211 protein-coding genes, 2 tRNA genes, 1 pseudogene and 1 riboswitch (2 of these 215 running past the window's edge) are annotated in these 230686 nt (G+C 74.2%); of the genes and pseudogenes, 71 read left to right on the top strand and 143 right to left on the bottom strand.

Annotation, left to right across the window (positions count from 1 at the left end):
- Positions 1-125, top strand: the 3' portion of a protein-coding gene (locus tag ACFFKU_RS10000; protein WP_380137579.1) for a hypothetical protein. 31 nt of this gene lie to the left of the window's left edge; 125 of the gene's 156 nt are visible here — the last part of the coding sequence; the start codon falls outside the window, past its left edge; the stop codon is at positions 123-125.
- Between the two features lie 13 nt (positions 126-138).
- Here the strand turns inward: ACFFKU_RS10000 and ACFFKU_RS09995 are convergent, their stop codons facing one another.
- The 4 genes from ACFFKU_RS09995 to ACFFKU_RS09980 form a co-directional block, all read right to left on the bottom strand.
- Positions 139-786: a UdgX family uracil-DNA binding protein gene (locus ACFFKU_RS09995; protein WP_380137577.1), complete on the bottom strand. Its 648-nt coding sequence runs from the start codon at positions 784-786 to the stop codon at positions 139-141.
- A 73-nt stretch (positions 787-859) separates the two neighbouring features.
- Positions 860-1312, bottom strand: coding sequence for a hypothetical protein (locus ACFFKU_RS09990; RefSeq protein WP_380137575.1), 453 nt, complete (start codon positions 1310-1312; stop codon positions 860-862).
- A gap of 96 nt (positions 1313-1408) precedes the next feature.
- On the bottom strand, positions 1409-2551 hold the full coding sequence (locus tag ACFFKU_RS09985; protein ID WP_380137574.1) for a PfkB family carbohydrate kinase: 1143 nt from the start codon (positions 2549-2551) through the stop codon (positions 1409-1411).
- A 66-nt stretch (positions 2552-2617) separates the two neighbouring features.
- Positions 2618-3460 carry an alpha/beta fold hydrolase gene (locus ACFFKU_RS09980; protein WP_380137573.1) on the bottom strand — a complete coding sequence of 281 codons (843 nt, stop codon included), beginning with the start codon at positions 3458-3460 and terminating at the stop codon, positions 2618-2620.
- 100 nt (positions 3461-3560) lie between these two features.
- Between ACFFKU_RS09980 and ACFFKU_RS09975 the strand changes: the two genes are divergently transcribed.
- Positions 3561-4607: an aldo/keto reductase gene (locus ACFFKU_RS09975; RefSeq protein WP_380137572.1), complete on the top strand. Its 1047-nt coding sequence runs from the start codon at positions 3561-3563 to the stop codon at positions 4605-4607.
- Between the two features lie 79 nt (positions 4608-4686).
- On the opposite strand, the gene ACFFKU_RS09970 is transcribed toward ACFFKU_RS09975, so the two are convergent.
- Entirely contained in the window at positions 4687-5703 is a 1017-nt protein-coding gene (locus ACFFKU_RS09970) for a YihY/virulence factor BrkB family protein (RefSeq protein ID WP_380137571.1), read from the bottom strand.
- Between the two features lie 123 nt (positions 5704-5826).
- Between ACFFKU_RS09970 and ACFFKU_RS09965 the strand changes: the two genes are divergently transcribed.
- Positions 5827-7152: an AI-2E family transporter gene (locus ACFFKU_RS09965; RefSeq protein ID WP_380137569.1), complete on the top strand. Its 1326-nt coding sequence runs from the start codon at positions 5827-5829 to the stop codon at positions 7150-7152.
- Positions 7153-7225: 73 nt separating this feature from the next.
- Here the strand turns inward: ACFFKU_RS09965 and ACFFKU_RS09960 are convergent, their stop codons facing one another.
- Entirely contained in the window at positions 7226-11014 is a 3789-nt protein-coding gene (locus ACFFKU_RS09960; protein WP_380137567.1) for an ABC transporter ATP-binding protein, read from the bottom strand.
- Between the two features lie 135 nt (positions 11015-11149).
- Between ACFFKU_RS09960 and ACFFKU_RS09955 the strand changes: the two genes are divergently transcribed.
- Complete coding sequence (locus ACFFKU_RS09955) at positions 11150-12244, top strand: LLM class flavin-dependent oxidoreductase (RefSeq protein WP_380137566.1); 1095 nt, start codon at positions 11150-11152, stop codon at positions 12242-12244.
- A gap of 63 nt (positions 12245-12307) precedes the next feature.
- Positions 12308-12541, top strand: a complete 234-nt coding sequence (locus tag ACFFKU_RS09950) for a hypothetical protein (RefSeq protein ID WP_380137565.1) — start codon at positions 12308-12310, stop codon at positions 12539-12541.
- Between the two features lie 58 nt (positions 12542-12599).
- Here the strand turns inward: ACFFKU_RS09950 and serA are convergent, their stop codons facing one another.
- Complete coding sequence (serA, locus tag ACFFKU_RS09945) at positions 12600-13832, bottom strand: phosphoglycerate dehydrogenase (protein WP_380137563.1); 1233 nt, start codon at positions 13830-13832, stop codon at positions 12600-12602.
- Between the two features lie 114 nt (positions 13833-13946).
- On the bottom strand, positions 13947-14651 hold the full coding sequence (locus ACFFKU_RS09940) for an NAD(P)H-binding protein (RefSeq protein WP_380137561.1): 705 nt from the start codon (positions 14649-14651) through the stop codon (positions 13947-13949).
- A 182-nt stretch (positions 14652-14833) separates the two neighbouring features.
- On the opposite strand from ACFFKU_RS09940, the gene ACFFKU_RS09935 reads away from it, so the two are divergent.
- Positions 14834-15661 carry a transglutaminase-like domain-containing protein gene (locus tag ACFFKU_RS09935; RefSeq protein ID WP_380137560.1) on the top strand — a complete coding sequence of 276 codons (828 nt, stop codon included), beginning with the start codon at positions 14834-14836 and terminating at the stop codon, positions 15659-15661.
- A gap of 31 nt (positions 15662-15692) precedes the next feature.
- Here the strand turns inward: ACFFKU_RS09935 and ACFFKU_RS09930 are convergent, their stop codons facing one another.
- Positions 15693-16037 (bottom strand): TraR/DksA family transcriptional regulator, encoded by a 345-nt coding sequence (locus tag ACFFKU_RS09930; RefSeq protein WP_380137559.1) that lies wholly within the window; start codon positions 16035-16037, stop codon positions 15693-15695.
- A 136-nt stretch (positions 16038-16173) separates the two neighbouring features.
- On the opposite strand from ACFFKU_RS09930, the gene ACFFKU_RS09925 reads away from it, so the two are divergent.
- On the top strand, positions 16174-16656 hold the full coding sequence (locus tag ACFFKU_RS09925) for a pilus assembly protein CpaE (protein ID WP_380137557.1): 483 nt from the start codon (positions 16174-16176) through the stop codon (positions 16654-16656).
- Here ACFFKU_RS09925 and ACFFKU_RS09920 read toward each other — a convergent pair.
- From ACFFKU_RS09920 to ACFFKU_RS09905, 4 genes are all read right to left on the bottom strand, one after another.
- Positions 16626-17642: a proteasome assembly chaperone family protein gene (locus tag ACFFKU_RS09920; protein ID WP_380137556.1), complete on the bottom strand. Its 1017-nt coding sequence runs from the start codon at positions 17640-17642 to the stop codon at positions 16626-16628. The genes ACFFKU_RS09925 and ACFFKU_RS09920 overlap by 31 nt on opposite strands.
- A gap of 25 nt (positions 17643-17667) precedes the next feature.
- Positions 17668-18138 carry a transcriptional regulator NrdR gene (nrdR, locus tag ACFFKU_RS09915; protein ID WP_380137555.1) on the bottom strand — a complete coding sequence of 157 codons (471 nt, stop codon included), beginning with the start codon at positions 18136-18138 and terminating at the stop codon, positions 17668-17670.
- A gap of 118 nt (positions 18139-18256) precedes the next feature.
- Positions 18257-18937, bottom strand: a complete 681-nt coding sequence (locus tag ACFFKU_RS09910) for a LysM peptidoglycan-binding domain-containing protein (protein WP_380137554.1) — start codon at positions 18935-18937, stop codon at positions 18257-18259.
- A gap of 490 nt (positions 18938-19427) precedes the next feature.
- Positions 19428-19697 carry a DUF2277 domain-containing protein gene (locus ACFFKU_RS09905; RefSeq protein WP_380137552.1) on the bottom strand — a complete coding sequence of 90 codons (270 nt, stop codon included), beginning with the start codon at positions 19695-19697 and terminating at the stop codon, positions 19428-19430.
- A 172-nt stretch (positions 19698-19869) separates the two neighbouring features.
- Here ACFFKU_RS09905 and lexA point away from each other — a divergent pair, with 172 nt between their 5' ends.
- Positions 19870-20649, top strand: a complete 780-nt coding sequence (lexA, locus tag ACFFKU_RS09900) for a transcriptional repressor LexA (protein ID WP_380137551.1) — start codon at positions 19870-19872, stop codon at positions 20647-20649.
- 45 nt (positions 20650-20694) lie between these two features.
- Here the strand turns inward: lexA and ACFFKU_RS09895 are convergent, their stop codons facing one another.
- The gene (locus ACFFKU_RS09895) at positions 20695-21387 is read right to left on the bottom strand and encodes an aspartate/glutamate racemase family protein (RefSeq protein ID WP_380137549.1); all 693 of its coding nucleotides are present in this window, start codon (positions 21385-21387) and stop codon (positions 20695-20697) included.
- 73 nt (positions 21388-21460) lie between these two features.
- Positions 21461-23614 (bottom strand): ATP-dependent DNA helicase, encoded by a 2154-nt coding sequence (locus ACFFKU_RS09890; RefSeq protein ID WP_380137548.1) that lies wholly within the window; start codon positions 23612-23614, stop codon positions 21461-21463.
- A 33-nt stretch (positions 23615-23647) separates the two neighbouring features.
- Between ACFFKU_RS09890 and ACFFKU_RS09885 the strand changes: the two genes are divergently transcribed.
- Positions 23648-24493, top strand: a complete 846-nt coding sequence (locus ACFFKU_RS09885; protein WP_380137546.1) for an oxidoreductase — start codon at positions 23648-23650, stop codon at positions 24491-24493.
- A 61-nt stretch (positions 24494-24554) separates the two neighbouring features.
- Here ACFFKU_RS09885 and hflX read toward each other — a convergent pair whose 3' ends face one another.
- Entirely contained in the window at positions 24555-26147 is a 1593-nt protein-coding gene (gene hflX, locus ACFFKU_RS09880; RefSeq protein WP_380137545.1) for a GTPase HflX, read from the bottom strand.
- A gap of 165 nt (positions 26148-26312) precedes the next feature.
- On the opposite strand from hflX, the gene ACFFKU_RS09875 reads away from it, so the two are divergent.
- Positions 26313-26933, top strand: coding sequence for a class I SAM-dependent methyltransferase (locus ACFFKU_RS09875; protein WP_380137544.1), 621 nt, complete (start codon positions 26313-26315; stop codon positions 26931-26933).
- Between the two features lie 39 nt (positions 26934-26972).
- Here ACFFKU_RS09875 and dapF read toward each other — a convergent pair whose 3' ends face one another.
- Together dapF and miaA are read right to left on the bottom strand one after the other, a co-directional pair.
- On the bottom strand, positions 26973-27893 hold the full coding sequence (dapF, locus tag ACFFKU_RS09870; RefSeq protein ID WP_380137542.1) for a diaminopimelate epimerase: 921 nt from the start codon (positions 27891-27893) through the stop codon (positions 26973-26975).
- Positions 27890-28828, bottom strand: coding sequence for a tRNA (adenosine(37)-N6)-dimethylallyltransferase MiaA (gene miaA, locus ACFFKU_RS09865; protein ID WP_380138077.1), 939 nt, complete (start codon positions 28826-28828; stop codon positions 27890-27892). Before miaA ends, dapF begins: the two co-directional genes overlap by 4 nt.
- A 183-nt stretch (positions 28829-29011) precedes the next feature.
- Here miaA and ACFFKU_RS09860 point away from each other — a divergent pair, with 183 nt between their 5' ends.
- Positions 29012-29338, top strand: coding sequence for an antitoxin (locus ACFFKU_RS09860; protein WP_380137541.1), 327 nt, complete (start codon positions 29012-29014; stop codon positions 29336-29338).
- Positions 29339-29453: 115 nt separating this feature from the next.
- Here ACFFKU_RS09860 and miaB read toward each other — a convergent pair whose 3' ends face one another.
- The gene (gene miaB / locus ACFFKU_RS09855) at positions 29454-31049 is read right to left on the bottom strand and encodes a tRNA (N6-isopentenyl adenosine(37)-C2)-methylthiotransferase MiaB (RefSeq protein ID WP_380137540.1); all 1596 of its coding nucleotides are present in this window, start codon (positions 31047-31049) and stop codon (positions 29454-29456) included.
- Positions 31050-31348: 299 nt separating this feature from the next.
- Between miaB and ACFFKU_RS09850 the strand changes: the two genes are divergently transcribed.
- The 5 genes from ACFFKU_RS09850 (at position 31349) to ACFFKU_RS09830 (ending at position 35011) form a co-directional block, all read left to right on the top strand.
- The gene (locus ACFFKU_RS09850) at positions 31349-32068 is read left to right on the top strand and encodes an amino acid ABC transporter ATP-binding protein (protein ID WP_380138075.1); all 720 of its coding nucleotides are present in this window, start codon (positions 31349-31351) and stop codon (positions 32066-32068) included.
- A gap of 67 nt (positions 32069-32135) precedes the next feature.
- Positions 32136-33041, top strand: coding sequence for a glutamate ABC transporter substrate-binding protein (locus ACFFKU_RS09845; protein ID WP_380137539.1), 906 nt, complete (start codon positions 32136-32138; stop codon positions 33039-33041).
- Between the two features lie 66 nt (positions 33042-33107).
- Positions 33108-33758 carry an amino acid ABC transporter permease gene (locus ACFFKU_RS09840; protein WP_380137537.1) on the top strand — a complete coding sequence of 217 codons (651 nt, stop codon included), beginning with the start codon at positions 33108-33110 and terminating at the stop codon, positions 33756-33758.
- Complete coding sequence (locus ACFFKU_RS09835) at positions 33755-34642, top strand: amino acid ABC transporter permease (RefSeq protein ID WP_380137535.1); 888 nt, start codon at positions 33755-33757, stop codon at positions 34640-34642. The genes ACFFKU_RS09840 and ACFFKU_RS09835 overlap by 4 nt, the downstream gene beginning before the upstream one ends.
- Before the next feature lie 78 nt (positions 34643-34720).
- Entirely contained in the window at positions 34721-35011 is a 291-nt protein-coding gene (locus tag ACFFKU_RS09830) for a hypothetical protein (protein WP_380137533.1), read from the top strand.
- A gap of 11 nt (positions 35012-35022) precedes the next feature.
- Here ACFFKU_RS09830 and ACFFKU_RS09825 read toward each other — a convergent pair whose 3' ends face one another.
- The 3 genes from ACFFKU_RS09825 to recA are packed head-to-tail and all read right to left on the bottom strand — an operon-like array spanning position 35023 to position 36941.
- Positions 35023-35316: a putative quinol monooxygenase gene (locus ACFFKU_RS09825; protein WP_380137531.1), complete on the bottom strand. Its 294-nt coding sequence runs from the start codon at positions 35314-35316 to the stop codon at positions 35023-35025.
- A 45-nt stretch (positions 35317-35361) separates the two neighbouring features.
- Positions 35362-35901, bottom strand: coding sequence for a regulatory protein RecX (locus ACFFKU_RS09820; protein WP_380137530.1), 540 nt, complete (start codon positions 35899-35901; stop codon positions 35362-35364).
- Between the two features lie 2 nt (positions 35902-35903).
- Positions 35904-36941, bottom strand: a complete 1038-nt coding sequence (gene recA, locus ACFFKU_RS09815; RefSeq protein WP_380137529.1) for a recombinase RecA — start codon at positions 36939-36941, stop codon at positions 35904-35906.
- A 315-nt stretch (positions 36942-37256) separates the two neighbouring features.
- Between recA and ACFFKU_RS09810 the strand changes: the two genes are divergently transcribed.
- Genes ACFFKU_RS09810 through ACFFKU_RS09800 form a run of 3 tightly spaced genes read left to right on the top strand, consistent with a single transcriptional unit; the run spans position 37257 to position 40493 of the window.
- Positions 37257-38333, top strand: coding sequence for an SMP-30/gluconolactonase/LRE family protein (locus ACFFKU_RS09810; RefSeq protein WP_380137528.1), 1077 nt, complete (start codon positions 37257-37259; stop codon positions 38331-38333).
- A gap of 2 nt (positions 38334-38335) precedes the next feature.
- Entirely contained in the window at positions 38336-39949 is a 1614-nt protein-coding gene (locus ACFFKU_RS09805; RefSeq protein ID WP_380138073.1) for a cation:proton antiporter, read from the top strand.
- A gap of 19 nt (positions 39950-39968) precedes the next feature.
- Complete coding sequence (locus tag ACFFKU_RS09800; protein ID WP_380137527.1) at positions 39969-40493, top strand: DinB family protein; 525 nt, start codon at positions 39969-39971, stop codon at positions 40491-40493.
- A 15-nt stretch (positions 40494-40508) separates the two neighbouring features.
- Here the strand turns inward: ACFFKU_RS09800 and ACFFKU_RS09795 are convergent, their stop codons facing one another.
- From ACFFKU_RS09795 to ACFFKU_RS09770, 6 genes are all read right to left on the bottom strand, one after another.
- Complete coding sequence (locus tag ACFFKU_RS09795; protein WP_380137526.1) at positions 40509-41753, bottom strand: glycoside hydrolase family 32 protein; 1245 nt, start codon at positions 41751-41753, stop codon at positions 40509-40511.
- Positions 41754-41827: 74 nt separating this feature from the next.
- Entirely contained in the window at positions 41828-43450 is a 1623-nt protein-coding gene (locus tag ACFFKU_RS09790; RefSeq protein WP_380137525.1) for a glycoside hydrolase family 13 protein, read from the bottom strand.
- A complete protein-coding gene (locus tag ACFFKU_RS09785) occupies positions 43447-43686 on the bottom strand; it encodes a hypothetical protein (RefSeq protein ID WP_380137524.1) in 240 nt (79 codons plus the stop codon). Before ACFFKU_RS09785 ends, ACFFKU_RS09790 begins: the two co-directional genes overlap by 4 nt.
- Before the next feature lie 27 nt (positions 43687-43713).
- On the bottom strand, positions 43714-44622 hold the full coding sequence (locus ACFFKU_RS09780; protein ID WP_380137523.1) for a carbohydrate ABC transporter permease: 909 nt from the start codon (positions 44620-44622) through the stop codon (positions 43714-43716).
- Between the two features lies 1 nt (position 44623).
- Entirely contained in the window at positions 44624-45655 is a 1032-nt protein-coding gene (locus ACFFKU_RS09775) for a carbohydrate ABC transporter permease (protein WP_380137522.1), read from the bottom strand.
- Positions 45655-46938: an ABC transporter substrate-binding protein gene (locus tag ACFFKU_RS09770; protein WP_380138071.1), complete on the bottom strand. Its 1284-nt coding sequence runs from the start codon at positions 46936-46938 to the stop codon at positions 45655-45657. Before ACFFKU_RS09770 ends, ACFFKU_RS09775 begins: the two co-directional genes overlap by 1 nt.
- Positions 46939-47330: 392 nt before the next feature.
- Between ACFFKU_RS09770 and ACFFKU_RS09765 the strand changes: the two genes are divergently transcribed.
- A complete protein-coding gene (locus ACFFKU_RS09765; protein ID WP_380137520.1) occupies positions 47331-48323 on the top strand; it encodes a LacI family DNA-binding transcriptional regulator in 993 nt (330 codons plus the stop codon).
- 2 nt (positions 48324-48325) lie between these two features.
- Here the strand turns inward: ACFFKU_RS09765 and ACFFKU_RS09760 are convergent, their stop codons facing one another.
- The 3 genes from ACFFKU_RS09760 to ACFFKU_RS09750 all read right to left on the bottom strand — a co-directional run bounded on the left by ACFFKU_RS09760 (position 48326) and on the right by ACFFKU_RS09750 (position 51143).
- Positions 48326-49363: a CNNM domain-containing protein gene (locus tag ACFFKU_RS09760; protein ID WP_380137519.1), complete on the bottom strand. Its 1038-nt coding sequence runs from the start codon at positions 49361-49363 to the stop codon at positions 48326-48328.
- A complete protein-coding gene (locus ACFFKU_RS09755) occupies positions 49360-50769 on the bottom strand; it encodes a hemolysin family protein (RefSeq protein WP_380137517.1) in 1410 nt (469 codons plus the stop codon). Before ACFFKU_RS09755 ends, ACFFKU_RS09760 begins: the two co-directional genes overlap by 4 nt.
- Positions 50770-50927: 158 nt before the next feature.
- Positions 50928-51143: a DUF3046 domain-containing protein gene (locus tag ACFFKU_RS09750; RefSeq protein WP_380137516.1), complete on the bottom strand. Its 216-nt coding sequence runs from the start codon at positions 51141-51143 to the stop codon at positions 50928-50930.
- A 105-nt stretch (positions 51144-51248) separates the two neighbouring features.
- Here ACFFKU_RS09750 and ACFFKU_RS09745 point away from each other — a divergent pair, with 105 nt between their 5' ends.
- From ACFFKU_RS09745 to ACFFKU_RS09735, 3 genes are all read left to right on the top strand, one after another.
- Entirely contained in the window at positions 51249-56081 is a 4833-nt protein-coding gene (locus ACFFKU_RS09745) for an ATP-dependent helicase (protein WP_380137515.1), read from the top strand.
- Positions 56082-56092: 11 nt separating this feature from the next.
- Complete coding sequence (locus ACFFKU_RS09740; protein WP_380137514.1) at positions 56093-57001, top strand: DNA-formamidopyrimidine glycosylase family protein; 909 nt, start codon at positions 56093-56095, stop codon at positions 56999-57001.
- 119 nt (positions 57002-57120) lie between these two features.
- The gene (locus ACFFKU_RS09735; RefSeq protein ID WP_380137512.1) at positions 57121-57258 is read left to right on the top strand and encodes a hypothetical protein; all 138 of its coding nucleotides are present in this window, start codon (positions 57121-57123) and stop codon (positions 57256-57258) included.
- 206 nt (positions 57259-57464) lie between these two features.
- Here the strand turns inward: ACFFKU_RS09735 and ACFFKU_RS09730 are convergent.
- From ACFFKU_RS09730 to ACFFKU_RS09705, 6 genes and pseudogenes are all read right to left on the bottom strand, one after another.
- Positions 57465-57803: pseudogene (locus ACFFKU_RS09730) on the bottom strand (helix-turn-helix domain-containing protein); the annotation flags it as partial.
- A gap of 101 nt (positions 57804-57904) precedes the next feature.
- Positions 57905-58402, bottom strand: coding sequence for a CinA family protein (locus ACFFKU_RS09725; protein WP_380137511.1), 498 nt, complete (start codon positions 58400-58402; stop codon positions 57905-57907).
- On the bottom strand, positions 58399-58962 hold the full coding sequence (gene pgsA / locus ACFFKU_RS09720; protein WP_380137509.1) for a CDP-diacylglycerol--glycerol-3-phosphate 3-phosphatidyltransferase: 564 nt from the start codon (positions 58960-58962) through the stop codon (positions 58399-58401). Before pgsA ends, ACFFKU_RS09725 begins: the two co-directional genes overlap by 4 nt.
- Complete coding sequence (gene rimO / locus ACFFKU_RS09715) at positions 58959-60389, bottom strand: 30S ribosomal protein S12 methylthiotransferase RimO (protein WP_380137508.1); 1431 nt, start codon at positions 60387-60389, stop codon at positions 58959-58961. Before rimO ends, pgsA begins: the two co-directional genes overlap by 4 nt.
- Positions 60390-60393: 4 nt before the next feature.
- Positions 60394-61266, bottom strand: a complete 873-nt coding sequence (locus ACFFKU_RS09710; protein WP_380137506.1) for an NYN domain-containing protein — start codon at positions 61264-61266, stop codon at positions 60394-60396.
- Between the two features lie 200 nt (positions 61267-61466).
- The gene (locus ACFFKU_RS09705) at positions 61467-64151 is read right to left on the bottom strand and encodes a DNA translocase FtsK (protein WP_380137505.1); all 2685 of its coding nucleotides are present in this window, start codon (positions 64149-64151) and stop codon (positions 61467-61469) included.
- Positions 64152-64246: 95 nt separating this feature from the next.
- On the opposite strand from ACFFKU_RS09705, the gene ACFFKU_RS09700 reads away from it, so the two are divergent.
- The gene (locus ACFFKU_RS09700; RefSeq protein ID WP_380137503.1) at positions 64247-65503 is read left to right on the top strand and encodes a heparan-alpha-glucosaminide N-acetyltransferase domain-containing protein; all 1257 of its coding nucleotides are present in this window, start codon (positions 64247-64249) and stop codon (positions 65501-65503) included.
- A 107-nt stretch (positions 65504-65610) separates the two neighbouring features.
- Here the strand turns inward: ACFFKU_RS09700 and ACFFKU_RS09695 are convergent, their stop codons facing one another.
- The 8 genes from ACFFKU_RS09695 to ACFFKU_RS09660 all read right to left on the bottom strand — a co-directional run bounded on the left by ACFFKU_RS09695 (position 65611) and on the right by ACFFKU_RS09660 (position 73314).
- Entirely contained in the window at positions 65611-66213 is a 603-nt protein-coding gene (locus ACFFKU_RS09695) for a DUF3618 domain-containing protein (protein WP_380137501.1), read from the bottom strand.
- Positions 66189-66602, bottom strand: a complete 414-nt coding sequence (locus ACFFKU_RS09690; protein ID WP_380137499.1) for a phage holin family protein — start codon at positions 66600-66602, stop codon at positions 66189-66191. Before ACFFKU_RS09690 ends, ACFFKU_RS09695 begins: the two co-directional genes overlap by 25 nt.
- The gene (locus ACFFKU_RS09685; RefSeq protein ID WP_380137497.1) at positions 66599-67426 is read right to left on the bottom strand and encodes a hypothetical protein; all 828 of its coding nucleotides are present in this window, start codon (positions 67424-67426) and stop codon (positions 66599-66601) included. The genes ACFFKU_RS09690 and ACFFKU_RS09685 overlap by 4 nt, the downstream gene beginning before the upstream one ends.
- Positions 67427-67466: 40 nt before the next feature.
- On the bottom strand, positions 67467-68393 hold the full coding sequence (locus ACFFKU_RS09680; protein ID WP_380137495.1) for a manganese catalase: 927 nt from the start codon (positions 68391-68393) through the stop codon (positions 67467-67469).
- Positions 68394-68713: 320 nt separating this feature from the next.
- Entirely contained in the window at positions 68714-69478 is a 765-nt protein-coding gene (locus ACFFKU_RS09675; RefSeq protein ID WP_380137494.1) for a hypothetical protein, read from the bottom strand.
- A gap of 181 nt (positions 69479-69659) precedes the next feature.
- On the bottom strand, positions 69660-71345 hold the full coding sequence (locus tag ACFFKU_RS09670; RefSeq protein ID WP_380137492.1) for a ribonuclease J: 1686 nt from the start codon (positions 71343-71345) through the stop codon (positions 69660-69662).
- Complete coding sequence (gene dapA / locus ACFFKU_RS09665) at positions 71342-72325, bottom strand: 4-hydroxy-tetrahydrodipicolinate synthase (protein ID WP_380137490.1); 984 nt, start codon at positions 72323-72325, stop codon at positions 71342-71344. The genes ACFFKU_RS09670 and dapA overlap by 4 nt, the downstream gene beginning before the upstream one ends.
- 290 nt (positions 72326-72615) lie before the next feature.
- Positions 72616-73314, bottom strand: a complete 699-nt coding sequence (locus ACFFKU_RS09660) for an HAD-IA family hydrolase (RefSeq protein ID WP_380137489.1) — start codon at positions 73312-73314, stop codon at positions 72616-72618.
- A gap of 35 nt (positions 73315-73349) precedes the next feature.
- Between ACFFKU_RS09660 and ACFFKU_RS09655 the strand changes: the two genes are divergently transcribed.
- Positions 73350-75245, top strand: coding sequence for a sugar phosphate isomerase/epimerase and 4-hydroxyphenylpyruvate domain-containing protein (locus ACFFKU_RS09655; RefSeq protein ID WP_380137486.1), 1896 nt, complete (start codon positions 73350-73352; stop codon positions 75243-75245).
- Positions 75242-76300, top strand: coding sequence for a PLP-dependent cysteine synthase family protein (locus ACFFKU_RS09650; RefSeq protein ID WP_380137485.1), 1059 nt, complete (start codon positions 75242-75244; stop codon positions 76298-76300). Before ACFFKU_RS09655 ends, ACFFKU_RS09650 begins: the two co-directional genes overlap by 4 nt.
- Before the next feature lie 13 nt (positions 76301-76313).
- Here ACFFKU_RS09650 and ACFFKU_RS09645 read toward each other — a convergent pair whose 3' ends face one another.
- The 6 genes from ACFFKU_RS09645 to ACFFKU_RS09620 all read right to left on the bottom strand — a co-directional run bounded on the left by ACFFKU_RS09645 (position 76314) and on the right by ACFFKU_RS09620 (position 84406).
- Entirely contained in the window at positions 76314-76991 is a 678-nt protein-coding gene (locus ACFFKU_RS09645) for a TetR/AcrR family transcriptional regulator (RefSeq protein WP_380137483.1), read from the bottom strand.
- Complete coding sequence (locus ACFFKU_RS09640; RefSeq protein WP_380138070.1) at positions 76988-78943, bottom strand: CocE/NonD family hydrolase; 1956 nt, start codon at positions 78941-78943, stop codon at positions 76988-76990. The genes ACFFKU_RS09645 and ACFFKU_RS09640 overlap by 4 nt, the downstream gene beginning before the upstream one ends.
- A gap of 82 nt (positions 78944-79025) precedes the next feature.
- The gene (locus ACFFKU_RS09635; RefSeq protein WP_380137481.1) at positions 79026-80954 is read right to left on the bottom strand and encodes an ABC transporter ATP-binding protein; all 1929 of its coding nucleotides are present in this window, start codon (positions 80952-80954) and stop codon (positions 79026-79028) included.
- Positions 80954-81859 (bottom strand): ABC transporter permease, encoded by a 906-nt coding sequence (locus ACFFKU_RS09630; protein WP_380137479.1) that lies wholly within the window; start codon positions 81857-81859, stop codon positions 80954-80956. The genes ACFFKU_RS09635 and ACFFKU_RS09630 overlap by 1 nt, the downstream gene beginning before the upstream one ends.
- Positions 81859-82815, bottom strand: coding sequence for an ABC transporter permease (locus ACFFKU_RS09625; protein WP_380138068.1), 957 nt, complete (start codon positions 82813-82815; stop codon positions 81859-81861). Before ACFFKU_RS09625 ends, ACFFKU_RS09630 begins: the two co-directional genes overlap by 1 nt.
- A gap of 7 nt (positions 82816-82822) precedes the next feature.
- Positions 82823-84406, bottom strand: coding sequence for an ABC transporter substrate-binding protein (locus ACFFKU_RS09620; protein ID WP_380137477.1), 1584 nt, complete (start codon positions 84404-84406; stop codon positions 82823-82825).
- Between the two features lie 165 nt (positions 84407-84571).
- On the opposite strand from ACFFKU_RS09620, the gene ACFFKU_RS09615 reads away from it, so the two are divergent.
- The gene (locus ACFFKU_RS09615) at positions 84572-85123 is read left to right on the top strand and encodes a hypothetical protein (protein WP_380137475.1); all 552 of its coding nucleotides are present in this window, start codon (positions 84572-84574) and stop codon (positions 85121-85123) included.
- Positions 85124-85242: 119 nt separating this feature from the next.
- Positions 85243-87246 (top strand): oxidoreductase, encoded by a 2004-nt coding sequence (locus ACFFKU_RS09610; RefSeq protein ID WP_380137473.1) that lies wholly within the window; start codon positions 85243-85245, stop codon positions 87244-87246.
- A gap of 131 nt (positions 87247-87377) precedes the next feature.
- Here ACFFKU_RS09610 and ACFFKU_RS09605 read toward each other — a convergent pair whose 3' ends face one another.
- From ACFFKU_RS09605 to ACFFKU_RS09580, 6 genes are all read right to left on the bottom strand, one after another.
- A complete protein-coding gene (locus ACFFKU_RS09605) occupies positions 87378-87818 on the bottom strand; it encodes a hypothetical protein (protein WP_380137472.1) in 441 nt (146 codons plus the stop codon).
- Positions 87819-87873: 55 nt separating this feature from the next.
- Entirely contained in the window at positions 87874-88638 is a 765-nt protein-coding gene (dapB, locus tag ACFFKU_RS09600; protein ID WP_380137470.1) for a 4-hydroxy-tetrahydrodipicolinate reductase, read from the bottom strand.
- Positions 88635-89969 carry a M16 family metallopeptidase gene (locus ACFFKU_RS09595; protein ID WP_380138066.1) on the bottom strand — a complete coding sequence of 445 codons (1335 nt, stop codon included), beginning with the start codon at positions 89967-89969 and terminating at the stop codon, positions 88635-88637. Before ACFFKU_RS09595 ends, dapB begins: the two co-directional genes overlap by 4 nt.
- A gap of 37 nt (positions 89970-90006) precedes the next feature.
- Positions 90007-92253, bottom strand: coding sequence for a polyribonucleotide nucleotidyltransferase (locus ACFFKU_RS09590; protein ID WP_380137468.1), 2247 nt, complete (start codon positions 92251-92253; stop codon positions 90007-90009).
- Between the two features lie 286 nt (positions 92254-92539).
- Positions 92540-92809, bottom strand: coding sequence for a 30S ribosomal protein S15 (gene rpsO / locus ACFFKU_RS09585; RefSeq protein WP_380137466.1), 270 nt, complete (start codon positions 92807-92809; stop codon positions 92540-92542).
- Positions 92810-92930: 121 nt separating this feature from the next.
- Positions 92931-93944, bottom strand: a complete 1014-nt coding sequence (locus ACFFKU_RS09580) for a bifunctional riboflavin kinase/FAD synthetase (protein ID WP_380137464.1) — start codon at positions 93942-93944, stop codon at positions 92931-92933.
- Between the two features lie 102 nt (positions 93945-94046).
- On the opposite strand from ACFFKU_RS09580, the gene pgi reads away from it, so the two are divergent.
- Positions 94047-95747, top strand: coding sequence for a glucose-6-phosphate isomerase (pgi, locus tag ACFFKU_RS09575; RefSeq protein WP_380137463.1), 1701 nt, complete (start codon positions 94047-94049; stop codon positions 95745-95747).
- Between the two features lie 159 nt (positions 95748-95906).
- Here the strand turns inward: pgi and ACFFKU_RS09570 are convergent, their stop codons facing one another.
- Positions 95907-96839: a sugar-binding transcriptional regulator gene (locus ACFFKU_RS09570; protein WP_380137461.1), complete on the bottom strand. Its 933-nt coding sequence runs from the start codon at positions 96837-96839 to the stop codon at positions 95907-95909.
- A gap of 80 nt (positions 96840-96919) precedes the next feature.
- On the opposite strand from ACFFKU_RS09570, the gene xylB reads away from it, so the two are divergent.
- The 8 genes from xylB to ACFFKU_RS09530 all read left to right on the top strand — a co-directional run bounded on the left by xylB (position 96920) and on the right by ACFFKU_RS09530 (position 105917).
- Positions 96920-98458, top strand: a complete 1539-nt coding sequence (xylB, locus tag ACFFKU_RS09565) for a xylulokinase (protein ID WP_432499982.1) — start codon at positions 96920-96922, stop codon at positions 98456-98458.
- A gap of 67 nt (positions 98459-98525) precedes the next feature.
- Complete coding sequence (locus tag ACFFKU_RS09560; RefSeq protein WP_380137460.1) at positions 98526-99305, top strand: GolD/DthD family dehydrogenase; 780 nt, start codon at positions 98526-98528, stop codon at positions 99303-99305.
- A 210-nt stretch (positions 99306-99515) separates the two neighbouring features.
- Entirely contained in the window at positions 99516-100583 is a 1068-nt protein-coding gene (locus ACFFKU_RS09555) for a zinc-dependent alcohol dehydrogenase (RefSeq protein ID WP_380137459.1), read from the top strand.
- Positions 100580-102262, top strand: a complete 1683-nt coding sequence (locus tag ACFFKU_RS09550; RefSeq protein WP_380137457.1) for a sugar ABC transporter ATP-binding protein — start codon at positions 100580-100582, stop codon at positions 102260-102262. Before ACFFKU_RS09555 ends, ACFFKU_RS09550 begins: the two co-directional genes overlap by 4 nt.
- Complete coding sequence (locus ACFFKU_RS09545) at positions 102262-103257, top strand: ABC transporter permease (protein WP_380137455.1); 996 nt, start codon at positions 102262-102264, stop codon at positions 103255-103257. The genes ACFFKU_RS09550 and ACFFKU_RS09545 overlap by 1 nt, the downstream gene beginning before the upstream one ends.
- 208 nt (positions 103258-103465) lie before the next feature.
- Positions 103466-104476 carry a substrate-binding domain-containing protein gene (locus ACFFKU_RS09540; protein ID WP_380138064.1) on the top strand — a complete coding sequence of 337 codons (1011 nt, stop codon included), beginning with the start codon at positions 103466-103468 and terminating at the stop codon, positions 104474-104476.
- A gap of 113 nt (positions 104477-104589) precedes the next feature.
- Complete coding sequence (locus ACFFKU_RS09535) at positions 104590-105192, top strand: SIS domain-containing protein (protein WP_380137453.1); 603 nt, start codon at positions 104590-104592, stop codon at positions 105190-105192.
- On the top strand, positions 105189-105917 hold the full coding sequence (locus tag ACFFKU_RS09530) for a beta/alpha barrel domain-containing protein (protein WP_380137452.1): 729 nt from the start codon (positions 105189-105191) through the stop codon (positions 105915-105917). Before ACFFKU_RS09535 ends, ACFFKU_RS09530 begins: the two co-directional genes overlap by 4 nt.
- On the opposite strand, the gene ACFFKU_RS09525 is transcribed toward ACFFKU_RS09530, so the two are convergent.
- On the bottom strand, positions 105835-107121 hold the full coding sequence (locus ACFFKU_RS09525; protein WP_380137450.1) for an MFS transporter: 1287 nt from the start codon (positions 107119-107121) through the stop codon (positions 105835-105837). The two genes, ACFFKU_RS09530 and ACFFKU_RS09525, sit on opposite strands and share 83 nt — an antisense overlap.
- A 63-nt stretch (positions 107122-107184) precedes the next feature.
- On the opposite strand from ACFFKU_RS09525, the gene ACFFKU_RS09520 reads away from it, so the two are divergent.
- Complete coding sequence (locus tag ACFFKU_RS09520) at positions 107185-107895, top strand: class I SAM-dependent DNA methyltransferase (protein ID WP_380137449.1); 711 nt, start codon at positions 107185-107187, stop codon at positions 107893-107895.
- A gap of 21 nt (positions 107896-107916) precedes the next feature.
- Here the strand turns inward: ACFFKU_RS09520 and ACFFKU_RS09515 are convergent, their stop codons facing one another.
- On the bottom strand, positions 107917-108849 hold the full coding sequence (locus ACFFKU_RS09515; RefSeq protein WP_380137448.1) for a sugar-binding transcriptional regulator: 933 nt from the start codon (positions 108847-108849) through the stop codon (positions 107917-107919).
- Positions 108850-108942: 93 nt separating this feature from the next.
- On the opposite strand from ACFFKU_RS09515, the gene ACFFKU_RS09510 reads away from it, so the two are divergent.
- From ACFFKU_RS09510 to ACFFKU_RS09495, 4 genes are all read left to right on the top strand, one after another.
- On the top strand, positions 108943-109986 hold the full coding sequence (locus ACFFKU_RS09510; protein ID WP_380137447.1) for an NAD(P)-dependent alcohol dehydrogenase: 1044 nt from the start codon (positions 108943-108945) through the stop codon (positions 109984-109986).
- A 29-nt stretch (positions 109987-110015) separates the two neighbouring features.
- Positions 110016-110786 (top strand): SDR family NAD(P)-dependent oxidoreductase, encoded by a 771-nt coding sequence (locus ACFFKU_RS09505; protein ID WP_380137445.1) that lies wholly within the window; start codon positions 110016-110018, stop codon positions 110784-110786.
- 323 nt (positions 110787-111109) lie between these two features.
- Entirely contained in the window at positions 111110-112459 is a 1350-nt protein-coding gene (locus tag ACFFKU_RS09500; protein WP_380137443.1) for a dicarboxylate/amino acid:cation symporter, read from the top strand.
- A gap of 98 nt (positions 112460-112557) precedes the next feature.
- Positions 112558-113619 carry an alpha/beta fold hydrolase gene (locus ACFFKU_RS09495; protein WP_380137441.1) on the top strand — a complete coding sequence of 354 codons (1062 nt, stop codon included), beginning with the start codon at positions 112558-112560 and terminating at the stop codon, positions 113617-113619.
- A 7-nt stretch (positions 113620-113626) separates the two neighbouring features.
- On the opposite strand, the gene ACFFKU_RS09490 is transcribed toward ACFFKU_RS09495, so the two are convergent.
- The 11 genes from ACFFKU_RS09490 to ACFFKU_RS09440 form a co-directional block, all read right to left on the bottom strand.
- On the bottom strand, positions 113627-114217 hold the full coding sequence (locus ACFFKU_RS09490; RefSeq protein ID WP_380137439.1) for a dihydrofolate reductase family protein: 591 nt from the start codon (positions 114215-114217) through the stop codon (positions 113627-113629).
- Positions 114218-114272: 55 nt separating this feature from the next.
- Positions 114273-115310: an intradiol ring-cleavage dioxygenase gene (locus tag ACFFKU_RS09485; RefSeq protein ID WP_380137437.1), complete on the bottom strand. Its 1038-nt coding sequence runs from the start codon at positions 115308-115310 to the stop codon at positions 114273-114275.
- Positions 115311-115413: 103 nt separating this feature from the next.
- On the bottom strand, positions 115414-116304 hold the full coding sequence (gene truB, locus ACFFKU_RS09480) for a tRNA pseudouridine(55) synthase TruB (RefSeq protein WP_380137436.1): 891 nt from the start codon (positions 116302-116304) through the stop codon (positions 115414-115416).
- The gene (locus tag ACFFKU_RS09475) at positions 116301-117212 is read right to left on the bottom strand and encodes an ATP-grasp domain-containing protein (protein ID WP_380137435.1); all 912 of its coding nucleotides are present in this window, start codon (positions 117210-117212) and stop codon (positions 116301-116303) included. Before ACFFKU_RS09475 ends, truB begins: the two co-directional genes overlap by 4 nt.
- Before the next feature lie 39 nt (positions 117213-117251).
- A complete protein-coding gene (locus ACFFKU_RS09470) occupies positions 117252-117776 on the bottom strand; it encodes a DUF3592 domain-containing protein (protein ID WP_380137434.1) in 525 nt (174 codons plus the stop codon).
- Between the two features lie 24 nt (positions 117777-117800).
- Entirely contained in the window at positions 117801-118298 is a 498-nt protein-coding gene (gene rbfA, locus ACFFKU_RS09465; protein ID WP_380137432.1) for a 30S ribosome-binding factor RbfA, read from the bottom strand.
- A 26-nt stretch (positions 118299-118324) separates the two neighbouring features.
- A complete protein-coding gene (locus ACFFKU_RS09460; RefSeq protein WP_380137430.1) occupies positions 118325-118618 on the bottom strand; it encodes a DUF503 domain-containing protein in 294 nt (97 codons plus the stop codon).
- 82 nt (positions 118619-118700) lie between these two features.
- Positions 118701-121823: a translation initiation factor IF-2 gene (gene infB, locus ACFFKU_RS09455; RefSeq protein WP_380137428.1), complete on the bottom strand. Its 3123-nt coding sequence runs from the start codon at positions 121821-121823 to the stop codon at positions 118701-118703.
- 88 nt (positions 121824-121911) lie between these two features.
- Positions 121912-122193 (bottom strand): YlxR family protein, encoded by a 282-nt coding sequence (locus ACFFKU_RS09450; RefSeq protein ID WP_380137426.1) that lies wholly within the window; start codon positions 122191-122193, stop codon positions 121912-121914.
- Between the two features lie 221 nt (positions 122194-122414).
- A complete protein-coding gene (gene nusA / locus ACFFKU_RS09445; protein ID WP_380137424.1) occupies positions 122415-123398 on the bottom strand; it encodes a transcription termination factor NusA in 984 nt (327 codons plus the stop codon).
- A complete protein-coding gene (locus ACFFKU_RS09440) occupies positions 123395-124090 on the bottom strand; it encodes an LSm family protein (RefSeq protein WP_380137422.1) in 696 nt (231 codons plus the stop codon). Before ACFFKU_RS09440 ends, nusA begins: the two co-directional genes overlap by 4 nt.
- Positions 124091-124345: 255 nt before the next feature.
- On the opposite strand from ACFFKU_RS09440, the gene ACFFKU_RS09435 reads away from it, so the two are divergent.
- From ACFFKU_RS09435 to ACFFKU_RS09425, 3 genes are all read left to right on the top strand, one after another.
- Positions 124346-125497: a DUF4439 domain-containing protein gene (locus ACFFKU_RS09435; RefSeq protein WP_380137420.1), complete on the top strand. Its 1152-nt coding sequence runs from the start codon at positions 124346-124348 to the stop codon at positions 125495-125497.
- A gap of 13 nt (positions 125498-125510) precedes the next feature.
- Positions 125511-126404 carry an endonuclease/exonuclease/phosphatase family protein gene (locus ACFFKU_RS09430; RefSeq protein WP_380137419.1) on the top strand — a complete coding sequence of 298 codons (894 nt, stop codon included), beginning with the start codon at positions 125511-125513 and terminating at the stop codon, positions 126402-126404.
- A gap of 162 nt (positions 126405-126566) precedes the next feature.
- Positions 126567-127337 carry a M15 family metallopeptidase gene (locus ACFFKU_RS09425; RefSeq protein WP_380137417.1) on the top strand — a complete coding sequence of 257 codons (771 nt, stop codon included), beginning with the start codon at positions 126567-126569 and terminating at the stop codon, positions 127335-127337.
- On the opposite strand, the gene ACFFKU_RS09420 is transcribed toward ACFFKU_RS09425, so the two are convergent.
- The 5 genes from ACFFKU_RS09420 to dxr all read right to left on the bottom strand — a co-directional run bounded on the left by ACFFKU_RS09420 (position 127328) and on the right by dxr (position 133938).
- Positions 127328-129106 carry a proline--tRNA ligase gene (locus ACFFKU_RS09420; RefSeq protein ID WP_380137416.1) on the bottom strand — a complete coding sequence of 593 codons (1779 nt, stop codon included), beginning with the start codon at positions 129104-129106 and terminating at the stop codon, positions 127328-127330. The genes ACFFKU_RS09425 and ACFFKU_RS09420 overlap by 10 nt on opposite strands.
- A gap of 31 nt (positions 129107-129137) precedes the next feature.
- On the bottom strand, positions 129138-129995 hold the full coding sequence (locus ACFFKU_RS09415) for a GNAT family N-acetyltransferase (RefSeq protein ID WP_380137415.1): 858 nt from the start codon (positions 129993-129995) through the stop codon (positions 129138-129140).
- Between the two features lie 114 nt (positions 129996-130109).
- Positions 130110-131270 carry a flavodoxin-dependent (E)-4-hydroxy-3-methylbut-2-enyl-diphosphate synthase gene (gene ispG / locus ACFFKU_RS09410; RefSeq protein WP_380137414.1) on the bottom strand — a complete coding sequence of 387 codons (1161 nt, stop codon included), beginning with the start codon at positions 131268-131270 and terminating at the stop codon, positions 130110-130112.
- A 107-nt stretch (positions 131271-131377) separates the two neighbouring features.
- A complete protein-coding gene (locus ACFFKU_RS09405; RefSeq protein WP_380137413.1) occupies positions 131378-132712 on the bottom strand; it encodes a M50 family metallopeptidase in 1335 nt (444 codons plus the stop codon).
- A complete protein-coding gene (gene dxr, locus ACFFKU_RS09400) occupies positions 132709-133938 on the bottom strand; it encodes a 1-deoxy-D-xylulose-5-phosphate reductoisomerase (protein WP_380138063.1) in 1230 nt (409 codons plus the stop codon). Before dxr ends, ACFFKU_RS09405 begins: the two co-directional genes overlap by 4 nt.
- A 120-nt stretch (positions 133939-134058) precedes the next feature.
- Between dxr and ACFFKU_RS09395 the strand changes: the two genes are divergently transcribed.
- The gene (locus ACFFKU_RS09395) at positions 134059-135165 is read left to right on the top strand and encodes a trypsin-like serine peptidase (RefSeq protein WP_380137411.1); all 1107 of its coding nucleotides are present in this window, start codon (positions 134059-134061) and stop codon (positions 135163-135165) included.
- Positions 135166-135317: 152 nt separating this feature from the next.
- Here the strand turns inward: ACFFKU_RS09395 and ACFFKU_RS09390 are convergent, their stop codons facing one another.
- Together ACFFKU_RS09390 and gabT are read right to left on the bottom strand one after the other, a co-directional pair.
- Positions 135318-136781, bottom strand: a complete 1464-nt coding sequence (locus ACFFKU_RS09390) for an NAD-dependent succinate-semialdehyde dehydrogenase (RefSeq protein WP_380137409.1) — start codon at positions 136779-136781, stop codon at positions 135318-135320.
- Between the two features lie 110 nt (positions 136782-136891).
- Positions 136892-138283: a 4-aminobutyrate--2-oxoglutarate transaminase gene (gene gabT, locus ACFFKU_RS09385; protein ID WP_380137407.1), complete on the bottom strand. Its 1392-nt coding sequence runs from the start codon at positions 138281-138283 to the stop codon at positions 136892-136894.
- Positions 138284-138410: 127 nt separating this feature from the next.
- On the opposite strand from gabT, the gene ACFFKU_RS09380 reads away from it, so the two are divergent.
- Both ACFFKU_RS09380 and ACFFKU_RS09375 read left to right on the top strand, forming a co-directional pair.
- Positions 138411-139808: a helix-turn-helix domain-containing protein gene (locus tag ACFFKU_RS09380; protein WP_380137405.1), complete on the top strand. Its 1398-nt coding sequence runs from the start codon at positions 138411-138413 to the stop codon at positions 139806-139808.
- 42 nt (positions 139809-139850) lie between these two features.
- Positions 139851-140252: a PPOX class F420-dependent oxidoreductase gene (locus tag ACFFKU_RS09375; protein WP_380137404.1), complete on the top strand. Its 402-nt coding sequence runs from the start codon at positions 139851-139853 to the stop codon at positions 140250-140252.
- Between the two features lie 16 nt (positions 140253-140268).
- Here ACFFKU_RS09375 and ACFFKU_RS09370 read toward each other — a convergent pair whose 3' ends face one another.
- A complete protein-coding gene (locus tag ACFFKU_RS09370; protein WP_380137403.1) occupies positions 140269-140856 on the bottom strand; it encodes a DivIVA domain-containing protein in 588 nt (195 codons plus the stop codon).
- Positions 140857-141035: 179 nt separating this feature from the next.
- On the opposite strand from ACFFKU_RS09370, the gene ACFFKU_RS09365 reads away from it, so the two are divergent.
- On the top strand, positions 141036-142361 hold the full coding sequence (locus tag ACFFKU_RS09365) for a dicarboxylate/amino acid:cation symporter (RefSeq protein ID WP_380137401.1): 1326 nt from the start codon (positions 141036-141038) through the stop codon (positions 142359-142361).
- A gap of 43 nt (positions 142362-142404) precedes the next feature.
- Here the strand turns inward: ACFFKU_RS09365 and rlmN are convergent, their stop codons facing one another.
- The gene (gene rlmN / locus ACFFKU_RS09360) at positions 142405-143619 is read right to left on the bottom strand and encodes a dual-specificity RNA methyltransferase RlmN (protein WP_380137400.1); all 1215 of its coding nucleotides are present in this window, start codon (positions 143617-143619) and stop codon (positions 142405-142407) included.
- 9 nt (positions 143620-143628) lie between these two features.
- Here rlmN and ACFFKU_RS09355 point away from each other — a divergent pair, with 9 nt between their 5' ends.
- The gene (locus tag ACFFKU_RS09355) at positions 143629-143910 is read left to right on the top strand and encodes a putative leader peptide (RefSeq protein ID WP_380137399.1); all 282 of its coding nucleotides are present in this window, start codon (positions 143629-143631) and stop codon (positions 143908-143910) included.
- Positions 143911-143997: 87 nt separating this feature from the next.
- Positions 143998-144936 carry a sulfite exporter TauE/SafE family protein gene (locus ACFFKU_RS09350; RefSeq protein ID WP_380137397.1) on the top strand — a complete coding sequence of 313 codons (939 nt, stop codon included), beginning with the start codon at positions 143998-144000 and terminating at the stop codon, positions 144934-144936.
- Between the two features lie 78 nt (positions 144937-145014).
- Here the strand turns inward: ACFFKU_RS09350 and ACFFKU_RS09345 are convergent, their stop codons facing one another.
- From ACFFKU_RS09345 to rpsB, 6 genes are all read right to left on the bottom strand, one after another.
- Positions 145015-145842 (bottom strand): RCC1 domain-containing protein, encoded by an 828-nt coding sequence (locus tag ACFFKU_RS09345; protein ID WP_380138061.1) that lies wholly within the window; start codon positions 145840-145842, stop codon positions 145015-145017.
- 87 nt (positions 145843-145929) lie between these two features.
- Positions 145930-146808 carry a phosphatidate cytidylyltransferase gene (locus ACFFKU_RS09340; RefSeq protein ID WP_380137396.1) on the bottom strand — a complete coding sequence of 293 codons (879 nt, stop codon included), beginning with the start codon at positions 146806-146808 and terminating at the stop codon, positions 145930-145932.
- A gap of 34 nt (positions 146809-146842) precedes the next feature.
- Positions 146843-147400: a ribosome recycling factor gene (gene frr / locus ACFFKU_RS09335; protein ID WP_380137395.1), complete on the bottom strand. Its 558-nt coding sequence runs from the start codon at positions 147398-147400 to the stop codon at positions 146843-146845.
- A gap of 64 nt (positions 147401-147464) precedes the next feature.
- Positions 147465-148229, bottom strand: coding sequence for a UMP kinase (gene pyrH, locus ACFFKU_RS09330; RefSeq protein WP_380137393.1), 765 nt, complete (start codon positions 148227-148229; stop codon positions 147465-147467).
- 163 nt (positions 148230-148392) lie between these two features.
- On the bottom strand, positions 148393-149229 hold the full coding sequence (gene tsf / locus ACFFKU_RS09325) for a translation elongation factor Ts (RefSeq protein ID WP_380137391.1): 837 nt from the start codon (positions 149227-149229) through the stop codon (positions 148393-148395).
- A 151-nt stretch (positions 149230-149380) separates the two neighbouring features.
- On the bottom strand, positions 149381-150226 hold the full coding sequence (gene rpsB, locus ACFFKU_RS09320; protein WP_380137390.1) for a 30S ribosomal protein S2: 846 nt from the start codon (positions 150224-150226) through the stop codon (positions 149381-149383).
- Between the two features lie 293 nt (positions 150227-150519).
- Here rpsB and ACFFKU_RS09315 point away from each other — a divergent pair, with 293 nt between their 5' ends.
- The 3 genes from ACFFKU_RS09315 to ACFFKU_RS09305 all read left to right on the top strand — a co-directional run bounded on the left by ACFFKU_RS09315 (position 150520) and on the right by ACFFKU_RS09305 (position 152740).
- Positions 150520-151719: a pyridoxal phosphate-dependent aminotransferase gene (locus ACFFKU_RS09315; protein ID WP_380138059.1), complete on the top strand. Its 1200-nt coding sequence runs from the start codon at positions 150520-150522 to the stop codon at positions 151717-151719.
- Positions 151720-151726: 7 nt separating this feature from the next.
- Complete coding sequence (locus tag ACFFKU_RS09310) at positions 151727-152101, top strand: TraR/DksA family transcriptional regulator (protein ID WP_380137388.1); 375 nt, start codon at positions 151727-151729, stop codon at positions 152099-152101.
- Between the two features lie 69 nt (positions 152102-152170).
- Positions 152171-152740, top strand: coding sequence for a murein hydrolase activator EnvC family protein (locus ACFFKU_RS09305; RefSeq protein ID WP_380137386.1), 570 nt, complete (start codon positions 152171-152173; stop codon positions 152738-152740).
- Positions 152741-152771: 31 nt separating this feature from the next.
- Here the strand turns inward: ACFFKU_RS09305 and whiG are convergent, their stop codons facing one another.
- Both whiG and ACFFKU_RS09295 read right to left on the bottom strand, forming a co-directional pair.
- Positions 152772-153521: an RNA polymerase sigma factor WhiG gene (whiG, locus tag ACFFKU_RS09300; protein ID WP_380138057.1), complete on the bottom strand. Its 750-nt coding sequence runs from the start codon at positions 153519-153521 to the stop codon at positions 152772-152774.
- A gap of 218 nt (positions 153522-153739) precedes the next feature.
- Positions 153740-154720 (bottom strand): tyrosine recombinase XerC, encoded by a 981-nt coding sequence (locus tag ACFFKU_RS09295; protein ID WP_380137385.1) that lies wholly within the window; start codon positions 154718-154720, stop codon positions 153740-153742.
- A 192-nt stretch (positions 154721-154912) separates the two neighbouring features.
- Between ACFFKU_RS09295 and ACFFKU_RS09290 the strand changes: the two genes are divergently transcribed.
- On the top strand, positions 154913-155236 hold the full coding sequence (locus ACFFKU_RS09290; RefSeq protein WP_380137383.1) for a histone-like nucleoid-structuring protein Lsr2: 324 nt from the start codon (positions 154913-154915) through the stop codon (positions 155234-155236).
- A gap of 31 nt (positions 155237-155267) precedes the next feature.
- Here the strand turns inward: ACFFKU_RS09290 and dprA are convergent, their stop codons facing one another.
- The 29 genes from dprA to coaD all read right to left on the bottom strand — a co-directional run bounded on the left by dprA (position 155268) and on the right by coaD (position 182409).
- On the bottom strand, positions 155268-156416 hold the full coding sequence (dprA, locus tag ACFFKU_RS09285; RefSeq protein ID WP_380137382.1) for a DNA-processing protein DprA: 1149 nt from the start codon (positions 156414-156416) through the stop codon (positions 155268-155270).
- The gene (locus ACFFKU_RS09280; protein ID WP_380137380.1) at positions 156413-157960 is read right to left on the bottom strand and encodes a YifB family Mg chelatase-like AAA ATPase; all 1548 of its coding nucleotides are present in this window, start codon (positions 157958-157960) and stop codon (positions 156413-156415) included. Before ACFFKU_RS09280 ends, dprA begins: the two co-directional genes overlap by 4 nt.
- On the bottom strand, positions 157960-158319 hold the full coding sequence (locus ACFFKU_RS09275; RefSeq protein WP_380137379.1) for a YraN family protein: 360 nt from the start codon (positions 158317-158319) through the stop codon (positions 157960-157962). The genes ACFFKU_RS09280 and ACFFKU_RS09275 overlap by 1 nt, the downstream gene beginning before the upstream one ends.
- Positions 158320-158466: 147 nt before the next feature.
- A complete protein-coding gene (locus ACFFKU_RS09270) occupies positions 158467-158778 on the bottom strand; it encodes a DUF2469 domain-containing protein (protein WP_380137378.1) in 312 nt (103 codons plus the stop codon).
- An 87-nt stretch (positions 158779-158865) separates the two neighbouring features.
- Positions 158866-159636 (bottom strand): ribonuclease HII, encoded by a 771-nt coding sequence (gene rnhB, locus ACFFKU_RS09265; protein ID WP_380138056.1) that lies wholly within the window; start codon positions 159634-159636, stop codon positions 158866-158868.
- Between the two features lie 80 nt (positions 159637-159716).
- The gene (lepB, locus tag ACFFKU_RS09260; RefSeq protein WP_380137376.1) at positions 159717-160460 is read right to left on the bottom strand and encodes a signal peptidase I; all 744 of its coding nucleotides are present in this window, start codon (positions 160458-160460) and stop codon (positions 159717-159719) included.
- Positions 160457-161182, bottom strand: coding sequence for a signal peptidase I (gene lepB / locus ACFFKU_RS09255; protein ID WP_380137375.1), 726 nt, complete (start codon positions 161180-161182; stop codon positions 160457-160459). Before lepB (ACFFKU_RS09255) ends, lepB (ACFFKU_RS09260) begins: the two co-directional genes overlap by 4 nt.
- 191 nt (positions 161183-161373) lie before the next feature.
- A complete protein-coding gene (gene rplS / locus ACFFKU_RS09250) occupies positions 161374-161736 on the bottom strand; it encodes a 50S ribosomal protein L19 (RefSeq protein ID WP_380137374.1) in 363 nt (120 codons plus the stop codon).
- A 202-nt stretch (positions 161737-161938) separates the two neighbouring features.
- Positions 161939-162769, bottom strand: coding sequence for a tRNA (guanosine(37)-N1)-methyltransferase TrmD (gene trmD / locus ACFFKU_RS09245; protein WP_380137372.1), 831 nt, complete (start codon positions 162767-162769; stop codon positions 161939-161941).
- Positions 162770-162772: 3 nt separating this feature from the next.
- Positions 162773-163309, bottom strand: coding sequence for a ribosome maturation factor RimM (gene rimM, locus ACFFKU_RS09240; protein ID WP_380137370.1), 537 nt, complete (start codon positions 163307-163309; stop codon positions 162773-162775).
- Positions 163310-163421: 112 nt separating this feature from the next.
- Positions 163422-163661: an RNA-binding protein gene (locus tag ACFFKU_RS09235; RefSeq protein WP_380137369.1), complete on the bottom strand. Its 240-nt coding sequence runs from the start codon at positions 163659-163661 to the stop codon at positions 163422-163424.
- A 5-nt stretch (positions 163662-163666) separates the two neighbouring features.
- Entirely contained in the window at positions 163667-164062 is a 396-nt protein-coding gene (gene rpsP / locus ACFFKU_RS09230; protein WP_380137368.1) for a 30S ribosomal protein S16, read from the bottom strand.
- A 194-nt stretch (positions 164063-164256) separates the two neighbouring features.
- Entirely contained in the window at positions 164257-165381 is a 1125-nt protein-coding gene (locus ACFFKU_RS09225; protein ID WP_380137366.1) for an amidohydrolase family protein, read from the bottom strand.
- Between the two features lie 76 nt (positions 165382-165457).
- Positions 165458-167038: a signal recognition particle protein gene (gene ffh, locus ACFFKU_RS09220; RefSeq protein ID WP_380137364.1), complete on the bottom strand. Its 1581-nt coding sequence runs from the start codon at positions 167036-167038 to the stop codon at positions 165458-165460.
- 23 nt (positions 167039-167061) lie between these two features.
- Positions 167062-169419 (bottom strand): [protein-PII] uridylyltransferase, encoded by a 2358-nt coding sequence (locus ACFFKU_RS09215; RefSeq protein WP_380138054.1) that lies wholly within the window; start codon positions 169417-169419, stop codon positions 167062-167064.
- Positions 169420-169474: 55 nt separating this feature from the next.
- Positions 169475-169813: a P-II family nitrogen regulator gene (locus tag ACFFKU_RS09210; RefSeq protein ID WP_380137363.1), complete on the bottom strand. Its 339-nt coding sequence runs from the start codon at positions 169811-169813 to the stop codon at positions 169475-169477.
- Entirely contained in the window at positions 169810-171135 is a 1326-nt protein-coding gene (locus ACFFKU_RS09205; protein WP_380137362.1) for an ammonium transporter, read from the bottom strand. Before ACFFKU_RS09205 ends, ACFFKU_RS09210 begins: the two co-directional genes overlap by 4 nt.
- A 256-nt stretch (positions 171136-171391) precedes the next feature.
- Positions 171392-172606 carry a signal recognition particle-docking protein FtsY gene (gene ftsY, locus ACFFKU_RS09200; protein WP_380137360.1) on the bottom strand — a complete coding sequence of 405 codons (1215 nt, stop codon included), beginning with the start codon at positions 172604-172606 and terminating at the stop codon, positions 171392-171394.
- 86 nt (positions 172607-172692) lie between these two features.
- Positions 172693-172920, bottom strand: coding sequence for a hypothetical protein (locus ACFFKU_RS09195; protein ID WP_380137359.1), 228 nt, complete (start codon positions 172918-172920; stop codon positions 172693-172695).
- A gap of 209 nt (positions 172921-173129) precedes the next feature.
- On the bottom strand, positions 173130-176786 hold the full coding sequence (gene smc / locus ACFFKU_RS09190) for a chromosome segregation protein SMC (RefSeq protein WP_380137357.1): 3657 nt from the start codon (positions 176784-176786) through the stop codon (positions 173130-173132).
- A gap of 72 nt (positions 176787-176858) precedes the next feature.
- Complete coding sequence (locus ACFFKU_RS09185; protein WP_380137355.1) at positions 176859-177161, bottom strand: acylphosphatase; 303 nt, start codon at positions 177159-177161, stop codon at positions 176859-176861.
- Between the two features lie 84 nt (positions 177162-177245).
- Positions 177246-177830 carry a hypothetical protein gene (locus ACFFKU_RS09180; RefSeq protein WP_380137354.1) on the bottom strand — a complete coding sequence of 195 codons (585 nt, stop codon included), beginning with the start codon at positions 177828-177830 and terminating at the stop codon, positions 177246-177248.
- Between the two features lie 204 nt (positions 177831-178034).
- A complete protein-coding gene (locus ACFFKU_RS09175; protein ID WP_380137353.1) occupies positions 178035-178520 on the bottom strand; it encodes an NUDIX hydrolase in 486 nt (161 codons plus the stop codon).
- The gene (gene mutM / locus ACFFKU_RS09170) at positions 178520-179458 is read right to left on the bottom strand and encodes a bifunctional DNA-formamidopyrimidine glycosylase/DNA-(apurinic or apyrimidinic site) lyase (RefSeq protein ID WP_380137351.1); all 939 of its coding nucleotides are present in this window, start codon (positions 179456-179458) and stop codon (positions 178520-178522) included. Before mutM ends, ACFFKU_RS09175 begins: the two co-directional genes overlap by 1 nt.
- A 6-nt stretch (positions 179459-179464) precedes the next feature.
- On the bottom strand, positions 179465-180220 hold the full coding sequence (gene rnc, locus ACFFKU_RS09165) for a ribonuclease III (RefSeq protein WP_380137350.1): 756 nt from the start codon (positions 180218-180220) through the stop codon (positions 179465-179467).
- 17 nt (positions 180221-180237) lie between these two features.
- Positions 180238-180441, bottom strand: a complete 204-nt coding sequence (gene rpmF, locus ACFFKU_RS09160) for a 50S ribosomal protein L32 (protein ID WP_380137349.1) — start codon at positions 180439-180441, stop codon at positions 180238-180240.
- A 2-nt stretch (positions 180442-180443) separates the two neighbouring features.
- On the bottom strand, positions 180444-181049 hold the full coding sequence (locus ACFFKU_RS09155) for a YceD family protein (protein ID WP_380137347.1): 606 nt from the start codon (positions 181047-181049) through the stop codon (positions 180444-180446).
- Between the two features lie 186 nt (positions 181050-181235).
- Complete coding sequence (locus tag ACFFKU_RS09150) at positions 181236-181778, bottom strand: ATP synthase subunit B family protein (RefSeq protein ID WP_380137345.1); 543 nt, start codon at positions 181776-181778, stop codon at positions 181236-181238.
- A 118-nt stretch (positions 181779-181896) separates the two neighbouring features.
- Complete coding sequence (coaD, locus tag ACFFKU_RS09145; protein ID WP_380137344.1) at positions 181897-182409, bottom strand: pantetheine-phosphate adenylyltransferase; 513 nt, start codon at positions 182407-182409, stop codon at positions 181897-181899.
- Positions 182410-182727: 318 nt separating this feature from the next.
- Here coaD and ACFFKU_RS09140 point away from each other — a divergent pair, with 318 nt between their 5' ends.
- On the top strand, positions 182728-184203 hold the full coding sequence (locus ACFFKU_RS09140; protein ID WP_380137343.1) for an NCS2 family permease: 1476 nt from the start codon (positions 182728-182730) through the stop codon (positions 184201-184203).
- 16 nt (positions 184204-184219) lie between these two features.
- Here the strand turns inward: ACFFKU_RS09140 and rsmD are convergent, their stop codons facing one another.
- Genes rsmD through ACFFKU_RS09110 form a run of 6 tightly spaced genes read right to left on the bottom strand, consistent with a single transcriptional unit; the run spans position 184220 to position 191514 of the window.
- Positions 184220-184798: a 16S rRNA (guanine(966)-N(2))-methyltransferase RsmD gene (rsmD, locus tag ACFFKU_RS09135; RefSeq protein ID WP_380137342.1), complete on the bottom strand. Its 579-nt coding sequence runs from the start codon at positions 184796-184798 to the stop codon at positions 184220-184222.
- Entirely contained in the window at positions 184795-186429 is a 1635-nt protein-coding gene (locus tag ACFFKU_RS09130) for a DUF6297 family protein (RefSeq protein ID WP_380137340.1), read from the bottom strand. The genes rsmD and ACFFKU_RS09130 overlap by 4 nt, the downstream gene beginning before the upstream one ends.
- The gene (locus ACFFKU_RS09125) at positions 186426-187157 is read right to left on the bottom strand and encodes an ABC transporter ATP-binding protein (RefSeq protein WP_380137338.1); all 732 of its coding nucleotides are present in this window, start codon (positions 187155-187157) and stop codon (positions 186426-186428) included. The genes ACFFKU_RS09130 and ACFFKU_RS09125 overlap by 4 nt, the downstream gene beginning before the upstream one ends.
- Positions 187154-189403 carry an ATP-dependent DNA helicase RecG gene (locus ACFFKU_RS09120; protein ID WP_380137337.1) on the bottom strand — a complete coding sequence of 750 codons (2250 nt, stop codon included), beginning with the start codon at positions 189401-189403 and terminating at the stop codon, positions 187154-187156. The genes ACFFKU_RS09125 and ACFFKU_RS09120 overlap by 4 nt, the downstream gene beginning before the upstream one ends.
- A gap of 9 nt (positions 189404-189412) precedes the next feature.
- The gene (locus ACFFKU_RS09115) at positions 189413-190501 is read right to left on the bottom strand and encodes a GGDEF domain-containing protein (RefSeq protein WP_380137336.1); all 1089 of its coding nucleotides are present in this window, start codon (positions 190499-190501) and stop codon (positions 189413-189415) included.
- Positions 190498-191514 (bottom strand): sensor domain-containing diguanylate cyclase, encoded by a 1017-nt coding sequence (locus tag ACFFKU_RS09110; RefSeq protein WP_380137335.1) that lies wholly within the window; start codon positions 191512-191514, stop codon positions 190498-190500. The genes ACFFKU_RS09115 and ACFFKU_RS09110 overlap by 4 nt, the downstream gene beginning before the upstream one ends.
- A 207-nt stretch (positions 191515-191721) precedes the next feature.
- Between ACFFKU_RS09110 and rpmB the strand changes: the two genes are divergently transcribed.
- Positions 191722-191907, top strand: coding sequence for a 50S ribosomal protein L28 (gene rpmB, locus ACFFKU_RS09105; RefSeq protein WP_380137333.1), 186 nt, complete (start codon positions 191722-191724; stop codon positions 191905-191907).
- 101 nt (positions 191908-192008) lie between these two features.
- Here the strand turns inward: rpmB and ACFFKU_RS09100 are convergent, their stop codons facing one another.
- Positions 192009-192959, bottom strand: a complete 951-nt coding sequence (locus tag ACFFKU_RS09100; RefSeq protein ID WP_380137332.1) for a thiamine-phosphate kinase — start codon at positions 192957-192959, stop codon at positions 192009-192011.
- 63 nt (positions 192960-193022) lie between these two features.
- Between ACFFKU_RS09100 and ACFFKU_RS09095 the strand changes: the two genes are divergently transcribed.
- Entirely contained in the window at positions 193023-193544 is a 522-nt protein-coding gene (locus ACFFKU_RS09095) for a DUF3515 family protein (RefSeq protein ID WP_380137330.1), read from the top strand.
- A 42-nt stretch (positions 193545-193586) separates the two neighbouring features.
- Here ACFFKU_RS09095 and ACFFKU_RS09090 read toward each other — a convergent pair whose 3' ends face one another.
- Positions 193587-194738 carry a D-alanine--D-alanine ligase family protein gene (locus ACFFKU_RS09090; RefSeq protein ID WP_380137328.1) on the bottom strand — a complete coding sequence of 384 codons (1152 nt, stop codon included), beginning with the start codon at positions 194736-194738 and terminating at the stop codon, positions 193587-193589.
- A gap of 44 nt (positions 194739-194782) precedes the next feature.
- Here ACFFKU_RS09090 and ACFFKU_RS09085 point away from each other — a divergent pair, with 44 nt between their 5' ends.
- Entirely contained in the window at positions 194783-195991 is a 1209-nt protein-coding gene (locus ACFFKU_RS09085) for a trans-sulfuration enzyme family protein (RefSeq protein WP_380138052.1), read from the top strand.
- An 82-nt stretch (positions 195992-196073) separates the two neighbouring features.
- Here the strand turns inward: ACFFKU_RS09085 and ACFFKU_RS09080 are convergent, their stop codons facing one another.
- A complete protein-coding gene (locus ACFFKU_RS09080) occupies positions 196074-197114 on the bottom strand; it encodes an NAD(P)H-dependent glycerol-3-phosphate dehydrogenase (RefSeq protein ID WP_380137327.1) in 1041 nt (346 codons plus the stop codon).
- Positions 197115-197264: 150 nt separating this feature from the next.
- On the opposite strand from ACFFKU_RS09080, the gene ACFFKU_RS09075 reads away from it, so the two are divergent.
- Positions 197265-198806, top strand: a complete 1542-nt coding sequence (locus tag ACFFKU_RS09075; protein WP_380137326.1) for a helix-turn-helix domain-containing protein — start codon at positions 197265-197267, stop codon at positions 198804-198806.
- 105 nt (positions 198807-198911) lie between these two features.
- Here ACFFKU_RS09075 and ACFFKU_RS09070 read toward each other — a convergent pair whose 3' ends face one another.
- The 3 genes from ACFFKU_RS09070 to leuC all read right to left on the bottom strand — a co-directional run bounded on the left by ACFFKU_RS09070 (position 198912) and on the right by leuC (position 201777).
- Positions 198912-199439 (bottom strand): HU family DNA-binding protein, encoded by a 528-nt coding sequence (locus ACFFKU_RS09070; RefSeq protein ID WP_380137324.1) that lies wholly within the window; start codon positions 199437-199439, stop codon positions 198912-198914.
- A gap of 269 nt (positions 199440-199708) precedes the next feature.
- Complete coding sequence (gene leuD, locus ACFFKU_RS09065) at positions 199709-200317, bottom strand: 3-isopropylmalate dehydratase small subunit (RefSeq protein ID WP_380137322.1); 609 nt, start codon at positions 200315-200317, stop codon at positions 199709-199711.
- Between the two features lie 29 nt (positions 200318-200346).
- Positions 200347-201777: a 3-isopropylmalate dehydratase large subunit gene (leuC, locus tag ACFFKU_RS09060; RefSeq protein ID WP_380137321.1), complete on the bottom strand. Its 1431-nt coding sequence runs from the start codon at positions 201775-201777 to the stop codon at positions 200347-200349.
- Between the two features lie 58 nt (positions 201778-201835).
- Between leuC and ACFFKU_RS09055 the strand changes: the two genes are divergently transcribed.
- Positions 201836-202570, top strand: coding sequence for an IclR family transcriptional regulator (locus tag ACFFKU_RS09055; protein WP_380137319.1), 735 nt, complete (start codon positions 201836-201838; stop codon positions 202568-202570).
- 102 nt (positions 202571-202672) lie between these two features.
- On the opposite strand, the gene ACFFKU_RS09050 is transcribed toward ACFFKU_RS09055, so the two are convergent.
- From ACFFKU_RS09050 to gltX, 3 genes are all read right to left on the bottom strand, one after another.
- Positions 202673-202748, bottom strand: a tRNA-Glu gene (locus tag ACFFKU_RS09050).
- Between the two features lie 98 nt (positions 202749-202846).
- Positions 202847-202918: transfer RNA gene (locus ACFFKU_RS09045), tRNA-Gln, on the bottom strand.
- A 111-nt stretch (positions 202919-203029) separates the two neighbouring features.
- Positions 203030-204559 (bottom strand): glutamate--tRNA ligase, encoded by a 1530-nt coding sequence (gene gltX, locus ACFFKU_RS09040; protein ID WP_380137317.1) that lies wholly within the window; start codon positions 204557-204559, stop codon positions 203030-203032.
- A 214-nt stretch (positions 204560-204773) separates the two neighbouring features.
- Here gltX and ACFFKU_RS09035 point away from each other — a divergent pair, with 214 nt between their 5' ends.
- Positions 204774-205406 (top strand): AAA family ATPase, encoded by a 633-nt coding sequence (locus ACFFKU_RS09035; protein ID WP_380137315.1) that lies wholly within the window; start codon positions 204774-204776, stop codon positions 205404-205406.
- A 52-nt stretch (positions 205407-205458) separates the two neighbouring features.
- Here ACFFKU_RS09035 and ACFFKU_RS09030 read toward each other — a convergent pair whose 3' ends face one another.
- From ACFFKU_RS09030 to ACFFKU_RS09005, 6 genes are all read right to left on the bottom strand, one after another.
- Entirely contained in the window at positions 205459-206247 is a 789-nt protein-coding gene (locus ACFFKU_RS09030) for a fumarylacetoacetate hydrolase family protein (protein ID WP_380137314.1), read from the bottom strand.
- Positions 206248-206336: 89 nt separating this feature from the next.
- Positions 206337-207467, bottom strand: a complete 1131-nt coding sequence (locus ACFFKU_RS09025) for a zinc-binding dehydrogenase (protein ID WP_380137312.1) — start codon at positions 207465-207467, stop codon at positions 206337-206339.
- Between the two features lie 10 nt (positions 207468-207477).
- A complete protein-coding gene (locus ACFFKU_RS09020) occupies positions 207478-208749 on the bottom strand; it encodes an MFS transporter (protein ID WP_380137311.1) in 1272 nt (423 codons plus the stop codon).
- Complete coding sequence (locus ACFFKU_RS09015; RefSeq protein WP_380137310.1) at positions 208746-209603, bottom strand: fumarylacetoacetate hydrolase family protein; 858 nt, start codon at positions 209601-209603, stop codon at positions 208746-208748. Before ACFFKU_RS09015 ends, ACFFKU_RS09020 begins: the two co-directional genes overlap by 4 nt.
- Before the next feature lie 10 nt (positions 209604-209613).
- Complete coding sequence (locus tag ACFFKU_RS09010; protein ID WP_380137309.1) at positions 209614-210267, bottom strand: hypothetical protein; 654 nt, start codon at positions 210265-210267, stop codon at positions 209614-209616.
- Positions 210267-211295 (bottom strand): NAD-dependent epimerase/dehydratase family protein, encoded by a 1029-nt coding sequence (locus ACFFKU_RS09005; RefSeq protein ID WP_380137307.1) that lies wholly within the window; start codon positions 211293-211295, stop codon positions 210267-210269. The genes ACFFKU_RS09010 and ACFFKU_RS09005 overlap by 1 nt, the downstream gene beginning before the upstream one ends.
- A 124-nt stretch (positions 211296-211419) precedes the next feature.
- On the opposite strand from ACFFKU_RS09005, the gene ACFFKU_RS09000 reads away from it, so the two are divergent.
- Positions 211420-212643, top strand: a complete 1224-nt coding sequence (locus ACFFKU_RS09000) for a PucR family transcriptional regulator (RefSeq protein ID WP_380137306.1) — start codon at positions 211420-211422, stop codon at positions 212641-212643.
- 97 nt (positions 212644-212740) lie between these two features.
- Positions 212741-214129: an NtaA/DmoA family FMN-dependent monooxygenase gene (locus ACFFKU_RS08995; protein ID WP_380137305.1), complete on the top strand. Its 1389-nt coding sequence runs from the start codon at positions 212741-212743 to the stop codon at positions 214127-214129.
- A gap of 69 nt (positions 214130-214198) precedes the next feature.
- Here ACFFKU_RS08995 and ACFFKU_RS08990 read toward each other — a convergent pair whose 3' ends face one another.
- Together ACFFKU_RS08990 and ACFFKU_RS08985 are read right to left on the bottom strand one after the other, a co-directional pair.
- On the bottom strand, positions 214199-215299 hold the full coding sequence (locus ACFFKU_RS08990; protein WP_380137303.1) for a branched-chain amino acid aminotransferase: 1101 nt from the start codon (positions 215297-215299) through the stop codon (positions 214199-214201).
- A 117-nt stretch (positions 215300-215416) separates the two neighbouring features.
- The gene (locus ACFFKU_RS08985; protein ID WP_380137302.1) at positions 215417-216463 is read right to left on the bottom strand and encodes a 3-isopropylmalate dehydrogenase; all 1047 of its coding nucleotides are present in this window, start codon (positions 216461-216463) and stop codon (positions 215417-215419) included.
- Positions 216464-216629: 166 nt separating this feature from the next.
- Between ACFFKU_RS08985 and ACFFKU_RS08980 the strand changes: the two genes are divergently transcribed.
- The 5 genes from ACFFKU_RS08980 to ACFFKU_RS08960 all read left to right on the top strand — a co-directional run bounded on the left by ACFFKU_RS08980 (position 216630) and on the right by ACFFKU_RS08960 (position 223367).
- On the top strand, positions 216630-217991 hold the full coding sequence (locus ACFFKU_RS08980; RefSeq protein ID WP_380137301.1) for a sensor histidine kinase: 1362 nt from the start codon (positions 216630-216632) through the stop codon (positions 217989-217991).
- Entirely contained in the window at positions 217988-218716 is a 729-nt protein-coding gene (locus tag ACFFKU_RS08975) for a response regulator (RefSeq protein ID WP_380137300.1), read from the top strand. The genes ACFFKU_RS08980 and ACFFKU_RS08975 overlap by 4 nt, the downstream gene beginning before the upstream one ends.
- 23 nt (positions 218717-218739) lie before the next feature.
- Positions 218740-219888 carry a 23S rRNA (uracil(747)-C(5))-methyltransferase RlmC gene (gene rlmC, locus ACFFKU_RS08970; RefSeq protein ID WP_380137299.1) on the top strand — a complete coding sequence of 383 codons (1149 nt, stop codon included), beginning with the start codon at positions 218740-218742 and terminating at the stop codon, positions 219886-219888.
- A 92-nt stretch (positions 219889-219980) separates the two neighbouring features.
- The gene (locus ACFFKU_RS08965; RefSeq protein WP_380137298.1) at positions 219981-220742 is read left to right on the top strand and encodes an ABC transporter ATP-binding protein; all 762 of its coding nucleotides are present in this window, start codon (positions 219981-219983) and stop codon (positions 220740-220742) included.
- Positions 220743-220745: 3 nt separating this feature from the next.
- On the top strand, positions 220746-223367 hold the full coding sequence (locus tag ACFFKU_RS08960) for an ABC transporter permease (protein WP_380137297.1): 2622 nt from the start codon (positions 220746-220748) through the stop codon (positions 223365-223367).
- Between the two features lie 141 nt (positions 223368-223508).
- On the opposite strand, the gene ACFFKU_RS08955 is transcribed toward ACFFKU_RS08960, so the two are convergent.
- On the bottom strand, positions 223509-224798 hold the full coding sequence (locus ACFFKU_RS08955) for an RbtT/DalT/CsbX family MFS transporter (protein ID WP_380137295.1): 1290 nt from the start codon (positions 224796-224798) through the stop codon (positions 223509-223511).
- A gap of 197 nt (positions 224799-224995) precedes the next feature.
- On the opposite strand from ACFFKU_RS08955, the gene ACFFKU_RS08950 reads away from it, so the two are divergent.
- Entirely contained in the window at positions 224996-227491 is a 2496-nt protein-coding gene (locus tag ACFFKU_RS08950; RefSeq protein ID WP_380137293.1) for an alpha/beta hydrolase, read from the top strand.
- Between the two features lie 15 nt (positions 227492-227506).
- On the opposite strand, the gene ACFFKU_RS08945 is transcribed toward ACFFKU_RS08950, so the two are convergent.
- Positions 227507-228832, bottom strand: a complete 1326-nt coding sequence (locus ACFFKU_RS08945) for an LLM class flavin-dependent oxidoreductase (protein WP_380137291.1) — start codon at positions 228830-228832, stop codon at positions 227507-227509.
- Positions 228829-230250 (bottom strand): O-acetylhomoserine aminocarboxypropyltransferase/cysteine synthase family protein, encoded by a 1422-nt coding sequence (locus ACFFKU_RS08940; protein WP_380137289.1) that lies wholly within the window; start codon positions 230248-230250, stop codon positions 228829-228831. Before ACFFKU_RS08940 ends, ACFFKU_RS08945 begins: the two co-directional genes overlap by 4 nt.
- A gap of 211 nt (positions 230251-230461) precedes the next feature.
- Positions 230462-230546, bottom strand: a riboswitch (SAM riboswitch).
- A gap of 83 nt (positions 230547-230629) precedes the next feature.
- On the opposite strand from ACFFKU_RS08940, the gene ACFFKU_RS08935 reads away from it, so the two are divergent.
- Positions 230630-230686, top strand: partial view of an antibiotic biosynthesis monooxygenase family protein gene (locus tag ACFFKU_RS08935; protein WP_380137288.1) — the start only. 267 nt of this gene lie beyond the right edge of the window; the window shows 57 of its 324 coding nt (coding positions 1-57); its start codon is at positions 230630-230632; its stop codon lies beyond the right edge, outside the window.

Below are 230686 nucleotides of genomic sequence, written 5' to 3'. Positions count from 1 at the left end.
ACCCCCTCCCGGGCCTCACCGCGGTGAACATCGTGGGCTCGCTCGTCCTGGTCGCCTCGCTCTGGGCCTGGATCAGGATCGTGCGGGCCGCGAACTCGCTGCAAGAGATCGCCGAGCAGCGGTGAGGCGTCGCGGGGTTCAGCCCGCGAGGACCCCGGCCGCCACCCGCAGGTCGGCCACGAGCCCGGCGTAGGCCGCGTCGCGGTCGGGTTCCGGGGTCCGCAGCACCGCCGAGGGGTGGATGGTCCCGAGGAAGGTGCGCGGGCCGCGCGACGTGGCGAGGCTGAACGCCTGACCGCGGTGCTTGGTCACCCGGAAATCCTTCGGCAGCAACGCTTTCGCCGCCGTGGCCCCCAGGCAGACGATCACCTCGGGGTCGACCTGCTGCAGTTCGGCGACCAGCCACGGGCGGCACGCGGTGATGTGCGCGAGCTCCGGGGTCTGGTGGATCCGGCGGTTGCCCGGCGCGGCCTGGGTGAACCGGAAGTGCTTGACCGCGTTGGTGACGTAGGTGTCGGCGACGTCGATCCCCGCCTCCGCGACCGCCTTCTGCAGCAACCGCCCGGCGGGGCCGACGAACGGCACCCCGCGCCGGTCCTCCTGGTCCCCGGGCTGCTCCCCCACCAGCGCCAACCGTCCCCCGACGGCACCCGCGGAGAACACGACCTGCGTGGCCGGCTCCCACAGCTCGCAGCCGTGGCAGTCGTGCGCGGCCCGCCGCAGCGTGTCGACGTCGGCCTCGGCCGGGACCCACTCCGCGGCACCGGGACGGTTCTGCGTGCTCACGTCCCGATGATGGCCCGGCAGCACCCGGGGCACCCGGCGGCGCGCCTGCCCGCGCGCCCGGGTCGTCGACGGATCAGCCGTTGCCGGCGTCGACGATGCGCCACGGCGCGTCGGCGTCGTCCCGTGCGAGGACGTAACCCCAGGACGTCGGCCCGTCGGGCATGGTCTCGTCGGCCCCGTGCAGGTCGAAGCTGACCCGGACGGACACCGCCTCGGCGTACCCCTGGGCCGCGGTGCCGGTCGTGGGTTGGCCGGTGGCCGGCTCGACGACGACGTCGGCGATGCGGGGAGGGTCCGCGGGCCAGCGGTCCGTGTCGGCGTAGGGCGGGGCGGTCAGTGCGGTGGCGGCTGCCGCGTCCCCGTCCTGCAGGGCACCGAGGTAGGCCCGCACGACGTCCTCCGGCGTGGCGGTCCCGTCGGCGGGGAGGCTGCCGGGCTCCAGCGTGTCCCCGGGCGGCCCGGCGCACCCCAGCAGCACGGCGAGGGCGAGCAGGGGGATGCGGCCGGCGGCCCGAGGACGACGCACGACCACCGCCCTACCACCGTCCGACCGGCCTCGGTCGGGGTTGCGGCACAGGGGACCCTGCGACCGATGAACGAGCGCAGGGTCCCCTTGTGCCGATCAGGAGCGCGGCGGGGCCTCGGCAGCGGGGTCGGCGGCGCCGGAGGGGGCGCCGGTGCCGCGGGGGAGGTCGCTGAGCCGCGAGAGGGTGGCCGTGGCGCGGCGCACCGGGCGGTCGCCGTCGTGGCGGTCGTGCTCGGCGGTGAGTTCACCGCCGATGACGTCGCCGAGGAAGCCGTAGCGGCGCACCAGCTCCGCGGTGCGGCCCGTGCGCGGACCGGACCGCAGGTGCTGCCACCAGTCGGCGATGTCACCCCAACCGGGGGCGGAGAGGGAGCCGCCGAACTGCTGGACGCTGAGACCGGCGCACAGGTTCGCGAAGGCGAGCCGGTCGACCAGCGGCCAGTCGCGCAGGGTGGCCGCGAGGAAACCGGCGCCGAAGACGTCCCCCGCTCCGGTCGCGTCGAGCGCCTCGAAGGGCAGACCGGGGACCTCGGCCTCCTCCCCCGTGGCCGAGTCGACCGCGACCGCGCCGTCGCGGCCGCGGGTGACGACGGCCACCGGGACGAGGTCGGCCAGGGCGCGGACCGCGGCCCGGGGATCCTCGGTGCGGGTGTACCCCATCGCCTCGACGTGGTTGGGCAGGAAGGCGTGGCAGTGGGCCAGCCCGGCCAGCACGTCGTGCGACCAGCCCGCCGCCGCGTCCCAGCCGACGTCGGCGAAGACGAGCGAACCGGCGCGGTGGGCCTCGACGACCCAGGACTGGGGTTCGGCGTCGAGGTGGGCGAGCACGGCGCGGGAACCCGGCACCCCCGGTCGCTCGTCACCGGGGGCCGGGTGCTCGTGGGTGACCATGGCCCGGTCCCCGCCGTAGGCCAGGGACACCGTGACCGGGGAGTGCCAGTCGTCGACCCGGCGCGACCACGAGAGGTCGATGCCCTCCTGCTCCCCCAGGGTCCGCCAGCAGAAGTCGCCGTAGGCGTCGGTGCTGAACGCGCTGGCGAGCGACGTGGTCAGCCCCAGCCGCGCGGCCGCGGTCGCCATGTTCGCGATGCCCCCGGGGCAGCTGCCCATCCCGGTGGTCCACACCTCGGTCCCCGGTGCGGGTTCCGCCTCCAGACCGGTGAGCACGATGTCCAGGAACACGGTGCCGCGCACATGGACGTCGAACGGGCCCGACCGGGGGACGACCTCGGAATTCATCTCGAGATCGTCCCCCATCGGGCCCGTAGGGCGCTCATCGGCGGGTGGAGCCCGCCGGCGGCGTGGTCAGTGCTTGGCGAGGAAGGCGACGAGTGCCGCGTTCACCTCGTCCGCGTGGGTCGCGAGGATGCCGTGCGGCCCGCCCTCGACGAGGACGAGTTCGCTGCCGGGGATCGCCTCGTGGCTGCGCTTGCCGCTGACCTCGAACGGGACGACCTGGTCGGAGTCCCCGTGCAGGACCAGGGCGGGCACCGTCACCGCGGCCAGGTCGGCCCGGAAGTCGGTGCGCCCGAAGGCGGTGATGCAGTCCAGGGTGCCCTTCGGCGAGGCGATCTCGGCGATGGCCAGGTGGTAGGCCCGGTTCTCGGCGGAGATCAGGTCGCGACCGAGGAGCTTGACGTTGAAGAACTGCTCGAGGAACCCGGCCAGGAACTTGGGCCGGTCGCCCTTCACCCCGTCCTGGAACTCGGCGATGGTCGCGTCGTCGAGTCCGCCGTCGGGGTTGTCGTCGCTCTTGTACAGGTAGGGCGGCACCGCGCCGGCGAGCACGACCGACCGCACCCGCTCGCTGCCGTACTGGGAGAGGTAGCGCACGACCTCGCCACCGCCCATGGAGAACCCGACCAGGGAGACGTCGTCGAGGTCGAGGTGGTTCAGCAGCGCGTCGAGGTCGGCGGCGAAGGTGTCGTAGTCGTAGCCGTTCCAGGGCTGCGAACTCTGCCCGAAACCCCGACGGTCGTAGGTGATCACGCGGTGGCCGGCCGCGACCAGCGCCGGGACCTGGGCCTCCCAGGACCGCCCGGACAGGGGCCAACCGTGGATCAGGACGACCGGACGTCCGGTGCCCACGTCCTCGTAGTGCAGTTCGACCGGGGCCGAGTTCTCGGTGCCGACCTGGACGGTTCCCATGCGCTTTCGCCTCCTGGTTGGACGTTCAACATTCCGCGACCCACGATGCGCGGGCCGGGCTCGTCGCGCATCCCCAACGCTGCGGGGTGAGGGTGGGGCCATGGACTACCGCACCCTGGGATGCTCCGGCACCGTCGTCTCCGACCTCGCGCTGGGCACCATGACCTTCGGCGCCGAGACCGACCGCGACGGCGCCTTCGAGCAGCTCGACACCTTCCTGGCGGCGGGCGGCACGTTCGTCGATGTCGCCGACGTCTACGCCGGTGGCGTGTCGGAGGAGATCGTGGGGGCCTGGCTGGCCGCTCGCCCCGCCGACGTCACCGAGCGGGTGGTGCTCACCACGAAGGGCCGGTTCCCCTCCGGCCCCGGTGCGGACACCGACCCCAACGGCCAGGGCCTGTCCCGCCGGCACCTGACCCGCGCCCTCGACGCCTCGCTGCGCCGGCTCGGGGTCGAGGCCCTCGACCTCTACCAGACGCACGCGTGGGACCCCCTGACGCCGGTCGAGGAGACCGTGGCGACCCTCGACTCCTTCGTCCGGGCCGGGAAGATCCACCAGGTCGGCCTGTCCAACGTGACCGGCTGGCAGCTGCAGAAGTTCGTGTCGACCGCGGAGGCGTTGGGGATCACCGGGCCGGTCACCGTCCAGTCGCAGTGGAACCTGCTGGTCCGCCAGACCGAGTTCGAGATCGTGCCCGCGGCCGAGGAGAACGGTCTGGGACTCCTTCCCTGGTCGCCGCTCGGTGGGGGCTGGCTGAGCGGGAAGTACCGGCGCGACAGCACCCCGACCGGTGCGACCCGGCTCGGGGAGAACCCCGACCGGGGCATGGAGGCCTACGCGGGACGCAACGCGGCCGAGCAGACCTGGCAGGTGGTGGACGCGCTGCAGACCGTGGCCGAGGGCCGGGGCGCGAGCATGGCGCAGGTCGCGATCGCCTGGCTGCGCGCACAGCCCCAGGTGTCGTCGGTCATCCTCGGGGCGCGCACCACCGGGCAGCTGCGCGACACCCTGGTCGCGGCCGATCTCGACCTCACCGTCTCCGAACTCACCGCCCTGGACACGGCGAGCGACCCGCGACCGGCCGACTACCCCTACGGGGTGCCGGCCGTCCAGCAGCGGAGCCGGAAGATCGCCGGCGGACGCTGACCCGACCCGACGAACGCCCCCGGACCACGAGGTCCGGGGGCGTTCCGCTGCCGTCCGCGGCGGCGGCGGGTGGGGCGGGTCAGGCGGTGGTGTCGGCCGCGTTCGCGCGGCGCGAACCCATCGGCTCGGGTTGTCCGACCGTCGTGTCGTGCTCGGTCTGCTTCTCGGCCTCGGCGTTGATCTCCGCACCGAGCAGGATGGCGTAGCTGGTGAGCCACAACCACATCAGCAGGATCACGACGCCGGCGAGCGCCCCGTAGTTCTTGGCGTAGGAACTCCCCCCGGCCAGCGTGACGTAGAGGGAGAACCCCACCGAGACGAGCAGGAACAGCAGCGTCGCGACGACGGCGCCGGTCGAGAGCCAGCGCACCTTCGGCGCGTCGCGGTCGGGGGCCACGCGGTACACGACGCCCAGGGCCACGACGACGACCCCAAGCAGCAGCACCCAGCGGACGATCCCGACGAGGACCCCGACGACCCCGTCCAGCCCGAGGGCCGAGGCGACGACGGGCACGACCCCGATCAACGCGATGCCCAGCAGGACGAACACGATGGCGCCGACGGTCAGCACCAGCGCGGTGCCCTTGATCTTGACGAAACCCCGCGTCTCCTTCTCGTCGTAGGCGATGTTCGTCGCGGCCATGAGGTTCTGCACCCCGCTGGAGGCGCTGAACAACGCCAGCGCGACGGCGATGACGATGCTCCACCCGGCCGCGGACTGGTTGGCGGCGATCGCGTCGATCTGGCTCGTCACCAGGCTCCGGGCCTCCGCCGGGATCGCCGCGACCCCGTCGATCTGGTCCTTGATCTGCGCGGTGTCGCCCACGAGCCCCCAGAGCAGGAACGCGGCGGTGACCGCCGGGAACAACGCCAGGAACGCCTTGAACGCGACCCCCGCGGCGAGCAACGGCACCTGGTCCTCCGAGGACTCCTTCCAGGCCCGCTTCGTCACCTGCAGCCACCCCCGGGCGGGGATCTCCCGCGGGGTGTCGGCGTCGCGTCCGGGGTTCGCCCCGCCGCCCCCGCGCGCCTCGCCGGCCCCCGGCGAGTGGTGCACGGAGAGATCACCCTCGCGCGTCGAACTCTTCCTGCTCATCGGTCCTCCTGGCCTGTTCTTCCTCGTCAGAGGCCTTCGGGCCCCAGCCGACCACCTCCCGACCTTGGTCGCACGTCAGCGTCGGCTGTGCCGCAGGGGCTTCCGACTGACACGATCGGCGCCATGAGTGAGCCCCCGCCGCACGAACCACCCGCGACCACCCGACCCCAGGGGCCCCAGGACGACCCGCGACCGCGCGAGCACGCCCGCGACGACGAGACCCGCACCGACGACCACCCGGAGACGGGCGGTCCCGCGACCCGCGGCGCCTCCGCCCGTCCGGCCGTGGCCCGCGGTCTGGAGTTCACGGCCCGGTGGGCCCTGCGCCTGCTCATCATCGGCATCGCCCTCTGGGCGCTGCTGCGCATCATCGGGGGCGGCTGGTCGATCGTCCTGCCGTTGATCCTGGCCGTGCTGCTCTCGGCGGTCCTCTGGCCCCTGGCCAAACTGCTGCGCCGGGTCCTGCCCCGGGCCCTGGCCGCGATCCTCTCGGTGCTCGCCCTGATCGGGGCCGTCGTCGGGATCTTCTGGGTCCTCATCCCGAGCGTCGCCGACCAGGGTCAGGACCTCGTGGCCTCCGCCTCCCTCGGGTTGGAGAAGATCCAGGCCTGGGTCACCGGCCCGCCCCTGAACCTCGGGGAGAACCAGATCGGCGCCTACGTCGACCGGGGGTTGCAGGAGCTGCAGACGAATGCGCAGGCGATCGCGCTGAGCGTCGCCGGCGGGCTCGGGACCATCGGCGCCAGCGTCGGTTCCGGGGTCATCACGTTCCTGCTGGTGCTCGTGCTCACCTTCTTCTGCCTCTCCGACGGAGACCGTCTGCTCCCCTGGTCGCGCCGGTGGCTGGACCCGAAGACCCACCTGCACGTCTCGGCGCTGGGGGGACGGGTCTGGAAGGTCCTGCAGGGCTACATCCTGTCCCAGGCGGCCGTCGCCCTGTGCGACGCGGTGTTCATCGGGATCGGTCTGGCCATCCTGGGGGTGCCGTTCGCCCTCCCGTTGGCCGTGATCATCTTCTTCTCCTCGTTCATCCCGATCGTCGGGGCGGTGGCCAGCGGGACCCTCGCCGTGCTGGTCGCCCTCATCACCCTCGGGTGGGGCCAGGCGCTGATCGCGCTGGGCATCGTCCTGCTCGTCCAGCAGCTGGAGGGCAACGTCCTGCAGCCGATCCTGGTCGGGCGCACGCTGTCCCTGCACCCCGCGGTGGTCATCTCCGCGGTGACCGTGGGCGGGACGTCGTTCGGCATCATCGGAGCCTTCCTGGCCGTCCCGGTCGTGGCGATCGTGACCGCGATCCTGCGCTACGTCCGTCACGTGCAGCACCCCGACGAACCGGAGAACCCCGGGGCCGTCGACAAGGACGAGCGCAAGCGGCGACGGGAGCAGAAGCGCGCCGAGAAGGAGGCGCACCGCCGACCCGAGGCGCAACCGGCCGCCGACCCCGCCTGACCCCGTTCGACCCCGTTCGACCCCGTTCGACCCCGTTCGACCCCGCCCCCGACCGCCGCCTGACCCGACCCGGTCAGGCGGCGGCCGTCGTCCCGGCCACGAACGAGGCCCACAACCGGGAGTAGCGGCCCTGCGCGGCGAGGAGCTGCGTGTGGGTGCCCTCCTCGACGATGCGCCCGCCGTCGAGCACGACGATCCGGTCGGCCCGGGCCGCGGTGGTCAACCGGTGGGCGACCACCACCGTCGTGCGTCGGCCGGCCACCGCGTCCGCGGCCCGCGCGACGAGGGCCTCGGTCGCCGGGTCCAGCGCGGCCGTCGCCTCGTCGAGCAGCAGCAGCGCGGGAGCGACGAGCTCGGCGCGGGCCAGGGCCACCAGCTGACGCTGACCCGTGGAGAGGTTCCGGCCCCGTTCCCCGACCCGGAAGTCGTAGCCCCCGGGCAGGGCGGCGGCCACGACGTCGGCGCCGACCGACCGGGCGGCGGCCTCCACCTCCTCCCGGCTCGCCTCCGGGCGGGCGTAGGCGATCGCCTCGGCCAGCGTCCCGTCGAACAGGAACGCCTCCTGCGGCACCACCCCCAGCCGGCTGCGGAAGGCCACCGGGTCCAGCTCGCGCAGGTCGACCCCGTCGAGCAGCACCCGGCCGGCGCTCGGGTCGTAGAGGCGGGCGACGAGCTTGACCACGGTCGACTTGCCCGCTCCCGTCTCGCCCACCAGGGCCACCGTCTCCCCCGGCGCGATCCGCAGGGTCACGTCCGACAGGGCCACGGGCCCCTCGGCGCCGTAGCGGAACGACACCCCCTCCAGCCGGACCTCGCCGCGCACCCGCGCGCGCCCACCCTGCTCCGGCAGCGGGCGGGGCCGGGCCGGGACCGCGAGCGAGGTCGGCGTGCGCAGCAGGTCACGGAGCCGCCGCAGGCCGACCATGGCCTGCTGGTAGCCGTCGGCGATCTGCGACAGCTGCTGCACCGGGGAGAAGAACAGGTCCACGTAGAGCAGGAAGGCGACCAGGACCCCGACGCTGATCGACCCCGCCCGCACCAGCCCCACCCCCACGACCAGCACGACCGCGGCGGTGACGCCGTTGAGGAACTGCACGAACGGGAAGTAGAGCGCGATGAAGCGCTGGGCCCGCAGCCGCGAGCGGAAGTAGGCCGCCCCGCGCTCGTGGAACCCGGCCGCCTGCGCCTCCCCGCGCCCGAACGCCTGGGTCACCCGGACCCCGGCCACCGACTCCTGGAAGAAGGAGTTGACCGCGCTGACGCGCTCCCGCGCCTTGGTGTAGGCCGGACGCGAGCGGGCGCGGAACCACGCGGTCGCGGCCAGCAGGACGGGCAGCACCGCCACCACGACGACGGCCAGCTCGGGTTCGAGCAGGAGCATGGCCACGAACACCCCGACCAGCGAGAGCAGGGAGACCAGCGCCTGGGCCACGCCGGTTTGCAGGAACTGGCTCAGCGCGTCCACGTCCGTGGTCATCCGCGTCATGATGCGCCCGGCCTGCTCGCGCTCGTAGTAGTCCAGCCCCAGCCGCTGCAGGTGCGCGAACGTCTTGAGCCGCAACGTGTAGAGGAGACGCTCGCCGGTCCGACCGGTGACCCGGGCCTGCCCGACGCCGACGACCCAGTCCCCCAGCACCAGGGCGGCGGCCGCCCCCGAGGCCAGCAGCAGGGCCCCCACGTCACCCCGCCCGACGCCGTCGTCCAGACCGTCCCGGATCAGCAGCGGCAGGACGAGCTGCGCGAGGGCGTCGAGGGCGACCATCCCCATCCCGAGGGCGATCGCGACGCGGAAGGGGCGCAGCAGCGATCCGAGACCGAACCCCGGGGCGGGCGCCTCGGCCTCGTCCCGGTCGACGTCGGGCACGTCGGTCGCCGGGGGGAGCGCGGCCACCCGGGCGGCGAGCTCGGGACGTCCCGGCAGCAGGTCGTCGTCACCACCGCGGCCCCCGGCGACCGGGGGCCCGGAACGGAGCGGGACGCGCGGACCGGGCACCCCCGCTCCCGTCGCGTTCACGGTGTCCGGCCCGGCGCCCGCCCCGTCCCCGGCCCCGGGGTCCGACGCCTCGTCGGCGTCGAAGAGCCGTCGGAACACCGCGCAGCGGGCCTGCAGCTCGGCCTCGGTGCCCTCGTCGACCACCCGACCGCCGTCGATCACGACGATGCGGTCGGCCAGCCGCAGCGTGGAGCGCCGGTGGGCCACGACGAGGGTCGTGCGCCCACCGCGGCGGGTGGCCGCGGCCAGGTGGTCGAGGATCCGCTCCTCGACGGTGGGGTCCACCGCCGAGGTCGGGTCGTCGAGGACGAGCACCCGCGGGTCGACCAGCAGGGCCCGGGCCAGCCCGATGCGCTGACGCTGCCCCCCGGAGAGGGTCAGCCCCTGCTCCCCCACGGCCGTGTCCACCCCGCGGGCCAGCGTGGCCACGAACCCGTCCGCCGCCGCCGCCCGCAGCGCCGCGCCCACCTCCTCGGCCGAGGCCCCGGGGGCCGCGAAGGCCACGTTGTCGCGCACGGAGGCGGAGAAGAGGAACGTCTCCTCGAACACGATGCCGAGGCTGCGCCGCAGCGCCACCGGGTCCAGGTCGCGGACGTCGCACCCGCCGACGCGGACCGTGCCGGCCTCGGGGTCGAGGAAGCGCGGCAGCAGCTGGGTCACCGTCGACTTGCCGGACCCGGAGGGACCGACCAGGGCGATGGTCTCCCCCGCCCGCACGTGCAGGTCCAGGCCGTCGAGCACGGGCGCCCCCGTCCCGTGGCGCAGGACCACGCCCTCCAGCCGCAGGTCCAGCGGTCCCTCGGGCAGCACGGCCCGGTCCGCCCCGGACCCCGGGGCCGCGATCTCCGAGCGCGTGTCGACGATCTCGAGCACCCGCTCCATCCCGGCGCGGGCCAGCTGGCCCACCGTCAACAACCCGGCCAGCTGCCGGACCGGGGAGACGAGGGAGGCCAGGTAGGTCGAGAAGGCCAGGAACGTGCCCACCGTGATCTGCCCACGCAGGGCCAGCCACCCGCCGAGCAGCAGCACCCCCACCTGACCCAGGGCCGGGACGGCCTGCAGGGCCGGCGTGTACCGCGCGGTGTAGCGCACGACCCGCAGCCGCTCGGCGAACAACCGGCCCACGGCGGCGGCCAGGGCGTCCTGCTCGGCCCGTTCCCGCCCGAAGCCCTTGACCACCCGGACCCCGGTCACCGCGGCCTCGACCCGTCCGGCGATCAGCGCGGCCCGGGCCTGCGCGGCGGAGTTGGCCGGGAACAGGTCGCGGCGGCTGCGGTGCGCCACGAACCAGACGGCCGGCCCCACCGCGAGCGCCACCAGCGTCAGCAGCGGGGAGAGCACCGCCATCACCACGAGCGAGACCACGAAGAGGACGGCGCTGCCGGTGACGTTGGGCAGCCAGGCCAGCAGGCCCTGGACGGTCTGGACGTCGCTGATGGAGCGGCTGACGACCTGCCCCGTGGAGAGGGTCGAGAGCTGCCGCGCATCCATCCGCAGCACGGCCGCGTGCACGTCGTCGCGCAGGTCGACCTGAACGGCCAGGGCCAGCCGCCCGGCGTGGAAGCGGCGGACGTAGCCGAGGGCGAAGATCAGGACCCCGGCCGCGAGCAGCACGAGCGTCCAGGGCCAGAGCGGCGCGCCGGGTACCGGGGTCACGTCGTCCACGACGTGGCGCACGACCAGCGGCACCAGCGCGGCCACGCCGTAGGACACGAGGGCCGGACCGAAGGACAGGACCACGTCGCGCCGGTGCCGCAGGCAGTACCCCGTGAGCCGGCGCAGCCACCCCCCGGCGGGGGGCGGGGCGGGGGCTGCCGGCCCGGGGTGGACGGGCGGCGCGGGGCTCGCGGCGGGCGGGGGCTGGACCACCCGAGGACGGTAAGCCCTGGCTGCGACACGAACCTCGGCACGGACCGCGGCACGGACCGCGGCACGGACACCGGCGGCGCGAGGCCGGCCCCGGTGATCTGGAACAGGGCCCGACGGCCCCCGGTTGGACCCGGTATGAGCACCCCCGTCGTCCCGGCCACCGGTCCGGTCACCGCCCCGCCCCTGTCCGTCCTCGACCTCTCCCCGATCCCCTCGGGCGTCGGGGCCTCGCGGGCGCTGGCCGACACGGTGGACCTGGCCCGCGCCGCGGAGGCGCTGGGGTACTCGCGCTACTGGTTGGCCGAGCACCACAACATCCCGAGCGTCGCGAGCTCCTCACCCGAGATCATGATCGCGACCGTGGCTGCGGCGACCAGCACGATCCGGGTCGGTTCGGGCGGGATCATGCTGCCCAACCACTCCCCGCTCATGGTCGCCGAACGGTTCCGGGTGCTGGAGGCGCTGCACCCGGGCCGGATCGACCTGGGACTCGGTCGCGCCCCGGGCACCGACGGCCGGACCGCCGTCGCCCTGCGGCGTTCGCGCGAGGCGGTGATGGCCGACGACTTCGTCGACCAGTACGCCGAGCTGCTGGCCTACGTCGACGGCTTCGAGCCGGGCCACCCGTTGGCCGGCATCGAGGCGGTCCCCGCCGACGTCCCGCTGCCGCCCGTGTGGATCCTGGGCTCGAGCACCTACGGCGCCCAGGCGGCGGCCGCCCTCGGGACGGGGTACGCGTACGCGGGGCACTTCGGTTCGGCCGACCCGGTCGCGGTGATGCAGACCTACCGCGAGCGTTTCCGTCCGTCCGCACGGCGACCCCGCCCGCACGCCGTGCTGGCCGTGGCCGCGATCGTCTCCGACAGCGCCGAGCGGGCCGCGGCCCTGGCCGGGGCCAACGCCCTGTCCATGGTCCGCCTGCGCCAGGGACGGCCCGGTCCCCTGCCGACCGCCGAGGAGGCCGCGGCCCACGAGTGGACCCTGCTGGACCGTCGTGTCGCGGCCGAGGCGGGCACCCATCTCGTGCACGGCACGCCGGACACGGTGGCCGAACGGCTGGCCGACCTCGCGGGTCGCAGCGGGGCCGACGAGCTGATGGTGGTCACCCACGTGCACGACGCCGCGGAGCGCCGCCGTTCCTACGAGCTGCTGATGGAGGCCTGGCGGGGCCGTTCGTGGTCGGCCGCCCACGCAGGGTCGCTCCCCCTCACCCGGTCGGCCGCCTACTAGGCCGAACGGGTGACGACCGCCCGGGTGACTTCACTGCGCGTAGCGACGGTCGATCGGCAGGACATGATCAGCCTCAGCAGCAGCTCCACCAGCGCCGCCCGGCTCGTCACCGTGGCCGAGCAGCAGGTGCGCGCCGCCCGCCTGGACCTCACGACGGCCACCGCCACCGGGGCGGGACGACCGCTCGTGCAGGCGGGCGAACAGGCCCTGAACCGGGCGCAGGCCGACCTGGTCAGCGCCCAGCAGCAGGCCGTCCGGATCTGCCTGGCCGAGGACCGGGTCGACCTCTACGTGTGAGGCCGCCCGCCCGTACCGCCCCGACCGCCCGTCCGTCCGACCCGACCCGGGCTGACGGTCAGAGCAGCTGGCGCACCCGGACCGTCTGGGGCAGCTCCCGCAGCCTGCGGCCGACGTCCTCCGTCGCCGGGTGGGCGATGTCGGTGACGACGTAGCCCAGGTCGCCGAGGGTGGCGAGCTGCTGGCCCTCGATGTTCACGCCCTCGTCGGCCAGCACCTTGTTGATCGCGGCCAACACTCCGGGGACGTTGTGGTGCAGGTGCGCCAGCCGGACCCGGCCGGGCACCGTCTCCGTGTTCAGGGTCGGCAGGTTGACGCTGAGCGTCGTCGCCCCGTGCAGCGCGTAGTCGCGCAGCTTGGCGGCCACGAAGCGACCGATGTCCTCCTGGGCCTCCTCGGTCGAGCCGCCCACGTGCGGGGTGAGGATGACGTTGTCGAGGCCGCGCAGCACCGACTGGAACGTCTCGCCCCGCCCCTTGGGCTCCTGCGGGAACACGTCCAGGGCCGCACCGGCGATGTGCCCGGACTCGATGTGGCGGCGCAGGGCCACGTCGTCGACGAGGAAGCCCCGGGACAGGTTCAGGAAGATCGACCCCGGACGCATCCGGGCGAACTCGGTCTCGCCGAAGAAGCCGGCGTTGGACGCGCGCCCGTCGACGTGCAGGGTGACCACGTCGGCGAGGTCGAGCACCTCGGTGAGGCTGCCGCAGCGGCGGGCGTTGCCCATCGCCAGCTTGTCGACGGTGTCGTAGAAGAAGACGCTCATGCCCAGCGCCTCGGCCACCACCGACAGCTGCGAGCCGATGTTGCCGTAGCCGATGATCCCGAGGCGTCGGCCGCGGACCTCGTGGGCGCCGACGGCGCTCTTGTCCCACACGCCCTCGTGCATGAGGTCGTTCTTGACGGTCAGCCGGCGGGTGAGGGCGATGATCTCGGCCAGGGCCAGCTCCACCACGCTGCGGGTGTTGCTGTAGGGCGCGTTGAACACGGCGACCCCGTGGGCGGCGGCGGAGAACAGGTCGACCTGGTTGGTCCCGATGCAGAACGCGCCGACCGCGCGCAGGTCGGGGGCGGCGTCCAGGACGGCCGCGGTCACCTGGGTCTGGGACCGGATGCCGAGCAGCTGCACCCCGTCCAGGCGGGAGATCAGCTCGGCCTCGTCCAGCGCCCCGGCGGCGGTGTCCACCTGCCATCCGGCCTCGGTCAGCAGCTGGCGGGCGTCGGCGTGGATGTTCTCCACGAGCAGGGCGCGCGGACGCGCCGTCTGGGGGCGGGGCTCGGGGACGGCCACAGGTCTCGATTCCTCACGTGCTGGGGACGGGAAGGGGGCGGGTTGCTCTCCGCCGGTCGGGACCAGTGTCCCGCAACCGGCCCGCGCCCCGTCGCGCCCCCTTGTCCGGGCCGATCAGCCGGCCGCCGCGGCCACCGCCTCGTCCAGGGGGACCTCGCCCGAGACCAGTTCCAGGACCCAGCCGCCCGCGGGCGGCCGGACCCCGGCGGCCATCGCGTGCAGCAGCTCGGCCAGCACCGCGGCCACGTCGGCGCGCGGCACCGGGCCGCGCGGCACGGAGGGAGCCAGGTGCACGTGACCGGTGGGCTCGTCGTCGGTGAGCTGCCCCGGGCGCAGGACGGCCAGGTCCAGACCCGGTCGGGCCCGGAGGTCGTCCTCGGCCGCGAGCTTGGCCCGCAGGTAGGCGACGAAGGTCTCGTCCACCCCCTCCGGGGTGACACCGTCGCGCACCTTCTCGACCCCGGTGGAGGAGACGAGGACGTACTGCCGGACCCCGGCCGCCTCGGCCGCGTCGGCCAGCAGCACCGCGGCCGCCCGGTCGACGGTGTCCTTGCGGGCCGTCCCGCTGCCCGGCCCGGCCCCCGCGGCGAAGACCACCGCGTCGGCCCCCCGCAGCACCGCGGCCACGTCGTCGGCCGCGGCGGACTCCAGGTCGAGGACGACCGGCTCGGCCCCGTCGCTCCGCACGTCCTCGACGTGGTCCGGGTTGCGGACGATCCCGCGGACCAGCGCACCCGCGGAGGTCAGCTGGCGCAGCAGCAGGCGGGCGATCTGGCCGTGGGCCCCGGCGACGACGACGGTCTGGCTCTGCTGGATCATGGGGCCCGACGCTACCCACGAGGCGGGGAGTCCACCCGTCGATCACGCTCCGACCGGGCCTCCCGGCCCAGCTATCACCCTGTGTCGCAGCGGCCCTACGTTCGGTCGACGACTCCCCGAACGCAGCAGTCGTGCGGTCGGCCGAGGGGGCGGCAGCCGTCGCCGTCCCCCAGAATCGCCCGGTGCCCTCCACCCCCGCGCCCGCCCTCACGGCCCGCGTCAGCGCCCGTCTCGACCTGTCCTCCGATCGGCGCAGCCCCGCCAGCCTCCTCCTCTCCGTGGCCGGACGCCCCGGGGTCGCGGTCCTCGAGGAACGCCTCGAGGTGGTGGGCCCCGACGGGCCGCTGACCGTGACCGCCGTGGCCGTCGAGGAAGGCGGTCGGATGCACACGCTGGACGTGCCGGCCGGGGACACGCGGGTCGAGTACGAGGCGCGGGTGGCCCTGCAAGACTCCGATCCCGTCGCCTGCTCCGAGCTCGACCGCTGGGCCCTGACCCGACCCAGCCGCTACAGCCCCTCCGACGCCCTCGCGTCCTTCGCGGCGCGCGAGCTGAACGGGGTCTCCCGTGCGGACCTGCCCCGGGCCGCCTCCGCGTGGGTGCACACCAACCTCGACTACGTCAGCGGTTCCAGCCGGCCCACGGACGGGGCGCCCGAGACCCTGCTGGCCCGGGCCGGCGTCTGCCGGGACTTCGCCCACGTGACCGTGGCGCTGCTCCGGGCGATGGACGTCCCCGCGCGCCTCTGCTCGGTGTACGCACCGGGCCTGGCGCCCATGGACTTCCACGCCGTCGTCGAGGCCGCTCCGGAGGGGGTCTGGGAGGTCGTGGACGCCACGCGCCTCGCCCCGCGCGCCTCCCTGGTGCGGATCGCCACCGGCCGCGACGCCGCCGACACCGCCTTCCTCACGACGGCCGGCATGGTCACCCTGTCCGGGCTCCGGGTCACCGCCGTGGTCGAGCCGGACCTGCCCCGGGAGGACCCGGGGCAGGTGGTCCGGCTGCGCTGAGGGTTCGGAGGCCGTCGACGCGGTCGACGGCTCAGGCGTCGGGATTCTCCTCCTCGACGAGCGTCTCGGCGTCGGGACGGACCTCGAGGCGCTCGTCGGGGATGGGCTTGCCCGAGACGACCGAGAGGCCGTAGGTCCCGTCCTCGATGCGCCGCAACGCCGCCTCGACGCCGACCAGCCGACGGTCGATGCCGTCCAGCAGCGCGAGGTCCTGGCCGGCGAACTGCTCGTGGGCCCCCTCGTCGCCGACGTCGCGCCCGCCCTCGGCGGCGTCGGGGGTCACCCCGGCCTCCAACCGGGCCCGGATCTCCTTCGCCTCCCCGCTCAGCTCGCGGTGCATCTCTTCCAGCCGCTCGCGGGCGACCTGGGTGTCCATCTCGTGATCCTCCTGCTGGGTGGTCGGGCGAACAGTCCTACCCCGGATCGGCCGGGTCGGCGCGGGGACGCCCGGCCCGGTCGGTGCCGGTGGCCGTCGGGACGCGCGAGGCGGCGGCGGAGTCCATGCTGGGGTGATGATCTCCGTCGAGCTCGCCCTGCGGTTGAAGGAGGCCGGCCTGGAGTGGCAGCCCGCGGCCGGGGACCGGTTCGTGATCCCGCACCGGGACATGGACGCCGACGTCTTCACCCTGAGCGACATGACGGTCGAGGTCCACGACCACCCGAGCGGGCGGATCATCGGCTTCAACGGCACCACCGAGTGGGCGCTGGACTCCGTCGACCAGCCCGACGCCTGCTGGCTGCCGTCCGAGCACCAGCTTCGCGCCCTGCTCGGTGAGCACTTCGTCCGGCTGGAGCGGCACGACCGGACCACCCCGGACGGCGAGCGCAGCGTGTTCCGCGTGCTGCTCCTGGACACGGTCGGGGCGGACGCCTTCGAGGACCCGGTCGCCGAGTGCGCCTACGCCCGCGCCCTCCTGCACCACCTGTCGGGGGCCCGGGGCGGCAGCGTCGGCGTGGCCGCCGCTCAGCGGGCGGGCGGTCCCTCCCCGGCCTGAGGGCCCTCACCCGACGACCGGCCCTCCTCGCCGCCCGCCGCACCGCCCGTCTCGCCGCCCGTCTCGCCACCCGCCGGGTCGGTGGCCTCCTCGGCCGCCAGGAACCGCTCGAACTCCGCCCCCAGCTCGTCGGCCGAGGGCAGGAACGAGGCGGCCACCGAGGTCCCCCGCCCCTCCTCGCCGATGGCGTCGTACTGCTCCTCGAGGGCGCGGACCACGGCCTGGGCCTCGGGCGACTGCGCGACCTGGGCGTCGACCTCCACCCGCGTCGTCGCCGCCACGTCCAGCAGGGCATCGACCGGCACGTCGACCCCGGTGGCGGCCGAGACGGCCCGCAGCAGGACGGCGGCGGAGTCCGGGTAGTCGTTGCCGGCCAGGTAGTGCGGGACGTGGGCCAGCACGGAGATGACGTCGCGTCCCTCCTCGGCCCCGCGCAGGTGCAGCAGTGCCGCGGCGTGCCCGGGGACCTGGGCCTCGACGTCCCACGTCCGGTACCCCTCGAGCAGCTCCGGTCGGCTCGCGCTCGCCGTCACCCCGCCGGGTCGGGTGTGCGGGACGGCGGTGGGCGCCGCGGCCAGCAGGATGGTCGTGCTCACCCCGAGCCGGTCGGCCAGCTGCCAGACGGCGGCGCAGAACCGTTCCCACTGCACGTCCGGCTCGGGCCCGGTCAGCAGCAGGAAGGAGGCCCCCTCCTCGTCGTAGACCCGCAGCAGCTGCAACCGCGGGGCGTCGTAGGCGGCCCACCGGTCGCCCTCGAAGGTCATGACCGGACGGCGGGCCCGGTAGTCGTGGAGCTGGTCGACGTCGAAGGTGGCCACGACGTGGTGGGTGCTGGAGGAACGGAGCTGCTCGACGGCCAGCTTGACCGCGCTGCCGGCGTCGACGAACCCGGAGAGGGCCACGACCAGCGGCGGTTCGACGAGGCGCGGGGCGTCCGCACCGGCGTAGGGGCCGACGAGGCTGTACAGCGAGGCGGGGTCGAGCATGCCCCCATCATCGTCGCTGCCGGGGTCAGCCCTGGCCGGGGAGGGCCGGATTCCGCTCCGAGCGCAGCTTGTCGATGGCGGCCTCGAAGTCGGCCAGGGAGTCGAAGGCCTGGTAGACCGAGGCGAAACGGAGGTAGGCGACCTCGTCCAGCTCGCGCAGGAACGGCAGCGTGGCCAACCCCACCTCGTGGGCGTCGACCTCGGCCGCACCCCGCGACCGCAGGGACTCCTCGACCTTGTGCGCGAGCAGCGCGATGTCGTCCTCACTGACGGGACGCCCCTGGCAGGCCTTGCGCACGCCCGAGGCGATCTTGGAACGGCTGAACGCCTCGCTCGCTCCCGAGCGCTTGATGACGGTGAAGAGGGCGGTCTCGACCGTGGTGAAGCGGCGACCGCACTGGGGGCACTGACGGCGCCGGCGGATGCTCGAGCCGTCCTCGGCCGTCCGCGAGTCCACCACCCGGGAGTCCTCGTGGCGGCAGAACGGGCAGTGCACTCCAGCTCCCTCCCGCACCCGCTCGCGCCCGTGCGGCGCGGGATGCTGCGGGGAGGCTACGGGCAGCGTCGAGCCGGGGGCAAGTGACGCGGACGTGGTGCGCAGGCCCGCGAGCACGTCACCACTCCGCGGGCAGCTGCAGGCGTTGGCCGGGGTGCAGCCGCGAACCGTCGAGGGAGTTCAGCGCGACGATCGCCGCGGCGACCTCGCGCCAGTCCGCGCCCGGGGCGACCGACAGGGCGATCTCGGACAGCGTCTGACCGGGCTGGACGACGACCTCGCCCCCGGCACCCGCGGTGACCGCGACCGGGGCGGGAGCGGTCCGCTCGACCGCGGCGGTGGCCCCGACGCTGCCCACCATCGTCCCGGCCAGAGCGCTCGTGCCGGCCAGCACGGCGGCCGCCAGCACGGCACCGGCCCCGAGCCCGAGCCCGGTCCGACCCCGGCGCGTGAGGCGCAACGGGTGCGTCGTCGTCGGGGGGGCCACGGCGGCGGTCCGGGGACGCAGGGTGGTGACGGTGGCGACGTCCCGCACAGCCGCGGTGCGCCCCGGACGGCGGGGGGCGGGGACCCGGGCGGGGAGGGCCGCGCGGGCGGCGACGCTGGCCCCGAGGGCGAACCCGGGGAAGGCGGCGGCCCGGGGCAGCCGGACGGCGGGGAACTCCGGGACCCGGAAGGGCGAGGTCGCGAGGACGGCGGTCCCGAACCGGGTCGGGCGGGGGACGGCCGGCCGCGACACGACGGGGACGGCGGGCAGGACGGGACGGAACGCGGTGGTGCGGATTGCGGTGGTGCTCACGGTGGCGACCTCCAACTCTCGGACCAGCCGGGTCGAACGAGTGTTCGTACCGACTCGAACGTTTGTACGCCGACCGACGGGCGGGGCGCAACCCCGACCCGTCGGGTCGGGATGCGTCGCACGGTGCCATCCGCCTCCGACACGAACCGGGCGCGGACGGCTGCCCAGCCTCCCTCCGGCCCCTGACCAGCGTCGACGCTCGGGGCGGGCGGCCCGGCGACGGCGGCCCGCAGGCAGCGGGGCCCACGACGGTCGACCGGGAGCGGCCCCCGATCGCCGAGCCGTCACGAACGGCCGGGTCGCCAGGGGCGGACGTCGCCCCGGCCCCCGTGACGGACGAGCAGATTTCCTTGATCACACGAGGGGGCGCGAGGGGCACGGGAGGGGCGCGAGGGCGGGCGGCGCGACGCTGGAGTCGCGCAGGAGGTACGAGCGGGGCGGGAGCTGCGGCGCCCGGGTGCGGGGCGGGGTGCGGGGCGGGGGGCGGGGGTCAGGAGGCGTAGCGCTGGGCGGCGCGGGCCCGGGCCTTGGCCGCCTCGACCTCCCGGTCCTTCGGCGGCGCGGCCGTCTCCAGGTGGTCCAGGAGCTCGGCGGTCGCGGTGGCGACCGCGGCCACGGCGGCGTCGAACGCGGCCTGGTTGCGCTGCGAGGGGCGGGTGGAACCGCTGACCTTGCGGACGTACTGGAGCGCGGCGGCCTGCACCTCCTCGGGCGTGGCCGGGGGCTCGAAGTTGTGCAGCTGGCGGATGTTCCGGCACATGCGGACCACGCTAGGCCGACGACCCGTCCGAGGACAGGGGGCGTCCGGCGCACCGGGTCGACGACCGCCGCACCCGCCCCGCACGACACGCCGCAGTCGAACAGGTGTTTGATCTGCCCACCGGCGGTGGTTACGGTCGACGGACCGGCCACGGACGGCCGGGCGCGACGGGATGAGGTGCACGGTGGACGAGCAGGACGGCACGGGCACGACGGTCGAACGTCCCCGGCGGGGTCCGGGCCGACCCCCGGGTTCGGGGACGGTCCACCAGCTGCCGGACGGGACGCCGGACGCCTTCGGTCTCACCACGCGGCAGCGGCGGGTCCTGGACTGCATCAGCGAGGCCGTCGAGCGTCGCGGCTACCCGCCGAGCCTGCGCGAGATCGGCGAGTCGGTCGGGCTCACCAGTCCCAGCAGCGTCGCCCACCAGGTCAAGCAGCTCGAGCGGCTCGGCCTGCTGCGCAAGGACCCGCGGCGCCCGCGCACCCTCGAGGTCGTGACGCCGCCGTCGTCCCTGCCGAGCAGCGCCCTCGGTGTGGTCACGGCCGACGACGCGACCGAGGCCGACGCCCGGCCCCGACCCACCTACGTCCCGCTGGTGGGTCGCATCGCGGCCGGCGGCCCGATCCTGGCCGAGCAGCTCGTCGAGGACGTCTTCCCCCTGCCCGCGCAGCTGGTCGGCTCCGGGGAGCACTTCATGCTGCGGGTCTCCGGGGACTCGATGATCGAGGCCGCCATCTGCGACGGGGACTGGGTCGTCGTGCGCCAGCAGCCCACGGCCGAGAACGGTGACGTGGTCGCGGCCATGATCGACGGCGAGGCCACCGTCAAGGTCCTCTCGCGTCGGGACGGGCACGTGAAGCTCCTGCCGCGCAACGCCCTCTACTCCCCCATCGACGGCGACGAGGCGACGGTCCTCGGCCGGGTCACCGCGGTCCTGCGCAGTCTCTGACCCCGACCTCCTCTGCCCGGCCCGAGCGGCCGCGGCCGGGGCGGGTCAGCGGGTCCGGCCCGCCGCGGGTGCCAGCGTCCGCACGAGCTCGACCGCCGCCTCGACGGCGAGGCGCGGGGAGGACAGCACGGGGACCGAGAGCGGTCGCAGCAACGGGGTCGCCTCGACCATGCTGGCCTGGGCCAGCACCACCACGTCGACCGTGCAGACGTCGTCGGCCCCCCGCAGCTCGGTGAGGGCCCGCTGCGCGATCCCCTGCACGTAGCCCTCGGCGTCGCCCACCTCGTGCAGGATCCACAGGTCGCTGGCGTCGACCTCGACGACCTCGACCCGGCGGTCGGCCTCACCGGCCGCCTCGTGCAGCAGCTCCCGCACGGAACGGGCCGCGGTCGGGAGGGTGGCGACCACGGCGAGGCGTCGCCCGGCCCGCACGGCCGCCTCGGCCATCGGCCGGTCGACCCGCAGCACCTCGACCCCGATCTCGTCACCGACCACCTTCGCCAGCCCGCTCAGCGTCGAACCGGTGCAGACCACCAGGTCGGCCCCCTCGGCCTGCAGCCGGCGCAGCCGGTCGGCCATCGCCGGTCTGACCGACTCGATCCCCGAGCGTCGGGCGGCGTTGAGCAGCCCGCGGTCCACGAGGTGCCGGAACTGCACCTCCGGGTCCCGCTGCGCGAGCAGGGCGGCGAAGATCCTTGCCTGCTCGTGCTCGGAATGGAGCAAACCGACCACGGTCATGCCTCGACTATCCGACGCTCCGCGCCCCCCGGCACCCGGGACGCGTCGTCGGACCGGTCCAGCCGGGGAACCTTCACCCGATCGTCGCGACCTCGGCGAGGCGCCGCAGGGCCGAGCGGGTGACCTCCGGGTCCGAGGTCGGCCAGAACCCGGGCAGGCTCTCCCGCAGGAACCCTCCGTAGCGAGCCGTCGCCAACCGGGAGTCGAGCACCGCCACCACCCCCCGGTCCTCGGCGGCCCGGATCAACCGGCCCGCCCCCTGGGCCAGCCGGACCGCGGCGTGCGCGGCCGAGACGCTGAGGAAGCCGTTGCCGCCGGCCGCGTCGACGGCCTGGGCCCGGGCCGCCATGAGCGGGTCGTCGGGGCGGGGGAAGGGGATGCGGTCGATGACGACCAGGGAGCAGGACGCCCCGGGCACGTCGACCCCCTGCCACAGCGACAGGGTCCCGAACAGCGAGGTGGCGGGCTCGTCGGTGAAGCGCCTGACCAGCTTGGGCAGCCGATCCTCGCCCTGGCAGAGGATCGGGGTCGACACCCGCGCGCGCAGGGCCGCCGCGGCCTCGTCGGCCCCGCGCCGGGAGGAGAACAGCCCCAGCGTCCGCCCGCCGGCGGCCTCGACCAGCTCGGCGAGCTCGTCGAGCATCGCCTCCGACGCGCCGGCCCGCCCCGGCGGCGGCAGGCGGCGCGCGACGTAGAGGATCCCCTGCCGCCGGTAGTCGAAGGGCGAGCCCACGTCGGTCCCGGTCCAGGCGGTCCCCGACCCGGCGGCCCCCCGCCCGGTCAGGCCGAACGCGCCCGCCACGGGGTCGAACGAGCCGCCGAGGGTGAGGGTCGCCGAGGTCGCGACCACCGTGCGCTCGCTGAACACCTGTTCGCGCAGCAGCCCGGCCACCGACAGCGGGGCGATGTGCAGCGACGGGGGCCGGGCCTGCGCACCGAAGCCGGCCCCGACCCACGCCACGTCGTACCCGGCGCCCTCGGGCTGCTCGGCGGCCACCGCGAGACGCTCGGCGACGGCGAGGACGTCCTGCAGGGCGGCCCGCGCCAGGTGGCGCGCCCCGCGGGCGTCCGCGTCCTCCTCGCGGGCCCCCTCCTGGGAATCCTTCAGCTCGACCAGCGCCGAGCGGGTGGCGTCACGGACGGCCACCACCGCGGCCGCGAGCGCCTCCGGCCACCGGGTGAGCCGCCCGGGCGGGGCGTCCTCCAGGGCGGCCTCGAGAGCGATCTGGGCGTCGTCCAACGACTCCGCGACGATCCCGGCCGACCGCCGCAGCCGCCGGGAGGCCGTGGCGAGCACCGACCCGGTGAGTTCGGCGGTCGCGACGGCGGTGACCCGGTCGGCCAGTTCGTGGGCCTCGTCGACGACCAGCACGTCGTGCTCGGGCAGCAGGGTGCCGTTGTTCTCCAGGGCGTCGATCGCGGTCATCGCGTGGTTGGTGACGACGACGTCCACCGTGCGGGCGCGGGCCCGGACCCGTTCGGAGAAGCACTCGGCCGCGACCGGGCAGCGCTGGGCGCCCAGGCACTCGCGGGCCGACACCGAGACCTGCCGCCAGGCCCGGTCGGAGACGCCCGGGTCGAGCTCGTCGCGGTCCCCGGTCGTGGTCTGCTCGGCCCACTCCCGCAACCGGACCACCTCGCGGCCGAGGCGGCCCCCGGCGTCGTCGGCGGCGGGCGCAGCGGCGGCGACGTCGAACAGGGCCGACTCGTCCTCGGGGAAACCTCCGGCCAGCTTGTTGCGGCACAGGTAGTTGGCCCGCCCCTTGAGCAGCTCCCACGTGGGCTCGCGGTGCAGCACCGGTGCGAGGGCCTTGGCCAGACGGGGCAGGTCGCGGTCGACGACCTGGGCCTGCAGGGCCAGCGTCGCGGTGGACACGACGACGGTGGCGTCGGTGCGGACGGCGTGGGCGACGGCCGGGACCAGGTACCCCATGGACTTGCCCGTCCCGGTCCCGGCCTGCACGAGCAGGTGGCGGCGGGTCCGGATGGCGTCGGTGACCTCGGCGACCATGCGCCGCTGCCCCTCCCGCCGGGCCCCGCCGAGGGTGGAGACCACGGTCTCGAGCAGGGTGGTCGTCTCCTCGCGGGACGGTTCCCGCGCTGCCGAGGACCCTCCCGGTCCCTCGCCGGGGTCGCCGCTCGGATCGGGCGCGGTCTCGGTGCTCACGTCCCCATCCTCTCGTGCGCCCGGGCCCTGCCGGGGCCACGAGGGCGGACCTGTGCACATGCCGGACCGGACGTCGCTGGGCAGGATGACGGGATGACCACCTGGCTCATCACCGGCTGCTCCACCGGCCTCGGCCGCGCGCTCGCCGAGGCCGTCCTCGACGGCGGCGACGAGGTCGTCGTCACGGCCCGTGACACCTCGACGATCGCCGACCTCGCCGACGCCCACCCCGGCACCGCCCACGTCAGCGCCCTCGACGTCACCGACCCCGCGGCCGTGCGCCGGGTCGTCGCCGAGGCCGAGGAGCGGTTCGGCGGGGTCGACGTCCTGGTCAACAACGCGGGGTACGGCTACCGGGCCGCGGTCGAGGAGGGTGACGACGGCGACGTCCGGCGCCTCTTCGACACCCACGTCTTCGGCACGGTGGACATGATCAAGGCGGTGCTGCCGGGGATGCGGGCGCGCCGCCGCGGCCGGATCGTCAACCTGTCCTCGATCGGCGCGCACGTCTCCCCGGCCGGGTCGGGCTACTACGCAGCCGCCAAGGCCGCCGTCGAGGGGTTGAGCCACAGCCTGCGGGCCGAGGTCGCCCCGCTGGGCATCGGGGTGACCGTGGTGGCCCCCGGTGGCTTCCGCACGGACTTCGCTGGACGCTCGCTGACCGGTTCGGCCGAGGCGATCGAGGACTACGCGCAGACCGCGGGCCCCCGCCGGGTCGAGAACGACCGCGTGCACGGGACCCAGCCGGGCGACCCGGCGCGGGCCGCGCAGGCCATCCGGACGGTCGTGGCCGCCCCGGAGCCACCGGCGCTGATCTTCCTGGGGACCGACGCGCTCGGGGCGATCGAGCAGGTGTGGGACGCGCGCCGTGCCGAGGTCGGACGCTGGCGCGAGCTGAGCGCGAGCACCGACCTGAGCGCGGGCACCGACCCGACCTAGGGCGAGCGACGGGGGCCGCCGGGAACGATCCCGGCGGCCCCCGTCGTGGCGCGATCCCCGCTCAGACCCGGTAGGCGCGCAGCTCCGCGGCCAACCGGGGCTGGACCCGGGCGTGCAGGCGGGTGCCGTCGGCCTCGTGCTCCTCGGCGAGCACCTGCCCGGTGGTGTGGACCCGGTGGACGAGCTCGCCCCGGTCGTAGGGCACCAGGACCTCGAGCTCGACGTCGGGCACCGGCAGGGTGTCGGCGACGCGCTGCAGCAGCTCCTCGATGCCCTGCCCCGTCCGCGCGGAGACCGCGACCGCGTTCTTCTCCTTGCGCAACAACCGGTCGAGGACCTCGGGATCGGCCAGGTCGGCCTTGTTGACCGCCACGATCTCGGGCAGCGTGTGGGCGTCGACGTCGGCCAGCACCGAGCGGACCGCCGCGAGCTGCCCCTCGGGGTCGGGGTGGGACCCGTCGACGACGTGCAGGACGACGTCGCCGTCGGCGACCTCCTCCAGCGTCGAGCGGAACGCCTCGACCAGCTGGTGCGGCAGCGAGCGCACGAACCCGACCGTGTCGGCAAGCGTGTACGGACGGCCCTGCGGGGTCTGCGCCCGGCGGACGGTCGGGTCCAGCGTGGCGAAGAGCGCGTCCTCGACGAGCACCCCGGCCCCGGTCAGCCGGTTGAGCAGCGAGGACTTGCCCGCGTTGGTGTAGCCCGCGATGGCGACCGCGGGCACCTGGCGGACCTGGCGCAGCGACCGCTTGGCGTCGCGCGCCGTGCCCATGCCCCGGATCTCCCGGCGCAGCTTGGCCATGCGGGTCCGGATGCGGCGCCGGTCCAGTTCGATCTTCGTCTCACCGGGACCGCGCGAGCCGATCCCGGCACCACCTGCGACCCGTCCACCGGCCTGCCGGGACATCGACTCGCCCCACCCGCGCAGGCGCGGGAGCAGGTACTCCAGCTGGGCCAGCTCGACCTGGGCCTTGCCCTCCCGGCTCTTGGCGTGCTGGGCGAAGATGTCGAGGATCACCGCGGTCCGGTCGACCACCTTGACCTTGACGATGTCCTCCAGCCCCCGTCGCTGGGAGGCGGACAGCTCGCCGTCGCAGACGACCGTGTCGGCCCCGACCTCGGCGACGAGGTCGGCCAGCGCGGCCGCCTTGCCCGCCCCGAGGTAGGTCGCCGGGTCCGGGGTGGCGCGCTTCTGCAGGATCCCGTCCAGGACGTCGGAACCGGCCGTGGCCGCGAGCGCCGACAGCTCCTGCAGCGAGACCTCGGCCTCGTGCCGGGAGGAGTCGGCGGTGCTCCAGACCCCGGCGAGGACGACCCGCTCCAGCCGGAGCTGGCGGTACTCGACCTCGGTGACGTCCTCGAGCTCGGTGGAGAGCCCGGCCGCCCGGCGCAGCGCGCGGCGGTCGGCCAGGTCGAGCTGGTCGCCGTCGAAGGACGGCTCGTCCAGGCCCGTCGGGGCGGTGGCGGGCAGGGTGTCGGCGCCACGCAGGATGCGGGCGAGCGCCCGGTCGAACTCGGCGTCGCCCACCTGCTCGTCGCCGTGGCCGCGGTCGTCCCGCTGCTCGTGCTCCGGCCCGTCCTCGGCGACGTCGGCGGGGTGCTCCCGCCGCTCGGGGTCGAGCCCGGGGGCGGCGGGATGGTGACGCTGGTTCATGGACCTCCTCGGTCGGTCTGGCCGGCGGCTCGGTCGAGCCGCGCAGAGGTCCAGACTCCCCTTCCAACGGGCGGCGTGTCGACCGGATTCCCGTCGGCTCCCCGGCCCGGGCCCCCGAGGTCATGGCGGGGTCGTCGGCCCCCGGTCCGGCCCTACCCTGACCCCGTGGTCCCCGACGCCAGCCCCGAGCACTACTTCACCGCCCGGCCCGCCACCCCGGCCGAGCTGCGCGAGATCCCCGTCGAGCTGGCCGGGCGGGAGCTGACCGTGACGACCGCGGCGGGGGTGTTCTCCGGTGACCGGCTCGACAAGGGCACCGCCGTGCTGCTCCCCCACCTCCGTCCCGACGCCGCGGCCACCGGTGACGTCCTCGACCTGGGCTGCGGGTGGGGGCCGGTCGCGCTCTCCCTGGCGCTGCTGCGCCCACGGATGCGGATCTGGGCCGTGGACGTGAACGAGCGCGCCCTGGACCTGGTGCGGCGCAACGCCTCCCGCCACGACGTGAGCATCACGGCCCGGACCCCCGACACCGTGCCGGAGGACCTGCGGTTCACCGAGATCTGGTCCAACCCCCCCATCCGGATCGGCAAGGAGGCGCTGCACGCGTTGCTCCGCCGCTGGTGCCCGCGCCTGACCCCGGACGGCAGCGCCCACCTGGTCGTGCAGAAGAACCTGGGGGCGGACTCGCTGCAGGCGTGGATCGCGGCCGGGGGCATCGAGGGGATCTCGACGGTCGAGCGCGTCGACAGCGCCAAGGGCTTCCGGATCCTCCGACTGACCCACTGACCCGCTGACCCGACGACCCGCGGACCCGCCGGGCCGGGGTCAGAGCCCCCCGAGGACCCCGCGGGCGACCAGCACGGCCGGACCGGTGAGGTAGACGCTGCCCGCGGTCGCGCTGCTGCCCTGCCCCACGGTGACGACGAGGTCGCCCCCGGGCACCTCCACCCGCCAGACGTCGGGGGCGCCCTCGCCGGCCCAGGCGCGGGTCGCGAGCGCCGCGGCGCAGGCCCCCGTCCCGCAGGAGCGGGTCTCCCCCGAGCCGCGCTCGTGGACGCGCATCCGGATCTCGCCGATGTCGGGGGTGGCGTCGCCGTCGAGGTCGACGGCGTCCAGGGGCACCACCAGTTCGACGTTGGTGCCGTTCGGGGGGACCGGGTCGACCGACGGCGCCCGGTGCAGCTCGGCGCGGTCCAGCTCCTCGGCGGAGGCCAGCGCCACGACGGTGTGCGGGTTGCCCAGGTCCAGGCTCAACCCCGGGCGGGGGACGTCCAGGCCGGGCACCTCGACGATCGCGTCCGCACCGCGACCGAGCGCGTCCTCACCGCCGACGACCGACCAGGACCCCATGTCGGCGGTCCAGCGCCCGTCGTCCTCCCGGCGCAGCCGCTTCACCCCGGCGCGGGTGCCGATCCCGATCCAGCGGCCGTCCCCGGCCTCGGCCGGCAGGTGTCCCTCTACGAGCAGGAACTCGGCGAAGACGCGCACGCCGTTGCCGCACATCTCGGCGATCGAACCGTCGGAGTTGCGGTAGTCCATGAACCACTCCGCACCGGCCGGGGCGTCCGCGACGGCCGTGGCGCGCACGGCCCGGATCAGTCCGTCGCCGCCGATGCCGGCCCGCCGGTCGCAGATCGCGGCGACCTCGTCCGGACCGAGGTCGAGGGCGGCGTCGGGGTCGGCGACGAGGACGAAGTCGTTCTCGGTGCCGTGCCCCTTGACGAAGGGGATCTCGGGGCTGCTCACGGTCGCGAGCCTACGGCCCGGGCCCGCAGCGATGACGGGAGCCGGTCGAGGGCCTCGGCGGCGAGGGACGGCGCGTCCCGGCCGTCGGGGGCGTCGAGCCAGAGCACCCCCGGGTCGCGGCGGAACCAGGACTCCTGCTTGCGGGCGAAGCGGCGGGTGAGGCGGGCCGTGAGCTCGGCGGCCTCCGCCTCGGTGGTCCGGCCGTCGAGGGCCTCGATCACCTGCGCGTAGCCCAGCGCTCGCGAGGCCGTGCGCCCGTCGCGCAACCCGCGCGTCAGCAGCTCCTCGACCTCGGCCACCAGGCCCGCGTCCCACATGCGACGCACCCGCCCGTCGATGCGGGCGTCGAGCTGCTCGCGGGGGACGGCCAACCCGATCGTCACGTGGGGCAGCGCCGGGGTCGGGGCGGGCAGGGAGGCGGCGAAGGGCTGCCCGGTGAGCTCACCCACCTCCAGCGCCCGCACGATCCGACGCCCGTTGCTCGGGAGGATCTTCGCCGCGGCCTCGGGGTCGCGCTCGACGAGCTCGGCGTGCAGGGCGGGGGCGCCGATCTCGGCCAGCCGACGCTCCCAGCGGGCCCGCACCTCGACGTCGGTGCCGGGGAAGCGCATGTCCTCCAGCGCCGCGCGCACGTACAGGCCGGAGCCTCCGACGAGCAGCGGCACCCGCCCCCGGGCGGCGACGTCGGCGACGGTCTCGCGCGCCCGGCGCTGGTAGGTGGCGACGTCGGCGGTCTCGGTCACGTCGAGCTCGTCGAGGAGGTGGTGGACGATCCCGCCGCGCTCCCCCGGCGCGAGCTTGGCCGTCCCGACGTCCATCCCGCGGTAGAGCTGCATCGCGTCGGCGTTCACGACCTCGCCGTCCAGCGCCTGCGCCAGGGCGATGCCGACGTCGGACTTGCCCGAGGCGGTGGGACCGACCACGGCGACGACCAGCCCTTCGGCGAGCGACCCGTACCCCTGCCGGTCACGCCCGGGGTCCTCGCCGGGGTCGCCGGCCGCGTCACGACGGGGGGTCGGACGGTGGGTCGACTGGCTCACGCGGGCATCCTGGCAGAGGCTGGGGCAGGTACCGGAGCACACGGACCGACGCACGCAGAGGGCAGGGACGGGACGGTCATGGGCACCTTCGACTACCTCAAGGACAAGCTGGGCCAGGCGGCCGACCAGGCCAAGGTCGTCGCCGGCCAGGCCAAGGACAAGGCGGGGACGTTCGCGGCGGAGCACTCCGGGCAGGCCGGTTCGGCCATCGACCGGGCGGCGGCCTTCGTCAACGACAAGACCGAGGGGCGTTACGCGGACCGCGTCGCCAAGGCCGGGGCGGCGGCCCGCACAGGGGTCCGCCGCGTCGCCGACGAGGCGCCCGCGAACCCGCCGGAGGCCGGCGGGACGCCGATGGACGGGGGGACGCCCACGGACGGGACCCCCATGACCGGGCCTCGCTGAGGCACCGGTCCGACGTCAGCAGGACCGAGCAGAGAGGACGATCGATGACGATCCCCACCCCCCCGCCGAGCACCCCGCCGCCCCCGGGGCCGACCCCGCAACCGGGGCAGCCCGGTCAGCCGCCGATGCCCGACCCGGGGCCGACGCCCGGGCCCGACCCGCAGCCGGGACCGGCCACGCCGCCGCCGCTCTGAGCGGCGGCCCCGCGGGGACGCAGGGTGGGCAGGCCGAGGGAGACCCCCTTGGGCCCGGCCGGCGCGTCCTGGCGGGCCTGCCAGGCGTCACCGGAGCGCGTACGACGCAGGGCGTAATCGGGGCCGTCGGCCTCCAGGTAGTGCGGAGCCCCCCGGGTGACGGTGACGGTGACGACGTCACCCGGTCGGGGCGACCCGGCCCCCTCGGGCACGCTGAAGTGCACCAGCCGGTTGTCGGGCGCCCGCCCGGACAGCCGCGCGTGGGCGGTGTCCTTGCGGCCCTCGCCCTCGGCGACCAGGACCTCGAGCCGCCGTCCCGTCTGGGCCCGGTTCTCGGCGTAGGCGATCTCGTCCTGCAGCGCGGTCAGCCGCTCGTAGCGCTCCTGGACCACGGCCTTGGGGACCTGCTCGGTCATGGTCGCCGCCGGGGTCCCGGGCCTAGTGGAGTACTGGAACGTGAACGCGCCCGAGAAGCGCGACCGCTCGACCACGTCGAGGGTCGCCCGGAAGTCCTCCTCGGTCTCCCCCGGGAATCCGACGATGATGTCGGTGGTGATCGCGGCGTCGGGGATCTGGGCCCGCACCTTGTCGATGATCCCGAGGAACCGCTCGCTGCGGTAGGAGCGGCGCATGGCCTTGAGGACCCGGTCGGACCCGGACTGCAGGGGCATGTGCAGGCTGGGCATGACCGTGGGCGTCTCGGCCATGGCGTCGATGACGTCGTCGGTGAACGAGCTGGGGTGCGGGCTGGTGAAGCGCACGCGTTCCAGGCCCTCGATGGAACCGGTGGCCCGCAGCAGCTTGCCGAACGCCAGCCGGTCGCCGAACTCCACGCCGTAGGTGTTGACGTTCTGCCCGAGCAGCGTGACCTCACTGACCCCCTCGGCGACCAGCGCCTCGATCTCGGCGAGGATGTCGCCCGGCCGGCGGTCCTTCTCCTTGCCGCGCAGCGCCGGGACGATGCAGAACGTGCAGGTGTTGTTGCAGCCCACCGAGATCGAGACCCAGGCGGCGTAGGCCGACTCCCGCCGGGTGGGCAGGGTGGAGGGGAAGACCTCCAGCGACTCGAGGATCTCGACCTGGGCCGCGGCGTTGTGCCGGGCCCGGTCCAGCAAGGCCGGCAGCGACCCGACGTTGTGGGTCCCGAACACGACGTCGACCCAGGGCGCCTTGCGGACGATCTCGCCGCGGTCCTTCTGGGCCAGGCAGCCGCCGACGGCGATCTGCATCCCGGGGCGCTGCTCCTTCACCGGGGCGAGCCGGCCGAGGTTGCCGTAGAGCTTGTTGTCGGCGTTCTCGCGCACGGCGCAGGTGTTGAAGACGACGACGTCGGCGTCCTCGGCGGGGGCACCCGGACCGGCCACCTCGTCGAGGCGGACGTAACCCGCCGCCTCGAGCAGACCGGACAACCGCTCGGAGTCGTGGACGTTCATCTGGCACCCGAAGGTGCGCACCTGGTAGGTCCGCGGGGCGGTCTCGGCCAGGGCGGGGGCGGGGGCTTCGGATGTCGTGCTCATCACCCTCCAGGGTAGGTCACCCCCACCCACGACCCGGTCGTCGCGACCGGGGCCCCCGGGCGGCACGAAGCCCGCGAGGGGAACCCCCGCGGGACCGTCACCGGTGCGATGTCCGCGATCACGCGATGTCCCTGGTGGGGTCACGGCCGCATCACGATCTGCGCGCCGCGAGCCCCATCCTGTGGTCAATGTGTGACCTGCCTGTACGGTCTGGCTGCATGTCCGACCAGCAGCCGACGGCTCCCGCCCCCACGTCGAGCCCGGCCGACCGGCCGGGCGGACGTCGCCCCCTGGTGGTGATGGAGGACGTCGAGAAGCACTTCGGCGCCTTCCACGCGCTCAAGACGATCAACCTCACGATCGGTGAGGGCGAGGTCGTCGTCGTCATCGGTCCCTCGGGCTCGGGGAAGTCCACCCTCTGCCGGACCATCAACCGGCTGGAGACCATCGACTCCGGGCGCATCACGATCGACGGCAAGGACCTGCCCGCCGAGGGCAAGGCCCTGGCCCGGTTGCGCGCGGACGTGGGCATGGTGTTCCAGAGCTTCAACCTCTTCGCCCACAAGACGATCAAGGAGAACGTCACGCTGGGACCGGTCAAGGTCCGCGGGCAGAAGGCCGCCGAGGCCGACAAGCGGGCCCAGGAGCTGCTGACCCGGGTCGGGGTCGCGCACCAGGCCGACAAGTACCCCGCGCAGCTCTCCGGCGGGCAGCAGCAGCGCGTCGCCATCGCCCGGGCACTGGCCATGGACCCCAAGGTGATGCTCTTCGACGAGCCGACGTCGGCCCTGGACCCGGAGATGATCAACGAGGTCCTCGACGTGATGACGAGCCTGGCCAGGTCGGGGATGACGATGGTCGTCGTGACCCACGAGATGGGTTTCGCCCGGCGGGCCGCCGACCGCGTCGTCTTCATGGCCGACGGGCAGATCCTCGAGGACACCGACCCGGAGACGTTCTTCACCGCCCCGGAGCACGAACGGGCCAAGGACTTCCTGTCCAAGATCCTCACCCACTGAGGTCCACCAGTTCACGCGCAGAACCAGCCGAGTTCGACAGCACCCGATGCACCAGAGGAGTCATCTCATGAGGTCCCTGCGAACCGTCGCCCTCGCCGGCACGGCCACCGCCCTGCTCGCCCTGACCGCGTGCGGCGGCGGGGGTGAGCTCTCCGGCAGCGACAACGCCGAGCAGCCGAGCGCCGACACGTCCGCGACCTTCGAGGCGGGCACGACGATGGCCGACATCCAGTCCGCCGGCACCATCAAGATCGGCACCAAGTTCGACCAGCCTGGTTTCGGCCTGGCCAACCTGGAGAACGTGCCCGAGGGCTTCGACGTCGACGTGGCCGAGTACATCGCCGCCAAGCTCGGCGTGGCGCCCGACAAGATCGAATGGATCCCCTCCCCCAGCGCCCAGCGCGAGGACCTCATCGCCAACGGCGACGTGAGCATGGTCGTGGCCACCTACACCATCAACGACACCCGCAAGGAACGGATCACGTTCGCCGGGCCGTACTACGTGGCCGGGCAGCAGATCATGGTGGCGAAGGACAACACGACCATCACCGGGCCGGAGAGCCTCAAGGACAACCCGGACGCCAAGATCTGCTCGGTGACCGGGTCGACCCCGGCGGAGAACATCCGCGAGTACCTGGCCAACCCGGCCCAGCTGGTCGAGTTCGCCGTCTACAGCGACTGCGCCGCCCAGCTGGCCAGCGGTCAGGTCGCGGCGGTCACCACCGACAACGTCATCCTCACGGGTCTGGTGGCCAACTCCGACGACGCGTTCAAGCTCGTCGGCGAGCAGTTCACCGAGGAGCCCTACGGCATCGGGATCGAGAAGGGTGACACCGCCTTCTGCGAGTTCATCAACTCGACCCTGAAGGAGATGTCGGACGACGGCTCCTACGAGAAGGCCTGGAACGCCACCGCCGGTCAGTACGAGGGCACCGAGGTGCCGACCCTGCCCGAAGCCGACGCCTGCGTCTGACCTCATCCCCCGGCGGGCGGTCCGGCTCCGGACCGCCCGCCACCGTTCACCTGGAGGCGCGTCCCCGTGGACCCCGTGATCGAGAACCTCGATCTCTTCGCCGCCGGTTTCCTGAGATCGCTCGGACTCGCCGCCTGGGCGGGCGTGGGCAGTCTCGTCCTGGGAACCCTGCTGGCCGTGTTCCGCATCTCCCCCGTCCCCGTGCTCCGCGGGATCGGCGCGGCCTACGTGACGTTCGTCCGGAACACCCCGCTGGTCATCGTGCTGTTCTTCTTCGTGTTCGGGATCCCCACGCTCGGGGTCAACGCCTCGAACTACACGCTGGCGACCCTGGGACTCATCACCTACACCTCCGCCTTCGTCTGCGAGGCGGTGCGCTCGGGGGTGGCGACCGTGCCCGCCGGCCAGGCCGAGGCCGCCCGCGCGATCGGGCTCGGTTTCGGCCAGGCACTGAGCCTGGTGATCATGCCGCAGGCGATGCGGGCCGTCGTCCCGCCGGTCGGCAACGTCCTCATCGCGATGATCAAGAACTCGGCGGTCGCCGGGGCGATGGGCGTCGGCGGGGACCTGTTCAGCGTCTTCGCCCGCCTGGTGAGCTCCCAGGGCGAGGCCCGGCTCCCGGTCATCACCGGGATGGCGATCGGCTACCTGATCCTCACCCTCCTCGCGGCCGCGGCGCTGGCCGTGACCGAACGACGTATGGCGGTGGCCCGATGAGCGCACCCACGGCAGTCCTCTTCGACGCCCCGGGCCCGGTGGCCCGCCGCCGGACCCGCATCGGCAGCGTCGTCGCCGCCGTCCTGCTCGTGGCCCTGCTCGGCTACGTCGTGCTGCGCTTCGCCCAGGCCGGCCAGCTGGCCCAGGAGAAGTGGGGGCCGCTGCTCGACCCGACCAACGCCGACTTCGCCCCGGTCTGGCGCCTCCTGGGACAGGGTCTTCGCGTCACGCTGAGCGCCGCCCTCGTCGCCGTCATCGCCTCCACCGTCATCGGCCTGGTGCTGGCCGCCCTCCGGCTGCTGCTCGGCCCGGTGGCGCGCATCCCCGTGGTCGCCTTCGTCGAACTCCTGCGCGGGTTGCCGGTCATCGTCACGATCCTGTTCGTCGACATCCTCTGGCGGACGGTCGGCGGGTACCAGGGGTCGTTCTGGTCCCTGGTCGTCGGGCTGACGCTCTACAACTGCGTGATCATCTCCGAGATCATCCGGGCCGGCATCCAGTCGTTGCCCAAGGGACAGGTCGAGGCCGGGTTGGCGATCGGGATGACCCGCGGGCAGGTGATGGCCCAGATCCAGATCCCCCAGGCCGTTCGCGCCATGCTGCCGGCGCTCATCAGCCAGCTCATCGTCATCCTGAAGGACACCGCACTGGGCAGCGTCGTCCTGACCTCGCTCGGGGACACCGCCGAACTGGCCAACCGGATCCGGCAGCTGCTCGACAACTCGCTGCAGACCTACCTCGTGATCGGCGCCCTGTACGTCGTGATCAACCTGCTGCTGGAGCGGCTGGCCAAACTCGTGGAACGGCGGCTGTCCACCGGGGGCCGCCGGGCCACCGCCGCCCCGGCGGCCCCCGGGCCCCAGGCGACCGGTCAGGCCGTTTGAGACCCACCCGGCCCCCGGTCGTCCTCCGTGCCCCGTCCCGCGTCGCGGGGCGGGGCACGCCGTCGTAGCGTGCCGATCATGAAGCACTGGGGCGGGACCGGACGCTACGTCGAGGGTGAGCGGGTGTTCGCCCCACCGGCGGGGAGCTTCGACGCCGACTGGGTCGCCGGCATCGTGCAGGACCGGCACGGGGTCGTGGCCGGCGACCGCGGTCCCCTGGCCGCGGCGGCGCAGGCCGCCTGGGACGCGCGCTGCGCCGGAGAACCCTGCGCCGCGCTGCGCGCGGCCGCGGCCCGTCACGTCCCCGACTGGCTCGCGGCCGAGGTCGTCCAGGCCACCGACGACTTCATCCAGGCCTACCGGGCCTGAACCCGCCCGGCTCAGACCTCGAAGAGCTCGTACATCGTGAGGGTGGGCGGGGCCGCGACGACCTCCCGCAGCCGCGACGCCCCCTCGGGGCTCGCCCGGAACGCCCGGTAGGCGGCGTCCTTCTCGGCCGACTCCCACCGTTCGTAGACGACGACGCGGGTCGGGTCCCCGGCCTCGCGCAACACCTGCAGGTCCTCGCACCCGTCGAAGGCCCGCGTGACCCGGAGGGTCTCGCGGATGATCTCGTCGGCCACGTCGAGGGCAGCCGGGTCGAGGCGGAACTCCAGCAGGGCGATGAGGGCCATGGGCGGTCCTGTTCTCGTGCGGGCCCGGACGGACCGGGACGTGGATCAGTCGGCGAAGAACTCCGCGCCGTCGGCCGCGACCTCCTGGCGCACGACGCGCATCACGACGTCGGAGGGGAATCCTCGCCGGGCCAGCATCCCGGCCAGTCGGCGGACCCGCACCTGGTCGTCCAGACCCCGCATGGTGGCGACCTTGCGGCGCACCAGGACCCGGGCCGCCTCCTCCTGGCTGGCGTCGTCCACCTCGCCGACCACCTCGGCCGCCAGCTCCTCGTCCACGCCCTTGCGGCGCAGCTCCTGGGTCAGCGCGCGGCGACCCCGCTGCCCCCGCCGGGTGGCGACGAAGCCCTGCGCGAAGGCCACGTCGTCGACCAGCCCGACCTCGGTCAACCGGTCCAGGACGGAGTCGGCGACCTCGGCGGGGACGTTCTTGGCCGCCAGCTTGTCGGCCAGCTGGGCGCGACTGCGCGGGGCCATCGTCAGCTGGCGCAGGGCGATCTGACGGGCCACGTCGTGCGGGTCGGGTTCGCGGTCGGGGTTCTCGTCCCGACCGGGTTCCCGGCCCGCACGATCCGGGGAGGCCACGATCAGAAGTCCACGGCGGCTTCCTCGGCCGGAGCGTCGAGACGGGCTCCGATGCCGAGCTTCTCCTTGATGCGCTTCTCGATCTCGTCGCCGAGGTCGGGGTTGTCGCGCAGGAAGGCGCGGGCGTTCTCCTTGCCCTGACCGAGCTGGTCGCCCTCGTACGTGTACCAGGCCCCGGCCTTGCGGACGAAGCCGTGCTCGACCCCAAGGTCGATCAACCCACCCTCGCGGGAGATGCCCTGGCCGTAGATGATGTCGAACTCGGCCTGCTTGAACGGCGGGGAGACCTTGTTCTTGACGACCTTGACCCGGGTCCGGTTGCCGACGGGGGCGGTCCCGTCCTTGAGCGTCTCGATCCGGCGGACGTCCAGACGGACCGAGGCGTAGAACTTCAGCGCCTTCCCACCCGTGGTCGTCTCGGGCGAGCCGAACATCACGCCGATCTTCTCGCGCAGCTGGTTGATGAAGATCGCGGTGGTGCCGGAGTGGCTCAGGGCGCCGGTGATCTTGCGCAGCGCCTGGGACATGAGCCGGGCCTGCAGACCGACGTGGCTGTCGCCCATCTCGCCCTCGATCTCGGCGCGCGGCACGAGGGCGGCGACCGAGTCGATGACGATGATGTCGAGCGCGCCGGAGCGGATCAGCATGTCCGCGATCTCCAGCGCCTGCTCACCGGTGTCCGGCTGGGAGACGAGGAGGGCGTCGGTGTCCACGCCCAGCTTGGCGGCGTAGTCCGGGTCCAGGGCGTGCTCGGCGTCGATGAAGGCGGCGATCCCGCCCTTCTTCTGCGCGTTGGCCACGGCGTGCAGGGCCACGGTCGTCTTCCCGGAGCTCTCCGGGCCGTAGATCTCGATGACCCGGCCGCGGGGCAGACCACCGATCCCCAGAGCCACGTCGAGGGCGATGGCACCGGTCGGGATGACCTCGATCGGCGGGCGCGACTCGTCACCCAGCCGCATGACCGAGCCCTTGCCGAACTGCTTGTCGATGGTCGCCAGCGCTGCTTCGAGCGCCTTGTCGCGGTCCGCGGGAGCGGGCATGTCCTCACCTCTGGTTGATGTGGTTCTTCCGACCCGGACGACGTTAGGACCCGCCTCCGACACGAACCGGGACGAGCCCGGGACCTGGGGACGACGGCGGGTCGACCCGTCACCTGTGGACAGGACCCGAGCATAGCCGTACACCTGTTCGATCTCGGGCACGGCGCGCGGGTCCGACGGCGTGTCCCGCCGGCCGGATGCCGGGGCCCGCCGCGTGGTCCCGCGCCCGGGCGGCCATGCTGGGCCGAGGACCCGGGCGGACCCGGGAGGAAGCGGCCAGACCCCGGGAGGATCCCGGGACCCGAGGAGCACCTGATGGACGATCCCCGCCCCGCCACCGACACCTCCCCCGGGCCGGGGGCGCCCCGGGTCCTCGACCCCCGCGGGGCGAATCTGCTGCCCGAGGGCGCGCAGCTCGAACGGCTCGGCTCCGGCAGCACCTGGGCGGAGGGGCCCGTCTGGCTGCCCGACGAACGGGCCGTGATCTTCTCCGACATCCCCGGTGACCGGATCCTGCGCTGGGACGAGGGCGGCACGGGGCTGACCGTGCACGCCGAGGGCGTCGAGTTCACCAACGGCCGCACCCTCGACCACGAGGGTCGGGTCGTGGCCTGCTCGCACGGGCGGCGCGCGGTCGAGCGCACCGAGGCCGACGGCAGCACCACCGTGCTCGTGGACCGGGTCGGCGGGGTCGGCGGGGTCGGCGGGGTCGGCGCGGTCGGAGGCGCCCGGCTCAACTCGCCCAACGACGTCGTGGTCGCCGCCGACGGCGCGATCTGGTTCACCGACCCCGCCTACGGGATCAGCGTGCCCGAGGAGGGGCACGAGGGGTTCCGGGAGTACGGCGACCACCACGTCTTCCGGTTCGACCCCGCCACCGGCGAGCTGCGGGTCGTCGTCACCGACGTGGAGGAACCGAACGGTCTGGCGTTCTCCCCCGACGAGAGCCTGCTCTACGTCGCCGACACCTCCGCCGCGCCGGTGCCCCACAACGGTGACCACCGGTTGATCCGCGTCTACGACGTGCTGCGCGGCATCCGCGGCGGCCGTGGTCCGCTGGCGCGTCCCGGGGGTCCGGTCGCCAAGAACGGCCGCGTGTTCGCCACGATGGAACGCGGTCTGGCCGACGGGTTCCGGGTCGACCGGGACGGCAACGTCTGGACCTCCGACGGGGACGCGATCGCCGTCCACGCCCCCGACGGGACCCGGTTGCTCGAAGTCGTGGTCGGCGAGGTCGTCGCCAACCTCTGCTTCGGGGGCGAGGACGGGTCGACGGTGTTCGTCGCCGCCAGCACCAGCCTCTACCGCCTCCCGACCGCGGCGGTCGGGGCGGGCCTCTGGTGGCTGGACCAGGCCGGGACCGGCACCGGCGCCGGGGCAGCCGCCGGGTGAGCGTGGAACTGCTCGCCGTCGGCGTCCTCGGCCTGCTGGTCATCGCCGCGGCCCGGGGCCTCGGCGACCGGACGGGCCTGGCCGCCCCGCTCCTGCTCGTGGGGGTCGGCACCGGGGTCAGCCTGCTGCCCTTCACCCCGGACGTCACCGTCGACCCGGAACTCGTGCTGACCGCGATCCTGCCCCCGCTGCTGTACTCCGCCGCGGTCTCGATGCCGAGCATGAACTTCCGGCGGGAGTTCACCAGCATCTCGGGACTGTCGGTCGCCTTGGTCCTGCTGACCTCCCTCGTGCTCGGGGCGTTCCTGTCCTGGGTGGTCCCCGGGCTGTCCTTCGCCTGGGGTGTCGCGCTGGGCGCGGTCCTCAGCCCGACCGACGCCGTGGCCACCTCGATCGCCCGGCAGGTCGGCCTGGCCCCGCGGGTCATGGCCATGCTGGAGGGCGAGAGCCTGCTCAACGACGCCACCGCGCTCGTGCTGCTGCGCACCGCGACGGTCGCGGCGGCCGCCTCCTTCTCGTTGCCGACCGCGGTCGCGTCCTTCCTGTGGTCGGTGGCCCTCGCGAGCGTGCTGGGGTGGGTGGTCGGACGGGCCAACCTGGCCCTGCGGGCCCGCACGGCCGACCCGACGGTGAACACCGCGGTCTCGTTCGCGGTGCCCTTCGTCGCGGCGCTGCCGGCGGAAGCGTTCGGGGCCTCGGGGCTGGTCGCGGCCGTGGTCACCGGCATCGTGACCGGGCACGGCGCCCCCCGGTACCTGTCCCCGGCCCACCGGCTCTCAGACGCGCAGAACTGGCGCACCCTGGAGCTGGTCCTGGAGGGGGCGGTGTTCCTGCTGATGGGGCTGCAGCTGTCCTCGCTGCTGGCCGCGGTGCACGCCGAGCACGCCGGCGTCCCCACCGCGCTCGGCCTGGCCGGCGCCGCACTGGGCCTCACCCTGCTGGTCCGGGCGCTCTTCGTGGGCCCGTTGCTGCTCGGCCTGCGGCGGCTGTCCCGGCACGGGCGGGCCCTGCGTCCTCGGGTGCAACGGATCGACGCGGCCCTGCGCGACCCGGACCGGCGCGACGACGTCGCCTCCCGCCTCCGTCGCCGGGTGCGCGGCCGGCGGGGCGAACCGGACCTCGACCGCTTCGGCACCCGGGTGCGCCGGCGCCTCGCCGACCTGGACTACTTCCTGGCGGCACCGGTCACCGCCCGGGACGGGGTGGTGCTGGTCTGGGCCGGGATGCGCGGGGCGATCACCGTCGCCGCGGCCCAGACCCTCCCCCCGGAGACGCCGGACCGGGCCCTGCTGGTCCTCATCGCCTTCACGGTCGCCGCACTCTCGCTGCTGCTGCAGGGCGGGACCCTCCCGGCCGTGGTCCGCGCGGTCGGGCCGAGCCGGGTCGACCCACTCGTCCAGGCCGAGCAGCGGGAGGCCGTCCGCACGATGCTCGCCGCCGTCCCCGCCCCCGAGGACGCCGACCTCGAACCCCGGCAGCGACGCCTGGCCACGGTCCGCGCCCGGCGCGAGGTGCTCCTGGAGGCCCGCGACGACGGCCTGTACGACGCCGAGGCGCTGGACGAGGCGCTGGGTGATCTCGACGCGGTCGAACTCACCCTGCTGCGCCGGCACTGAGGCCCGCCAGACTGCCCCCATGACCGCCCCCACCGATGCCCCCGACCCGCGCGACGAGCCGGACACCACCGGCGACGAGTTCTCGATGCTCACCGGGTTCCTCGACCACCAGCGCGCCACCTTCGCGATGAAGATCGCAGGTTTCGAGGCCGAGGCGCTGCGGCAGCGGGCGTTGCCACCCTCCGACCTCAGCCTGGTCGGCCTGGCCCGCCACCTCGCCGAGGTCGAGCGGAGCTGGATGCGCCGCTGCCTGGCCGGAGAGGACGCGCCCCCGCTGACCTACTCCCCCGACGACCCCGACGGCGACTTCGCCGTCGACGGTCTGCGTGACGAACGGGTCGCGGCCGACCTCGCCTGGCTGGCCCGCGAGCAGCAGCACTCCCGCGAGCTGGTCGCCGGGCGCTCGGTGGAGGAGGTGGTGACCGACCACCGCGGTCCGCGGTCGGTGCGCTGGATCCTCGTGCACCTGATCGAGGAGTACGCCCGGCACAACGGGCACGCCGACCTGCTTGCCCAGAAGCTCGACGGGCGGACCGGGGAGTAGGCGCGGGGTGTCCGATCAGGCCAGGCGATGGGCCGCGTCGACGTGCCCGGCGCGCAGGACCCACCGGGCCTCGCCCCGGGGGTAGATCCGCAGCGTGCTGCTGTCCTCGGCGGTGAACACCTCGACCACGGAGGCGTCGACCAGGACGCGGACGGTGGGGGACTCCCCCGACCAGACCTCGTGGGCACCGTCATCGTCGTGCACCTGCAGGACCACGGGACCCGCGGCCAGGACCTCCCACGCCGCCTCCGCGGTCGCGACCTCCCGCTCGTCGTGGGCCAAGGGTCCGGCCCGGAGGGCGAGGAGTTCCGCGGCCGGGCGGCACACCGCCCGACCGTCCTGCACCTGGAGTTCCCGGGCGAAGGTCAGCGACCCGGCCCAGCCGGCGGCGTCGGTGTCGACCTGGGCCCGGCCCAGCACGCCCGTCCCCCGCCCCTCCCAGGTCCAACTGAAGAGCAGCACGCGACCGTCGGGGGCGCAGAACCCCTGCGGGGCGTAGAACTCCGGGCCGTCGAGCCGGTTCGCGGCCCGCACCCGGAACCGTGGCGCGTCCCCCGCGAGGTCCAGGTCTCCGACGTAGGCGGTGACCCCCAGGGACTCGCCGCTCTCCGAGCGGTGGACCCAGGAGACGAGCAGGACCCAGTCCTCGCCCAGCCGGAACAGTTGCGGGCACTCCCAGATCGACCCCTGCCGCAGCAAGCCGTCCGGGACGTCGTCGACGCCCAGCAGCGGACCGAGCAACCGCCACCCGCCGTCCTCGGACACCTCGTAGGCGAGGACCGCACCGGTCCCCGAGAGGGTTCCGGCCCCCTGCACCCAGAGTTCCCGCCCGGCCCCCTCCACCCGGAAGGGGTCCCGCACGTCGAGGAACCCCTCGGGGTGCGGCGCGACCCAGTCCCCGCCGGCCACGAAACGTCCGCCCGCGCGAGCGGCCACGGCCACCCCGGAGTCCATCGCCCCCGTCCGCACGGCGGTGTAGACGAGGCGGGGTTCCCCGTCCTCGTCGACGACGGCGACGCCGCTCCACGCCCCGGTCTCGTCGATGCCCCCGGGCCGCGGGGCCAGGGCGATCCCCTCCTCCCGCCAGTGCACCAGGTCGGGCGAGCTCAGGTGCCCCCAGTGGATGGCGTGGTGCTGCGGGCCGAACGGGTTCCACTGGAACATGACGTGGTAGCGGTCGTCCCAGAACCCGACCCCGTTGGGGTCGTTGACCCAGCCGGTGCTCGGGCGGGGGTGCAGACGCGGGAAGGGGTCGGGCACGGCGTTCCTCTCCTCGTTCGAGGAGAGAACCCTACGACCCGACCCCACCCCGGTCCCGCCCCGTCCCGCGTCGCTCAGTCCTGCACGAGCCAGACGGTGCTCTCACCGGCCACCTGCGCCGAGGCCGCCGGGGCGCCGGAGCTGTCGAGGACCACCCGCCCCTCGGGTCGGGCCACCGGCCGGGTCGTGAAGTTCGTGACGTTCACCCAACCACCAGGGCGGCGGAAGGCGACCACCCCGTCCGGCGCGGGCAGGAACTCCAGGGTCTCCTCGGTCTGGAGCCAGGCGCGGCGGGCCAGCGCCTCGCGGTACCAGGACAACGTGGAGGAGTCGTCCTGCTCCTGCCCCTCGGCGGCCAGCTCCCCGAACCATGCCGGCTGCGGCAGGTGCGCCCCCCCGGCCCCGAAACCGAAGGAGGGACCGTCCGCGGTCCACGGCAGTGGGACCCGGCAGCCGTCGCGTCCCTTGTAGGTGCCACCCGACCGCACCCAGGTCGGGTCCTGCAGCACCTCCGCGGGGAGGTCGGCCACCTCGGGCAGGCCGAGCTCCTCCCCCTGGTAGAGGTACGCGCTGCCCGGCAGGGCGAGGGCGAACGCCGTGGCCGCCCGAGCACGGCGCAGCCCCTGCTCCAGATCGGGCCGGGGGTCCGTGCCGTGCGACTGCAGCCACGGGACACGATCGGTCCCGTGGGGCAGGCCGTAGCGGCTGCGGTGGCGCACGACGTCGTGGTTGGAGAGCACCCAGGTCGAGGAGGAACCGGCCGCGGCGGCCAGCTCGAGGTTGTTCTCGACCGTGGTGCGGAACTGCTCGGCGTCGAAGTCGGCCTCGAGGAGGTCGAAGTTGAAGGCCTGACCCAGTCCGGCCGGGGAGGCGTAGGCCGGACGCCGGTGGGCCGGGACCCAGGCCTCGGCGACCGCCATGCGCGGGGGGTCGTAGCTGTCGAAGACCTCGCGCCACTCCGCATACACGTCCTGGACGTCGTCGCGGTCGTTGAAGGGGTGGAACCCCTCGGCGTGCCCGCCCGCGTCCAGCTCGGCCTGCGTCGGCAGGGTCTGGGGCAGGTCCTTGGTGAGGTAGTGGGCGACGTCGATGCGGAACCCGTCGACCCCTCGGTCGGACCAGAAGCGCAGCGTGCGCCGGAAGTCGTCGCGCACCTCGGGGTGGCTCCAGTTCCAGTCCGGCTGCTCGGGGGCGAAAAGGTGCAGGTACCAGTCACCGTCGCCCACCGGCTCCCAGGCCGGTCCGCCGAAACTGGCGGTCCAGTCCGAGGGCGGGAGCTCCCCGTGCTCACCCTGCCCCCGCCGGAAGACGTAGCGCTCGCGTTCGGGGGACCCGGGACCGGCGGCCAACGCCGCCCGGAACCATTCGTGCCGGTTCGAGGAGTGGTTCGGGACGATGTCCACGATGATGCGGATGCCGTTGGCGTGCAGGTTCTTGGCCATCAGGTCGAAGTCGTCCAGGGTCCCGATGCGGGGGTCGACGTCGCGGTAGTCGTCGACGTCGTAACCGCCGTCGGCCAGGGCCGAGGGGTAGAACGGGGAGAGCCAGACCGCGTCGACGCCGAGTTTCACCAGGTAGGGGATCTTCGCCGTGATACCGGCGAGGTCACCGATCCCGTCGCCGTTGGCGTCGGCGAAGGAGCGCGGGTAGATCTGGTAGATGACGGCCTGGCGCCACCACAGGGCCTCGTCGTTCATCGGGCACCGGCCCGGTGACGCTGCGAGCGGGCGGCCCGCACCACGACCACGTCGGCGGCCAGGAGCAGGACCAGGACACCCACCAGGGCGAGGGCGGGACGCCCGGTGAGTTCGGCGTGGACGGTCAGTCCGAGGACGAGCGTGGTCATCGCCATCAGGAGACCGCCGAAGGTCTCCAGGTGCTGGGCGTTCTTGCGCGCCCGGACGAGGTCCGGGGACGCGGAGGGTGCAGACATCGGCGGTCTCCTGGGAGGGGTAGTGGGTCAGCTCTTCACGCCGCCGGCGGTGAGGCCGGAGACGATGCGGCGCTGGAAGACCAGCACCATGATGATCAGCGGCACGGTGACCAGGGTCCCGGCGGCCATCACGGCGGTGTAGGGCTCCTGGTTGGGTTGCGCCCCGCTGAAGCTGGCGATGGCGACGGTGACGGGCTGGACCGCCCCGGGGCCGAGCTGGCTGGCGATGAGGAACTCGTTCCAGGCCGCGGTGAAGGCCAGGATCGCCGTGGTGAAGATGCCGGGTGCCGCCAGCGGCAGGATGACCTTGACGAAGGCCTGCCCGGGCGTGCACCCGTCCATCCGGGCCGATTCCTCGAGCTCCCACGGCATCTCGGTGAAGAACGCCGTCAGCGTGTACACCGTGAGGGGCAGGATGAACGAGATGTTGGGGATGATCAGCGCCTGGTAGGTGTTCAGCCACCCGATGTCGGTGAACAACTGGAAGAGCGGACTGATGAGGGCCACGCCCGGGAACATCGAGGCCCCCAGGATGATGCCGAGGACGTAGAACTTGCCCTTGAACTCCAGCCGGGCCAGCGCGTAGGCCGCGAAGACCCCCACCGCGAGACCGATGACGGTCGTCGCCACCCCGATGATGAGGCTGTTCAGCAGGGCCCGGCCGAAGTGGTTCCCGCGTTCGGTCGACAGGGCGGTGGCGAAGTTGTCGAGCGTGACGTGCGTCGGCCAGGGCGTCGTGTCGAAGGTGTACCCGACGTCCCGGAACGCGGTGACGATCATCCAGTAGAAGGGCAGCAGGCCCCACAGGCAGATGATGACGACGCCGACGTAGGTGGCCACCGTCGGCAGCACGTGCCGACGAGGATTGATGACGACGCCGGAGCTCGTGACCTTCCGGCCGTGCGCGGTGCTCGTGGTGCTCGTGGTGCCGGCCATCTCAACCCGCCTTCTTGGCCTTGGGGGCCTGTTGTTCGGTGACGTTGGCGCCCAGGAACTTGATGAAGATGAACGCCACCCCGAAGACGATCAGGAAGGTGATCGTGGACAGGGCTGAGGCGGCGTTGAAACCGACCCGGACCTGGTCCACCACCAGCATCGACAGGGTCGAGGTGTTCCCCGCCCCCCCGGTGAGGATGGCGGGGAGGTCGTACATGCGCAGGGTGTCCAGCGTGCGGAACAGCACTGCGACCATGAGGGCCGGTCGGACCAGGGGCAGCGTGATGAACCGGAACCGCTGCCAGGCGGTGGCCCCGTCCATCTTGGCCGCCTCGTAGACCGACCCGTCGATGACCTGCAGACCGGCCAGGATCAGCAGGGCCATGAACGGGGCCGTCTTCCAGGTGTCGGCGATGATGATGGCGAACTTGGGCGCCCATCCGTCCCCGGTCCAGAGGATCTCGGTCCCCAGCAACCGGTTGGCGATGCCGTCGTAGGCGAAGATGAAGTACCAGAGCTTCGCCGTGACGGCGGTGGGGATCGCCCACGGCACGAGCACGCTGGCCCGCAGGATGGCGCGACCCTTGAACGAACGGTGCATGACCAGGGCGAAGATCAGGCCCAGCACGGTCTCCAGGGTCACCGCGACGACGGTGAAGAAGAACGTCACCCCGGTCGAGGTCCAGAACTGTGACGCGAGGGTGCCCTCCGGACAGCTGAAGGCTCCCGTGCCGCAGTCCTGCAGCAGCCAGTGCGTGTAGTTGCTGAGCCCGGCGAAGCCGCCCTCGACGAAGAGCCCGGTCGTGGGGTCGAGCCCCGCGTCCGACTGGAACGACTGCGTGACCGCGGTGATGATCGGGTAGACGATGACGATCGCCAGCAGGGCGAGCGTCGGGACGATGAGCACCGCGGCCCGTCGTCCGGACCCGTCGTGCAGGCTGGCGCGCTTGTTCTTCCCGTTCCCCCTGCCGGGGTTCAGCGGAGGCTGCCCCTGGGCGAACTCACCGGTGGCGACACCGGAGGTGGCCGACATCACTGACCGCCGCTGATGGCGTTCTGGACGGAGGCCTGCATGTCGGCGAGCGCGGCGTCGGTGGACTTGCTGCCCGACAGGGCAGAGAACGCGTTGTCCTGGACGGCCTTGGTGACGGCCGGGTAGAAGGGCGTCACCGGACGCGGGACGGCGTTCTCGATGGACGTCTTCAGGGTCGGGAGGTACGCGAACTGCTCGACCAGGGCCGGGTCCTCGTACAGGGAGGACAGGACAGGGGCCAGCGACCCACCGGTCAGCCAGTCCTTCTGGATCTCCTCGGACTGCAGGAACTTGATGAACTCGAACGCGGTCTTCTTGTGGTCGGAGTACACGCTGATGGCGGCCGCGTGCCCACCGAGACTGGAGGCGCCGGGCTTGCCGTCCCCGTTGCCGGGCAGCGGGGCGACCCCGATCTTGTCCTTGACCTGGGAGGAGCCCTCGGTGGTGGCGAGCGCGTAGACGTAGGGCCAGTTGCGCAGGAACAACAACTTGCCGTCCTGGAAGGCCTGACGACCCTGCTCCTCCTGGTAGGTGGTGGCCTGCTTGGGGATGTCACCGTTCTGGAAGGCGGTCACCAGCCGGTTCAGGCCCTCCTTGGCCTCGGGGGTGTCCAGCGTCGCGGTCTTGCCGTCCTCGGACAGGATGCTGCCACCGGCGGTGTTGATGGCCTCGGCGATGTTGACCGTCAGCCCCTCGTACTGCGCGTACTGACCGGCGTAGCAGTCGATGTTGTTGGCCTTGGCGATGGAGCAGTCCTCCATCAGCTCGTCCCAGCTGGTGGGCGCGGTCGGGACCAGGTCCTTGCGGTAGAACAGCAGACCACCGTCGGAGGAGGTCGGACCGGCGTACAGGGTGCCGTTGTACGTCTCGGCCTTGACGGTCGGGGCGAGCAGCGCGCTCTGGTCGAGCTCGTAGTCGCCGGTGAGCGGCTGCAGCCAGCCCTTCGCCGCGAACTCCGAGGTCCAGATGTTGTCGACGCTGACGACGTCGTAGTCGGCGTTCTCGGCCTGGAAGTTCTGCACCAGGTCGTCGTGCTGCTGGTCCGCCTGGTCGGTCTGCTCCTTGAGCGTGACCTTCTGGTCGGGGTGCAGGGCGTTCCACTTGTCGATGGCGGGCTGGACGATGCTGCTGTTGTCCTTGCCCTGGACGTAGGTGATGGGGCCGGTCTCGTTGCCCTGACCGGCGGCGTCCGAGGGCGAGTTCCCCCCGCCGCCGCAGGCGGTGAGCGTCAGCGCGGTGCCGAGGCTCACGACGGCGGCGGCGACGGTCTGGGTACGGGACAGGCGGGTTCTGCCGAGCACGGGGGTCTCCTCATCGTGGCTGGGTCCGACGCGCGGTCACCCGCTCGTCCGGCCGGACCCGTTCCCCGCTCAGCGGTGATCAGGGCTTCTCCGTCGGCGGAGATCGGTGTCCGGCAGGACGGAACTGAACACCGAGCCCCAGCCGGGCGTCAACCCGCAACGGATTGCATGTGCAAACGTTTACTACAGCATGTGTGCAGTTCAGACGCTTGCAAACGATTACGTTGCACTTTGATAACGTCAACCTTTGCGACTGGCCGGCCCCATTTACCCGGGTTGCGACCGTGGGGTTTGATGGGGTCATGCCTCCGCGTCCCTCGACACCGCGGCGACCGGATCGCCGCGCGGCGGTCCCGCCACCGACCGACGTGCGCATGGTCGACGTCGCCCTCCGGGCCGGCGTCTCCACGGCGACGGTCTCGCGCGCCCTTCGCGGGGTCGAGGGCGTGAGCGACGAGACGCGCTCGCGGATCCTCGCCCTGGCGGAGGACCTCGACTACGTCGTGTCCCCCGAGGCCTCGGGCCTGTCGGGGCGGGCCACCGGTCGGGTGGCGGTGGTCGTCCACGACCTGGCCGCCTGGTATTGCAGCTCGGTCGTCGTCGGCCTCGAGAACGAGCTCCGCGCCGCGGGCCTGGAACTGGTCGTCCGGTGCGTCGACGACCCTGCCGACCGGGTCGAGTTCTTCGGCACGCTCCCGTTGCGGAGGAAGGCCGACGCACTGGTGGTGGTCGCCATCCCGATGTCACCGGAGGAGCAGGAGCGCCTGGCGGGGGCCGGGGTCACCGTCGTCGCGGCGGGTACCCACGACCAGCACTTCCCGAGCGTCGCCATCGACGACGTGAACGCGGCCCAGCAGGCGGTCAACCACCTGCTGCGCCTCGGTCACCGACGTATCGCCCTGCTGAACACGGTCGCCGCGGACGACCGGGCGTGGCAGGCGCAGATGGACCGGGAGGAGGGGTTCCGTCGGGCGATGCGCTCGGCCGGGGTCCCGGTCGACGAGACCCTCGTCGTGTCCTGGTCGGGCGGGGCCCGCGGTGGTGCGGAGGGGATGGACCGGTTGCTGTCCGGAGAGCGGTTGCCGACGGCCGTCTTCGCCTTCTCCGACGAGGTGGCACTGGGCGCCATCCGCAGCATGCGTCGTTCCGGCTTCTCCGTCCCGCAGCAGATCTCGGTCGTGAGCATCGACGACCACCCGTTGGCCGAGCTCACGGACCTGACCACCGTCCGCCAGGACCCTCTGGGCCTCGGCCGGGCCGCCGGCCGCACCGTGCTGGCCGCGTTGCGCGGTGAGGAGCTGCCCGACGTCGGCGCGTTCCCCACCCGGCTGGTCATCCGGGGGACGACCGCGCCTCCCGCGGACTGACCTCAGTCCCTCGCGGGGACCGGCGCCGGGTCCCCGGGCAGGACGCGCCGCAGGACGTCGGTCATCGTCACGACCCCGTGCAGCCGGCCCTCGGCGGCCACCACCGCGAGCTGCTCGCGGTTCTCCCGCAGGTCGCGGAACGCGATGTGCACGGGAGTCGCGGGGGGCAGGACGTGGGCCGGACGAGCGCGGTCGAGCGCGCGGGAGCCCGGCTCGTCCAGCAGGGTGTCGCGCACGTGGACGACGAGGAACCCGCTGCCCTCCCCGGTCTCGGGGAGCAGGACGACCCGCAGGTGCCCGGTACGCGCGGCGAGTTCCTGCACCTCGGCCACGGTGGCCCCGGCGGGCAGGGCGGTCACCGTGCGCCCGGGCTGCAGCAGGGTCTCCACGGCCTCGGTCTGCAGGTCCATGACGCTGCCGATCTGGGTCTGGAACCCCGGTTCGAGGGCTCCGGTGGAGGCGGAGTGCTCGACGAGGTGGCGGATGGTCTCGGCGTCCTGGCCCCCGACGGCGGCGGTGTCCGTCGGTTCGACCCCGGTCCGGGCGACCAGTTTGTTGGCGATCTCGTTCACCCAGGTCAACAGCGGGCGGAAGATCGCGATGTAGACCCGGGCCGGGAGCGCGGTCGCTACGGCCGAGGTCTCCGGGTGCGCGATGGCCCAGGACTTGGGGGCCATCTCCCCCACCACCAGGTGCAGGAACGTGACGACGAACATGGCCAGGGCGAAGGCGACGGCGTCGGCGATCCACAGCGCCAGGCCGAGCGACTCCAGCAACGGCGTCAGCGCGTGGTGCACCGCCGGTTTCGTGACGGCGCCGAGGGCGAAGGTGCACGCGGTGATCCCCAGCTGGGCCCCGGCGAGCATGACGGTGAGTTCGTTGGCGCTGCGCAGGGCCGCGCGCGCCGAGCGGCTGGAACCGGCCGCCGCCTCGAGGCGGTGCCGCCGCAACCCCAGCAACGAGAACTCGATGATGACGAAGAACGCGGACCCGACGATGAGCAGGACGGTCGCCAGGGTCACGACCACGGGGTTGCTCATCGGTCCGTCATTCTGCCGCGCAGCGGTTCCTCGGCGGGCTCCCGGTCCGGGTCCGGCGGGTCGGTCTCCCGCAGGTGCAGTCGGACCCGGGCGGGGACGTGCCGTTCCACCTCCAGCACCTCCGCCTCCAGCACCCGGCGCCGGGGTTCGTTGCGGACGAGGTCGGCGGGGTCGGTGGGCAGGGTCAGCACCACCGTCTCCCCCACGGCCGGGAGGCTGCCGTGCTGGTCGATGACGAGGCCGGCGACGGTCTCGAACTCCCCGCGGGGCAGGTCGTGCCCGATCGAGCGTTCCAACTCGTCGAGGTGCAGGTCACCCGGAACCGTCCAGCGGTCACCGTCGCGTTCCACGGGGTCGGGGCCGGCCTCGTCGTGCTCGTCGGTGATCTCGCCGACGAGTTCCTCGGCCAGGTCCTCCACGGTCAGCACGCCGGCGAACCCGCCGTACTCGTCGACGACGCAGGCGAGCTGCCGGCGGCTGCGGCCGAGTTCGGCCAGGGCGTCGGGCAGGGCCATCATGGTCGGGAGCACCAGGGGTTCGCTCATCAGGTCCCCCACCGTCGCCGAGTCCGGCAGGCCCGAGCGCAGCAGTGTGACCAGCTCGACCTCCCCGACCGGCTGGTCGCGCTCGTCGACCACCGGGTAGCGCGTGTGCGAGCGGGCCATCAGGGTCCGGACCTCACCGAGGGACAGGCCGGCGTCCACCGCGTCCACCCGCGAGCGCGGGATCATGGCGTGCTCGACGTCGTGGCGCGGGAAGTCGAGGATGCGGTCCAGCAGCAGCGAGAGGTCCTCGGGCAGGTCCCCGGAGTCGCGGGAGTCGGCCACGATGCGTTCGAGGTCGGTGGCGGTGGCGCTGATGTCGACGTCGTGGACCGGCTCGATGCGCAGCAGGCGCAGCAACCCGTTGGCCGCGTGGTCGAAGATCGTGATGAGCCAGCCGAAGGCCGCCAGGTACACCTGGGTCGAACGCGCCAGCCACCGGGCCAACGGTTCGGGGTTGGCGATCGCGTAGTTCTTCGGGAACAGCTCACCGAAGATCATCTGCACCACGGTGAACAAGGCCAGGGAACCCACCGTCCCGACCGCGATGCTGACCGCCGCGGGGACCCCCGCACCGCCCAAGAGGGTCGCGAGGGACTCCCCGACCAGGGGTTCGGCGGCGACCCCGACCAGCAGGCCCGTGACGGTGATCCCGAGCTGGGCGCCGGAGAGCATGAACGACGTGCGGCGGGTGACCGCCAGGGCCCGGGCGGCCGCCTCGTCCCCGGCGTCGGCCTTCGCCCCGAGTCGGGCCCGGTCCACCGACATGTAGGCGAACTCCTGGGCGACGAAGTACCCGTTGGCCGCGATGAGGGCCAGGATGACGACGATCCCGGCCAGCAGGGTGAGCGTCGCGATCAGCACGTCCGGGCACCGCCCGGGGTGCTCCCTCGCCGCGGGCGGGGACCCTTCATCCGTCGTTCGACGTGAGACACGGTCCGGCCCTGTTCCTTCGGTCGTCCGCACCCGGGTCGGGCACTGGTGTCCGTCAGAGCCTAGGCAGAGATGATCGCGAGCGCCCGTCAGCGCTTGCGGGTCCGGTCGCGCCCAAGACGACGGGCGGGCGGCACGTCCATGGCCTCGCAGACGGCCAGCCAGACCGCCTTCGGGTCCTCGCCCGCGTCCAGCGCCTCCTCCGGGGTCCGGTCGCCGAGGGCGAGCAGGACCTGGTCGTGGGCCAGGGAGCGGCCGTAGGCCTCCCCGAACTCGTCGCGCATCAGGACCCAGAACTCGCTCACCCGCACCCGGCCACCCTCGCACGGCACGGCCCGCCCCGTTCCGGGGGCCGGTCCCGCCGAGATCGTCGGGGCGCTCGTGTCGGAGGGGGGTGGTGTCATGACCCCATGAGTCCGAAGCGCCCCTCGCCCCCCGCTCCCGGGGGGTCCCGAGACCCGGGGCCGGACGCGGCCGAGGTGCTCGGACGGTTCTCGGAGGCGACCCGGTCCTGGTTCACCGGGGCCTTCGCCGCCCCGACGGCGGCCCAGCTCGGCGCGTGGGACGCCGTCAGCCGGGGGCAGCACGCGCTCGTCGTCGCCCCCACGGGTTCCGGCAAGACCCTCTCGGCCTTCCTCTGGGCGCTCGACACGCTGGCCGCCGCCCCGGCGCCGGAGGACAAGGACCACCGGTGCCGGGTGCTCTACGTCTCGCCCCTGAAGGCGCTGGCCGTCGACGTCGAACGCAACCTCCGCTCCCCGCTCACCGGGATACGCCAGGCCGCGCAGCGGCTCGGCCTGCCGGACCCGGGAGTGCGCGTCGGCGTCCGGTCCGGGGACACCCCCGCCGAGGAACGGCGCGCGTTCACCCGCACCCCGCCCGACGTCCTCATCACCACCCCGGAGTCGCTGTTCCTGCTGCTGACCTCCAAGGCCCGCGAGCAGCTCGTCGGGGTGCGGACCGTGGTCCTCGACGAGGTGCACGCCATGGCCGGGTCCAAGCGCGGGGCCCACCTGGCCGTCTCGCTGGAGCGGTTGGACGCCCTGGTCGCCGCGCACGGCGGCCCCCCGACCCAGCGGGTGGGCCTGTCGGCGACGGTCCGGCCCGTGGAGACGGTCGCCGCGTGGGTCTCCGGCGGACGGCCGGTGACCGTGGTGCAACCCCCGGCGGACAAGCAGTTCGACCTGCGCGTGGTCGTGCCGGTCGAGGACATGTCCGAGCTGGACTCCTCCGGCCGGGGACCGGAGTCCGACGACCTCACCGGGCAGGCCGCGGGGCAGGCGCCCCGGGCCAGCATCTGGCCGCACGTCGAGGAGCGGATCGTCGACCTCGTGGCCGAGCACCGCTCGACGCTGGTCTTCGCCAACTCACGACGGTTGTCCGAACGGCTCACCGCCCGGCTCAACGAGGTCTGGGACGAGCGGCTGCACCCCGACGAGGAGGCCGTCGAGGCCGGTGCCGTCCCCGCCCAGCTGATGGGCCAGACCGGGAGCTCGGAGGGGGCGCCCCCCGTCCTCGCCCGCGCCCACCACGGCTCGGTCTCCAAGGAGCAGCGCTCGCTCATCGAGGAGGACCTCAAGGCCGGGCGCCTGCCCGCCGTCGTGGCGACCTCCAGCCTGGAGCTCGGGATCGACATGGGAGCGGTCGACCTGGTCGTCCAGGTGGAGTCACCGCCCAGCGTGGCCAGCGGGCTGCAGCGCGTCGGGCGGGCCGGGCACCAGGTGGGTGCGGTCTCGCGCGGGGTCCTGTTCCCGAAGTTCCGCGGCGACCTGCTGCAGACCGCCGTGGTGGTCGAGCGCATGCGCTCGGGGCAGATCGAGGAGCTGCACGTCCCCGCGAACCCCCTCGACGTGCTGGCCCAGCAGGTGGTCGCCATGGTCGCGATGGAGGACTGGTCGGTCCCGGACCTGCACGACCTGGTGCGCCGGGCCGCGCCGTTCGCCGGTCTGAGCCGGGCCGTGCTCGACGCCGTCCTCGACATGCTCTCCGGGCGCTACCCGAGCGACGAGTTCGCCGAGCTGCGACCGAGGTTGGTCTGGGACCGGGTGACCGAGAACCTCTCCGGCCGCCCCGGGGCCCAGCGCTTGGCGGTCACCAGCGGGGGGACGATCCCCGACCGGGGGCTGTTCGGGGTGTTCCTGGCCTCCGGCGAGGGCCCGGGACGACGGGTGGGTGAACTCGACGAGGAGATGGTCTACGAGTCGCGGGTCGGCGACGTCATCACCCTGGGGTCCAGCGCCTGGCGCATCGAGGACATCACCCACGACCGGGTCCTGGTCACCCCCGCGCCGGGCCAACCGGGCCGCCTGCCGTTCTGGCACGGCGACGCGCTCGGCCGTCCGGCCGAACTCGGCCGGGCCCTCGGCGCGTTCGTGCGCGAACTCGGCGGGCTGACCGGAGGGTTCACCGGAGAGGCTGCGCGGCAACGGATCCGGACGGCCGGGCTGGACGAGTGGGCCACCGACAACCTCTGCACCTACCTCGACGAGCAGCAGCAGGCGACGAACCACGTCCCCGACGACCGCACCATCGTCGTCGAACGGTTCCGCGACGAGCTGGGCGACTGGCGGATCTGCGTCCACTCCCCCTTCGGCGGGCAGGTCCACTCGCCCTGGGCCCTCGCGCTCGGGGCCCGGATGCGCGAACGTTTCGGGGTCGACGTGCAGGCCATGCCCGCCGACGACGGCATCGTGCTGCGGCTGCCGGACCTGGAACTGCCCGACGGGCAGGCCCCCGACGTCGCCGACCTCGTCGTGCTGGAGCACACCGAGGTCGAGGCCCTGGTGACCGACGAGGTCGGTGGGTCCTCGCTGTTCGCGTCCCGGTTCCGCGAGTGCGCCGCCCGCGCGCTGCTGCTCCCCCGCCGTCAGCCCGGGCGACGGCAACCGTTGTGGCAGCAACGGCAGCGGGCCGCCTCGCTCCTGCAGGTCGCGAGCCGGTTCGCCAGTTTCCCGATCGTGCTGGAGACGGTGCGCGAGTGCCTCTCCGACGTGTTCGACGTCGCCGGGCTGGTCCAGCTGATGAAGGACGTCGAGTCGCGTCGGGTCCGCATCGTGGAGATCGAGTCCTCGCAGCCCTCACCCTTCGCCCGGGGTCTGATGTTCGGCTACGTCGCCCAGTTCCTCTACGAGGGTGATTCCCCCCTCGCCGAGCGGCGGGCGGCGGCGCTCTCCCTCGACCCGTCGCTGCTGGCCGAGCTGCTCGGCCGCGGTGAGGGAGCGGCGCTGCGGGACCTGCTGGACCCGGACGCCGTGGAGCGGACCGAGCTGGAACTGCAGCGACTGGTCCCCGAACGCCGTTGTCGCGACGCCGAGGACGTCGCCGACCTGCTGCGCGTCCTCGGCCCGTTGACCACCGAGGAGGTCCGGGCCCGCAGCGGTGCGGGCGTGAGCGCCGAGCAGGCCACCGACGGGGCCGACGGCGCGGACGCCCGTCCCGCCGTCGGCGTGGTCGCCCGGTGGCTGGAAGGGCTGGAGGAGGCCCGCCGGGTCATCCGCGTCCGGATCGCCGGCGGCGAGCACTGGGCCACGATCGAGGACGCCGGCCGGTTGCGCGACGGGCTGGGCACCCCGCTGCCCGTGGGGGTCCCCGAGGCGTTCACCGAGCCGGTGGCCGACCCGTTGCTGGAGCTGCTCGGCCGCTTCGCCCGCACCCGCGGCCCGTTCACCGTCGTCGACGCGGCCGCCCGGTTCGGACTCGGGCGGGCCGTCGCTCACGACACCCTGCGACGGCTGCAGTCCACCGGTCGGGTGGTCGAGGGCGAGCTGCGGCCCGGTGGCACCGGGCTGGAGTTCTGCGACGCCGACGTGCTGCGGATCCTGCGCCGGCGCTCGCTCGCCGCGCTGCGCGCCGACGTCGAACCGGTCTCCCCCCGCGACCTGGCCCGTTTCGTCCCGCAGTGGCAGGGCGCCGGCGGCGGGGTGCGCAACCGCCTGCGCGGGGTGGACGGGCTGCTGCGGGCCGTCGAGCAGCTGGCGGGCGCGGTGGTGCCCGCGAGCGCCCTGGAACCGCTCGTGCTGAGCTCCCGGGTCGAGGGGTACACCCCGTCGCTGCTGGACGAGCTCATGGCGGCGGGCGAGGTCCTGGTGGCCGGCCACGGGTCCCTGCCCGGGGAGGACGGCTGGGTCTCGCTGCACCCCGTCGACCTCGCCCCGCTGACCCTGCCCGATCCGGACGAGGCGGAGGCGGCCCCGGACACCGAGCTGCACCGGTCCGTCCTGGCCGCGCTGGACGGCGGGGGCGCCTACTTCTTCCGCCGGTTGTCCGACTCGGTGGGAGCGACCGACGACGCCGCGCTCACCGAGGTGCTCTGGGACCTGTTCTGGGCCGGGCGGATCGGCAACGACACCCTCTCACCGCTGCGCAACCGGCTCGGGGCCGGCCGCAGCGCCCACCGCACCCGCAAGGCGGCCCCCCGGGCCCGCTACGCGCGCCGCGGACTGCCGCGCGGGGGGCTGCGGTCGGGTCGTCCGGAGATGGCGAGCCGGACCGGTCCGCCCACGGCCGCCGGGCGGTGGTCGTTGCTGCCCGAGGTGGAGACCGATGCGACGCACCGGGCGCACGCGACGGCCGAACTGCTGCTGGACCGGCACGGCGTGCTGACCCGTGGGGCGGTCATGAGCGAGCGGGTGCCGGGCGGGTTCGCCGGCGTGTACCGCGTCCTGGCCGCGTTCGAGGAGGCCGGCCGGGCGCGGCGCGGGTACTTCGTGGAGGGGCTCGGGGCGTCGCAGTTCGCGACGGCCGGGGCGGTGGACCGGTTGCGGGACAGCGCTCGTCCGCTGGGCGAGGCCCGCCCTTCCGACCGCGCGGGCCGGGCCGGGGCCCGCGGCGAGACCGCGGACCGGGGGCCGGGGGCCCTCGTGCTGGCGGCCACCGACCCGGCGAACCCGTTCGGGGCGGCGCTGGGGTGGCCCGAGCGCCCCGACCGCCCCGACCTCGCGGCCGGCGCCTCCGGTCACAAGCCCGGGCGCAAGGCCGGCGCCCTGGTCGTCCTGCTCGACGGTGAGCTCGTCCTCTACGTCGAGCGTGGGGGCCGCACCCTGCTGTCCTGGACGGAGGAGCCCGACCAGCTGCAACCGGCGGCCGACGCGCTGGCCCTGGCCGTCCGGGACGGTGTCCTCGGTCGGCTCACGGTCGAGAAGGCCGACGGCGCGGGGGTGCTGACGGCCGGGTCCGCACTGGGCTCGGCGCTCGAGGCCGCCGGTTTCCACGCCACCCCACGGGGGTTGCGGATCCGTGCCTGAGGGGGACGTCCGTGCCTGAGGGCGACGTGGTCTGGCGCACCGCCCGGCGGTTGCACGCGGCGCAGGCCGGCCGCGTGCTGCTGTCCAGCGACCTGCGCTGGCCGAGCCTCGCCCTCGTCGACCTGGCGGGACGCGAGGTGCTCGAGGTGGTCAGTGCCGGCAAGCACCTGCTCACCCGGGTCGCACCGGGCCCCGACCCGGCCGCGGAGCCACCGCTCACCCTGCACAGCCACCTCCGGATGGAGGGGTCCTGGCACGTCCACCGCACGGGTGAACCCTGGACCCGGCGATCGGCCTCGGGCATCCGGGCGGTCCTCACCACGGCGGAGTGGACCGCCGTCGGGCACAGGCTCGGGATGCTCGACCTGGCCCCGACGACGCGGGAGGCGGAGTGGGTCGGTCACCTGGGCCCGGACCTGCTCGGGCCGGGCTGGGACCCGGAGCACGCCGTGCGGAACCTGCTGGCCGACCCGGGTCGCGAACTCGGTTCCGCCCTGCTCGACCAGCGGGTGCTGGCCGGGGTCGGCACCTTCTACATGGCCGAGGCGTGCTTCCTGGCCCGGTTGACCCCGTGGTCACCGGTCGCGGACCTGCCCGACGTCGCGACGTTCGTCACCCTGGTGCACCGGCTGCTGGACCTGAACAAGGAGCGGGTCGATCAGGTGACCACCGGTGACCTGCGGCGGGGTCGGCAGAACTACGCCCACGCCCGGTCCGGGCTTCCCTGCCTGCGCTGCGGGGCGACGGTCCGGGTCGCGCCCATCAACGAACCGCCGCAGGACCGCACCGCCTTCTACTGCCCCGGATGCCAGCGCGGACCCACGCCCACCGACGACGGTCGGCCGCAGCGACCGCTCGGCTCGTCCCGGGTCCCGGGCACCCGGGCGGCGAGGGGGCCCACGTACCGGACCCGGCGCTGACCGCGGGCGGACCCGTCGGGAGGGGGCACGCCGGGTCTGGTCCCGCGGGGGCGTCCGGGGCCACCGTCGCTCAGGGTCGCGATGCTGCTGTCCGCCCTGGCCGCGGGCCTGGGGCTGCTGTGCCCCGTCTCGTCCGGGTCTCGGAGGACGCCACGATCCCGAAGCGAGGCGCGGCCGACCAGCACGACGACGTCGACGCCGTCCTGCGGCGTCGACGTCGGGTGCTGCTCCTGCTGGGGGGCGGCGGCGCCTGCTGAGGTCAGGCGGCGGGAGCCAACCGTCGCCGCACGATGAGCTCGAACTCCTCGGGGAGCCCCTCGAGCTCGACCGCGAACTCGCGGAAGGTCTCGGCCGACAGCTGCTCGGCCCCGGGGACGTGCTCGACCGGGGCGTCGTCGGCCAGCGCCTCGAGGGCGGAGGGGTCGGCGGGCGGGACGGCGAGAACGGCGCTGGCCAGCGGTTCCGCGGTGACCGCCGGGACCACCCCCTCGGCCTGGTAGGCGCGCGCACCGATCGTGCGGCGCCCCGCGGCGTCGATGCGCCCCACCGGGACGTGCCCGGCGACCGCCTCTTCGACCGCGACGCGGCGGGTGACCTCGCCGAGGACGTGCGAGAGGGGGACGTCGAGCGCGCCGCAGATGGAGGCCAGCAGTTCCGAGGACGCCTCCTTCTGACCGCGCTCCACCTCGGACAGGTACCCGAGGGAGACGCGGGCCGTGGAGGACACCTCGCGCAACGTCCGGGACTGGCCCCGACGCTCGTCGCGCAGCACGTCACCGATCGTTCGGCGCAGAGTGACCATCGGGCGACCTCCCTCGGATCGGCGGGGCAGATCTCCACCGTACCCCGAGGGTTGCGAACGGTGCCGAGCGGTCAACGTCTTGTGCACACCCTCGTCAACCCTCAGCGGGCGTCCGGTGTTCCGCCCAGCAGGGCCGCCACGGCCGCCAGCGCGGCCTGCACCGTGTCCCGGCGGATCCCCGCACGGTCACCGGTGAGGTCCAGGCGGTGCGAGGCGGTCCCCCCCGGGTGCGCCAGCCCGAGGTGCACCGTCCCGGCGGGGTGGCCGTCGCTCGGTCCGGGACCCGCCACGCCGGTGGTGGCGATCCCCACGTCGGCGCCGAGGCGGGCCGCGACCCCGGCGGCCATCTGCCGGGCGACGAGGGCGTCGACGGGGCCGTGCTCGCGCAACCGCTCGGGATCGACCCCGAGCAGGTCGGCCTTGAGCTCGGTGGCGTAGGCCACGACGCCGCCGCGCACGACGGCCGAGGCCCCGGGCACGTCGACGAGGGTGGCGCAGAGCAGTCCCCCCGTGAGGGACTCCGCCGTGGCCACGGTCCAGCCGCGGGCGGCGAGGGCGGCGACGAGCTCGGCCGGGGTGACGGGACCGGCGGGGATCACGCCCGGCCCCGGGCCAGCTTCCAGAGGATGGGGACGTACTCGCGGGCGCTGGTCAGGGTGAGGACGACGGCGACGATCATCACGAGCTGGGCGAGGAGCGTGAACGGGTACGGCAGCGGCAGGACGTACAACCCGACCGCGGCGGCCTGGACGACGGTCTTGACCTTGCCCCCCTTGCCGGCGGGCACGACCCCCCGTCGGATGACGAGGAAGCGCGCGATGGTGATGCCGATCTCGCGGACCAGGATGATCACGGTGGCCCACCACCAGAGCCGGTCCTGCACCGACAGCACGACCAGACCGGCCCCGATCAGGGCCTTGTCGGCGATCGGGTCGGCGATCTTGCCGAAGTCGCTGACGACGTCCCAGCGGCGGGCCAGATAACCGTCGTAGCGGTCGGTGATGATCGCGGCCAGGAACACCCCGAGGGCCGCGAAGCGCCACCCGGTGGAGTTGCCACCGTCCACGGCCAGGAACCAGACGAAGACCGGGACCGCGACGACGCGCAGGACCGTCAACGCGTTCGGCAGGTGCGGCCGGTGCGCCGTCCGCCAGCTCACAGCGGGACCGCGAGCAGGTCGGCGCCGGCGGCTCCGGTGACCCGGGCCCGGACGAGGTCGCCGACGGCGACGGTGTGCCCGGGCGGGAGGTCGAGCTCGGTCTCCCCGTCCACGTCGGGCCCCTGGTGCGCGGCCCGCCCGACCACGTGGGGGTCCCCGTCCTCGTCGACGACGCGTTCCACCAGCACGACGATCTCCTCACCGAGCCGGTCCTCGGCGCGCTGCGCGACGAGTTCCTCCACCAGCCGGCTGACCCTCTCATAACGGGCGGTGATCACGTCGTCCGGGACCTTGCCGTCCAGGGTCTCGGCCTCGGTGCCGTCCTCGTCGGAGTAGGCGAACACGCCGGTGACGTCGAGACGGGCCCGCTCGAGGAAGTCGCAGAGGTCGTCGACGTCGGCCTCGGTCTCCCCCGGGAACCCGACGATGACGTTGGACCGGATCCCGGCCAGCGGCGCCCGGGCCCGGACCTGCTCGATGAGCGCCAGGAACGGCTCGGTGCCGCCGAAGCGGCGCATCCGGCGCAGGACCGCGGGGGCGGAGTGCTGGAAGGAGAGGTCGAAGTAGGGCACGACCTTGGCGGTCGCGGTCAGCGCGTCGAGCAGGCCGGGACGGACCTCGGCGGGCTGCAGGTAGGAGACCCGGATCCGCTCGATGCCCTCGACCGCGGCGATCCGCGGCAGCAACGCCTCCAGGGCGCGGAGGTCGCCGAGGTCCTTGCCGTAGGAGGTGGTGTTCTCGCTGACCAGGAACACCTCCTTGACCCCCTGTCCGGCCAGCCACTCCACCTCGGCCAGCACCTCGTCGCCCGGCCGGGACACGAAGGAGCCCCGGAAGGCGGGGATGGCGCAGAACGTGCAGCGACGGTCGCACCCGGCGGCGATCTTCACCGGGGCCCAGGGCCCCTGGGTCAGCCGTCGGCGCACGACGCGCGGCCCGGAGGCGGGGGCCTGCCCCTCCAGCAGCTCGGGCAGGACGACCGGCGTGCGGGCGGCCTGGCGTTCGGCCGGGGCCAGCGGCAGCAGCGAGCGACGGTCGCGCGGGACGTGGGAGGCGGGCCGCTCCCCGTGCAGGATCGACTCGAGGTGCCCGGACAGGTCGGCGTAGGAGTCGAACCCGAGCACGGCGTCGGCCTCGGGGAGAGACTCGGCGAGGTCCTTGCCGTAGCGCTCGGCCATGCACCCGACGGCGACGACGGCCCGGGTGCGCCCGGCCTCCTTCAGGTCGGCGGCGGCCAGCAGCGTGTCGACGGAGTCCTTCTTGGCCTGCTCGACGAAACCGCAGGTGTTGACCACGGCCACGTCGGCCCCGTCCGCGTCGTCCACGAGGCGCCACCCGGCCTCGGCGAGACGACCGGCGAGTTCCTCGGAGTCGACGTCGTTGCGGGCGCACCCGAGGGTGATGAGGGCGACGGAGCGGTCTGGCACCCGGTCAGGGTACGGGCTCGACCCCGGCCCCCCGGTCCTCCGCGAGCCGGGGCCCGCCGGTCGGGCCCGGGCCGGCCGCGGGCGTGAACGGGTGCGCGGGCGGGTGCGGGACCGGGTGGGACGGCGCGAGGGGACCGGCCGGGGTCACCGGGGGCACCGGGACGGCGGCCGCCGCGGAGACCTGCGGGGCGTGCGCCGGCGGCAGGGGGGCCGGGGAGGAAGGGTGCTGCGGGGTGGCCGGGTGCAGGGCGTGCGGGTCGTCCAGCAGGGCCCGCATCGGCCGGGTCGGGCGGAACCAGCCGCCCTCGGGGGGCAGGTTGGTGAGCCGGGTCCGCCCCAGGGCGTTCTGGAACGCGCCCGGGACGTCCTCGAGGTCCACGAACTCCAGCAGCGGGCTGTCCTGGGCGTAGCCCGCGACCTCGGCGAAGGAGAGGACGACGCAGCGCACCCCGTGCCGGTGCAGGTCCTCCAACGGGCCGAGGAAGTTGCGCCCGTCCCCGCTGGCCACGACGACCCGGCGCAACCGCTGCGCGGCCGCCCGTTCGGCGATGTGCTGCAGCATCGCGTCGTCGATGTCGTCGTCGGGGTTGAGCTTGGGTCGGGCGAACACGGAGTACCCGAAGCTCCGCAGGGCCTCGACCCATCCGCGCAGCTGGGAGACGTTGCCCGAGTGCACGTTGGTGAACACGCAGCCCTCGACCTCGTGGTCACCGGCCTCGGCGAGGAACCAGCGCGCCACGGCGTCGAAGCGCGGGCGGTCCGAGGACGACGGACGGGCCCCGAGGATCGAGGACAGCGTCATGTCCATGTTCGGGGCGTCCCAGATGAGGAGGTCGAGGTCCCGCCGGGTCGAGGCGGGGGGGCGCGGACCGTCCATGCCCTCAAGTTACACGGAGAGTGACTAGACGGGCACGCGTTGCCGCTGGGGTCCGGTGGAATCCCCCGGACGGCCCCGCTCCCGCCCGCCGGGCGCCGCCGACGACCCGCGCTCGGTCGGGCGCGCTCGCTCAGGCGCGGTCGGTCAGGCGCGGTCGGTCAGGCGCGGTCGGTCAGGCGCGGTCGGTCAGGCGCGGTCGGTCAGGCGCGGTCGGTCAGGCTCCAGGCGTCCTCGTCGCCGTCCTCCTCGTCGTCGCCCTCCCCCACGACCCCGCCGTGGCTGAGCTGGGCGGTGGGCGGTTCCTCGCCGCGCATCAGCGCCAGCGTGCCGGGCAGGTCCTCGGGCCGGACGAGCACGTCGCGGGCCTTCGACCCCTCGCTCGGACCGACCACCCCGCGCGACTCGAGGAGGTCCATCAGGCGACCGGCCTTGGCGAAGCCGACCCGCAGCTTGCGCTGCAGCATGGAGGTCGACCCGAACTGGGTCGTCACCACCAGCTCGGCGGCGGCCAGCAGCACCTCGAGGTCGTCGCCGATCTCCTCGTCGATCTGCTTCTTCTGGGTGGGGGCCACCACGTCGTCGCGGTAGCGCGGCGACAGCTGCGACTTCACGTGCGAGACGACGGCCTCGATCTCGCTCTCGGTGACCCACGCCCCCTGCACGCGCATGGGCTTCGAGGCGCCCATCGGCAGGAAGAGCGCGTCTCCCTGCCCGACCAGCTTCTCCGCGCCCGGCTGGTCCAGCACGACCCGGGAGTCGGCCAGCGACGACGTCGCGAAGGCCAGCCGGCTCGGCACGTTGGCCTTGATCAACCCGGTGACGACGTCGACGCTCGGCCGCTGGGTGGCGAGGACCAGGTGGATGCCAGCGGCGCGGGCCAGCTGGGTGATGCGCTGGATGGAGGCCTCCACGTCGCGGGGGGCGACCATCATGAGGTCGGCCAGCTCGTCGACGATCACCAGCAGGTAGGGGTAGGGCTGCAGCACCCGCTGCGAGCCCTCCGGCGGGGTCACCTTGCCCGACCGGACGGCCCGGTTGAAGTCGTCGATGTGCTTGAACCCGAACGCGGCCAGGTCGTCGTAGCGCAGGTCCATCTCGCGCACGACCCACTCCAGGGCCTCGGCCGCCTTCTTCGGGTTGGTGATGATCGGCGTGATCAGGTGCGGGATGCCCTCGTAGATCGTCAGCTCGACCCGCTTGGGGTCGACCAGCACCATGCGCACCTCGTCGGGCGTCGACCGCATGAGGATGGAGGTGATCATCGAGTTGACGAAGCTGGACTTCCCGGCACCGGTGGCCCCGGCGACGAGCAGGTGGGGCATCTTGGCGAGGTTGGCGATCACGTAGCCGCCCTCGACGTCCTTGCCGACCCCCATGACCATCGGGTGCTCGGTGCGGGTGGCGACCGTGGACCGCAGGACGTCGCCCAGGGAGACGGTCTCGCGGTCGGTGTTGGGGATCTCGATCCCGATCGCGGACTTGCCCGGGATGGGCGAGAGGATCCGGACGTCGGCGCTGGCCACGGCGTAGGCGATGTTCTTGCTCAACGCGGTGACCCGCTCCACCTTGGTGCCGCGACCGAGCTCCACCTCGTAGCGGGTCACGGTCGGCCCCCGGGAGAACCCGGTCACCTGGGCGTCGATCTCGAACTGGGTGAGCACCCCGGTGAGCGCGTCGACCACGCGGTCGTTGGCCGCGCTGCGGGCCTTGGGCGGGGTGCCCGGCGTCAGCGCCGCCGAGTTCGGCAGCGTGTAGGTGACGTCGCCGGCCAGCGCCAGCTGCTCGATGCGCGGGGGCATCGGGGTGTGCGCCGGGGGCTGCAGCTCCTTCGGGGCGGACGGCACCGGCCGGGCGCCCTCGATCGCCTCGCGCACGCTCGGCGGGTCCGAGGGGACCGCCCGCCGCTGCCCGGGCCGCGGCGCGTCGTCGTCCTCGGGCGGCGGGGCGTCCGTGCTGACCGGCGTCTCGAACGCCTCGTCGCCGGGTCGCGGCTGCCCGTCCTCCGTCGGGGCCGGCTTGATCCGGCGCGGACGCGGGGTCCGGGGCGCGCGCTCGTCGGTCGCGCCGGCGTCGCGGTCGTGGTGCGGACGGTGGGTGAGGCGCTCGTAGCCCTCCCGCAACCGGACCGGGATGGCGTGCACCGGGGTCGCGGTCACCACCAGCAGGCCGAAGAAACCCAGGATGACCAGCAGCGGGACGCTCACCCAGGCGGTCAGCCCGGCGGTGAGCGGCCCGGCGACGAGGAACCCGACCATGCCCCCGGCATCGGTGACCACCCCCGCCCCGGCCGCCCCGGTGGGTGAGGGTGCCCCGGAGGCGAGGTGCACCAACCCGCTCGCGGACAGCACGAGGGCCGAGGTCCCGATGACCGCCCGGGCCGTGGTCTGGGTGCGGTCGGGGTGGCGCAGCAGGTGCACGGCCACGCCGAGGAGCACCAGGGGCATCGCCAGGGCGACCTCGCCGAAGGTGCCGGCGGCGACGGTGTGGATGATCGCGCCCGCGGTGCCCGGCAGGCCCCACCACTCCCGGGCGGCGATGACCAGGGCCAGTGCGAGGCAGGCGAGGCCCGCCCCGTCGCGACGCAGCTCCGGGTCGAGGTCGCGGGCGCCGTCGCCGATGCGGCGCGCAGCCCCGCCCACGAGGTGGGCGCACCCCATCCAGGTGGCCGAGACCGCCCGGACCGGCCACGGCGGTGCCGCGGGACGGGCGGGGGCCGGACGGCGGGTGGCGGTCCGGTTGCCGGCGGGACGCGAGGATCCCCCGCGGGTCGCACCGGACCGGGTCCCGGCGGCGGACCCGTTCTTGGCCGGCGCCTTCTTCGCCCCGCCCGACCGCGCCCCGGACCCCTTGGCGGCAGGCTGACGGGCGTTGGAGCGGGTGGCCATGCCGTCACGGTAGCGAGTCGGGGCGCGCTCGCCCGGGAGGCTGGCCGGGGCCCCCTCCCCCGGGCCGCGGCGCCGAGCTGATGAGAGGGTCAGGCGTGACCGGACGCCTGGCCGGCGTGGACCTGGCCCGATTCCTCGCCCTGGCCGGGATGATGGCCGCCCATGTCCTGCGGGCGGAGAACTCCGCGGTCCAGGAGGTCGTGACCGACCTCGTCGACGGGCGGGCCGCGGCCCTGTTCGCGGTGCTCGCCGGGCTCTCGCTCGGCCTCCTCACGGCCCGGGTACCGCGCCCGCTGAGGACCCGGGCCCGCGTGGGGGTCGTGGTCCGGGGGCTGCTGGTGGCCGCGCTCGGGCTCCTGCTGGTCCTGCTGAAGACGCGGGTGGCCGTGATCCTCCCGTACTACGGGGTGGCCTTCCTGCTCGTCGTGCCCGCCCTCTTCGCCCGCGCCCGGCTGCTGCTGCCGCTGGCGGTCGGCTGGTTGCTGCTGGCCCCCGTGGTCGGCTTCCAGCTGCGCGCGGACCTGCCCTTCACCCCCGGGGCGCAGCCGGGGCCGGCCGCGCTCGGCGACCCCCTCGCCCTGCTCCGGCTGCTCCTGCTCACCGGGTACTACCCGGTCCTCGGGTGGGTGGGTTACCTGCTCCTGGGACTGGGGCTGTCCCGGCTGCTGCGTCCGGCCGTCGAGGTCGCGGCCGACGCGGCCGCCACCGACGGGCCGACCCCCGCCCCCGTCACCACCGCCGTTCCCGCCGCCGTTCCCGCCGCCGTTCCCGCACGGACCGCGCTGCGCCTGCTCGTCGTGGGCGCCATGGTGGCGGCCGCCGCCGCGCTGAGCAGTCGCGTCCTGCTGGGACCGGTGGGCCTGGCCCGTGAGCTGACGCTCACCCGCGAGGCCGCCTCCCTGCTGGGCCTCGGCGGCACGGGCGGGGAACCCGCGGCCCTGGCCGACGCCACGTTCTACGGGACGGTCCCGACGACCTCCCGGGCCTGGTTGGCCGTCGCCGCCCCGCACTCCGGTGCCCCGTTGGACCTGCTGCACACGGCGGGGATCGCGGTCGCCGTCCTGGGAGCCTGCCTGCTGCTGCCCCGGCTGGTGCTGGCCATCGCACTCCCGTTGCGAGCCCTGGGATCCATGCCGCTCAGCGCCTACGCCGGCCATCTCCTCGCGCTGCGCCTCTACCCGGCGCACACCTGGGAGGTCCTCGCCGGGCAGCTGCTGCTGGGCTGCCTGCTGGCGACGGCCTGGCGGGCCGCGTTCGGGCGCGGGCCGCTGGAGACGGTCGTCGGGGAGGCGGCCCGGTCCGTCGCCCGCGTGGTCCCGGCCCGGCCCGTCGGGCCCGCCCGCACGTCCTGATCGCTCCCGGCGAGGCCCCGGGCGGCCGATCCGCCCGCCGGACGACGTCCGGCCCCCGACGTCTCGCCGTCGGGGGCCGGGTGCGCCGCGCTCGACGGCAGGGCTTCTCAGGCCCGGCGGTCGGACTCCTGGCGGACGGTCCCCGCGGCCGAGCGGCCCTCGTCGCGGACGGTGCCCGCCGCCTCGGCGGCGTCGGCCCGGACCGTCCCGGCCGCGTCCTGGGCGGCGTCCTTCACCTGCGCGGCCGCCTCCTTGGCGTGCTCGCCGAGGGAGGCGCCGACCTCCTGGGCGGGACCGCGCACCTCGTCGAGCAGCTGCCTGCCCTTCTCCTTGGCCGGGTCGGCCACCGCGGCCAGGGCTTCCTTCTCCTTGTCGGCGGCGGGGAACAACGAGGCCAGGAGCAGCCCGGCCCCGAAGGCGACCACCCCGGCGGCCAGGGGGTTGCCCTGCGTCCGCCGCCTCGCCCGGTCCACGGCAGAACCGGCGACGTCGGAGGACGAGGCGACACCGCCGCGTGCCCCGTCCACGGCGTCGTGGGCGGACCCCATGATGCGGTCCTTCACCCCGGCCACCCCGGCCCTGGCCCGGTCGACCTGCCGGTGGGCCACCGACGACGGGCTCACCCGGTCGCTCAACGCGTCGAGGTCGGCCGCGAGCTGGTCGCGGGTGTCCTCGATGTCCTCCCTCAGCTGCTGCGGTTCTTCAGCCACGCGACATCCTCCTTCACACTCTGCTGGGTCTCTTCCAGGGGCGGGGGCAGGCGGCGCAGGGCGGCGCGACCCCGGAGGGCGAGGACCGCCGCGACCAGGGCCCAGACCACGGTGACGACGAGGGCGGCCCAGCCGTACCCGATGCCGCCACCGAGGACGATCACGACGAGCGCGGTCAGCGAGACCAGGAACAGGTGCCCTGCGACCCCGCTCCCGGCGAGCAGTCCGACTCCCTTGCCCGCCGTGCGGGCGTCCTGCTTCGCCTCGGCCTTGGCCAGGGCGATCTCCTGCCGGACGAGGGTGGAGAACTCCCCCGTGATGCTGGAGACGATCTCCCCGAGCGAACGGTCCTCCCCCGCCGGGCGTCCTCCGGGGGCCGTCGTGCTCACCGGCGCTGCTCCTCGTCGGTGACGCTCCCGGGCGCCGGGTTCCCGAAGCCGGTCGACGCCGGCGCCGCACCCGGGGTGGTGAGGGGCCGACCGACCGCCGTCTCCTCGCCCACGACGGGCACCCCCGCGTCCAGGCTCCCGGTCACGGGCGCGGTCCGGTCGAGGTCGGTCGCGCCGAGGGTCGGCGCGTCCGTCGGCGCGGCGGTCCCGGCGTCGGCCTGCTCGTCGTGCTGGGCCTTGGCCCCGCGTCCGACGCGTCCGACGACGACGCCCACGGCGAGCGCGCCGAGGAGGAAGGCCCCGGGACGACGGCGGGCGAAGGCCCGGGTCCGGGTGAGCAGGTCAGCCGAGGACGAGGAGTCCAGACGGTCGCCCCAGGTCGAGGCGTGCCCGCCGACCTGCTGGACGAGCCGGGTGGCGTACCCCTGCCCGCCCCCGGAGTCGGCCATGCCGCGCAGCTCGGAACCGAACTCCCCGAGGAACCCGGCCACGCGGTCCCGGACGACCTCGGACTGTTCCGAGAGCTGGGTGCGCAGGTCCTCGAGGAGGTCCCCGGCCTGCCCCCTGGCCTCGGCGAGGACGTCCTGGGCCTCGCTCTTCGCGCTCCCGGCGACGGCCCCGGCCTGCTCCTTGGCGGTGCCGGCGACCTGGGCCGCCTGCTCCTTGCCGGTGCCGGTGACTCCCGCGGACCCGTCCTCGGGACCCGCGGGGTTCCCGGCGGCGTGGGCTCCCCCGCTCGTGGCCCCGACGGTCGTCGACCGACGGCCGGTGGCGGGGTCGACCCCGGGGACCGGGGTCGAGAACGAATCGTTCTCGGTGCTCATGCGATGGTTCCTCTCGGCGCGGTTCGGGATGCGGTGGACATCAGTGGTCGTTCCCGGTGAGCGCGTCCTTGACCTTGGTGACGACGTTCTCCGCGCCCTGGGCGCGGGCCCCGGCCGCGTTCCCGGGCTTGCCCGGTCCCTGGTTCCCGTCGTAGGTGACGAACTGCAGCGGGTCGGGCGCGGGCAGGATCCCCTGGTCGTCGGTGAGCGGGCGGAGTTCCTCGGCGCGGAAGGGTTTCCCGTCGACGATGCTCGGCCCCGTGGCCCAGGTCCCCTCCCCCGCCCGGCTCCCGTCGGTGCCGGTGTAGAACACGTGGGCGGCGTCGTCGTTCTCCAGCTCGGCGTTGGAGTGCTCGATCTCCACCTCGGCGAAACCCTCCTCGACCAGCATCTGGATCCCGTAGAGCCACTGCTGCTGGTGGTAGGTGTCGCGCGCCAGGTTGAACGCCAACATCTCCTTGACCCCCGGGTCGTCGGTCATGTTCGCGATCCGGCTGGTCATCAACCGGCTCTGACCCTCCGCGGCCGCGTTGGACCGGAAATCTGTCAGGAGGTTCCCGCTGGCGACGATGTACCCGGCGTTCCAGGGGTTCCCGAGGCTGTCGGTGGGGCGAGCGCCGCCCCCGGAGACGATCGCGTGCTGGGGGTTCTGCCCACCGAGGACGGCGGCCAGGGCCGGGTTGGTGGCGACCGCCTGCGCGGTGACCTCGCCGGGCGCCCCTTCCAGCAGTCGGGCCTGCATGACCGTCAGCATCTCGACGTGCGAGATCTCCTCGGTCCCGATGTCCATGATCATGTCCTTGTACTTGCCGGGGACCCGGCAGTTCCAGCCCTGGAACAGGTACTGCATCATCACGGTCATCTCGCCGAACTGTCCGCCCAGGAGTTCCTGGAACTTCATGGCGAACAGGGCGTCGGGCTTGCTGGGTTTCGCGGTGAACTGCAGTTCGCGGGTGTGTCGGTACATAAGGAACTCCGGGGTCGTCGTGAGCGTCGGACGCGACTGGTCGAGGCCCGGGACGGGAGGATGGACGGCCCTGTCCGGAGGGACGGGGCGGACCGGGTGGGGTCGGCTCCCTGCGGGGCGTGCGGAACGCTCGTGTCTCGACGAACCACCTCGATGGGTCCGACTCTGGACCCCGGTGCCGGAGTTCGCACGTGGATCAGCGGCACAGGGGGACCTTGCGCTCGATCAGGGAGCACAAGGTCCCCCTGCGCCGGTCGGGACGGGGAGCCGGAACGACGACGACCCGGGCGCAGCGCGCCCGGGTCGTCGTGGGGAGGGGGTCAGCCTCGGCCGTGGCCCCCGTCGTGATCGCCGTCGTGATCGCCGTCGCGATCCCCGTCGTGACGACCGTCGCGGTCCCCGTCACCGTCGCCGCGGCGGCCCTCACGGTCGCAGTCGCGGCCGTCGCGCCCGCCGGGCCCCGACCCCTGGGTGGGGGCGGTGGTGGGCGCGGTCGCGGGGGGCGGGGCCGTCGTCGGCGCGGGTTGCGCCGGCGCGGTGCTCGGACGGGGCGCCTGGACCGGGACGCCGGAGGCGACCGGGATCGGGTAGGAGGGGGCCGGGGCGGGAGCCGCCGGCTCGGGCGCCCGGGTGGGGACGGGCCGGGGCGTGCTGTTCGAGACCGGCTGCGGCGCGTAGTCCGTGCTGCTGCGCGAGGGTCGCGGGGCGGGGTCCGCCGCGGCGTCGTCCGGGCTGGGGTCCCCCTCGCGGGCGGTGGTCCCGGCGGGTTCGGGATCGGTCGCGGGATCGGCGGCCGGTGAGGTGGGCGTGCCGGTGGGAGCGGTCGTGGTGGGGCTCGGGGTCACGGTCGCCGGGGTGGGGGTGACCCGCCCGGCGGTCTCCTCGGCCGTCGCCGCGACCCGGCTGCCGTCCGACGTCGCGTCGTCCTCGGGGGAACCGCCCAGCGTGGCCAGCGCCAGCGCGGCCGCGGCGACGACGGCCGCCCCGCCCACGGCGACGCCGACGACGACCCCGCGACGGGGTCCCGCGGCGGCGGCGGCGCGGTGGCGGCCACCCGAGGGTTCCTGCGGCTGCTGATCGGTCACCCTGGCTCCTCGACGCTGACGATCGGGCGGGAGGGCCGGACGGTGCGCATCCACCCCCCGGCGGAGCAGTGACGATATCAGCGCACAGAGCAAGCACAGCGGCGTTCGGGTGGCCCCCCGATGGGGACCACCCGAAACCATGACCTAATGCGACAGAACGCCTTCGGAGAGTGACGAAATGTCAGGCGGTGACGACGACCGGGACGATCATCGGACGACGACGGTGCCGCTGGCTCACCCAGGTCCCGACGGTACGACGCACCACCTGCTGCAACTGGTGGGTGTCGACCGACCCCACCGCGGCCTCGTTCAACGCCTGGGTCACCTTGGCCTTGATGCCGGAGAACCGGTCGTCACCCTCACCGATGAACCCGCGGGCGTTGAACTCGGGGCCGGAGACGACCTTGCCCGTGACGGAATCGACCGCGACGAAGATGGAGATGAACCCCTCCTCGCCGAGGATCAGGCGGTCCTTGAGGTCGGCCTCGGTGATCTCCCCGACGCTGGAGCCGTCGACGTAGACGTAGCCGACCGGCACCGCCCCGACGATCGACGCCTTGCCGTCCACCAGGTCGACGACGACGCCGTCCTCGGCGACGACGACGCGCTCGGCGGGGACACCGGTCTTGATGGCCAGGTCGCGGTTGGCGACCATGTGCCGGTACTCGCCATGCACCGGCATCACGTTGCGGGGCTTGAGGATGTTGTAGCAGTACAGGAGTTCCCCGGCGCTCGCGTGACCCGAGACGTGGATCTTGGCCGACTGCTGGTGCACGACCTGGGCACCGAGGCGGACGAGCCCGTTGACGACCCGGAACACCGCGTTCTCGTTGCCCGGGATGAGCGAGCTGGCCAGCACCACGGTGTCGCCCGCGTTGATGGAGATCCGGTGGTCGCGGTTGGCCATCCGGCTGAGCGCGGCCATGGGCTCGCCCTGCGACCCGGTGCACATGAGGACGACGCGGTCCTCCGGCAGGTCGTCGATCTGCTTGAGGTCGATGAGCACGCCCGGCGGGACGTCGAGGTAGCCGAGGTCGGCCGCGATGCCCATGTTGCGGACCATCGACCGTCCGACCAGGGCCACCTTGCGCCCGTGCGCGTCGGCCGCGTGCAGGACCTGCTGGACGCGGTGCACGTGCGAGGCGAACGAGGCCACGATGATCCGCCGTTCGGCCCGGCCGAACAGCTGCTCCAGGACGGGACCGATGTCGCGCTCCGGCGCGGTGAACCCCGGCACCTCGGCGTTGGTCGAGTCCACGCAGAACAGGTCCACGCCCTCGTCGCCGAGCCGCGCGAACGCGTTGAGGTCGGTGATCCGGCCGTCCAGCGGGAGCTGGTCCATCTTGAAGTCACCGGTGTGCAGGACGAGGCCGGCCTCGGTGCGGATCGCGACGGCCAGCGCGTCGGGGATGGAGTGGTTGACCGCGATGAACTCGCAGCTGAACGGGCCGAGCTGCTCGGTCTGCCCCTCCTTGACCGCCATCGTGAACGGGCGGATCCGGTGCTCCTTGAGCTTGGCCTCGATCAGGGCCAGCGTCAGCTGCGAGCCGAGGATCGGGATGTCGGCCCGGCGCCGCAGCAGGTAGGGCACCGCCCCGATGTGGTCCTCGTGGCCGTGGGTGAGGACGAGGGCGACCACGTCGTCGAGCCGGTCGGCGATGGGGCCGAAGTCGGGCAGGATCAGGTCGACCCCGGGCTGGTTGTCCTCGGGGAACAGCACCCCGCAGTCGACGATCAGCAGCTTGCCGCCGAACTCGAAGACGGTCATGTTGCGACCTACCTCCCCCAGGCCGCCGAGGCCGACGACGCGCAGCCCTCCGCGGGGGAGCTTGGGCGGGGAGGGCAGTTCCGGGTGCGGGTGACTCATGAAGCTCCTTCGGCGGCCGGCTGGGCCGCGGATGCGTTCGGCTGGGTGGACGAGGTCGGGACCCCCGCGGGGAGCAGACCGGACAGCGCGAGCTCGCTGCTGAGCAGCTCGACCTCGGCGTCGGTCGCGTCCACGAGCGGCGGACGGGTGGTGCGGTGGGGCAGCGCCCCGCGCAGCTGGAGGGCGGCCTTGACGGCGATCGCCCCCTGGGTGCGGGTCATGATCCCGCGCACGGCGGGGAGCAGGCGGGTGTGCACGGCCCGGGCCCGGGTCAGGTCGCCCGCGTCGACGGCGGCGACCATCTCGGCGTAGTCGGGTCCGGCGACGTGGCCGACGACGGAGACCACGCCGGCCGCCCCGTGGCTGAGCAGGGCGAGGTTCAGCGCGTCCTCGCCCGAGTACCAGGCCAGGTCGGTGCGGGCCAGGGCCCACGAGGTGGCCCACAGGTCGCCCTTGGCGTCCTTGACCGCCACGATCCGCGGGTGCTCGGCGGCCCGGACCAGGGTCTCCACCTCGATCGGGACCCCGGAGCGGCCGGGGATGTCGTAGAGCATGACGGGCAGGCCGGTGGCGTCGGCGGCGGCCCGGAAGTGCTGCAGGAGACCCGCCTGCGGCGGCTTGTTGTAGTACGGGGTCACGACCAGCAGGCCGTGCGCGCCCGCCTTCTCGGCGTCGCGGGCCAGCTCCAGGGTGTGGGCGGTGTCGTTGCTGCCGACCCCGGCGACCACGACCGCCCGGTCGCCGACCGCCTCGAGCACCGCCCGCAGCAGACGGTCCTTCTCCGCGTCGGACGTGGTCGGGGACTCCCCCGTCGTCCCGCTGACGACCAGGCCGTCGTGGGCCTCCTCGTCGACCAGACGGCTGGCGAGCGCCGCCGCCGCGTCGAGGTCGAGAGAACCGTCGGGGGCGAAGGGGGTCACCATGGCGGTCAGCACGGACCCGAAGGGGCGGGTGGTTCGTCCGGGGGGAGCCGTGGGCATAGGGCGAAGATTACCGCCGCGCACCGACGTCCCGACCGCTCGCCCGCGGCGGCGGCGCGCCCCGTCGGAGGGGACCGTCACCGGGACCGTCACCGGGACCGTCATCGGGATCGTCACGAGGACCGTCGTCGGGACCGGACCACGGCCGGGCCCACGAGACGCAGGAGACCCAGCCGGTGCCCGCTCGGGGGTCCGGGCACCGGCTGGGTCCTGCCGGGTCATCGTCGTCGTGCCGCACCGCGTTACAGCCGTGCGTGACCCGACGCTCGCGCGCCCGGGCGGGCGGGACGTCAGCGGGCCGTGCGGAGCACCTCGACCCGGACCCCGTCGGGCTCGACCCGGAACCGGACGTCGGCCAGCGTCGTGACCACCTCGTCGGCGTCCAGGGGTCCCTCGGGGTGGGTCGTGCGCACCGCGAGCGTCGCCGCCCCGGCCGCCCGACCCGCGGTCAGCCCGGCCGGGGCGTCCTCGACGACCAGGCAGTCGGCCGGGTCCAGACCGAGGCCCTCGGCCCCCAACCGGAAGCACTCCGGGTCGGGCTTGCCCCGGTGCACCGAGTCGGCGGTGACGAGCACCTGCGGCGCGGGCAGCCCCGCCGCCCGCATCCGGGCCGCGGCCAGGTCGTCGTCGCAGGAGGTGACGATCGCCCAGCGCGGTGCGGGCAGGACCGACAGGGCCTCCGCCACCCCCGGCAGCCGGACGATGTCGTCGACGTCGGCCACCTCGAGGTCGGTGATCCGCCGGAAGCCGGCGGCCACCGCGGCGTCGTCCACGCCCGCCCCCGTGGCCGCGGCCTGGGCCACCAGGAGGTCGCGGACGATCTCCCGGGCCGGGCGGCCGTGCCCGTGGGCCTGGGCGAAGACCTCCCGGGTGATGCCCTGCTCGACCGCGAAGGTCGTCCAGCTGCGGGCGATGGCCGCCGTGGAGTCGATGAGGGTCCCGTCCATGTCGAAGAGGACGGCGGCGAAGGCGCGATCGGGCAGGGGCACGAGCGCACGCTAACGCGCCCTGGCATGGTGGTGCGGTGCCCGCGCAGCGAGTCGAGACCTCGATCGCGACGGTGTGCCTGTCCGGGACGCTGCCCGAGAAGATCGACGCCGCCGCCGCCGCCGGTTTCGACGCGGTGGAGATCTTCGAGCCCGACCTGCTGGGCTGCCCGTCGTCGCCGGCCGAGATCGCCCGCCGGGTGGCCGGGGCGGGGCTGCGGACCTCCCTCTACCAACCGTTCCGCGACCCCGACCACACCGACCCGGCCCGGTTGCCGGTCATCCGGGAGAGGCTGCGCCGCAAGGCGGCGCTGACCCGGGAACTGGGGACCGACCTGGTCCTGGTGTGCTCCTCGGTCCATCCGCACGCCGTGCGCGAGGACGACCGGCTGGCCGAGCAGCTGCACGCCCTGGGTGCCGTCGCGGCCGAGCAGGGGGTCCGCCTGGCCTACGAGGCGCTGGCCTGGGGCACCCACGTCAAGGACTACCGGCACTCCCTGCGGGTGGCCCGGCGCGCCGCGCACCCGAACGTCGGGGTGTGCCTGGACTCCTTCCACGTGCTCTCCCGCGGCGACGACCCCGGCGGGCTGGGCTGGGCCCGCGCCGAGGAACTGCTCTTCCTGCAGCTGGCCGACGCTCCCCGGCTGAGCATGGACGTGCTCCCCTGGTCCCGGCACCACCGGCTGTTCCCCGGGCAGGGGGGTTTCGACCTGGTGGGGTTCGTCGACGCCGTCCTGGCCGCCGGGTACACCGGGCCGTTGTCGCTGGAGGTGTTCAACGACGTCTTCCGCCAGTCCGACCCGCGCGCGACGGCCCTGGACGCGATGCGCTCGCTGCGCCACCTGGCCGAGGGGGTGGACCGCAGCACGGGCGAGGCGGGGACCGCTGTGGCGCTGCCCACCCCGCCGCGTCCGCTGCACTGGGCCTTCGCGGAGATCGGCGGGGCGCCGGGCGCGGCCGCCGACGGCGCCCGGCGCACCCTGGAGCAGCTGGGGTTCTACCAGGAGGGTCAGCACCAGTCCGGTCCGATCACGCTGTGGCGCAGCGGGTCCGTGCGCGTCGTGGTGAACGCTCGCGGCACCGGCGGGGCCCGGTTGACGTCGCTCGGGCTGCGCGTCCCCGAGCCCGGAGCGGCCGCGGCGCGGGCGCGGGGCCTGCTCGCCCCGGTCGTGACCCGGTCGGTGGGGCCGGGCGAGGTCGACATCCCCTCGGTCACCGCGCCGGACGGGACGTGGCTGCAGTTCTGCGACCTGGAGAACTCCTGGCTGCAGGACTTCTTCCCGCTGTGCGCGGCCGACGCCGAGGTGGCCGCGGAACGGCCGGCGGCCCTGGTGTTCGGCGGGGTCGACCACATCGCCCTCCCCCAGGGGTTCGGGGGTTTCGACCGCGCCGCCCTCTTCCTGTCCGCGGTGCTGGACCTGCAGCCGACCGCCGTGGTCGACATCGCCGGACCGGACGGCCTGGTCCGCAGCCGGGCCCTGCTCCCCCCGGTCGCGGACGAGGGCGGCGGGGTGCGGCTGGTGCTGAACGTGGCGCCGTCGAACGCGTTGCTGCGCGGGCGCACCGGGGGCGGTGGGCACCTGGCCCTGGTGAGTTCGGACGCGGTCGCCGCGGCGGCGGAGTTCCGCTCCCGCGGGGGGCGGGTGCTCGACGTGCCCGGGAACTACTACGACGACCTCGAGGCCCGCGGGGTGCTCGACCCGGGCACCCTGGCCCGGCTGCGGGAGAACTCGGTGCTCTACGACGTCGACGAGCACGGGGAGCTGCTGCACTTCTTCACGGCCAACCTCGGTCCCGACCTGTTCCTGGAGGTCGTGCAGCGGATCGGGGGGTACCGGGGTTTCGGGGCCGGCAACGCCGCGGTCCGGTTGCTCGCGCAGACCGCCGCGGCCGAGGTCGCCGGCACGGCGCCGGGTGCCGGGGGTCCGGCGTGACCCGGGACGTCCACCGGGCCTGGGTCGAGGAGGCCGTCCGTCGGGTCGAGGCCGACGGCAACCGCAGCGCCGACACGCACCTGCGGGTGTTCCCGCTGCCGGAGGAGCACGGGATCCAGCTCTACCTCAAGGACGAGTCGACGCACCCCACGGGATCGCTCAAGCACCGCCTCGCGCGGTCGCTGTTCCTGTTCGGGCTGACCAACGGTGACATCGGTCCCGGGACCGAACTGGTGGAGGCCTCCAGCGGTTCGACGGCGGTGTCCGAGGCGTACTTCGCCCGGATGCTGGGCCTGGGGTTCACGGCGGTCGTCCCGGCCCGCACGTCCCCCGCCAAGCTCGACCTGATCCGTCGGCACGGGGGTCGCGTCCACCCCGTCGAGGACCCGGGCGGCGTGTACGCCGTGGCCGAGGAGTTCGGTTCCCGGCCCGGGTGGCACTACTTCGACCAGTTCGCGACCGCCTCGACCGTCACCGACTGGCGGGGCAACAACAACATCGCCGAGTCGATCTTCCGTCAGATGGCGCTGGAGCAGCACCCCGTCCCGGCCTGGATCGTGGTGGGCGCCGGCACCGGGGGGACCAGTGCGACCATCGGCCGCTTCTGCCGCTACCGCCGGTACCCGACCCGGCTGCTCGTCGCCGACCCCGAGGGGTCCGTGTTCGCCGAGGCCTGGCGCACCGGTTCGCGGACCCTGACCGGGCCGGGGTCACGGATCGAGGGGATCGGCCGGCCCCGGGTCGAACCGAGTTTCGTGCCCGGGGTGATCGACGACGTGCTGACCGTTCCCGACGCGGAGTCGGTCGCCGCGATGCGGATGCTGCACGAGCGCTGCGGGATCCGGGCCGGGGCCTCCACCGGGACGAACCTCGTCGCCGCCCTCACCGTCGTCGCGCGGATGCGCCGGGCCGGGGAGACCGGCAGCGTCGTCACGCTCATCTGCGACGCGGGCGACCGCTACCTCGACACCTACCTCGACGACGACTGGGTCCGGTCCCAGGGCTGGTCGCCGGCGGCTGCGCAGGACCGTCTGACCGCCCTGCTGCCGGACTGACGACCGGCGCCGCTCACCCGCCGGCCGCGGCCGCCACGTGCTCCCGCAGGATCTCGCGCGCCCGCTTCGGGGTGATGGTCCCGAGCGGCAGGTAGGCCTGGACCACCAGCCCGTCGACCAGGGCGATGAAACTGCTCACCGCCGCCGCGACGTCGGTGCCGGGGAGGGCCGCGCGGGGCAGCGACCCGTCCTCGGCCCCGCGCCGGAACGCGGAGGCGACCTCGTCGCGCCACTGCTTGTAGTGCTCCGCGCGCCAGCGGGCGTACCGGGGTTCGCGGGCCGACAGGGTCCAGAAATCGAACCACAACCACCAGTGCTCGCGCATCCGGCGGGTCCCGGACAGCAGCAGGTCGGCGTAGGACTCCAGCTGGGCGCGACCGTTCTCGGCCTGCCGCGAGGTGGCCACGACGTCGCCCGCGTACACCTCGCTGGTCTCCAGCGTGATGACCTCGGCGAGGATCTCCGCGATGCCGGTGAAGTGGTAGGTCACCGTACCGACGGACACCCCCGCGGCGGCAGCGATGTCGCGGACCCCGGTCTGGGACAACCCCTGACGGGCGAACACGCCGCGGGCCGTCTGCACGATGTCCTCGCGGCGCTCGTCGGGCGCCATCCGGCGGCGCACCGGCCGGGCCGGAGCGCGGCCTGAGGACGGCGTGGGCACGGCCTCGGGGGCCGGGAGGGCGCTCACGTCGAGGTCCGGAGGATCTCGCGCCGCCAGGACCGGTCGCGGACGACCTCGCCGTCGCAGCGGGCGAGCAGCGTGTGCTCGGTGACGAAGTGGGTGGCCGTGGCCGTGAGCCGTCCCGTCGCCTCGAACTCCACGGTCCAGCCCTCCCGTTCCATCCGGACCCGCCAGGAGCTCGCCGCCTCGGCCGAACCCGGGTCGCCGTCGCGGACGGTGTAGGTCTCCAGCGCGTTCTCCTGGTAGGTCAACCCGTCGGGGAAGTGCAGGGCCGCAGCGTAGTTCGGGTCCACCTGCAGGGTCCAGCGTCCGTCCTGGGGTTCGACCGTGACGCGACGTTCCGGGCCGGTGCCGCCGGGGGTGACGGTGACCGGCAGGGGTTCGGCCTGTTCCGCCGGGGCGAAACCGACCCCGGGTTCCGGCGACGCGGGGGTGCGCACGGGGAGCTCCACCGCGCCGTCGGCCACGACCAGCCGCACGGGCGGGTCCTCGCGGCTCGGCCAGACCCACGGGAAGTAGGACGTGGACACCGCGACGCGGACCCGGTGACCGGGCGGGAACGCCCACGCGATCGCCTGCAGCGGAACGGCCACGGTCATCAGCTCGCCGGGGGTCACCGGGGAGGTGCGGTCCATGCCGTCGCGCTTGAGCAGGTTCAGGACCCCGCGGGTCACCAGGGTCGAGGAACCGTCGGGGGCGACGTCGCACACCCGCACGGCGAGGTTCGCCGCGGCGTCGGCGCGCACCGCCAGGTGCAGGACGGGGACCCCGAGGATCTCGAGGCGGTCGGTGACGTCGAGGTCGAAGGTGACCGAGCGGCCGTCCTCCTCGCGCTGGTCCGGGGGCAGGTCCGCGACGTTGCCGTAGGGGAAGTACCGACCCGCGTCGATCCCGGTGTGCAGCGGGGAGTGCACGAGGATCTCCCCGTCCGCGTCGACCGGGGCCGCCGTGCGCCACCTCGTCAGAGGGATTCGCCGGCCCTCGACGTTCGGGGAGGGCCAGGACGGTTCACCGAGCCAGCGTCCCGGGTGCTCGACGTAGCCGGTGGCCGGGGGCACCGACTCCTGCATCCAGCTGCGCAGCGCGGGTTCGGCCTCCACCCCGTTCTCGATCCCCTTGAGCCAGCGGTCCCACCAGCGCAGGCTCTCCTGCAGGAAACCGATGGCCGGCCCGGGCGGGCTCTCGATGTCGGGGTACTGGTGCGGCCAGGGACCGACGATCCCGCGGACCGGACCGGGGAAGTTCTCCAGCAGGCGCAGCACGGTGGTGCGGTAGGGGTCGGCCCATCCACCGACCGCGAGCACCGCGGCCTCGATCGCGGGGTAGTCCTCCCCCACGCTCCCGCGGCGCCAGTAGGCGTCGCGCTCCTGGTGGTCCAACCAGATGTCCAGGAACGGTTCCAGCGCGTCCAGCCGGGTCTCCCAGAGTTCCCGCCACGCCGGCCCCCACCGGTCCGGGTCCGGCGGCCGGGCGGTGAACGCCAGCATCGTGACGGCCCAGGCGAGCATGTCGATCGAGAGCAGCGCCCCGCCGAAGTAGTGGACGTCGTCGTTGTACCGGTCGTCGCTGGAGCACACCGTGACGATCGCCTTGAGGGCCGGCGGGCGACGCGCGGCGAGCTGCAGGGAGTTGAAACCCCCCCACGAGATCCCGAACATGCCGACCGACCCCGAGCACCAGGCTTGTGCGGCCAGCCAGGCGATGACCTCCTCGCCGTCGGCCAGCTCGATCTCGGCGTACTCGTCGAGCATGACCCCCTCGGAGTCCCCCGAGCCGCGCAGGTCGACCCGTACCGAGGCGTACCCGTGCCCGGCGTACCAGGGGTGGCGCTGGGCGTCGCGGACGGCCGTTCGGTCCCCCTTGCGGTAGGGCAGGTACTCCAGCAGCGCCGGGACCGGGTTCTCGGTCGCGTCGACCGGGAGCCAGACGTCGGCCGAGAGCCGGGTGCCGTCGCGCATCGGGATCAGGACGTGCCGGAGCCGGGTGGTCTCGTGGGGGTACGTCGTGGGGTGCTGCACCCTGGTGGCCCTTCCTCGGTCCTCAGACGGTGGTGGTGCTCGGACGGCGGGCCTCGACGCGGCGGCAGCGGAGCCGGTGCCCGGGAGCGGGTTCCACCCAGACCTCCTCGCCGTGGTCGACCCGGTCGTCGCCGATCACGGCGAACTCCAGGCCCTCGGGCAGCGTGAACGTGACGGCCTCCGGGTCCGAGGGGCCCGCGTGGTCCGGGTCGGGTTCCAGGACCGCGGCCAGGAGGGCCGCGGTCACCGGATGGTTCCGCCCGCCGAAGACGGCCTCGACGGGCCCGTCCTCGACGACCCGGCCCTTGTCCAGCACGATCACCCGGTCCGCCAGACCGCGGACGACGGCGAGGTCGTGCCCGATGAACAGGTAGGCCAGTCGCTGGTCGCGGCGGGTGTCGTCGACGAGGCGCAGGACCGAGGCCTGCACCGACACGTCGAGGGCGGAGACGACCTCATCGGCCAGCACGAGCTCGGGGTCCGGGGCGAGCGCCCGTGCGATCCCGACCCGCTGCCGCTGACCGCCGGAGAGCTGTCCGGGCAGGCGGTCGGCGAGTCCGGCCCGCAGACCCACCCCGGTGAGCAACCGCTGCCGTTCCTGCCGCAACGCCGCCCCGCGCAACGCGCCGAACAGCCGCAGCGGGCGGTCCACGGCGTCGGCCACGGTCCGGCGGGGGTTGAGCGTGGTGTCGGCGTTCTGGAACACCATCTGGACCCGGCGCCGCAGCCCGCGCGAGCGGCGACGGACCCCGACGAGCAGGTCCTCGCTCGTCCCGTCGCTCGCGTGCATCGTGATGCGGCCGGCGCTCGGGGGGACCAGACCGGCCACCGCCGAGGCGATGCTGGACTTGCCCGATCCGCTCTCCCCCACCAGGGCCACGATCTCACCCTGCCGGATGCGGAAGGAGACCCCGGCGACCGTCGGTCCGGTGCCGTGCCGACGGGTCCGCGGGCGGTGGTCGATCTCGAGGTCCTCGACCTCCAGGACGGTGGCCCCGAACTCGGTGAAGGTTCCGGCCGGGCGGAAGCCCGCCCGCGACTCCTCGGCCAGCGCGTCGTAGTCGGCGAGCTCGCCGACGGTCATCGCCGGGGCGGCGTCGGCCCCCGGGGCGAGCGCCGCGGGCGCCTCGACCGCACCGGGCAGCCCCACGGGCAAACCCGGACGGTGCAGACGCGGGATGGCCGAGAGCAGGGCCCGCGTGTAGGGGTGGGCCGGGGTGCGCAGCACCTCCTCGGTCGGCCCGGACTCCAGGACCCGGCCCTGGTGCAGGACGGAGGTGCGGTCGGTGGTCGCGGCCACCACGCCGAGGTCGTGGCTCACCAGCAGCGAGGCGAAACCCAGTTCCGAGCGCAGCTGCGCCAGCAGGTCCAGGATGGCGGCCTGGGTGACGACGTCGAGCCCGGTCGTGGGTTCGTCGAGGATGACCAGGTCCGGCCGGCCGGCGAGGGCCAGCGCGATGCCGACCCGCTGCTGCTGCCCGCCGGAGAGTTCGTGGGGGTAGCGGTCGACGATCTCCTCCGGGCGCGGCAACCGGACCTGCCCGAGGAGGCGGACCGCCTCCGACCGGACCTTCGGATCGCGGGGCCGGACCGGGTCCGAGAGCGCCTCGGCGAGCTGCGCGCCGATGCGCAGGGTCGGGGTCAGGGCCGCCCCGGCGTTCTGCGGGACCACGGAGATCCGGTTGCGCCGCAACCGGCGACGCTCGGCATCGGTGGCGGCGAACACGTCGGTCCCGCCCACCCGGACGCTGCCGGAATGCACCCGCAGGCCGGGGCGCAGGAAACCCGCGAGGGCCAGCGCCAGGGTCGACTTGCCCGACCCCGACTCCCCGATGACCGCGACCGACTCCCCGGCCGCGACGGTCAGGTCCACGGCGCTGAGGATGGGCACCGGTCCGGCTGCGGACGCGTGGGTGACGGTGAACCCGCTCACCTCGACGAGAGCGCTCATCACACACCCACCAGGGTGCGGTCCACGCCGCGGATCTTGGCGAGGCCGTCGGCGGTGAGGTTGAAACCGATGATGAGCGTGGCCAGGGCCACGATCGGGCCGACCGTGCCCCAGGGCAGGACGGCGAGCAACGTCCGGTTCTCCGACACCATGAGACCCCAGTCCGGCGTGGGCGGGTTCGCACCGAACCCGAGGAAGGACAACGACGAGACCAGCAGCAGCACGAACGAGGCCCGCATCGCGAGTTCTACGAAGACGACGTCGACCACGTTGGGCAGGATCTCGCGGCGGATCACCGCGAACGTCCCCTCTCCGCGGGCCCGGGCCGCGGTCACGTAGTCCAGCGGGACCACCTGCAGCGCGGCGGCCCGCAGCACGCGGACGACCGCGGGGCTGTAGATGACGACGGCGGCCAGGACGATGACCGGCCCGCCGGCGCCGAACATCGAGACCACGACGAGCAGCGCGAGGATGCTCGGCACGGACAGGACCGCGTCGACGATCCGCATGAGGATCTCGTCGAACGCACCGCGGTGGCAGGCCGCGAGGCAGCCGAGGACGGTTCCGATCCCGACCGTCACCACGGCGGCCACCACGGCCAGCGGCAGGGAGTAGCGGCCCCCGTAGAGGACCCGGCTGAGGATGTCGCGGCCCAGCTGGTCGGTGCCGAGCAGGTGCCCGTCACCGGGGCCCAGCAGGATGGAGGTGGCGTCGTTGGTCACCGGGTCGAAGGGCGCGACGAGCGGCGCCAGCAGGGCGAGGACGACGTGCACCACGACGAGGGTCAGCCCGAGCAGCGTCTGCGGGGAGCGCAGCACGCCGCGGACGACCGGTCCGAGGACGGGGCTGCGGACCGGCGCGGCCGGTGCGGTCGGCAGCACCGGGGCGTCGAGGGGGGAACTCATCAGTGTCCTCCGGCGGGGGTGCGCAGGCGCGGGTTGAGGGCCAGGGCCCCGAGGTCGGCCAGCAGGTTGCAGAGCACGTAGGCGACCGCCCCGATGATCGCGACGAGCTGCAGGACGGGCAGGTCGCGGTTGGAGACCGACTGCAGCACCAGCGTTCCCAGCCCCGGGTAGTTGAAGACCGCCTCGACGACGACCACCCCGCCGAACAACCAGGCCATGTTGACCGCCACGACGTTGAGGGTGGGCAGGATCGCGCTGGGCAGGACGTGGTGCACCAGGATCCGCGGGGTGCTCAACCCCCGCAGCCGGGCGTGCACCGCGAAGTCGGAGGCGAGCACGTCGATGACGCTGGAACGGGTGATCCGGACGACGTAGGCGGCCATGACCACCGCCAGCGCGAACCCCGGCAACCACACGGCCGGCAGCAGCTCGGAGAGCGAGGCGGTGGGCCCCGCGGTGACGACCGCGGGGAACAACGGGATCGACACCGACAGCAGCAGCACCAGCAGCGTGGCGACCGTGTACTCGGGGACACTCATCCCGACCAGCGAGACCACCGAGATGACGTTGTCGGGCAGCTTCTCCCGGAACGTCCCGGCCACGATCCCGAGCAGGAAGGCCAGGGCGATCCCGAGGACCGCCCCGACCGCCGCGATCAGCAACGAGTTGCGCAGGTAGGTCCACACGACGTCGACCACGGGTCGACCGTCGGCCAGCGAGGTCCCGAAGTCCCCCTGCACCGCCCCGCCCAGCCAGCTCAGGTACCGCTGCACCGGGGGTTGGTCCAGGTTCAGCGTCGCGGTCAGCGCGGCCCGGGCCTCCGGGGAGGAGAACCGACCGAGGATCTGCCCGGCGACGTCACCGGGCAGGGCCTGCAGCGCCGCGAAGACCAGCACGCTGGCCAGCAGGATCGTGAGCACGCCCAGACCGAGGCGGCGCAGGAGGAACCGGGTCAGCACCATGTCAGGCCGACAACCCGATGTTGACGTAGTCGAACTCGAACCCGTACTCGGAGTACCCGGCGACCTTGCGGGACAGGCCCGTCACCCGGTCGGCGAAGAACGGCGAGATCGTCGAGCCCTCGTCCACGACGAGCTTCTGCGCGTCCTGGTAGAGGGTGCGGCGCTTGGTGTCGTCCATCTCGGCGCGGGCCGCGTCCAGCAGGCCGTCGAACTGGGCGTTGGACCACATGCTCTCGTTGTAGCTGGCCCCGGAGCGGAAGATCTGGTTCAGCAGCTGGTCGACCGGACGGCCGGTGTACCAGTAGGAGGTCATGAACGGCTGCTTCATCCAGACATCGGTGTAGTAGGAGTCCGCCGCGGCCGTCTGGACCTCGATGCCGAGGCCGGCGGCCTTGACGCTGCCCTGGTAGGCCTGGGCCAGCGGGCTGAGGACCGGGTCGACGGTGGAGGTGAACATTGCCTGCGGCCCCGAGAACCCGGCCTTGGCCAGCAGGGACTTCGCCTGCTCGGGGTCCTTCTCGACGGAGTAGTCCAGCCAGTTCGGGTCGGTCGGGGGAACCGGGTTGTCGTGGGCGACCGTGCCCTGGCCGCCGACCGCGAGGGCCATCAGCTCGGTCGGGTCGTAGGCCAGCTTGAACGCCTTGCGCACGTTCACGTCCTGGAACGGGGCGGCGGTGAACAGCATCGGCATCACGTACCAGGTGGCCGCCTTGACGACCGCGGTGGTCGTCGTGGGGTTCGCCGCTACGGTCTTCGCCGTCGCCACGTCCAGGTTGGTCTGCATCGCGATGTCGACCTGGCCGCCCAGCAGGGCGTTGACCCGGGCCTGGGTGTCGGCGATGGCGCTGAACTCGATGCGGTCGAGCTTGGGGGCGCCGCCGAAGTGGTCAGCGTACGCGGTGACGACACCCTTGCCCCCGGGGACGAAGCTCTCCAGCTTGAACGGGCCGGTGCCGACCCCCTTCGAGCCGACGGTGGCGGCGGAGTTGTCCTGGATGACGTAGCAGTTGTAGTTGACCAGCAGGCTGGGGAACTCGGCGTTCGGCTGGGAGAGGTCGAGGACCAGCGTCGTCGCGTCGGGAGTCGTGATGCCCGCGGCGTCGAGGAAGTCCGACAGCACGGCCGCCTGGGGCGAGTCCGTGGCCGGGTCGAGGATGTGGTTCAACGTGTAGGCCGCGTCGGCGGAGGTGAACGCCTTGCCGTCGTGGAAGGTGACCCCGTCGCGCAGCGTGAAGGTCCACTGCTTGGCGTCGGCGCTGCCGGTCCACTCGGTCGCCAGGTCCGGCGCCAGGGTGCCGTCGGGGGCCTGCTTCACGAGGCGGTTGTAGAGGGCACCCAGGTACTCGTAGGCGCACAGCGACGAGGCCGGGTCGAGCGACTCCGAGGTCGAGGGCAGCGGACGAGCGGCGCGCAGGACCCCTCCGCTCGCGGCGGGACCCGTGGCCCCCCCGCCCGAACCCCCCTCGGACCCGCCGCCGCAGCCGCCCAGCAGCACGGGGGCCGCGGTGAGGCCGAGCCCGGCGAGCAGGGCGGAGCGTCGGGACAGCCGGGTCGGGTCGACGACGGGCGAGGAACCGTGGGACATCGGGAGTTCTCCAGTCGGGAGGAAGGCGAGGGTGGGGAGGAGCGGGGTCCGCAGCACAGTCCGGGGCCGCCCGCCGAGGCGGCTCGTGTTCCATAATCGTTCGACTGCACGATAGACGCAAGCATTCCGATGTTTCGGTTCGATGAATCATGACGGGAGCGGTCCGTGGCCGACTGGGGTTCCGTGTGGCAGGAGGCGCTCGCCGCGCTCGACGTCGAGGCGTTGCGGACGACGCTGCGGGCGGCCCTCCCGCCGGACGGGGACGACCCCGGGGACGGGGCCGAGCACCGGGACGCCGACGGGGCCGACCCCCTGCCCGAGGTGGTCGACGCCCTCGTGGCCGGGTTCACCGAGGCCCTCCTGGGCGGCCCGGAACCGGCCCACCGCAGCTACCTGGACTACGTCCTCCCCGGTGCCGGAACGAGCTCCCGAACCGTTGCCCCGGAGCCGAAGGCGGCGTTGCTGATGCTGCTGGTCCTCCTCGATGCCGGCGCCGCCGCGCGGGCCCGGCACCACTTCGGGCGCTGGCAGGCCGCACTGGCGGCCGCCGCTCCCGACGAGCGCACCGCGTGGGCCTGCCGGTTCCTCGCCGACGGGTGGTGGTTCGCCGCGGCCTTCGACCTGGCCCCGGTGCGGGCCGCCGAGGCCGCCCGCGTCCGGGCCGCTCTCCTCGACCTGGCTCTCCCCACCGCGGGGAGCGACGACGGGAACCCTTGACCCCGCTTATCGCACCGTGGTACGACAAGCACGGTCGCTCGGATCCGCCGAAGCCCCGCCGTCGCGACCACCCGCAGCCTCCGGCCCCGCCCTGCCCCGAACGGACCTGGAGCGCTCCCATGCCACCCACCTCCCCCACGCCGGACCCGGCGCGGTGGCCCCTGCTGTTCTCCCCGGTCACGGTCGGGGCGATCACGCTCCCCAACCGCATCGTCTCGACCCCGCACGCGACGGGGTGGGGTTCGGGCGGCCTGCTCTCCCCGGCCGAGGTCGACTACCACGTCCGCAAAGCCCGGGGCGGCGTCGGTCTGGTCATGACCTTCGGGTCGGCCTCGGTCGACCCGGACAGCGCCGCCTCCTACGGGTCGGTCTCCCTGTGGGACCCCCGCAACGACGACGAGCTGCGGCGCCTCGCCGACGGCGTGCACGAGCACGGCGCGTTCGTGATGTCCCAGATGACCCACATGGGTCGGCGCGGTAACTCCACCACCTCCGGCGTCGCGCTGCGCGGCGCCTCCGATCTGCCCGAGGGCGTGCACCGGGAGGTCCCGGTCGTCCTGTCCGCCCCGGAGCTCGCGGTCATCGCCGCCCGCTTCGCCGCCTCGGCGCGGCGGTTGCAGGACCTCGGCTGGGACGGCGCCGAGGTCACCTCCTTCGGCGGGCACCTGATCGAGCAGTTCTTCGACCCGGCCATCAACCACCGCACCGACGCCTACGGTGGTTCGCTCACCAACCGCACCCGGTTCGCGCGGGAGGTCCTGAGCGCCGTGCGCGAGGCCACCGGGCCGGGCTTCGTGATCGGCTTCCGGATGACCGCCGACCAGCACCTGCCCGCGGGCCTGGGGCCGGACGACCTGGCCGAGATCGTCGAGGCCATCGACACCGACGGCGTGATCGACCTGCTCAGCGTCTCCGGCGGGACCGGCGCCACCGAGCGCAGCTCCTCGTTCTTCGTCCCCGGGGACGCGGTGCCCGAGAACGCCAACGGAACCCTGGCCGGGTTCCTCGGGCGCCGGATCGACCGGCCGGTCGTGGCCGCCGGGCGCATCCTCGACGCGGGCACCGCCGAGGCGGCCCTGCGCGAGGACGGCGTGAGCCTGGTCGCCATGACCCGGGCGATCATCGCCGACCCCGACCTGCCCCGGAAACTGCTGGCCGGGCAGGCCCCGCGCCCCTGCATCAGCCTCAACGAGGGTTGCATCGGGCGGCTCTACCAGGGCATGCCCATGTGGTGCTCGGTCAACCCCGCGATCCGCGAGGCCGACCTCGACGAACCCCCCGCCACCCCCGTCCCCCCGCGGCCCGACGCCCCCACGGTCGTCGTGGTCGGCGGCGGCGCCTCCGGGATGGAGGCCGCCCGGCGCAGCGCGGGGCAGGGCGACCGCGTCGTCCTGTTCGAGCGCGCCGCAGAGCTCGGGGGGCGGGCCCGCGTGGCCGGGGTCCGCGAGGGCCGGCAGCGCTGGTCGCTCTGGCTGGACTGGCAGGCCGCGCAGCTGCGGGAGCTCGGGGTCGAGGTTCGGACGGGCACGGCCGCCACCGTGGACGCCGTCGCGGCGCTGCGGCCCGACCACGTGATCCTGGCCGCCGGGTCCCGGCCCCGTGCGACCTCGTTCGCCGCCGAGGGGCTCGTGGTCGCCGACGCCGACGACGTGGTCCGGACCCCGCCCCCGGTCCGCGACGGGGCCGAGGCCCTGGTGCTCGACGCCGAAGGCGGATTCGTGGCCCCCACCGCCGCCGAGGCGCTCGTCGCGGCGGGCTGGCGGGTGCGCATCGCCACCGACCTCGCCGTGGTGGCCGAGAAGGTGGATCCGACCCAGGTGTGGTTCGTCCGGCGCCGGTTGAAGCAGCGGGGCGTGGAGCTGCTGGGCACGACCCAGCTCCGGCGGGGCCCGCAGGGCTGGGAGCTCCTCGACACCGAGTCCGAGCAGGCCCGCCCGGCCGGGGCGATCGACCTGCTCGTCCTGGCCGGGCACCGCCAGGCCCGCGACGACCTCGGGGAGCAGCTGCGCGCCGCCCTGCCCGCGGGCGTGACCGTCCGCCGGGTCGGCGACGCCCTGGCCCCCCGCACGCTGCTCGACGCGGTCGCCGAGGGGGCGCGGGCCGGGGTCGGGACCCCCGGCTGAGCGGTCGACCGGACCCGGCGTCGCACCAGCCTGCAGGCGGGACGCGACACGCCGCCGCGGACGGTGTCGGCGGCGGCGTGTTCGGGGGTGCGTGCAGGCTGGTGCGACGCCCCGGGTCCGGGGGGCGCGGGTCAGCGGGCCCGGTGCAGCTTCACGGCGTGGCGGGCGGCGGCGCGACCCCGTCGCCGGTCCCCGGCCGCGTCGTAGGCGATCGCCAACCGGTACCAGGCGCCCGGATCGTCGGGGTGGGCCTCGACCTCGGGTTTCGTCTTCTCGAACAGCGCCTGGCCGTCGGCGCGGTCGATCCGCCCGGAGGCGGTGCGGCCCAGGTCGTCGACGGGCAGCTCGCCCCTCTCGGCCAGTTCCCGGCCGAGTTTCTCGGTCGCCCGCCCGAAGCGGAGTTCACCGACGATCGCCCAGAGCCCGACCAGCGGCAGCAGGATGACCGCTGCGCCGAGCAGGACACCGGCCCAGGTGCCGGTCGCGATCAGGTCGACGCCGAGGCGTCCCAGCAGGACGAAGTAGAACAGCAGCGCGGCGACCGAGATCGCGATGATCACCTTGGTGCGCAACGGTCCTGCTCCCCTGGTCCGGTTCTGGCGGGTCTGGGCGGTTCTCGACGCGGACTCAGTCGAGGTCGAGGTAGTGCTCGAGCCCGACCGTCACCCCGGGGCGGGAGGCCACCTGACGGATGCCGATCAGCAGACCCGGCATGTACGCGGACCGGTCGAAGGTGTCGTCGCGCAGGGTCAGGATCTCCCCCGGCCCACCGAAGACGACCTCCTGGTGCGCGGTCAACCCGCGCGAGCGCACCGCGTGCACGTGGATGCCGTCGACGACCGCCCCGCGGGCTCCCGGGAGTTCCTGGGTGGTCGCGTCGGGGCCTGGCCCGAGACCCGCCTCGGCGCGCGCCGCGGCGATGATCTTGGCGGTCCGGATCGCAGACCCGGACGGCGCGTCGACCTTGGCCGGGTGGTGCATCTCGACGATCTCGGCGCTCTCGAAGAACTTCGCGACCTTGGCCGCGAGCACCATGATGAGCACCGGGCCGAGACCGAAGTTCGTGGCCACCAGGACGTTGGCCGGGCGACCGTCGGGACGGCGCGAGGCGGCCTGCCAGGAACCCAGCTGCGCCAACCGTTCCTCGGTCCACCCGGTCGTCCCGGTGACGACGTGCATCCCCCGGGCCAGCGCCCATTCCAGGTTGTCCATCACCTGGTCGGGGACGGTGAGGTCGACGAGCACGTCGGCCCCCTCCGCGGCGGCGCGGTCGTCCCCGCGCCCGAGGGCGGCGACGAGCTCGAGGTCGGGTGCGGCCTGCACGGCCGCGACCGCCTCGGAACCCATCCGCCCCCGGGCGCCGGTGACGGCGACGCGGATCGGCGAACTCACCGGGTGACCCCGGCGAACAGGCTGTCGTCGGAGAACGGACCGACGACGGCGATCGAGCGGGGACGGGCGAGGAGGTCGACGGCCAGCTCCTGGACCTCCTCGGCGGTCACGCCGCGCACCTCGGCCAGGACACCGTCGACGTCGAGGAAGCGCCCGTGGCTGAGCTCGGACTTGCCCAGGCGGTTCATGCGCGAACCCGGGTCCTCCAGGCCGAGCACCAGCCCGCCGGACAGCTGCCCGATCCCGCGCTCCATCTCCTCGTGGTCGACCCCGCCCTCGGCGAGGCGCTGCAGCTCGGCCAGCATGAGTTCGGCGACCTGCCCGGCCTTGGCCGGCGAGCAGCCCGCGTAGAGCCCGACGTAACCCGAGTCGGCGTAGTTCGCGTTGAACGAGTACACCGAGTAGGCCAGGCCCCGCTTCTCGCGGATCTCCTGGAACAACCGGCTGCTCATCCCGCCGCCGAGGATGGTGTTCAGCACCGACATGGTGAACCGGCGCTCGTCGGAGGCGACGATCCCGGTGCAGCCCATCAGGACGTGGGCCTGCTCGGTCTTGCGGTCGATGACCAGCGTGCGTCCGCGTTCCAGGCCCGACGCGTCGCCGGTCGGCACCCGGCGCGGGGCCGGGGCCGACTCGGCCAGGTCGCCGGCGGCCCGGGCCATCTCGTACTCGACGAGGTCGACGACCTCGTCGTGGTCCAGCCCGCCCGCCGCGGTGAACACGAGCGTCGAGGGCCGGTAGTGCTCGCGGTAGTGGTCCCAGACGTCGGCGCGCCCGACGGCCCGGATGGTCTCCGGGGTGCCGCCGATGGGCCGGGCCAGGGGGTGCGAGCCCAGCACGAGTTCGGCGAACCGCTCGTGCACCACGTCGGCCGGGTCGTCGTCGTTCATCGCCAGCTCCTCGAGGATGACCTCGCGCTCGCTGGAGAAGTCGTCCTCGTCGAGGACGGCGGAGGTGACCATGTCGGTCACCACGTCCACGGCCATCGGGACGTCGGCGTCGAGCACCCGCGCGAAGTACGCGGTGTGCTCCTTGCCGGTCGCCGCGTTGGCCTCCCCGCCCACGGCGTCGAAGGCCGCGGCGATGTCCATGGCGTCCCGGCGCTCGGTCCCCTTGAAGAGCAGGTGCTCCAGGAAGTGGGTCGAGCCGAAGTGGCCGTGGGTCTCGTCCCGCGAACCGACCCCCACCCAGCACCCGACGCTCACCGAGCGCTGACCGGGCATGGCCTCGGTCAGCACCCGGGCGCCCGAGGGCAGGACGGTGCGGCGCACGACCGCACCGTCCTGCTCGGACAGCGTCTGGGTGATCGGCTCGCCGACGGCCGCGACCATCGGCAGCTCGACGCCGCGCAGCTCGTCGGCGGGCACGTCAGGCGTCGGACGCGGTCTCGGCCTCGGCGGAGGTGGCCTCCGCCGCGTCCTCGGCCACGACCGGGATCAGGGACAGCTTGCCGCGCGGGTCGATCTCGGCGATCTCGACCTGCAGCTTCTGCCCCACCGAGACGACGTCGTCGACGTTGTCGACGCGCTTGCCCCCGGACAGCTTGCGCAGCTGCGAGATGTGCAGCAGGCCGTCCTTGCCCGGCAGCAGCGAGACGAACGCCCCGAAGGTCGTCGTCTTCACGACGGTGCCCAGGTAGCGCTCGCCGACCTCGGGCATCGTCGGGTTGGCGATGGCGTTGACCGCGGCGCGGGCCGCCTCCGCCGAGGGACCGTCGACGGCCCCGATGAACACCGTGCCGTCGTCCTCGATGGAGATGTCGGCGCCGGTGTCCTCCTGGATCTGGTTGATCATCTTGCCCTTGGGCCCGATGACCTCGCCGATCTTGTCGACCGGGACCTTCACCGTGATGATCCGCGGCGCGGTGGGCGACATCTCGTCAGGGGCGTCGATGGCCTCGGCCATGACGTCGAGGATGTGCAGCCGCGCGTTGCGGGCCTGGGTCAGCGCACCGGCCAGGACCGAGGCGGGGATCCCGTCGAGCTTGGTGTCGAGCTGGATCGCGGTGACGAACTCCTTGGTCCCGGCGACCTTGAAGTCCATGTCCCCGAACGCGTCCTCGGCGCCGAGGATGTCGGTGAGGGCCGCGTAGCGGGTCTCACCGTCGACGGTGTCGGAGACGAGGCCCATGGCGATGCCGGCGACGGGGGCGCGCAACGGCACACCCGCGTTCAGCAGCGACAGGGTCGAGGCGCAGACCGAACCCATCGAGGTGGACCCGTTGGAGCTCAGCGCCTCCGACACCTGGCGGATCGCGTAGGGGAACTCCTCGCGGGCCGGCAGGACCGGGACGAGGGCGCGCTCGGCGAGGGCCCCGTGCCCGATCTCACGACGCTTGGGCGAACCCACGCGACCGGTCTCGCCGGTGGAGTACGGCGGGAAGTTGTAGTTGTGCATGTAGCGCTTCTTGGTCACCGGGGAGAGGGTGTCCAGCTGCTGCTCCATGCGCAGCATGTTCAGCGTGGTGACCCCGAGGATCTGGGTCTCGCCGCGCTCGAACAGGGCGGAACCGTGCACCCGCGGCAGCACCTCGACCTCGGCCGAGAGCGTGCGGATGTCGGCCAGGCCACGACCGTCGATGCGGACGGAGTCGGTGAGGATGCGCTGACGGATCAGCTGCTTCTGGACCGAGCGGTAGGCCGCGGAGATCTCCTTGTCGCGACCCTCGAAGGACTCGGCCAGCTGGGCGCGGACCTCGGCCTTGATCTCGTCGATCCGGTCCTCGCGCTCGGTCTTGCCCGCGATCTGCAGGGCGGCGCGGAGGTTGTCGGTGGCCGCGGCGGCGACGGCCTCGTAGGCGTCGTCGGCGTAGTCGGGGAACACCGGGAAGTCGGCGGTCGGCTTGGCCGCGGTGGCCGCGACCTGGGCCTGCGCCTCGACCAGCTTGGCGATGTGCGGCTTGGCGGCCTCGAGCCCGGCGGCCACGACCTCCTCGGTGGGAGCGGTCGCGCCGGTCTCCTTGATGAGGTTCCAGGAGTTCTCGGTGGCCTCGGCCTCGACCATCATGATCGCGACGTCGGTGGAGCCGTCGGCGGCGGTGACGACCCGGCCGGCGACGACCATGTCGAAGACGGCGCGCTCGAGCTCGGAGTAGCGCGGGAAGGCCACCCACTGCCCGTCGATGAGGGCGATGCGCACCCCGCCGATGGGGCCGGAGAACGGCAGACCGGCCAGCTGGGTGGAGAGCGAGGCGGCGTTGATGGCGACGACGTCGTAGGCGTCGTCGGGGTGGATCGCCATGACGGAGACGACGACCTGGACCTCGTTGCGCAGCCCCTTGACGAAGCTCGGGCGCAGCGGGCGGTCGATCAGGCGGCAGGTGAGGATCGCCTCGGTCGAGGGGCGACCCTCGCGGCGGAAGAACGAGCCGGGGATCTTGCCGGCCGCGTAGCTGCGCTCCTCGACGTCCACCGTCAGGGGGAAGAAGTCGAAGTGGTCCTTGGGGGACTTGCCGGCCGAGGTGGCGCTCAGCAGGAAGGTCTCGCCGTCGAGGTAGACCGAGGCGGAGCCGGCGGCCTGCTTGGCGAGACGACCGGTCTCGAACCGGATGGTGCGGGTGCCGAACGAGCCGTTGTCGAGGACGGCTTCGGCGGCGGTGATCTCGGGACCCTCCACGGGTTCCTCCTTCATGATCGATGGACGGACGGCGCGGCACCGCCCACGGGGGGCGGCGGCGGGTTCCGGCCTTCGATCGAGGCCCACGGCCACCCCGCTCGGGGGGTCCGGAGGCCACTACCGAGGACCGGGCGACCCAGCGCGCGGTTCCGCATGTGGTGACGGACGACGGACGCCTGATCGACGTCCGGTCACGGAGGAGTCTGCTACGACCCGTCCGTGGAAGTGGCACAGGGGCGGTCCCGAGTGTCGGGACCGCCCCTGTGCCAGCCCCTGAGCGGCGTGCTCAGCGGCGGATGCCGAGCCGCTCGATGATCGAGCGGTAGCGGTTGATGTCCTTCTTGGCCATGTACTGCAGCAGGCGACGGCGCTGGCCGACGAGCAGCAGCAGGCCACGACGGCTGTGGTGGTCGTGCTGGTGCATCTTCAGGTGCTCCGTGAGGTCACGGATGCGCTGGGTCAGCATCGCGACCTGGACCTCGGGCGAACCGGTGTCGCTCTCACTGGTCCCGTACTCGGCCATGATCTTCTTCTTGACGTCAGCGTCGAGGGGCACTGTTCACTCCTGGTCTCGTTGCGCGGTGCTCCGGGGCTGGTTCACCCGGGCTCTCTCGTGTCCGCGGCCGTTCGAACGGCGTCTGCCAGGCTACCAGGCCCGGTCGGGCCCCCTGCGCGGGTCAGGCTCCCCCGGGCGTCCCGGCGCCGGGCAGGCCCAGCAGCTCCCGGCACCGCTGCACGTCCAGCGCCATCTGCTCGACCAGGGCCTCGATGCCGTCGAAACGCAGGGTGGGGCGCAGCATCTCGACGAACTCGACCGCGACCTGCTCGCCGTAGAGGTCCAGGCCGGTGCGGTCGATGCAGTAGGCCTCGACCCGGCGCTCCAGACCGTCGAACGTCGGGTTGGTGCCGACCGAGATCGCCGCGGCCAGCCGTCGCCCGCCCTCGGCGCCGGGACGCTCGTCCAGCCGCTCCAACCACCCCGCGTAGACGCCGTCGGCGGGCACGTGCCCGGCCTGCTCGGCCGCCGCGGTCGAGAGGTTCGCCGTCGGGTAGCCGAGCTCACGACCGCGGTGGTCGCCGTGCACGACCGTGGAGACGACCCGGTGCGGGTGCCCGAGGATCTCGGCGGCGCGGCGCACGTCGCCGGTGGCCAGGGCCTCGCGCACGGCGGTCGAGGAGAAACGGGGCAGTCCCGACTCCGCCTCGCTGCGGTCGTCCTCGCCCTGGTCGTCCAGCACGAGGACCTCGAAACCGAGCGCGGACCCGAGGTCGCGCAGGGTCTGCAGGTCCCCGGCGTTGCGGTGCCCGAACCGGATGTCGCGTCCCACCACCACCGCGCGGGCCCGCAGCGTCTCGACGAACACCTCGCGCACGAAGCGTTCCGGGCTCCAGGTGGCCAGTTCGGGGGTGAACTCCAGGACCAGGGTCGCGTCGAGCCCCTGCTGGTCCATGAGGTCCAGGCGGTGCTCCAGACCGGCGATGACGACGGGCGCCCGGTCGGGGAAGAGCACCTGCAGCGGGTGCGGGTCGAACGTGACGGCGATGGCCGCGCAGTCGCGCTCGCGGGCCGCGGCGACCACCTGCTGCAGCACCGCGGCATGACCGCGGTGCACCCCGTCGAAGTTGCCGATCGTCACGACCGAGGGACCGGCGTGGTCCCCGACGGCCTTCAGGCCCTGCCACCGTTGCACGCCCCCACTGTGCCACCAGGGGTGGAGGACTACGGTCGTCACCACCCGCAGCACCACCCGCAGGAGCACCCGATCAGGGTCACCGCCCGCCCCGGAGGAACCGTGAGCAGCAGCACCCCCGTCGACCCGACCGGCACCGCCGCCTTCGCCGCGCTGCAGACGCACCACGCGGAGGTCCGTCCGGACCTGCGTGCCTGGTTCGCCGCCGACCCGCAGCGCGCCGAACGGTTCACGTTCGACGCGGCCGACCTGCACGTCGACCTGTCCAAGAACCTCGTCACCGAGGAGACGGTGCGCCTGCTGCTGCAGCTGGCCGAGGAGACCCGGGTCGCCGACCGGCTGGCGGCCATGTTCGCGGGCGAGCACATCAACACCACCGAGGACCGTGCCGTCCTGCACACCGCGCTGCGCCGCCCGGCGGGGACGACGCCGGCCCTGACCGTCGACGGGCAGGACGTCGACACCGACGTGCAGGCCGAGCTGACGAAGATGTACGCCTTCGCCGAGAAGGTGCGTTCCGGGGAGTGGACGGGCGTCACCGGCAAGCGCATCGAGACCGTCGTCAACATCGGGATCGGCGGTTCCGACCTCGGCCCGGTCATGGTCTACGAGGCCCTGCAGCCCTACGTGCAGGAGGGGTTGTCCTGCCGGTTCGTCTCCAACATCGACCCGACCGACGTGGCCGAGAAGACCCGTGGGCTGGACCCCGAGACCACGCTGTTCATCGTGGCCTCCAAGACGTTCGGGACGCTGGAGACCCTCACCAACGCCCGGCTGGCCCGGACGTGGCTCTGGGAGCGGCTGTCGGCGGCCGGCGCGCTGGCCGACGACGACGAGGCCCGCCGCGGGGCCGTGGCCAAGCACTTCGTCGCGGTCTCCACCGCGCTGGACAAGGTCGAGGCGTTCGGCATCGACCCGGCCAACGCGTTCGGGTTCTGGGACTGGGTCGGCGGGCGGTACTCGGTCGACTCGACGATCGGCACCTCGCTCGCGATCGCCGTCGGGCCGGAGCGGTTCACGGAGTTCCTGGCGGGTTTCCACGCGATCGACGAGCACACCCGCACGACGCCGTTCGAGCGCAACGTCCCCGTCCTCATGGGGCTGCTGAACGTGTTCTACGTCAACGTGGTCGGGGCCCACACGCACGCCGTGCTGCCCTACGCGCAGTACCTGCACCGGTTCCCGGCCTACCTGCAGCAGCTGACGATGGAGTCCAACGGCAAGTCGGTGCGCTGGGACGGTTCCCCGGTCACCCACGAGACCGGCGAGGTGTTCTGGGGCGAACCCGGCACCAACGGCCAGCACGCGTTCTACCAGCTGATCCACCAGGGCACCCGGATCATCCCGGCCGACTTCATCGCGGTCGCGACGCCGGCCCACCCGCTGGTCGACGGCGACGGCGGGGACGCCGACGTGCACGCGTTGTTCATGGCGAACTACTTCGCCCAGACCAAGGCGCTCGCATTCGGCAAGACCGCCGAGGAGGTGCGCGCCGAGGGCACCGCCGAGGAGATCGTCCCGGCCCGGGTGTTCTCCGGGAATCGCCCGACCACCTCGATCCTGGCCCCCGCCCTGACCCCGTCGGTGGTGGGTCAGCTCATCGCCCTGTACGAGCACATCACCTTCGTCCAGGGCGCGGTCTGGGGCATCGACTCCTTCGACCAGTGGGGCGTGGAGCTCGGCAAGAAGCTCGCCCTGGAGATCGCCCCGGCCCTCACCGGCGACGCCGACGCCCTGGCGGATCAGGACCCCTCCACCGGCGCCCTGATCCGCCACTACCTGCAGCGCCGCGCCACCGCCTGACCCCCATCCCTCCGTGATCAAGGAATGAGTGGTCTCCCACCCCACCCCGCCCTCCCGTGATCAAGGAATCCGAACCCCGGAATTCCTTGATCACGGGGGCGGGTCGGGTGGGGTGGGGCGGGTCGTGTGTGCGCGGGAGGGGTGGGGCGGGGAGGACGGTCAGTCCTCCAGGATGCGGCGGGCGAGGTAGGCGTCGGTGACGAGCGAGCCGAGCAGACCCGCCCGGAGCAGGGCGCGCACGGCCTCGGTCTTGCCCGCCCCGCCGGCGACCGCGATGACGTCGGGGACGGCCCGCAGCTGGGCCTCGGTGATGCCGATGCGGCGCTCGTCCAGGCCCGTGACCCGACGGCCCCGGGCGTCGTAGAGCAGGGCGCAGGTCTCGCCGACGACCCCCCGGGCGGCGAGCTTCTCCGTCGCGGCCGGCCCGATCAACGGCGGGATCTGCGACAGCCCGCCCCCCTCCCCCACCGGCCACGCGCCCACCGCGACGACGGCCTTCGTGACCCGCGGGTACTGCTCCAGCGTGGCGCGGATGGAGTCGTGCTGCTGCAGGGCCGTCGCGGTCCGGCGGTCGGCCACCACGATCGGGGCGAAGACCGGGTGCGTCGTCCCGCCGCCGTTGGCCTCGGCGACCGTGCGGACGATGTCGACCGAGGTCCGCCCGAGCTGACCGCCCATCCCGGTGAGCTGCACGACCTCGCACCGGGCGATCCCCCGGAGGTGCCCGGTCATCGCGAGCAGGGTCCGCCCGCAGTCCAGCCCGAGGACGTCGTCGGCGGTGACGATCTCGGCCAGGAGCTCCCCGGCCACCTGCCCCAGGGCCTCGGCGACGCCGACGTCGTCGGCGGTCGGGACCACGAGGGCGCGCCGCAGGTCGTAGGTCTCGCGCAGCCGCTCGGACAGCTCGTAGTCGATGCCCGCCGGGGCGCTGATCCGGATCGTGACGATGCCGGCCTCCTGCGCCGCGGCCAGCAACCGACTGATCTTGAACCGGGAGACGCCGCGCTCCCGGGCCAGGTCGACGCGCGAGACCCCTTCGACGTAGTGCCGACGAGCCACGGCGACCATCGTGGCCACCTCTTCTGGACCCATCTGCACATCTGAGCAGAGGGATTGACGAAGGTGCAAGGCGTTCGCAGGATCGGGGCCGACGCGAGGGAGCGGAGGCCGACGTGGGCGAGAGTGCCGGGACGACGATGAGGGGCGCGGGACGCGCCCCGGACGGGGTGGTGGCCGGGATCGACTCCTCCACCCAGTCCTGCAAGGTGGAGCTGCGAGACCTGGCCGACGCGCGCCTGCTGGCGGTGGGCCGGGCGCCGCACCCGCCGGCCCCGGGCGGCGTCAGCGAGCAGGACCCGCAGGCCTGGTGGGAGGCGCTCGGCCGGGCGATGCGGGCGGCGCTGGACGCGGCCCCGCCCGGCACGGCGCAGCGGGTCGTGGCCCTCTCGGTGGCCGCGCAGTGCCACGGGCTGGTGCCCCTCGACGCACGGGGGGCCGTCCTGCGGCCGGCGAAGCTCTGGAACGACACCACCTGTGCCCCCGAGCTCGCGCGGCTGCGGCAGCGGGTCGACGACGCCACCTGGGCGCGCCGGGTCGGGACCGTGCCCACGCCCGCCTTCACCATCGGCAAGCTCGCCTGGCTGGCCGCGCACGAGCCGGCGAACCTGCGGGCGCTGGCCACGGTGCTGCTCCCCCACGACTACCTGACCTTCCGGCTCACCGGGGAGCGGGTCACCGACCGCTCGGAGGCGAGCGGCACGGGATACTTCGACGCCACGGCCGACGACGGTCGGGGGCGCTGGCTGCCCGACCTGCTGGCCCTGGTCGACCCCGACGGCGCGGACCCGGACAAGGACTGGGCCGCGACGCTGCCGCGGGTGGCCCGCCCCGACGAGGTCGTCGGGCGGCTGACCCCCGTCGCGGCCGAGCACCTCGGCCTCCCCGGGGGCGTCCTGGTCGGGCCGGGCGGCGGCGACCAGCACGCCGCGGCCCTCGGTCTGGGCGCAGGCCCCGGTGACGTCACCTTCTCCCTCGGCACCAGCGGCGTCGTCTTCACGCCCAGCGCGCACCCGGTGCACGACCCCAGCGGGACCATCGACGGCGTCGCCGACCTGACCGGGGGGTGGCTGCCCCTGGTCTCGACGCTCAACGCCGCCCGGGTCACCGACCAGGTGGCGGGCTGGCTCGGGGTCGACGCCGCCGGGCTGTCCGCGCTGGCGCTGGCCGCCGGGCCGGGTGAGGGACCCGCGTTCGTGCCCTTCCTCGAGGGCGAACGCACCCCCGACCTGCCCCGGGCCCGGGGCGTGATCGCCGGGCTCGACTCGCGGACCACGCGGGAGGACCTGGCCCGCGCCGCCGTGGAGGGCGTCCTGCTGGGCCTGGTGAACGGCCTCGACCGGATGCGGGAGTTCGGCGTGGACGTCTCCGGCCGCGTGCTCGTGGTCGGCGGGGCGGCCCGCTCCCCCGCCTACCGTCAGCTCCTCGCCGACCTGCTGGGCACCCCCACCCTGGTCCCCGACGCCGACGAGGCCTCGGCCCGCGGGGCCTGCGTCCAGGCCGCCGCGGTCGCCCTGGGCGTCACCGTCCCCGAGCAGCGCGACCGGTGGCGCCCGGCCATCCTGGAGCAGACCGTCCCCCGCCCGTCCCGGCGCGATCCCGGCGCCCTCTACCGACGCACCGTGGCCGACGCCGCGGTCCTGGCGCCGACCTGACCATCTCGTGGACCGACGACCGCCGACCGACGACCGCCGACCGACCGACGAACCCCAGGAGGACCCCGTGACCACCGCCCCCGAACCCCTCGACGCCGACGTCGACCTGAGTTTCTCCCTGGAGGGCCGGACCGCCCTGGTCACCGGGGGCGCCTCGGGGATCGGGGCCGCGATCTCGGCGGTGTTCGCCGAGAAGGGGGCCCGGGTCGTCGTGGTCGACCTGGACGAGGAGGCGGCCCGGGCCCGGGCCGCCGAACTCGGCAACGGCAGCGTCGGGCTGCGCGGCGACGTCTCCGACCCGGCCTCGGTCGAGGAGTTCACCGCGGCCGCGTTCGCCGAGGGCCCCGTGCACGTCCTGGTGACGTCGGCCGGCATCGTCGACCTGGCCCCCGCCGAGGAACTCGAACCCCGCGGGTGGGACCGCACCATCTCGATCAACCTGACCGGCACCTACCTGACCGCCCGGGCCGTCGGCGGACGCATGCTGCAGCAGGGTTTCGGGAAGATCATCACCATGGCCTCGCAGGCGGCCACGGTGGCCCTCGACGGTCACGTGGCCTACTGCGCCTCCAAGGCGGGCGTCCTCGGGATCACGCGGGTCCTCGCCTCGGAGTGGGCCGGGCGCGGGGTGACCGCGAACTCGATCTCCCCCACGGTCGTGCTCACCGACCTCGGCCGGAAGGCCTGGACCGGAGAGCGGGGCGAGGAGGCCAAACGACAGATCCCGACCGGTCGTTTCGCCCTCCCCCGCGAGATCGCCGGTGCCGCACTGTTCCTCGCCTCGGGAGCCTCCGACATGGTCAACGGGACCGATCTCGTCGTCGACGGCGGGTACACCATCCGCTGATCGCAGAACTCCACCCGGGAACCCCCGTGATCGTCACGATCACGGGGGTTCCGTGCGTCCGACACTCCTCGTCGTCGGCGGAGTTTCTGCACATCTGAGCGCCGACGTTGACAGACGTTCAGAGCAGGCGCAGAGTTCAGGCGTCCCTGCGACCGGGTCGGAACGACCGGTCCCTTGCTGCACAGCGGCAGCCGTGGCCCAGGAGAACGCATGAACCCCGCAATGCTGGAGACCGTCCGTCAGGTCGTGGTGAACTCCCTCGACGACGTCCGGGTGGAGACGCACCCCTGCCCCCGGCCCGGGGCCGGTGAGGTCCTGCTCGGCCCGACCGTGGTGGGCATCTGCGGTTCGGACCTGCACGCCGCCCGCGGTGTCCACCCCTTCATCTCCCTGCCCTACCGTCCGGGCCACGAGGTGGTCGGACGCGTCCTCGCCGTCGGCGAGGGCGTCGACCTCGTCCCCGGCACGCGGGTCGTCCTGGAACCCAACCTGGCCTGCGGGACCTGCCCGCCCTGCCGCGAGGGCCGCTACAACATCTGCGACGTGCTCGACGTGATCGGCTGCCAGACCGCCGGCGGGATGACCGACGCCTTCGTGGTCCCGGCCCACCGCGTCCACGTGCTGCCCGACGACCTGGACGACACCACTGCCGTCCTCGTCGAACCGCTCTCCACCCCGCTGCGCGCGGTCCGCCGGGCGGGCGACCTGCGCGGCCGGCGGGTCCTCGTGCAGGGCGCCGGCCCGATCGGGCTGTTCATCCTGCTCGCCGCCCGGCGGGCCGGAGCCGCCGCGGTGGTCGCCTCGGACCCGGTGCCCAGCAAGCGGGACCGGGCGGTGGCGTTCGGTGCGGTCGGAGCGGTCGACCCGACCGCCGACGACGTCGCGAGCACGGTCGTCGAGGCCCTCGGCGGCCCGGCCGACGTGGTCTTCGACGGCGTCTCCCGCGAGGCGTCGGTCCGGCTGGCGGTCGACGTCCTGCGCAAGGGCGGGAAACTCCTCACCGTCGGGGTCGCCGCCGGTGCCACCCCGGTCCCCCTCGACCTGATCCAGGACCGCGAGCTGGACCTGCTGGGCTGCCTGATGTTCGTCGCCGAGGACGTCCGCGAGGCCATCGCCATGCTGCGCGAGGGCGCCGTCCCCGTCGAGCAGGTGATCACCGCCCGGTTCGACGTGGCCGACGCCGCCGCGGCCTACGCCGCCTCCGCCGACCCGGAGCAGGTCAAGGTCGTCGTGACCGTCTCGGGCCCCGGCACCGCCGCGGCGGGAGGTGCGGCGTGAGCACCGCGACCGCCCCGGTCGAGGTGGTCCTCGACTGCCGCGACCTGCGCAAGAGTTTCGGTGGCGTGCCCGTGCTGAAGGGCGTCTCGCTGCAGCTCACCCCCGGCACGGTCACCGCACTGGCCGGGGAGAACGGCGCCGGGAAGTCCACCATGATGAAGATCGCCGCGGGCCAGTACCGGGCCGACGACGGTCGGGTCGAGGTCCGCGGCGAGACCCTGCACGCGGGTTCCATCCGCGACGCGCACCGGCTCGGGGTGGCGATCGTCCCCCAGGAACTCGCCTCCATCCCGCACATGACGGTCTACGAGAACCTGTTCGTCGGCCGGGAGCTGCGCACCGCGGTCGGAACCCTGGACCGTCGTCGGATGTCGGCCCGGGCCACCGAGATGCTCTCGGAGTTCGGCGTCACGATCGACCCCGACGCCCGGATGGGCACCCTGCCGGTCGGGCTGCAGCAGATCGTCGAGATCGTCAAGAACTCCAGCCGCGGGGCCAAGGTCGTCCTGCTCGACGAACCCTCCTCGGCCATCTCCGAGCGCGAGGTCGAGGGGCTCTACCGCGTCGTGCGCCGGTTGCGCGACGCCGGGGTGGCCCTGATGTTCACCACCCACAAGATGGGCGAGATCCGCGACCTCGCCGACCGCGTGGTGGTCCTGCGCGACGGCGGCCTCGTCCTGGACGCGCCGCTGGCCGAGATCAGCGACGACGACATCGTCACCGCCATGATCGGACGGGAGCTGGAAGACCTGTTCCCCGAGGTGACCACCGTCCCGGCCGAGGCCGAACCCGTCCTGGAGGTCACCGACCTGCACGTCGTGGGTCAGAACTCCGACGTCTCGCTGACCGTGCGCCGCGGCGAGATCCTCGGCCTGGCCGGGCTCGTCGGGGCCGGCCGGACCGAGCTGCTCGAGGGCATCTTCGGCGTCCGGCCCACCAGCGCCGGCACGATCCGGGTGGCCGGTCGGGAGATCCCCCGCAAGCGACCCGCGGCGGCGATCACGGCCGGGGTGGCCCTCGTGCCGGAGGACCGCAAGCACGCCGGAGCGGTCATGGGTCTCTCGGTGCTGGACAACGGGACCCTCCCGCGCCTGGCGAAGTTCTCGATCGCCGGGTGGTTGCGTCAGAAGGCCCGCGGCCAGGGGGTCGGTCAGGCGATGGACTCGGTCCGGCTGCGTTCGCGCGGGCTGTCGCAGGAGGTCGGCACCCTCTCCGGCGGCAACCAGCAGAAGGTCGTCCTGGCCCGCTGGCTCACCGACCACGTCGACGTGCTGCTGCTCGACGAACCCACCCGCGGGGTCGACGTCGGGGCGCGGTCGGAGATCTACCGCATCATCACCGAGCTGGCCGCGGCCGGGATGGCCGTCGTCATGGCCTCCTCGGACATGACCGAGGTCCTGGGCCTGTCGCACCGGGCCGTCGTCATGCGCGACGGCGGGATCGTCGGCGAACTGACCCGCGACCAGCTCCGCTCCCCCGACGTCCAGGACTCGATCTTCCGACTCTCCTCCGGCCTCGCCCCGCGAGGTTCCGCGAACCCCGACGCCCAGCACCCCGACGCCCAGCACCCCGACGCCCAGCACCCCGACGCCCAGCACCCCGACGCCCAGCACCCCGACGCCCAGCACCCCGACGCCCAGCACCCCGACGCCCAGCACCCCGACGAGAGGGCCCTCTGATGTCCAGTCCCCAAGCGGCCGTGACGGTCCCCGCCGAACGCCGGCGGTTCAGCCGGGAATGGATCGTGGCGCAGCTGATCCGCCGCGCCATGCTGATCGTAATGCTGCTCGTCATCGCGTTCTTCAGCTACCGCAGCCTCCGGTTCTCCTCCCCCGAGAACCTGCAGACCATCCTCATCGCGGCGGCCCCCTTCGCCCTGATCGCCCTGGGACAGACGCTCGTCATCCTCACGGGGGGCATCGACCTGTCGGTCGGGTCCGTCATCGCGGTCGCCGCCATGACCGGGGCGAGCGTCGCCAAGGCCTACCCGGGCCAGGTCTGGATGACCCTGCTCTCGGCCATGCTGGTCGGGCTGCTCGCCGGGTGCATCAACGGTTTCCTCGTCTCCCGGATCGACGTGCCACCGTTCATCGCGACCCTGGGGATGCTCACCGCCGGGTCCGGGGTCGCCTACGTGATCGGCGGGGGCGCACCGGTGAACGGCCTCCCCGCCGAGTTCGGCAAGATCGCCAACACGACGGTCTTCGGCCTGCAGATCCCGGTCATCGTGATGATCGTGGGCATCGTGGCGCTGGGCATCATCATGCGCCGCACCAGCTACGGGATGCGGGTCTACGCCGTGGGCGGCAACCGCGTGGCCGCCGAGATCGCCGGGGTGAACGCGCGCAACACGCTCTTCTCCGTCTACGCGATCTCCGGGCTGCTGGCCGGCCTGTCCGGGGTCATGCTCGCCTCCCGCGTCATCTCCGGCCCCCCGAACCTCGGCCAGGGGTACGAGCTCGACGCCATCGCCGCCGTCGTCATCGGCGGGGCCAGCCTCATGGGTGGTCGCGGCACGGTCTGGGGCACCGCCCTCGGGCTGCTGCTCATCCAGACCCTCAACAACGGCCTGGACCTGCTGCTCGTCCCGGCCTACTGGCAGGACGTCATCAAGGGTGTCCTCATCGTGGCGGCGGTCGCCGTCGACGTGTGGTCCACGAAACGCCGGACCTGACGACCCCGATCCGCCCGCACCCTCCGCACCGCCCCGCCCGTCCCCGAACCTCCCCCACCACCGGTCGATCCCCCGGCCGCGTCCCGCCCCGCCCGACCAGAGCCTGACGATCGAAGGAGATCCCGTGTCCACGAACCCGTCCCAGCAGAACCCCCAGCTCACCCGACGCAGCCTCCTCGGCGCGACGTTCGGCGTCGGCGCCCTCTCGATGGCCCTGGCCGCCTGCGGGGCCGGTGACCCCTCGGCGAACAACGGCTCCGGCGGCGAGGGCGGGTCGGCCAAGACCCGCATCGGCGTGAGCGTCTACGACATGAGCTCGTTCATCACCGCCGGCAAGGAGGGCATGGACGCCTACGCCGAGGCCAACGACATCGAGATCCTCTGGAACTCGGCGAACCTCGACGTGAACACCCAGGCGAGCCAGGTCGACCAGTACATCAACGCCGGTGTCGACGCCATCATCGTCGTCCCGGTGCAGGCGGACTCCCTGCAGCCGCAGGTGGAGGCGGCCAAGGCCGCCAACATCCCGCTGGTGCCGGTCAACGCCGCCCTCTCGGCCACCGACCTGGCCGGCAACGTGCAGCCCGACGACGTCGCGGCGGGTGAGGGCGAGATGCAGATGATGGCCGACCACCTGGGCGGCCGCGGCAACATCGTCGTCCTCGAGGGTCCGCTGGGCGGGTCGGGTCAGATCGACCGGGGCCAGGGCATCGACACGATCCTGGCCAAGTACCCCGACATCAAGGTCCTGGCCAAGGACACCGCGAACTGGAAGCGCGACGAGGCCGTCAACAAGATGAAGAACTGGATCTCCGCCTTCGGGGACCAGATCGACGCGGTCGTCTCGCAGAACGACGACATGGGTCTCGGTGCGCTGCAGGCGCTGAAGGAGGCCGGCATGAGCAAGCCCATCGTCGGCGTCGACGGGATCGAGGACGGCCTCAACGCCGTGAAGAGCGGCGAGTTCATCGGCACCATGCTGCAGAACGGCACCGTGGAACTCTCCGCCGGTCTGGCCGTCGCGGCGAAGATCGCGCGCGGCGAGGAGGTCGACACCGAGCCCGTCTACACGATGCCGCGGATCACCACCGAGAACGTGGACGCGGCGATCGAGCACGTCGTCACCGACCGGGCCGCCTTCCTGGCCCGCATCCCGGACCTGACCGAGGAGAACCTCAAGACCGGCGACATCGCCAACGAGGGTCTGCCCGGGCAGTGAGTTCCTCCCGCTGAGCCCCACCGGGTCGGCGACCGGACAGGTCCGGTCGCCGACCCGTCCCCTCCCCCGCCACCCGGTGGGGGAACGACGGCACGGACGACAAGGAGCCGCCGATGGACCGGGCGGAGATCATCGCCGCCGGGTGCACCCAGGTGCGCCGGCAGGCCACCGCGGTGGCCGGGTTGGCCGACCAGCTGGACGAGACCTTCGCGGTCCTGGTGGAGCAGATCCTCACCACGCGCGGCAAGGTCGTGGTCACCGGGTCGGGGACCTCGGGCATCGTCGCCGAACGGTTCGCGCACCTGCTGAGCGTCTGCGGCACCCCCGCGTTCGCCCTGTCGGCCGCCGACGCGCTGCACGGGCGCTCGGGCGCGGTCACCCGCGACGACCTGGTCATCGCCTTCTCCAAGGGCGGACGCTCCACCGAGCTCACCGACCTGACCGCGCTGCTGGTGGGCCGCGGCGTCCACGTCGTCGCGGTCACCGAGGAGCCGGGCTCGCCGTTCGCGGCGGCCGCGGCCTCGGTGGTGACGTTGCGCACCGAGCCCGCCGACGCCGACCTCGACGGCCTGGTCGCCACGGGGTCGACCCTGGTCCACGCCGCCTGGGGAGACGCGGTGACCGCCGTGCTCAAGCACCTGCGCCGGTTCAGCGCCGACGACGTGGTGCGGGGCCACCCGGCCGGGGTCGTCGGGACCGCCCGCCCGCGCCCGTGACGGCGCTCGACGCGCCGCTGCTCGACCTCGACGGCTGGGCGGACGGGCCCGCCGGCGCCACCCGGGCGGGCAGCCTCTACGCCCTTCCCCCCTCGCTGCGGGCGCGGGCGGCCCGGGAGCTGCACGCCGCCGGCTGGTGGGTCCACGTCGACGTCATCCTCGGTCCGGGTGGGACCCACACGGGTGTCGACCCGGCCCAGCTGAAGCAGGTGCGCCGCGACCTCCCCCGGGCCCGGATCGAGGTCCACGTCATCGCGCCGCACCGCGGCGACGCGGAGGTGGTGCCCGAGCTCCCCGCCCTGCTCCGGGCCCGCCCGCAGCGTGTCGTCCTGCCCGCGAGGCTCTGCCGTGCCGGGCACCCCGCCGAGGCGCTCGTGCGCGCGGCGGGAGCCGCCTGCTGGGCCGAGGTCGACCGGGACCCCCCGCCGCGGCCGTGGACGGTGGACGGGTTCCTGCTCATGCTCATCACCCCGGGGAGCACCGAACCGCTGGACCCCGCGCGGGTGGCGGGCGCCGCCGGGTTGCACGGGCTCCCCCTCGGGGCCGACGGGGGCGTCGGGCGCGGGCACTCCGCGCTCCTGCACGGCGCCGGCGTCACCCACCTGGTCTCCGGCCGCGCGCTGCTGCGGGAGGCCGGTGACCTCAGGCGAGCCGCACCCGTCGGTGGTGGAGCAGGAACGGCAGCAGCAGCAGCGACGAGGCGCCCCCGACCAGCGACAGCGTGAAGAAGCTGCTGCCGGCCACCACGAACCCCGACAGGACGCCCGCACCGGACCCGGAGACCGCGATGAGGACGTCCACCCCGCCCTGGACCCGCGCCCGCGTCGTCAGGTCGGTGGCGTCGACCAGCATCGTCGTGCCGCTGATGAGGCCGATGTTCCAGCCCAGCCCGAGCAGGACGAGCGCGAGGACGAGCAGGCCGAGCGACTCCGCGGGGGCGAGGGCCGCGACCAGACCGGCGGCGAGCAGCACGGCCGCGCCCGCGAGCGCCATCACGTCGCGCCCGAGCCGGTCGACCAACCGCCCGGTGACCAGGGAGGGCAGGAACATCGCCGTGATGTGCAGGGCGATGACCAGGCCGATGTCGCCCAGCCCGTGGTGCGGGCGCAGGTGGACGGGCGTCATCGTCATGATCGCGACCATGGCAACCTGGGTGACGACCATGACCGCGGCGCCGGTGACGACGCCCGCGCGGGCCCGGGGGCCGAGGTCGGCGAACCCGCCGCCGACCCGCGGGCCGACCCTCGGGCCGGCACGGAGGCCGTCGTCGCCCTCGGCCCGGGCCAGCAGCAGGGGGTCGGGGCGCAGGAGCAGGGTGACGACCACCGCGGCCGCCCCGAACGCCAGCGCCGCCAGCGCGAACGGACCGGCCAGGGCCGGCAGTCCGGCCGCCGCCGCGGCCGACCCCAGCTCGTCCACCGACAACGGCCCGGCGACGGCCCCGACGGTCGTGGCCACGAGGGCGGTGGAGACGGCCGTCCCCCGGCGCTCGGGCGTGGCCAGATCCGTTCCGGCGTAACGGGCCTGCAGGTTGGTGGCGGTGCCGGAGCCGTAGACGAACAACGCGGCGAAGAGCAGCACCGGCGAGTCGAGCACCGCCGCGACGACGATGCCGAGGGCCCCGAGCGCCCCCACGCCGAACCCCGCCGCGAGGCCGACCCGACGACCGCGCCGTTGGCTGAGCCGCCCGACGGCGTAGGCCGCGGAGGCCGAGCCCGCCGTGGTCAGCGCGACCGGCAGCCCGGCCAGGGCGTCCCCGCCCAGCATGTCCTGGGCCAGCAGCGCCCCCACGGTCACGCCGGCCGCGAGCCCGGCCCCACCGAGCATCTGGGCGACGACCACGACCGTCAGCGTCCGCCGTTGCACCGCCGCCCGGTCGGCGGGCGAGCGGGGCGGACGGGGTGCCGTCGGACGCCGATCCCCGGTCATCTGCCCTCGTCCCTCCGTCGGTTCCGCCGTCGGTCCCGGCACCGGCCGGGCACCGGTGTCCCGGTGCACACTAGGGCGCACGGTCCGGGAGGTCCCCGGACGCCACGGGTCCGCCGTCGGGAGGGCGTCATCACCAGCAGCTCCGCACCGTCCCGCCTCTGGGCCCGGGTCGCCCGCGACCGCTACGGCACCGACTACGCGCGGGGCTACGCCGCCCGCTTCGACGAGCTCGCGGCCGAGGGCGAGGACCTCGACGGGGAGGCCCGACTGGTCCGACGGCTGCTGCCACCCCCGGCGCGGGTGCTGGACGCGGGGTGCGGGACCGGCCGGGTCAGCGTGCGCCTGGCCGGGTGGGGTTACGACGTCGTCGGCTGCGACGTGGACGCGACCATGGTCGAGGAGGCCCGGGCCCGCTGTCCCGGCGTGGAGTTCCACGCCGCCGACCTGGCCGGCCTGCGTCCCGCCGCGATCGGGGGCCCGGTCGACCTGGTCCTGCTGGCCGGCAACGTCGTCCCGCTCCTGGAACCCGGGTCGTTGGTGGCCGCGGCGCAGGGGGTGGCCGCGGTGCTGCGCCCGGGCGGGGTGCTGCTGGCCGGGTTCGGGCTCGGCCAGGAGCACCTGCCCGAGGGTTGCCCGCCGCTGCCCTGGGCCGCCGTCGAGGACGCCTGCCGGGTGGCGGGGCTGCGCACCGAGGACCGGTGGTCGACCTGGGCCGGGGACCCCGCCGGCGTCGACGACGGGTACGTCGTCGCGCGCTGGCGCCGGGAAGGGTGAGAGCCGACCGGCGGACCCGGCTCAGCTCTCGACCAGGCGACGGGCCACGTGCTCGTCGGTGACCAGCGACGTCAGCAACCCCGAGCGCAGCATGGACCGGATGGCCTCCGCCTTGCCCGTGCCGCCCGCCACGCCGATCCGGTCGGGGACCGCGCGCAGGTCCCTCTCGGCGATGGCGATGCGGCGGTCGTCCAACGCGGGGATGCGCCGACCGTCGGCGTCCATGAGCAGGGCGGCGGTCTCCCCCACCACCCCGGCGCGGGCCAGCCGGGCGGTCTCGGCCGGGCCGATGAGCGCGGGGGTCTGCGAGAGTTCCCGCGACCAGGCCCCGATCGCGACGACGGCGATGGTCACCCGCTGCCAGGCCGAGGTCGTGGACTTGATCGTGCGCTGGGAACGGAGCACCTGGGCGGTGCGGGCGTCGGGCACGACGAGCGGGGCGTAGATCGGGAACACGCGCCCGCCGTTCACCTCGCCGACGACGCGGGCGATGTCCCCGGCCGTCTCACCGAGTTCCCCGCCCATGCCGGTGAGTTGGACGACGTCGCAGCCGGCCAGTCCGCGCAGGTGCCCGGTCATGGCGCGAAGCGTTCGCCCGCAGTCGAAACCGAGGACGTCCTCGCTGGTGACGATCTCCCGCAGGAGTTCCGCGCAGACCTGCCCGAGCGGTTCGCGCACGCGGTCGGGGTCGGCGGTCCGGACCACCAGCGCCCGGCGCAGCCCGAAGGCCTGGCGCAACGACTCCGAGAGCGCCACGTCGATGTCGCCGGGGGTGCGGATCTCGATGCGCACGATGCCCGCCTCGTGCGCGGTCTGCAGCAGCCGACCGACCTTGAACCGGCTCAGTCCCCGTTCCTTGGCGATCTCCACCCGGGAGACCCCGTCGACGTAGTGGCGCCGGGCGATGGCGGCGAGTTCCGTCGCCTCCTCCGGGCCCAGGGTCAGACGTTCCATGTGCTCATGTGAGCAGAAGCATTGACGAGTGCGCAACCGGGTCGGGAAGGTGAGGCTGCCTGTCCTCCCCCGGCGAAGGAGCCGTCGAGTCCCATGACCTCCACCACCATCCCCTCCACGATGCGGGCCTCGGTCCTGCTCGAAGCGGGTCGCATCGAGATGCAGGAACGCCCGGTCCCGACCGCCGGCCCGGGCGAGGTCCTCGTCCGCGTCGGCTCGGTCGGCGTCTGCGGTTCCGACGTCCACTACTACAAGCACGGCCGCATCGGCGACATGGTCGTGACCGCACCGCTGGTCCTCGGCCACGAGGTCTCCGGGACGATCGTCGCGGTGGGCCCCGGCGTCGAGGAGGACCGGGTCGGCGAACGCGTCGCCCTCGACCCCCAGGTGCCCTGCCGTCGCTGCCGGCAGTGCAAGGCCGGCCGCTCCAACCTGTGCCCGTTCATGGAGTTCTACGCGACGCCGCCCTTCGACGGGACGTTCTGCGACTACGTGACCGCCCCCGCCGACCAGGCGTTCGCGGTGCCGGACTCCATGTCCGACGAGTCGGCCGCACTGCTGGAACCCCTCTCCGTCGGGCTCTGGGCCGCGCACAAGGGCAACGTCGGCCCGGGTGACCAGGTGCTGATCGCCGGCGCCGGCCCGATCGGGGCGATGGTCGCCCAGGCCGTGCGCGCCTGCGGGGCCACCGACATCGTCGTCACCGACTTCGTCGACTCCCGCCGCGAGCGCATCACCTCCTTCGGCGCGACCCGGGCGCTGCACCCGGTGCAGGACAAGGACGAGATCGCGGCCCTCCGGGTCGACACGTTCGTCGACTGCTCCGGGGCGACCCCGGCGGTGCTGTCCGGCATCGCCTCCACCCGCGGCGGCGGGGCCGTCGTCCTCGTCGGCCTGGGCGCGGAGGAGATGCCGATCCCGGTGCAGCTCATCGCGACCCGCGAGATCACCCTGACCGGCGTGTTCCGCTACATCGACACCTGGCCGCGCGGCATCGAGCTGGAGACCTCCGGCGCCGTCCACCTGGACGACATGGTCACCGCGCGCTACCCGCTGGAGCAGGTCGAGGAGGCCCTCAACGCCGACTCCGACCCGTTGAGCATGAAGGCCGTCGTCGTCGTCAACCCGGCCGCCTGAGCCCCGACCCCCTGCTGAGAGGTTCTCCCATGCCCGTGCTGGACCGTTTCGACCTGACCGGCAAGGTCGCCCTCGTCACCGGTGGCTACCGCGGTCTGGGCCAGGCGTTCGCCCGCGCCCTGGCCGAGGCCGGGGCCGACGTGGTGATCGGCGCCCGTGACGGCGACAAGTCCGCCGCCGAGGCCGAGGCCCTGGCCGCCGCCACCGGACGCCGGACGCTGGGCCTGCGCCTGGACGTCACCTCCCGTCCCGAGGTCGAGGCCGCGATCGAGCGCATCACGTCGGAGTTCGGGCGGCTCGACGTCCTCGTCAACAACGCCGGCACCTGCGTGCACCGCCCGGCCCTCGAGGTGACCGACGAGGAGTTCGACGACGTCCTGACCACCAACGTCAAGGGCGTCTGGCTGCCCAGCGTCGTCGCCGCCCGCTGGATGGCCGACCACGGCGGCGGCAACATCGTGAACATCGGTTCGATCAGCGCGCAGATCGTGAACCGTCCGCAGCAGCAGCCGGCCTACAACGCCTCCAAGGCTGCGGTGCACCAGCTCACGAAGTCCCTGGCCGCCGAGTGGGCCCCGCTGGGGATCCGCGTCAACGCTCTCGCCCCGGGGTACGTCAAGACCGAGATGGCCCCCGTGGACAAGCCGGAGTTCCGCCGGATGTGGATCGACGACGCGCCCATGCAGCGCTACTCGACCCCGGAGGAGATCGCGGCGAGCGTCGTCTACCTCGCCTCGGACGCCTCCAGCTTCTCGACCGGTGCCGTGATCGTCACCGACGGGGGTTACACGCTCTTCTGATCCCTCCGCCCCCTCCCCACCCCACCGCAAACCCCTCCGTGATCAAGGAAGGAGTGATCAACCGCCTCACCCGTCACGTGACGGGTGAGGCAGCTGATCACTCCTTCCTTGATCACGGCAGGGTTCGACTGGCTGGGCTGGGTGGGGTGGGGGTGGGGGAGGGAATAGGCGGTCGGAATCTGTGCTTGGCTTGGGTGACATGAACGGGAACCGGGGAGCGCACCTGACGCAGCGAAGGTTCGTCGACCTGCTGCGGACCGCGAGCGCGCAGTAGCGACGGACGTCGCCGTCCGTCCGTCCCGTTCACCCTCCCCGGAGCCAGCATGTCCACCACCTCCGACGCGCCTGTCCGCGCGTCCCGCAACCCCCTGCGCCGCATCCCCTTCGGCGCCCAGGTCCTCATCGGTCTCGTCCTCGGCGTCGCCCTCGGCGCGCTCGCCCGTTCGATGGGCGGGACCGAGACCGACCCGAACTGGTTGACCACCACGCTCGACACCATCGGCTCGACATTCGTCACCCTGCTCAAGACCCTGGTCCCGCCGCTCATCCTGCTGGCGATCATCACCTCCATCGCCAACCTCCGGCAGGTCACGGACGCCGCCCGGCTGGCCTGGCGCACCCTGCTGTGGTTCGCCATCACCGCCCTGATCTCGGTGGGCATCGGCATCACGATCGGCCTCATCACGAACCCGGGCGCCCGGGCGGACGTCGCCGCCCCCACCGAGGACTACTCCGGCAGCACCGGTTCCTGGCTGGACTTCCTGCAGGGCCTGGTCCCGGTGAACATCGTGGGGCTCCAGGCCCGCACCTCCACCGGTGACAGCGGTGCCCTGTCGACCTCGCTGTCCTTCAACGTGCTGCAGCTGCTGGTCGTCGCGATCGCGATCGGGGTGGCCGCGCTCAAGGTGGGTGACAAGGCCGAGCCGTTCCTGTCCGTCGCCCGTTCCGGGCTGAGCATCGTCCAGACCGTCCTGTGGTGGGTCATCCGGCTGGCCCCGATCGGGACCGTCGGGCTCCTCGGCACCGCCGTCGCCTCCTACGGCTGGAACGCCCTCGCACCGCTCGGGGTGTTCGTGATCGACGTCTACGTCGGCCTGGCCCTGGTGATCTTCGTGCTCTACCCGATCCTGCTCAAGGTGCACGGGCTCGGTGTGCGCGCCTTCTTCGCCACCGTGTGGCCGGCCACGTCGTTGGCCTTCGTCTCCCGCTCGTCCATCGGCACCCTGCCGGTGACCCAGCGGGTCACCGAGGACCTGGGCGTCCCTCGCTCCTACGCGTCGTTCGCGGTGCCGCTCGGCGCGACCACGAAGATGGACGGGTGCGCCGCGATCTACCCGGCGCTGGCCGCGATCTTCGTCGCCGGGTTCTTCGGGGTCGACCTCTCCGTCCTCGACTACGTGCTCATCGCGTTCGTGTCCGTCGTGGGTTCGGCGGCCACCGCCGGGCTGACCGGGGCCACGGTCATGCTGACCCTGACCCTCTCGACGCTGGGGCTGCCGCTCGCCGGGGTCGGTCTCCTGCTGGCCATCGACCCGATCCTCGACATGGGCCGCACCGCGGTGAACGTCACCGGCCAGGCCCTGGTCCCGGCCATCGTGGCCAAGCGCGAGAAGATCCTCGACCGCTCCCGCTCGGGCGCGACCGCCGCGCGCGGTGAACTCGTCGACGCCTGATCTTCCCTCCCGCCGCGCCGGGTGGCAGGCTGCCCAGCAGTCCGCCACCCGGCGCGACCCGTTCTGCCGGACCACCTCGACGACGAGGAGCACCACCGTTGCTGCCCAACGACTTCTACACCCCCGAGGTTCAGGGGGCCTACGACCTGCACTCCCTGGGGCGCTTCGAGCTGGAGGAGGGCGGGGTGATCGAGGACCTGCAGCTCGCCGTGGCCACCTACGGCGAACTCTCCCCCGCCAAGGACAACGCCATCCTCGTCCCGACCTGGTTCTCCGGGACGCACCAGACCTGGGAGCAGGTCTACATCGGACCGGGCCGGGCCCTCGACCCCGACCGGTACTTCATCGTGGTGGTGAACCAGATCGGCAACGGTCTCTCGACCTCCCCGCACACCGCCCCCGACGAGATCGCGATGTCGCGCTTCCCCAAGGTGCGCATCTCCGACGACGTGATCGCCCAGGAGCGGCTGCTGCGGGAGGTGTTCGGCATCGAGACCCTGCAGCTGGTCGTCGGCGGTTCGATGGGGGCGCAGCAGACGTGGGAGTGGGCCGTCCGGTTCCCCGACAAGGTGCTGCGGGCGGCCCCGATCGCCGGGACGGCGCAGAACACCCCGCACGACTTCCTGTTCACCCAGGCCCTCATGGATGCCATCACCTCCGACCCCGGGTGGGCCGGTGGGGAGTACTCCTCCCACACCGAGGTCGCGGCCGGGTTGCGTCGGCACGCCGGCATCTGGGCGGTACTGGGGCTCTCGACGGAGTTCTGGAAGACGGAGTTCTGGCGCGGCATCACGATGGGCGAGTACCGGTTCACGTCGATGGCGGACTTCCAGACGAACTTCATGGAGGCCGTCTTCACCGCCATGGACCCCGACGCCCTGCTGACCATGGGGTGGAAGTGGCAGCGCGGCGACGTCGCCCGGAACACCGACGGTGACCTGGCGGCGGCGCTCGGACGCGTCACCGCCCGGACGTTCGTCCTGCCCATCGACGAGGACATGTTCTTCCCGCCGCGCGACTGCGCCGCCGAAGCCGCCCTGACCCCGGGCGCCGAGCTGCGGGTGCTGCCGAGCATCGCCGGGCACTTCGGCCTGTTCGGGTTCGAGCAGACCTACCTGGACGCCCTGGACGGGCACCTGAAGGAGCTGCTGGCCGGTTGAGCCCGGCTCAGCGCCGGGGCACGAGCTCCACGAACGACACCCCGGAGGTGAAGTCGCGCCGCCCGACGGTGTCGAAGGGGCGGGGTCGGTAGCCGGCGCGGCCGAACAACGGGATCCCGTCACCGAGGACGACCGGGTTCACCTTGAGGTGGACCCGGTCGATCTCGTCCAGCAACGAACCGGCGAGGTGCCCGCCCCCGGCCAGGTAGACCGACGCCCCCGACCCGGCCTTCAGCTCGCGCACGGTCGCCACCGGGTCCTGGACGAGTTCGACGTCGGGGCCGACCTCGCGGCCGGGGGAACCCACGACGATCTGGCGCAGGTGGGCGTAGGGGCTCACGATGCCGGCCCGCAGTGCCGGGGTGTAGGTGTTCCAGCCCATCAGCACGGTGTCGAACCGGGAGCGGTCGGCGACGAGTCCGAGCGCGGACTGGACGTGGCTCGGGATGGTGTCGGTGAACTCCGCCAGCAGGGCCGCCAGGTGGTCCCCCTCCACGGGGAAGGCCGAGTAGTCCCCGTCCGGGGCGGCGATGAAACCGTCCAGGCTCACCGCCACGTGGTAGACGAGTTCACGGCGGTCCCCGGTGTCGACGCTCATCCCCGCATCCTCGACCGCACCTCAGCGGCGGGGCAACCGGGTTGCGACCGAGGGGTCAGGAGGTCGGAGGCTCCCCGCCCGGGCCACCCTCCGGCGGGGTGCCGGACGGCATCGACCCGGACGGCATCGACCCGGACGGCATCGACCCGGACGGCATCGCTCCTCCGGGGCCACCGCCGTTGCTGCCCGCCACCGTCCCGGGTTCGGTGGTCGTGTCGATGTTGACGCCGAGGCTCACCACGTACCCGTCGGAGACGTTCCCGGTGGCCGTCCCCAGCTGGGTGGCTCCACCGTCGTCACCGAACACGTTGTCGGAGTCCAAGGACACCTGGGCCAGGTTGGCGACCGACGTCTCGTACCCGGTGCTCGCGTAGACGGCGGCCGATGCGGCCTCGGGCAGCGCCACCTGCGACGTGGCCAGCAGGTTCGCGGTGTCGGTGATGCTCGCCTCGTCCGGGTAGACCTCGAAGTGGACGTGCGGCCAGCGACCGGAGTAGCAGGCCGGGTAGATGGAGGTGAACTCCACGACCCCGTCGGCGTCGGCGATCTGGACGCCGCGCAGGTAGTTCTCGTCCTCGATGCCCTCGCCGTACATCGAGTAGGCCCCGTCGCGGTCGCAGTGCCAGACGTAGACGGCGACGCCCGCGAAGGGTTGCGCGTTCACCATGTCGGTGACGGTCAGCCGCAACGTCATCGGGACCCCTTCGGCGACGGTGGTCGAGGTCCCGAAGCTCGACCGGATGTCGGAGCGGACGACGCCGGACTCCTCGAGCACGTCGGGACCGTTGCTGCCGTCACCCGGGTAGGGGCCCATCGTCTCCTCGGGGATCTCACCCGTCGACGTGGTCGTCGTGGTGGTCGCGGTCGTCGACCCGGTGCTGCTGCTGCTGCTGCCGCAGGCGGCGAGCGCGCCCACCCCGCCCAGCCCGAGCAGCGACAGCATGCGCCGGCGACCCAGGATCGTGCCGATGTCGAAGCGCAGGCCCTGGTCCTCGACGTCCTCCTCCGGTCGGGGCAGCACGCGCCCCTCGTAGGTGGGCACCGACGCGCTCGACTCCTCGTCGGGTCCGGGGGTGCTGATGTCCGTGCTCATGGTGTCCTCCGTCTGCGGTCCTGCTCGACGTGACCACCATCGGTGCGCCGACCCAGCAGGACCGGTGCCCCACCCAGGCGTTCCCTGTGAAGCGCGACGGGGGTCAGGCCGGGGTGAGCACGAGGACGGGCCGCGCACCGCGGGAGCCGTCCTCGAGCAGGGCCACCAGGACCCCCTCCGGTCCGAACGCGGCCACCGTCCCCGGGTGCCCCGTCGCCGCCAGGACGCCGCCGTGGGAGAGACGGTCGGCCTGGGCCGCGTCGACCTCGCGCGCCGGGAACAACCGTCGGGCGACGTCGGCCAGGGGCTGCACGGCGGGATCGGCCTCGACCGCCTCCAGGGTGCGGGACTCGGCCAGGGTGAACGGCCCGGACCGGGTGCGGCGCAACGCCGTCAGGTGCCCGCCCACCCCGAGCGCGCGGCCCAGGTCCCGGGCCAGCGCCCGGACGTAGGTGCCGCTGGAGACGGTGACGGCGACGTCCAGGTCGAGGTGGGGCCCGGACGCCCGCCGGTCCAGGACGGTGAACTCCGCGACGGTGACCGGGCGGGCGGGCAGCTCGACGTCTTCCCCGCCGCGCACCCGGGCGTAGGAGCGACGCCCGTCGACCTTGATGGCGCTGACCGAGCTCGGGACCTGCTGGATCGTCCCGGTGAGCCCGGCGACCGCGGCGGCCAGGGCCTCGTCGCCCAGGTGCGTCGCGGGCACCACCTCGCCCACGGGGTCGCCCTCGGCGTCGTCGGTGATCGTCGCGACCCCCAGCCGGACGGTCGCGGTGTAGGCCTTGTCGTGGGCGACAAGGTGGGTGAGGAACTTGGTCCCCCGGTTCGCGCCGAGGACGAGGACCCCGGTGGCGGCCGGGTCCAGCGTCCCGGCGTGGCCGACCCGCCGGGTCCCGAGCAGCCGCCGGCAGCGCCCCACGACGTCGTGCGAGGTCCACCCCGCAGGTTTGTCGACCACGAGGATGCCGTCGCCGACGTGGGGTCGTTCGCTCATCGGGCGACCCCCGCGGGGACGAGACGGGCCAGCACGGCGTCCGCCAGCCGCGCGGTGACGGCCTCGCTGCAGCGCAGGAACAGTTCGGGTTCGATGAGTTCGACCTCGACCAGGACGGGGTCCTCCGCGCCCAGGAGGTCGACGCGGGCGTAGAGCGGCGGGGTCCCCGGGACCCCCCCGGCCGCAGGCAGGGCGTCCAGGACGCGGGTGGCCAGGAGTCGTTGCGCCGCGGTCGGTTCGACGAGCTCGACCCGGCCCCCGAAGTGGTCGTGGACCCGGAACTCCCCCGCGGCCGGCGATTTCCGCACGGCCTGGGCGACCTCGCCGTCGACCAGGACCAGGGACACCTCCCCCTCGCTCAGCACGCGCGGCTCGAACTCCTGCAGCAGCACGTCCTGCGTGCGGGAGGCGGCGGCCAGGTCCGGTTCCACGTCGTCCAGCCGGCGACGCAGCGCCCCGTGGCCCCCCACCCCGGTCGCCGGTTTCACGACCACCTCGCGCACCCCTCGTCCGGCGAGCCCGGCCACGGCGGCTGACCGCTCGGACGCCCCGGCCCCGCGGGCGACGACGGCCGTCGCCGGCAGCGCGACCCCGGCCGCGGCCAGGTCGAGGAGGTAGCGCTTGTGGGCGTTCCAGGCCACGAGCGCGGGGTCGTTCAGGACGGTGGTGCGGGCGGCGATCTCCCCCAGCCGGGCCAGGAAGCGCTCCGGGGCGGCGACGTAGTCCCAGGGGGTGCGGACGACCACGAGGTCGGCGACCGCCCAGTCCTCGGCCGGGGGCGACGCGGGTCCGGTCCACGCCACCTCGCGCACGGTGGCCCCGCGCGCGGCGAGCGCCGCGGCGAGCAGGCCCGCGTCGGCCTCGGGCTTGGGCATGGTCTCGGCGGCGAGCAGCCAGACGGTGGCCACGGGGTCCCTCCAGGGCGTTGCGGGGTGGTGCGGGTCGGGTCAGAACAGCGAGAGGACGGCCAGGGAACCCGTCGCGACGACGGCGAGGCCGACGAGGAAGACCACGCCACCCCCGATGAGGATCCAGGCCGCGACGGCGGTCCCGCCCCGGGCGGTGCCCCACCACCCGACGCCCTCGACCACGACACCCGCGCGGGCGGGTTCGGCCGGGGAGTAGACGACCGTCGCCGGCTGTCCCGCCACGAACGAGTGGAGCGAGGTCTGCTCCCCGACCACCGTGTGCGCCCGTCCGTCGGCCTCGAACCGGACGACCGGGGAGAAGGTCAGCGACCCGTTGGCCCCCGACCGCATCCGGTTGTCGACGACCTCGCCGCGCGTGGTGACGCCCGTCCGGCTCCACCCGGCCAGCTCCCGGGCCCGGCGGCGCGAGCGGACCAGCAGCACCACGCCGCCGGCGACGAAGGCCAGCCCCAGCAGCGCCATCCCCACCACGACGGCGACGAAGAACAGCGAGAAGCCGCCCACGGCGGTGGTGACGGGGTCGGCCAGCGGGTTCGGACTCACCCGGCCATTGTGGCGCGGGCGGGCTCAGGCCCGGGGGGTGGCCGGGTCGGCGTCGTCGAGCTCGTCGTCCTCGTCGTCGAGCTCGTCCTCGAACTCGTCGTGCTCGACGGGCTTGCGGTAGGGGTCGGCCTCACCGGCCGGGGTCGCGCCCACGGCGAGGGCGGCGACCCGGGCGTCGGCCTCGGCCGCGACCCGGAGCAGGTCCTCGATGTGGGTCGCGGTCTCGGGGATCTCGTCGGAGACGAAGGTCAGCGTCGGGGTCAACCGGACACCGGTCCGCTTGCCGACCTCGGCCCGCAGGATGCCGGTGGCCGAGGTCAGGGCGGCGGCGCTGGCCTGCTTCTCCTCCTCGGAACCGAAGACCGTGTAGTAGAGGGTGGCGTGCTGGAGGTCGCCGGTCACCCGGGCGTCGGTGATGGTGACGAACCCGAGACGCGGGTCCTTGATGCGCTTCTCCAGCGCCTCGGCGACCACGACCTTGATGCGGTCGGCGAGCTTGCGGGCGCGGGTCTGGTCCACCACGGGAGAACTCCTGGAAGCAGTCGGGATCAGTCGTCGGAGGACAGGCTCTGCCTCCGGACGGAGAGGATCTGGAACTCCGGATGAGCGGCGACGAGCCGCTCGCACCGGTCGAGCACGTCGGTGCACCGGGCCGGGTCCGGCGCCACGCAGGCCACCGCGATCTCGGCACGGCGGTGCAGGTCGAGCGACCCCGTCTCCGCGGCCGCGACCTCGGTGTGGCGTCGGAGCTCGGCGAGCACCGGGCGGACGATGCCGCGTTTGCCCTTCAGCGAGTGGACGTCGCCGAGGAGCAGGTCGAACGTGAGCGTGGCGCAGAACATGGCGTGAGGTGCGCCGGGCGGGAACCCCCGGAGGGGTTCCCGCCCAGGCGACTTGCTCGGGCAGCGGCCGGGGCCGCCGCGGTCAGTTGCGCGGCTTCTCGCGCATCTCGTAGGTCTCGATGACGTCGTCGATCTGGATGTCGTTGTACGACCCCAGGCCGATACCGCACTCGTACCCTTCGCGGACCTCGGTCGCGTCGTCCTTGAACCGGCGCAGCGAGTCGATGGCGAGGTTGTTCCCGTGCACGACCCCGTTGCGCAGCACGCGCGCCCGGGAGTTGCGCCGGATCTCGCCGGACCGCACGAGGCAGCCCGCGATGTTGCCGAACTTGGAGGAGCGGAAGATCTCCCGGATCTCGGCGGTCCCGAGCTGGACCTCCTCGAACTCCGGCTTCAGCATCCCCTTCATGGCGCTCTCGACGTCCTCGATCGCCTGGTAGATGACCGAGTAGAACCGCACGTCGACGCCCTCGCGCTCGGCGTAATCCCGCGTCTGACCCTCGGGCCGGACGTTGAACCCGACGATGATCGCGCTGGAGGCCACGGCGAGGTTCACGTTGTTCTTCGTGATGGCCCCGACCCCGCGGTCGATGACCCGGATCTGGACCTCCTCACCGACGTCGATCTTCAGCAGGGCGTCCTCGAGGGCCTCGACCGAACCCGCCACGTCACCCTTGAGGATGAGGTTGAGGGTCTCGACCTTGCCCTGCTGCAGCGCCTTGGTGAAGTCCTCCAGGGAGATCTTCTTGCGCGACTTCGCCAGGGCGGCGCTGCGCTCGGCGGCGTCGCGCTTCTCGGCGATCTGCCGCGCGGTGCGGTCGTCCGGAGCGGCCAGGAAGGTGTCCCCGGCGCCCGGGACGGACGTCAGACCCAGGACCTGGACCGGACGCGACGGGGTCGCCTCGGTGATCGTCTCGCCGTACTCGTCGAGCATGGCCCGCACGCGGCCGTAGCCGGTGCCGGCGACGATCGCGTCCCCGACGCGCAGGGTCCCGGACTGGACGAGCACGGTGGCGACGGGGCCGCGGCCCTTGTCGAGGTTGGCCTCGATCGCGATGCCGCGAGCGTCCTTGTCGGGGTTGGCCCGCAGGTCCAGCGCCGCGTCGGCGGTGAGCAGGACGGCCTCGAGGAGGTCGTCCAGGCCCATCCCCTGCTTGGCGGAGACGTCGACGAACATCGTCTCGCCGCCGTACTCCTCGGCCACCAGGTTGTACTCGGTGAGCTGCTGGCGGACCTTCGCCGGGTTCGCCCCCTCCTTGTCGACCTTGTTGACCGCGACCACGATCGGCACGTCCGCCGCCTGGGCGTGGTTCAACGCCTCGATGGTCTGGGGCATCACGCCGTCGTCGGCCGCGACCACGAGGATCGCGATGTCGGTCACCTTCGCGCCTCGGGCACGCATGGCCGTGAAGGCCTCGTGACCCGGGGTGTCGATGAAGGTGATCGGCCGCTCGATGCCCTCGTGCTCCTTGGTGACCTGGTAGGCGCCGATGTGCTGGGTGATTCCACCGGCCTCCTTCGCGACCACGTCGGAGGAACGGATGGCGTCGAGCAGCTTGGTCTTCCCGTGGTCGACGTGACCCATGACGGTGACGACCGGAGGACGGGCCTCCAGCACCTCGTCGCCCTCGGCCTCGAGCTCGGCGTCGAGGTCGATGGAGAAGCCCGCGAGCAGCTCGCGCTCCTCGTCCTCGGGCGAGACGACCTCGATGACGTAGCCGAGCTCCTCGCCGAGCACCTGGAACGTGTCCTCGTCCAGGGAGGCGGTCGCGGTGACCATCTCGCCCAGGTGGAAGAGGATCGTCACCAGCGCCGCGGGGTCGGCGTCGATCCGCTCGGCGAAGTCGCTGACGGACGCGCCGCGCCGGATGCGGACGACGGTCGAGCCGTCCCCGCGCCGGACGGAGACGCCGCCGACCGAGGGGGCCTGCATCGCCTCGTACTCCTGGCGCTTCGCGCGCTTGGACTTGCGACCCTTGACCGGGCGGCCACCGGCGCGGCCGAACGCACCCTGCGTACCACCGCGACCGCCGCGCCCGGGACCACCCGGACGACCGCCGCCGAAGCCGCCGCCGCCACCGGGCGCACCGCCGCCGCCACCGGGACGACCGGCGCCGAAGCCGCCGCCGGCCCCGGGACGACCGCGACCGGGCGCACCCGGACGGCCGGCACCGGCACCGGGACGACCCACGGTCGGGCGCGCGGGCATCATGCCCGGGTTCGGCCGGGGACCACCCGGACGGGGCCCGCCGGGGCCGGCCGGCCCACGGTTGCCACCCTGCGGGCGGGGCATGCCCTGGTTCGCGGCGAAGGGGTTGTTGCCCGGACGCGGTCCACCGGGACCGGCCGGAGCACCCGGACGCGCGCCACCCGGACCGGCGCCGGGGCCGCGCTCACCGCGGTCGGCCGGACGCGGCATGCCCTGGTTGGACGCGAAGGGGTTGTTGCCCGGGCGCGGGGCACCCGCACCGGGACGACCGGGCGCACCGGCGCCGGGACGACCGGGGCCGGCGGTGCCGGGACGGGCGCCGGGGGCACCCGGACGCTCGGAACGGCCGCCGTCGCGGGGACCGCCCTCGCGGGGGCCACCGTCGCGGGGACCACCGTCACGGACCGGACGCTCACCGGGGCCGGGGCGACGGGCGCCCGGACCGGCGGGGGCGCCGGAGGAGGGACCGGCCGGACCTGGGGTGCCGGGACGACCCGGGGCACCCGGACGCACCGGACCACCGGGACGCGCCGCAGGACGACCACCGGCGGTGCCGGTGGGCGGGGTGCTCGGACGGGCGGCCGGCGCGGGACGCTGGGCGTCGGACGACGGGGCGCCACCCGGGGCAGCCGGCGAGGCCGGAGCACCCGCCGAGGCGGCGGGACGGGCCGGCGCCTGGAAGGCGGGCGTCTCGCTCGCCGCGGGCTGGGCCGGGGCGGGCGGGGCGCTGGGCGCGGACGGCGCGGCGGGGCCGGGACGGGCACCCGCGGGCAGCCGGGGACCCGGCTTGGCCGACGGTGCGGACGGCGCGGGGCGAGCGCCACCGGGCGCCCCACCACCGTTGGGGAACTTGTCCTTCAACCGCCGGATGACCGGCGGCTCGACGGTCGAGCTCGCCGAACGGACGAACTCACCCATCTCCTTGAGCGTGGCCAGAACGACCTTGCTCTCGACTCCGAACTCCTTGGCGAGCTCGTAGACCCGGACCTTTGCCACTTCTCTCCTGTCTCGGTCCGGGCCACCTCACAGGCCGGGACCGTCGTCAGTCGGGGGTACTCATGCGGGAGAACTCATCGGGTGCTCATCAGCTGCTCGACCCGCTCTCATCGGTGGTGGTTTCTCCACTGGTGTGGACGTGCGCGTCCAGGTGCCTGCGCACCGGGGACGAATCGACCGGACCGGCCAGGCGGAGGGCCCGGGCGAAAGCCCGTCTCCGTTCGGCCAGGTCCAGGCACGCGCTGCGGTGGTGCAGCCACGCGCCTCTGCCGGGAAGCCGGGACCGTGCATCCGCGACGACACTGACACCGTCGGCCGCGGAGACGACCCTCAACAACGACGCCCGGGGAGCCTTGTCCCGACAACCCACGCAGGTGCGCTCGGCTTCCCGGGAAGCCCCCTGGGGGCCCTGGGACCGGCCGCGCGTACGGGATCGCCGGTCGGAGGGACCGGACGCGTCAAGTGTAACGATGGCCCGAGTGTAGCGCCGCCCCGCGCTCGGGCGCGCCGCCCCCGGGGGGCCCCGGACCCGTCGCGCCGGGGGGCGGGGGCGGGGTGCGCCGACCGGTGCGGCCGGGGTCCGGCGGGACGTCAGGCGGGGTCCGCCGGCGTCTCGGTGTCGGGGCGGATGTCGATGCGCCAGCCGGTCAGCTTGGCCGCCAGCCGGGCGTTCTGCCCCTCCTTGCCGATCGCCAGCGACAGCTGGTAGTCGGGCACGACCACGCGCGCGGCGCGAGCCGCCTCGTCGACGACGGTGACGGAGCTGACCCGGGCCGGCGACAGCGCGTTGCCGACGAAGGTGGCCGGGTCGTCGCTGTGGTCGACGATGTCGATCTTCTCCCCGCGCAGCTCGGCCATGACCGCCCGCACACGCTGCCCCATCGGGCCGATGCAGGCGCCCTTGGCGTTGAGCCCGCCCACCTTGGCCCGGACCGCCATCTTGGACCGGTGCCCGGCCTCGCGGGACAGCGCGGTGATCTCGACGCTGCCGTCGGCGATCTCGGGGACCTCGAGCGCGAAGAGCTTGCGCACCAGCATCGGGTGCGAGCGCGACAGCAGCACCTGCGGCCCCTTGGGCCCCTGCTTGACCGAGACCACGAAGCAGCGCAGCCGGGTGCCGTGCTCGTACTTCTCCCCCGGCACCTGCTCCTGCAGGGGCAGGACGCCCTCGAGCGTCCCGAGGTCGACCTGGACGAGGCGCGGGTCGCGGCCCTGCTGGACGACCCCGGAGATGATCTCGCCCTCGGAGCCCGCGTACTCGCCCAGCACCTGCTGGTCGGCGGCGTCGCGCAACCGCTGCAGGATCACCTGGCGGGCGGTGGTCGCGGCGATCCGGCCGAACCCCGAGGGGGTGTCGTCGAACTCCGGCGAGAACGTGCCGTCCTCGTTGCGCTCCTTGGCCAGCACGCTGACCTCGCCGCTGGAGCGGTCCAGCTCGACGCGGGCGTCCTTCCAGGAGCCGTCGGTGTGGTGGTAGGCGATGAGCAGGGCCTGCTCGATCGCGCGGACCAGCGCCTCGAAGGAGATCTCCTTCTCGCGCTCCAGCATCCGCAGCGCGGCCATGTCGATGTTCACTGCGCGTCCTCGTCCTGCTCGTCGTGCTCGTCGGTTCTCGGCTCGTCGTCCGGCTCGTCGCCCTCGTCGAGCTCGTCCGGGTCGTCCAGGTCGTCGTCGTCCAGGTCGTCGTCGTCCGGCTCGTCGGTCCCGTCCGGGCCGTCCGCGCGGCGGAACTCGACCTGGACCTCACCCCGGACCAGCTCTGCCCACGTCAACCGGCGCGGGGCTCCGACGTCCTTGGCCCGCGGCGGGCGGCCCTTGACCATCTGGGGTTCCAGGTGCAGCAGCACGCCCCCCTCGGTCCCGTCCCCGTCGACCTCGACGACGCGACCGAGCAGGCTGGAACCGTCGGCCAGGACGGCCCGGACCAGACGGGTGCGCGCCCGACGCCAGTGCCGGGCGGCGGTCAGCGGGCGGTCGACCCCGGGCGAGGAGACCTCGAGCGTGTAGGGCGCCTCACCCAGCACGTCGGAGGCGTCGAGGGCCTCCGAGACCGCCTCGGAGGCGCGGGCCACGGCGTCGAGGTCGACCTCGTCGTGCCCGTCGGTCCCGGCGGGTCCGCTCTCCAGCGGGTCGGGCAGGTCCACCACGACACGCACGACCCGGCGCCGGCCGGCGGTGGTGACGGTGACCGCTTCGAGGACCAGCCCGGACCGTTCTCGCACGGGTCGTTCGAGCACCTGGGTCACGGCCTCGTCCAGCGACGGCACACCGGCTCCTCTCCTGCAGTTGTGGAACGCGCCGGGCGGGCCCGGAGGACCGCCGACGACGACGGACCAGCCTAGGGCATCCGCACCGCTTCCCTGGTGACCGCGCTCGTTCCCCGGGCCCCCGGTCGGGCCCACCCGCACCGGCACCCGCGGGCGGGGTGCGGCGCCGGGGACGGGTGGGGATTCCTTGATCACGGGTGGAGGTGGCGGGGGTGGGTGGACGGGGGTGGGTGGGCTGCGTGGCAGCATGCCCGGGTGCGCTCCGGGGGGTCGGTCGGGTCGGCGGGGCCGGCGGGACCGGGCCGGCGACGGGTCCTGACCTGGCTCGTCGGCGCCGGGATCGGTGCCGGTGCCGCGGCGGGTCTCACCGGCTGCGGGCTGCGCTGGGAGCCGGGGACGGTCGTGCCGAGCGCCACGCCGGGCCCGGACGACACGGCGCGCACCGGTCAGATCGCCACCACCCTGCGGATCCGGGCCGTCGCCGCGACGGTCCTGCCCGGGACCGACGCCACGCCGACCGGCGGACCGACCGGGAGCGAGCCGTCGGGCGACCCGGCCTCCGCGACCGTGCCACCGCGACGATCGGGGGAGGCCCCACCCGCGGCGCAGACCCTCGCCGCGACGGTGCAGGCCGTGGCCACGCCGCAGCTGCAGGCCCTGGGGGCCGACCCGGACGCGCCGGACCCGGTCGTGACCCCCGCGCCGGAGCCGGCGACCGCCCTGGCCGACGCCCTCGCGGCCGGCGTCGACGACGCCTTCGCCGCCGTGACCCGGGTGAGCGGTCCCCTGGCCCGCCTGCTGGCCGCCCTGCTCACCGCCCGGCTGCTGCAGGCCGACGAGCTCGCCGCCGCCCTCGGCAGTCCGACCCCCGCCCTGCCCGCGGCCGTGCCCGTGGCCACGACGACCCGGGCGGCCGGGGCGCTGCAGCAGCTCCTGGCCGCCGAGCACGCCGCCTGCTACGCCTACGGCCTGCTGGCCGGGCGGTTCCGCGCGGCCGGGGACGAGCCGGGGGTGGCCGCCGCGCTGGCCGGTCTCGCCCTGCACCGGGTCGCCCGCGACGACCTGGCCGACCGGATCGGCGCCCGCGGGGCCGACCCGCGTCGGGCCGCGCCCGCCTACGCGGTGGAGGTCGCGCAGACCGCCGAGCAGGCCCGGTCCCAGGCCGTCGCGCTCGAGCAGCGACTGGCCGTCGTGTACGCCGCCGCGGTGGCCGACCACCCCGCCGACCGCGACCTCGCCGTCCGCGGACTGGTGCGGGCCGCCCGGGCGACGCGCTCCTTCGGCGGTCCGATCGAGGCCCTGCCCGGTCTGGCGGACCCCGGGTCGGTCGCGGGGGCCGACCCCAGTGCCGACCCCGGTGCCGACCCCGACGCCGACCCTGGCGCTGCCGAGGGCGCGGCGGGGTGAGATGGTCGCGACGATGAGCACCGCGAACGACGCCGCCGGCCGGGTGCGGATCCTGACCTGGAACGTCTGGTGGCGCTTCGGCGACTGGCGGGCCCGGCGCGAGGTCCTCCTCGACGTGATCCGCGACGCCGACCCGGACGTCGTGGGGCTGCAGGAGGTCTGGGGCTTCGCCGACCCGGCGGACCCGGAGGACAACCTCGCCTGGTGGTTGGCCGACCGCCTGGGGTACCGGTGGGAGTTCTCGGCGTCCTCGGCGCCGCACCGCTGGCAGAACCGGTTGCGGCTGACCGGGGAGGACGCCGACGCGGCCGACCGGATCGCCGACATCGAGTTCGGCAACGCCGTGCTGTCTCGTCACCCGTTGCGGGACAAGCACATCGAACGGCTCAGTGGCGGGCACCGGGACGACGAGGGGCGCACAGCGCTCCAGGTCACGGTCGACCTGCCGACGGGGTCGCTGCCCTTCACGACCACGCACCTGAACTCCGCCCCCTACGACTCCGCCGTGCGGCACCGCCAGCTCGGGGAGGTCGTGCGCCTGGTCGCCGGCGAGGGGCGCCGACCGGGGTACCCGCCGGTGCTGACCGGGGACTTCAACGCCGTGCCCGAGTCCGACGAGGTCCGCTACGCCTGCGGGTACCTGACCCCGGGCCCGGTCCGGGACTTCGTGCTGCTGGACGCCTGGCGCTTCGCCGAACCCGGTGACCCGGGGCTGACCTGGAATCGGCGCAACCCCTTCGTGGCCCGCGTCCACCAGCCGAGCGCCCGCATCGACTACGTGCTCGTGGGGTTGGCGCCCTTCAGCGGGGAGGGGTCGGTGCTCGGGGCCCACCTGGTGGGGACCGAGCCCGTGGACGGGATCTGGCCCTCCGACCACGCCGCGATCGTGGTCGACCTGCGGGCCTGACCGCCCGGCCCCGCCCCGCCGGGACGCACGCCGACACACCGGCGGACACGCCGAGAAGTACTCACCCTGCGCTCATGTCCGGCGCGCCTCGGTGACGTCGTGCGGAGCGCGGAGCACACTCCCACCTCGACCAGAGTCGTCCCGTCGACCGCAGGGGGTCCGGTGCCGTCCCGTTTCGCCGCCGAGGTGCTCCCCGACGGACGTCGCCGTTACCCGCGCGAGGCGGTCCTGGCCCGACGCCGACTGCTGGGTGGGGTGGTGCTGGGCGGGGCCGCCGCGATCGCGGGCTCGCGCCTGCTCGGCCGGGACGAGGCGGTCGCCTCCCCCGGGCAGCAGGCCCTCGCCGAGAGCGGCTACTCCCTCACCGACCCGACGAGCCCGTGGGTCGTCGTGAACAAGCGGCACCCCCTCGACCCCATCGACCACGCCCCGCGCGAACTGGTCACCGTCGGGGACCGGCCCGTGGCCGCCGCCGTCGTCCCCGACCTGCAGGAGCTGCTCGCCGCGGCCGAGGCCGACGGCGTCTCCCTCGTCTTGACCAGCGGTTACCGCTCGTTCGCCGACCAGCAGACCGTCCACGCGGGTTCGCGCAGCCGCAACGGCGACGAACTGGCCGAACAGGTGTCGGCCCGGCCCGGCTTCAGCGAGCACCAGACCGGGTTCGCCGTCGACTTCGGCAGTCGGCAGGCGCCGGAGTGCGCGGCGCTGGACTGCTTCGCCGACACCCCCGAGGCCCGGTGGCTGGGCGAGCGGGCGGGCGGGTTCGGCTTCCTGCTCCGCTACCCGCCCGGCCTCACCGCGGTGACCGGCTACGCGGCCGAGTCCTGGCACCACCGCTGGGTCGGGCGCGACCTCACCGCCCGCCTGGCGCGAGCCGGGGTGGCGACCCTGGAGGAGTTCTTCGGCGTGCCCGGCGGACCGACCTACGCCTGAGACCCGTTCTCGCCCCGGACCTCGGCCCGGACCCGCGCGACCGCCTCGGTCAGCGGGACCTGCTCGGAGGAGCCGGAACGGCGGTCCTTGAGCTCGACCGTCCCCTCGACCAGGCCCTTGCCGACGACGAGGATCGTGGGGACCCCGATGAGCTCGGCGTCCTTGAACTTCACCCCGGGCGACACCTTCGGGCGGTCGTCGTAGAGCACCTCGACCCCGAGGTCCTCGAGCTCCCCGGCCAGGCGCGCCGCCGTCTCGAAGACCGCCGGGTCCTTGCCGGTGGCCACCACGTGCACGTCGTAGGGCGCCAGCGCGCGCGGCCAGACCAGACCCTTGTCGTCGTGGTTCTCCTCGGCGACGCAGGCCAGCGCCCGGGTCACCCCGATCCCGTAGGACCCCATGGTCACCACGACCTGCTTGCCGTTCTCATCCAGCACCTTGAGGTCGAGCGCGTCCGCGAAACGGCGCCCCAGCGCGAAGATGTGCGCGATCTCGATCCCCCGGGCGAGTTCCAGCGGCCCCGAACCGTCGGGGGCCTCGTCGCCGGAGCGCACCTCGGCGGCCTCCACGACGCCGTCGGGGGTGAAGTCGCGGCCCGCCACGAGGTCGTAGACGTGCCGGCCCGGCGCGTCCGCACCCGTCACCCACGCGGTTCCGTCCACGACCCGGGGGTCGACGAGGTAGCGGATGCCGCTGGCGTTCTCCGAACCCAGGACGCCGGGGCCGATGTACCCCTTGACGAGGGCCGGGTTCCGGGCGAAGTCGGCGGCCTCGAAGGGTTCGACCTCGGCCGGCGACAGCGCCGCCTCGAGGCGTTTCAGGTCGACCTCGCGGTCGCCAGGAACCCCGACGGCCAAGGGTTCGCGGGTCCCGTCCGGGTGCTTGAGGACGACGACGACGTTCTTGAGGGTGTCGGCGGCGGTCCACGGCCGGTCCGGGCGCGGGTGCTTCTCGTTGGACACGGTCACGAGGGTGTCGATGGTCGGCGTGTCCGGGGTGTCCTCGACGTGCGCGGCGGGCAGGCCGTCGAAGGGGATCGCCGGCGGCGCCAGGGTCGTGACCGCCTCGACGTTCGCGGCGTACCCGCCGGGCGAGCGCACGAACGTGTCCTCCCCGATCGCGGTGGGGTGCAGGAACTCCTCGCTGCGCGAGCCGCCCATCGCCCCCGACATCGCCGAGACGACGACGAACTCCAACCCGAGGCGGGCGAAGATCTTGATGTAGGCCTCGCGGTGCAGTTCGTAGGACGCCGCCAGCCCGGCGTCGTCGACGTCGAAGCTGTAGGAGTCCTTCATGGTGAACTCGCGCCCGCGCAGGATGCCCGCGCGCGGGCGGGCCTCGTCGCGGTACTTGGTCTGGATCTGGTAGATCGACAGCGGCAGGTCCTTGTACGAGGAGTACAGGTCCTTGACCAGGAGGGTGAACATCTCCTCGTGGGTCGGGGCCAGCAGGTAGTCGGCCCCCTTGCGGTCCTTGAGTTTGAAGATGCCGTCGCCGTAGTCGCTCCAGCGGTTCGTGGCCTCGTACGGCTCGCGCGGCAGCAGCGCCGGGAAGTGGACCTCCTGGGCGCCGGCCGCGTCCATCTCCTCGCGGACGACGTCCTCGACCTTGCGCAGCACCTTCAGACCCAGCGGCAGCCAGGTGTAGATCCCCGGCGCCGCCCGCCGGATGTAGCCGGCCCGGACGAGCAGCTTGTGGCTCGCGACCTCGGCCTCGACCGGGTCCTCCCGCAGGGTCCGCAGGAACAGGGTCGACATCCGCATCAGCACGCGGACAGGCTACCGGCGCACCGTCATGCGCCTAGAACAACACCGTCGCGAACTCTCCGACGGTACGGAACCCGACCCGGTGGTAGGCCCGCAGGGCCCGCTCGTTGTAGTCGTTGACGTACAGGGAGACGGTCTCGGCGCCCCCGGCGCGGGCCTGCTCGACCACGGCGGCCATGCCGGGCACGGAGAGCCCCTCGCCCCGGCGGTGCGGGGCGACCCACACCCCCTGCACCTGCACGACCTTCGGGGAGAACGCGCCGAGCTCGGCCTTGAAGACCACCTCGGGACCCTGCGCCCCGTGGTCGATCCGGACGAAGGACCTCCCCGTCGAGACGAGCTCGGCGATCCGGGAGCGGTAGACGCCGCCCCCGTCCGGCGGGGCCGGCGGGTAGCCGATCTCCTCGGTGAACATCGCCACGCAGGCGGGGACGACGAGGTCGAGCTCGCGCAGGGTCGCCCGGCGGACCAGCGGGTCGGCGGGGACGACGGGCGGGCCGTCGCAGACCATCAACGGCTGCCGAGCCCGGACCTCGCGGACCCCGCGCCAGTGCGTCTCGAGGCGCTGCCAGAGCGCGAGGACCTGATCGGCCGGGCCGACCAGGGAGGAGCAGCGCCGCCCTTCCTGCCGGGCGCGTTCGGCGAAGGCGTCCAGCGCGGCGGGGGTGGCCTCGACCGGGACGAGGTTCGCCCCCGACCAGCAGGCCGAGACCAGCTGCTCACCCTCGAACCAACCCCAGATCTGCCCGCCCAGGTCCGCGCCCGGCCGGGCGAGCAACCCCAGCAACCGGGCCGAGACGAACAGGTTGCCGACCGGGTCGCGTTCGCAGAGCCGCAGCAGGGCCGGGGCGTCGCCGCCGGACAGCAGACGCAGGCGACCGGCTCCGCTCACGGGCGGGACCCGGGGGCTCGGCGGCGCGCCCGAGGGGGTGAGGTGCACGGGGGCATCCTGTCGCCTCCGCCGGGAGGCGTCGAGGCGAACGCGCCGCGGTGGGGGCTCAGCCGGTCACCCGACGGTGACGGTCGGGGCCCCGGCCCCGGCCTCGTCGGTGGGCTCGCCCATCTCGGCGGCCAGCCGGTTGGCCTCCTCGATGAGGGTCTCGACGATGAGGTGCTCGGGCACGGTCTTGATGACCTCGCCCTTGACGAAGATCTGCCCCTTGCCGTTGCCGCTCGCGACGCCGAGGTCGGCCTCGCGGGCCTCCCCCGGCCCGTTGACGACGCAGCCCATGACCGCGACCCGCAGGGGCACGCTCATCCCCTCCAGGCCCTCGGTCACGGCGTCGGCCAGGGAGTACACGTCGACCTGGGCCCGGCCGCAGGAGGGGCAGGAGACGATCTCCAGCTTGCGCGGGCGCAGGTTCAGCGACTGCAGGATCTGGATGCCGACCTTGACCTCCTCGGCCGGCGGTGCCGACAGGGAGACCCGGATCGTGTCGCCGATGCCCTTGCTCAGCAGCGCCCCGAACGCGGTCGCCGACTTGATGGTGCCCTGGAACGCCGGACCCGCCTCGGTCACGCCGAGGTGCAGCGGCCAGTCCCCGCGCTCGGACAGCAGCTCGTAGGCCCGGACCATGACGACGGGGTCGTTGTGCTTGACCGAGATCTTGAAGTCGTGGAAGTCGTGCTCCTCGAACAGCGAGGCCTCCCAGACCGCCGACTCGACCAGCGCCTCGGGCGTGGCCTTGCCGTACTTGGCCATGAGCCGCGGGTCGAGCGAGCCCGCGTTCACACCGATCCGGATGGAGACGCCGGCGTCCTTGGCCGCCCGGGCGATCTCCTTGACCTGGTCGTCGAACTTGCGGATGTTGCCCGGGTTCACCCGGACCGCGGCGCACCCGGCGTCGATGGCCGCGAAGACGTACTTGGGCTGGAAGTGGATGTCGGCGATCACCGGGATCTGCGACTTCTTGGCGATGATCGGCAGGGCCTCGGCGTCGTCGGCGCTGGGGCAGGCGACGCGGACGATGTCGCACCCGGTCGCGGTGAGCTCGGCGATCTGCTGCAGGGTCGCGTTGATGTCGGTGGTCGGGGTGGTGGTCATCGACTGCACCGAGACGGGGGCGTCACCGCCGACGTCGACCGTGCCCACCTTGATCTTGCGGGTCTTGCGCCGCGGGGAGAGGACGGGCGGCGGGAGGGCGGGGAGTCCGAGGCTGACGCTCACGCCCGCCAGTATCGCCCCCCGCCCCGGTGCTCACCCACCGGGCGTCCACCCCGTCCACCGCCCGCGCCGACTCTCCACCCGGGTCTCACCCGCGTCTCACCCGCGTCTCACCCGGGCAGCCGGACCGGACGCACGATGTCGGCGTAGAGCAGCAGCACCGACATGCCGATCAGCAGCAGCGACACCGCGTAGGCCACCGGCATGCCCTTGGCCACGTCGACCGGCCCGGGGTCCGGGCGGCGGGTGAGCCGGCAGAACGCCTTCTTGACGATCTCCCACAGCGCCCCGGCGATGTGCCCGCCGTCGAAGGGCAGCAGGGGGATGAGGTTGAACACGAACAGGGCCACGTTGAGCCCGGCCAGCAGCGAGATCAACCGGTTGGCCCGCTCCAGCACGACGTCGCTCGTCGTCTGCTGCGGCAACGCGTTCAGCTCCCCGGCCAACCGCCCGATCCCGACGACCCCGATCGGACCGTTCGGGTCGCGGGCCTCGCTGCCGAAGGCGGCCTGGGCCACGTCGTAGAGCCGTTGCGGGAGCCGGACGACCACGCCGGCCACACCCTCGACCTGCTGCCCGACGATGCCCGGGATCTCGGTCAGCGGGACCCGTTGCAGCGAGGGCAACGGGCTGACCCCGAGGAAGCCGACGACGACGCTGCGACCGGTCGGACGACCGTCGTCGCCGATGACCGGCCGCTCGGTCCGGATCGGGATGATCGTCAGCGTCAGCGGTTCGCCCCGGCGCTCGACGCCGATCGCGACCGGCTCCTCGGCGGCGGCCCGGATCAGGCCCTGGAGCTGCTCCCAGCTCGTGACCGGGGTCCCGGCGAAGCTCGTGACGACGTCACCCGGGAGGAGCCCGGCCGCCGCGGCCGGCGTCGCCGGGTCCTCCGAGGAGCAGGTGGTCGCCGTGCTGGTGGCCGGCAGGACGCAGCGGTTGACCTCGGCCAGCGTCAGCGAGGTGCCCGTGGCCGCCCCGATGCCGCTGAACGCGACCGCGGTCAGGACGACCGCGAGCAGCAGGTTGACCACCGGCCCGCCGGCCATGATGACGATCCGCTTCAGCACGGGCAGCCGGTAGAAGGCGCGGTGGGCGTCCTCGGGGCCGAACTCCTCGGCCCCGGCCTGGCGGGCCTCCTCGACCATGAGCGCCCAGCGCCCCGTCGAGGAGGCGCGGACGCGCTGGTCGGGGTCGTTCCGGGCGGGCGGGAACATCCCGATCATCCGGATGTAGCCGCCGAGCGGGACGGCCTTGACCCCGTACTCGGTCTCGCCCCGACGACGGGAGAACAGGGTCGGGCCGAAACCCACCATGTACTGGGTGACCTTGACGCCGAACCGTTTGGCGGGCAGCAGGTGCCCCACCTCGTGCAGGGCGATCGACAGCGCGAGCCCGAGGGCGGCGACGGCGATGCCGACCACCCAGAGCAGGACCTCGTTCACCCGCCCACCCGCGCGCTCAGCTCGCGCGCCCGGGCGCGGGCCCAGTCCTCGGCCGCCAGGACGTCGGCCACGTCGCGGGGGTCGCCGCCCGGCCGGTGCTCGGCCACGACGGTCGCGACCGTGTCGACGATGCCCAGGAAGGGCAGCCGCCCCGCGTGGAAGGCGGCCACGCACTCCTCGTTGGCGGCGTTGAAGACGGCGGGCACCGTCGAACCCCGGGTCCCGGCCTCCCGGGCCAGCTGCAGCGCCGGGAAGGCCTCGTCGTCGACCGGTTCGAAGGTCCAGCTCGCCGCCGTCGTCCAGTCCAGCCCCGCCGTCGCGCCCGGCACCCGCTCGGGCCAGCCCAGGCCGAGCGCGATGGGCAGGCGCATGTCCGGCGGGGAGCACTGGGCCAGCGTCGAGCCGTCCACGAACTCGACCATCGAGTGCACGACGGACTGCGGGTGCACCACCACGTCGATGCGGTCGTAGGGCAGGTCGAAGAGCAGGTGCGCCTCGATGACCTCCAGCCCCTTGTTCACCAGGGTCGCCGAGTTGGTGGTCACCACCGGCCCCATCGACCAGGTCGGGTGGGCCAGGGCCTCGGCCGGGGTGATCGCCCCCAGCTCCGAGCGGCCGCGTCCGCGGAACGGCCCGCCCGAGGCGGTCAGCACCAGCCGCCGGACCTCCTCCGCCGCGCCGCCCCGCAGGCACTGCGCGAGCGCGGAGTGCTCGGAGTCGACCGGGACGACCTGGCCGGGAGCGGCCGCGGCGGTCACCAGCGGACCGCCGGCGACCAGGGACTCCTTGTTGGCCAGGGCCAGCGTGCTGCCCGCCCGGAGGGCGGCGAGGGTCGGGCCCAGGCCGACCGATCCCGTCATCCCGTTGAGCACGACGTCGGTGGGGCGCCCCCCGACCTCCGCGGCCGCGTCCGGCCCGGCGAGCACCTCGGGCCGGTAGTCCGGGACCCCGGCGGCGCTCGCGATGGCCGCCAGGGCCTCGACCAGCTCGGCCCGGACCCCCTCGCGGGCGACGGCCACGGTCTCGACGCGGTGGCGCACGGCCTGGGCGGCGAGGGCGGCGACGTCGGCGCCCCCGGCGGCCAGGGCCTGGACCACGAAGCGGTCGGGGGCGGCGTCGACGACCTCCAGGGCCTGGGTGCCGATGGATCCGGTGGAGCCGAGCAGGACGACGCGGCGGGGGCCCTCGGGGGCCGCGGGGAGGACGGGCTGGGTCACGGGGCCCATCATCACCCGCGCCGTGACGGGACCGTCACGAGCCACCGCCGGGACGACACCACCGGTTGGCCCCGGAGCCCCCGCCTGTGGTCGGCTGGGGTCGACCCCTCCCCCGGAAGGACCGTCGCCGTGCCTGCAGCCAGCCGACCGCCCGCACCGTCCCGACCCGCCGACCGCCCCCGCCCGTCCGCCCGCGCGCGCTCGCGGACGGCGGCCCGGATCGCCGCCGCGCTGGGGCCGGTGCTCGGCGCGGTGCTCGCCCTGCCCGCGCCCGCGCTGGCCGTGTCCCCCGCCATGTCGCCCGCCGAGGCCGCGGGGGATGTCGCGACCGCCGGGGCGGGACAGCGCGACGCGGCCCAGCGGTACTGGACGGTCGACCGGATGGCCGACGCCCTCCCCGTGACTCCCGCCGGCGCTCCGATCCCCGACCACCCGAACGGGACCGGGCGGGCGGCGACCGGGCTGCTCTCCACGTCCGCGGGCGACGAGGCCCGCCTCGTCGGCGCGACCCGCTGGACCGCGGCGAGCCCGGTCACCGACGTCGTCGGCAAGGTGTTCTTCACCCGTGCGGGTCGGCCCTACGTCTGCTCGGCCGCGAGCGTGGGGGCGGGTGCCGTCGGCGTGGTGGTCACCGCCGGGCACTGCACCTTCCAGGCGGGACGGCCGGTGGAGAACTTCGTCTTCGTGCCGGGGTACGCGGCCGGGGTACGCCCGCACGGCACCTGGCCCGCGCAGACCCTGCTCACGACCGAGGCGTGGCGGACGGCCGCGCCCGGCACGCCCGCCGCCCTGGCCGGCGACGTCGGGTTCGCCGTCCTGGCCCCGCAGGACGGTCGGTCGCTCGGGGAGGTCGTGGGCGCCCTCGACATCGCCTTCGCCCCGGTGGAGGACCCCGCCGGCTCGGGCGACCCGGTCCGCCCCGGGGCCGCGGAGGTGACCGTCCTCGGCTACCCCGCCGGCGGTGGCGAGCAGGACGGGGAGCACCTCACCTGGTGCGCCGGCCCCACCGACCGCGACACCACCACGACCCGGGACCGCTCGATCGGCTGCGCGATGTCGGGGGGCTCCAGCGGCGGGCCCTGGATCACCGACCTCGACCCCCGGACGGGGTCCGGGACGGTCACCTCGGTCGTCTCCTTCGCCTACGAGGGCGACACGAGCACGCTGTTCGGCCCGGTCCTGGGACCCGGCGCCCGCGCCGCCTACGACGCCGCCCGGACCACCCCGCCCCGCTGAGGCGGGTTCGGCGGCCGCGCGCACGACCACGGGGTGACGTCGCAGGGTGACGGCACAGGGGGACCCTGCGCCCGATGAACGAGCGCATGGTCCCCTGTGCCGGTCGGACCGGCGGGACGGACGGGGTCGCGCGGACCCCGGTCAGGTGCGGATCAGAGCGGGAAGCCGACGTACTTGGTCTCGAGGTACTCCTCGATGCCTTCGGCGCCGCCCTCGCGGCCGAAGCCCGAGGCCTTGACGCCACCGAACGGGGCGGCCGCGTTGGAGATCACCCCGGCGTTCAGGCCGACCATGCCGGTCTCGAGCTCCTCGCTGACGCGCAGGCCCCGACCGAGGTTCTCGGTGTAGGCGTAGGCGATGAGGCCGTACTCGCTGCCGTTGGCCAGGGCCAGCACCTCCTCCTCGGTGTCGAAGGTGACCACCGGGGCGATCGGGCCGAACGTCTCCTCGGTGAGCAGGCGGGCGTCGGCGGGCACGTCCTGCAGCACGGTCGGGGCGTAGAAGTACCCGTCCCCGGCGGGGGCGGACCCCCCGGCCAGGACGGTCGCCCCGGCCGAGACCGCCTCGGACACGCGACGGGCCACGTCGTCGCGGGCGCCGGCGTCGATCAGCGGACCGACCTGGACGCCGTCCTCGGTCCCGCGACCGATCTTGAGCGACCCCATGCGCTCGGCCAGGCGGCGGGAGAACTCGGCCGCGACACCGCGCTGGACGTAGAACCGGTTGGCGGCGGTGCAGGCCTCGCCCATGTTGCGCATCTTGGCCGCCATGGCGCCCTCGACCGCCTTGTCCAGGTCGGCGTCGTCGAACACCAGGAACGGGGCGTTGCCGCCGAGTTCCATCGAGGTCCGGAGCAGCTGGGTCGCGGACTGCTCGACCAGGCGCTGCCCGACCGCGGTGGAACCGGTGAAGGTGAGCTTGCGCAGCCGCGGGTCGCGGATGAGCGGTTCCATGACCTTGCCGGTCGTGGAGGAGGTGACGACGTTGAGGACCCCGTCGGGCAGCCCGGCCTCCTCGAACGTCCTGGCCAGCAGCAGCATCGACAGCGGCGTCTGCGTGGCGGGTTTCACGACCATGGTGCAGCCGGCGGCCACCGCGGGCCCGATCTTGCGGGTCCCCATGGCCAGCGGGAAGTTCCACGGCGTGATCATCAGGCAGGGTCCGACCGGACCCTTCATGGTGAGCAGTCGCGAACCCCCGACGGGGTTCTCGGAGTATCGACCGGAGATGCGCGGAGCCTCCTCGGAGAACCAGCGCAGGAACTCCGCGGCGTACTTGACCTCCCCCGCCGACTCCGCCAGCGGCTTGCCCATCTCCATGGTCATCAGCAGCGCGAACTCGTCGGCGCGGGCGACGACGAGCTCGAAGGCGCGGCGCAGGATCTCGGCCCGCTCGCGCGCGGGCACCTTGCGCCAGGTCTTCTGGGCCTCGTGCGCGGCGGCCAGGGCCGCGTCACCGTCGGCGACGGTGGCGTCGGCCACGGTGGCGAGGGTCTTGCCGGTGGCCGGGTCCTCGACGTCGATGCGGCCACCGCCCGCCCCCTCGCGCCAGGTCCCGCCGATGAGCAGCTGGGTGGGGACCGAGTTCAGGACGGTCGCTTCGTCGGGCTTCGACATGGGGCGATCCCTTCGGGGTTCGTGGTTCCGGGGTGCGGGGGCCGGCGATCCGTGGGCTCGGACCGCCAACCCCGGGAGTTCGGGGTCCGCGGGGTCCGCGGCCGGCGGGGTCAGTCGGACAGTTCGGCGAAGACGCCCTCGAGGACGTCGATCGCCTCGGAGAGCAGGGCGTCGGAGATGCTCAGCGGGGGCAGCAGCCGCAGGACGTTGCCGTAGGTCCCGCAGGTCAGCACGATGATGCCGCGCTGGGCGGCCTCCTTGGCGACCTTCCCGGCCAGGGCCGCGTCGGGTTCGTGGGTCCCGGCCCGCACCAGTTCCACGGCGATCATCGCGCCGCGGCCGCGGACGTCGCCGATGCGGGCGTCCTTGTCCTGCAGGGCGCCGAGGCGACCCTTGAGGAGTTTCTCGATCTGCTGGGCCCGCGAGACGAGATCGTTCTCGCGCACCGCGTCGAGGGCGGCGATCGCGGCGACGCAGGCCGCCGGGTTCCCGCCGTAGGTGCCCCCCAGGCCGCCGACGACCGGGGCGTCCATGATCTCGGCGCGGCCGGTCACCGCCGACAGCGGCAGACCCGCGGCGATGCCCTTGGCGGTGGTGACGAGGTCGGGGACGATCCCCTCGTGCTCGGAGGCGAACATCGCCCCGGTCCGCGCGAAACCGCTCTGGACCTCGTCGGCGATGAACACGATGCCGTTGGCGCGGGCGAACTCGACCAGCGCCGGGAGGAAACCCTCGGCCGGGACGATGAACCCGCCCTCGCCCTGGATGGGTTCGATGACGATGGCGGCGACGTGGTGGGCGCCGACCTGCTTCTCGATGGTCGCGATGGCGCGGGCCGCGGCGGCCGGCCCGTCGATCGGGTTGCCCTCGACGTCGACCCCGTCACGGAACGGGTAGGACAGCGGCGCGCGGTAGACCTCGGGGGCGAAGGGGCCGAACCCCTCCTTGTAGGGCATGTTCTTGGCGGTCATCGCCATCGTGAGGTTCGTGCGCCCGTGGTAGGCGTGGTCGAACACGACGACGGCGTTGCGGCCCGTGTGGGCGCGGGCGATCTTCACCGCGTTCTCGACGGCCTCGGCGCCGGAGGTGAACAGCGCGGTCTTCTTCGCGTGGTCGCCCGGGGTGAGCTCGTTGAGCTGCTCGGCGACCCGGACGTAGGACTCGTACGGGGTGACCATGAAACAGGTGTGGGTGAACGCGGCGACCTGGTCGGCGACGGCCGCGGCGACCCCCGGGTCGGCGTTGCCGACGGTGGTCACGGCGATGCCGGACCCCAGGTCGATGAAGGAGTTGCCGTCGACGTCGACGAGCACACCGCCCCCGGCGGCGGCGGTGTAGACGGGCATCGAGGACCCGACGGCCCCGGAGACGGCGCCGACCCGACGGGCGGCGAGCTCGCGCGAGCGCGGGCCGGGGACCTCGGTCAGCAGTCGACGTTCCTGCGGGAGTCCGGGACCACCCGCCGCGGCGGTGGTGGTCGCGGTCGAACGGTTCTCACTCATGGTGTCCTCCTGCGACGGGCGGGCCACCAGCGGCCCTGCTGTACCCCGACGGTAAGCATGCGCGCCGCGCAGGTCAGTGGCGCATCTGCCCTGTCCGCCGATCCGGCACTGTGCGAAACTTCACCTCGTGATCGCCGTGGCCGACCTTCTGTCCACGCGGTCGCTGGCCCTGACGCTGCTCACCGGGGACCCGGCCACCCCGCTCAGCTGGGTCGCGACCAGCGAGCTGGAGGACCCCTCCCCGTTCCTGGAGGGCGGCGAGCTCCTGCTCACCACCGGGTTGCGGACGCCCGCGGAGGCCGGTTGGCGCACCTGGGTCGAACACCTGGTCGGGGCCCGGGTGTCCGCGGTCGGCTTCGGGGTGGGGCTCAGCCACGAGCGCGTGCCCCCCGCCCTGGTGGCCGCGGCCGCCGGCTCCGGGCTCGTCGTGCTCGAGGTGCCGACCCCCACGTCGTTCATCGCGGTCTCGCGCCGGGTGGCGGAGCTGCTGCGGCGTCAGGAGAACGATGCCGACCTGGAGGCGGCGCGGACCCAGCGGGCGCTGGCCGACGATGCCGCGCACGCCGACGGGCAGGCCCGCGTCCTGCACCGGGTGGCCCGGTCCCTGGACGGGGCGGCCTGGCTGCTCGGGGCGCGCGGCGGGGTGCTGGCCGCCTCGACCGACGAGGCACCCCCCGCCGAGACCGCCGACGCGCTGGACCGGGTCCGGGCCCGCGGGGCGCGGGCCGCGTTCACCGACGTCGACCCCACCCGCACCCTGCTGCTGCGCGCGGTCGGCGACGACCCGCCCACCTGGTTGCTCGTCCGCGCCGCCCCCGACCAACCCCGGGCCGCGCAGGCGGTCGTCGGCACCGCGGCCGCGCTGCTCAACGTCCTGGGGCGACGCGGGGACGCCGTCGGGCGCCGCGAGGACCGGGTGCTGGCCTGCGTGCTGGACCTCGTGCTGGCTCCCTCCGGGGAGCACCTGGACCTGGGGCGACGGATGCTCGCCGCCCTCGGCCTGAAGCTGCCGGACCCGCTCGTGGTCGTGCGCGTCGAGGGCGGGCGCGCGCCCGGGCCGCTCTCGGACGGTCACCGGGCGGTGCTGTCGCCGCCGGTGACGCTCACCGATCTCGACCCCGGGTCGCGGGTCGGCATCTCCCGCGTGGTGCCCGCGGGGGCCGCGGCCGACGCGCTGGCCTCGGCCGAGGCGGCGCTGGCCCGGACCGACGCCGAGCGTCCCGTCGTCGACGGGGCCGACCTGCGGGGGGCGGGACTCGCTGGGCTGCTCGGCATCGCCGGGGCCCGCGAGCACGCCCGCACGCTGCTGGCCCCCCTTGCGGCCGCGGGGCGCGAGGAGGCGACGCTGCGCGAGACCCTGCGCGTGTTCCTCGCCCGGCACGGGCAGATCCAGGCCACCGCCGACGAGCTGGGGGTCCACCGCAACACCGTGCGGGCCCGCCTGGCCCGGGTGGAGGCGTTGCTGGGCACGTCGCTGGACTCCCCCGACGACCGGGCCGAGCTCTGGATGGCGCTGCGCAGCTGAGCGGACGGATCCGCCGTCCCACCGGGATGGCAGGCTGACCGGGTGGCCTACGACCCCGCCGACCTGCCGCCCGCCGCGCTGGAGTTCCTCACCGAGCGGCACCTGGCCTTCCTCACCACCTTGCGGGCCGACGGCAGCCCGCACGTCGTCCCGGTCGGTTTCACCTTCGACGCCGCCACGGCCACGGCCCGGGTCATCACGTCGGGGGCCTCGCAGAAGGCGCTGAACGTCGGACGGGGCTCGCGCATGGTGCTCTCCCAGGTCGACGGCCGACGGTGGCTGTCGCTGGAGGGCACGGGCGAGGTGCTCACGGATCCGGCCGCCGTCGCCGACGGCGAGCAGCGCTACGCCGCGCGCTACCGCGTGCCGCGCGAGAACCCGCGTCGGGTCGTGCTGCTGGCGCGGGTCGACCGGGTGCTCGGGTCGGTGCCGCCCTGGGGGTGAGCGGGTCGCCGGACCCTCAGCGCTCGAAGGCGACCAGCAGTTCCACGACGCGGTCGACGAAGGCGTCGACCGGTCCCTCGCGGTAGCCGAACCGCCCGCGCGAGGGCCGGAACAGCACGCGTCGCAGGTCCTCGGGGGTCAGGTGCTCCCGGCCGTCGAGATGGTCGGCGAGCAGGTCGCAGAGGTCGTCGACGTCGGCCGGCCGGTAGCCCCGGCGCAACCGCCGTTCGCGGGGGAACCGGTCGCCGGCCGGTTCGCCGAGCCGTCCGTAGATGGCCGCGGAGAGGGCCGCGGCCCGTTCGGCCCAGCGCGCCGACTGCCCGGCCCCCAGTGCCCGGGTCCGTTCGCGCCGGACCAGCTGGTCCTCGATCGCGGCGAGGACGTCGTCGGTCTCCTCGATGTCGTAACCGCCTCGGCGGGAGGCGAAACCGACGGCCCGGACCTGGGCCGAGGTGAGCGTCCCCGCCGGCGCGCTGCGTCCCGCGTGCTCCAGGAACGCGTCGACGTCCTCCACGCAGTACCCCGTCCGCCACCGCCCGGTCCGGGCCGGACGACGGGCCAGCGCATGCTGCAGGAGGGCCTGCTCACCGGCGGTCTCGGTCACCGCGCCATCGAAGCACGCCCGGGCCCCCGACGGGCGCGGACACGGGCGCCGCGGGCCGACCGTTGCGAACAGCGAGGACACAGTCGCGACACAGGCGTGACACCACTCGGAAACGGCCCGGTGGCCTACTGGGAGATGCACCCCGCTCGCGCCCCCGATCCAGAACCGTGGAGACCACCGTGCCGAGAACCCTCTCGTCCCGCCGGAGCATCCATCCCGCGACCCTGATCGGGGCGGGCGCCGTGGGCGGGGTCGTCTTCGGCCTCCTCGTCGGCGGGTGGGCCGCGAACGTGGCGTTCGTCGGGGACATCTTCATCCGGCTCGTGCAGATGGCCATCGTGCCGCTGGTGATGACCTCGGTGATCGTGGCCACCGGCTCGATGGCCGGGGCGGGCACCGGGCGGCTCGCGTTCCGGACGTTCCGGTGGATGGTGGGGTTCTCGGTCGTCGCCGCCGGTCTGGCCGTCCTGCTCTCCGAGGCGATCCGGCCCGGCGAGGGCATGGTCTGGTCCGGACCCCTCGACCCCGAGCTGGAGGAGTCGGCGACCGGGGCGACCGGATGGCAGGAGACGCTCACCGGCTTCGTCTCCACGAACGTCGTGGAATCGATGGCGAGCGCGGCGATGGTGCCGATCATCGTGTTCTCCCTGCTGCTGGGGGTGGCGCTGAACGAGTACGTGACCCGGACGGGCAACCGCCTCGTCCTCGACGTCGCCGAACAGTTCCAGCAGGTCGTGCTGGGGCTGGTGAAACTGGTCATGCGGGTCGCCCCGGTCGGCGTCTTCTGCCTGCTCGCCCCGTTGGCCGGCGAGGTCGGATTCGAAGTCGTCACCACGGCCCTGAAGTACCTGGGCACCACGGCTGCCGGGGTCGCCGTCCTCACCCTGCTGTTCGTCGCCACCGTCGCCGTGCGGGCCCGGGTGAACCCGTTCGCGTTGCCGCGCAAGCTGGCCGAGCAGACCGCCGTCGCGGTGACCACGACGAGCTCGGCGGTGACGTTCCCCACGGTGCTCAGGACGACGATCGATCGTTTGGGGGTCTCGCCCCGCGTCGCGAACTTCGTGCTGTCCATCGGTCTGACGATGGGCAGCTACGGGGCGGTGCTGAACTACACCGTCGTGGTCTTCTTCCTCGCCCAGGCGGGCGGCATCGATCTCGGGCCGGGACAGATCGCCTTCGGCATGGTGCTGGCGATCCTGCTGAACATGGGCACCATCACCGTTCCCGGGGGCTTCCCCGTGGTCGCCCTGTTCCTGGCCACCTCGCTGGAACTGCCGCTGACGGCGGTCGGCCTCCTGATCGCCGTCGACTGGTTCACCGGGATGCTCCGGACGTTCCTCAACGTGAACGGCGACACGTTCGTCGCGCTGCTGGTGGCCGGGGCCGAGGGCGAGCTCGACCGCGACGTGCTCGGCAACCGGGAGACCAGCGGCGCGAGCGTGACCCGCGAGACCATCACCCTGCCGGCGGACGAGGCGGTCGTCGACCGGGAGGTTCGCGGCTGATCCCCTCGTCGACGCCACCGACCCGACGGGGCCGGGTCGGGTCTCAGACCAGCGCGGCGCGGCCCGGTTCCTCCGGCGGCGCGGCGGCGAGCTGGCCGCAGGCCCCGTCGATGTCGCTGCCCCGGGTGTCGCGCACCGTGGTCGGGATGCCGCGGTTCTCCAGGGCGGCCACGAAGGCCCTCTCGACCGCGGGATCGCTCGCGGTCCACTTCGACCCCGGGGTCGGGTTCAGCGGGATGGGGTTCACGTGGACCCAGCCGCGGCCGCGGGCGTTGAGGAGCTTGCCGAGCCGGTCGGCCCGCCAGGCCTGGTCGTTGACGTCGCGGATCAGCGCGTACTCGATGCTGACCCGGCGCCCGGTCGCCTCGAAGTAGCGGCGGGCGGCGTCCAGCGCCTCGCCCACCTTCCAACGCCGGTTGATCGGGACGAGATCGTCGCGCAGCTCGTCGTCGGGCGCGTGCAGCGACAGCGCCAGGGTGGCCGCGATCCCCTCGTTCGCAAACTTGTCGATGGCCGGGACGAGACCCACCGTCGACATGGTGATGCCGCGCGCGGAGATGCCGAGCCCGTCGGGGGCCGGGTCGCTGAGCCGGCGCACCGCGGCGACGGCGGAGCGGTAGTTGGCGAGCGCCTCGCCCATCCCCATGAACACGACGTTGTTGATGCGCCCCGGCCCACCGGGGAGTTCGCCGCGCTTCAGCTGCCGGGCGGCGAAGGCGACCTGCTCGACGATCTCGGCGGTCGAGAGGTTGCGCGTCAGACCGGCCTGGCCGGTCGCGCAGAACGGGCAGTTCATCCCGCAGCCCGCCTGGCTGGAGATGCACACGGTGTCGCGGTTCTTGTAGCGCATGAGGACGCTCTCGACGAGGGCGCCGTCGTGCATGCGGAACAGGGTCTTGACCGTGCGGCCCTGGTCGGCGGTCAGCGTCCGCAGCGGCGTGAGCAGCGTCGGGAACAACGCCTCGGCGATCCGGGCGCGGCTCGCGGCCGGCAGGTCGGACATGGCCGCGGTGTCGTCCTCGAGCCGGTCGAACCACTGCACGGCGAGCTGCTTGCCGCGGAACGCCTTCTCCCCCAGCTCGACCAGCGCCGGACCCCGCTCGGCCGGGTCGAGGTCGACGAAGTGGCGCGGGGGCTTGCCGCGGCGGGGGGCCGTCATCACCAGCTGACCGGGCCCGGCAGGAGCGACCGGGAGCGGCTCGCGCCCCTCGGGAGCGGGGGTGGTGGGACGGTCGGAGGGGGCCTCGGCAGCAGACATGATGACCTCATGGTAGGTGCTCCGCCGGGGCCCTCCCCGTCCCGACGACCTCGTCGTCGTCGTCCCACCCCCGCTCTTGTGACGGAGGGTGACCAAATTGGTGACTCTTCGTGCGTGCGCGGTCCTGTCGCCGGCGTGACGCGGCGTTGGTTGACAGCCGGAGGGGCCCCCGGCATGGTCGTCGTCATGCGCCCGGGTGCACTCCTCCGCGGAGTCATGCTCGTCGCTCGCCGGCACGTCGATCTCCGACGCTGCGCGAGCGCGATCTGTTGCGCCCCCCTTTCCCACTGACGCGCCCTGCTGCCGCTCCGTCGGCCTCTCCTCGTTCAGTCCGCGTGCGGGCCCCTGACCCCGCCGCGCCCCCGGAAAGGTGCCCTCGTGCGCACTCTCGTCCTCCTGGCCATCGTCGGCCTCGCCGCTCAGCTCGTCGACGGAAGCCTCGGCATGGCCTACGGCGTCACCTCGACCACGCTGCTGCTGGCCATCGGCACCAACCCGGCCGCGGCCTCGGCCACGGTCCACCTCGCCGAGATCGGCACGACCCTCGCCTCCGGTGTCTCGCACTGGAAGTTCGGCAACGTCGACTGGAAGGTCGTCGCCAAGATCGGCATCCCCGGTGCGGTCGGCGCGTTCCTCGGCGCCACCGTCCTGTCCTCGCTGTCGACCGAGGTCGCCGCCCCGGTGATGGCGCTGATCCTGCTGGCCCTCGGGCTCTACGTCTTCATCCGCTTCACCACGTTCGGGCTGCCCACCGGTCGTCTCGGCAAGCCGCTGCGCAAGCGGTTCCTCGGCCCGCTCGGTCTCGTCGCCGGTTTCGTCGACGCCACCGGTGGTGGCGGGTGGGGCCCGGTCGGCACCCCGGCCATCCTGGCCAGCGGCCGGCTGGAGCCCCGCAAGACGATCGGGTCGATCGACACCTCCGAGTTCCTCATCGCCGTGGCCGCCTCGCTCGGGTTCCTCGTCGGACTGGGTTCGGAAGGCATCAACTACAGCTGGGCCGCGGCGCTGCTGATCGGGGGCGTCATCGCCGCCCCCATCGCCGCCTGGCTGGTGCGCCACATCCCGCCGCGGGTCCTCGGCTCGGCGGTCGGTGGGCTGATCATCCTCACCAACACCCGCTCGCTGATCCGCTCCGACTGGATCGACCAGGCCGACAACCCGATCCGCTTCCTCGTCTACGGCGTCATCGTCGCGGCCTGGATCGCGGCGGTCGCCTACTCGCTCAACGAGCACCGCAAAGCTCCCTACGACATCCACAACGACCCGCAGAAGGCGCGGGAAGTGGTCAAGGCCGAGGTGCAGACCGACCCGGTCTGAGCCTCCCCCGCTTCACCCGGACGCCGCGGGACCCTTCGAGGGGTCCGCGGCGTCCATCGTTGGAGGGGGTCGCGGTGATCATGTTGTGGCGCAATGCCAACCGCTGACGTCTCGACGACCGTGGGCGGCGTCCCCGGCGGAGACGACCGTCCCGTCGGCGCGCACCCCCAGGGTGTGGGCGGCCCCCGCCGAGACGACCACGACGTCCGTCCAAGCCTCGACGTCGCACTGGCCGTGGTCGTCGGCGCCAGCGGCCAGCGCGCGACCGTCGGAGGTGAGGGCGACGGTGTGATGACTCCCCGCAACCACCGCGACGACGTCCCGCCACCCGCCGACGGCGCACTGACCCTGCTCGGAACGACCCGTCGCGACCAGGGTTCCGTCGGCTCGCAGTCCCACGGTGTGGAGGTATCCCGCGGCGACGTCCACCACGCCGCGCCAACCCTGCACTGCGCACGACCCGGAGCGATCCACGCCGGCGGCGAGCACCGTCCCGTCTGCCCGCACCCCCACGGTGTGCCAGTCCCCTGCCGAGACCGCCACCACCTCGCGCCAGTCGGTGACGTCGCACGCACCCTCCACCGCGCGGCCCACCGCGAGAGCACGGCCGTCGGCGCGCACCGCAACCGAACGACGCCAGCCCGCAGCCAGGGCCACCACCTCGGACCAAGCCCCGACGCGGCACTGACCGTCGCCGTCCCACCCCGTCGCGAGGACCGTTCCGTCCGCCCGGAGCGCGAGGGAGTGCGACCGACCGGTGTTGCGGGCCAGGTGAACGTTGCCGGCAGCGACTGCGACGACCTCGGACCAGTCCTGGACGTCGCACTCACCGGCGGTGTTCGCTCCGGTCGCCACCACACGTCCGCCGTTCAGCACGGCCAGGGAGTGCCGCCGCCCGCAGGCCACTGTCGGGCCTTGCCTCGCGCGCGTCACGGCCGGGCCGTGGGCGGGACGGCGGACCAGCCGCCCGGGTTGGTCACGGCGGGCAGGACGTCACGCGCTCTCGAGGGTCCAGAGCATCAGCAGGTACACGACCGGGGCCGCGGGCAGCAGCGAGTCGAGCCGGTCCATGACCCCGCCGTGGCCGGGGAGCAGCGTGCCCATGTCCTTGATGCCGAGGTCGCGCTTGATCATCGACTCGGACAGGTCCCCGACGGTCGCGACCCCGACGGCGACGAGACCGACGAGCGCTCCGGCCCACCACGAGCCGTCCAGGAGCAGGGGGAAGGACACCGCCCCCAGCACCGCGCCCGCGGTGAGGGAACCGCCGAGGCCCTCCCAAGACTTCTTCGGGGACACGAAAGGGGCCATCGGGTGCTTGCCGAACAGCACGCCGGCCGCGAAGCCACCGACGTCGGAGGCGACGACCAGCAGGATGAAGACGAAGACGCGCCAGGGCCCGTCGGGCTGGGCCAGCATGAGGACCGCGAACCCGGCCAGCAGCGGGCCGTAGGTGACGACGAAGATCCCCGCGGCGACGTCGCGGATCGAGGGCACCGGCAGGGGCGCGTCGCGCTCCTTGGGCGGGCCGAGCAGTCGCCAGCCCACCGTCGCCAGGACGGTGAGCAGATAGCCGATGCCGAGGGTGACCGCGCCGCCGAACCACGCCCCCGGCAGCATCGCCAGGGTTCCCGCGGCGGCGGGGAGCATGGGCACCTCGAGGTGGCGGGCCCGCAGCGCCCGGGTCATCTCGACGGTTCCGTAGAGCACGGCCACCGACGCCAGGACGACGAAGGCCACCGGTTCGATGAACAGGGTCAGGCAGAGGACGAGCCCCATGCCGACACCCATGCCAATGGCCACCGGCAGGTTGCGGCCGGCCTTGCCCGTGCTCGCCGGGGCACCGCTCGGGGCCGGAACCGACGTGCCCATCCCGGCCCCCTCCGCGTCCCGGCCCCCGGCGTCCTCAGACAGCGAGGAGCTCGGCTTCCTTGTTCTTGAGCAGCTCGTCGATCACGTCGACGTGCTTCTTGGTCGAGGACTCGAGGTCCTTCTCCGCGCGCGTGACCTCGTCCTCGCCGGCCTCGCCGTCCTTGACGATGCGGTCCAGCTCCTCCTTGGCCCGGCGGCGGACGTTGCGCACGGACACGCGGGCGTCCTCGGCCTTGGAGCGCGCGAGCTTGATGTAGTCCTTGCGCCGCTCCTCGGTCAGCTGCGGGAGCGTGATGCGGATGACCTGGCCGTCGTTGGACGGGTTCGCCCCGAGGTCGGAGTTGCGCAGCGCCTTCTCGATCTCGGTCATCGCCCCACGGTCGAAGGGGGTGATGAGGACGGACCGTGCCTCGGGGATCTGGAAGGAGGCCAGCTGCTGCAGCGGGGTCGGGGCCCCGTAGTAGTCCACGAGGATCTTGTGGAACATCGCGGCGTTGGCGCGCCCGGTGCGGATGGAGGAGAAGTCCTCCTTGGCCACCTCGACCGCCTTGTCCATCTTCTCCTCGGCCTCGAGGAGTGCGTCGTCGATCACGGTCGTTCCTTCCGTCCTGGCGCTGCGGTGCTGCGGTTCGTCCTGGGGTCCGGCGCGTGGGCGCTCAGCCCGCGGTGACCTGGGTGCCGATCCTCTCACCCCGCAGCGCGCGCGCCACGTTGCCCTGCCCGTCCATGCCGAAGACGGTCATGGGCAGGCGGTTGTCCATGCAGAGGCTGAAGGCCGTGGTGTCGACCACCTTGAGGCCGCGGGCCATCGCGTCGGCGTAGGTGATGGTGTCGATGCGGGTCGCGTCCGGGTCGGTCCGCGGATCGGCGGTGTAGACGCCGTCCACGCCGTTCTTGGCCATGAGGACGGCCTCGGCGCGGACCTCGAGCGCCCGCTGCGCGGCCACGGTGTCGGTCGAGAAGTAGGGCATGCCGGCCCCGGCCCCGAAGATGACGACGCGCCCCTTCTCCATGTGCCGGATCGCCCGGCGCGGGATGTAGGGCTCGGCCACCTGGCCCATGGTGATGGCCGTCTGCACACGGGTGCTGACGCCGGCCTGCTCCAGGAAGTCCTGCAGCGCCAGGGCGTTCATCACCGTGCCCAGCATGCCCATGTAGTCGGCGCGGCTGCGCTCCATGCCCCGCTGGGACAGTTCCGCCCCGCGGAAGAAGTTTCCCCCGCCGACGACGATCGCGACCTGGACGCCCTGGTGGACTGGCGCGGCGATCTCCTTGGCCACGGCGGCGATGACGTCGGGATCGAGGCCGACCTCCCCGTTGCCGAAGAACTCCCCGGACAGCTTCAGCAGCACCCGGCGCAGGGAGGGCGCGGGGGCCACCCGGCCCGCTTCGAGCTCGACGGTCAGGGACTTGTCGGTCACGGGCTCTCCTTGGACGGTGCTGAGGACCTGCGGCTGCGGGACGGAGGAGCGCCTCCACCCGCGGGCTCGAGGGCAGTCTGTCGTACGCGCGCCGGGACCGGGGACGGCCCGGGCGCGACGACGGGGCGGGGGGAGGACCTCCCCACCGCCCCGTCGAACGGGCTCAGGCTCCGACGCGGAAGCGCGCGAAGGCCGTCACGTTGGTCCCGGCACCGGCCAGGACCTTGGAGACGGTGAGCTTGGGGTCCTTGGCGTAGGCCTGCTCGAGCAGGACGTTGTCCTTGAAGAAGGAGTTCACCCGGCCCTCGACGATCTTGGGCAGGGCCGCCTCGGGCTTGCCCTCCTCCTTGGCCTTGTCCTCGGCGACGCGACGCTCGGTCTCGACCAGGTCGGCCGGGACCTCGTCGCGGGTGAGGTACACCGGCGACATGGCCGCGGCGTGCATGGCGACGTCGCGCCCGGTGGCGGCCGCGTCCTCGCTGTCGGAGTCCAGCGCGACGAGCACCCCGATGGTCGGGGGCAGGTCGGAGGCGGTCTTGTGCAGGTACGAGGCCACCTTGGCGCCCTCGACCCGCGCGATGCGCCGGATCTCGATCTTCTCGCCGATGGTGGCGTTGGCCTCGTCGAGGACGGCCTGGACCGTCTTGCCGTCGAGGTCGGAGGCGAGGAGGGTCTGCGCGTCGCCGGCCTTGGTGGCGACGGCCTGGGCCAGCACCTGGGCGGCGAGCTCCTGGAAACGTTCGCCCTTGGCGACGAAGTCGGTCTCGCAGTTCAGCTCGACGAGGACGCCCACGCCACCGTCGACGGAGGCGGTGACCAGCCCGTTGGAGGCCACCCGGCCCTCGCGCTTGGTGACGCCCTTGAGGCCCTTGACGCGGAGCAGCTCCACCGCCTTGTCGAAGTCACCCTCGGCCTCGACCAGGGCGTTCTTGCAGTCGAGCATGCCGGCGCCGGTCTTCTCGCGCAGCGCCTTGACGTCAGCGGCGGTGTACGCAGCCATGTGTCGGTTCCTCCTGTGGTCGTCGTGGTGGTCTCAACGTGTGTCGGTCAGGCGTCGGTGGCGTCTGCGACCCGGAGCGGTCCGGGTGGGACGCGGCGCCGACGCACCGACGCCCCGGGTGAACCTGTGGCTCACCCGGGGCGTCGCGAGCTCAGGCTCCGGTCGACTGCGCGCCCACGGGCTCGCCCGCCGGCGCCTCGGTCGGGGCCTCCGTGGACTCGACCGCGGTGTTGGCCGCGGGGTCGCCGCCACCGGCGAGCAGGTCCTGCTCCCACGCGGCCAGCGGCTCGGCGTCCTGACGGCCGCCGTGACGGATCTGCAGGCCCTCGGCGACGGCGTCGGCGATGACCCGGGTCAGCAGCGTGACGGAGCGGATCGCGTCGTCGTTGCCGGGGATGCGGTAGTCGACGTCGTCCGGGTCGCAGTTGGAGTCCAGGATCGCGACGACGGGGATGTTCAGCTTCTTGGCCTCGTCGACGGCCAGGTGCTCCTTGTTGGTGTCGACGATCCAGACCGCCGAGGGCACCTTGGTCATGTCGCGGATGCCGCCGAGGGTCTTCGTCAGCTTGTCGTACTCACGACGCAGGACGAGGAGCTCCTTCTTGGTGAGACCGGAGGCGGCGACGTCGTCGAAGTCGACCTCCTCGAGCTCGCGCATGCGGGAGATCCGCTTGTTGACGGTCTGGAAGTTGGTGAGCATGCCGCCGAGCCAACGCTGGTTGACGTAGGGCATGCCGACGCGCGAAGCCTGCTCCGCGATCGACTCCTGGGCCTGCTTCTTCGTCCCGATGAACAGGATCGAACCGCCGTGGGCGACGGTCTCCTTGACGAAGTCGTAGGCGCGGTCGATGAACGACAGCGACTGCTGCAGGTCGATGATGTAGATGCCGTTGCGCTCGGTGAAGAGGAAGCGCTTCATCTTGGGGTTCCAGCGGCGGGTCTGGTGCCCGAAGTGCACACCGGACTCGAGCAGCTGGCGCATCGTCACGACGGCCATGGGTGGTCCTCCTCGTGCCGGTCCCGGGTCCGGGACCGATCGGTTCATCGCCGCGGACCGGTCGGCCCGCCGCGCCTGGTCCCCGGACGCACCCCACCGGACGACCGCCGCAGCGGGTCCGGACCGAGGGGGGCGACCCCGCGCACGGCGCGGGACTCGGAGACGCGATGTCGGCCGGTCCACCGAGAAGGCGGACCGGACGCCCTCGTAGTCTACGACGCGTGAGCACCGCCCTCGACCACGACGACGTCGCCCCGGGGCGCCAGGGCTCCCGGGCCCGGGTGGTCTCCCGGATGCGGCGGTTCGGCCCGACGATCTTCGCCGAGATGTCGGCGCTGGCCCAGCGCACCGGGGCGGTCAACCTGGGGCAGGGGTTCCCCGACACCGACGGCCCGGCCTCGCTCCTGGAGGGCGCGGTCGAGGCCATCCGAAGCGGTGTCAACCAGTACCCGCCGGGCATCGGCATGCCCGTCCTGCTGGAGGCGGTCGCCCGGCACCAGCGACGGTTCTACGGGATCACCCTGGACCCGGCGACGGAGATCCTGGTCACCGCCGGGGCGACGGAGGCGCTGAGCGCCGCCCTGCTGGCTCTGGTCGAGACCGGTGACGAGGTGCTGGTCCTCGAACCGGCCTACGACGCCTATGTCGCGGGGATCGCGCTGGCCGGAGGCGTGCAGCGTCCGGTCCCGTTGCGCCCGACCCCGCAGGGGTGGCGGCTCGACGTGGCGGCGTTGCGGGCCGCGGCGAACGGACGCAGCCGGGTGCTGCTGCTGAACACCCCGCACAACCCGACCGGGACGGTGCTGACGGCCGCGGAGCTGACCGCGGTCGCCGAGGTCGCGGTCGAGCACGACCTGGTCGTCATCACCGACGAGGTCTACGAGCACCTCGTCTACCCGCGCCCCGGAGACGTCGACGGCCCCGGGCGGGACGTCCCCCTCCACGTCCCGATCGCGACCCTGCCGGGGATGGCGGAGCGGACGCTGACGGTGTCCTCGGCGGGCAAGACGTTCTCGGTGACCGGGTGGAAGATCGGCTGGGTGTCGGGTCCGGCCGAGCTGGTCGCGGCCGTGCGCACGGTCAAGCAGTTCCTCACCTACGTCAACGGCGCCCCGTTCCAGCCCGCGGTGGCCGGGGCGCTCGACCTGCCCGACGCGTTCTTCACCGAGCTCGCCGCCGACCACGCGCGGCGTCGCGACCTGCTCGCGGACGGGTTGCGGGCCGGCGGGTTCGGCGTGCTGCCCGCCGACGGCACCTACTTCCTCACCGCCGACCCGCGACCGCTGGGGTTCGAGGACGGCACCGACCTCTGCCGACGGCTGCCCGGGCTGGCCGGGGTCGTCGCGGTGCCGATGGCCGCGTTCTGCAAGCCGGGCTCCCCGACGCACGCCCGGGCGGCCCCGCTGCTGCGGTTCACCTTCTGCAAGTCCGACGCCGTGCTGCACGAAGCCGTGGACCGGTTGCAGCGGCTCGCTCCGAGCCGGACCGCGTGAGCCGGCGGTGACCCCGGACGGGCCGGAACCCCTGCGCGAGGCCCTGCTCGCGGAGCTGGCCGAGGCCGAGCAGCGCGTGGCGGCCCTGGAACGGGAGCTGGCCAGCGCGCTGGAGGTCGCGGCCGAGGGGACCGCGGACGACGAGCACGACCCGGAGGGCTCGACGACGGCCTTCGAACGGGCCCAGACCGCGGCGGTCCTGGAACAGGTCCGCGACCGGGTGGCGGACCTGCGGACGGCGGTGGCGCGCGTGGGACGACCCGGGTTCGGGCGGTGCGAGGTCTGCGGACGGGCCATCCCGGCCGGTCGGCTGGCCGCGAGGCCCTGGGCCCGCACCTGCGTGGACTGCGCCGGAAGGGTGTCGTCCACAGGTCGACCCTGACCGGGGCGTCGTCCACAGCCTCCCGGCTGCTGCCCCCGGCGCCGGACCGGACCCGTGATCCTTCCCGACGTGCCCACCTCCAGCGTTCTCACCTCGGCCTTCGTGGCCACCGCGCTCGCCGGGGTGGTGGCGGCCGCCACCTCCCCGGGCCCCCCACCCGGCTCCACGCCCCGGCCCGTCCCGGTGGCCGTCGCCCCGGCGGACGTCGTGGGCGCGCCGAGCCCTCGCTGGGTCTGGCCGCTCTCCCCCGCCCCGGCGGTGGTGCGGGGCTACGACGAGGTGGGTCGGTACGCGCCCGGGCACCGCGGTGTCGACCTCGCCGCCACCGCGGGGCAGCCGGTCCTGGCCCCGGTCGCGGGGCGGGTGAGCTTCGCCGGGGCGGTGGCCGGGCGGCGCGTCCTGGTGATCACCGCCGACGACGGACTGCGGGCGACCCTGGAACCGGTCGCGGCGACGGTGGCCGTCGGGACGCGCGTCGTCGCCGGGACGGAGGTGGGCACGGTCGACGTCTCCCCCGTGCACTGCCCGAGCACCTGTCTGCACCTGGGAGCGCGGCTGGGCGAGGTCTACCGCGACCCGTTGCCGCTGCTCCGTCGGGCGGGTCCCCCGGTGCTGCTGCCGCTGGGTCGGGTGGGGTGAGGAGACGTGCGCCCCGGCGGGGCGGAGGGACTCAGGAGGAGTCGGAGAGCTTGCCGCGCAGCTGGAGGACGGCCTTGGTGTGCATCTGGCAGATGCGGGACTCGGTGACCCCGAGGACCTTGCCGATCTCGGCCAGGGTGAGGCCCTCGTAGTAGTAGAGGGTCACGACGATCTTCTCCCGCTCGGGGAGCTGGTTGATGGCCCGGGAGAGCAGGAACTTCGTCTCCTCGGACTCGAAGGCCTGGACCGGGTCCTCCGCCTTCGTGTCCTCCAGCGTGTCGACCAGGGAGAGCTTGTCGCCCTTCTCCCCGGAGACGCTGAGCAGCTCGTCGAGCGCGACCACGTTGACGTAGGAGACCTGGCTGAAGATGTGGTGCAGGTCGGAGAGCTTGATCCCCATCCGGTCCGCGACCTCGGCCTCGGTGGGGGTCCGGTGCAGCTCGCCCTCGAGGCTGGCGTAGGTCCGCTCGACCTCGCGGGCCTTGCTGCGCACCGAGCGCGGGATCCAGTCGATGGCCCGCAACTCGTCGATGATCGCCCCACGGATGCGCGAGATCGCGTAGGTCTCGAACTTGATGGCACGTTCGATGTCGAACTTCTCGATCGCGTCGATCAACCCGAAGATCCCGTAGGAGACCAGGTCGGCCTGCTCGATGTTCGGGGGCAACCCCACCCCGACGCGACCGGCCACGTACTTGACCAACGGGGAGTAGTGCAGGATCAGCCGCTCGCGGACCACGGGGTTGGCGGTGGACTTGAAGTCCTCCCACATCTCGCGCAGCGCGGCCTCGGCCGCCTCCTGCTCGGCCGGCGAGGCGACCTTGCGGCTGGAGAACCGGGCGTTGGCCTGCGGCCGACCGGCCGGGCGGATCTCCTCGGCCGCCGGCGCGGGCGTCGGGTCGGCCGCGCCCGCCGCATCGGCGGCCGCCCGGTCCTCGACGACGCCGGCGCTGCCGGAACGTCCCGCTGGTGCCTGCACAGGTCCTCCCCCCGGACCCGTCAGGCCCGGGGGTGCGCCTGACGGTGCGAGCTCCGCAGTCGCTCCACGGAGACGTGTGTGTAAATCTGCGTCGTCGACAGCGTAGCGTGACCGAGCAATTCCTGAACGCTACGAAGGTCGGCCCCGTGGTCGAGCATGTGGGTCGCCGCGGAGTGCCGGAGGCTGTGCGGTGTCGCGTGCGGGACACCCGGGACGTCGCGGACCGCCGCGTCGAGGGCCTCGCGCACCCGCCGCGCGTCCAGACGCCCACCCCGCCGCCCCAGGAACAGCGCCGTCCCCGACTCCTCGGTCGCCAGTTCGGGCCGGCCGTGGTCCAACCAGTCCCCTAGCGCGAGCTCGGCCGCCCGCCCGAAGGGCACCACGCGCTCCTTGTCCCCCTTGCCCAGCACCCGCAACGTCCGGGCGCCCAGGTCGAGGCTCGTCAGGTCGGCCCCGACGAGCTCCGCGACCCGGCACCCCGTCGCGTACAGCAGCTCCAGGACCGCCCGGTCCCGCCGCGCCACCGCACCGTCCCCCGGGGCCACGGCGGTGTCGACGTCGTCGGCATCGTCGGCACCGTCGGCCTCGTCGGCGTCCCCGCCCCGGCCGGCCGCGGCGAGGACCTCGGCCACCTGCTCCTCGGCCAGGACGGTCGGCAGGTAGCGGTGGGGGCGGGGTGAGCGCAGGCGGGCGGCCGGGTCCTCCCCCAGCAGTCCCTCCCGCCGCGCCCAGGTCGTGAAGGCCCGGACGGACGCGGTCCGGCGGGCCAGCGTGGAACGGGCCAGCCGGTCGGCACCCAGGGCCAGCCAGGCCCGCAGGTCGCCCAGGGTGAGCGTGGTGAGGTCGAGGACGAGCTCGGCGTCGTCGACCTCCGGCCCCGCCGCCCCGGCCAGGACCCGCAGCGCCTCGCGGACGTCGCGACGGTAGGCCCGCACCGTGTTGGCCGAGCGGTTCCGTTCCGCGGCGAGGTGACGGGCGAACCCGTCCAGGAGCTCGCTCACCGCCCTCGGCCGCGCGTCCGGCCGCGCGTCAGACAACGGGTTCGAACGCGGGCCCGGGTCGGGGGTCGGCGGGGGGGCGGCGCTCACCCCGCCACCCTCACCCCTGCCCGCGCCGCCGGCGGATCGGCGCGCCGGAGGACGTCGCGGGACGTGCCAGGATGGCCCCCGCCGACCGAGAACAGGAGCCCCGACGTGGCGCAGCGCACGACCGTGATCCTCACCGACGACGTCGACGGAGGTGCGGCCGACCAGACCGTCCGCTTCGGCCTCGACGGCGTCGACTACGAGATCGACCTCAGCGACGACAACGCCGAGACCCTCCGCCGCGCCTACGGCCTCTACGTCGAGCACGGTCGTCGCACGGGCGGGCGCAGCGTGCCGGCCAAACCGGTCGCGTTCACCGGGGTGGACAACACCGCGGTCCGCGCCTGGGCCCGGGCCCACGGCATCGAGGTCCCGGCCCGGGGCCGGATCAAGCAGGACGTCGTCGACCGGTACCGCGAGGCCGGGCACTGACCACCCCCGGGCCCGCCGGCCTCCCGGTCCCTCACGCCGTCCCGAGCCGGTAGCCCGTCCCGGAGCGGACCGCGATGCCGGCCAGTTCGAGGCGGCCCAGCACGGCGTGCACGTGGTCGACGTCCAGCCCGGCGTCCTGCGCGATCCGTTCGACCCCGGCCGCGCGTCGGCGCGGTAGCGACTCGGCCACCTGCAGCTCCTCCCGACGCAGCCCGTCGAAGGGGCGCCGCTCGACCTCGCGACCGGGCCCGGCCCCCTCCCCCACCCGACCCAGCAGGTCCAGGACGTCCTCGGTGCCGGTCACCAGGCTCGCCCCGCGCTCCCGCAGCAACCGGTGGCACCCGGCGGAGGCGGCGGAGGTCACCGGCCCCGGCACGGCTCCGACCACGCGGGACATCCGCTCGGCCCGCTCGGCGGTGGACAACGCGCCCGACCGCCAGGCGGCCTCCACCACCACCGTGCCCGCCGACAGGGCCGCGATGATCCGGTTGCGCTCCAGGAAGCGCCACCGCGTCGGGGAGGTGCCCGGGGGCGCCTCACCGAGGACCAGGCCCTCCTCGGCCAGCCGGGCCAGCAACGCGCTGTTGGCCGCCGGGTAGGCCCGGTCCACCCCGCAGGCCAGCACCGCGACCGTCGCCCCGCCCACCGCGAGCGCCGCCCGGTGCACCGTCGCGTCCACACCGAAGGCGCCGCCGGAGACGACGGCCCGGCCGCGCTCGGACAACCCCGCCCCGAGTTCGGCGGCCACGTGGCTGCCGTAGGCGGTGGGGGCCCGGGTACCGACGAGGGAGACGCTGCGCCGCAACGTCTCCGCCACCGGGAGCGGGCCCCGCACCCACAGGCAGAAGGGGCGGGTCATGGCGCTGGAGGCGTCCCCCACCTCCGGGGTGAGGTCCTGCAGCCCGTCGGGCCACTCCTCGTCGCCGGGGACGAGGAGACGCCCACCGAGCCGCTCGTGGGCGGCCAGGTCGGCCTCCGGGTCGGTGACCTCGAGCCGGGAGCGCCACCGTTGCGGGCCGCGGCCGTCGAGGACGCCGTGCAGCGCCGTGCTCGCCCCCACCTCGGCGACGAGGGCGGCCGCGGCCGCGTCCCCGGGTTCGGCCAGCCGGCTCCACGCGGCGCGGGCCAGCCGCTCGTCGTCCAGCGCGCTCCGCAGCGGTCCCGGGTCGCGCGGGGTCACGCCGCCACCGCCAGGAACGCCCCGCGCAACCCCAGGGCGCGACCGACGTCGTCGACGTCGGGACGCTCCGCCCCGCGCAGGTCGGCCACCGTCCACGCCACGCGCAGCACCCGGTCCAGCCCGCGCAGGCTGAGGCGGTTGCGGTCCATGGCCCGGTCCAGGTCGGCCGTGGTGGCCGCGGGCAGGCGCAGCGGCCCCCGCAGCAGGGGTCCGGTGAGCTCGGCGTTGGTCCGCCGCCCGTAGGGACGCAGCCGGGCCTCGGCCGCGGCCCGGGCCCCGGCCACCCGACCGGCGACGACCGCGCTGGTCTCGCCGGGGACGGCCTGGACGACGTCGGCGCGGCTCACGCCCTCGACCTGGACCTGCAGGTCGATCCGGTCGAGCAGCGGTTTGGACAGCTTGTCGGCGTAGCGGCGACGGGCGACCGACGTGCACGAGCAGTCGAGCGCCGGACCGTTGGCGCGTCCGCACGGGCAGGGGTTGGCGGCCAGGACGAGCTGGAACCGGGCCGGGTAGCGGGCGCTGCCCCGGGAGCGGTGCAGGACCAGGTCGCCGGACTCCAAGGGTTGGCGCAGGGATTCCAGCACGGCCGAGGAGAACTCCGGGGCCTCGTCGAGGAACAGGACCCCGCGGTGAGCTCGGGACACCGCCCCGGGACGCGGGACCCCCGTCCCGCCGCCGACGATCGCGGCGACGGAGGCCGTGTGGTGGGGGTCCTCGTAGGGCGGGCGGGTGACGAGGGCGGCGGAGCGACCGCGCAGCAGGCCCGCCACCGAGTGCACGGCGGTGACCTCGAGGGCCGCCTCCTCGTCCAGGTCGGGCAGCACCCCGGGCAACCGGGCGGCGAGCATGGTCTTGCCCGCCCCGGGTGGGCCGTTCATCAGCAGGTGGTGGGCACCGGCGGCGGCGACCTCCAGGGCGTAGCGGGCCTCGCGCTGGCCGACCACGTCGGCCAGGTCCCCGCGCCGGTCGTGCGCCGGGCCCACCGGTGCCGTCGGGATCGAGGGCGGGTCGGGCAGGTCCAGCGGCGGGTCGCCGCGGTAGTCGGCGGCGAGCTCGGAGAGCCAGCGCACCCCCCGCACGACCACGCCGGGGACGAGGGCCGCCTCCTCGGCCGTGGCCTGCGGGACGACGACCCGCCGGACCCCCGCGCGGGCGGCCGCGAGCACCGCTGGCAGCACGCCGTCGACCGGGCGCACGGAGCCGTCGAGCCCGAGCTCGCCCAGGTGCACGACCCCGGCCGACGGTTCCGCCGGGACGACCCCCGCTGCGGTGAGCACCGCGATGGCGACGGCCAGGTCGAAGGCGGAGCCGGACTTGGGCAGGGTCGCGGGCGAGAGGTTGACCGTGATCCGCGCGGAGGGCAGCGTCCACCCGCAGTTGGCGGTCGCGGCCCGGACCCGGTCCTTGGCCTCGTGCAGCGCGGCGTCGGGCAGCCCGACCAGCACGAACGCCGGAAGGCCCGCCGCGATGTCGGCCTCGACCTCGACCAGGTGGCCCTCGAGACCCACCAGCCCGACGGTCAGCGCCCGGGCGATGCCCATCAGAGCACCCCGCGCAGGTGCTCGACGCGCGCGGCCCCGGAGCGGGCCGGGGTCACCGCGACGACGTCGAAGCGCACCGGGACCGTGCCCACGCCCGGGTGCGCGGCCAACCACTGCTCGGCCAGGCGCTGCAACCGGTCGAGCTTGTGCGGGGTCACCGCCTCCAGCGCCGTGCCCGCCGACGTGCTGCGGCGGGTCTTCACCTCGCACACGACGAGGGTGTCGCCGTCGCGGGCGACCACGTCGATCTCCCCGCCGGCGCACCGCCAGTTCCGGTCGAGGACGGTCATCCCCGCCTCGCTCAGGCGGGCCACCGCCACGTTCTCCCCGTAGCGGCCCACCGTGTCTTTCGCGGCCATCGCGCACCACCTCCGGGGCCGAGGCTCGCGCAGGCGGCGTCGACCGCGGGGGCGCACTGCGACGGTTGTGGAGAACCCCGGTCCGACCCGGTACCTGTGGAGAACCACCGCGGCACGGGCCGCCGACCGGGGCGGCCCGGGCTCAGGTCACGGGGTGTCGGGGACCTCGATGTCGCGCTTCTGCAGCTCCTCGACGTTGACGTCCTTGAACGTCACCACCCGCACGTCGCGGACGAACCGGGCCGGGCGGTAGACGTCCCACACCCACGCGTCGTGCAGGCGCACCTCGAAGTAGGTCTCGCCGTCGGCGGTCCGGACCTGCAGGTCGACCGAGTTGGCCAGGTAGAAGCGGCGCTCCGTCTCCACGACGTAGGAGAACAGCGACACGACGTCGCGGTACTCCCGGTAGAGCTGCAGCTCCATCTCGGTCTCGTAGTTCTCCAGGTCCTCCGCGCTCACCCGACCATCATGCCTGCTGGGCGCCCGTCCCCGGGGACGCCCCACGGGGACACCCCGGGGCCGGAGGCCCGGCGGCGGAGCGGTCGCTCAGGGCGCGGGCAGCTCGACGGCGGGCGGGAGCAGCAGGTCGGAGCCGACGACCGGGGGCAGCCCGGTCGGTACCTCGGGCGAGATCCCGGGCAGGACCCCGGGCAACCGCCAGCTGCGCCGGTGCTGGGCGCTGGTGCCGTGCCTCGACAGCGCCTGCAGGTGCTCGGGCGCGCTGTAGCCCTTGTTGCCCTCCCACCCGTAGAGGGGGTGCTCCGCAGCGCGCTCGATCATGATCGCGTCCCGGGTGGTCTTGGCCAGGACACTGGCCCCGGCGACCGCCGCGCAGGTCAGGTCCGCCTTGACGCGGGTCGTCACGGGCGGCGCCGCGCAGGGCAGCACCGGCACGGGCGGGCCGCCGTCGACCAGGTCGAACAGCGAGGGGTCGCGCGGGTCGGAGAGCCAGTCGTGGTTGCCGTCGAGCAGGACCACGTCCGGCTGCTGGGTCAGCTGGGCCAGGGCCCGGCGTCCGGCCAGGCGCAGCGCCGAGATGATGCCCACGGAGTCGATCTCGTCCGGCTCGGCGTGCCCGACCGCGCTGGCGACGGCCCACCGGCGCACCTTGGGCGCGAGCTGCTCGCGCACCTGGGGGCTCAGCAGCTTGGAGTCGCGCAGCCCGGTCGGGGCGGTGCGGGTGCTCGCCGCGACGAGCAGCACCCCGACGGTCACCGGACCGGCCAGCGCGCCCCGGCCCACCTCGTCCATCCCGGCCAGCAGGGCCACCCCGCGCTCGCGCAGCAGGGCCTTCTCCACGCGCAGGGTCGGGGGCAGCGCGGCTCCGCGGGTCGCGGTCGCCTTGGCCCCCGGGCCGCGCGGGGTCCGGGCCAGGCCGCGGGAGTCGGAGCGGGTGCTCACTCCACCCCCGCCTCACCCGGGACGTCGTCGAACGTCGACGGCGTCCCCAGCCAGGCGAGGTGCGACAGCGGCCAGACGACGACGTAGGCGCGGCCCACCACGTTCTCGAGCGGGACGAACCCGCCGTGGGGCTTGTCCTGGTTGTAGCGCGAGTCGGCCGACTCGGGCCGGTTGTCCCCCATCACCCAGAGCTCCCCCGCGGGCACGGTGACGGAGAACGGGACCTGGCTGGGTACCGCGCCCTCGATGACGTAGGCGGACTCCTCCACCGGTGTGCCGTTGACGCTGATCCGGCCCTGGGCGTCGCAGCACTCCACCCGGTCCCCGGGCAGCCCGATGACGCGCTTGATGAGGTGCTCGCCGGAGTCCTCCGGCAGGAGCCCCACGAAGGTGAGCACGTCGGCGACGACCGAGCCGACCGGCCCGCGGTCCGGCTCCGCCGCGGGCGGCAGCCAGCCGCCCGGGTCGAGGAAGACCACGACGTCGCCGCGGTGCAGCTCGAAGGGACCCGGGGTCAGCTTGCTGACCACCACGCGGTCACCGATGTCGAGCGTCGTCTCCATGGACTGCGAGGGGATGTAGAACGCCTGCAGCAGGAACGTCTTCACCACCAGCGACACCACGAGGGCGACGGCGACGACGAGCACGGTCTCGCGCACGGCGGCGAGGACACCACCCCGGCCGCGGGCGGGGGCCTCGGCCGGCCCCGGGGTCGGGCTCTGGTCCCGGTGGTCGCTCACGGTGCCCTCCTGATCCCGGCCAGGGGCGCGTCGCGCTGCACCGGGCCGGACTGCGACAGCGGCCAGGTCACGAGGACCACCCGCCCGATGACGTCGTCGACGGCGACCGTGCCACCGCCGGGGCTGCCCAGGTGCGAGCGGGAGTCGGTGGACTGCTCCCGGTTGTCGCCCATGAGCCAGATGCGGCCCGCCGGCACCTCGATGTCGAAGGCCGTGGCGCTGGCCGGGGAACCCGGCGCGAAGAGGTACGGCTCGTCCACGGGCTCGCCGTTGACCAGCAGGCGGCCCTGGGCGTCGCAGCAGCTGATCCGGTCCCCCGGCAGCCCGACGACGCGCTTGACGAAGTCGGCCTCCCCGGGACGGAACCCGAGCCCCTGACCGATCGCGGCCCCCAGGGCGGCGAGTCCGGTCGGCTCCGGGGGCGAGGGCGCGAACGTGCCGGAGCCGTCGAAGACCACCACGTCACCGCGGCGCAGGTCGGCGGCCGGGTCGCCCAGGGAGCGCCAGACCAGGACGCGCTCACCGGGGCGCAGGGTCGGGTCCATCGAGTCGGAGGGGATCGAGAACGTCTGCACGACGAAGGTGCGCAGCAGCAGCGCGAGGACCAGCGCCACCGTCAGGGCGACGACGATCCGGACCCCGGGGCCCCGGGGACGCGCGGCCCCCCCGACCAGCCCGTCCTGCACCGGCCCGTCCTGCGCCGGTTCCCGCTCGGTCCTCACCGTTCGCCCACTCCCACCTGCCGACGCTCCCGACGGTCGTGCTCCCCGGGAGCGACACCGGGGTCGAGCTTACGGCGCACGCCGGGCGGGCCCGGGCCGCCGCGCGGGGGCCTGTCGGCCTCGATCCATCCCCCGGGACGCGGACGAGCCGGGCCCCGAACGGGACCCGGCTCGTCGTGCGGTCGCTCGCGTCAGCCGCGGGGCGTGCGCGAGTCGCGACGCTCCTTGATCTTGGCGGCCTTGCCGCGCAGGTCGCGCAGGTAGTAGAGCTTGGCGCGCTTGACCTCACCACGGGAGGCCACCTCGATCTTCTCGATGATCGGGGTGTGCAGCGGGAAGGTGCGCTCGACACCCACGCCGAAGCTGACCTTGCGGACGGTGAAGCTCTCGCGCACGCCGCCGCCGGTGCGGCGGATGACGACGCCCTGGAACAGCTGGACGCGGGAGCGGTTGCCCTCGACGACCTTGACGTGGACCTTCAGGGTGTCGCCGGCGCGGAACTCCGGGATGTCGTCGCGGAGGCTGCCGGCGTCGACGGAATCGAGAACGTGCATGGTGAGACTCTTCTCTCCTGCTGGGCGCCACAGGTCACCGGCGCGGGGTCTGGCGCCGTGAGCAGCCCGGGCGGCGGATGCCGCCGGGTCGGTGACCGGGGTGGCGCGCCCCCTGTGGCAGGCGCACCGCTTCCGCGGACGGGCCCGGAGGCTCGAGGCGGAGGAGGTCCCGGACGTCACGGCCGGTCGGTGGAACAGCCGCTCAGTCTGCCACAGCGTCCGGGTCGGTCACGAATCCGTGACCGGTCGCGCGGAAGCCCTCCTCGGCCAGGACCGCGCGGTCGGCGGCGTCGGTCGCCGACTCGGGCAGGGCCGCGACGACGTCCGGACGCCGACGCGCGGTGCGCCGCAGCGCCTCGTCCCGACGCCACCGGGCCACCTGGCCGTGGTGCCCACCGGCCAGCACCGCGGGGACGTCGAGCCCCCGCCACGACGCGGGCTTGGTGTAGGCCGGGTGCTCCAGCAACCCGTCGTGCTCGGCGGCGTGGGACTCCTCGGCCAGGCTCGCGGCGTTGCCCACCACGCCGGGCAGCAGCCGGGCCACCGCCTCCACGACGACGAGCACGGCGACCTCGCCACCGTTGAGCACGTAGTCGCCGAGGGACACCTCCTGCACCCGGATGCGGGAGGCGTAGTGCTCCACGACCCGGGCGTCGATGCCCTCGTAGCGCCCGCAGGCGAAGACCAGCCACGGTTCCTCGGCCAGCGCGTGGGCCCGCTCCTGCCGGAAGACCTCCCCCACCGGGCTCGGCACCAGCAGGACCGGCCCTCGCTCGGCCTGCTCGGCGCTGAGTCCCGCCGGTGGGTCGGCGAGGATCGCGTCGAGCGCCTCGCCCCACGGTTCGGGCTTCATCAGCAACCCGGCGCCGCCCCCGTAGGGGGTGTCGTCCACCGTGCGGTGGCGGTCGTGGGTGAAGTCGCGCAGGTCGTGGACCCGCAGCTCGATGAGCCCCTGCCGCTGCGCCTTGCCGATGAGGGACAGCTGCAGCGGCTGCAGGTACTCCCCGAAGATCGAGACGACGTCGATCCGCACGGCTCAGGCGTCCGTGCCGTCGCCGGGGAGCTCGCCGAAGAGTCCGCCGGGCGGGTCGAGCACGACCCGGCCCCCGGCCAGGTCGACGGTCGGCACCAACCGCTGCACGAAGGGCACGAGCACGTCCTCGCCCCGCGCGTCGCGCACGACGAGGACGTCCTGGGCGCTGCCGGTGAGCAGGTCGACGACCCTGCCGAGCGCGGTCCCGTCGGCGGTCACGGCGGTCAGTCCGCGCAGCTGGTGGGGGTAGAACTCGTCGGGATCGGCCTGTGCGTCGGCCTCGTCGGAGACGTCGACGAGCAGCAGGGTGTCGCGCAGCCGCTCGACGGCGTCGCGGTCCGGGACCTCGGTGAAGGCGACGAGGAGCGTCTGGTTGTGCCAGCGCGCGGACTCCACCGTCAGCGGACCGCGGGCGGGCGGGTCGGTGCGCAGGACCGAGCCCGGGACGAAGCGCCGTTCGGGGGTGTCGGTCCGCAGTTCCAGGGTCACCTCGCCCCGGATCCCGTGCGGGCGACCGATCCGGGCCACGACGTACTCCACGACGACTCTCCTGACGGCGGGACGTTCTCTCGGACGACCCCGGGGGCGGGGCCGCAACGACGCAGCGCCGGACCCGAGGAACGGGCCCGGCGCTGCGGGGTGGTGCGGAGGATCAGCGGCGGTCGACGTCGACGAGGTCGACCCGGACCGGCTGGTTCCCGGCGAGGGCACCGATGACGGTGCGCAGCGCCTTGGCGGTGCGACCCGAGCGGCCGATGACCCGGCCGAGGTCCTCGGGGTGCACGCGCACCTCGAGGAGGCTTCCGCGACGCAGGGTCTTGGGGGTCACGCGGACGTCGTCGGGGTGCCCGACGATGCCACGGACGAGGTGCTCGAGCGCGTCCGCCAGCACGGCGATCAGCTCTCCGAGTCCGTGGCGGACTCGGTGGCCGGGGCCGCAGCGGCCTCGTCCTTCGGGGCCAGCTTGGCGGCCGGCGCCGGGGCGGTCGGGCGGACCTTGGCCTCGGGCTTGCGGTAGGTGCCCTCGGCGCCCGGCAGGCCCTTGAACTTCTGCCAGTCGCCGGTCACCTTGAGCAGCGCGTGGACCTGCTCGGTCGGCTGCGCGCCGACACCGAGCCAGTACTGGGCGCGCTCGCTCTTGATCTCGATGGTCGAGGGGTCGGTCATCGGGTTGTAGATCCCGATCTCCTCGATCGCGCGACCGTCGCGCTTGGAGCGCGAGTCCATGACGACGACGCGGTAGTGCGGGGCGCGGATCTTGCCGAGCCGCTTCAGGCGGATCTTGACTGCCACGGTGAGGGGTGTCTCCCGGTTCTTGATCGGTCGAGCGGACACCGCTCGGTGTGGGGACGCCGACCGGTGGACTCTTGATGGACGCGAGCGCCGCGGTGAGAGGGTCCGGGGCGTTCGAGTGCCCTGACATTCTGCCAGACGCTCCGGTCCGGCTCGACCGGCCGCCCGCCCCACCCGGGCGGGACCCGCCTTGGTCAGCCGCCGACCGGGGCGCCGGCCGCGATTCCGACCGGCCCGCCGGAGCGGTAGGGCCGCCCGCGCAGGACCACCGCCCGGGGTCGGCGCAGCACGTCGAGGTCGTCCCGCGGGTCGCCGTCGAGGACCAGGAGGTCGGCCGGGGCGCCCTCCTCCAGCCCCGGGTGCCCGAGCCAGCGCCGCGCGGCGAAGCAGGCCGCGTCGAGCGCCGCGGTCGGGCCGAGGCCGGCCCGGGAGAGCTCGGCGATCTCGTCGACGACCAGCCCGTGCGGGAGCACGCTGCCCGCGTCGGTCCCGGCGAAGACCGGGGCGCCCGCGTCGTGCAGGGCGGCGACCGTCTCGAACCGACGGGCGTGCAGGGCCCGCATGTGGGCGGCGTAGCGCGGGAACTTGGCCTCGCCCCGCTCGGCGATGCCGGGGAACGTGGCGATGTTCACCAGCGTGGGGACGACGGCGACCCCGCGGCGGGCCGCCTCGGCGACGGTCGCCCCCGTGAGGCCGGTGCCGTGCTCGATCCCGTCGACCCCGGCGGCCAGGAGTTCCTCGACACCCTCCTCGCCGAACTGGTGGACGGTGACGCGGGCCCCCTCGGCGTGGGCGGCCGCGACGCCCGCGGCGAGCACGTCGGCGGGCCAGCAGGGGGCCAGGTCCCCGGTCTCCCGGTCGATCCAGTCCCCGACCAGCTTCACCCAGCCGTCACCGCGGCGGGCCTCGGCCCGGGCGTACTCGGCCAGGTCCTCGGGCTCGATCTCGTGGGCCAGCCCCCGCAGGTAGCGCCGGGTCCGGGCCAGGTGCCGACCGGCCCGGACGATGCGCGGCAGGTCCTCGCGCTCGTCCATCCACCGGGTGTCGGAGGCGGAGCCGGCGTCGCGCAGCAGCAACGCCCCGACGTCCCGCTCGCGCACCGCCTGCGCCTCGGCGTCGGCGGCCGGGATCTCCCCGTGCGCGCCGATCCCGACGTGGCAGTGCGCGTCGACCAGACCGGGCACGACCCAGCCGTCGAGCACCCCGTCGACCGAGGCCGGCCGCTCGAACGTGATGCGACCGCCGACGACCCAGGCGCCGCCGCGGACCTCCTCGGGCCCGACCAGCACCGGGCCGGACAGCTGCCAGACCTCACCCACGCGCTCCCCCTCGAACCCGCTGCTCAGGACACGACCGCCCAGGACACGACTGCTCAGGACATGACCAGGACGGAGGCTACTGGCCGAGGTATTTGTCGAAACCCTTGGGCAGGTTCAGCGAGGACGGGTCGAGCTTGCTGGGGTCGAAACCGCCCCCGGCCGCACCCCCGAACGCCGAACCCGCTGCGGCGGACTGCTTCTCGGCCGCGGCCTTGGACTCCACGGCCCGCTTGGCCGGGTTGCCCGACTTGCCCTTGCGCGACTTGGCCGCCGCGGCCTGACGCGCCTTCTGCTTCTTCGAGGCGCCGGCCATGCCCGGCAGCCCGGGCATCCCCGGCATCCCCGGCATCCCGCCGCCCGACTTCATGGCCCGCATCATCTTCTGGGCCTGGCCGAAGCGTTCGAGCATGTCGTTCACCGCGGAGACGCTGCGCCCGCACCCGGCGGCGATGCGGGCCCGGCGCGAACCGTTGATGATGCGCGGCTGCCGCCGCTCCAGGGGGGTCATCGAGCGGACCATCGCCTCGATGCGGTCGAACTCGCGCTCGTCGAAGGCGTCGAGCTGGTCGCGCATCTGGGCCATGCCGGGCAGCATCCCCAGCATCTTCTTCAGCGAGCCCATGTTGCGGACCGCGGCGATCTGCTGGAGGAAGTCGTCGAGGGTGAAGTCCTCGTCGCTGGCGAACTTGGCCGCCATCGCCTGGGCCTGCTCGGCGTCGAACGCCTTCTCCGCCTGCTCGATGAGGCTGAGCAGGTCGCCCATGTCGAGGATGCGCGAGGCCATCCGCTCGGGGTGGAAGACGTCGAAGTCGTCGAGCTTCTCGCCCGAGGAGGCGAACATCACGGGGCGCCCGGTCACGTGGCGGACCGAGAGCGCGGCACCACCGCGGGCGTCGCCGTCGAGCTTGGTCAGCACCACCCCGTCGAAGCCGACCCCGTCGCGGAAGGCCTCGGCCGTGGCGACCGCGTCCTGCCCGATCATGGCGTCGAGGACGAACAGGATCTCGTCGGGCTGCACGGCGTCGCGGATGTCGACGGCCTGCTGCATCATCTCGGCGTCGACGCCGAGACGGCCCGCGGTGTCGACGACGACCACGTCGAAGTGCTGGCTGCGCGCGTGCTCGATGCCCTGCCGGGCCACGGCGACGGGGTCGCCCACGCCGTTGCCGGGCTCGGGGGCGTAGACGGCGACACCGGCCCGCTCCCCGGTGATCTGGAGCTGGTTGACCGCGTTGGGGCGCTGCAGGTCGCAGGCCACCAGCAGCGGGCGGTGGCCCTGCTTCTCCAGGTGCCGCCCGAGCTTGCCGGCCAGGGTCGTCTTCCCGGCCCCCTGCAACCCGGCGAGCATGATCACCGTGGGCGGGTTCTTGGCGTAGCGCAGCCGCCGGGTCTCCCCGCCGAGGATCCCGATCAGTTCCTCGTTGACGATCTTGACGACCTGCTGGGCCGGGTTCAGCGCCTGGTTGACCTCTGCGCCCAGCGCCCGTTCCTTGATCGCGGCGGTGAACTGGCGGACGACGGGCAGGGCCACGTCGGCGTCGAGGAGGGCCCGGCGGATCTCGCGGACGGTCGCGTCGACGTCGGCCTCGCTGAGGCGCCCCTTGCCCCGCAGGGTCTTGAAGGTCGCGGTGAGCCGGTCGGAGAGGGAGGCGAACACGGCCCCAGCCTACTGTCCGGAGCTCAGGCGCCCGGGACCTCGGCGGCGTCCGAGAGGGCCCGCACGGCCATGGCCACCCGGGGCGGGGAGAGCTTCGACCCGTCCGGTTCGGCCAGGTAGAGCACGTCGACGGCCTGGGCCGCGTACGTGGCCACGTGGGCGGAGCGGATGTCGATGCCCTCGACCGCGAGCGCCCGGCCGAGCGCGTGCAGCAGCCCGGGCCGGTCGGCGGCCCGGACCTCCAGCACGCTGGCCCGCTCGGAGGCCCCGGGGACGATGACGACCCGCGGGTGCGCGACCAGCGAGCGCAGCCCGCCCGCCACCCGCGGGGTCTGCGCGTCGCGCAGCGCCAGGCGCCGCAGCAGGTCCTCGCGCGCGGTCTCGATCTTGTCCAGGCGCTGCCGGATCTCCTCGGCGTCCGGGGCCCGGCCGCTGCCGGCCTCGACCCACCAGGAGTCGACCGCGACGCCGTCCAGGGTGCGCACGAGGGCCGAGCGCAGCTGCAGCCGCAGGTCGGCCAGCAGTCCCGCGAGGTCGGCGAAGAGCCCCGTCCGGTCGGGGGTGACGACGGTGACCACGGCGAACCCGTCGACCTCGCGGACCCGCACCTGGGTCCCGGCCCCGGCGGCGACCGCCGCGGCCAGCGCCTGCTCCTCGGCGTCGAACGGCGTCGGGCCGGGCACGCTCGCCCCGGCCAGGCTGGAGCGCGCGCGGCGCACGAGGTCGTCGACGAGCCGGGCCCGCCACGGGGTCCAGGCGGCCGGGCCGGCGGCCCGCGCGTCGGCCTCGGTCAGGGCGCGCAGCATCGTCAGGGTCTCGGCGCTGCCGTCGACGGCCGCGACCAGGGCCTCGACCGTGCCCGGGTCGTCGGGGTCGCGGCGGGTGGCCAGCTCGACCAGGGTCAGGTGCTCGACGACGAGGCGGACCACGACGTCGACGTCGGCCGGGTCCAGACCCATCCGCTCCACGGCACGACGGGCCAGCGGCCCCCCGGTGACCGAGTGGTCCTGCACGCCCGGCAGCTTGCCGATGTCGTGCAGCAACCCGGCGAGCAGCAGCAGGTCCGGACGCGGGATGTCGCGCAGGAACGGCTGCAGGCCGACGACGGTCTCGACCATGTGCCGGTCGACCGTGTACCGGTGGATGGCGTTGCGCTGCGGACGGTTGCGCACGCCGGCCCACTCCGGGATCCAAGCCGTGAGCACCCCGACGAGGTCGAAGGCCTCGAAGACGGGCACCGCGGCCGGACCGGCGGCGAGCAGCTCGGCGAAGGCCTCCCGGGCCGAGGCCGGCCACGGGTCGGGCAGCGGCGGGCAGGCCGAGGCCAGGTGCTCCAGCGTGACCGGGGACAGGGGCAGACCGGTGCGGACGGCGGTGGCGGCGGCCCGCAGGGGCAGCACCGGGTCCTCCGCCGGGGTCGTCTGACCCCCGAGGACCACCTCGCCGTCGTGCTCGACCAGTCCGTGCCCGAGGGGGCGCAGCCGCGGGCGGCGCCCGGTCGCCCGGAACCGCCGGGTGGTGGGGACGGCCTGCCGGGCCCGGCGGGCGGTGAGGTCGACCGCCGCGGAGATGGTGCGGCCGGCCTGGGCGACGGCGCCCAGCAGCAGGTCGGCGTCGGCGTAGCCGCAGACCACGGCGGTGGCGTCCTGCTCGGGCAGGATCAGCCGGTCCCCCGGGCGCCCGGAGGCGGCCTGCAGGCCGTCGCGGACGTCGAGCAGGACGGTGTGGGCCTCCTCGACCGCGCCGTGCGGGCGGTCGGTGAGCCAGCTGGCGGCCAGGGCGCGCAGCACGACGGCGTCGCGCAGGCCGCCGCGGGCCTCCTTGAGGTCGGGTTCCAGCAGGTAGGCGAGCTCCCCGGCGCGGGTGGCCCGTTCCTCGAGCGCGACGAGGATCTCGGGCAGGCGGCGCCGGGCGCCGGCCCGCCAGTCGTCGAGGAGGTGGCCGCGGGTGCGGGCGACGAGGCCGCCGTCGCCGGCGACCACCCGCAGGTCGAGCAGCCCGATGGCCGCGGTCAGGTCGTCCGCGGCGGCCTTGCGGCACTCCTTGAGCGTGCGGACCGAGTGGTCCAGGCGCAGCCCGTTGTCCCAGAGGGGGTACCAGATCCGGTCGGCCAGCGCCGAGAGGTCCTCGGGGGCGAGGCGGCGACCGTCGTGCAGGAGGACGAGGTCGACGTCGCTGGCGGGACCGCAGTCGCCGCGGGCCAGGGACCCGACGCAGGCGAGCGCGATGCCGCTCGGGTCCTCGGCGAGGCCCGGCAGCGGGGTCAGGGCCTCGACCCACACCTGGCGCAACCGGGACTCGACAAGCTCGACGAGCTCAGCGCGGCGGTGCGGCCCGGGTCGTCCGGACCGCACCGCCCACGCGAGTCGCTCGGTGCGCAGGTCGGCGCTCAGCGCCCACCCTCACGAGCGGGTTCCTGCGGGAGGAACGGGATGGTCACAGGGCGTCCGGTCCGTGCTCGCCGGTGCGCACGCGCACGACGTCCTCGACCGGGACCGTCCAGACCTTGCCGTCGCCGATGCGCCCGGTCTGGGCGCTCTTGACGACGACCTCGACCACGTCGGCGATGTCCACGTCGTCGACGAGGACCTCCACGCGGACCTTGGGCACCAGGTCGACGGTGTACTCCGCCCCCCGGTAGACCTCGGTGTGACCGCGCTGGCGGCCGTAGCCCGAGGCCTCGGAGATCGTGAGTCCCTGGATCCCGTAGGACTCCAGCGCCGACTTCACGTCGTCCAGCTTGTGCGGCTTGATGATCGCGGTGAGCAGTTTCATGCGGACACCTCCGAGGTTCCAGGGGCGGCGTGGCGGGCTTGGGCGACGGGACCGGCGCTGCGGCCCCCGCCCAGGGTGCCCCAGTCGTAGCCGGTCTCGGCGTGCTCGACCTGGTCGATGCCGGTGACCTCGTCCTCGGGGTCGATGCGGAACCCGATGGTCTTCTGGATCAGGGTGCCGATGACGTAGGTGAGGACGAAGGAGAACACGAGCACGGCCGCGGCCCCGACGACCTGGCGGCCGAGCTGGCCCGCCCCGCCGCCGAAGAAGAGACCGGCGACCCCGTTGGGGGCGTCGGCGGTGGCGAAGAAGCCGACGGCGATGGTGCCCCAGAGGCCACCCACGAGGTGGACGCCGACGACGTCGAGGGAGTCGTCGTAGCCGAACTTGTACTTCAGACCGACGGCGAGGGCGCAGAGCACGCCGGCGATGACACCGACGACGATCGAGCCGACCGGGTTGAGCGCCCCGCAGGCGGGGGTGATGGCGACCAGACCCGCGACGGCGCCGGAGGCGGCCCCGAGCGAGGTGGCGTGGCCGTCGCGCAGCTTCTCGGTGAGCAGCCAACCGAGGATCGCGGCGCAGGTGGCGGCGAGGGTGTTGACCCAGGCGACCGCGGCGGAGTTGCCGGCGGCGACGGCGGAGCCGGCGTTGAAGCCGAACCAGCCGAACCACAGCAGCCCGGCACCGAGCATGACCAGGGGCAGGTTGTGCGGGCGCATCGGGTCGCGCTTGAAGCCGACGCGCTTGCCGAGGACCAGGGCCAGGGCCAGGCCCGCGGCGCCGGCGTTGATGTGGACCGCGGTCCCACCGGCGTAGTCGATGGCTGCGAGGTTGTTGGCGATCCAACCGCCGACGTAACCGTCGTCGGTGGAGAACGCGAACACCCAGTGCGCAGCCGGGAAGTAGACGACCGTCGCCCAGATGCCGGCGAAGACCATCCAGGAGCCGAACTTGGCGCGGTCGGCGATGGCGCCGGAGATCAGGGCGACGGTGATGATGGCGAAGACGGCCTGGAAGCCGACGAAGGCCATGCCGGGCAGCGTGCCGGAGAGGTTGCCCTCGCCCATCAGGCCGGAGAGGCCGAAGTACTCGAACGGGTTGCCGAGCAGGCCGAGGCCGATGTCCTGGCCGAAGGCCATGGAGTAGCCGTAGAGCACCCAGAGGACCCCGACCAGGGCCAGGGCGCCGAAGCTCATCATCATCATGTTCAGGACGCTCTTCGCGCGGACCATGCCGCCGTAGAAGAGGGCAAGTCCGGGGGTCATCAGCAGCACGAAGGACGCGCTGGTGAGGATCCAGGCGGTGTCACCGGTGTCCATGGGCAACGGGGGCCTTCCACGAGGCCGACCGGGGTCGGCGGGGCGGGAGCATCACGCACGGGAGGCGTGACGGGGAGCGGCTCCACCGTCGCCCGTGCGTGTTACGTCCGCGGCGGTCTCGTGTTTCGGTCAGGTGACGCGGACGGCGGTCGCGTGAACATCGTGTGACACGGCGCTGACAGTGACCCGGACGTCACCCGGGGCCATCGCCGCTGCTCCGCCCGGGTGAGGTCAGGGTCGGCCCCCCGGCCGAGGGTCAGGAGAGCAGCGCGTCGACGAACTCGCCGGGCTCGAAGACGGCGAGGTCGTCGGCGCCCTCCCCCAGCCCGACCAGCTTCACCGGCACGCCGAGGGCCTGCTGCACCGCCACGACGATGCCGCCCTTGGCGGTGCCGTCCAGCTTGGTCAGGACGATCCCGGTGACGGCGACCGCCTCGGAGAACACCGCCGCCTGCCGCATGCCGTTCTGCCCCGTGGTCGCGTCGAGCACGAGCAGCACCTCGTCGACCGGGCCGTGCCGCTCCAGCACCCGCTTGACCTTGCCGAGCTCGTCCATGAGCCCGGCCTTGTTCTGCAACCGGCCCGCGGTGTCGACGAGGACGACGTCGACCTCGGCCTCGGTGCCGGCCTTGACCGCGTCGAAGGCGACGGCGGCCGGGTCGGCCCCGTCCTTGTCGCTGCGCACGGTGGGCACCCCTACCCGCTCGCCCCAGGTGGCCAGCTGCTCGGCGGCGGCGGCGCGGAAGGTGTCGGCCGCGCCGAGGACGACGTCCTTGTCCTCGGCCACCAGCATCCGGGCGAGCTTGCCCACCGTGGTCGTCTTGCCCGTGCCGTTGACGCCGACGACGAGGACGACCGCGGGCCGCCCGGCCCCGTCGACCCCGCCCGGGTGCCGGTCGAGCTTGAGGGAGCGGTCGACGTCGGGACCGACCAGGCGCAGCAGCTCCTCGCGCAGCAGGGCCTTGAGCTGCTCGGGCTCGCGGGTGCCGAGCACCCGGACCCGTTCGCGCAGCCGCTCGACCACGGCCATGGTCGGCTCGACGCCCACGTCGGCCAGGATCAGGGTCTCCTCGACCTCCTCCCACGTGGCCTCGTCGAGCGTGTCGCGCGACAGCAGGGCCAGCAGGCCGCGCCCCAGGGCCGACTGCGAACGAGAGAGCCGCTCGCGCAGCCGGACCAGCCGTCCCGCCACGGGTTCGGGGCGTTCGAGGACCGGCCCCTCGGGCAGGTCGACCACGTCGACGTTCCGGCTGGGCGAGTCACGCGGGACCTCGGCGTCGTCCCCGACGCCGGGCAGCACGTCCCCGTCGGGGTCCTCGGTGCGGGTGCCGGGACGCCGCCCGAGCTCCGGCGCCTCGCCCTCACCGAGGGAGTTCCGGCGCCGACGGGGACGGACGAGGCCGACGACGACACCCACCACCAGGACGGCGATGCCGACGACGAGTCCGAGGACGATCTCGATCTGCTCCACGAGCGTCGATCCTTGCAGACCGCGCAGGCCCCGACCCGCCCCCGGCCCGCTCCCGGACCGGTGCGGAGCGGGACCGGGTCACCCGGTCAGTGCTGGTGCAGGGTCTCCCGGGCCTCGGTGCGCTCGGTGGAGGAACCGGCCCGGCGCAGGTGCCGACCCTGCCGACCACCCCAGGCGGCGGCCCGACCGATGGCGTGGTCGACGCGGGCGATCACCGAGCTCCCGCGTTCCCGCAGCGGGGGCGCGGCCACCGAGTACAGCACCGCCAGGGCCAGCCCGACGACGAGCACGAACGTCACGATCAGCGTGGTCACCAGCACAGGAACACCCTGCCCCTCTTTCCCCCCGGGGGGCCACCGCCCCGCCCATTCGTTGCCGCTCCGTGACTCCACGAGTACGAAACGTTGTCATTTCCCAGTGTGGAGCGCTCCGCCCCCCACGCAACGCGAGGGACGGGAGGGACGTTCCGATCGGGCGACCCGCGACCCGTGCCGTTGGTCACACCGGGCGGTCGACCCAGCGGTCAGGCCCGCGCGACCTCCACCGGACCCGACTCCCCGGCGTCGAGGGCCACCTCCGAGGGCGGGGTCGTGGTCGGCCCGTCCGCGCTACGCAGCCGCTGGCTGACCACGGTGCTGATCCCGTCGCCCCGCATGGTCACGCCGTACAGCGCGTCGGCGACCTGCATGGTCCGCTTCTGGTGGGTGATGACGATGAGCTGGCTGGAGGCCCGCAACTCCTCGAAGAGGGTGATGAGCCGGGACAGGTTGGCGTCGTCGAGGGCCGCCTCGACCTCGTCGAGGACGTAGAAGGGGCTGGGGCGGGCCCGGAAGATCGCGACGAGCATCGCGACCGCGGTCAACGAGCGCTCCCCGCCGGACAGCAGCGAGAGCCGCTTGACCTTCTTGCCCGCCGGTCGGGCCTCCACCTCGATCCCGGTGGTCAGCATGTCCGAGGGGTCGGTCAGCACCAGCCGCCCCTCGCCCCCGGGGAACAGGCGGGAGAACACGCCGACGAACTCGCGGGCCACGTCGGCGAAGGCCTCGGAGAACACGCGCTCGACCCGCTCGTCGACCTCCTTGACGATGTCGAGGAGGTCCTTGCGCGAGGAGCGCAGGTCCTCCATCTGCGTGACGAGGAACGTGTGCCGCTCCTCCATGGCCGCGAACTCCTCCAGCGCGAGCGGGTTCACGGTGCCCAGCTGGGCGAGCGCCCGCTCGGCCGACCGGCGCCGTTTCTCCTGCTCGGCGCGCACGTAGGGCCGCGGCTGCGGCTCCTCGCCCGGCGCGGGCTCGGGGTCGCCCGGCGCGGGCGGGGACGGCGGGACGGGCTGGTCGGGGCCGAACTCGGCCAGCAGCACGTCGGGGTCGGTGCCGAGCTCCTCGAAGGAACGCGTGCGCAACTGGTCGATGCGCCACCGCTGCTGGGCCCGGGCCACCTCGTCGGCGTGCCGGGAGTCGCCCAGCCGCTGCTGCTCCAGGGTCAGCGAGTCCACGACGCCGCGGGCCCCGGACACCTCCTCGGCGAAGCGGGCCCGGGCGGCCTCGGCGGCGGCGCGCAGGGTCGCGGCCGAGGCGGCCGAGGACTCCCACACCGCCAGCGCCCGCTCGGCCCCCGCCTGGACCTCGCGCGCGACCACTGCCTGGCGCTCCCGTCGGGCCCGGGCGGCCGCCACCCGTTCGCGGGCGGCGAGCTCCTCGCGGGCCTGCCGCTCGAACCCCTCGGCGCGACCCGCGAGCGCGCGGGAGCGTTCCTCGGTCGTGCGCAACGCCAGCCGGGCCTCGGTCTCGGCCCGGCCCAGACCGCGGGCGACCTCGGCCAACCGGTCGCGCTCGTCGGTGCTGACGTCGGCCTCGGCGTCCAGGGGTTCGGCCACGGCCGCCTCGTAGCGCTCGGCGAGGTCGGCCAGCTCGGCCCGGTCGGTCTCGAGCCGTTCCGCGACCCCGCTGCGGGCGCCGCGGTGCCGTTCGGTCTCGGCGGCGGCGGCCCGGACGGCCGAGCCCAGCTGGGCCAACCGCTCGGCGACGGCGCTCATCCGGGCGTCGGACTCGTGCAGGCGCTCCAGCGCGGCCTCGACCCGGGCGGCGGCCTCGGCGCGGGCGGCGGCGGCGGCCTGCCGGGCGAAGGCCGCCCGGTGCGCACGGTGCTCGGCGGCCGAGAGCGCGTCGGTGGCCTCGTCGACCGCGGCCTGCACCTGCAGCAGGCTCGGCGCCGAGCTGGACCCCCCGGCCGCCCGGTGCTCGGCCAGCAGGTCCCCGGCCCGGGTGACGGCGACCAGGTCCGGCCGGGCCTGCAGGACGGCCCGGGCCGCCGACAGGTCCTCGACCACGACGACGTCGCCCAGCAGCCGGGTCAGGGCCCCGCGGACGCTGTCGGGGGCCTCGACCAGCTCCAGCGCCGCCCGGGCACCGGCGGGCAGATCCGCGTCGGACGATCCGGCCCGCCCGGCCCCGGCCCCGGCCAGCAGCAGCCCGGCCCGCCCGGCGTCGTCGTCCTTGAGGTGCTCGATGGCGGCGACCGCCTCGGCCGGACCCTCGACCACGACGGCGTCGGCCGCGGAACCGAGGGCCGCGGCGACGGCCTGCTCCCACCCGGCACTCACGCTCAGCAGCGCCGCGACGGAGCCGAGCACCCCGCTGAGCCGTTCCCCCGCGGCCAGCAGCGCGCCGGCCCCGTCCTTGCGGGCCAGCCCGATCTCCAGGGCCTCCTTGCGCGCGCTCCACGTCGCCCGGTCGCGTTCGGCGGTCTGCTCCTCGGTGCGGGCGGCCTCGTCGGCGGCCTCGGCCTCGGCCAGCGCGGTCTCGGCGGCCTCGTGCTCGGAGTCCAGGTCCTCCTCGCCCTCCTCGACCCCGGCGACCTGCGTCTCGGTCGCCGCGAACTCGACCTGCGCGGCCTCGCGGCGCGCCTCGGCGTCGGCGAGCGCGAGGGAGAGCCGCTCCAGCTCCGACTCCCCCGCCTCGACGCGGCTGCGGCGGGCCGAGACCTGCCCGCCGAGACGGGCCAGTCCCTCGCGCCGGTCGGCGGCGGCCCGCAGGGCCTGCGCGACCCGACGGTCCTCGGCGCTCGCGGCCGCGTCGGCGGCGGACCGCTCGGCCAGCACCCCGTCGAGGACGGCCCGGTGCCGGGTGACCTCGGCGGCGAGCTCGGCCTCCTCCGCGCGCACGCGTTCGGCCTGGCGCCGTAGCTCCTCGGGATCACGGCGGCCGGTCTGCTCGTCGGTGCTGTCGGCGATCATCCGCAGCCGCTGCTGGGCCAGGGCCTGCACACCGCGCAGCCGCTCGGCCAGCGCCTGCAACCGGTGGTGGGTCTCGACGGCGCGGGCGAGGTCGGGTGCGGCCGCGGCGGCCGAGGCCTCCGCGGCGGCCAGCCGGGCGGCGGCCTCGCCGAGATCGGCCTCGACCTGCGCCTGGCGCGTCTTCAGGGCGGCCTCGTCGGCCTCGTCGGCCTGCAGCGCGGCCACGGCCTGGACCAGGTCGTCGGCCAGCAGGCGCGAGCGGGCGTCGCGCAGGTCGGCCTGCACGACCTGGGCCCGGCGGGCCGCCTCGGCCTGGCGCCCGAGGGGCTTGAGCTGCCGACGGATCTCGGACACGAGGTCGTTGACGCGCGTGAGGTTGCCCTCCATGGCGTCCAGCTTGCGCAGCGCCTTCTCCTTGCGCCGCCGGTGCTTCAGCACCCCGGCCGCCTCCTCGACGAAGGCCCGGCGCTCCTCCGGCGAGGCGTGCAGGACGGCGTCGATCTGGCCCTGGCCGACGATGACGTGCATCTCGCGGCCGATGCCGGAGTCGCTCAGCAGCTCCTGGACGTCCAGCAACCGGCAGGTCGAGCCGTTGATGGCGTACTCGCTGCCGCCGGTGCGGAACATGGTCCGGGTGATCGTCACCTCGGCGTAGTCGATGGGCAGGGCGCCGTCGGTGTTGTCGATGGTCAGGCTGACCTCGGCGCGCCCGAGCGCGGCCCGCCCCGAGGGGCCGGTCGTCCCGGCGAAGATGACGTCCTCCATCTTGCCGCCGCGCAGGCTCTTCGCGCTGTGCTCACCCATCACCCAGGTCAGGGCGTCCACGACGTTGGACTTGCCGGACCCGTTCGGGCCCACGACGCAGGTGATCCCGGGCTCCAGCCGCAGCGTCGTCGCCGAGGCGAACGACTTGAAGCCCTTGAGGGTCAACGTCTTGAGGTGCACGGGTACCGACCCTAACGAGCCCGGCACCCGTCCCGGGCCAGCCGCGCGGGCCGGGGCCCCGGCCGCGGGCCCTCAGCGCTCGACGAACCCGCTCACCCCGCGGGGCTCGGCGAACCGTTCGACGACGGCGACGACGCGCCCCGGACGACGGAACCGGCTCTCCTGCTCCGCGAGCCGTCGCAGCAGTTCCAGCAGCGCGGGGCGGGGGCCCTCGGCCACCACCTCGACCCGGCCGTCGTCGCGGTTGGTGGCGCTGCCGGCCAGCCCGAGCTCCAGGGCCTGGGCCTTGGTCCACCAGCGGAACCCGACCCCCTGCACGTCACCGCTGACCCACGCGGTGACCCGTTGCGTCTCCTGGCTCGCGCGCTCCTCCACGCCGGGCACCCTACGGGCGGGCCCCCTGCGGTCGGGCCCCCTGCGGTCGGGACCCTGAGGTCGGGCACCCTGAGTCGGGGGCACTCAGCCCCGGGGCAGCGGGAGCGCGGCGCGCAGATCCTGGAGGTTCCCGAGGCCGAGGTCGGGCCCGCCGAACCCGTCCACCGGCGCCCACTGCGCCCCGGGGACCACCCAGGAGACCGCCACCAGCACGACGACGGCGGCCACCCCGCCACGCAGCACCGCGCCCGCGGCCCGGTCGAGGACCCGCAGGTGCAGGCGCTGCAGGAGCCCGCCGAGCAGGGCCCCGAGCACCGAGCCCAGGACGGCCCCGACGACGGTGGCCGCGGCCACGACCAGCAGGAGCAGGTAACCGCGCTCGGCCGGGACGACGGCCCAGGCGGCCAGCTGCAACCCGGCGACGAACCCGGCGACCACCCCGGCCAGCGTCAGCAGGACCCGCGACGCCCCGGCCCGCCACCCGGCCCGCACGGCGAGCCCGACGACCAGGACGACGACCACGAGCAGCAGCAGCGAGAGCCCCGGCCGCTCCCCCCACGGGAGCCGGAGGTCGAGGAGGCCGCTCGCCCACGATCCGAGGCGGTCGAGCGTCCCGGGGCCCGGGAGACCGCTCGGGAGGACGGGGGTGAGGTCGAGATCGAGGGGCATGCCCCGACCGTAGGTCGGCCCCGGGGCCGCGTCACCGATCCGGACCGGGTCTTCAGGGACGGTTCAGGGTCGGACCGGAGTCGGATCGGGGTCTGGTCGGGGTCTGGTCGGGGTCTGGTCGGGGTCGGCTCAGGGACGACCCTGAGCGGTCAGCGCTGTCGGGGAACAGCCCGCGGGAACGGCACAGGGGGACCCTGCGCTCGTTCACCGGGCCGAGGGTCCCCCGGTGCCGATCCGGTCGAGCAGCCGCTCGACGAAGACGACCTGTCCGGCGACGAGCCGGGTCCGGGCGAGCTCGGGGGTGGACCAGACGACCCGGTCCAGCTCGGGGAACTCCTGCACGCGCCCCGAGCGGGGCGGCCAGACCATCGAGAACGTGCCGGGCAGCACCGTCTCCGGGTCCAGGTCGCCCGCGAGCGCCCAGATCGTCACGACCTTGCCGCCGGACTGCCGGTTCTCGCCCAGCGCGACGAGCTCACCCGGCGGGACCGGCAACCCCAGTTCCTCGGCGAACTCGCGCCGGGCGGTGTCCAGCAGCTCCTCACCCGGTTCGGGCTCCCCCTTGGGCAGGGTCCAGGCGCGCTCGTCCTTGCGCGCCCACAACGGCCCACCCAGGTGCCCGATCAGGATCTCCACGCCTTCCGGACCGTTGCGGTGCAGCAGGATCCCGGCGGAGCGGCGGGTCGGCATCAGCGGGCCGGGGTGCTCGCGCCCACCCGCGGGCGGGTCTGGCAGCGGGGGCAGAAGAACGAGGACCGGTTCATGAACGACTCGCGCCGGATGGGCGTCGAGCACCGGGCGCACGGTCGCCCCGCCTGACCGTAGGCGTGCAGCGAGCGGTCGAAGTACCCGCTGGCCCCGTTGACGTTGACGTAGAGGGCGTCGAAGCTCGTCCCGCCCGCGTCCAGGGCCGCGGTCATGACCTCGCGCAGGGCGGCCAGCAGCGTGTCGACCTGCGCCCGCCGCAAGGACCCCGTGGGCCGCTCGTAGTGCAGCCGGGCCCGCCAGAGCGCCTCGTCGGCGTAGATGTTGCCCACGCCGGAGACCAGCCCCTGGTCGAGCAGGGCCCGCTTGACCCCGGTGCTGCGGGCCCGGACCCGGCGGGCGAAGTCGGCGTCGTCGAAGGCCGGGTCCAGCGGGTCGCGGGCGATGTGGGCGACGGCGGCCGGGATCGTGCGCGACCAGGGGGCCTCGTCGGTGGTCCCGCGCCCGCCCGGCCCGCCGTCGGCGACGTCGAGGAGCGGTTCCAGCGAGAGCCCCCCGAAGGTGCGCTGGTCGACGAAGCGCAGCTCCGCCCCGTCGTCGTCGAAGGTCCAGCGGGCCCGCAGGTGCTTCTCGTCGGGGGCCTCGGCGCCCTCGACCAGCAGCTGCCCGGACATCCCCAGGTGCACGACGAGGGCGTCGGGGGCGTGGCCCTCGGCGTCGACCAGCGGCAGCCACAGGTACTTGCCCCGACGGACGGCGTCGCCCACGACCCGGTCGCGGCAGCGGCGGGCCGCGTCGTCGGGCCCGGGGACGTGACGGCGGGTGACCCGGGGGTGCAGGAACTCCACCTGCCGGATGCGCCGTCCGACCACGTGGTCGGCCACCCCGCGGCGGACGACCTCGACCTCGGGCAGCTCGGGCACGGCCGCTCAGGCCTTCCGGACGGCGGCGGCCTCGGTCGCGGCCTGCAGCTGCTCGACGGCGGTCGCCGCGGCCTTCTGCTCGGCCTCCTTCTTGCTGCGGCCCTCGCCGTGGCCCAGGACGCTGCCGCCCACCATGGCGTCGGCGGCGAACTCCTTGGCGTGGTCGGGCCCGGTGTCGGTGATGACGTAGGACGGCACCCCGAGCCCGGCCGCGGCCGTCAGCTCCTGCAGCGCGGTCTTGAAGTCGGTGCCGGCACCGAAGCGGTCGGACACCTCCAGCAGCGGCGAGACCAGCCGCAGCACGAACGCACGGGCGGCGTCGATCCCGGCGGACAGGTAGGCGGCGCCGATCACGGCCTCGAGGGTGTCGGCCAGGATCGAGGACTTGTCCCGTCCCCCGGTCGCCAGCTCACCCTTGCCCAGGCGGATGTGCTCCCCCAGGCCGAGCCCACGGGCGATGTCGGCCAAGGCGCGCATGTTGACGACCCCAGCCCGCAGCTTGGCCAGCCGCCCCTCGGAGACGTCGGGGTGACGGTGGTAGAGGTCGTCGGTGACGACCAGGCCGAGGACGGAGTCCCCCAGGAACTCCAGCCGCTCGTTGGTGGGCAGCCCGCCGTTCTCGTAGGCGTAGGAGCGGTGCGTCAGCGCCCGTTCCAGCAACGCCGGCTCGATCGTCAGGCCCAGCCCGGACTCCAGGCGGGCGAGGCGCGTGGCCTCGCCCGCCCGGGGACCTTCTCGACCCGAGTCCTCGACCGCCGGCACGCCGTCGGCCGGGGGGATCAGAGGTCCTTGACCTTGCGGCCCTTGTACTCCAGGTACAGCGGGGTGCCCGCGGAGTCGGTGACCACGCGCGCCTGGTGCGGGCGGGCGTAGGCGACCTGGCCCCGGACGGTGGAGGTGACGAGCGGCTGCTCGGCGGCCTTCCACTGCGAACGGCGCGAACGCGTGTTGCTGCGGGACATCTTCCGCTTCGGGACGGCCACGATCAGCTCTTCTCTCTTGTTCCGGACGGGTTCTGCTCGGGCTGCTCGGTGAGCAGACCCTGGAGAGCGGCCCACCGGGGGTCGGCCGTCTCAGGTTCGGCGTGGGCCACGGTCGGGTCCGGGGCGACCCCGATCTCGTAGTCCTGCTGGCACGGTCCGTCGCACTCGGGCTGGAACGGCAGCTCCAGCACGATCGCGTCCCGGACCGCGGGTTCGAGGTCCACCAGCTCGCCGGGGGCGACCTCACGGATCTCGTCGTCGTCGGGGCCCAGCTCGACGGGGGTCTTGCCGGGGTAGGCGAACAGCTCCTGCACGTCCACCTCGACGTCCTGCTCGACCTCGGTCAGGCACCGGACGCACTCACCGACGGCCCGGGCCTGGACGGTGCCGGAGACCAGCACACCCTCCATGACCGCTTCCAGCCTCAGGTCCAGGACCAGGTCGGACCCCTCGGGGACCCCGATGACCGCGATGCCCAGGTCGGCCGGGGCCGGCACCGTGCGCTGCAACGTCCGCATCGACCCGGGGCGCCGCCCCAGCTCGTGCGTGGAGAGCACGAGGGGCGCTTTCGGGTCGAGCTGACCCTCCAGCACCTTCTGCCTGCCCACTGCCGCCACCCTTCGATCACCAGTCGTGCCACGACCCCGCCGCTGGTCCCCGCCCGAGGGCAGAGCTGCGTCGAGGTCGCGCTCCAGCGTAACGGAGCGCGCGCCGTGGACCGAATCGGCGACCCGAGGCCCCCGCGGGCGAGCCTCCGGGACTCGGCGGACCCGCCGGACGGGGACGACCCGACCTCAGGGACGCGCGGCCGGCGCGGACCCCTCGCCCACCGCGCCCTGGGGCACGGTCGTCGTCGGCGCCGCGGCCTCCCCGGCCCGGGCCTCGGCCGCGGGCTTGGGCGTCTTGAGTCGCTCCCGGCCCCGGCGGGCCTGCTGCTGCAGGCGTTCCAGCTCCTCCTCGAAGTCGCCGAGCTTGCCGTCGCACCACGCGTCGGCGTCGGTCCGCAGCCGGGCGGCCTCCTCCCGGGCGGTCGTGATGATCGAGTCGGCCCGCTCGCGCGCGGCGCGGGTCACGGTCTGGGAGTCGACCAGCTGCTCGGCCTGCTCCCGGGCCCGGACGAGCTCGTGCTCGGCCTGCTCGCGCGCGGCCGCCAGCACCTCGTCGCGCTGGGCGAGGACGTCCCCGGCCTGCTGCACCTCGGCGGGCAGCAGCCGACGCACCTCGGCCACCAGCCGCAGCACCTGCTCGCGGTCCACCATCACCGACGACGAGAGGGGGACGCTGCGCGCCCCCGAGACGAGCGCGGCCAGCTCGCCGAGCTTCTCGTGCACCTCCACGACAACCAACTTCCTTCGAGGTCTCGGACCGTCACGACGGTCCCGCCGGGTGTTCTCCGCCGCACATCCTCCACCGTCGCGGCGCCGCCGTGCGCGACCGGTCGGTCCCGGGCCCGCCTCAGCGGCCCAGACGCTCCCGCAGCGCGCGTTCGACGAGGGACGGGACGGCGTGGGCGATCCCACCCCCGTGCCGGGCCACCTCCTTCACCAGGCTGGAGGAGACGTGGCCGTAGCGCGGGTCGCCGACCACGAAGACGGTCTCCACCCCGCTGAGGTCACGGTTCATCAGGGCCATCGGGACCTCGTAGGCGTAGTCGGTGCTGCTGCGCAACCCCTTGACGATCATCCCCGCCCCGACCTCGCGGCAGTGCTCGACGAGCAGTCCGGCCGTCATCGGGGCCACCCGCACCCGCCCCGCCCGCGGGTCCTCGGTGCCCGCCAGCACCTCCCGCACCAGGGCGACGCGTTCCTCGGCGGTGAACAACGACGACTTGGCCGGGTTCGCCGCCACGGCCACGTGCACCTCGTCCACCAGGTCGGCCGCGCGCAGCAGCACGTCGAGGTGCCCCAGGGTCAACGGGTCGAAACTGCCCGGGCAGACGGCCCGGCGCGGGCCCCTCTCGACTGGCACCCCCCGAGCCTAGGTGCACCCCCACGACCGGGCCCCGCCCCTTCCCCCAGCCCCCCCTCCCCTCCCCTTCCCTTCCCTTCCCATCCCCACCCCGCCCCTTCCCCACCGTGATCAAGGAATGAGTGCTCACCCACCCCGTCCGCCCCGCGTCGGGGTGCGACAGGAGTGAAGAACTTCCTTGATCACGGTGGGGTCGGGGTGGGTCGGGGGTGTGGTCGGAATGCGCAGGAACGGCGGCGATCCGTGGCACGATGCCGCCCTGGCCCCGCCGTCGCGGCCGCTCCCCCACCCCTCTCCGCTGCGCCCCGGAGGTCCTCGATGGCTGTCACCAGCACGCCACCCGCCCGCTCCGCCCTGGACCGGTACTTCCGGATCACCGAACGCGGCTCGACCGTCGGTCGGGAGGTCCGCGGGGGCCTGGCGACGTTCTTCACGATGGCCTACATCGTGGTCCTCAACCCGCTGATCATCGGCACCCAGCCCGACGGGACGGGCGCCTACCTCGGGGGCGGGTCGGCCCCGGACCTCGCCGCGGTCGCCGCCGGCACCGCACTGGTCGCCGGGGTCATGACCATCCTCATGGGCGTGGTCGCCAACTACCCGCTGGCGCTGGCGACCGGGCTCGGCCTGAACGCCTTCCTCGCCTTCGGGGTCGCCGCGCTGCCCGGGATGACCTGGGCCGACGCGATGGGCCTGGTGGTCCTCGAGGGGCTGCTCATCCTCGTGCTGGTCCTCAGCGGGTTCCGCGAGGCGGTCTTCCGGGCGGTCCCCGCCCAGCTCAAGACCGCGATCAGCGTGGGGATCGGGCTGTTCATCACCATCGTCGGCCTCGTCGACGCCGGCATCGTCCGCCCCGGCGCGGGCACCCCCCTGCAGCTGGGTGTCGGCGGCTTCCTGGCCGGGTGGCCCACCCTGGTCTTCGTGGTCGGGCTCGTCCTGATCATCGTGCTCTTCGCCCGCGGGGTCCGTGGGGCGATCCTCGGCGGCATCGTCGCCGCCACCGCGCTGGCCCTCGTCGTCGAGGCGGTCGCGAAGCTCGGCCCTCGCGTCGGCGCCGACGGCCAGGTCCGCGACCCGCTGGCCTGGGGCCTCAACGTCCCCGCCATCCCGGACTCCTGGGTCGACGTGCCCGACTTCGGGCTGCTCGGGCAGTTCAACCTGCTCGGCTCGTTCGACCGGATCGGCGTCGTCAGCGTCCTGCTGCTGGTCTTCACGCTCCTGCTCGCCGACTTCTTCGACACCATGGGGACGATGGTCGCCATCGGCAAGGAGGGCGACCTGCTCGACGCCGAGGGCAACCCGCCCCGGATGCGGCGCATCCTCGTCGTCGACTCCGTGGCCGCCGCGGCCGGCGGGGCGGCCGGGGTCTCCAGCAACACCAGCTACATCGAGTCCGCGACCGGGGTCGGCGAGGGCGCCCGCACCGGCCTCGCCAGCGTCGTCACCGGGGTCGCGTTCCTGCTCACGACGTTCCTCGCCCCGGTCGTCGGGATGGTCCCCTACGAGGCCGCGACCCCCGCGCTCGTCGTCGTCGGGTTCCTGATGATGACCCAGGTCAAGGAGATCAGCTGGGACGACCTGGAACTGGCCCTGCCGGCGTTCCTGACCATCGTCCTGATGCCGTTCACGTACTCGATCAGCGCCGGGATCGGCGCCGGCTTCCTCGCCTTCGTGCTGCTGAAGATCGTGCGCCGCAAGATCTCCGACGTGCACCCGCTCATGTGGGTGGTCGCCGGGTTGTTCGTCGTCTACTTCTGCATCGACCCGATCAGCTCGCTGCTCGGCGTCGCCTGAGCCGCGGCCGGGGCGGTCAGGGGGCCGTGGGCTCCTCGGCCGGCCCGGCCGTCCAGACGGCGGTCTCGCCGTACCCGCGTCGGCGCTCGCGCACCAGCCCGGACGGCCAGGTCGGTTCGGGGCTGCGTGCCGACCGCTCGACGACGACGAGCGCGTCCGGCGCCAGCAGGCCGACGAGCCGGGCCAGCACCGCGGCCAGCTCGTCCTCGCCGAGGGGGTAGGGCGGGTCGAGCAGCACGAGGTCCCAGCCGCCCCCGACCACGGCGGCGGGCGAGGCCAGGAACCGTTCGACCTTCTCGGCCACGACGGACACCCCGGGCAGCCCGAGCTCGCGGACGTTGCCGCGCGCGGCGGTCACCGCCGCCCGGGCGGCCTCCACCAGGACGACCCGTGCCGCCCCCCGGCTCGCCGCCTCCAGACCGAGTGCCCCCGACCCCGCGTAGAGGTCCAGGACGCGCGTGCCCGAGCACAGTCCCGCGGAGTCCAGCGCCGAGAACAGCGCCTCGCGCACCCGGTCGCTGGTGGGGCGGGTGGCCGAGCCCGCGGGCACCTGCAACCGGCGTCCCCCGGCCGCGCCGGCGACGATCCGGGTCACCGCTCGGCCCCCGCCCGGTGGGCCGCGTACCCCCAGGCGATCGCCACGGCCACGGCGGTGACGACGAGCTGGCCGAGCAGCAGCTGCTCGGGGACCGCGCGGGCCAGCAGCGCGAGCAGCACCGGCAGCGTCACGAGCAGGCCCACGTCCGGCCCCGTCGTCACCGCGGCGACGGCGCCGGGGGGCACCGCGCCCATGGCGGTGCTGACCGCGGGTCGGGACAGGTCCGGGTCGGGGCGCACGGCTCCGCGCAGGGCGGCGGCGGCCCACCCGGTCCCGGCCAGCGCGCCGAGGCAGGCCCAGTCCACGAACCGGCCCCCCACGTCGAAGCCCGCGGCCACCAGGGGCAGCGTGAGCGCCCCCCAGACCATCATCACCAGGGCGACGGGGACCAGCCGGACGAGCGGCAGCGTCGCCGTCGAGACGCCCAGGGCCCGTGACGCCGCCGGGGCCAGGGCCTGCCCGCGGGCCGGCTCGGACAGGCTCGTCGCCGCGGCGTAGCCGGCCAGCCAGAGCAGCACCGCCGCGGCCCCCCGGGGCGCCCCGGTCCCGGCCACCAGCACGAAGGGCAGCAGCCCGAGCGCGAGGGCGGTGAGCAGCCGGCGCGGCTGGCGAGCGAGAAGGGTGAGGTCGGCGGCCAGCACGGCCGACTCCGGGGTGCGCACCCAGCGGTAGCGACCGCCCACCCGACCGCGCCGCCGCCGCGGACCGGAGGGCTCGGCGGCGACCGCCCGGCCGAACTCGCGGACGTCGACCTGCAGGACCGAGCCCGAGGCCCGGCCCAGGCGGGCGGCCGCCGTGCGCAGCGCGGGGGTGCTCGTCCGGGCGACCGCCGCCGGGACCCGTGGCCCGACGGCGAGCAGGACCAGCAGACCGAGCAGGGCGAGGAGCCCGAGCGCCCCGAGGCCGACCCCGGGGGGCACCGCCTCCACCCCGAGGACCGCCGCGACGGTCAGGGCGAGGACGACCGCGAGCGCGACCGCGTCCAGCACCGTCCCGACGCGGGCCGAGGCGGCCGCCCCCGCCCGGATCACGACGGCGGCCAGCAGCAGCACCCCGGCCGCCCCGCACACCGCCCCCAGCAGCGCCCCGAGACCCAGGACGAGGGGCAGCGGCGTCGTCGCGGTCGGGGTGATCCAGGCCGCGAGCAGGCCCACGACGGCTCCGGCCCCGGCCCCGGCCACCGTCCGGCGCCGCAGCACGGGTCGGAGGAGGTCTCCGCGCTCCACCGGCAGCGACAGCCACCAGTGGGTGCGGGGCAGGTCCAGCCCCACCGGTCCGAGTCGGGCCAGCATCCCGAGCCCGAGCAGCAGCAGACCGAGCGCCAGACCCGCGGCCATCAGCGCCTCGCTCAGCCGCGTCCCTCCCCCGGCCCCGCCCGCGGCCCCGGCCTGCAGCGCCTGGCGCAACCGACCGGAGACCCCGAGCAGCAGCAGCGCGCCGATGCCGATCTCCAGGGCGACGGTGTACGCGTCGGTGACCGCGGCCCGCAGCCCGCGCAGCCGACGGCTGGGCGCGGCCTCGTCGACGAGCTCGCGCCCGCTGGGCAGGGGTCGGTCGGCTACCGGCCCGACGAGCCCCGTGACCGGGACGGGAGGCCGGGCCGGCGGCGGGACAGGGGGCGGGGTCACCCCTGCGCCACCGGCGCGGTGACGATCCGGGCCGCCTCGCCCGGGTCGACGACGGGGCAGTCCTCGGCCCCGCCGGCGTCGACGACCACGACGGCCCGGTCGGCGACACGGCGCAGCAGGACGGTGTCGTGCGTCGCCAGCAGCAGGGCCGTCCCCGCGTCGCGCTCGGCCGCGAGCCGCTCGGCCAAGGCCTCGCGCCCGGTCGGGTCCAGACGTTGCTCGGGTTCGTCGAGCAGCAGCAGGGCGCGGGGCCGGACGAGGGCCGCCGCCAGCAGCAGGCGCCGACGCTGCCCCGAGGAGAGCGCGGTGGGCAGCTGGTCGGCCTGCTCGGTGAGGGCCTGGCGCTCCAGCTCGGCGTCGACCACGTCGACCACGTCGCGCACCCCGTGCCCGCGCGCGACCAGCTCCAGGTGCTCGGCCACGGAGAGCTCCGGGAACCAGGCGTCCTCGTCGAGGACCGTGGCCACGTCGCGGCGGTAGGCCGAGGTCCGCTCGTCCAGGGCCTGCCCGCGCCAGCGGACGGTCCCGTCGAGCGGGGTCAGCAGCCCGGCGACCGCCTTGAGGACGGTGGACTTGCCGGCCCCGTTCGCGCCGACCAGGCAGACCGCCTCCCCCGGGGCGACGTCGACCGAGACCGGTGCGCAGACCGGGGACCCCGCGTAGCCGACGACGAGCCGGTGGATGCCGAGCCCCTCGGCGGGGGCGGGGGTCTCGGGACGAGGGCTCACGCGCGCTCCAGGAAGGCCTCGGTGCCGCCCTGCACGCGGGCGGCGACCGCGGCGGCGAGGACGGGGTGGTCGGTCAGGTCGGGGTCGGCGGCGACCAGCTCGCCGGCGGCCCGGCGGGCGGTCGCGATGACGTCGCCGTCCTCGAGCACGCGCAGCGCCTTCAGCGAGCTGCGCCGCCCCGACTGGGCGGCCCCCAGGACGTCGCCCTCGCGGCGCTGCAGGAGGTCCAGCCGGGCCAGCTCGAAGCCGTCGCGCGTCTTCTCCATGGCCGAGAGCCGGCGCCCGGCCGGGGAACCCGCCCCCGCCTCGGTCAGCAGCAGGCAGCTGCCGGGCAGGGTGCCCCGCCCGATCCGGCCCCGCAGCTGGTGCAGCTGCGACAGCCCGAACCGGTCGGCGTCGGCGATGACCATGACCGTGGCCCGGGGCACGTCGACGCCCACCTCCACGACGGTGGTCGCGACCAGCACGTCCAGCTCGCCCGCGGCGAACCGACCCATCACGTCGTCCTTCTCGGCGGCCGGCAACCGACCGTGAAGCACCCCGGTCCGCAACCCGGCGGTCGCGGGGTGCTCGCCGAGCATCCGGGTCAGGTCGGCGACGGCCAGCGGGGGGCGGCGACGCGCGGCCGCGGCGTCGTCGGGCATTTCCGGGGCCTCTCCGGTGCCGGGGTCGACGTCGGACCCGTCGACCTCGTCGAGCAGGGTCGCCCCCTCGCCGGTGGGGTCGTCGGCGTCGATCCGGGGGCACACGACGAAGGACTGGTGACCGAGCGCCGCCTGCTCGGCCACGAGCCGCCAGGTCCGGTCCAACCAGGCCGGCTTCTCGGCGACCGGGACGACGTGGGTGGCGACGTCGGCCCGACCGGGCGGGAGCTCGTCCAGCACCGAGGTCTCCAGGTCGCCGAACACGGTCATCGCCACGGTCCGCGGGATGGGGGTGGCGGTCATCACCAGCAGGTGGGGGACGCGACTCCCCTTGGCCCGCAGCCGGTCGCGCTGCTCGACCCCGAACCGGTGCTGCTCGTCGACGACGACCAGACCGAGGTCGGCGAACTGCACGTGCTCCTCCAGCAGCGCGTGGGTGCCGATGACGATCCCGGCCTCGCCCCCGGCCGCGGCGAGCAGGGCCTCGCGCCGGGCGGCGGTCGACTGCGACCCGGTGAGCAGGACCACCCGGGTCCCCCGGGTGTCGCCGCCGAGCATCCCGCCCGCCCCCAGCTCGCCGAGCATCGAGGTCACCGAGCGCAGGTGCTGGGCGGCCAGGACCTCGGTCGGGGCCAGCAGCGCGGCCTGCCCCCCGGCGTCGACGACCTGGAGCATGGCCCGCAGGGCGACCAGGGTCTTGCCGGAGCCGACGTCACCCTGCAGCAGGCGCTGCATGGGGTACCCGCGCTCCAGGTCGGCCGCGATCTCGTCCCCGACGGCCCGCTGGGCCCCGGTCAGGGTGAAGGGCAGGCGCTCGTCGAAGGCGACGGCGATCCCGGCGTTGACGCGGGGCCGCGGCTCGGCGGGCACCTGGGCCGCGGCGACCCGTCGCTGGGCCAGCGCGACCTGCAGGACGAAGGCCTCCTCGAACCGCAACCGCTGCAGCCCGGCCTCGAGGTGCTCGGGGCTGCGCGGCTGGTGCAGCGCCTCCCACATCGCCCGCGGGGCGAGCAGACCGGCCGTGGCCACGGTCTCGGCGGGCAGCGTCTCGGGCAGGTCGCCGAGGGTCGACAGGACCGTCGCGACGACCTTCTCGATCTTCCACTGCGGCAGCTTGCCGGTGGCCGGGTACAACGGGATCGGTTGCGCGGCAGCCCCTTCGGCGTCCTCGTCCTCGGTCTCCAGGACCTTGTAGTCGGGGTGGGCCAGCTGCCAGGAACCGTTGAAGACCGTCGCCCGCCCGGAGACGAGCACCAGGGTTCCGGGGCGCAGCACCTGCTGGCGCGGGATGAACTGCCCGACACGGCGGGCGAAGAAGGTCAGCGAGACCCCCTCGCGCCCGTCACCCACGACGACGCGCCAGGTGGCGAGGTTCTGCCGGGACTGCCGGGGCTGCGAGCTGGACTGCACCCGGGCCACGATCGTGACGTCCTGACCGACCTCGAGCTCGCTGACGGCGCTCGGCTCGGCCCGCGTGGCGTACCGGCGGGGCAGGTGCCAGAGCAGGTCGCGGACGGTCTCGACGCCGATCTCCTCGGCGATGCGCGCGGCCTCGGGGGCCGCGATGCCGCAGCTGGACAGCGGCGCGTCCAGCTCGTCCACCCCCGCAGGCTACTGCGCGGCGACGACGCCCCGACCCTCGGTCGGGTGGGTCACGGACGCGGCGGCGGAGCGCGGCGGCGGCACCCCCGTCCCGGCCTCGACGCGGTCGCGGCCCGCGGCCTTGGCGGCGTAGAGGGCGCGGTCGGCGCGGGCCAGCAGGGTCGCCGGGTCGTCGCCGGGACAGGACCCGGCCACCCCGACGCTGAGCGTCACCGGGTTGCCGGTGCGGAGCAGCTCCGCCGCGCCCGCGACCATGCCCCGCAGCTGCCGGGCGAGCCCCACGGCCACGTCCGGACCGTTGTCGGGCACCAGCAGGACCATCTCGTCGCCGCCGAGGCGGGCCGCGAGCAGCTCCGGGTGGTCCAGGCGCAGGGCGAGCAGCCGGTCGGCCACCGCCCGCAGCGCGGCGTCCCCGCCCTCGTGCCCGCCCCGGTCGTTGACCGCCGTGAAGTCGTCGACGTCGGCGAGCACCACGGCGCAGGAGGAGGGTCCGGCCAGCGCCTGCTCCAGCGCCGCCTCGAGGACGCGGCGGGTGGCGAGGCCGGTGAGGTCGTCGTGACCCGCGCGCCGGTGCAGCTCCTCCAGCAGCGCGAAGTGACGGCGACGCGCGCGCAGGACGAGCGCGACGACCCCGACGGCGAGCAGCGTGAAGGCGGGCAGGTCGCGTCCGAGTCCCGCCGAGCCCTCCAGGACGCCGAGCAGCAGGGCGTCGGCGGACACGGCCACGCCGGTCACCAGCCAGGCCGCCCGCCCCCGCAGGTGGTGCGCCGCGATGACCGGCGCCACCAGGAGGTAGATCTGACCGCCGAAGCTCGTGTCGTGGGTGAGCAGGTTCGCCGTCAGCGCGGCGAGGATCGTCCCGAGGTCCAGCAGCAGGGTCGTGCACGCGGGGACGTGCGCCGCCCGGACCACGAGCACCACCCCCAGCACCAGGACCAGGGGGGCGGCGACGTGCAGGACGACCGGCATCCACGGGTAGGGGCCGAGGCTGTCCGGGGTCACCCACGGCAGCACGAGCGAGACGGCGGCCCCCAGCAGGGGGAGGGCGGCGGCGAGCCGGACGGCCGCGACGGGCTCCCGGGGCGCCCACCACGTCATCGGGGCACCGCCGCGGGCACGGCGCGGCGCCGGTCGTCGGCGGGACCCACGACCCGGCCGCGACCGCCGGCCTTGGCCCGGTAGAGGGCCTCGTCGGCGCGACGGCTCAGCGAGGTCAGGGTGTCCTCGCGGCGGGAGACCGCGCAGCCGACGCTCACCGCGAGCCCGGCCTCGACGACCCGGCGCCCGACGGCCTCCCCGGCCACCACCGCGTCGTCGGCGTCCCCGCCGGCCAGGAACAGGGCGAACTCGTCCCCGCCGAGACGGACGGCCAGGTCGGCGGGCCCGGCGACCGCGCGCACGGCCTCCCCGGCGGCTCGCAGGGCCGCGTCGCCCGCGGCGTGGCCGCGCGTGTCGTTGAGGCGCTTGAGGTGGTCGAGGTCGACCAGCAGCAGCGCCCCGGGCGGGCAGGGCCGCACGGCGAAGGCCGCGGTCAGCACCCCCCGGGAGAGCAACCCGGTCAGCGGGTCCCGGTCGGCGAGCTCGCGCAGCTGCGCGACCTGCTCCTGCTCCCGCTCGACGCCGACGTTCAGGTAGGCCCCGAGCCCGCAGGCGACCGCGGCGAAGGGCAGCAGGTCGCGGCCCAGCCCGCCGCCCCCGGCGACGAGCAGGAGCAGGACGGCGTCCATGACGGTCACCAGCGCGGCGACCGTCCAGAACGCCCCCCGGGGCAGCAGGGCCGCGGTCAGCAGCGGCGGCAGCAGCAGGAAGAGCTGCGCGGCGAAGCTGACGTCGTGCGTGTTGAGGTTCGCGACGAGGGTGACGCCGACCAGCAGGACCGTCACCAGCAGCGGGAGCGGGGCGGGCGCGTGGGCGCCGACGCGCAGCAGCACGGCCCCGCAGGCGACCACGACGAGCTGCGACACCAGGACGATGCGCGCCCCCGCCCCGCCGGGGCCGAGGACGCTGTGGTCGAAGACGGCCATCAGGACCGAGATCGAGGCGCCCACCAGGCAGACCGCGCCGAGCGCGCGGCTCGTCGTCGCCCGGTCCCGGGGGGCCCACCACCTCATGGCCCGGAACATCGGAGCATGATCGGCCCCGCTTGACGCCGGAGGGGCCCGGACCACCCGCTCGGGCGCAGTTCGCCCGCACCCGGACCGCTGGGCTATGGTTGTCCGCGGTGTCCGAACGGGCGCCGCCCGTCCCCGTCAGGTCCGGCCTCTCCGGCGTGCCCGCGGTGACGACCACCTCATCGGATCGACCCCAGGAGTTTCCCCGTGGCTGCCAACTGCGACGTCTGCGCCAAGGGCCCTGGCTTCGGCAAGAGCGTCTCGCACTCGCACCGGCGTACCAACCGCATGTGGCTCCCGAACATCCAGCGGGTCCGGGCCACCGTCAACGGTTCGCCGAAGCGTCTCAACGTGTGCACCTCCTGCCTGAAGGCGGGCAAGGTCACGCGCTGACCCCTTGTGCCGGTAGTACCCGCACCACCAGGAAGGGCCGTCTCCCCCGGGAGGCGGCCCTTCCTGGTTCCCGGGGTCGGGTCGGCCCGTCGCGGTGCGGGTCAGCCCCCGAAGTGGTCCCACCCGACGCCGGACCCGCTCCACCGGACCCCGTCGACGAGGACGGCACCTGGGCCGACCCGCACCGACCCGATCACGCGGAACCCGTCGGGGAGGTCGGCCCCGGCGGCGAAGGTGCCGAGCAGGCCGTGGTCCTCACCCCCGGTCAGCACCCACCCCTCGGCCGTCGACGCCTCCACCCCCGCCTCCGCGGCCAGGTGGTCGGCGGCCGCGCGCAGGGGCCCGGCGCCCAGGTGCAGGTCGAGGACGACCCCGCTGGCCGCGGCGATCCGCCCGGCGTCGCGCAGCAGCCCGTCGCTGACGTCCATGAGCGCGTGCGCCCCGGCGCGGGCGGCGGCCGGGCCGAGGGACAGCGGCGGGGCGGGGCGACGGTGGGCCTCGACGAGCGCTCCCCCGGACCCACCGGCCAGCAGGGCCGCGAGCCCCCCGGCCGAGCGTCCCGGCTCGGTCCCGGCGAGCACGACGACGTCACCGGCCCGGGCCCCGGAGCGCAGCAGCGGCGGGCGGCCGGCGAGGTCGCCGAGCGCGGTCACCGACACGACGATCTCGCTCGCCCCGGAGAGGTCGCCGCCGACGACGACCGTCCCGAAGTGCCGGCAGGCCGCCGCGAGACCGGCGGCGAAGTCCTCGACCCAGGCGACCGGGAGGTCCCCCGGCAGGCCCAGGGAGACCAGCAGCCCGGTGGCGGTGGCCCCCATCGCGGCCACGTCGGCCAGGTTCTGCGCGGCCGCCTTCCAGCCCACGTCGGCCCCGCTGGACCAGTCCCGCCGGAAGTCGCGGCCCTCGACCAGGACGTCGGTCGTGGCCACGACCCGGCCGTCGGGGGCGGCGAGGACGGCGGCGTCGTCCCCCGGGCCGAGCAGCGCCTCGGTGGGCAGCAGCGGGATCACCCGGGCCAGCAGTCCGGCCTCGCCCAGTTCCTCGACCCGCACCCGCCGCACCCCTCCCTCGCCCCCTCACCCGGCGCGCGGGAGCGGTCGGCCACACTACGTGCCGTGCCCCGCCCCGCCGACGACACCACCCCCACCGCGCGGCCCGGGGTCTCCCGGGTCGCGGTCGCGGTGGTCGTGGCCGCCGTCGTGGGCGTCGGCGCGTGGGCCTTCCTGTCCTCCTCGCGCGGGGTCGAGGCGGCCCCCGACGGCACCGACCCGGCCTGCGCCGAGGTCCTGGCCGCGCTGCCGGGGTCGCTGGCGGGCCTGCCCCGCACCCCGCAGGGGGCGGCCGGGGTCGCTGTCTGGGGCGCCGAGGGCGTCGTCCTGCGCTGCGGTGCGGCCGTCCTCGGCCCGACCGAGAAACCGTGCCTGCCGATCGGCCCGGACGCCGCGCGCAGCGTCGACTGGGTGCTGGACGCCGAGAACGACCGGGCGGCCCGGTTCCTCACGTTCGGCCGCGACCCGGCCGTGGAGGTCACCGTGGACACCCGCGTCACGCGGACGACCGTGGCCGACGCCCCTTCGGTCCTGGTGGACCTCGCCGACGCGGTCTCGACGGTCCGGCAGACCCGCACCTGCGTGTGAGCCCGGCCCGCGTCCTGGCCCGCGACGGACCCCGCGCGGGCCTCAGCGCAGACCGGTGGGCCGTCCCAGCGCGGTGCGTAGCAGCCGGTCGACCAGGTCGGGGTAGTCGACCCCGGTCGCCGCCCACATCCGCGGGTACATCGAGAACGGGGTGAAGCCGGGCATCGTGTTGATCTCGTTGACCACGATCCCCTCGGCCCCCTCGGTGGCCCGGAAGCGCTCGACGTCGACGAACAGGTCGACGCGGGCCAGGGTCTCGGCGCCCATCGCCTCGAACACCGCGACCGCCGTGGCCCGGACGGCGTCGGAGACCGCCTCGGGCAGGTCGGCGGGGCAGCTGAGGCGGACGGACCCCTCGTCGAGGTACTTCGCCTCGAAGTCGTAGAAGTCGTGCCCGCCGAGGAGCTCGATCTCGCCGGGGACGCTGGCCCGCAGTCCGGTGTCGGGGTCGTCGAGGACCCCGCACTCGACCTCGCGGCCCGTGACCAGCGCCTCCACGACGATCTTGGGGTCGTGGGCGGCGGCCTCGGCGACCGCGGCGGCCAGGGCGTCGGGCCCGGGGACCTTGGAGATGCCGATGCTCGACCCGGCCCGGGCGGGCTTGACGAACACCGGGTAGCCGAGGGCCTCGACCGCGGCCCGGCAGCCCGCCTCGTCCAGGGCCCAGCGACGGGCGGAGAACGAGGTCCACGGGCCGACCGCGAGCCCGGCCCCGGCGAGCAGCACCTTCATGGCCTGCTTGTCCATGCTGACCGCGCTGGCCAGGACCCCGGATCCGACGTAGCGGGTGTCGGAGAGCTCCAGCAGACCCTGCAGGGTCCCGTCCTCGCCGAACGGCCCGTGCAGCAAGGGCAGCACGACGTCGACCCGTCCCGCGGCGGGGTGCGCGGGGTCGGCGAGCACCAGCAGCGCACCGGAACCGGCCTCCTGGGCCAGCGCCACCTCGGGCCCGCCGGCAGGGACCTCGGGCAGCTGCTGCCCGCGCAGCCGCAGGGCGTCGGGGTCGTCGGCCACCAGCACCCAGCGTCCCGTCGGGGTGATCCCGACGGGGACGACGTCGTAGGCGTCCCGGTCGATCGCGGCGAGGACGCCCGCCGCGGTCACGCAGCTGATCGCGTGCTCGGAGGAGCGGCCGCCGAAGAGGACGACCACCCGGGGTTTCGGCTCACGGGCCGCGCCGCTTCCTGGACTCATCGGGGCGTGACCCTACCGTCGCCCCGGTGTGGTTGGGTTCTGCCGTGCCGGACCTCACCCCCACCTCCCCCGACGCCCAGGACGGCGGCCGCGACCGCGCGCTCACCCCGGAGACGCTGGCCGTCGTGGCCGGACGACCCGCGCGGGGCGCCGACGCGCAGCTGAACACCCCCGTCTCGCTGACCTCGACCTACATGGGCGGTGGCTCGCTCACCGACCCGGCGGGCACGGCACTGGGCTACGCGCGCTTCGGCAACCCCACGTGGTCGGCCCTGGAGGAGGCGCTCGGCGTCCTCGAGGGCGGACGGGCGCTGACCTTCGCCTCCGGCATGGGCGCGGTCGCGGCCGCCCTGCACCTCGTCCCGGCCGGCGGCACGGTCCTGCTGCCGCACGGGGCCTACAACGGCACCCACGCCCTCTCGCAGCTCCTGCTCGAGCAGCAGCGCCTCGCCGTCGGACTGGTCGACCTCACCGACCTCGACGGCGTCCGCGCGGCGCTGGCCGACGCCGCCGGCCCGACCCTGCTCTGGGTGGAGTCCCCGACCAACCCGCTGCTGGAGGTCGCCGACATCGCCGCGCTGACCGCGCTGGCGCACGAGGCCGGGGCCCTCGTGGCGGTGGACAACACCTTCGCGACCCCCCTGCTGCAGCGACCGCTGGCCGCGGGGGTCGACGTGGTCGTGCACTCGGTGACCAAGTTCCTCTCCGGGCACTCCGACGTGGTGCTCGGCGCCGTCGTGCTGCCGCCCGCGGGCACCCCCGGGGCCGACGAGCGGCACGCGGTGGTCCTGCGCCACCGCACGCTGCACGGCGCGATCCCCGGGCCGCTGGAGGCCTTCCTGGCCCTGCGCGGGCTGCGGACGCTCCCCCTGCGGCTGCGGCAGTCGCAGGCGAGCGCCGCCGAGCTGGCCCGCCGACTGCAGCACCACCCCGCGGTCACCCGCGTGCGCCACCCCTCCCTGCCCGACGACCCCGGGCACGAGCTGGCCCGCCGCCAGATGGACGGCTTCGGGGCGATCGTGTCCATCGAGGTGCTGGGGTCGCGAACCGCCGCCGACGCCGTGGTCGACGCCGTCCGCCTCTGGGTCCCCGCGACCAGCCTGGGCGGGGTCGAGTCGCTCATCGAGCGCCGCCGCCGCCACGCCAGCGAACCGCACGTGGTCCCCGAGGACCTGCTGCGCCTCTCGGTCGGCGTCGAGGATGTCGAGGACCTCTGGCGCGACCTCTCCCGGGCCCTGGACACCATCCGCTGACCACCTCTCCCCCTCCCCCCACGCCCCCGCGATCAAGGAATCCTGGGGCCGAGATTCCTTGATCACGGGGTGAGGGTGAGGGTCAGGGGCCGTCGAGGGTCCGGGTGCGCGAGAGCAGACGTTCGGCGCCCTCGGCGGCGGTGGTCCGGCCCTCGACCAGGGCGACGACCTCGACGGTGATCGGCATCCGCACGCCGGCCGCGCGGGCCCGGGCCAGGACGGCGGGGGCTGAGGCAACCCCCTCGGCGGTCCCGCGGGCGGCGAGGAGCGCCTCCGCCGTGCTCGCACCCCGCCCGAGCGCGATCCCGGCGCGGTGGTTGCGCGACAGCGGCGAGGCGCAGGTCGCCACGAGGTCGCCCACCCCGGCGAGGCCGGCGAACGTGGACTCGTTGGCCCCCAGGGCGAGTCCCAGTCGGGTGGTCTCGGCGAGCCCGCGGGTGAGGATCGCGGCCCGGGCGTTGGCCCCGTGCCCGGCCCCCTCGGTGATCCCGACGGCGAGCGCCACGACGTTCTTGCAGGCCCCGGCGATGTCCACGCCGATCCGGTCGGTGGACAGGTAGGGCCGGAAGACGGGGGTCGTGCAGAGGTCGGCCACCCGGTGGGCGACGTCCTCGTCGACGCAGGCCAGGACGGTCGCGGCGGGGTCGCGGGCCGCGATCTCGGCGGCCAGGTTCGGCCCGGACAGCGCGACGACGCGGTCCTCGGGGACGCCCGAGGCCTCCAGCACGACCTCGGTGGCGAACCGTCCGGTCGCGGTCTCGACCCCCTTGGCCAGCGAGACGACCGGCACGGCCGGGATGCGTCCGGCCCAGCCCGTGAGCTGCTCGCGCAGCCGCTGCAGCGGCACGGCCAGGACGACCAGCTCGACACCGTCGAGCGCCACGCCCACGTCCGCCGTGGCGGACACGGTCGGCGGCAGGACGACCCCGGGCAGGTAGTCGGGGTTCTGCGGGCGCAGCGGGTCGCGGCCGATCCGCGCGGCCAGCTCGGGTCGGCGGGCCCAGAGCCGGACGTCGGCGCCGGCGTCGGCCAGCACCAGGGCCATCGCGCTGCCCCAGGCCCCGGCTCCGAGGACGGCGACGCGGGGACGGACGGGTGCGCCCTGATGCGCCGCGGCGGTCATGCGTGTCACGCTATCGATCGGGCCCCGGGTGGGCCCGGCGCCCCGGGAGGTGGCCCACGCCGACGGCGGGGCGGCGCGACACGCCCGACATCCGTGCTCAGCGCAAACGGGAATGCCCGATTTATCTCATGCGTGAGTTACCGTCGGGGCATGGCAGTCACCACCGAGCCCACGGCCGACCACCTCGCCCAGATCGGGGCCCTGATCCGCGACGCCCGCCGGCATCGCGGTCTGACCCAGGTCCAGCTGGCCGAACGCCTGGGCACCAGCCAGAGTGCCGTGCACCGCATGGAGCAGGGTCAGCAGAACGTCTCGATCGACATGCTGCAGCGCGTCGGGCACGCCCTGCAGGACGACATCGTCTCGATCGGGCGTCCCTCCCCCACCCACCTGCGGGTGCAGGGCGCGGCCCAGCTCTCCGGCAGCATCGCCGTGAAGAGCTCCAAGAACGCGGGTGTGGCGCTGCTCTGCGCCGCCCTGCTCAACCGCGGCCGGACGACGCTGCGCGGGGTGGCCCGGATCCTGGAGATCCACCGCATCCTCGACGTGCTCGGCAGCATCGGGGTGAAGTACACCTGGATCAACGAGGCCGACCTGGTCCTCGACGTCCCGGACTCCCTCGACCTCGACGCCATGGACGTCGAGACGGCGGTGCGCACCCGCAGCATCATCATGATGCTGGGCCCGCTGCTGCACCGCTACGACACCTTCCAGCTCCCCTACGCCGGCGGTTGCGACCTCGGCACCCGGACCGTCGAGCCGCACATGGTGGCGCTGCGCCCGTTCGGCCTGACCGTCACGGCCACCACCGGCGCGTACCACGCGACCGTGCAGCGCATGCACCCCCAGCGCCCCATCGTGCTGACCGAGCGCGGCGACACCGTGACCGAGAACGCGCTCATGGCCGCGGCGCGGGCCGAGGGCGTCACCGTCATCCGCAACGCCAGCCCGAACTACATGGTCCAGGACCTCTGCTTCTTCCTGGAGCAGCTCGGCGTCCGCATCGAGGGCATCGGCACCACGACCCTGACCGTGCACGGCGTGCCCGACATCGCCGTCGACGTGGACTACTCCCCCTCCGAGGACCCGGTCGAGGCGATGAGCCTGCTGACCGCGGCCATCGTCACCCACTCCGAGCTGACCGTGACCCGGGCGCCGATCGAGTTCCTCGAGATCGAGCTGGCGATCCTGGAGGAGATGGGACTGCGCTACGACCTGACGCCGGAGTACGCCGCGGCCAACGGTCGCACGCGCCTGGTCGACATCACCGTGCACCCCTCGGAGCTGCGGGCGCCCATCGACAAGATCCACCCGATGCCGTTCCCGGGGCTCAACATCGACAACCTGCCGTTCTTCGCGGTCATCGCGGCCTGCGCCGAGGGGTCGACCACGGTGCACGACTGGGTCTACGACAACCGCGCGATCTACCTGACCGAGCTGAACCGGCTCGGCGCCCACGTGAAGCTGCTCGACCCGCACCGCGTGCTCGTCGAGGGCCCGACCCGCTGGCGCGGGGCCGAGGTCGTCTGCCCGCCGGCGCTGCGCCCGGCCGTGGTGCTGCTGCTGGCCATGCTGGCCGCCAAGGGCACCTCGGTGCTGCGCAACGTCGACATCATCGCCCGCGGCTACGAGCAGCTCGCCGAGCGGCTCTCCGAGGTCGGTGCGCGGATCGAGACGTTCCGCGACATCTGATCCCCGCGGGCCCGACGGGCCCCGCGAACGACGGACGCCCCGTCCCCTCCGCGTGGAGGGGACGGGGCGTCTCGGGTGGTGGACCCCCGTGGGGCCGGTCGGCGCTCAGGCCTTCTTGGCCGTGCGGCGGGCCGGGGCCGCCTTCTTGGCCGCCGGGGCGGCCGTGGTGCTGGCGCGGCGCGGTGCGGCCGCGGTCTTGGCGGTGGTGGCGCGGACGGCCGCCTTGCGCACCGGGGTCGCCGCGGCGGTCTTGCGGGTGGCGGCGGTCTTCGTCGCCGGGGCGGGGGCCGCCGCGGTCCTGGCCGGCGCGGCCGCGCCGTTCTTCTCCTTCAGCGAGGCCGTGTAGGCCCGCAGCGCCTTGGAGTCGGAGACGACCTCCTTGAACGCGGTGCCCGGGCGGAACCGCGGGACCGAGGTCTTCTTGATCTTGACGGCCTCCCCGGTGCGGGGGTTGCGGCCGGTGCGGGCGTTGCGCGCCTGCTTCTCGAAGGTGCCGAACCCGCTGATGGCCACCTTGTCACCCTTGGCCACGGTCAGCGTGATGAGCTCCACGACGGCCTCGACCGCGGCCGTGGCCTGCTTGCGACCGCCGAGACGGCCTTCGAGCGCATCGACCAGTTCCGCCTTGTTCACGGTGCTCCTCCTGAAGGGGCGGCCTCGCCCCTGCCGGTTGTCCTTGCCGCGCAGACGATGCGCAGGGCCGAGCGGGAGCCCGACAGGACACGACGGTACGACCGACGGGCACGCGCGTCCACACGCAGCGGCGTCGCGACTCCTTGCGCCGCAACGGGGGTGCCGACCCCCGGGACCCGGTCCGCCATCCGGCGGACGCACCCTCCCCGGACGCGACGAGGGCCGGGAACCGTTGTCGCGCAACGATTCCCGGCCCTCACGAGGACGACTCAGCCGGCGCTGGGCACCGGCAGCGTCCGCGGTTTGAAGCTCGGGCGGGCGGCCTCGAACTCGTTGATCGCCTCGGCGTGGCGCAGGGTCAGACTGATGTCGTCCAGACCCTCCATGAGCCGCCAGCGGACGTAGTCGTCCACCTCGAAGGGCACCGTGAGGTCCTGCACGGTGGCGACCCGCTCGACCAGGTCGACGCGGACCTCGGTGCCCGGGTGGGCCTCCAGCGCCTTCCACAGCAGTTCGACGTCGCTCTGCGACACGACCCCGGTCAGCAGCCCCTGCTTGCCGGAGTTGCCGCGGAAGATGTCGGCGAACTTGGGCGAGAGGACCGCGCGGAACCCGTAGTCGCGCAGCGCCCACACGGCGTGCTCGCGCGAGGACCCCGTCCCGAAGTCGGCGCCGGCCACGAGGACGGAGCCGTCGCGGTAGGGCTCCTGGTTGAGGACGAAGTTCTCGTCGCCTCGCCACCCGGCGAACAGGGCGTCCTCGAAGCCGGTCTTGGTGACCCGCTTGAGGTAGACGGCGGGGATGATCTGGTCGGTGTCGACGTTGGTGCGCCGCAGCGGGACGCCGACGCCGGTGTGGACCTGGAACTTCTCGTTCACGGACTGCTGCCTTCCTCTCGGGGCCGCGCTCAGACCAGGGCCCCGGCCACGGCCGGGACGTCCAGGTCGGAGGGCGAGGACAGGGTGCCGCGCACCGCGGTGGCGGCCGCGACCAGCGGGGACACCAGGTGGGTGCGGCCCCCCTTGCCCTGCCGGCCCTCGAAGTTGCGGTTGGACGTGGACGCGCACCGCTCACCCGGGGCGAGCTGGTCGGGGTTCATGCCGAGGCACATGGAGCACCCGGCGAAGCGCCACTCCGCCCCGAACTCCTGGAAGACCTTGTCCAGCCCCTCGGCCTCGGCCTGCAGCCGGACCCGCGCGGAGCCGGGGACGACCATGACCCGCACCGAGTCGGCCTTCGTCCGGCCGCGGACGACCTCGGCGGCGGCGCGCAGGTCTTCGATCCGGCCGTTGGTGCAGGAGCCGATGAACACCGCGTCGACCGCGATGTCGCGCATCGGCGTACCGCCCGCCAGGTCCATGTACTCCAGGGCGCGCTCGACGGCCAGCCGCTCGCCGTCGTCGCCGACCTCCTCGGCCACCGGGACGGTCCCGGACAGCGGGACACCCTGGCCCGGGTTGGTCCCCCAGGTCACGAACGGTTCGATCTCCTCGCCCTGCAGGACGATCTCGGCGTCGAACTCGGCGTCGTCGTCGGTCGAGAGCGTCCGCCAGTACTCGACCGCGGCGTCCCAGTCGGCCCCCGTCGGGGCGTGGTCGCGGCCCTGCAGGTAGGCGAACGTGGTCTCGTCGGGGGCCACCATGCCGGCGCGCGCCCCGGCCTCGATCGACATGTTGCAGATCGTCATGCGGCCTTCCATGGACAGCGCCCGGATGGCCTCGCCGCGGTACTCCAGGACGTAGCCCTGCCCGCCGCCGGTCCCGATCCGGGCGATGACGGCGAGGATGACGTCCTTGGCGGTGGTGCCGGGCTTGAGCCGGCCGTTCACCGTGATCGCCATGGTGCGGAACGGCTTGAGCGGCAACGTCTGGGTCGCCAGGACGTGCTCGACCTCGCTGGTCCCGATCCCCATCCCCAGGGACCCGAAGGCGCCGTGGGTGGAGGTGTGGGAGTCGCCGCAGACGACCGTCATCCCCGGCTGGGTCAACCCGAGCTGGGGGCCGACGACGTGGACGATCCCCTGCTCGGCGTCGCCGAGCGAGTGCAGCCGCACGCCGAACTCCGCGCAGTTCTTGCGCAGCGTCTCGATCTGCACGCGCGAGGTGAGGTCGGCGATCGGCTTGTCGATGGCGACCGTCGGGGTGTTGTGGTCCTCGGTCGCGATGGTGAGGTCCAGGCGACGGACCGGGCGACCGGCGAGGCGGAGACCGTCGAAGGCCTGCGGGCTGGTCACCTCGTGGACGAGGTGGAGGTCGATGAACAGCAGGTCCGGCTCGCCGTTCTCACCCTTGCGGACGACATGGTCGTCCCACACCTTCTCGGCCAGCGTGCGTCCCACGGCCGCCTCCGTCCTGTCGTCACTTGCGTCTCACTGGTTGAGACGTCAGTATCGGTACGTGGACAAGGGTACCGGAGTCAGCGGCGTCGGGGTACTGGACAAGGCCGTGCTGGTGCTGGGGGCTCTGGAGGCCGGTCCGGCCAGCCTGGCCCAGCTGGTCACCGCGACCGGCCTGGCCCGGCCGACCGCCCACCGGCTCGCCGTCGCCCTGGAGCACCACCGCCTCGTGGGCCGCGACCTGCAGGGCCGCTTCGTCCTGGGCGACCGGCACGCCGAGCTCGCGGCCGCCGCCGGCGAGGACCGGCTCGTCGCGGTCGCCGGACCCCTGCTGGTGACCCTGCGCGACGAGACCAACGAGAGCGCCCAGCTGTACCGCCGGCACGGCGAGCACCGGGTCTGCATCGCGGTCGCCGAACGGCTGCACGGGCTGCGCGACACGGTCCCGGTCGGGGCCTCGATGACCATGAACGCGGGCTCCGCCGCGCAGGTCCTGGTCGCCTGGGACGACCCGCAGCGCCTCGCCGTCGAGCTGCACGCCTCCCGCTTCGACGCGGCCACCCTCGCCGGGGTGCGACGACGCGGGTGGGCGCACAGCGTCGGCGAGCGGGAGACGGGGGTCGCCTCGGTCTCCGCGCCCGTCCGCGGCCCCTCGGGTCGGGTCGTGGCGGCGGTCTCGGTCTCCGGACCCGCCGAGCGGCTGGGCCGGCACCCGGGCCGGCGGCACGCCGAGGCCGTGCTGCGCACCGCGGCCGCCTTCACCGCCGCCCTGCGCCCGACCGACGCCCCTGGCTGACCAGGGCCACCAGCTCGTCGGCCCCTCCGACCGACCGGCACCTGCCCCGGCGAACGTCCCAGAACACGAAGAAGGCCCCCGGTCGCTGACCGGGGGCCTTGCTGGTAGCCCCGACGGGATTCGAACCCGCGCTACCGCCGTGAGAGGGCGGCGTGCTAGGCCGCTACACAACGGGGCCCTAGCTGACGCTTGAGACTCTGATTCAGAATCGTTGTCCTGCAGCGCTTTTCGCTCCGCAACCTTACCACGGCCGGAACCGGGGTCTTGCCGCAGAAGCTGGGGTACCAGGACTCGAACCTAGACTAACTGAACCAGAATCAGTCGTGCTGCCAATTACACCATACCCCATGGTGAGATCCCGACCGGCGAACCGCCCGGGTGCGTCCCGAACTCTAACGGAGGTCCGGGCCCTTCCCAAATCGGCGGGGCGGGCCCGGACCTGAGCCGTTCTCGTGACCGTCAGGCCAGCCGGGAACGCAGCGCGCGCAACCGGGCCAGGCTCACGTCCCGGCCGAGGATCTCCATCGACTCGAACAGCGGCGGGGAGACGCGACGACCGGTGATCGCGACGCGCAGCGGCGCGAAGGCGAACTTGGGCTTGACCCCGAGCCCGTCCACGACCGCGGCCCGCAGCGCCGCCTCCAACGCCGGGGTGCTCCACTCCGGCAGGTCCGCCAGCGCGGCCAGCGACGCGTCCAGGACGGCGGCGGCCTCGGGGCGCAGCGCGGCGAACGCGTCCTCCTCGACGACGACCTCGTCGACGAACAGGAACCCGAGCATCCCCGGGGCCTGCCCCAGCAGGGTCATCCGCTCCTGCACCAGTGGCGCGGCCGCGGCGAGCACGGCCCGCTGGTGCTCGTCCGGCTCGGCGGGCAGCACCCCGGCCGCCACCAGGTAGGGCACCAGCCGGTCGCGGAAGTCCTCCGGTGCCAGCCGCCGCAGGTGCTGGGCGTTGATCGCCTCGGCCTTGGCCGGGTCGAAACGGGCGGGCGAGGCGTTGACGTCGACGACGTCGAAGGCCTCGACCAGCTCGGCCACGCTGAACACGTCGCGGTCCTCGGCGATCCCCCAGCCGAGCAGGGCCAGGTAGTTCAGCAGGCCCTCGGCCACGAACCCGCGGTCACGGTGGTGGAACAGGTTGGACTGCGGGTCGCGCTTGGAGAGCTTCTTGTTGCCCTCCCCCATCACGTAGGGCAGGTGCCCGAACCGCGGGGCGGCCGGCGCGACCCCGATGTCGACCAGCGCGTCGTAGAGCGCGAGCTGGCGCGGCGTGGAGGACAGCAGGTCCTCCCCGCGCAGGACGTGGGTGATGCCCATGAGGGCGTCGTCGACGGGGTTGACCAGCGTGTAGAGCGGCTCCCCGTTGGCCCGCACCAGGACCGGGTCCGGGAAGGAGCCGGCCTTGAACTCGATCCGGCCGCGCACCAGGTCGTCGAAGGAGTAGTCGCGGTCGGGCACGCGCAGGCGCAGGGTGGCCTCGCGGCCCTCGGCCCGGAACGCCGCCACCTGCTCGGCGGTGAGGTCGCGGTCGGCGTTGTCGTAGCCGAGCACCGGTGGGCGGCCCGCGGCGACGTGGCGGGCCTCGATCTCGGCCGCGGTGGAGTACGACTCGTACAGGTGCCCGGCCTCGCGCAGCCGACGCACGACGTCGGCGTAGATCTCGCGCCGCTGCGACTGCCGGTAGGGACCGTGCGGCCCCCCGACGTCGATGCCCTCGTCCCAGTCCAGCCCGAGCCAGCGCAACGCCTCCAGGATGAGCCCGTAGCTCTCCTCGGAGTCGCGGGCCGCGTCGGTGTCCTCGATCCGGAACACCAGGGTGCCGCCCGTGTGCCGGGCGTAGGCCCAGTTGAACAGGGCGGTCCGGATCAGCCCGACGTGCGGGGTCCCGGTCGGCGAGGGGCAGAACCGCACCCGGACCGGCGTGGTCTCGTCCGGGGTGGGCGCGGGGGGCGGGGTGGCGGCGGGGCTCGCGGCGGGGGTCTCAGACATGGCCGCCCCAGGCTAGTACCGCCGACCCGGGACGGTCCGGGGTGCAGGGGTTGGTCGGGCGCCCGAGGTCGTGGCAGCGTGGACCGCAGCGAGGCCCCTTCCGTTCCCGGACGCGCCCGACGAACCGTCGAGAGGCGCCACCATGGCCACCGCAGCCACCCCACCGCAGCCGACATCCGCCACGACACCCGCGATGACGACCGCGAGAACACCGTTGCCCCCGATCCCGACGTCGGCCGGGCTCGGTGCGCCCCCGGGGCCCCCGCCGTTCGCCACGGACCCCTACGCCCGGATGCTCAGCCCGAACGGCGTCCCCGTCGACCAGCTGGTCAGCGTCCTGCAGAAGTCCATCCGCCGCAGCGAGGTCGACACCGCCGTCCTGGCCGCCTACGAGATGCACACCACCTCCCCCGAGGTCGCCGCCCACCTGTGGCGGCGGTTGCGGCTGATCGCCGTCGAGGACGTCGGCCAGGGCGCCCCTCTGGCCCCGGTGCTGCTGCGCGAACTGCAGCGGGACTACGAGGACAGCGGGGGGACCGACTGGATGCAGGTGGTGCACGCCGTCCGCCACCTGGCGACGGCCCCCAAGGATCGCACCAGCTCCGAGCAGGCGGACTACGTGCGGACCGCCGCCGACGCCGGGGTGCTGCACCTGCAGGTCCCCGACCACGCGCTCTGCCTGCACACCCGGGCCGGGCAGCTGAGGGGCCGGGACCTGTTGCAGTGGTGGCGCCACGGCGCCCGGGTCGTCCCGGAGCTGGACGCCGCGGACCACCGCTACCGCGACGCGCTGGTCGACTGGTGCCGGCGGGTCCTCGGACGCGCCGACGCCGACGCGCAGGACTGACGGCCCCTCCGTCCCGCCCCACCCGCACCGCGCGGGTGGGGCCGCGGGCGGCTCAGCGCTCGGCAGCCACGAACGGGTTGCTCAGGACCCCGATCCCTTCGATCTCCACGTCGACCCGCTGCCCGGGCCGCGCCGGACCCACCCCGGCCGGGGTCCCGGTGAGGATCACGTCACCGGGCAGCAACGTCATCGCGCGGGTCACGTGCGCGACCAGGGAGGGGATGCTGCGGACCATCTGCGAGGTGCGCCCGTCCTGGACGACCTCGCCGTCCAACCGGGTCGTGATCCGGACGTCGGCGTAGTCCAGCTCGGTCTCGATCCACGGGCCCAGCGGGGTGAACCCGTCGGCCCCCTTGGCCCGCCACCACTGCTTGTCCGGGCCCTGCAGCGCGCGGGCGGTGACGTCGTCGGCGATCGTCCAGCCGTAGATCACGTCGTCCACGCGCGACTCGGGCACGTCCTTGCAGATCCGGCCGATGACCAGGGCCAGTTCGCCCTCGTAGTGCAGTTCCCCGCCCGCCCAGTCCGGGACGGTCACCGGGTCGCCCGGCCCCGACACCGAGGTGTTCGGCACGGTGAACACCAGCGGTTCCTCGGGCACCTCGTTGCCGAGCTCGGCCGCGTGCTCCGCGTAGTTGCGCCCGATCCCGAGGACCTTGCTGCGCGGGATCACCGGGGCCAGCAGCCGCGCGTCGGCCAGCGGCACCCGCTGCCCGGTCGGGTTCAGCGGCGAGTACAGCGGGTCCCCGGTCACGACGAGGATCTCCTCCTCGCCCTCGGGACCCTCCACGACGCCGTAGCGCGGGTCGGAGCCACCTGCGGAGAACCGTGCGATGCGCATGCGCGCCACCGTACGGGAGGCGGCTCCTCCGCCTCCGGCGGGCCGGACCGGCCCCGACCGGCGGTCCACCGGTCGGGGTCGGGTACGGGTCAGGGTCGGGCCGCGGCTCCCGGGGTCACGACCGCCCGCCCCTGGATCCGGCCGGCCCGCAGGTCGGTGAAGGCCTGCTCGATGTCCGTCAACGGGTAGCGGCGGGTCACGGTGTCGGTGACCGAGAGCGCACCGGCGGCGGCCCGCTCGACCACGGCGGGCAGGTCGGTGCGGGTCCGGGCCCCGAAGGAGCCGGTGATCTGCACCCCGCGCCGGACCAGCGGGGTGATCTCGACCGCCGCCGTGGCCGCCCCGGCCGCGATGCCCACGGCCACCATGCGTCCGCCGTCGCCGACCATCCGCAGGGCCTCCTCGAACGTCTGCGGCAGCCCCAGCGCCTCGAACGCGACGTCGGCGCCCCCGCCGAGGAGGTCCCGCACCGCGGCCACCGGGTCGCTCGTGCGCGAGTTCACCAGGTGGTCGGCCCCGAGCCGCCCGGCCCCGGCGAGCTTCTCGTCGTCGACGTCGACCGCGACCACCGTGGCCGCCCCCTGGTCCTTGGCCAGCTGGACCAGGCTGGAGCCCACCCCGCCCACGGCGACGACGACGACGGTCTCACCGGGCTGCAGGCGGGCCGCGTTGCGGACCGCCCCCCATGCGGTGAGCCCGGCGCAGCCGAGGACCGCGGCGGCCTCCGGGTCCAGGCCCGCGGGCAACGGGGTGAGCGCGGTGACGGGGACCACCGCGTACTCGGCGAAACCCCCCATCGAGTACATGGCCAGCGGCCGACCGTCGGTGCGGTGCAGGCGCGTGGTCCCGTCGTAGAGGACCCCGCGCAGGCGGTTCTGCGCGAAGAACGCGGCGCACAGGTCGTCGCGACCCCGACCGCAGGCCGGGCAGTTCCCGCACGGCATCACGAACGCCCCCACCACCTGCCCGCCGACGGCGATCCGCTCCCCCGTGACCCCGGGACCGAGTTCCACCACCTCCCCCGAGACCTCGTGGCCCAGGACGGCGGGGGCGGGGAAGGCGACCTCCCCCTTCATGACGTGCAGGTCGGTGTGGCAGACCCCGCACGCGTCGACCCGGACCAGTGCCTCCCCGGCACCGGGGACCGGTCGCCGGATCTCCTCGAGCCGCAGCGGCTCTCCCGGCCGCTCCCAGACGGCGGCCAGCATCGAGCTCGTCATGGTCTTCCCCTCACCGGTCGGCCGTGATGATCTTGTCGGCGGTATCGGGCACGAACAGGCACCCGACCAGCCCGACGAGCGCGCCCACCCCGCCCAGGGTCAGGGCGATCCGGAGGTCGCCCCCCGCGATCGTGAGCGCCGCCAACGGGAACAGCCCCGAACCGATCCCGCGGGCGACGTAGTACGTCGCGCCCGAGCCGAAGGCGCGGTGCCGGGTCGGGTAGAACTCCGAGATCCAGGTGCCGAGCACGCCGAACCCGGCGTACCCGATGGCCGGGCCCATCAGCGCCACGACGGCAAGGACCGGCCCGCCCGAGGACAGCAACGCGAAGGCCGTGAAACCCACCACGCCGACGATCCCCGCGCCGAGCGTCGCCCGACGCCGACCGACCCGGTCGGACAGTCCGCCCGCCACCACGTAGGAGGCGATGCCCAGCAGCGTCCCTACCGTCAGCAGCAGGGTCGAGGTGCGCAGGTCGGTCCCCGCGACCTCGCGCAGGAACGTCGGCGCGAAGGTGATGTAGGAGTAGCTGGCGGCGAACACCCCGGTGGTGCAGATCGTCAGCAGGACGCCGCCGCGGATGAGCGCGCCGTCGGGGCGGACCCGCGGCCCGCCCTCCGCCCGGGTCGGAGCGGACGCCCGGGCCGCCTCCCAGACCTTGGACTCCGGCAACCAGACCCAGGCGGCCAGCGCGATCAGCAGGCACCCCACCCCGATGCCGACGAACCCGTTGCGCCACCCGGCGTCCGGGCCGAAGGAGGAGATGGTCACGTACAGCACGACCTGGGTGATGAGGGTCCCGGCGATGAACATGCCCTGCAGGACCGATCCCATGAGACCGCGCTTGGGGGAACGCCAGCTCTCCGCGAACATCGCGAAGATCACGCCGAACGCCCCGCCCATGGCCAGACCCGCGACCACCCGCGTCGCGGTGAACAGGCCGAAGTCGGTGATGAACGCCCCGAGGATCGCCGCGACCGAGTAGAGGCCGGTGAACACCACGTAGGTGAGGCGCCGGCCGCGCCGGTCGGCCAACCACCCGAACAGGAACCCGCCGGCGATCGAGGCCAACGACTGCAGGGTGATCACGCCGACGATGGCCTGGTTGGTGACCCCGAACGATCCGGCGAGCTCCCGCAGGGGGAAGCTCAGCAGGTTCAGCTCCATGCTCTCGATGAGGGCACCGATGACGGCGAACGAGAGGATGAGACGCCGTTGCCGCGAGGTGTAGGCGCTGGCCGCGGTGACCGCCGCGGCGCTCAGTCCCACCTGGGGGCTCATGCGCGCGCCCGTTCCCCGGTGGGGGCCGCCAGCGTGTGCCGCATGCTCCCCAGGCCCTCGATCGTGGTCTCCAGCACCTCACCGGCCCGCAGGTACAGCGGCGGGGTCCGCCCGAGCCCCACCCCCTCCGGTGTCCCCGTGAACACGAGGTCCCCGGGCAGCAGCGTGACGCTGCGGGACAACCGGGAGACCAGTTCGGGCACGGAGAACACCAGGTCCGAGGTCCGGGAGTCCTGACGGGTCTCGCCGTCCACGGTGGTGACCACGCGCAGGTCGTCGGGGTCGGCGAGCTCGTCGGTGGTGGTGAGCCAGGGACCGATGGGGGCGAACCCCGGGCAGGACTTGCCCAGGCTGAACTGCGGTGGGGAACCGGCGTTCTGCAGCGTGCGGTCGGAGAGGTCCTGCCCGACCGTCAACCCGGCGACGTGGGCCCAGCCGTCCGCCACCGAGACGTCGCGCGCTCGTCGACCGATCACCGCGACCAGTTCCACCTCCCAGTCCACGGTGTCCCCACTGAGCTCGATCTCCCCGGTCGGCCCGGTGATCGAACTGGGGAACTTGGTGAAGACCAGGGGCTGGGTGGGGACCGGCAACCCGGACTCGTGGGCGTGCCGGACGTAGTTCAGCCCGATGGCGAAGACCTGCGGCGGGCGCGGGACCGGCGGGCCGAGGTCCTCCGGGGCGAACGGCTCGGCCGCCCCTCCGGCGGTCCCCGCCCAGGCCCGGAACGCGTCGAAGTCCGCGAACGCGGTCTGCGGGTCGGGGCCGAACCGCCCCCCGCTGGCGGTGGCGACGTCGAGGGCGCCGTCGGGGGTGAGGACGGCCAGACGGCCGCGGACGGTGGCGATGCGCACGGGTTCTCCTTCAGTGGGAGCGCAGTTCGAGCACCAGCTCGAACTCGCGGAGGTCGAGGGCGAGGTCGGGGGGCAGGCCGAGGTCGTCGGGGCCCACCCCGGTCTGGGGTTCCAGCAGCACCGTGGCCCCCGCGGTCGGGCCGGCGGCGGTGCCGCGCCCCTCGGCGGTGGCCGCCTTGGCCCCGCTGACGGCCGCGTCGGGTTCGTAGACCGACGCGACGTGCAGGCGGTGGTCGGCGACGAGTCCGGGCACCCGCTCGCGCAGGGCGTCCAGCCGTGCGGCCGGACCCAGCTCGGCCGCCAGGACCCGCCCGGTGGAGCCGACCCCGTGGACCAGGGTCGTCCGCGCCGCGCACCGGCGGAACTCCGTGAACAGCGGCACGACCCGACGGGTCAGCTCGGTCGGCGCGTCGAGCTTGGCCAGGTAGGCCGCCGACGAGAGCACGTCCACGTCGTCGGTCTCGTAGACGGTGAGGAAGTCGGTCGCGGGGCCCGCACCGACCCCGGCCGCCCGGAACCGCCGGGCCCGTCGGAACCCGGGGGTGGAGACCCGCTCCGGCAGGTGCTCGAAGTTGTACCAGTCCTCGAAGAGCGCGAGATCGGCGTTCCCGACGGTGATCCAGTTGATCATCGCCCCCGCCCCCGCCACCGTCGCGAAGGTCATCAGAACGCCCCGTCGCGCTGCTGGAACTTGGTGGGTTTGCCGATCGTCGGGCCCGAGGCCGCGACCCAGGCGGCCACGGTCTCGACCATGTCGGCCAGCGTCGTGCTCGGGAAACCGAAGGCCTGCTGCGCCTCGGCCCCGTCCATGACGTACCCGGTGCCCGTCTCCTGCCCCTCGAAGCGGGGTTCGCGGCCGAACCGTTCCCCGAAGATCTCGGCCAACCGACGGACCGAGACGATCTCCGGTCCGGTGATGTTCAGCCGACGGGGTGGGGAGTCGGCCAGGTGCAGGGAACGGATCGCCCAGGCGGCGACGTCACGCTGCCAGATCACGCTGGCGTGCCCCATGGCCAACGGGATCGGGATCCCGTCGTGGACGGCCTGGGCGATCTCCTGCAGGACCCCGTAGCGGGTCTCGATGGAGTACCCGAGCCGGAACTGCAGGACCGGCGTGCCGAACCGGCGGGAGAAGTGCTCGAACATCCGCTCCCGGCCCACGCAGGACGCTGCGTACTCCCCGACGATCCCGGGCCAGTCGGCCTCCCGGGAACCCCCGGTCGCAGCATCGGCCAGCGGGTAGGTCACCAGCGTCGAGAAGCTGACGATCCGGGATTCCCGGTAGCGCTGGGCGACCCGGCCGGGCAGGTAGGTGTTCATCATCCAGGTGAAGTGCTCGTTGCCCACGGTGCCGAACTTGTTGCCCGCCATGTAGATCACGTTGGCCGCGTCCGGCAGCGCGGCCAGGTGGCCGTCGTCGGTGAGATCGGCCGGCACGGGTCGCACCCCGTACTGCTCCAACGTCGCGCGGGCCGCCGGGTCGGAGAACCGGGCGACGCCGTAGACGGTCTTGTCGACCCCGGCCTCCCGGATCGCCCGGGCGGCCATCCCCGCGACGCTCGGTCCCACCTTGCCGCCGACCCCCAGGACGACGAGATCACCCTCCAGCCGGGCGACGTCGGCGACGACCTCGGGTGTGGGTTCGGTCAGGGATTCCTCGAGCGCGGGGATGTCTGCAGGGATGGTGGCCATCGTCGGCCCTCCTCGATGTCTCGGCTCGTCGACGACCTCGTCGCCGTCGACCCGGCAACCCTCGCAGTGCCCTTCCCCCGACCACCATGGGTCGGTGCCCCCGCATCCGACCTAGGATGTTGTGGTGACGCCACAACCCGGGTACGGACCCGACCTGGACGCGCTCACCGTCCGGGCCGCCGACCGGATGTGGCACGTCTACCCGGGCTACTCCGAGGATCGTTTCCCGCACGCCGAACTGCTGCCCTCGGTCCGCGCGAACGTGGCCCTCGCCGCCACGGTGCTGCGCCGGGGTTCGGGCCCGACCGGGGCGGAACTGCGACCGGCGCGGGAACTCGGAGCGCACCGGGCCAACCAGGGGGTTCCCCTGGAGTCGATCATCCAGGCCTACCGGCAGACCGAGCGCGTGCTCGTGCTCGACCTCGTCGCCCGGGCCGGGGCGGACGCCGGGCGCTTCGCGGACGCGGTGATCTCCTGCTTCGACGAGCTGACCGACGCGATGATCAACGCCTACCGCGACGCCTCGAGCGCGATCGAGACCGAACGGCGTCGGGTCGGGGACGAACTCCTGACCTCGCTGGCCGCCGGGGTGGACGTCGGCGCCGCCCGTCTCGAACGGTGGGCCTCGACCCTGGGGATCGGGACCGAGGGCCCCTGGGTGGCCCTCGCCGTGGCCGAACCGCAGGCCGACCCCGTCGACCCGGTGACCAGCGCCGCCCGTCGGCTCCTGCTGCCGGTCCTGCAGACCCGGTTCCGTCACGTCGTCGCCGCCGACGTCGAGGGCGCGCTGCTCGTCCTCGTCGGTCCGGGGCCGGGGCCCGGGTCCGCCGCCGAGGACGACTCCCCCCGCTCCGCGCTGCTGCGGACCCTGGCCTCCGCCCCCGCCCTCGCGGGGGCGGGCACGCCCCTGGTCTGCGGCGTCGGCGAGGACTGCGCGGCGCTGGCCACGGCCGCGGTGTCCTGCCGGCAGGCCCGGGAGGCGGTCCGGGTGGCCGCGCCGGGGGACGGCTCGGGCACCGGGCCGGGAGCGGGGCCCACCGTGGTGCAGTACCGGGACGCCCTGGTCGACGTGGTGCTCGGGGGGCACCCGAGCGCGGCCGACGAGCTGCACGACGCCGTGCTCGGGCCGCTGGCCGCGCACCCCCACCTCGTCGAGACCGTCGAGGCGCTGCTCCGCAACGATCTCTCGCAGTCGGCCACCGCCCGCGCCCTGTTCGTGCATGCCAACACGGTCAGCCACCGGGTGCGGCGCATCCAGGAGCTGACCGGGCGCGACCCGACGGCCCTGCCCGACGTGGTCGAGTTCTTCCTGGCCCTGCGACGGCGGGCCACCCGACCGTCCCGGTGACGGGCGCCCCCGGGCGACGCGGGATCATCCGTCCTGGCCCCGCCCCGGCGCGGCCGCGCTCCGCAGTCCCCGTCGTCCCGCCCTCCGGAGGCCAGGAATGTCCGACCCCCGTCCCTTGATCCTCGCGCTCTACGAGCAGGCCTCGGTGGGATGCGGGGGTGCGCCGGGGCTCTGGACGCACCCCGCCGACGACCGCGTCGGCGTGAACTCCCTCGACCGGTGGCGCGACGTCGCGCTGACCGTCCAGCAGGCGGGTCTGCACGCCCTGTTCCTGGCCGACGTCCTCGGCCTCTACGACGTCTACGAGGGATCGGTCGACGCGGCCGTGCGGGAGGCCGTCGAGGCCCCGGCCAACGACCCGTTCGGCTACGTGCCGGCGCTGGCCGAGGTCGCCCGCGACCTCGCCTTCGTCGTGACCGCGTCCACCACCTACGAGCACCCGTTCAGCCTGTCCCGCCGGTTCGGGACCCTGGACCACCTGACCGGGGGACGCATCGGCTGGAACGTCGTCACCAGCTACCTCGAGTCCGCGGCGCGGAACTTCGGGCTGGACGGGCAGCTGAAGCACGCCGACCGCTACGGGCGGGCCGAGGAGTTCCTCGACGTCGTCTACCAGCTGCTGGAGGGGAGCTGGGCCGACGACGCCGTGGTGGCCGACAAGGCGTCGGCGACCTGGGCGCGCACCGGGTCGGTGCGCCCGATCGACCACGTGGGGACCCACTTCCGGGTCGCCGGACCGTCGCTCACCTCGCCGTCGCGGCAACGGACCCCGGTGCTGTTCCAGGCGGGGTGGTCCCCGCGCGGGCGGGAGTTCGGGGCCCGGCACGGCGAGGTCGTCCTGCTCCCCAAGTCCGACCCGCACGAGATCCGGGCCGGGCTCGACGACATCCGTTCCCGCGCCGCGGCCCTGGGCCGCGAAGCCGAGGACGTCCGCGCCCTCGCGCTGGCCCGGATCGTGGTCGCCCCCACCCGGGCCGCGGCCCAGGAGAAGCTCGCCGACCTGCAGAGCGCCTACCGGCTGCAGGCCCAGCTCGTCTCCTACAGCGGCGACTCCGGCATCGACATCTCCCGCTACGCCGACGACGAACCGCTCTCCACGGTGACGAACGGGTTGACCTCCTACGTCCCGAAGGCGGGCCCCGGTTCTCCCCCGCTGACCGCGGGCGACGTGCGCCGCCGGTTCGCGAACGTCGACCGGGGCAGCGACCTGTTCTTCGTCGGGACCCCCGGGGAGGTGGCCGTGGCGATGGGCGAGCACGCCGCGACCGCGGGTCTCGACGGGTACATGATCAACCCGCTGACGAGTCCGGGGACGCTCGCCGACGTCGCGGAACTCCTCGTGCCGGAACTCGTCGACCGGGGCCTGTTCACCCAGGGGGTCAAGACCGGCTCGCTGCGCTCCCGGGTCCGCCTCGACGGCGCCGACCGGCTGCCGGACTCGTTCCCGGGCAGCCGCTTCCGGCGTCCGACCCCGTCCCGCTCCTGAAACGCCCGCGACCCCCGCCCGGACGACGGGCGGGGGTCGCGGAACGATCGCGCAGGCGGTCGCGAACGATCAGACGATCCGGGTGGTCCAGCCGTGACGGTCCTCGGCGCGGCCGTACTGCACGTCCAGCAGCGCCTCGCGGACGGCCAGCGTCACCGGCCCCGCCTCCCCCGTCCCGTGCACGAGTTCTCCGTCGCGGGAGACCAGGCGCCCGACCGGGGTCACGGCCGCGGCGGTCCCGCAGGCGAAGACCTCGGTGATCCGCCCCGAGGCCACGCCCTCGCGCCACTCGTCGACGCTCACGCGCCGTTCGGACACCGCGTGCCCGAGGTCCTCGGCCAGGGACAGGATCGAGGAGCGGGTGATCCCCTCGAGGATCGACCCGGACAGTTCCGGGGTGACGATCGACCCGTCGTCGTGGACGAAGAACAGGTTCATCCCGCCGAGTTCCTCGACCCAGCGACGTTCACCGGCGTCCAGGAAGCACACCTGCGCGCAGCCGTGGGCCGCGGCCTCCTGCTGGGCGACCAGGCTGGCGGCGTAGTTCCCGCCGCACTTGGCCGAGCCGGTCCCGCCCATCGCGGCGCGGGTGTAGTCCTGCGAGAGCCAGATCGAGACCGGCTTCACGCCCCCGGGGAAGTAGCTGCCGGCCGGGGAGGCGATCACCAGGTAGCGGACCTCGTGCGCCGACCGGACACCGAGGAAGGCCTCCGTGGCGATCATGAACGGACGCAGGTAGAGGCTGGACTCCCCACCCGTCGGGACCCATTCGGCGTCGGTCCGCACCAGGGCGGCGATCGACTCCAGGAACGCGGCCTCGGGCAGCTCCGGCAGGGCCAGCCGGCGCGCCGACCGGGCCAGCCGCTCGGCATTCGCCTCGGGACGGAACAGGTGCACGGACCCGTCGGCCCAGCGGTAGGCCTTCATGCCCTCGAAGACCTCCTGCGCGTAGTGCAGGACGGCGGCCGAGGGATCCAGCGACAGGGGTCCGTAGGGGACGACGGCCAGGTCGTGCCAGCCCCCGTCCCGCGTCCAGGTCGCGGTCGACATGTGGTCGGTGAAGTGGTTCCCGAAACCCGGGTCGGCCAGGATCTCGGCCCGGCGGGCGGCGGCTACGGGCGACGCGGACCGGGTCAGCGGGAACTCGAACGCGGTCGTCGTGGCGCTCATCGGCTTCTCCTCGGGTGCATCGCGGTGGTACCCACCGGTGGTCCCCCGACGGTACCCGGTCGGGGTCGGGTCGAACTGCGGGTCGAACTGCGGGTGGAACGGGACGCCGCGGCCGGCTCAGACCAGCGCGGCCAGGGCGTCGCCGACCTCGGCGGTCCGGCGTCCGCCCACCGCGCCCTCGGCCCGACGGGAGAGGTCGGTACGGACGGCGGTGCGGATGCGCTCGCCGAGGTCCTCCCGTCCGAGGTGGTCGAGCAGCATGCCGGCCGACAGCACCGCCGCGGTCGGGTCGGCCTTCTGCTGCCCGGCGATGTCGGGCGCGGATCCGTGCACGGGCTCGAACATGCTCGGCGCGGTCCGGTCGGGGTTCACGTTGCCCGACGCGGCCAACCCGATGCCCCCGGTCACGGCGGCGGCCAGGTCGGTGAGGATGTCGCCGAACAGGTTGTCGGTGACGATCACGTCGAACCGGGACGGGTCGGTCACCAGGAAGATCGTGGCCGCGTCCACGTGCAGGTAGTCCACCGTCACGTCCGGGTGCTCGGCCCCGACCGCCTCGACCGTGCGCCGCCACAGGTGCCCGGCGTGCACCAGGACGTTGTGCTTGTGCACCAGCGTGAGCTTCTTCGCGGGCCGGCCCGCGGCGCGGCGGAACGCGTCGCGCACGACCCGCTCGACCCCGTAGGCGGTGTTGACGCTGACCTCGGTGGCGATCTCCGCGGGCGTCCCCACCCGCAGCGCGCCGCCGTTGCCCACGTAGGGCCCCTCGGTGCCCTCGCGGACGACCACGAAGTCGATCTCGCCGGGCTCGGCCAGCGGGCCCGCGACCCCCGGGAAGAGCGTCGAGGGACGCAGGTTGACGTAGTGGTCGAGCTCGAAACGCAGCCGCAGCAGCAGCTGCCGCTCCAGCACCCCGGACGGGACGCTCGGGTCCCCCACCGCGCCGAGGAGGATCGCGTCGTGCTCGCGCAGCTCGCCGAGGACCGTGTCGGGCAGCGCCTCCCCGGAGGCGTGCCACCGACGGGCGCCGAGGTCGTACTCGGTGGTCTGCACCGACGTGCCGCTGCCCGCCAGCACCGCGTCCAGGACCTTCAGGGCCTCGGGGGTCACTTCCTGACCGATCCCGTCCCCGGGGACGACGGCCAGCCGCAGGGTGTCGCTCATGGTCGGCGACAGTAGCGGAGCCACCACCCCGAGCGTCCAGCATGCGGGCACGGCGTCCCACCCGTCGAGACGGGGCGACGGGCCCCGGGAGGGCCCGACCGGGCGGCGCCCAGGATCCGCCCGCAGGGGGACGACCCGGCCACGTCCTCCGCCTAGGGTCGGGGACGTGGGCAGCGGCATCGAGGACACGCGGGACGTGTGGGCCCGTCGCCCCGACGGCCCGCGGGTCCGTGACCTCGACGAGGCCCTCGGCCGTCCGTCCCGGCCGGAACGGGTGCCCGGCCGCGGGACCCCCGGACCACCCGTGGAGGGACCGGGCGGGCCCCGCGACGAGCGAGCGCCGCTCGAACCGGACCGGGTACGGCGCTGGATGCTCCTCGACGGGATCGGTGCGCTGCTGCTCGCCGTCGTCACGGGGGTCGCCCTGGGCAGCGAGGGCGGCGTCTCCCTGGTCGTCGCGCTGGCGCTCTGCGCGCCGCTGACCCTGCGCCGCACGCATCCCGAGCTCAGCGGGGCGCTGGTGGCCACGGTGGGCCTGCTCCAGGTCCCCGTGCTGGCGAGCTTCGCCGCGGCCAACGTCGCGGTCCTGTTCTCGGTGTACGCCCTGGCCGCCTACGCCCGCCCGTGGGCCGCCCGGGGCGGGTTGCTCCTCGGGCTGTTCGGGGCCGGGGTGGCGGCCCTCGCCTACTTCGGCTCCGAGGGGCTGACGGTCGTCGCCCTCACCGCCACCTTCATCGCGGTGGTCGTCGTGACCGCGTGGGCACTCGGCCGGTTGCGCCGGGCCGGGATGCGCAACGCCCGCTCGCAACGCGAGCGGCTGCGGTTGCTGCAGAACGAGCGGGAGCAGGAGCTGCGGATGGCGGCGGTCTCCGAACGTCAGCGCATCGCCCGCGAGATGCACGACGTCGTGGCCCACTCGCTGTCGGTGATCATCGCCCAGGCCGACGGCGGCCGGTACGCCGCACAGACCGACCCGACGGCCGCGGCCACCGCCCTGGAGACCATCTCCTCGACCGGACGGCAGGCGCTGGCCGACATGCGCAACCTGCTGGGCGTGCTGCGCGCCGGACCGGCCGACGAACGTCGGCCGCAGCCCGACGCGACCCAGATCGCCGACCTCGTCACCCAGGTCCGGGCCAGCGGACTGCCCGTGACCCTGCAGGAGGAGGGGAGCCGGCACGACCTGCCCCCCGCGGTGGGCCTCGCCGCCTACCGGATCGTGCAGGAGTCGCTCACCAACGTCCTCAAGCACGCCGGGCCGGCGGCGAGCGCCCGGGTGCGGCTGGACTGGGGTCCCGACGCGCTCGACCTGCACGTCGAGGACGACGGCCGCGGCGCGGGCACGCTCGCGGCCTCCGGCGGGGGCGGTCAGGGGTTGATCGGCATGGCCGAACGCGCCCGCCTGCACGGGGGCACGCTGGAGGCGCGACCCCGACCGGGCGGCGGTTTCTCCGTCCGCGCGAGACTGCCCTACGCCGCCCCCGGTGGGCGGGCCCCGAGAACCGGAACCCGAGGAGTCCCCGCATGACCATCCGCGTCGTCCTCGTCGACGACCAGCAGCTCGTGCGGGCGGGGTTCCGCATGGTCATCGACTCCCAGCCCGACCTCCGGGTCGTGGCCGAGGCGGCCAACGGCGCCGAGGCGGTGGACGTCGTCACCGGCACCCCGTGCGACGTGGTCCTGATGGACGTGCGCATGCCCGAGCTCGACGGCATCGAGGCCACCCGACGGATCACGGCCGCCTCCACCGGGGCCGAGGAGTTCCCCCGCGTCGTCGTGCTCACGACGTTCGACCTCGACGAGTACGTGGTCGCTGCGATCGGGGCGGGGGCCAGCGGTTTCCTGCTCAAGGACGCCCCGCCGGAGGAGATGCTGGCCGCCGTGCGCACGGTGCACGCGGGCGACGCGGTCATCGCGGCCAGTTCCACCCGCCGGCTGCTGCAGCACGTCGGGCCGTTGCTGCGCACGGGTTCCGGCCCCGGCGCCGGGTCGGGGACCCCGACCGCGGGGCCCACCGACCTCCCGAGCGACCTCACCCCGCGCGAGCGGGAGGTGCTCGAGCTCATGGCCCACGGCCTCACCAACACCGAGATCGCGACCCGGTTGTTCGTCTCCGAGGCCACGGTCAAGACGCACGTGGGTCGGGTGCTGCACAAGACCGGCTCCCGCGACCGGGTCCAGGCCGTCGTGCTCGCCTACACCGTCGGCCTGGTCCAGCCCGGGGAGATCCTCGCCGGGTCCGACGGGTCCTGAACCGGGTTCCGGGGACCGTCCCGATGCGGTGCGCCTACTTCGACGCCGGCACCTGCCTCTCCTGCACCCTCATGAACGTCCCCTACGCCGAGCAGGTGGCGGCCAAGGAGGAGCGCTGCCGCGCCCTGCTGCCCCACCCCGGGTTGCGCTGGGAACCCACCGTCGCGAGCCGGGAGTCGGCCTACCGGAACAAGGCCAAGATGGTGGTCGGGGGCACGGTGGCCGCCCCCACCCTGGGGATCCTCGACGAGCACCGCGCCGGGGTCGACCTGCGCGGGTGCGGGGTGATCGCCGACGCCCCGTCGGCGACCCTGCCGGCCGTGGCCGGTTTTGTCACCCGCTGCGGCCTCGTGCCCTACGACGTGCGCACCCGTCAGGGGGAGCTCAAGTACGTCCACGTCACCGGGTCCCCGTCGGGGGAGCTGATGGTCCGGTTCGTCCTGCGGTCCCGCAACCAGCTCGGGGTCCTGCGCCGGCACCTGCCCGCCCTGCTCGGGGAACTCCCCGCCCTGCGGGTCGTCTCGGTCAACCTGCTGCCCGAGCACAAGGCCGTGGTCGAAGGGGCGGAGGAGATCGTGCTCACGGAGCAGGGGACGCTCCGCATGCCGCTGGCCGGCCTGGAGCTCGACCTCCGCCCGCAGAGTTTCTTCCAGACCAACTCCGAGGTCGCGGCCGCCCTCTACGAGCAGGTGGGCGCCTGGGTCGACGAGCTCGACCCGGGGTCGGTGTGGGACCTGTACTGCGGGGTCGGGGGTTTCGCGCTGCGCTGCGCCGGCCCCGGACGCCGGGTCACCGGCATCGAGCTCAGCGCCGAGGCCGTCGAGAGCGCCCGGTCGACGGCGCGCCGGACGGGCCGCCCCGACGTGACCTTCCACGCGGGTGACGCGACGGCGTTCGCCCGCGCGGCGGGGACCGTCCCGGACCTGGTCGTGGTCAACCCGCCCCGTCGCGGGATCGGCCCGGAACTGGCCCACTGGCTGCAGGACAGCGGGATCGGCCACGTCGTGTACTCCAGCTGCAACCCGGTGAGCCTCGCCGCCGATCTGGCCCGGATGCCCGGCCTGGTCCCGGTGCGGGGTCGCGTCTTCGACATGTTCCCCCAGACCGGGCACGTCGAGGTCGCGGTGCTCCTAGAACGCCGGGACCGGGTCCCCGGTCCACCCACGGGATGAGTCCTCCGGGTGGACGTCGGCCCCCCCGGGCGCGGGACGGATCCGTTCCCGGGGCGACGCGGGCGGACACGTCCGGAACCTAGGTTCGGGACATGCTCCAGACCGAGATGTCCAGCCGGGCCCCGCGGACGACCGCGGCCGTCCGGGCCGTCGCCCTCCGCAAGACCTACGGCCGGGGGGACGCCGCGGTGACCGCCCTGCACGGTGTCGACCTCGGTTTCGCCGCCGGTGACTTCACCGCCATCATGGGCCCGTCGGGTTCGGGGAAGTCCACCCTCATGCACTGCCTGGCCGGGTTGGACGACGTCTCCTCCGGCCAGGTGTTCCTGGGCGAGCAGGAACTCAGCGGGTTGTCCGACGCCGCGCTGACCCGGTTGCGCCGCGAGCGCATCGGGTTCGTCTTCCAGAGTTTCAACCTGCTGCCGGTGCTCTCGGCCCAGGAGAACATCCTGCTCCCCCTCTCGCTGGCCGGGCGCACGCCGGACCCGGCCTGGTTCGCCGACGTGACCGCCCGCCTGGGTCTCACCGACCGGTTGCGCCACCGGCCCTCGGAACTGTCCGGCGGGCAGCAGCAGCGGGTCGCGGTGGCCCGGGCGCTGCTGCCCCGCCCCGACGTCGTCTTCGCCGACGAACCCACCGGCAACCTGGACTCCCGGGTCGGGGCCGAGGTGCTGAGCCTGCTGCGCAGCAGCGTGCGGGAGTTCGGGCAGACCGTGGTCATGGTCACCCACGACCCGGTGGCGGCGGCCTACGCCGACCGCGTCGTGCTGCTGGCCGACGGCCGCCTGGCCGGGGAGCTGCACCGCCCCACGGGCGACGAGATCATCGACGCGCTCCGCACCCTGGGCGGCTGAACCGTGGCCACCGCAACGCTTCCCGCCCCCGCGCCGCGCCGACTGCACGATCCTCTCGCCCGCGTCGCCCTCGCCCGCATGCGGCGCCACCCGGGCCGCCTGGTGGCCTCCGGGTTGGCCGTCGTCATCGCCGTGGCCTTCGTGGTCGCGACCCTCACCCTCACCGCCTCCTCCCGGGCCGCCGTCCTCGCGGCGGTCGGGGCCCCCTACGTGCACAGCGACCTCGTGGTCCAGACCCCCGGCTACGACCCGGAGACCGGGGAGGAACGGACGATCGTCCCGGCCGCGGTCCCCGCCCTGGGCGCGCTGACCGGGGTGGCGCAGGTCGTCGCCGACCGCTCCACCTACGTCCAGGCCCGCGGGGAGGACGCCGCGGGCGACTCCTGGACCCGGGTCGACGCGCTCACCCCGGCGGGACCGCTGCGCGCGGAGCGGGTCTCCGCCGGGCGGCTCCCGGAGGCCCCCGACGAGGTGGCGGTCAGCGACCGGGTCGGCGTCGGGATCGGGACGACGATGGTCGTCACCAGCTACCCGCCCGTCGACCCGACCGGTACGACCGGTACCACCGGCACGGACGGCACGGACGGCACGACCCCGCCGGACCCGGAACCCGTGCGCACCCCAGTCAGGGTGGTCGGCCTGCTCGACCTCGCCGGCGACCCCTCGGCGGGGGTGTCCGGCCGCCTGGTCGCGCTGCCGGAGGTGCTCGGCCCGTGGGGGGCCGCCGCCCCGACGCAGCTGCGCATCGCCCTGGTCCCCGGGGCCGACCCGGGCGCCGTCCGGGCCGAGGTCGCCGACCTCGTCCGGGCCGACCCGGACGCGAGGGTGCTCACCGGGACCGCGGCCGCGGAGGAGGCGGCGGCGGGTTACTCCGGTTCGGCCGCCGAGCTGGGCACGGTGCTGCTGGCCTTCGCCGCCATCTCGGTGCTCGTCGCCGGGCTGGTCATCGCCAACACGTTCGCGGTGCTCATCGCCCAGCGGACCCGGGAGCTCGCCCTGCTCCGCGCGGTGGGGGCGAACCGGTCCCAGGTCGCCCGGGGCGTGCTGGTGGAGGCCCTCGTCTGCGGGGTCCTGGCCTCCCTGGTCGGGATCGCGGCAGGCGTCGGGTTGTCAGCGGTGGTCTCGGGGGTGCTGGCCGGGATCGACTCCCCCATCCCGCTGGGCGGGCTGGTGGTCCCCGGATCGGCGGTGCTGGCCGGGATCCTGGTCGGCACCGGGGTCACGCTCGTCTCGGCCCTCGTCCCGGCCCGGTCGGCCACCCGGATCGCCCCGCTGGCCGCGCTGCGCCCCGCCCTGGTCCCCCTCGGGGCCCGTCCGAACCGGGTGCGGGCCGTCCTCGGGTGGCTGGTCTTCGTCCCCTCGACCGGGCTCATGCTCGTCTGCGCCGGGAGCGGGCGGTTCCTGGAGGCGGTCGCGGCCGGGGCCGTGAGCTTCCTCGGCTTCCTGCTGCTCGCCCAGTCGCTCGTGCCGTGGGTCGTCGGACGCCTCGGGCGGTGGGTCGCCCCGCTGGGCGGGGTCCCGGGGCGCCTGGCCGCGGGCAACGCCGTGCGCAACCCGCGCCGGACCGCGGCGACGGCGACCGCGCTGCTCATCGGGGTGACCCTGACGACGGCCATGGTGGTCGGCGCGCAGTCGACCCGGACCACGGCCGCGGCCGGTCTGGCCGCGGCCTACCCCACCGACGTGGTGGTCAGCGCGTCGGAGGACGTCCCGCCCGCCGCCCGCGAGCAGCTGGCCGGGCTCGACGGGGTGGCCGCGCTGACCCCGGTCACGGTGCTCGACCTGCCCGACGGGACCCGGCTGCTGGGTCTCGACCCCGCCGGGGCGGCCGCGGTGGTCCGCTCGCAGGACCGCTCCCCCCTCCCCACGGCCGGTGAGGTGGTGGTCGGCGGTGAGGAGGCGGCGGGCAGGGGGCTCTCCGACGGCACGACGCTGAGCACGACCGACGCCGCCGGATCGGCCCTGAGCACCGGGTTGCGCATCCGCCTCGCCCCGGACTCGCACCTGGGGATGACGGCGACCACCGCCGACGTCGCCGCCCTGGCCGGGCGCGAGGGTCTGCCTGCCCCCGCCTCGCAGCTCTGGATCCGCCTCGCCGACGACCTCTCGCCCGCGGAGGAGTCCCGGGTGGTCGAGGCGATCACCCGGACCACGACCGACCTGCTCCCGAGCAGCGACGTCGCCGGGGTGGTGACCGAACGGACCGCCCTGGACCAACTGGTCAAAACGATGCTGCTGATCGTCACCGGGTTGCTGGCCGTCGCCGTCCTGATCGCCCTGATCGGGGTGGGGAACACCCTGGCCCTGTCGGTGATCGAGCGACGCCAGGAGTCCGGTCTGCTGCGGGCCCTCGGCCTGACCCGCCGCCAGCTGCGCTCGACCCTGGCCTGGGAGGCCGCGCTCGTGGCCGGGGTGGCCGGGTTGCTCGGCGCGGCCCTCGGGACCGGGTACGGACTGGCCGGGACCCAGGCGGTGCTGGGTCAGGCCGGGGACGTGGTGGTCGACGTGCCGTGGCTGCAGGTGCTCGCGGTCGTCGTGGTCTCCGGCCTGGCCGGGGCCCTGGCCTCGGTCCTGCCCGCCCGCCACGCCGCCCGCACCCCTCCGGTCGCCGCCATCGCCGACTGACCCCGCCGGCGCAGGCAGCACCAGGCCTTACCCCTCCGTGATCAAGGAATGAGTCGACTCCTGCCCCACCCGTCGTGGGGCAGGAGTCGACTCATTCCTTGATCACGGAGGGGTTTTCGGGGCGGTGTCGGGGGGGTGGTCTCAGTGGTGGCGGGCGCCGCGCTCGTCCTCGGGGACCCGCAGGAACCCGACGAGGACGAAGGCCACCGCGTAGAGACCGACGAAGGCCCAGACCACCGCCGCGTTCGAGCCGCCGAGGGCCTGCACGAGGGCGACGACGGCGGCCCCGGAGAACGCGGCACCGCCGGCGGCCGTCGTGTACATGGCCATGGCCGCCCCGGCGTGGTCGGGCGCGAGGTGGGGCATGATCGCGCCCATCGGGACGAACCCGGCAAGCATGACGCCGAAGAACACCCCGGCGGCGACCGAGGCCACGTAGCCCCAGTCGGAGTTCGGGACCCACTGCGGGACGTACCACCAGGCGAGCAGACCCACCGCCGAGCCGACGATCCCGAACCAGCGCACGGTGCGGGCCCAGCCGATCGCGTCCCCGACGGCCCCGAACACGGCGTTGACGAGGATGTTGCCGGCGTAGACGCACACGGTCATCAGCAGCCAGCGGCTCTGCCCGTAGCCGAGCTGGTCGGCGATCACGACGGGCAGGATGATGAACATCCCGTACTGCGGCGAGGTGTTGATCAACCGGACGAGGAACCCGGCCAGGATCTTGGGTCGGCGGACGGTGAGGCGCAGACCCGCGAGGAGCACGCCGCCCGCCGACTCCCCGGGCGGGGCCAACCGTCCGCGGCCCGTGGGTTCGCGGACGCCGAACCGGGTGATCAGGAACCCGGCCAGCACGAGGACGGAGGAGGACACCATGGCGCCCGTCTCCCCGTCGAACCCCCCGCCGAAGGCGGGGATGGCGAACACCGCGTAGAGCGACCCCAGGGTCGGCAGCCCACCCGTGAACATCACGTAGAACCAGCCGACCGCCTTCCCGTTGCGCGAACTGGGGACGATCGCGTTGATCCAGACGAGGAAGGCGAAGGCGAAGAGCGGGTAGCCGAAGCCCCGGAAGAAGTAGCTCGCGGCGATGAGAGCGGTGCTGCCGGCGGCGAGGCTCGCGAGGAACGCGGCCTGGAAGACCACCCACACCGCGAAGCCGAGCAGCATGACCCGGCGCGGCCCCCAGAGGTCGGACAGGGCGCCCGAGAGGTACGAACCGACGATCACCGCCACGCCGTAGGCGGTGAGGATCGTGCCGGCGGTGTTCTGGCTGCCGACCACCGCCTCGACGTGCGGGGAGACGAAGTTGGACTCGACCCCGTGCCCGGTCATGAACACCAGGACGCCGAGGAAACCCCACCGCAGGGGGTGCGGGACGCCGATCCGGTCGAGACGCGTCTCCTGGGTGCTGGTCCCGGTCGCCACGAGGGGTCCCTCCGTCGCCGACGACCCCGGTGGCGCCGGACCCCCCGACCGTACCCGTGCGTCCGCTGCGAGCCACCCGAGGAGCGAGCGGCGGGCAAGGGGGTACCCGCCGAAGGGGTGGAAAACGCGTCCCGAAGTCACGACTTTCGTTCAGGCCGTTCACCTGCGGCCGGAACCGGCCGAACTCCACAATGCGGATGATCTTGCGCACCGCGCGGACGGGAACGAAGGGCAGCGAACAGCTCGTGACGGGTCGTAGAAGGTCTCGACGTCTTCTCCTGGTGGCGTGCGCCACCACCCTCGGTCTGGGACTGGGGGCACCCGCGCAGGCGGCCACCACCCCGCTGCCCACCGGGAGCGGGACGGACGGGGCGTGGAGCGTCCGCGCCGCGGGGGCGGACTCCTGGACGGTCAGCCTCACCCTGGACTCCCCGCTGCCGGTCCGCGCCGCCCAGCCGGAGCTCGCCGTGGACGGCACGGTCCTCGGGGTGGCCCGCGAGGCGGCCGACCGGCACACCCTGACCCTGCGGACCAGCGATCCCCGGGTGCTGCGCGCCGCGGACGTGCAGCTCGCCTGGAACGGCCTCGTCGCCGACGAGGGCACCGGCCTGCTGCGGCACGCCGCGCCGGGCGCCTCGTTGCTGGCCCGCACCGCACCGAACCTCGGTCCCCTGCTGGCCCAGGACCCGGCCGCGCGCGGCACCTCCGCGGTGCTCCGGGCCGACTACGACCTGGGTGACACCGCCGTCCGCCTGCCCGGGCTGAACGGGCAGGCCGTGGAACTGCGTGCGGCGGTCTACCTGCCGCAGAAGGCCTCGGGCCCCCGTCCGGTCGTCGTGTTCCTGCACGGACGCCACCAGGCCTGCTACGGCGACACCGAGTCCTTCGACAGCTGGCCCTGCGCCAGGGGCAGCAAACCGGTCCCCTCCCACCTCGGGTACGGCCAGGCCGCCGAGGCCCTCGCTTCGCAGGGCTACGCGGTCGTCTCGATCTCCGCCGACGGCATCAACGCGCTCGACTGGTCGGCCCCCGACGGCGGGGCCCAGGCGCGCGGGGAACTCGTGCTGGCCCACCTGGACCTGCTCGCCCAGCTGAACTCGGGTCGGGTGGGCGTGAAGGGCGGGTCCAAGGCCGCGCAGGCGGCCGCGGCCAAGGCCGCCGCCACGCTGAAGGGCCGGCTCGACCTCGACGACGTCGGGCTGATGGGTCACTCGCGCGGGGGCGAAGGGGTCGTCGAGGCCGCCCTGCTGAACGACGAGCGTCCGGCGCCCTACGGGATCAAGGCCGTGCTGCCGTTGGCCCCCACCGACTTCGCCCGCACGACGCTGCCCGGGGCGGCGATGGCCGTCGTCCTGCCCTACTGCGACGGCGACGTCTCCGACCAGCAGGGCCAGCACTACTACGACGACACCCGCTACGCCGCGCGCGACGACGTCCTGCGCTCGTCGCTGCTGGTGATGGGCGCCAACCACAACTTCTTCAACTCCGAGTGGACGCCCGGAACGTCGGCCGCTCCCTCGAGCGACGACTGGTACGACGACACCGACCCGGTCTGCGGCAGCGCGGCGAAGAGCCGGCTCAGCGCCGCCGAGCAGCGGGCGGTCGGCGCCGCCTACGTCTCCGGGTTCTTCCGTCTGACCCTGGGCGGGGAGAAGCAGTTCCTGCCGCTGTTCGACGGCACCGGGGGCCGGGCCGCCTCGGCCGGGCGGGCCGTGGTCGACGTGCAGGCCCAGCAGCCGCGTTCGGCCCGCGTGGACCTCGCGCCGCTGACGGGTCCCTCCCCCGCGGTCCGGATCGCCGGGGGCGCCGTGTACTGCGCCGGCCAGGGGGAGGCGGTCGCGGGCCGGCCGGTCCCCTGCGCGGGCAGCGACCGCTCCGCCGGCGACCTGCCGCACTGGACCCCGGCCTACTTCGCGGCCAACGTCCCGACGAACCCCGTCCTGCACCTGACCTGGAACCCGCGCACGGTGAAGAAGCAGTCGGTCGCCGTGGACGTGGCCAAGGGGTCGATCCGCGGCACCTACCAGGCCCTGACCTTCCGGGCCGCCACCGGCAGCGCGAAGGCGGGCGACGGTCTCGACGTCACGCTCACCGACGCCGCCGGACGTCGCTCGACGGTCGCGGTCTCGCGGTACTCCGACGCCCTGACGCCGCTGCCGACCCTGGCCGCGGAGTTCGGCGGTACGGCCAAGATCGTCATGCAGACCGTGCGGGTGCCGCTCTCCGCGTTCACCGGGGTCGACCTCGGGAAGGTGCGGACCGTGACGTTCACCCCGTCCAGCACGCGGGGCGACGTGTTCCTCGGTGACGTGGCGCTGGACTCCCCCGCCCCCGGTCACGGTGCCCCGAGCACCCTGCCCGCGGTCAGCATCGGGGACGTGGCCGTCGAGGAGGGGAACGCGACGTCCACGGTGTCCATGCCGCTGGTGCTCTCCCACCCCTCGACGGTCCCCGTGACGGTGAACGTCGACACCGGCGTGGACAACGACGACGCGCGGTTCCCGAGCGTCTGGAAGCAGGTCACGATCCCCGCCGGGGCGCGCACCGCCTCCGTCGCGCTCACCGTCGACGGGAACACCGAGACCGACCCGACCACCACCCTGCACGTGACCCTGTCGGCCCCGACCAACGCGATCGTCGGCGACGGCTGGGGCAACCTGCAGCTGCTGGACGACGACTTCGGCCAGGACTGAGCGGGGCCGGCGGGCTCAGAAGTCGAACAGGTTCTCGCGGACCCCGCCGGACCCGAAACCGTCGCGCAACAACCCCCGTCGGCGCAACACCGGAACCAGGTCCCCCAGGACCCGGTGCACGCCGACGGGGTGCAGGTCGCCCGAGAGGGCGAACCCGTCGTTGTCGGCGTCGCTGCCCAGCTCCTCGGCGAAGTCGGCGAACTCCTCGGCGGTGCCCACGGAACCGGTCCGGTCGGCGACGCGTCCCTTGCGGGCCTTGCGGGTCAGGAGTTCCCGCAGCGGCGCGTCCGGGGTGTCCCCGAGCAGGCCCCGGATCGTCCCGGCCGAGACGTGCTCGCCGAAGAACCCCTCGGGCACGGGCCGGTCCAGCGACAACCGGGTCAGGTCGCTCTCCAGGTCGCTGGACCAGGCCGACGCCACCTCCCGCAGGACCGCCTCGTCCGGGTCGGCCGAGGCGGCGACCACGCGTTCGGCCTCCTCGACGCTCGGGGTGATCTCGGGTTTGAGCACGAACAGGACCCGCAGGTCGGACGCCTTGCGCCCGTGCGACTCCGCGGCCGAGACCACCCGGGCGCGGTAGTCCCGCACCGCCGCGGCGCTCAGCGGCGCCAGCGCGAGCTGGACGTCGGAGAACGCACCCGCGAACCCCAGGCCCCGCGGGGACCCGCCCGGGGAGACCAGCACCGGTTCGTCGCCCCCCGGGAACGGGGGCGCGTTGAGCGGACCGGTGACGTCGAAGAACTCCCCGCGGTGCGTGAACGCGTCGATGAGGGTGCCGTCGGCGTAGTGACCGGTCCCCGGGTCGGCGACCAGCGCGTCCCCCCAGCTCCGCCAGAGCCGGCGCACGACCTCGACCCATTCCGCGGCCCGGTCGTAGGCCCGGTCGTGCGGGAGGGGGTCGGCCCCGACGTGGCGGGCGCTGCCGACGTCGGTCACCAGGTTGATCCCGAACCGTCCCGCGCCGAGGCGACCGCGGGAGAGGTGGTGCAGCGTGGCCGCCTGGCGGGCGGCCAGGTAGGGCGGAGTGATCCCGGCGTTGATCGTGGGTACGACGCCGAGGTGCTGGGTCGCCGCGAACAGGTACGGGGCCAGCAGCAACGGGTCGAGCTTGGGACCGCCGTAGCCCCCGCGGACCCGGAGGTCCAGGGTTTCCGGGTTCCCCAGCGACACCGCGTCCTCGGCGATGACGAGGTCGAAACCGGCCTGCTCCAGGAGCTGGGCCGACTGCTGGTAGAGCTGCGGCGCGGTCCAGTCGAGGTCCCAGCGCTGGTAGGGCCGGCCCCATCCCTGGGGGCCGAAACCCCGGGAGAAGAACCAGCCGAAGTGCTGCAACCGGCTCATCGGGCCACCCCCGTCGCAGAGACGGGGGTGGCCGCACGGGCCGCGGCCAGGCCGAGGCGCAGATCGGCGAGCAGGTCGGGCACGTCCTCCACCCCGATCGACAACCGCAGCACGCCCGGGCCGATGCCGTCGGCCGCGAGCTCGACCGGGTCGCGGTGGGCGTGGGTGGTCGAGGCCGGGTGCAGGGCCAGGGAACGCACGTCGCCCAGGTGGGTCATCCGGCTGAACAGCTGCAACGCGTCGAGGAACGCGCGCGCCGCGGGCCGCCCCCCGCGCAGGGACACGGCCAGCACCGCCCCCGCACCCCGGGGGAGGTAGCGCCGCGCGAGCGCGTGCGAGGGACTGGACGCGAGGCCCGCGTAGTCGACCCGGTCCACCTCCGCCCGCGCCTCCAACCAGGAGGCGATCTCCAGGGCCGACGCGGACTGCCGGGCCATCCGCAGCGAGAGGGTCTCGATGCCCTGCTGCAGGAGGAACGAGTTGAAGGGCGCCAGGGTCGGCCCCAGGCGCGCGGCCAGCGCCCGCAGATAGCCCGGGTAGGCCCGCTCGCCGTACCGCTGCGCGTAGGAGGCGCCGCCGAGCACCGCGGTCTGTTCCTCGAGGTTCGCCACGGTCCCGGGCAGCGCACCGGCGGCCGTGACGACCACCCCGCCGAGCGCGCCGCCGTGGCCGGAGAGGAACTTGCTGGCGGAGTGCACGACGACGTCGGCCCCGTGCTCCAGCGGGCGCAGCAGGTAGGGGGTGGCCAGGGTGTTGTCGACCACCAGTGGCACCCCCGCGGCGTGCGCCGCGTCGGCGACGAGCCGCACGTCCAGGACGTCGTTGCGGGGGTTGGGGATCGACTCGGCGAAGAACGCCCGGGTGGTGGGGCGGACGGCGTCGCGCCAGGCCCGCGGGTCGCGCGCGTCACGGACGAGGTCGACCTCGATGCCGAACCGGGCGAAGTTCTCCCGGAACAACCCGCGCGACCCCTCGTAGAGGCTGTCGGCGGCGACGAGGTGGTCACCGCTGCGCAGCAGACCCAGCAGCGCGGTGCTGATCGCCGCCTGCCCGCTGCCGACCGCGACCGCCTCCGCGCCACCCTCCAGCGCGGCGACCCGGCGCTCCAGGGCGGCCGTCGTCGGGTTGCCCATCCGGGTGTAGACGTACCCCTCGTCCTCGCCGGTCTCCCCGGCGAAGCGGGCGGCGGCCTCGTCGAAGTCGGCGAAGACGAACCCCGCCCCGAGGTGGACGGGGGCCACCCGGGCGCCGTGGCCCGGGTCGGGGAGCACCCCGGCGTGGACCTGGGCGGTGCTGAACCCGGGTGGGCCGACCGGGGGGAGGTCGCCCGCAGCCGAGACGGACTCGACGAACGCGGGCAGGGCGGGGCTGGGCAGGATGGGGCTGGGCAGGGTGGGGCTGGGCAGGGTGACGGACACGGGTGACCTCGGTCTCGGGTGCGCGGCGACGGGCCGCCGGCGGAACGACGGGGAACGACGGGGGACGGGTGCGGGGGCGTCAGCCCCGACAGCTCCCCGCGGCGATCCGCAGCAGGTCCACGTGCCGACGGCGCACGAGCGGCACCGAGCGGTGCGCGACCCGGGACGGGACTCCGACGTGGCGACTCTTCAACTGCGGCACAGCACACCTCTTCCATCGTCCTTGGCGGGAGCACCGTTCGGGGCGGTTGCTGCGGCGTCGTCGAGCCAAGTCTCTCGGCCGCTCTGGATGGGAGAGATCAGTGGACTCCAGGACGGGCGCCGCTGTCAACCGCCGCCCGGGGTCGAGGCGTCCGACCGTGCGTGCGAGGCTTCGGGCATGGCCGTCGTGAAGATCAATGCGATCGAGGTTCCCGCCGACGGGGGGCCCGAGCTG

It is taken from the genome of Kineococcus gynurae, assembly GCF_042433995.1.
GTDB classification, from domain to species: Bacteria; Actinomycetota; Actinomycetes; order Actinomycetales; family Kineococcaceae; genus Kineococcus; species Kineococcus gynurae.
The sequence above is the reverse complement of the archived record's forward strand: the minus strand, read 5'-3'. Positions and strand labels throughout refer to the sequence as shown.

Coding starts and splice junctions, on each gene's coding strand:
- ACFFKU_RS09985 (WP_380137574.1), bottom strand. CDS start 2,551: ATGAATTCCGAGGTCGTCCCCCGGTCGGGCCCGTTCGACGTCCATGTG.
- ACFFKU_RS09980 (WP_380137573.1), bottom strand. CDS start 3,460: ATGGGAACCGTCCAGGTCGGCACCGAGAACTCGGCCCCGGTCGAACTG.
- ACFFKU_RS09975 (WP_380137572.1), top strand. CDS start 3,561: ATGGACTACCGCACCCTGGGATGCTCCGGCACCGTCGTCTCCGACCTC.
- ACFFKU_RS09970 (WP_380137571.1), bottom strand. CDS start 5,703: ATGAGCAGGAAGAGTTCGACGCGCGAGGGTGATCTCTCCGTGCACCAC.
- ACFFKU_RS09965 (WP_380137569.1), top strand. CDS start 5,827: ATGAGTGAGCCCCCGCCGCACGAACCACCCGCGACCACCCGACCCCAG.
- ACFFKU_RS09955 (WP_380137566.1), top strand. CDS start 11,150: ATGAGCACCCCCGTCGTCCCGGCCACCGGTCCGGTCACCGCCCCGCCC.
- ACFFKU_RS09950 (WP_380137565.1), top strand. CDS start 12,308: ATGATCAGCCTCAGCAGCAGCTCCACCAGCGCCGCCCGGCTCGTCACC.
- ACFFKU_RS09940 (WP_380137561.1), bottom strand. CDS start 14,651: ATGATCCAGCAGAGCCAGACCGTCGTCGTCGCCGGGGCCCACGGCCAG.
- ACFFKU_RS09930 (WP_380137559.1), bottom strand. CDS start 16,037: ATGGACACCCAGGTCGCCCGCGAGCGGCTGGAAGAGATGCACCGCGAG.
- ACFFKU_RS09925 (WP_380137557.1), top strand. CDS start 16,174: ATGATCTCCGTCGAGCTCGCCCTGCGGTTGAAGGAGGCCGGCCTGGAG.
- ACFFKU_RS09920 (WP_380137556.1), bottom strand. CDS start 17,642: ATGCTCGACCCCGCCTCGCTGTACAGCCTCGTCGGCCCCTACGCCGGT.
- ACFFKU_RS09905 (WP_380137552.1), bottom strand. CDS start 19,697: ATGTGCCGGAACATCCGCCAGCTGCACAACTTCGAGCCCCCGGCCACG.
- lexA (WP_380137551.1), top strand. CDS start 19,870: ATGAGGTGCACGGTGGACGAGCAGGACGGCACGGGCACGACGGTCGAA.
- ACFFKU_RS09895 (WP_380137549.1), bottom strand. CDS start 21,387: ATGACCGTGGTCGGTTTGCTCCATTCCGAGCACGAGCAGGCAAGGATC.
- ACFFKU_RS09890 (WP_380137548.1), bottom strand. CDS start 23,614: ATGTGCACAGGTCCGCCCTCGTGGCCCCGGCAGGGCCCGGGCGCACGA.
- ACFFKU_RS09885 (WP_380137546.1), top strand. CDS start 23,648: ATGACCACCTGGCTCATCACCGGCTGCTCCACCGGCCTCGGCCGCGCG.
- hflX (WP_380137545.1), bottom strand. CDS start 26,147: ATGAACCAGCGTCACCATCCCGCCGCCCCCGGGCTCGACCCCGAGCGG.
- ACFFKU_RS09860 (WP_380137541.1), top strand. CDS start 29,012: ATGGGCACCTTCGACTACCTCAAGGACAAGCTGGGCCAGGCGGCCGAC.
- miaB (WP_380137540.1), bottom strand. CDS start 31,049: ATGAGCACGACATCCGAAGCCCCCGCCCCCGCCCTGGCCGAGACCGCC.
- ACFFKU_RS09850 (WP_380138075.1), top strand. CDS start 31,349: ATGGAGGACGTCGAGAAGCACTTCGGCGCCTTCCACGCGCTCAAGACG.
- ACFFKU_RS09845 (WP_380137539.1), top strand. CDS start 32,136: ATGAGGTCCCTGCGAACCGTCGCCCTCGCCGGCACGGCCACCGCCCTG.
- ACFFKU_RS09835 (WP_380137535.1), top strand. CDS start 33,755: ATGAGCGCACCCACGGCAGTCCTCTTCGACGCCCCGGGCCCGGTGGCC.
- ACFFKU_RS09830 (WP_380137533.1), top strand. CDS start 34,721: ATGAAGCACTGGGGCGGGACCGGACGCTACGTCGAGGGTGAGCGGGTG.
- ACFFKU_RS09825 (WP_380137531.1), bottom strand. CDS start 35,316: ATGGCCCTCATCGCCCTGCTGGAGTTCCGCCTCGACCCGGCTGCCCTC.
- recA (WP_380137529.1), bottom strand. CDS start 36,941: ATGCCCGCTCCCGCGGACCGCGACAAGGCGCTCGAAGCAGCGCTGGCG.
- ACFFKU_RS09810 (WP_380137528.1), top strand. CDS start 37,257: ATGGACGATCCCCGCCCCGCCACCGACACCTCCCCCGGGCCGGGGGCG.
- ACFFKU_RS09800 (WP_380137527.1), top strand. CDS start 39,969: ATGACCGCCCCCACCGATGCCCCCGACCCGCGCGACGAGCCGGACACC.
- ACFFKU_RS09790 (WP_380137525.1), bottom strand. CDS start 43,450: ATGAACGACGAGGCCCTGTGGTGGCGCCAGGCCGTCATCTACCAGATC.
- ACFFKU_RS09785 (WP_380137524.1), bottom strand. CDS start 43,686: ATGTCTGCACCCTCCGCGTCCCCGGACCTCGTCCGGGCGCGCAAGAAC.
- ACFFKU_RS09780 (WP_380137523.1), bottom strand. CDS start 44,622: ATGGCCGGCACCACGAGCACCACGAGCACCGCGCACGGCCGGAAGGTC.
- ACFFKU_RS09775 (WP_380137522.1), bottom strand. CDS start 45,655: ATGTCGGCCACCTCCGGTGTCGCCACCGGTGAGTTCGCCCAGGGGCAG.
- ACFFKU_RS09765 (WP_380137520.1), top strand. CDS start 47,331: ATGGTCGACGTCGCCCTCCGGGCCGGCGTCTCCACGGCGACGGTCTCG.
- ACFFKU_RS09760 (WP_380137519.1), bottom strand. CDS start 49,363: ATGAGCAACCCCGTGGTCGTGACCCTGGCGACCGTCCTGCTCATCGTC.
- ACFFKU_RS09745 (WP_380137515.1), top strand. CDS start 51,249: ATGAGTCCGAAGCGCCCCTCGCCCCCCGCTCCCGGGGGGTCCCGAGAC.
- ACFFKU_RS09710 (WP_380137506.1), bottom strand. CDS start 61,266: ATGGACGGTCCGCGCCCCCCCGCCTCGACCCGGCGGGACCTCGACCTC.
- ACFFKU_RS09705 (WP_380137505.1), bottom strand. CDS start 64,151: ATGGCCACCCGCTCCAACGCCCGTCAGCCTGCCGCCAAGGGGTCCGGG.
- ACFFKU_RS09685 (WP_380137497.1), bottom strand. CDS start 67,426: ATGAGCACCGAGAACGATTCGTTCTCGACCCCGGTCCCCGGGGTCGAC.
- ACFFKU_RS09680 (WP_380137495.1), bottom strand. CDS start 68,393: ATGTACCGACACACCCGCGAACTGCAGTTCACCGCGAAACCCAGCAAG.
- ACFFKU_RS09670 (WP_380137492.1), bottom strand. CDS start 71,345: ATGAGTCACCCGCACCCGGAACTGCCCTCCCCGCCCAAGCTCCCCCGC.
- dapA (WP_380137490.1), bottom strand. CDS start 72,325: ATGCCCACGGCTCCCCCCGGACGAACCACCCGCCCCTTCGGGTCCGTG.
- ACFFKU_RS09640 (WP_380138070.1), bottom strand. CDS start 78,943: ATGCGCGACGGCACCCGGCTCTCGGCCGACGTCTGGCTCCCGGTCGAC.
- ACFFKU_RS09635 (WP_380137481.1), bottom strand. CDS start 80,954: ATGAGCGCTCTCGTCGAGGTGAGCGGGTTCACCGTCACCCACGCGTCC.
- ACFFKU_RS09630 (WP_380137479.1), bottom strand. CDS start 81,859: ATGAGTTCCCCCCTCGACGCCCCGGTGCTGCCGACCGCACCGGCCGCG.
- ACFFKU_RS09620 (WP_380137477.1), bottom strand. CDS start 84,406: ATGTCCCACGGTTCCTCGCCCGTCGTCGACCCGACCCGGCTGTCCCGA.
- ACFFKU_RS09610 (WP_380137473.1), top strand. CDS start 85,243: ATGCCACCCACCTCCCCCACGCCGGACCCGGCGCGGTGGCCCCTGCTG.
- ACFFKU_RS09595 (WP_380138066.1), bottom strand. CDS start 89,969: ATGGTCGCGGCCGTCGGCGAGCCGATCACCCAGACGCTGTCCGAGCAG.
- ACFFKU_RS09570 (WP_380137461.1), bottom strand. CDS start 96,839: ATGGGTCCAGAAGAGGTGGCCACGATGGTCGCCGTGGCTCGTCGGCAC.
- ACFFKU_RS09555 (WP_380137459.1), top strand. CDS start 99,516: ATGAACCCCGCAATGCTGGAGACCGTCCGTCAGGTCGTGGTGAACTCC.
- ACFFKU_RS09545 (WP_380137455.1), top strand. CDS start 102,262: ATGTCCAGTCCCCAAGCGGCCGTGACGGTCCCCGCCGAACGCCGGCGG.
- ACFFKU_RS09540 (WP_380138064.1), top strand. CDS start 103,466: ATGGCCCTGGCCGCCTGCGGGGCCGGTGACCCCTCGGCGAACAACGGC.
- ACFFKU_RS09535 (WP_380137453.1), top strand. CDS start 104,590: ATGGACCGGGCGGAGATCATCGCCGCCGGGTGCACCCAGGTGCGCCGG.
- ACFFKU_RS09525 (WP_380137450.1), bottom strand. CDS start 107,121: ATGACCGGGGATCGGCGTCCGACGGCACCCCGTCCGCCCCGCTCGCCC.
- ACFFKU_RS09515 (WP_380137448.1), bottom strand. CDS start 108,849: ATGGAACGTCTGACCCTGGGCCCGGAGGAGGCGACGGAACTCGCCGCC.
- ACFFKU_RS09510 (WP_380137447.1), top strand. CDS start 108,943: ATGACCTCCACCACCATCCCCTCCACGATGCGGGCCTCGGTCCTGCTC.
- ACFFKU_RS09505 (WP_380137445.1), top strand. CDS start 110,016: ATGCCCGTGCTGGACCGTTTCGACCTGACCGGCAAGGTCGCCCTCGTC.
- ACFFKU_RS09500 (WP_380137443.1), top strand. CDS start 111,110: ATGTCCACCACCTCCGACGCGCCTGTCCGCGCGTCCCGCAACCCCCTG.
- ACFFKU_RS09490 (WP_380137439.1), bottom strand. CDS start 114,217: ATGAGCGTCGACACCGGGGACCGCCGTGAACTCGTCTACCACGTGGCG.
- ACFFKU_RS09485 (WP_380137437.1), bottom strand. CDS start 115,310: ATGAGCACGGACATCAGCACCCCCGGACCCGACGAGGAGTCGAGCGCG.
- truB (WP_380137436.1), bottom strand. CDS start 116,304: ATGAGCGAACGACCCCACGTCGGCGACGGCATCCTCGTGGTCGACAAA.
- ACFFKU_RS09460 (WP_380137430.1), bottom strand. CDS start 118,618: ATGTTCTGCGCCACGCTCACGTTCGACCTGCTCCTCGGCGACGTCCAC.
- ACFFKU_RS09430 (WP_380137419.1), top strand. CDS start 125,511: ATGAGCACCGCGAACGACGCCGCCGGCCGGGTGCGGATCCTGACCTGG.
- dxr (WP_380138063.1), bottom strand. CDS start 133,938: ATGGGCCCCGTGACCCAGCCCGTCCTCCCCGCGGCCCCCGAGGGCCCC.
- ACFFKU_RS09390 (WP_380137409.1), bottom strand. CDS start 136,781: ATGTCGAAGCCCGACGAAGCGACCGTCCTGAACTCGGTCCCCACCCAG.
- gabT (WP_380137407.1), bottom strand. CDS start 138,283: ATGAGTGAGAACCGTTCGACCGCGACCACCACCGCCGCGGCGGGTGGT.
- rlmN (WP_380137400.1), bottom strand. CDS start 143,619: ATGTCTGCTGCCGAGGCCCCCTCCGACCGTCCCACCACCCCCGCTCCC.
- ACFFKU_RS09355 (WP_380137399.1), top strand. CDS start 143,629: ATGGTAGGTGCTCCGCCGGGGCCCTCCCCGTCCCGACGACCTCGTCGT.
- ACFFKU_RS09340 (WP_380137396.1), bottom strand. CDS start 146,808: ATGGGCACGTCGGTTCCGGCCCCGAGCGGTGCCCCGGCGAGCACGGGC.
- tsf (WP_380137391.1), bottom strand. CDS start 149,229: ATGGCTGCGTACACCGCCGCTGACGTCAAGGCGCTGCGCGAGAAGACC.
- rpsB (WP_380137390.1), bottom strand. CDS start 150,226: ATGGCCGTCGTGACGATGCGCCAGCTGCTCGAGTCCGGTGTGCACTTC.
- ACFFKU_RS09315 (WP_380138059.1), top strand. CDS start 150,520: ATGCGGCGGTTCGGCCCGACGATCTTCGCCGAGATGTCGGCGCTGGCC.
- ACFFKU_RS09280 (WP_380137380.1), bottom strand. CDS start 157,960: ATGGGCATCGCCCGGGCGCTGACCGTCGGGCTGGTGGGTCTCGAGGGC.
- ACFFKU_RS09275 (WP_380137379.1), bottom strand. CDS start 158,319: ATGGCCGCGAAAGACACGGTGGGCCGCTACGGGGAGAACGTGGCGGTG.
- rplS (WP_380137374.1), bottom strand. CDS start 161,736: ATGCACGTTCTCGATTCCGTCGACGCCGGCAGCCTCCGCGACGACATC.
- ACFFKU_RS09210 (WP_380137363.1), bottom strand. CDS start 169,813: ATGAAACTGCTCACCGCGATCATCAAGCCGCACAAGCTGGACGACGTG.
- ACFFKU_RS09205 (WP_380137362.1), bottom strand. CDS start 171,135: ATGGACACCGGTGACACCGCCTGGATCCTCACCAGCGCGTCCTTCGTG.
- ACFFKU_RS09180 (WP_380137354.1), bottom strand. CDS start 177,830: ATGCCCCTCGATCTCGACCTCACCCCCGTCCTCCCGAGCGGTCTCCCG.
- ACFFKU_RS09175 (WP_380137353.1), bottom strand. CDS start 178,520: ATGCCGACCCGCCGCTCCGCCGGGATCCTGCTGCACCGCAACGGTCCG.
- ACFFKU_RS09140 (WP_380137343.1), top strand. CDS start 182,728: ATGGCTGTCACCAGCACGCCACCCGCCCGCTCCGCCCTGGACCGGTAC.
- ACFFKU_RS09115 (WP_380137336.1), bottom strand. CDS start 190,501: ATGACGTGGTGGGCGCCCCGGGAGCCCGTCGCGGCCGTCCGGCTCGCC.
- ACFFKU_RS09110 (WP_380137335.1), bottom strand. CDS start 191,514: ATGAGGTGGTGGGCCCCCCGGGACCGGGCGACGACGAGCCGCGCGCTC.
- ACFFKU_RS09090 (WP_380137328.1), bottom strand. CDS start 194,738: ATGAGTCCAGGAAGCGGCGCGGCCCGTGAGCCGAAACCCCGGGTGGTC.
- ACFFKU_RS09080 (WP_380137327.1), bottom strand. CDS start 197,114: ATGACCGCCGCGGCGCATCAGGGCGCACCCGTCCGTCCCCGCGTCGCC.
- ACFFKU_RS09075 (WP_380137326.1), top strand. CDS start 197,265: ATGGCAGTCACCACCGAGCCCACGGCCGACCACCTCGCCCAGATCGGG.
- gltX (WP_380137317.1), bottom strand. CDS start 204,559: ATGTCTGAGACCCCCGCCGCGAGCCCCGCCGCCACCCCGCCCCCCGCG.
- ACFFKU_RS09030 (WP_380137314.1), bottom strand. CDS start 206,247: ATGCGCATCGCACGGTTCTCCGCAGGTGGCTCCGACCCGCGCTACGGC.
- ACFFKU_RS09025 (WP_380137312.1), bottom strand. CDS start 207,467: ATGACGAGCTCGATGCTGGCCGCCGTCTGGGAGCGGCCGGGAGAGCCG.
- ACFFKU_RS09020 (WP_380137311.1), bottom strand. CDS start 208,749: ATGAGCCCCCAGGTGGGACTGAGCGCCGCGGCGGTCACCGCGGCCAGC.
- ACFFKU_RS09010 (WP_380137309.1), bottom strand. CDS start 210,267: ATGACCTTCGCGACGGTGGCGGGGGCGGGGGCGATGATCAACTGGATC.
- ACFFKU_RS09005 (WP_380137307.1), bottom strand. CDS start 211,295: ATGGCCACCATCCCTGCAGACATCCCCGCGCTCGAGGAATCCCTGACC.
- ACFFKU_RS08995 (WP_380137305.1), top strand. CDS start 212,741: ATGTCCGACCCCCGTCCCTTGATCCTCGCGCTCTACGAGCAGGCCTCG.
- ACFFKU_RS08990 (WP_380137303.1), bottom strand. CDS start 215,299: ATGAGCGCCACGACGACCGCGTTCGAGTTCCCGCTGACCCGGTCCGCG.
- ACFFKU_RS08985 (WP_380137302.1), bottom strand. CDS start 216,463: ATGAGCGACACCCTGCGGCTGGCCGTCGTCCCCGGGGACGGGATCGGT.
- ACFFKU_RS08975 (WP_380137300.1), top strand. CDS start 217,988: ATGACCATCCGCGTCGTCCTCGTCGACGACCAGCAGCTCGTGCGGGCG.
- rlmC (WP_380137299.1), top strand. CDS start 218,740: ATGCGGTGCGCCTACTTCGACGCCGGCACCTGCCTCTCCTGCACCCTC.
- ACFFKU_RS08965 (WP_380137298.1), top strand. CDS start 219,981: ATGCTCCAGACCGAGATGTCCAGCCGGGCCCCGCGGACGACCGCGGCC.
- ACFFKU_RS08950 (WP_380137293.1), top strand. CDS start 224,996: ATGATCTTGCGCACCGCGCGGACGGGAACGAAGGGCAGCGAACAGCTC.
- ACFFKU_RS08945 (WP_380137291.1), bottom strand. CDS start 228,832: ATGAGCCGGTTGCAGCACTTCGGCTGGTTCTTCTCCCGGGGTTTCGGC.